At 43.9% G+C, this 230,686-nt stretch carries 238 protein-coding genes, 2 pseudogenes and 1 other annotated feature (2 of these 241 cut by a window edge); of the genes and pseudogenes, 18 read left to right on the forward strand and 222 right to left on the reverse strand.

What is annotated here, in order from left to right; genetic code table 11:
• The 82 genes from yfmH to sucC form a co-directional block, all read right to left on the reverse strand.
• Nucleotides 1-387, reverse strand: partial view of an EF-P 5-aminopentanol modification-associated protein YfmH gene (gene yfmH, locus H0266_RS03930; RefSeq protein ID WP_181471061.1) — the beginning only. It extends 903 nt beyond the left edge of the window; 387 of the gene's 1,290 nt are visible here — the first part of the coding sequence; it begins with the start codon at nucleotides 385-387; its stop codon lies off the left edge, out of view.
• 2 nt (nucleotides 388-389) lie between these two features.
• Nucleotides 390-1,673: an EF-P 5-aminopentanol modification-associated protein YfmF gene (gene yfmF / locus H0266_RS03935; protein ID WP_181471062.1), complete on the reverse strand. Its 1,284-nt coding sequence runs from the start codon at nucleotides 1,671-1,673 to the stop codon at nucleotides 390-392.
• A gap of 130 nt (nucleotides 1,674-1,803) precedes the next feature.
• Complete coding sequence (locus tag H0266_RS03940) at nucleotides 1,804-2,763, reverse strand: ABC transporter permease (protein WP_181471063.1); 960 nt, start codon at nucleotides 2,761-2,763, stop codon at nucleotides 1,804-1,806.
• Entirely contained in the window at nucleotides 2,764-3,795 is a 1,032-nt protein-coding gene (locus tag H0266_RS03945) for an ABC transporter permease (RefSeq protein ID WP_425484285.1), read from the reverse strand.
• 19 nt (nucleotides 3,796-3,814) lie between these two features.
• On the reverse strand, nucleotides 3,815-5,341 hold the full coding sequence (locus tag H0266_RS03950) for an ABC transporter ATP-binding protein (protein WP_181471065.1): 1,527 nt from the start codon (nucleotides 5,339-5,341) through the stop codon (nucleotides 3,815-3,817).
• A 147-nt stretch (nucleotides 5,342-5,488) separates the two neighbouring features.
• Nucleotides 5,489-6,625, reverse strand: a complete 1,137-nt coding sequence (locus H0266_RS03955; protein WP_181471066.1) for a BMP family lipoprotein — start codon at nucleotides 6,623-6,625, stop codon at nucleotides 5,489-5,491.
• Between the two features lie 98 nt (nucleotides 6,626-6,723).
• Complete coding sequence (locus H0266_RS03960; RefSeq protein ID WP_181471067.1) at nucleotides 6,724-7,449, reverse strand: GntR family transcriptional regulator; 726 nt, start codon at nucleotides 7,447-7,449, stop codon at nucleotides 6,724-6,726.
• A gap of 300 nt (nucleotides 7,450-7,749) precedes the next feature.
• Entirely contained in the window at nucleotides 7,750-10,032 is a 2,283-nt protein-coding gene (locus H0266_RS03965) for an FtsK/SpoIIIE family DNA translocase (protein WP_181471068.1), read from the reverse strand.
• Between the two features lie 144 nt (nucleotides 10,033-10,176).
• Nucleotides 10,177-10,380 carry a YlzJ-like family protein gene (locus H0266_RS03970; protein WP_181471069.1) on the reverse strand — a complete coding sequence of 68 codons (204 nt, stop codon included), beginning with the start codon at nucleotides 10,378-10,380 and terminating at the stop codon, nucleotides 10,177-10,179.
• A complete protein-coding gene (locus tag H0266_RS03975) occupies nucleotides 10,377-11,102 on the reverse strand; it encodes a ClpP family protease (protein WP_281374232.1) in 726 nt (241 codons plus the stop codon). Before H0266_RS03975 ends, H0266_RS03970 begins: the two co-directional genes overlap by 4 nt.
• A 422-nt stretch (nucleotides 11,103-11,524) precedes the next feature.
• On the reverse strand, nucleotides 11,525-12,394 hold the full coding sequence (gene dapA / locus H0266_RS03980) for a 4-hydroxy-tetrahydrodipicolinate synthase (protein WP_181471071.1): 870 nt from the start codon (nucleotides 12,392-12,394) through the stop codon (nucleotides 11,525-11,527).
• A complete protein-coding gene (dapG, locus tag H0266_RS03985; protein ID WP_181471072.1) occupies nucleotides 12,391-13,632 on the reverse strand; it encodes an aspartate kinase in 1,242 nt (413 codons plus the stop codon). Before dapG ends, dapA begins: the two co-directional genes overlap by 4 nt.
• Nucleotides 13,633-13,657: 25 nt before the next feature.
• The gene (gene asd / locus H0266_RS03990) at nucleotides 13,658-14,704 is read right to left on the reverse strand and encodes an aspartate-semialdehyde dehydrogenase (protein WP_181471073.1); all 1,047 of its coding nucleotides are present in this window, start codon (nucleotides 14,702-14,704) and stop codon (nucleotides 13,658-13,660) included.
• A 105-nt stretch (nucleotides 14,705-14,809) separates the two neighbouring features.
• A complete protein-coding gene (locus tag H0266_RS03995) occupies nucleotides 14,810-15,406 on the reverse strand; it encodes a dipicolinate synthase subunit B (RefSeq protein ID WP_181471074.1) in 597 nt (198 codons plus the stop codon).
• Nucleotides 15,399-16,298 (reverse strand): dipicolinic acid synthetase subunit A, encoded by a 900-nt coding sequence (gene dpaA, locus H0266_RS04000; RefSeq protein WP_181471075.1) that lies wholly within the window; start codon nucleotides 16,296-16,298, stop codon nucleotides 15,399-15,401. Before dpaA ends, H0266_RS03995 begins: the two co-directional genes overlap by 8 nt.
• A 246-nt stretch (nucleotides 16,299-16,544) precedes the next feature.
• Nucleotides 16,545-16,778, reverse strand: coding sequence for a YlmC/YmxH family sporulation protein (locus H0266_RS04005; protein ID WP_181471076.1), 234 nt, complete (start codon nucleotides 16,776-16,778; stop codon nucleotides 16,545-16,547).
• Nucleotides 16,779-16,794: 16 nt separating this feature from the next.
• Nucleotides 16,795-17,718 carry a polysaccharide deacetylase family protein gene (locus H0266_RS04010; RefSeq protein WP_181471077.1) on the reverse strand — a complete coding sequence of 308 codons (924 nt, stop codon included), beginning with the start codon at nucleotides 17,716-17,718 and terminating at the stop codon, nucleotides 16,795-16,797.
• A 706-nt stretch (nucleotides 17,719-18,424) separates the two neighbouring features.
• The gene (pnp, locus tag H0266_RS04015; RefSeq protein WP_181471078.1) at nucleotides 18,425-20,551 is read right to left on the reverse strand and encodes a polyribonucleotide nucleotidyltransferase; all 2,127 of its coding nucleotides are present in this window, start codon (nucleotides 20,549-20,551) and stop codon (nucleotides 18,425-18,427) included.
• A 331-nt stretch (nucleotides 20,552-20,882) separates the two neighbouring features.
• Nucleotides 20,883-21,152 (reverse strand): 30S ribosomal protein S15, encoded by a 270-nt coding sequence (rpsO, locus tag H0266_RS04020; RefSeq protein ID WP_079529890.1) that lies wholly within the window; start codon nucleotides 21,150-21,152, stop codon nucleotides 20,883-20,885.
• Nucleotides 21,153-21,286: 134 nt separating this feature from the next.
• Complete coding sequence (locus tag H0266_RS04025) at nucleotides 21,287-22,219, reverse strand: bifunctional riboflavin kinase/FAD synthetase (RefSeq protein WP_425484291.1); 933 nt, start codon at nucleotides 22,217-22,219, stop codon at nucleotides 21,287-21,289.
• 28 nt (nucleotides 22,220-22,247) lie between these two features.
• Complete coding sequence (gene truB, locus H0266_RS04030; protein ID WP_181471080.1) at nucleotides 22,248-23,144, reverse strand: tRNA pseudouridine(55) synthase TruB; 897 nt, start codon at nucleotides 23,142-23,144, stop codon at nucleotides 22,248-22,250.
• 67 nt (nucleotides 23,145-23,211) lie between these two features.
• Nucleotides 23,212-23,565 (reverse strand): 30S ribosome-binding factor RbfA, encoded by a 354-nt coding sequence (gene rbfA / locus H0266_RS04035; protein WP_181471081.1) that lies wholly within the window; start codon nucleotides 23,563-23,565, stop codon nucleotides 23,212-23,214.
• Between the two features lie 145 nt (nucleotides 23,566-23,710).
• Nucleotides 23,711-23,989, reverse strand: coding sequence for a DUF503 domain-containing protein (locus H0266_RS04040; RefSeq protein ID WP_181471082.1), 279 nt, complete (start codon nucleotides 23,987-23,989; stop codon nucleotides 23,711-23,713).
• Entirely contained in the window at nucleotides 23,986-26,046 is a 2,061-nt protein-coding gene (infB, locus tag H0266_RS04045; RefSeq protein WP_181471083.1) for a translation initiation factor IF-2, read from the reverse strand. The genes H0266_RS04040 and infB overlap by 4 nt, the downstream gene beginning before the upstream one ends.
• Before the next feature lie 8 nt (nucleotides 26,047-26,054).
• A complete protein-coding gene (locus H0266_RS04050) occupies nucleotides 26,055-26,369 on the reverse strand; it encodes a YlxQ family RNA-binding protein (RefSeq protein WP_181471084.1) in 315 nt (104 codons plus the stop codon).
• Entirely contained in the window at nucleotides 26,369-26,641 is a 273-nt protein-coding gene (rnpM, locus tag H0266_RS04055) for an RNase P modulator RnpM (protein ID WP_181471085.1), read from the reverse strand. Before rnpM ends, H0266_RS04050 begins: the two co-directional genes overlap by 1 nt.
• 28 nt (nucleotides 26,642-26,669) lie before the next feature.
• Nucleotides 26,670-27,761 (reverse strand): transcription termination factor NusA, encoded by a 1,092-nt coding sequence (gene nusA / locus H0266_RS04060; RefSeq protein ID WP_181471086.1) that lies wholly within the window; start codon nucleotides 27,759-27,761, stop codon nucleotides 26,670-26,672.
• Between the two features lie 15 nt (nucleotides 27,762-27,776).
• Nucleotides 27,777-28,250: a ribosome maturation factor RimP gene (gene rimP / locus H0266_RS04065; RefSeq protein ID WP_181471087.1), complete on the reverse strand. Its 474-nt coding sequence runs from the start codon at nucleotides 28,248-28,250 to the stop codon at nucleotides 27,777-27,779.
• A gap of 345 nt (nucleotides 28,251-28,595) precedes the next feature.
• Entirely contained in the window at nucleotides 28,596-32,888 is a 4,293-nt protein-coding gene (locus H0266_RS04070; protein WP_181471088.1) for a PolC-type DNA polymerase III, read from the reverse strand.
• Between the two features lie 95 nt (nucleotides 32,889-32,983).
• Nucleotides 32,984-34,687: a proline--tRNA ligase gene (locus H0266_RS04075; protein ID WP_181471089.1), complete on the reverse strand. Its 1,704-nt coding sequence runs from the start codon at nucleotides 34,685-34,687 to the stop codon at nucleotides 32,984-32,986.
• 278 nt (nucleotides 34,688-34,965) lie between these two features.
• Complete coding sequence (gene rseP / locus H0266_RS04080) at nucleotides 34,966-36,222, reverse strand: RIP metalloprotease RseP (RefSeq protein ID WP_181471090.1); 1,257 nt, start codon at nucleotides 36,220-36,222, stop codon at nucleotides 34,966-34,968.
• 108 nt (nucleotides 36,223-36,330) lie between these two features.
• The gene (dxr, locus tag H0266_RS04085; RefSeq protein WP_181471091.1) at nucleotides 36,331-37,470 is read right to left on the reverse strand and encodes a 1-deoxy-D-xylulose-5-phosphate reductoisomerase; all 1,140 of its coding nucleotides are present in this window, start codon (nucleotides 37,468-37,470) and stop codon (nucleotides 36,331-36,333) included.
• 19 nt (nucleotides 37,471-37,489) lie between these two features.
• Entirely contained in the window at nucleotides 37,490-38,290 is an 801-nt protein-coding gene (locus tag H0266_RS04090) for a phosphatidate cytidylyltransferase (protein WP_181471092.1), read from the reverse strand.
• A 14-nt stretch (nucleotides 38,291-38,304) separates the two neighbouring features.
• Entirely contained in the window at nucleotides 38,305-39,078 is a 774-nt protein-coding gene (gene uppS / locus H0266_RS04095) for an undecaprenyl pyrophosphate synthase (protein ID WP_181471093.1), read from the reverse strand.
• 198 nt (nucleotides 39,079-39,276) lie between these two features.
• Nucleotides 39,277-39,834, reverse strand: a complete 558-nt coding sequence (gene frr, locus H0266_RS04100; protein ID WP_181471094.1) for a ribosome recycling factor — start codon at nucleotides 39,832-39,834, stop codon at nucleotides 39,277-39,279.
• A 2-nt stretch (nucleotides 39,835-39,836) separates the two neighbouring features.
• On the reverse strand, nucleotides 39,837-40,559 hold the full coding sequence (gene pyrH, locus H0266_RS04105; protein ID WP_181471095.1) for a UMP kinase: 723 nt from the start codon (nucleotides 40,557-40,559) through the stop codon (nucleotides 39,837-39,839).
• 107 nt (nucleotides 40,560-40,666) lie between these two features.
• Nucleotides 40,667-41,551 carry a translation elongation factor Ts gene (gene tsf / locus H0266_RS04110; RefSeq protein WP_181471096.1) on the reverse strand — a complete coding sequence of 295 codons (885 nt, stop codon included), beginning with the start codon at nucleotides 41,549-41,551 and terminating at the stop codon, nucleotides 40,667-40,669.
• A gap of 295 nt (nucleotides 41,552-41,846) precedes the next feature.
• Complete coding sequence (rpsB, locus tag H0266_RS04115; RefSeq protein WP_181471097.1) at nucleotides 41,847-42,578, reverse strand: 30S ribosomal protein S2; 732 nt, start codon at nucleotides 42,576-42,578, stop codon at nucleotides 41,847-41,849.
• A gap of 161 nt (nucleotides 42,579-42,739) precedes the next feature.
• Complete coding sequence (locus tag H0266_RS04120; protein WP_181471098.1) at nucleotides 42,740-43,210, reverse strand: DUF6115 domain-containing protein; 471 nt, start codon at nucleotides 43,208-43,210, stop codon at nucleotides 42,740-42,742.
• Nucleotides 43,211-43,216: 6 nt separating this feature from the next.
• Complete coding sequence (locus tag H0266_RS04125; protein WP_181471099.1) at nucleotides 43,217-43,513, reverse strand: hypothetical protein; 297 nt, start codon at nucleotides 43,511-43,513, stop codon at nucleotides 43,217-43,219.
• Between the two features lie 88 nt (nucleotides 43,514-43,601).
• Complete coding sequence (locus H0266_RS04130; protein ID WP_181471100.1) at nucleotides 43,602-44,969, reverse strand: FapA family protein; 1,368 nt, start codon at nucleotides 44,967-44,969, stop codon at nucleotides 43,602-43,604.
• 23 nt (nucleotides 44,970-44,992) lie between these two features.
• Nucleotides 44,993-45,769 (reverse strand): FliA/WhiG family RNA polymerase sigma factor, encoded by a 777-nt coding sequence (locus tag H0266_RS04135; protein WP_181471101.1) that lies wholly within the window; start codon nucleotides 45,767-45,769, stop codon nucleotides 44,993-44,995.
• A gap of 20 nt (nucleotides 45,770-45,789) precedes the next feature.
• Nucleotides 45,790-46,140, reverse strand: coding sequence for a hypothetical protein (locus H0266_RS04140; protein WP_181471102.1), 351 nt, complete (start codon nucleotides 46,138-46,140; stop codon nucleotides 45,790-45,792).
• Nucleotides 46,140-46,637: a chemotaxis protein CheD gene (locus H0266_RS04145; RefSeq protein WP_181471103.1), complete on the reverse strand. Its 498-nt coding sequence runs from the start codon at nucleotides 46,635-46,637 to the stop codon at nucleotides 46,140-46,142. The genes H0266_RS04140 and H0266_RS04145 overlap by 1 nt, the downstream gene beginning before the upstream one ends.
• Nucleotides 46,630-47,265, reverse strand: coding sequence for a chemotaxis protein CheC (locus H0266_RS04150; RefSeq protein ID WP_181471104.1), 636 nt, complete (start codon nucleotides 47,263-47,265; stop codon nucleotides 46,630-46,632). Before H0266_RS04150 ends, H0266_RS04145 begins: the two co-directional genes overlap by 8 nt.
• Nucleotides 47,266-47,270: 5 nt before the next feature.
• Entirely contained in the window at nucleotides 47,271-47,741 is a 471-nt protein-coding gene (locus H0266_RS04155) for a chemotaxis protein CheW (protein WP_181471105.1), read from the reverse strand.
• Nucleotides 47,742-47,836: 95 nt separating this feature from the next.
• Nucleotides 47,837-49,906 (reverse strand): chemotaxis protein CheA, encoded by a 2,070-nt coding sequence (locus H0266_RS04160; protein WP_181471106.1) that lies wholly within the window; start codon nucleotides 49,904-49,906, stop codon nucleotides 47,837-47,839.
• Between the two features lie 17 nt (nucleotides 49,907-49,923).
• Entirely contained in the window at nucleotides 49,924-50,976 is a 1,053-nt protein-coding gene (locus H0266_RS04165; RefSeq protein WP_181471107.1) for a protein-glutamate methylesterase/protein-glutamine glutaminase, read from the reverse strand.
• A gap of 2 nt (nucleotides 50,977-50,978) precedes the next feature.
• Nucleotides 50,979-51,845, reverse strand: coding sequence for a MinD/ParA family protein (locus tag H0266_RS04170; RefSeq protein ID WP_181471108.1), 867 nt, complete (start codon nucleotides 51,843-51,845; stop codon nucleotides 50,979-50,981).
• Complete coding sequence (gene flhF, locus H0266_RS04175; protein WP_181471109.1) at nucleotides 51,842-52,933, reverse strand: flagellar biosynthesis GTPase FlhF; 1,092 nt, start codon at nucleotides 52,931-52,933, stop codon at nucleotides 51,842-51,844. The genes H0266_RS04170 and flhF overlap by 4 nt, the downstream gene beginning before the upstream one ends.
• Nucleotides 52,930-54,963 carry a flagellar biosynthesis protein FlhA gene (gene flhA, locus H0266_RS04180; RefSeq protein ID WP_181471110.1) on the reverse strand — a complete coding sequence of 678 codons (2,034 nt, stop codon included), beginning with the start codon at nucleotides 54,961-54,963 and terminating at the stop codon, nucleotides 52,930-52,932. The genes flhF and flhA overlap by 4 nt, the downstream gene beginning before the upstream one ends.
• Before the next feature lie 18 nt (nucleotides 54,964-54,981).
• The gene (flhB, locus tag H0266_RS04185) at nucleotides 54,982-56,067 is read right to left on the reverse strand and encodes a flagellar biosynthesis protein FlhB (RefSeq protein WP_181471111.1); all 1,086 of its coding nucleotides are present in this window, start codon (nucleotides 56,065-56,067) and stop codon (nucleotides 54,982-54,984) included.
• Nucleotides 56,068-56,071: 4 nt separating this feature from the next.
• A complete protein-coding gene (fliR, locus tag H0266_RS04190) occupies nucleotides 56,072-56,848 on the reverse strand; it encodes a flagellar biosynthetic protein FliR (RefSeq protein WP_181471112.1) in 777 nt (258 codons plus the stop codon).
• Between the two features lie 3 nt (nucleotides 56,849-56,851).
• On the reverse strand, nucleotides 56,852-57,121 hold the full coding sequence (gene fliQ, locus H0266_RS04195) for a flagellar biosynthesis protein FliQ (protein ID WP_181471113.1): 270 nt from the start codon (nucleotides 57,119-57,121) through the stop codon (nucleotides 56,852-56,854).
• Nucleotides 57,122-57,138: 17 nt separating this feature from the next.
• A complete protein-coding gene (fliP, locus tag H0266_RS04200; RefSeq protein WP_181471114.1) occupies nucleotides 57,139-57,804 on the reverse strand; it encodes a flagellar type III secretion system pore protein FliP in 666 nt (221 codons plus the stop codon).
• Entirely contained in the window at nucleotides 57,797-58,450 is a 654-nt protein-coding gene (locus tag H0266_RS04205; protein ID WP_181471115.1) for a flagellar biosynthetic protein FliO, read from the reverse strand. The genes fliP and H0266_RS04205 overlap by 8 nt, the downstream gene beginning before the upstream one ends.
• Nucleotides 58,451-58,462: 12 nt before the next feature.
• Entirely contained in the window at nucleotides 58,463-58,825 is a 363-nt protein-coding gene (locus tag H0266_RS04210; RefSeq protein WP_181471116.1) for a response regulator, read from the reverse strand.
• Between the two features lie 14 nt (nucleotides 58,826-58,839).
• Nucleotides 58,840-60,105 (reverse strand): flagellar motor switch phosphatase FliY, encoded by a 1,266-nt coding sequence (gene fliY / locus H0266_RS04215; protein WP_181471117.1) that lies wholly within the window; start codon nucleotides 60,103-60,105, stop codon nucleotides 58,840-58,842.
• A complete protein-coding gene (gene fliM, locus H0266_RS04220) occupies nucleotides 60,098-61,099 on the reverse strand; it encodes a flagellar motor switch protein FliM (protein ID WP_181471118.1) in 1,002 nt (333 codons plus the stop codon). The genes fliY and fliM overlap by 8 nt, the downstream gene beginning before the upstream one ends.
• A gap of 29 nt (nucleotides 61,100-61,128) precedes the next feature.
• A complete protein-coding gene (gene fliL, locus H0266_RS04225) occupies nucleotides 61,129-61,548 on the reverse strand; it encodes a flagellar basal body-associated protein FliL (protein WP_181471119.1) in 420 nt (139 codons plus the stop codon).
• The gene (locus tag H0266_RS04230) at nucleotides 61,549-61,764 is read right to left on the reverse strand and encodes a flagellar FlbD family protein (RefSeq protein ID WP_181471120.1); all 216 of its coding nucleotides are present in this window, start codon (nucleotides 61,762-61,764) and stop codon (nucleotides 61,549-61,551) included.
• Between the two features lie 45 nt (nucleotides 61,765-61,809).
• Nucleotides 61,810-62,742 (reverse strand): flagellar basal body rod protein FlgG, encoded by a 933-nt coding sequence (flgG, locus tag H0266_RS04235; protein ID WP_181471121.1) that lies wholly within the window; start codon nucleotides 62,740-62,742, stop codon nucleotides 61,810-61,812.
• Nucleotides 62,743-62,825: 83 nt separating this feature from the next.
• Nucleotides 62,826-63,200, reverse strand: coding sequence for a TIGR02530 family flagellar biosynthesis protein (locus tag H0266_RS04240; protein WP_181471122.1), 375 nt, complete (start codon nucleotides 63,198-63,200; stop codon nucleotides 62,826-62,828).
• A complete protein-coding gene (flgD, locus tag H0266_RS04245; RefSeq protein WP_181471123.1) occupies nucleotides 63,193-63,681 on the reverse strand; it encodes a flagellar hook assembly protein FlgD in 489 nt (162 codons plus the stop codon). The genes H0266_RS04240 and flgD overlap by 8 nt, the downstream gene beginning before the upstream one ends.
• A 3-nt stretch (nucleotides 63,682-63,684) precedes the next feature.
• The gene (locus H0266_RS04250; protein WP_181471124.1) at nucleotides 63,685-65,139 is read right to left on the reverse strand and encodes a flagellar hook-length control protein FliK; all 1,455 of its coding nucleotides are present in this window, start codon (nucleotides 65,137-65,139) and stop codon (nucleotides 63,685-63,687) included.
• A 33-nt stretch (nucleotides 65,140-65,172) separates the two neighbouring features.
• Nucleotides 65,173-65,769, reverse strand: coding sequence for a MotE family protein (locus tag H0266_RS04255; protein WP_181471125.1), 597 nt, complete (start codon nucleotides 65,767-65,769; stop codon nucleotides 65,173-65,175).
• 4 nt (nucleotides 65,770-65,773) lie between these two features.
• Nucleotides 65,774-66,223: a flagellar export protein FliJ gene (gene fliJ, locus H0266_RS04260; RefSeq protein WP_181471126.1), complete on the reverse strand. Its 450-nt coding sequence runs from the start codon at nucleotides 66,221-66,223 to the stop codon at nucleotides 65,774-65,776.
• A 13-nt stretch (nucleotides 66,224-66,236) separates the two neighbouring features.
• A complete protein-coding gene (fliI, locus tag H0266_RS04265) occupies nucleotides 66,237-67,544 on the reverse strand; it encodes a flagellar protein export ATPase FliI (RefSeq protein WP_181471127.1) in 1,308 nt (435 codons plus the stop codon).
• A complete protein-coding gene (gene fliH / locus H0266_RS04270) occupies nucleotides 67,537-68,286 on the reverse strand; it encodes a flagellar assembly protein FliH (protein WP_181471128.1) in 750 nt (249 codons plus the stop codon). The genes fliI and fliH overlap by 8 nt, the downstream gene beginning before the upstream one ends.
• The gene (gene fliG, locus H0266_RS04275) at nucleotides 68,279-69,292 is read right to left on the reverse strand and encodes a flagellar motor switch protein FliG (RefSeq protein ID WP_181471129.1); all 1,014 of its coding nucleotides are present in this window, start codon (nucleotides 69,290-69,292) and stop codon (nucleotides 68,279-68,281) included. The genes fliH and fliG overlap by 8 nt, the downstream gene beginning before the upstream one ends.
• 12 nt (nucleotides 69,293-69,304) lie before the next feature.
• Nucleotides 69,305-70,891: a flagellar basal-body MS-ring/collar protein FliF gene (gene fliF, locus H0266_RS04280; RefSeq protein WP_181471130.1), complete on the reverse strand. Its 1,587-nt coding sequence runs from the start codon at nucleotides 70,889-70,891 to the stop codon at nucleotides 69,305-69,307.
• Nucleotides 70,892-70,954: 63 nt separating this feature from the next.
• Nucleotides 70,955-71,227: a flagellar hook-basal body complex protein FliE gene (fliE, locus tag H0266_RS04285; protein ID WP_246363738.1), complete on the reverse strand. Its 273-nt coding sequence runs from the start codon at nucleotides 71,225-71,227 to the stop codon at nucleotides 70,955-70,957.
• Between the two features lie 67 nt (nucleotides 71,228-71,294).
• A complete protein-coding gene (gene flgC, locus H0266_RS04290) occupies nucleotides 71,295-71,750 on the reverse strand; it encodes a flagellar basal body rod protein FlgC (RefSeq protein WP_181471132.1) in 456 nt (151 codons plus the stop codon).
• 3 nt (nucleotides 71,751-71,753) lie between these two features.
• Complete coding sequence (flgB, locus tag H0266_RS04295) at nucleotides 71,754-72,149, reverse strand: flagellar basal body rod protein FlgB (protein WP_181471133.1); 396 nt, start codon at nucleotides 72,147-72,149, stop codon at nucleotides 71,754-71,756.
• A 1,075-nt stretch (nucleotides 72,150-73,224) separates the two neighbouring features.
• Complete coding sequence (gene codY, locus H0266_RS04300; protein ID WP_181471134.1) at nucleotides 73,225-74,004, reverse strand: GTP-sensing pleiotropic transcriptional regulator CodY; 780 nt, start codon at nucleotides 74,002-74,004, stop codon at nucleotides 73,225-73,227.
• Nucleotides 74,005-74,023: 19 nt separating this feature from the next.
• On the reverse strand, nucleotides 74,024-75,421 hold the full coding sequence (gene hslU, locus H0266_RS04305) for an ATP-dependent protease ATPase subunit HslU (protein WP_181471135.1): 1,398 nt from the start codon (nucleotides 75,419-75,421) through the stop codon (nucleotides 74,024-74,026).
• An 11-nt stretch (nucleotides 75,422-75,432) separates the two neighbouring features.
• On the reverse strand, nucleotides 75,433-75,975 hold the full coding sequence (hslV, locus tag H0266_RS04310; RefSeq protein ID WP_181471136.1) for an ATP-dependent protease subunit HslV: 543 nt from the start codon (nucleotides 75,973-75,975) through the stop codon (nucleotides 75,433-75,435).
• A 9-nt stretch (nucleotides 75,976-75,984) separates the two neighbouring features.
• On the reverse strand, nucleotides 75,985-76,875 hold the full coding sequence (xerC, locus tag H0266_RS04315) for a tyrosine recombinase XerC (protein WP_181471723.1): 891 nt from the start codon (nucleotides 76,873-76,875) through the stop codon (nucleotides 75,985-75,987).
• Between the two features lie 321 nt (nucleotides 76,876-77,196).
• Nucleotides 77,197-79,272, reverse strand: coding sequence for a type I DNA topoisomerase (gene topA, locus H0266_RS04320; RefSeq protein ID WP_181471137.1), 2,076 nt, complete (start codon nucleotides 79,270-79,272; stop codon nucleotides 77,197-77,199).
• A gap of 161 nt (nucleotides 79,273-79,433) precedes the next feature.
• On the reverse strand, nucleotides 79,434-80,312 hold the full coding sequence (dprA, locus tag H0266_RS04325; protein WP_181471138.1) for a DNA-processing protein DprA: 879 nt from the start codon (nucleotides 80,310-80,312) through the stop codon (nucleotides 79,434-79,436).
• A gap of 66 nt (nucleotides 80,313-80,378) precedes the next feature.
• Entirely contained in the window at nucleotides 80,379-81,281 is a 903-nt protein-coding gene (sucD, locus tag H0266_RS04330; RefSeq protein WP_181471139.1) for a succinate--CoA ligase subunit alpha, read from the reverse strand.
• A gap of 17 nt (nucleotides 81,282-81,298) precedes the next feature.
• On the reverse strand, nucleotides 81,299-82,459 hold the full coding sequence (gene sucC / locus H0266_RS04335; protein ID WP_181471140.1) for an ADP-forming succinate--CoA ligase subunit beta: 1,161 nt from the start codon (nucleotides 82,457-82,459) through the stop codon (nucleotides 81,299-81,301).
• A gap of 270 nt (nucleotides 82,460-82,729) precedes the next feature.
• Between sucC and H0266_RS04340 the strand changes: the two genes are divergently transcribed.
• Nucleotides 82,730-83,356, forward strand: a complete 627-nt coding sequence (locus H0266_RS04340) for a hypothetical protein (RefSeq protein ID WP_181471141.1) — start codon at nucleotides 82,730-82,732, stop codon at nucleotides 83,354-83,356.
• A 72-nt stretch (nucleotides 83,357-83,428) separates the two neighbouring features.
• Here the strand turns inward: H0266_RS04340 and H0266_RS04345 are convergent, their stop codons facing one another.
• From H0266_RS04345 to smc, 15 genes are all read right to left on the reverse strand, one after another.
• Complete coding sequence (locus tag H0266_RS04345) at nucleotides 83,429-83,701, reverse strand: EscU/YscU/HrcU family type III secretion system export apparatus switch protein (protein WP_181471142.1); 273 nt, start codon at nucleotides 83,699-83,701, stop codon at nucleotides 83,429-83,431.
• Nucleotides 83,698-85,608 (reverse strand): hypothetical protein, encoded by a 1,911-nt coding sequence (locus H0266_RS04350; RefSeq protein ID WP_181471143.1) that lies wholly within the window; start codon nucleotides 85,606-85,608, stop codon nucleotides 83,698-83,700. The genes H0266_RS04345 and H0266_RS04350 overlap by 4 nt, the downstream gene beginning before the upstream one ends.
• Entirely contained in the window at nucleotides 85,605-86,384 is a 780-nt protein-coding gene (locus tag H0266_RS04355) for a ribonuclease HII (RefSeq protein ID WP_181471144.1), read from the reverse strand. The genes H0266_RS04350 and H0266_RS04355 overlap by 4 nt, the downstream gene beginning before the upstream one ends.
• 175 nt (nucleotides 86,385-86,559) lie before the next feature.
• The gene (gene ylqF / locus H0266_RS04360; protein ID WP_181471145.1) at nucleotides 86,560-87,402 is read right to left on the reverse strand and encodes a ribosome biogenesis GTPase YlqF; all 843 of its coding nucleotides are present in this window, start codon (nucleotides 87,400-87,402) and stop codon (nucleotides 86,560-86,562) included.
• A 1-nt stretch (nucleotide 87,403) separates the two neighbouring features.
• Nucleotides 87,404-87,958: a signal peptidase I gene (lepB, locus tag H0266_RS04365; protein ID WP_181471146.1), complete on the reverse strand. Its 555-nt coding sequence runs from the start codon at nucleotides 87,956-87,958 to the stop codon at nucleotides 87,404-87,406.
• Between the two features lie 221 nt (nucleotides 87,959-88,179).
• A complete protein-coding gene (gene rplS, locus H0266_RS04370; RefSeq protein ID WP_181471147.1) occupies nucleotides 88,180-88,524 on the reverse strand; it encodes a 50S ribosomal protein L19 in 345 nt (114 codons plus the stop codon).
• Nucleotides 88,525-88,652: 128 nt separating this feature from the next.
• Nucleotides 88,653-89,384 carry a tRNA (guanosine(37)-N1)-methyltransferase TrmD gene (gene trmD / locus H0266_RS04375; protein WP_181471148.1) on the reverse strand — a complete coding sequence of 244 codons (732 nt, stop codon included), beginning with the start codon at nucleotides 89,382-89,384 and terminating at the stop codon, nucleotides 88,653-88,655.
• On the reverse strand, nucleotides 89,384-89,899 hold the full coding sequence (rimM, locus tag H0266_RS04380) for a ribosome maturation factor RimM (protein WP_181471149.1): 516 nt from the start codon (nucleotides 89,897-89,899) through the stop codon (nucleotides 89,384-89,386). The genes trmD and rimM overlap by 1 nt, the downstream gene beginning before the upstream one ends.
• Before the next feature lie 8 nt (nucleotides 89,900-89,907).
• On the reverse strand, nucleotides 89,908-90,291 hold the full coding sequence (locus tag H0266_RS04385) for a YlqD family protein (protein WP_181471150.1): 384 nt from the start codon (nucleotides 90,289-90,291) through the stop codon (nucleotides 89,908-89,910).
• Nucleotides 90,292-90,358: 67 nt separating this feature from the next.
• Complete coding sequence (locus tag H0266_RS04390; RefSeq protein WP_181471151.1) at nucleotides 90,359-90,586, reverse strand: KH domain-containing protein; 228 nt, start codon at nucleotides 90,584-90,586, stop codon at nucleotides 90,359-90,361.
• Between the two features lie 18 nt (nucleotides 90,587-90,604).
• The gene (rpsP, locus tag H0266_RS04395) at nucleotides 90,605-90,874 is read right to left on the reverse strand and encodes a 30S ribosomal protein S16 (protein WP_181471152.1); all 270 of its coding nucleotides are present in this window, start codon (nucleotides 90,872-90,874) and stop codon (nucleotides 90,605-90,607) included.
• A 95-nt stretch (nucleotides 90,875-90,969) separates the two neighbouring features.
• On the reverse strand, nucleotides 90,970-92,310 hold the full coding sequence (gene ffh, locus H0266_RS04400) for a signal recognition particle protein (RefSeq protein WP_181471153.1): 1,341 nt from the start codon (nucleotides 92,308-92,310) through the stop codon (nucleotides 90,970-90,972).
• Nucleotides 92,311-92,323: 13 nt separating this feature from the next.
• A complete protein-coding gene (locus H0266_RS04405) occupies nucleotides 92,324-92,653 on the reverse strand; it encodes a putative DNA-binding protein (protein ID WP_181471154.1) in 330 nt (109 codons plus the stop codon).
• Nucleotides 92,654-92,727: 74 nt separating this feature from the next.
• Nucleotides 92,728-94,044 carry a signal recognition particle-docking protein FtsY gene (gene ftsY, locus H0266_RS04410; RefSeq protein ID WP_181471155.1) on the reverse strand — a complete coding sequence of 439 codons (1,317 nt, stop codon included), beginning with the start codon at nucleotides 94,042-94,044 and terminating at the stop codon, nucleotides 92,728-92,730.
• Nucleotides 94,045-94,057: 13 nt separating this feature from the next.
• Entirely contained in the window at nucleotides 94,058-97,624 is a 3,567-nt protein-coding gene (gene smc, locus H0266_RS04415) for a chromosome segregation protein SMC (RefSeq protein WP_181471156.1), read from the reverse strand.
• Nucleotides 97,625-97,792: 168 nt separating this feature from the next.
• On the opposite strand from smc, the gene H0266_RS04420 reads away from it, so the two are divergent.
• On the forward strand, nucleotides 97,793-98,017 hold the full coding sequence (locus H0266_RS04420; protein ID WP_181471157.1) for a DUF1128 family protein: 225 nt from the start codon (nucleotides 97,793-97,795) through the stop codon (nucleotides 98,015-98,017).
• Nucleotides 98,018-98,596: 579 nt separating this feature from the next.
• Here H0266_RS04420 and rnc read toward each other — a convergent pair.
• The 10 genes from rnc to sdaAB form a co-directional block, all read right to left on the reverse strand.
• The gene (gene rnc, locus H0266_RS04425; RefSeq protein ID WP_181471158.1) at nucleotides 98,597-99,289 is read right to left on the reverse strand and encodes a ribonuclease III; all 693 of its coding nucleotides are present in this window, start codon (nucleotides 99,287-99,289) and stop codon (nucleotides 98,597-98,599) included.
• An 80-nt stretch (nucleotides 99,290-99,369) separates the two neighbouring features.
• Nucleotides 99,370-99,603: an acyl carrier protein gene (gene acpP / locus H0266_RS04430; protein ID WP_181471159.1), complete on the reverse strand. Its 234-nt coding sequence runs from the start codon at nucleotides 99,601-99,603 to the stop codon at nucleotides 99,370-99,372.
• Between the two features lie 304 nt (nucleotides 99,604-99,907).
• Entirely contained in the window at nucleotides 99,908-100,648 is a 741-nt protein-coding gene (gene fabG, locus H0266_RS04435; protein WP_181471160.1) for a 3-oxoacyl-[acyl-carrier-protein] reductase, read from the reverse strand.
• Complete coding sequence (gene fabD / locus H0266_RS04440; RefSeq protein ID WP_181471161.1) at nucleotides 100,648-101,589, reverse strand: ACP S-malonyltransferase; 942 nt, start codon at nucleotides 101,587-101,589, stop codon at nucleotides 100,648-100,650. The genes fabG and fabD overlap by 1 nt, the downstream gene beginning before the upstream one ends.
• Entirely contained in the window at nucleotides 101,586-102,590 is a 1,005-nt protein-coding gene (plsX, locus tag H0266_RS04445) for a phosphate acyltransferase PlsX (protein ID WP_181471162.1), read from the reverse strand. The genes fabD and plsX overlap by 4 nt, the downstream gene beginning before the upstream one ends.
• A 15-nt stretch (nucleotides 102,591-102,605) precedes the next feature.
• Entirely contained in the window at nucleotides 102,606-103,166 is a 561-nt protein-coding gene (gene fapR, locus H0266_RS04450) for a transcription factor FapR (RefSeq protein ID WP_181471163.1), read from the reverse strand.
• A gap of 99 nt (nucleotides 103,167-103,265) precedes the next feature.
• Nucleotides 103,266-104,174, reverse strand: coding sequence for a S66 peptidase family protein (locus H0266_RS04455; protein ID WP_181471164.1), 909 nt, complete (start codon nucleotides 104,172-104,174; stop codon nucleotides 103,266-103,268).
• A 144-nt stretch (nucleotides 104,175-104,318) separates the two neighbouring features.
• Nucleotides 104,319-106,355 (reverse strand): ATP-dependent DNA helicase RecG, encoded by a 2,037-nt coding sequence (gene recG / locus H0266_RS04460; RefSeq protein WP_181471724.1) that lies wholly within the window; start codon nucleotides 106,353-106,355, stop codon nucleotides 104,319-104,321.
• 5 nt (nucleotides 106,356-106,360) lie between these two features.
• Nucleotides 106,361-107,245: an L-serine ammonia-lyase, iron-sulfur-dependent, subunit alpha gene (gene sdaAA / locus H0266_RS04465; RefSeq protein WP_181471165.1), complete on the reverse strand. Its 885-nt coding sequence runs from the start codon at nucleotides 107,243-107,245 to the stop codon at nucleotides 106,361-106,363.
• A 13-nt stretch (nucleotides 107,246-107,258) separates the two neighbouring features.
• Nucleotides 107,259-107,921, reverse strand: coding sequence for an L-serine ammonia-lyase, iron-sulfur-dependent subunit beta (gene sdaAB / locus H0266_RS04470; protein WP_181471166.1), 663 nt, complete (start codon nucleotides 107,919-107,921; stop codon nucleotides 107,259-107,261).
• A gap of 313 nt (nucleotides 107,922-108,234) precedes the next feature.
• Here sdaAB and H0266_RS04475 point away from each other — a divergent pair, with 313 nt between their 5' ends.
• Nucleotides 108,235-109,503, forward strand: coding sequence for an NCS2 family permease (locus H0266_RS04475; protein WP_181471167.1), 1,269 nt, complete (start codon nucleotides 108,235-108,237; stop codon nucleotides 109,501-109,503).
• A 197-nt stretch (nucleotides 109,504-109,700) separates the two neighbouring features.
• On the opposite strand, the gene H0266_RS04480 is transcribed toward H0266_RS04475, so the two are convergent.
• Nucleotides 109,701-110,012: a YuzC family spore coat inner layer protein gene (locus tag H0266_RS04480; RefSeq protein ID WP_181471168.1), complete on the reverse strand. Its 312-nt coding sequence runs from the start codon at nucleotides 110,010-110,012 to the stop codon at nucleotides 109,701-109,703.
• Nucleotides 110,013-110,061: 49 nt separating this feature from the next.
• Entirely contained in the window at nucleotides 110,062-110,493 is a 432-nt protein-coding gene (locus H0266_RS04485; RefSeq protein WP_181471169.1) for an Hsp20/alpha crystallin family protein, read from the reverse strand.
• Nucleotides 110,494-110,701: 208 nt separating this feature from the next.
• Between H0266_RS04485 and H0266_RS04490 the strand changes: the two genes are divergently transcribed.
• Both H0266_RS04490 and H0266_RS19735 read left to right on the forward strand, forming a co-directional pair.
• Nucleotides 110,702-111,085, forward strand: a complete 384-nt coding sequence (locus tag H0266_RS04490) for an SET domain-containing protein (protein ID WP_181471170.1) — start codon at nucleotides 110,702-110,704, stop codon at nucleotides 111,083-111,085.
• A gap of 567 nt (nucleotides 111,086-111,652) precedes the next feature.
• The gene (locus H0266_RS19735) at nucleotides 111,653-112,165 is read left to right on the forward strand and encodes a methyl-accepting chemotaxis protein (protein WP_425484292.1); all 513 of its coding nucleotides are present in this window, start codon (nucleotides 111,653-111,655) and stop codon (nucleotides 112,163-112,165) included.
• A 72-nt stretch (nucleotides 112,166-112,237) separates the two neighbouring features.
• Here the strand turns inward: H0266_RS19735 and H0266_RS04500 are convergent, their stop codons facing one another.
• The 10 genes from H0266_RS04500 to H0266_RS04545 all read right to left on the reverse strand — a co-directional run bounded on the left by H0266_RS04500 (nucleotide 112,238) and on the right by H0266_RS04545 (nucleotide 121,413).
• Nucleotides 112,238-112,576 (reverse strand): hypothetical protein, encoded by a 339-nt coding sequence (locus H0266_RS04500; RefSeq protein WP_181471172.1) that lies wholly within the window; start codon nucleotides 112,574-112,576, stop codon nucleotides 112,238-112,240.
• Between the two features lie 208 nt (nucleotides 112,577-112,784).
• On the reverse strand, nucleotides 112,785-113,342 hold the full coding sequence (locus H0266_RS04505; RefSeq protein WP_181471173.1) for a histidine phosphatase family protein: 558 nt from the start codon (nucleotides 113,340-113,342) through the stop codon (nucleotides 112,785-112,787).
• Between the two features lie 133 nt (nucleotides 113,343-113,475).
• Nucleotides 113,476-115,170: a methyl-accepting chemotaxis protein gene (locus tag H0266_RS04510; RefSeq protein ID WP_181471174.1), complete on the reverse strand. Its 1,695-nt coding sequence runs from the start codon at nucleotides 115,168-115,170 to the stop codon at nucleotides 113,476-113,478.
• 201 nt (nucleotides 115,171-115,371) lie between these two features.
• Entirely contained in the window at nucleotides 115,372-117,897 is a 2,526-nt protein-coding gene (locus H0266_RS04515) for a heavy metal translocating P-type ATPase (RefSeq protein ID WP_181471175.1), read from the reverse strand.
• Between the two features lie 21 nt (nucleotides 117,898-117,918).
• Entirely contained in the window at nucleotides 117,919-118,293 is a 375-nt protein-coding gene (locus tag H0266_RS04520; RefSeq protein ID WP_181471176.1) for an ArsR/SmtB family transcription factor, read from the reverse strand.
• Nucleotides 118,294-118,599: 306 nt separating this feature from the next.
• Complete coding sequence (locus tag H0266_RS04525; RefSeq protein ID WP_181471177.1) at nucleotides 118,600-119,313, reverse strand: metallophosphoesterase family protein; 714 nt, start codon at nucleotides 119,311-119,313, stop codon at nucleotides 118,600-118,602.
• 41 nt (nucleotides 119,314-119,354) lie between these two features.
• Complete coding sequence (locus H0266_RS04530) at nucleotides 119,355-119,735, reverse strand: hypothetical protein (RefSeq protein ID WP_181471178.1); 381 nt, start codon at nucleotides 119,733-119,735, stop codon at nucleotides 119,355-119,357.
• A complete protein-coding gene (gene fosB / locus H0266_RS04535; RefSeq protein WP_181471179.1) occupies nucleotides 119,732-120,145 on the reverse strand; it encodes a metallothiol transferase FosB in 414 nt (137 codons plus the stop codon). The genes H0266_RS04530 and fosB overlap by 4 nt, the downstream gene beginning before the upstream one ends.
• 49 nt (nucleotides 120,146-120,194) lie before the next feature.
• Nucleotides 120,195-120,425, reverse strand: coding sequence for a hypothetical protein (locus H0266_RS04540; RefSeq protein WP_181471180.1), 231 nt, complete (start codon nucleotides 120,423-120,425; stop codon nucleotides 120,195-120,197).
• A 496-nt stretch (nucleotides 120,426-120,921) separates the two neighbouring features.
• Nucleotides 120,922-121,413, reverse strand: a complete 492-nt coding sequence (locus H0266_RS04545; protein WP_181471181.1) for a hypothetical protein — start codon at nucleotides 121,411-121,413, stop codon at nucleotides 120,922-120,924.
• Between the two features lie 235 nt (nucleotides 121,414-121,648).
• Here H0266_RS04545 and H0266_RS04550 point away from each other — a divergent pair, with 235 nt between their 5' ends.
• Nucleotides 121,649-123,076, forward strand: coding sequence for an aldehyde dehydrogenase family protein (locus H0266_RS04550; RefSeq protein WP_181471182.1), 1,428 nt, complete (start codon nucleotides 121,649-121,651; stop codon nucleotides 123,074-123,076).
• 18 nt (nucleotides 123,077-123,094) lie between these two features.
• On the opposite strand, the pseudogene H0266_RS19415 reads toward H0266_RS04550, so the two are convergent.
• Nucleotides 123,095-124,012: pseudogene (locus tag H0266_RS19415) on the reverse strand (GerAB/ArcD/ProY family transporter).
• A 95-nt stretch (nucleotides 124,013-124,107) separates the two neighbouring features.
• On the opposite strand from H0266_RS19415, the gene H0266_RS04565 reads away from it, so the two are divergent.
• Nucleotides 124,108-124,641, forward strand: a complete 534-nt coding sequence (locus tag H0266_RS04565) for a 2'-5' RNA ligase family protein (protein WP_181471184.1) — start codon at nucleotides 124,108-124,110, stop codon at nucleotides 124,639-124,641.
• 95 nt (nucleotides 124,642-124,736) lie between these two features.
• Here H0266_RS04565 and H0266_RS04570 read toward each other — a convergent pair whose 3' ends face one another.
• The 3 genes from H0266_RS04570 to H0266_RS04580 form a co-directional block, all read right to left on the reverse strand.
• Complete coding sequence (locus tag H0266_RS04570; protein WP_181471185.1) at nucleotides 124,737-125,141, reverse strand: VOC family protein; 405 nt, start codon at nucleotides 125,139-125,141, stop codon at nucleotides 124,737-124,739.
• Between the two features lie 13 nt (nucleotides 125,142-125,154).
• Complete coding sequence (locus H0266_RS04575; protein ID WP_181471186.1) at nucleotides 125,155-125,286, reverse strand: MetS family NSS transporter small subunit; 132 nt, start codon at nucleotides 125,284-125,286, stop codon at nucleotides 125,155-125,157.
• A gap of 146 nt (nucleotides 125,287-125,432) precedes the next feature.
• Entirely contained in the window at nucleotides 125,433-126,248 is an 816-nt protein-coding gene (locus tag H0266_RS04580) for an STAS domain-containing protein (protein ID WP_181471187.1), read from the reverse strand.
• 227 nt (nucleotides 126,249-126,475) lie between these two features.
• Here H0266_RS04580 and H0266_RS04585 point away from each other — a divergent pair, with 227 nt between their 5' ends.
• Nucleotides 126,476-126,655, forward strand: a complete 180-nt coding sequence (locus tag H0266_RS04585) for a hypothetical protein (protein ID WP_181471188.1) — start codon at nucleotides 126,476-126,478, stop codon at nucleotides 126,653-126,655.
• Nucleotides 126,656-126,734: 79 nt separating this feature from the next.
• Here H0266_RS04585 and H0266_RS04590 read toward each other — a convergent pair whose 3' ends face one another.
• From H0266_RS04590 to H0266_RS04610, 5 genes are all read right to left on the reverse strand, one after another.
• Nucleotides 126,735-127,604 (reverse strand): DoxX-like family protein, encoded by an 870-nt coding sequence (locus H0266_RS04590; RefSeq protein WP_181471189.1) that lies wholly within the window; start codon nucleotides 127,602-127,604, stop codon nucleotides 126,735-126,737.
• Nucleotides 127,605-127,656: 52 nt separating this feature from the next.
• On the reverse strand, nucleotides 127,657-127,833 hold the full coding sequence (locus tag H0266_RS04595) for a hypothetical protein (protein ID WP_181471190.1): 177 nt from the start codon (nucleotides 127,831-127,833) through the stop codon (nucleotides 127,657-127,659).
• 187 nt (nucleotides 127,834-128,020) lie between these two features.
• A complete protein-coding gene (locus tag H0266_RS04600; RefSeq protein WP_181471191.1) occupies nucleotides 128,021-128,710 on the reverse strand; it encodes a hypothetical protein in 690 nt (229 codons plus the stop codon).
• Between the two features lie 156 nt (nucleotides 128,711-128,866).
• The gene (locus H0266_RS04605) at nucleotides 128,867-130,534 is read right to left on the reverse strand and encodes a DAK2 domain-containing protein (RefSeq protein WP_181471192.1); all 1,668 of its coding nucleotides are present in this window, start codon (nucleotides 130,532-130,534) and stop codon (nucleotides 128,867-128,869) included.
• Between the two features lie 31 nt (nucleotides 130,535-130,565).
• On the reverse strand, nucleotides 130,566-130,928 hold the full coding sequence (locus tag H0266_RS04610) for an Asp23/Gls24 family envelope stress response protein (RefSeq protein WP_181471193.1): 363 nt from the start codon (nucleotides 130,926-130,928) through the stop codon (nucleotides 130,566-130,568).
• A 272-nt stretch (nucleotides 130,929-131,200) separates the two neighbouring features.
• Here H0266_RS04610 and rpmB point away from each other — a divergent pair, with 272 nt between their 5' ends.
• On the forward strand, nucleotides 131,201-131,386 hold the full coding sequence (rpmB, locus tag H0266_RS04615) for a 50S ribosomal protein L28 (RefSeq protein WP_181471194.1): 186 nt from the start codon (nucleotides 131,201-131,203) through the stop codon (nucleotides 131,384-131,386).
• 203 nt (nucleotides 131,387-131,589) lie between these two features.
• Here rpmB and spoVM read toward each other — a convergent pair whose 3' ends face one another.
• From spoVM to H0266_RS04685, 14 genes are all read right to left on the reverse strand, one after another.
• Nucleotides 131,590-131,670, reverse strand: coding sequence for a stage V sporulation protein SpoVM (spoVM, locus tag H0266_RS04620; RefSeq protein WP_181471726.1), 81 nt, complete (start codon nucleotides 131,668-131,670; stop codon nucleotides 131,590-131,592).
• A gap of 50 nt (nucleotides 131,671-131,720) precedes the next feature.
• Complete coding sequence (locus H0266_RS04625) at nucleotides 131,721-132,383, reverse strand: thiamine diphosphokinase (RefSeq protein ID WP_181471195.1); 663 nt, start codon at nucleotides 132,381-132,383, stop codon at nucleotides 131,721-131,723.
• Nucleotides 132,384-132,484: 101 nt separating this feature from the next.
• Nucleotides 132,485-133,135 carry a ribulose-phosphate 3-epimerase gene (rpe, locus tag H0266_RS04630; protein ID WP_181471196.1) on the reverse strand — a complete coding sequence of 217 codons (651 nt, stop codon included), beginning with the start codon at nucleotides 133,133-133,135 and terminating at the stop codon, nucleotides 132,485-132,487.
• Between the two features lie 2 nt (nucleotides 133,136-133,137).
• The gene (rsgA, locus tag H0266_RS04635; protein WP_181471197.1) at nucleotides 133,138-134,019 is read right to left on the reverse strand and encodes a ribosome small subunit-dependent GTPase A; all 882 of its coding nucleotides are present in this window, start codon (nucleotides 134,017-134,019) and stop codon (nucleotides 133,138-133,140) included.
• Nucleotides 134,016-136,058 carry a Stk1 family PASTA domain-containing Ser/Thr kinase gene (gene pknB / locus H0266_RS04640; RefSeq protein ID WP_181471727.1) on the reverse strand — a complete coding sequence of 681 codons (2,043 nt, stop codon included), beginning with the start codon at nucleotides 136,056-136,058 and terminating at the stop codon, nucleotides 134,016-134,018. The genes rsgA and pknB overlap by 4 nt, the downstream gene beginning before the upstream one ends.
• A complete protein-coding gene (locus H0266_RS04645) occupies nucleotides 136,058-136,819 on the reverse strand; it encodes a Stp1/IreP family PP2C-type Ser/Thr phosphatase (RefSeq protein ID WP_181471198.1) in 762 nt (253 codons plus the stop codon). Before H0266_RS04645 ends, pknB begins: the two co-directional genes overlap by 1 nt.
• 33 nt (nucleotides 136,820-136,852) lie before the next feature.
• Nucleotides 136,853-138,202, reverse strand: coding sequence for a 16S rRNA (cytosine(967)-C(5))-methyltransferase RsmB (gene rsmB, locus H0266_RS04650; protein WP_181471199.1), 1,350 nt, complete (start codon nucleotides 138,200-138,202; stop codon nucleotides 136,853-136,855).
• On the reverse strand, nucleotides 138,195-139,142 hold the full coding sequence (gene fmt / locus H0266_RS04655) for a methionyl-tRNA formyltransferase (protein WP_181471200.1): 948 nt from the start codon (nucleotides 139,140-139,142) through the stop codon (nucleotides 138,195-138,197). The genes rsmB and fmt overlap by 8 nt, the downstream gene beginning before the upstream one ends.
• Before the next feature lie 17 nt (nucleotides 139,143-139,159).
• The gene (gene priA, locus H0266_RS04660; RefSeq protein ID WP_181471201.1) at nucleotides 139,160-141,571 is read right to left on the reverse strand and encodes a primosomal protein N'; all 2,412 of its coding nucleotides are present in this window, start codon (nucleotides 141,569-141,571) and stop codon (nucleotides 139,160-139,162) included.
• Nucleotides 141,568-142,773 (reverse strand): bifunctional phosphopantothenoylcysteine decarboxylase/phosphopantothenate--cysteine ligase CoaBC, encoded by a 1,206-nt coding sequence (gene coaBC / locus H0266_RS04665; protein ID WP_181471202.1) that lies wholly within the window; start codon nucleotides 142,771-142,773, stop codon nucleotides 141,568-141,570. The genes priA and coaBC overlap by 4 nt, the downstream gene beginning before the upstream one ends.
• Before the next feature lie 95 nt (nucleotides 142,774-142,868).
• A complete protein-coding gene (rpoZ, locus tag H0266_RS04670; RefSeq protein WP_181471203.1) occupies nucleotides 142,869-143,096 on the reverse strand; it encodes a DNA-directed RNA polymerase subunit omega in 228 nt (75 codons plus the stop codon).
• Between the two features lie 2 nt (nucleotides 143,097-143,098).
• Nucleotides 143,099-143,713 carry a guanylate kinase gene (gene gmk, locus H0266_RS04675; protein ID WP_181471204.1) on the reverse strand — a complete coding sequence of 205 codons (615 nt, stop codon included), beginning with the start codon at nucleotides 143,711-143,713 and terminating at the stop codon, nucleotides 143,099-143,101.
• Nucleotides 143,714-143,726: 13 nt separating this feature from the next.
• A complete protein-coding gene (remA, locus tag H0266_RS04680) occupies nucleotides 143,727-143,987 on the reverse strand; it encodes an extracellular matrix/biofilm regulator RemA (protein WP_181471205.1) in 261 nt (86 codons plus the stop codon).
• 78 nt (nucleotides 143,988-144,065) lie between these two features.
• A complete protein-coding gene (locus tag H0266_RS04685) occupies nucleotides 144,066-144,947 on the reverse strand; it encodes a YicC/YloC family endoribonuclease (protein WP_181471206.1) in 882 nt (293 codons plus the stop codon).
• A gap of 110 nt (nucleotides 144,948-145,057) precedes the next feature.
• Between H0266_RS04685 and H0266_RS04690 the strand changes: the two genes are divergently transcribed.
• Nucleotides 145,058-145,288 carry a hypothetical protein gene (locus H0266_RS04690; protein ID WP_181471207.1) on the forward strand — a complete coding sequence of 77 codons (231 nt, stop codon included), beginning with the start codon at nucleotides 145,058-145,060 and terminating at the stop codon, nucleotides 145,286-145,288.
• Nucleotides 145,289-145,363: 75 nt separating this feature from the next.
• On the forward strand, nucleotides 145,364-147,076 hold the full coding sequence (locus H0266_RS04695; RefSeq protein ID WP_181471208.1) for an Rqc2 family fibronectin-binding protein: 1,713 nt from the start codon (nucleotides 145,364-145,366) through the stop codon (nucleotides 147,074-147,076).
• Between the two features lie 62 nt (nucleotides 147,077-147,138).
• Here the strand turns inward: H0266_RS04695 and H0266_RS04700 are convergent, their stop codons facing one another.
• From H0266_RS04700 to H0266_RS04790, 19 genes are all read right to left on the reverse strand, one after another.
• The gene (locus H0266_RS04700) at nucleotides 147,139-147,438 is read right to left on the reverse strand and encodes a hypothetical protein (protein WP_181471209.1); all 300 of its coding nucleotides are present in this window, start codon (nucleotides 147,436-147,438) and stop codon (nucleotides 147,139-147,141) included.
• 413 nt (nucleotides 147,439-147,851) lie between these two features.
• The gene (locus H0266_RS04705; protein ID WP_181471210.1) at nucleotides 147,852-148,685 is read right to left on the reverse strand and encodes a hypothetical protein; all 834 of its coding nucleotides are present in this window, start codon (nucleotides 148,683-148,685) and stop codon (nucleotides 147,852-147,854) included.
• Nucleotides 148,686-148,763: 78 nt separating this feature from the next.
• Nucleotides 148,764-148,967 carry a hypothetical protein gene (locus H0266_RS04710; RefSeq protein ID WP_181471211.1) on the reverse strand — a complete coding sequence of 68 codons (204 nt, stop codon included), beginning with the start codon at nucleotides 148,965-148,967 and terminating at the stop codon, nucleotides 148,764-148,766.
• A 673-nt stretch (nucleotides 148,968-149,640) separates the two neighbouring features.
• The gene (locus H0266_RS04715; protein WP_181471212.1) at nucleotides 149,641-150,189 is read right to left on the reverse strand and encodes a GNAT family N-acetyltransferase; all 549 of its coding nucleotides are present in this window, start codon (nucleotides 150,187-150,189) and stop codon (nucleotides 149,641-149,643) included.
• Nucleotides 150,190-150,227: 38 nt separating this feature from the next.
• On the reverse strand, nucleotides 150,228-150,926 hold the full coding sequence (locus H0266_RS04720; protein WP_181471213.1) for a hypothetical protein: 699 nt from the start codon (nucleotides 150,924-150,926) through the stop codon (nucleotides 150,228-150,230).
• 21 nt (nucleotides 150,927-150,947) lie between these two features.
• Nucleotides 150,948-151,679 (reverse strand): class I SAM-dependent methyltransferase, encoded by a 732-nt coding sequence (locus H0266_RS04725; RefSeq protein ID WP_181471214.1) that lies wholly within the window; start codon nucleotides 151,677-151,679, stop codon nucleotides 150,948-150,950.
• A 198-nt stretch (nucleotides 151,680-151,877) separates the two neighbouring features.
• Nucleotides 151,878-152,630 (reverse strand): serine hydrolase, encoded by a 753-nt coding sequence (locus H0266_RS04730; protein WP_181471215.1) that lies wholly within the window; start codon nucleotides 152,628-152,630, stop codon nucleotides 151,878-151,880.
• Nucleotides 152,631-152,954: 324 nt separating this feature from the next.
• Complete coding sequence (locus H0266_RS04735) at nucleotides 152,955-153,395, reverse strand: cell wall hydrolase (protein WP_181471216.1); 441 nt, start codon at nucleotides 153,393-153,395, stop codon at nucleotides 152,955-152,957.
• 116 nt (nucleotides 153,396-153,511) lie between these two features.
• Nucleotides 153,512-154,231: an SIS domain-containing protein gene (locus H0266_RS04740; RefSeq protein WP_181471217.1), complete on the reverse strand. Its 720-nt coding sequence runs from the start codon at nucleotides 154,229-154,231 to the stop codon at nucleotides 153,512-153,514.
• A 10-nt stretch (nucleotides 154,232-154,241) separates the two neighbouring features.
• Complete coding sequence (locus tag H0266_RS04745; RefSeq protein ID WP_181471218.1) at nucleotides 154,242-154,967, reverse strand: GntR family transcriptional regulator; 726 nt, start codon at nucleotides 154,965-154,967, stop codon at nucleotides 154,242-154,244.
• Nucleotides 154,968-154,973: 6 nt separating this feature from the next.
• Nucleotides 154,974-155,711 carry a glucosamine-6-phosphate deaminase gene (gene nagB / locus H0266_RS04750; RefSeq protein WP_181471219.1) on the reverse strand — a complete coding sequence of 246 codons (738 nt, stop codon included), beginning with the start codon at nucleotides 155,709-155,711 and terminating at the stop codon, nucleotides 154,974-154,976.
• The gene (gene nagA, locus H0266_RS04755) at nucleotides 155,708-156,874 is read right to left on the reverse strand and encodes an N-acetylglucosamine-6-phosphate deacetylase (protein WP_181471220.1); all 1,167 of its coding nucleotides are present in this window, start codon (nucleotides 156,872-156,874) and stop codon (nucleotides 155,708-155,710) included. Before nagA ends, nagB begins: the two co-directional genes overlap by 4 nt.
• A 22-nt stretch (nucleotides 156,875-156,896) precedes the next feature.
• Nucleotides 156,897-158,801 (reverse strand): N-acetylglucosamine-specific PTS transporter subunit IIBC, encoded by a 1,905-nt coding sequence (nagE, locus tag H0266_RS04760; protein WP_181471221.1) that lies wholly within the window; start codon nucleotides 158,799-158,801, stop codon nucleotides 156,897-156,899.
• Between the two features lie 223 nt (nucleotides 158,802-159,024).
• The gene (locus tag H0266_RS04765) at nucleotides 159,025-160,227 is read right to left on the reverse strand and encodes an alanyl-tRNA editing protein (protein ID WP_343063208.1); all 1,203 of its coding nucleotides are present in this window, start codon (nucleotides 160,225-160,227) and stop codon (nucleotides 159,025-159,027) included.
• A gap of 342 nt (nucleotides 160,228-160,569) precedes the next feature.
• Complete coding sequence (locus tag H0266_RS04770; RefSeq protein WP_181471222.1) at nucleotides 160,570-161,109, reverse strand: hypothetical protein; 540 nt, start codon at nucleotides 161,107-161,109, stop codon at nucleotides 160,570-160,572.
• Nucleotides 161,110-161,212: 103 nt separating this feature from the next.
• On the reverse strand, nucleotides 161,213-161,479 hold the full coding sequence (locus H0266_RS04775) for a hypothetical protein (RefSeq protein ID WP_181471223.1): 267 nt from the start codon (nucleotides 161,477-161,479) through the stop codon (nucleotides 161,213-161,215).
• 195 nt (nucleotides 161,480-161,674) lie between these two features.
• Nucleotides 161,675-162,874, reverse strand: coding sequence for an MFS transporter (locus H0266_RS04780; protein WP_220127111.1), 1,200 nt, complete (start codon nucleotides 162,872-162,874; stop codon nucleotides 161,675-161,677).
• Nucleotides 162,875-162,951: 77 nt separating this feature from the next.
• Nucleotides 162,952-163,205 (reverse strand) — a binding site (T-box leader).
• 130 nt (nucleotides 163,206-163,335) lie between these two features.
• Entirely contained in the window at nucleotides 163,336-163,704 is a 369-nt protein-coding gene (locus H0266_RS04785; protein WP_181471225.1) for a VOC family protein, read from the reverse strand.
• 62 nt (nucleotides 163,705-163,766) lie between these two features.
• Entirely contained in the window at nucleotides 163,767-164,513 is a 747-nt protein-coding gene (locus tag H0266_RS04790) for an SDR family NAD(P)-dependent oxidoreductase (RefSeq protein WP_181471226.1), read from the reverse strand.
• A gap of 138 nt (nucleotides 164,514-164,651) precedes the next feature.
• On the opposite strand from H0266_RS04790, the gene H0266_RS04795 reads away from it, so the two are divergent.
• Nucleotides 164,652-165,119, forward strand: a complete 468-nt coding sequence (locus H0266_RS04795) for a hypothetical protein (protein WP_181471227.1) — start codon at nucleotides 164,652-164,654, stop codon at nucleotides 165,117-165,119.
• Between the two features lie 44 nt (nucleotides 165,120-165,163).
• Here H0266_RS04795 and H0266_RS04800 read toward each other — a convergent pair whose 3' ends face one another.
• Together H0266_RS04800 and H0266_RS04805 are read right to left on the reverse strand one after the other, a co-directional pair.
• Nucleotides 165,164-165,499, reverse strand: coding sequence for a hypothetical protein (locus tag H0266_RS04800; RefSeq protein ID WP_181471228.1), 336 nt, complete (start codon nucleotides 165,497-165,499; stop codon nucleotides 165,164-165,166).
• A gap of 159 nt (nucleotides 165,500-165,658) precedes the next feature.
• Entirely contained in the window at nucleotides 165,659-166,969 is a 1,311-nt protein-coding gene (locus tag H0266_RS04805; protein ID WP_181471229.1) for a cytochrome P450, read from the reverse strand.
• A 182-nt stretch (nucleotides 166,970-167,151) separates the two neighbouring features.
• Here H0266_RS04805 and H0266_RS04810 point away from each other — a divergent pair, with 182 nt between their 5' ends.
• The 3 genes from H0266_RS04810 to H0266_RS19425 all read left to right on the forward strand — a co-directional run bounded on the left by H0266_RS04810 (nucleotide 167,152) and on the right by H0266_RS19425 (nucleotide 169,141).
• Complete coding sequence (locus H0266_RS04810; RefSeq protein ID WP_181471230.1) at nucleotides 167,152-168,588, forward strand: amidase family protein; 1,437 nt, start codon at nucleotides 167,152-167,154, stop codon at nucleotides 168,586-168,588.
• A gap of 63 nt (nucleotides 168,589-168,651) precedes the next feature.
• Nucleotides 168,652-168,933 carry a DUF421 domain-containing protein gene (locus H0266_RS19420; RefSeq protein ID WP_246363621.1) on the forward strand — a complete coding sequence of 94 codons (282 nt, stop codon included), beginning with the start codon at nucleotides 168,652-168,654 and terminating at the stop codon, nucleotides 168,931-168,933.
• A complete protein-coding gene (locus H0266_RS19425) occupies nucleotides 168,920-169,141 on the forward strand; it encodes a YetF domain-containing protein (RefSeq protein WP_246363624.1) in 222 nt (73 codons plus the stop codon). Before H0266_RS19420 ends, H0266_RS19425 begins: the two co-directional genes overlap by 14 nt.
• Before the next feature lie 66 nt (nucleotides 169,142-169,207).
• Here the strand turns inward: H0266_RS19425 and amyS are convergent, their stop codons facing one another.
• The 10 genes and pseudogenes from amyS to H0266_RS19430 form a co-directional block, all read right to left on the reverse strand.
• Nucleotides 169,208-170,743, reverse strand: coding sequence for an alpha-amylase (amyS, locus tag H0266_RS04820; RefSeq protein ID WP_281374210.1), 1,536 nt, complete (start codon nucleotides 170,741-170,743; stop codon nucleotides 169,208-169,210).
• Between the two features lie 216 nt (nucleotides 170,744-170,959).
• The gene (locus H0266_RS04825; RefSeq protein WP_181471231.1) at nucleotides 170,960-171,781 is read right to left on the reverse strand and encodes a DUF2785 domain-containing protein; all 822 of its coding nucleotides are present in this window, start codon (nucleotides 171,779-171,781) and stop codon (nucleotides 170,960-170,962) included.
• 443 nt (nucleotides 171,782-172,224) lie between these two features.
• Complete coding sequence (locus tag H0266_RS04830; RefSeq protein WP_181471232.1) at nucleotides 172,225-173,328, reverse strand: NADH:flavin oxidoreductase; 1,104 nt, start codon at nucleotides 173,326-173,328, stop codon at nucleotides 172,225-172,227.
• Nucleotides 173,329-173,522: 194 nt separating this feature from the next.
• Nucleotides 173,523-173,714 (reverse strand): hypothetical protein, encoded by a 192-nt coding sequence (locus tag H0266_RS04835; protein ID WP_181471233.1) that lies wholly within the window; start codon nucleotides 173,712-173,714, stop codon nucleotides 173,523-173,525.
• Nucleotides 173,715-173,778: 64 nt separating this feature from the next.
• The gene (locus H0266_RS19575) at nucleotides 173,779-173,904 is read right to left on the reverse strand and encodes a hypothetical protein (protein WP_281374211.1); all 126 of its coding nucleotides are present in this window, start codon (nucleotides 173,902-173,904) and stop codon (nucleotides 173,779-173,781) included.
• Between the two features lie 31 nt (nucleotides 173,905-173,935).
• Nucleotides 173,936-174,970: an NAD-dependent epimerase/dehydratase family protein gene (locus tag H0266_RS04840; protein ID WP_181471234.1), complete on the reverse strand. Its 1,035-nt coding sequence runs from the start codon at nucleotides 174,968-174,970 to the stop codon at nucleotides 173,936-173,938.
• Nucleotides 174,937-175,806, reverse strand: coding sequence for a protein kinase family protein (locus tag H0266_RS04845; RefSeq protein WP_181471235.1), 870 nt, complete (start codon nucleotides 175,804-175,806; stop codon nucleotides 174,937-174,939). Before H0266_RS04845 ends, H0266_RS04840 begins: the two co-directional genes overlap by 34 nt.
• A 267-nt stretch (nucleotides 175,807-176,073) precedes the next feature.
• Nucleotides 176,074-176,232, reverse strand: a complete 159-nt coding sequence (locus tag H0266_RS04850; RefSeq protein WP_181471236.1) for a hypothetical protein — start codon at nucleotides 176,230-176,232, stop codon at nucleotides 176,074-176,076.
• Between the two features lie 99 nt (nucleotides 176,233-176,331).
• Complete coding sequence (locus H0266_RS04855; protein WP_181471237.1) at nucleotides 176,332-176,889, reverse strand: cupin domain-containing protein; 558 nt, start codon at nucleotides 176,887-176,889, stop codon at nucleotides 176,332-176,334.
• Nucleotides 176,890-176,975: 86 nt separating this feature from the next.
• Nucleotides 176,976-177,659: pseudogene (locus H0266_RS19430) on the reverse strand (alpha/beta hydrolase family protein).
• A 388-nt stretch (nucleotides 177,660-178,047) separates the two neighbouring features.
• Between H0266_RS19430 and H0266_RS04870 the strand changes: the two are divergent.
• A complete protein-coding gene (locus H0266_RS04870) occupies nucleotides 178,048-179,832 on the forward strand; it encodes a M3 family oligoendopeptidase (protein ID WP_181471240.1) in 1,785 nt (594 codons plus the stop codon).
• A gap of 69 nt (nucleotides 179,833-179,901) precedes the next feature.
• Here the strand turns inward: H0266_RS04870 and H0266_RS04875 are convergent, their stop codons facing one another.
• From H0266_RS04875 to H0266_RS05090, 44 genes are all read right to left on the reverse strand, one after another.
• The gene (locus H0266_RS04875; RefSeq protein WP_181471241.1) at nucleotides 179,902-180,828 is read right to left on the reverse strand and encodes a DUF4367 domain-containing protein; all 927 of its coding nucleotides are present in this window, start codon (nucleotides 180,826-180,828) and stop codon (nucleotides 179,902-179,904) included.
• A 181-nt stretch (nucleotides 180,829-181,009) separates the two neighbouring features.
• Entirely contained in the window at nucleotides 181,010-181,720 is a 711-nt protein-coding gene (locus H0266_RS04880) for a ZIP family metal transporter (RefSeq protein ID WP_181471730.1), read from the reverse strand.
• Nucleotides 181,721-182,321: 601 nt separating this feature from the next.
• Entirely contained in the window at nucleotides 182,322-182,555 is a 234-nt protein-coding gene (locus tag H0266_RS04885; RefSeq protein ID WP_181471242.1) for a hypothetical protein, read from the reverse strand.
• A gap of 101 nt (nucleotides 182,556-182,656) precedes the next feature.
• A complete protein-coding gene (gene pyrE, locus H0266_RS04890; RefSeq protein ID WP_181471243.1) occupies nucleotides 182,657-183,268 on the reverse strand; it encodes an orotate phosphoribosyltransferase in 612 nt (203 codons plus the stop codon).
• Entirely contained in the window at nucleotides 183,240-183,962 is a 723-nt protein-coding gene (gene pyrF, locus H0266_RS04895) for an orotidine-5'-phosphate decarboxylase (RefSeq protein WP_181471244.1), read from the reverse strand. The genes pyrE and pyrF overlap by 29 nt, the downstream gene beginning before the upstream one ends.
• Entirely contained in the window at nucleotides 183,928-184,854 is a 927-nt protein-coding gene (locus tag H0266_RS04900; protein ID WP_181471245.1) for a dihydroorotate dehydrogenase, read from the reverse strand. The genes pyrF and H0266_RS04900 overlap by 35 nt, the downstream gene beginning before the upstream one ends.
• Nucleotides 184,851-185,612, reverse strand: a complete 762-nt coding sequence (locus H0266_RS04905; protein WP_181471246.1) for a dihydroorotate dehydrogenase electron transfer subunit — start codon at nucleotides 185,610-185,612, stop codon at nucleotides 184,851-184,853. The genes H0266_RS04900 and H0266_RS04905 overlap by 4 nt, the downstream gene beginning before the upstream one ends.
• Nucleotides 185,609-188,809: a carbamoyl-phosphate synthase large subunit gene (gene carB, locus H0266_RS04910; RefSeq protein ID WP_181471247.1), complete on the reverse strand. Its 3,201-nt coding sequence runs from the start codon at nucleotides 188,807-188,809 to the stop codon at nucleotides 185,609-185,611. The genes H0266_RS04905 and carB overlap by 4 nt, the downstream gene beginning before the upstream one ends.
• A complete protein-coding gene (locus H0266_RS04915; protein WP_181471248.1) occupies nucleotides 188,788-189,897 on the reverse strand; it encodes a carbamoyl phosphate synthase small subunit in 1,110 nt (369 codons plus the stop codon). Before H0266_RS04915 ends, carB begins: the two co-directional genes overlap by 22 nt.
• A complete protein-coding gene (locus H0266_RS04920) occupies nucleotides 189,878-191,167 on the reverse strand; it encodes a dihydroorotase (RefSeq protein WP_181471249.1) in 1,290 nt (429 codons plus the stop codon). The genes H0266_RS04915 and H0266_RS04920 overlap by 20 nt, the downstream gene beginning before the upstream one ends.
• 1 nt (nucleotide 191,168) lies before the next feature.
• Nucleotides 191,169-192,065: an aspartate carbamoyltransferase catalytic subunit gene (locus tag H0266_RS04925; RefSeq protein WP_181471250.1), complete on the reverse strand. Its 897-nt coding sequence runs from the start codon at nucleotides 192,063-192,065 to the stop codon at nucleotides 191,169-191,171.
• A gap of 155 nt (nucleotides 192,066-192,220) precedes the next feature.
• Nucleotides 192,221-193,609: a solute carrier family 23 protein gene (locus H0266_RS04930; RefSeq protein WP_181471251.1), complete on the reverse strand. Its 1,389-nt coding sequence runs from the start codon at nucleotides 193,607-193,609 to the stop codon at nucleotides 192,221-192,223.
• Nucleotides 193,610-193,751: 142 nt separating this feature from the next.
• Nucleotides 193,752-194,288, reverse strand: coding sequence for a bifunctional pyr operon transcriptional regulator/uracil phosphoribosyltransferase PyrR (gene pyrR / locus H0266_RS04935; protein WP_181471252.1), 537 nt, complete (start codon nucleotides 194,286-194,288; stop codon nucleotides 193,752-193,754).
• Nucleotides 194,289-194,481: 193 nt separating this feature from the next.
• Nucleotides 194,482-195,393: an RluA family pseudouridine synthase gene (locus H0266_RS04940; RefSeq protein ID WP_181471253.1), complete on the reverse strand. Its 912-nt coding sequence runs from the start codon at nucleotides 195,391-195,393 to the stop codon at nucleotides 194,482-194,484.
• Nucleotides 195,390-195,863 carry a signal peptidase II gene (gene lspA / locus H0266_RS04945; protein ID WP_181471254.1) on the reverse strand — a complete coding sequence of 158 codons (474 nt, stop codon included), beginning with the start codon at nucleotides 195,861-195,863 and terminating at the stop codon, nucleotides 195,390-195,392. Before lspA ends, H0266_RS04940 begins: the two co-directional genes overlap by 4 nt.
• A 352-nt stretch (nucleotides 195,864-196,215) precedes the next feature.
• A complete protein-coding gene (locus H0266_RS04950) occupies nucleotides 196,216-196,731 on the reverse strand; it encodes a DivIVA domain-containing protein (protein ID WP_181471255.1) in 516 nt (171 codons plus the stop codon).
• A gap of 79 nt (nucleotides 196,732-196,810) precedes the next feature.
• Entirely contained in the window at nucleotides 196,811-197,584 is a 774-nt protein-coding gene (locus H0266_RS04955; protein ID WP_181471256.1) for a YlmH family RNA-binding protein, read from the reverse strand.
• A 129-nt stretch (nucleotides 197,585-197,713) separates the two neighbouring features.
• Nucleotides 197,714-197,977 (reverse strand): YggT family protein, encoded by a 264-nt coding sequence (locus H0266_RS04960; RefSeq protein ID WP_181471257.1) that lies wholly within the window; start codon nucleotides 197,975-197,977, stop codon nucleotides 197,714-197,716.
• 3 nt (nucleotides 197,978-197,980) lie between these two features.
• Nucleotides 197,981-198,424 (reverse strand): cell division protein SepF, encoded by a 444-nt coding sequence (locus H0266_RS04965; RefSeq protein WP_181471258.1) that lies wholly within the window; start codon nucleotides 198,422-198,424, stop codon nucleotides 197,981-197,983.
• Between the two features lie 48 nt (nucleotides 198,425-198,472).
• Complete coding sequence (locus tag H0266_RS04970; protein WP_181471259.1) at nucleotides 198,473-199,144, reverse strand: YggS family pyridoxal phosphate-dependent enzyme; 672 nt, start codon at nucleotides 199,142-199,144, stop codon at nucleotides 198,473-198,475.
• Nucleotides 199,145-199,165: 21 nt separating this feature from the next.
• Complete coding sequence (pgeF, locus tag H0266_RS04975; RefSeq protein ID WP_181471260.1) at nucleotides 199,166-199,966, reverse strand: peptidoglycan editing factor PgeF; 801 nt, start codon at nucleotides 199,964-199,966, stop codon at nucleotides 199,166-199,168.
• Nucleotides 199,967-200,020: 54 nt separating this feature from the next.
• A complete protein-coding gene (locus tag H0266_RS04980; RefSeq protein WP_181471261.1) occupies nucleotides 200,021-200,296 on the reverse strand; it encodes a YlmC/YmxH family sporulation protein in 276 nt (91 codons plus the stop codon).
• 174 nt (nucleotides 200,297-200,470) lie between these two features.
• Nucleotides 200,471-201,250: an RNA polymerase sporulation sigma factor SigG gene (sigG, locus tag H0266_RS04985; RefSeq protein WP_181471262.1), complete on the reverse strand. Its 780-nt coding sequence runs from the start codon at nucleotides 201,248-201,250 to the stop codon at nucleotides 200,471-200,473.
• Between the two features lie 257 nt (nucleotides 201,251-201,507).
• On the reverse strand, nucleotides 201,508-202,227 hold the full coding sequence (sigE, locus tag H0266_RS04990) for an RNA polymerase sporulation sigma factor SigE (RefSeq protein WP_181471263.1): 720 nt from the start codon (nucleotides 202,225-202,227) through the stop codon (nucleotides 201,508-201,510).
• 16 nt (nucleotides 202,228-202,243) lie between these two features.
• Nucleotides 202,244-203,170, reverse strand: coding sequence for a sigma-E processing peptidase SpoIIGA (spoIIGA, locus tag H0266_RS04995; RefSeq protein ID WP_281374213.1), 927 nt, complete (start codon nucleotides 203,168-203,170; stop codon nucleotides 202,244-202,246).
• 724 nt (nucleotides 203,171-203,894) lie between these two features.
• Nucleotides 203,895-205,052, reverse strand: coding sequence for a cell division protein FtsZ (ftsZ, locus tag H0266_RS05000; RefSeq protein WP_181471264.1), 1,158 nt, complete (start codon nucleotides 205,050-205,052; stop codon nucleotides 203,895-203,897).
• 75 nt (nucleotides 205,053-205,127) lie between these two features.
• Nucleotides 205,128-206,417, reverse strand: coding sequence for a cell division protein FtsA (gene ftsA / locus H0266_RS05005; protein ID WP_181471265.1), 1,290 nt, complete (start codon nucleotides 206,415-206,417; stop codon nucleotides 205,128-205,130).
• A gap of 287 nt (nucleotides 206,418-206,704) precedes the next feature.
• A complete protein-coding gene (locus tag H0266_RS05010) occupies nucleotides 206,705-207,061 on the reverse strand; it encodes a small basic family protein (RefSeq protein WP_181471266.1) in 357 nt (118 codons plus the stop codon).
• 1 nt (nucleotide 207,062) lies between these two features.
• A complete protein-coding gene (locus tag H0266_RS05015; RefSeq protein ID WP_181471267.1) occupies nucleotides 207,063-207,767 on the reverse strand; it encodes a DUF881 domain-containing protein in 705 nt (234 codons plus the stop codon).
• A gap of 5 nt (nucleotides 207,768-207,772) precedes the next feature.
• Entirely contained in the window at nucleotides 207,773-208,474 is a 702-nt protein-coding gene (locus H0266_RS05020) for a DUF881 domain-containing protein (protein WP_181471268.1), read from the reverse strand.
• Complete coding sequence (locus tag H0266_RS05025; protein WP_181471269.1) at nucleotides 208,458-209,243, reverse strand: cell division protein FtsQ/DivIB; 786 nt, start codon at nucleotides 209,241-209,243, stop codon at nucleotides 208,458-208,460. Before H0266_RS05025 ends, H0266_RS05020 begins: the two co-directional genes overlap by 17 nt.
• Before the next feature lie 378 nt (nucleotides 209,244-209,621).
• Nucleotides 209,622-210,722: a stage V sporulation protein E gene (spoVE, locus tag H0266_RS05030; RefSeq protein WP_181471270.1), complete on the reverse strand. Its 1,101-nt coding sequence runs from the start codon at nucleotides 210,720-210,722 to the stop codon at nucleotides 209,622-209,624.
• A 60-nt stretch (nucleotides 210,723-210,782) separates the two neighbouring features.
• Complete coding sequence (murD, locus tag H0266_RS05035; protein ID WP_181471271.1) at nucleotides 210,783-212,129, reverse strand: UDP-N-acetylmuramoyl-L-alanine--D-glutamate ligase; 1,347 nt, start codon at nucleotides 212,127-212,129, stop codon at nucleotides 210,783-210,785.
• A complete protein-coding gene (mraY, locus tag H0266_RS05040; protein ID WP_181471272.1) occupies nucleotides 212,126-213,112 on the reverse strand; it encodes a phospho-N-acetylmuramoyl-pentapeptide-transferase in 987 nt (328 codons plus the stop codon). The genes murD and mraY overlap by 4 nt, the downstream gene beginning before the upstream one ends.
• 40 nt (nucleotides 213,113-213,152) lie before the next feature.
• Nucleotides 213,153-214,505, reverse strand: coding sequence for a UDP-N-acetylmuramoyl-tripeptide--D-alanyl-D-alanine ligase (locus tag H0266_RS05045; RefSeq protein ID WP_181471273.1), 1,353 nt, complete (start codon nucleotides 214,503-214,505; stop codon nucleotides 213,153-213,155).
• On the reverse strand, nucleotides 214,505-215,977 hold the full coding sequence (locus tag H0266_RS05050) for a UDP-N-acetylmuramoyl-L-alanyl-D-glutamate--2,6-diaminopimelate ligase (protein ID WP_181471274.1): 1,473 nt from the start codon (nucleotides 215,975-215,977) through the stop codon (nucleotides 214,505-214,507). The genes H0266_RS05045 and H0266_RS05050 overlap by 1 nt, the downstream gene beginning before the upstream one ends.
• Before the next feature lie 74 nt (nucleotides 215,978-216,051).
• Nucleotides 216,052-217,974, reverse strand: coding sequence for a stage V sporulation protein D (locus H0266_RS05055; RefSeq protein ID WP_181471275.1), 1,923 nt, complete (start codon nucleotides 217,972-217,974; stop codon nucleotides 216,052-216,054).
• Between the two features lie 83 nt (nucleotides 217,975-218,057).
• Nucleotides 218,058-220,229: a penicillin-binding protein gene (locus tag H0266_RS05060; RefSeq protein ID WP_181471276.1), complete on the reverse strand. Its 2,172-nt coding sequence runs from the start codon at nucleotides 220,227-220,229 to the stop codon at nucleotides 218,058-218,060.
• 21 nt (nucleotides 220,230-220,250) lie between these two features.
• A complete protein-coding gene (gene ftsL, locus H0266_RS05065) occupies nucleotides 220,251-220,622 on the reverse strand; it encodes a cell division protein FtsL (protein ID WP_181471277.1) in 372 nt (123 codons plus the stop codon).
• On the reverse strand, nucleotides 220,619-221,599 hold the full coding sequence (gene rsmH / locus H0266_RS05070) for a 16S rRNA (cytosine(1402)-N(4))-methyltransferase RsmH (RefSeq protein WP_181471278.1): 981 nt from the start codon (nucleotides 221,597-221,599) through the stop codon (nucleotides 220,619-220,621). Before rsmH ends, ftsL begins: the two co-directional genes overlap by 4 nt.
• A gap of 22 nt (nucleotides 221,600-221,621) precedes the next feature.
• Nucleotides 221,622-222,053 carry a division/cell wall cluster transcriptional repressor MraZ gene (gene mraZ, locus H0266_RS05075; RefSeq protein ID WP_181471279.1) on the reverse strand — a complete coding sequence of 144 codons (432 nt, stop codon included), beginning with the start codon at nucleotides 222,051-222,053 and terminating at the stop codon, nucleotides 221,622-221,624.
• A gap of 296 nt (nucleotides 222,054-222,349) precedes the next feature.
• Nucleotides 222,350-223,975 (reverse strand): bacillithiol biosynthesis cysteine-adding enzyme BshC, encoded by a 1,626-nt coding sequence (bshC, locus tag H0266_RS05080; protein ID WP_181471280.1) that lies wholly within the window; start codon nucleotides 223,973-223,975, stop codon nucleotides 222,350-222,352.
• A gap of 131 nt (nucleotides 223,976-224,106) precedes the next feature.
• Entirely contained in the window at nucleotides 224,107-224,487 is a 381-nt protein-coding gene (locus H0266_RS05085; protein WP_181471281.1) for a DUF3397 domain-containing protein, read from the reverse strand.
• Nucleotides 224,487-225,350, reverse strand: coding sequence for a 2-dehydropantoate 2-reductase (locus tag H0266_RS05090; protein WP_181471282.1), 864 nt, complete (start codon nucleotides 225,348-225,350; stop codon nucleotides 224,487-224,489). Before H0266_RS05090 ends, H0266_RS05085 begins: the two co-directional genes overlap by 1 nt.
• 158 nt (nucleotides 225,351-225,508) lie before the next feature.
• On the opposite strand from H0266_RS05090, the gene H0266_RS05095 reads away from it, so the two are divergent.
• Nucleotides 225,509-225,994 (forward strand): N-acetyltransferase, encoded by a 486-nt coding sequence (locus H0266_RS05095; protein ID WP_181471283.1) that lies wholly within the window; start codon nucleotides 225,509-225,511, stop codon nucleotides 225,992-225,994.
• 64 nt (nucleotides 225,995-226,058) lie between these two features.
• Here H0266_RS05095 and H0266_RS05100 read toward each other — a convergent pair whose 3' ends face one another.
• The 4 genes from H0266_RS05100 to H0266_RS05115 all read right to left on the reverse strand — a co-directional run bounded on the left by H0266_RS05100 (nucleotide 226,059) and on the right by H0266_RS05115 (nucleotide 228,282).
• Nucleotides 226,059-226,535 (reverse strand): RsfA family transcriptional regulator, encoded by a 477-nt coding sequence (locus tag H0266_RS05100; protein ID WP_181471284.1) that lies wholly within the window; start codon nucleotides 226,533-226,535, stop codon nucleotides 226,059-226,061.
• A 64-nt stretch (nucleotides 226,536-226,599) separates the two neighbouring features.
• On the reverse strand, nucleotides 226,600-227,364 hold the full coding sequence (locus H0266_RS05105; protein WP_181471285.1) for an enoyl-CoA hydratase/isomerase family protein: 765 nt from the start codon (nucleotides 227,362-227,364) through the stop codon (nucleotides 226,600-226,602).
• A 174-nt stretch (nucleotides 227,365-227,538) separates the two neighbouring features.
• Nucleotides 227,539-227,712 carry a 50S ribosomal protein L32 gene (rpmF, locus tag H0266_RS05110; RefSeq protein WP_181471286.1) on the reverse strand — a complete coding sequence of 58 codons (174 nt, stop codon included), beginning with the start codon at nucleotides 227,710-227,712 and terminating at the stop codon, nucleotides 227,539-227,541.
• A 48-nt stretch (nucleotides 227,713-227,760) separates the two neighbouring features.
• Nucleotides 227,761-228,282 carry a YceD family protein gene (locus H0266_RS05115; RefSeq protein WP_181471287.1) on the reverse strand — a complete coding sequence of 174 codons (522 nt, stop codon included), beginning with the start codon at nucleotides 228,280-228,282 and terminating at the stop codon, nucleotides 227,761-227,763.
• Nucleotides 228,283-228,553: 271 nt separating this feature from the next.
• Here H0266_RS05115 and H0266_RS05120 point away from each other — a divergent pair, with 271 nt between their 5' ends.
• Nucleotides 228,554-229,762, forward strand: coding sequence for a nucleotidyltransferase (locus tag H0266_RS05120; RefSeq protein WP_181471288.1), 1,209 nt, complete (start codon nucleotides 228,554-228,556; stop codon nucleotides 229,760-229,762).
• 51 nt (nucleotides 229,763-229,813) lie between these two features.
• Here H0266_RS05120 and H0266_RS05125 read toward each other — a convergent pair whose 3' ends face one another.
• A protein-coding gene (locus H0266_RS05125) for a SepM family pheromone-processing serine protease (RefSeq protein WP_181471289.1) crosses the window boundary here: on the reverse strand, nucleotides 229,814-230,686 show its 3' portion. 156 nt of this gene lie beyond the right edge of the window; only the last 873 of its 1,029 coding nucleotides appear in the window; its start codon lies beyond the right edge, outside the window — the gene reads right to left on this strand; the stop codon is at nucleotides 229,814-229,816.

The following is a 230,686-nucleotide window of genomic DNA, read 5'->3' on the forward strand; positions in this document are numbered from 1 at the left end:
CTCTGAGAAATAAGGGTCCTGAACAAAATCAAGCAACGTTTGAACGTTTTCATTGATATGGCTCGTAGCAGAAAATAAGTAGGCCGTTTTCGTGAAGGACGTGAACGCATTCGCTGAAGCACCGAGCTTCGTAAAATCTTGGAAAACGTCTCGGTCTTCTTTTTCGAATAGTTTATGTTCTAAGAAGTGGGCAATTCCCTCAGGGACGGTCACTTGTTCATCTTTCCCGATCGGAGTGAACGTTTGGTCGATCGAACCATAATTAGTGGTGAAAATTCCGAACGTCTTCGCCATTTCCGGCTTGGAGAGTAAAAATACTTTCAAACCATTATCCATCGTTTCTTGGTACACCGTTTCATTCATTTGCTGATATACTAATTCTTCCACGATTATTCCCCTCCCTCTTGGCATGTTAAGAAGTAAATCGTATCCAGTTTTACTTTATTCGCCATATTAACAACGTCATCTTTAGTGACATTACGAATTTTATCCATCAATTCATTCGCAGGCATTTCGGCCCCGGAAATCATCTGGTGATACAGCACCTCAATGAGACCGTTCGCATTGTCCATTGTTTCCTGAAGCTGGTTGATGACTTGTTCTTTCGTCTCATTGACTTGTTCTTCTGTAAAGTCCCCATTCTTCATGGCATCCATCTGCTCTAAAATAATTGATTTCGCCTGATCGTAGTCTTTCGGATCCACACCACTGAAAACTAGCAACAGTCCTTTATGACTTTCAAAACGGGAAGCCGCATAGTAGGCAAGACTGTGTTTTTCACGGACATTCATAAACAGCTTTGAACTTGGAAAACCTCCGAATATCCCATTGAATATTTGCAAAGCGTAATAATCGTCATCGCCAAACTTCGTGTAGGTGCGGTAACCGATGTGAAGCTTACCTTGGTTGACTTCTTCACGTTCGACAATCTCTTTCACTTCATCGACCTGTTTCGTTTCAGCTACTTGATCATTATCTTCGTTTGAACTACCTTCCCTTGAGAAATATTGATCCGTCATTTTTTCAATGAACGCTTCATCTAAGTCCCCAATCACGTAAACATCTAATAGGTCATTAGCGATCATGGACTGATAATACGAGTACAACGATTCTGGTGTGATAGAGGATAAGTCATCCTGGTAACCGTGGACGTGTAGCGAATATGGTTCGCCGTCACACATGTGATCCATAAGTCTGACATTTGCATAACTCATCTTGTCATCCTTAATGGATGTGATTCTCTGTTCAAGTGTCTGTTTCTCTCGATTTACAATTGCTGAATCAAGTCCCTCCCCTTCCTTTTTAGGATCGAACAGGACTTCGTGGAACAATTGCATTGCTTCTTCTAAAATAGGCTCTTGATCATTTAAATACGCTTCATTCACAACCTCCATGCGGAAACTGATCACGTGATTCTCACCTTTTTTGGATCCATCACTTGATAAAGCCGTCCCGTATAGGTTTTCAAAAGCTGATTGTAGTGATCGAACATTGGGATGGTTGTTGGTCGCTTTTTGTAAAACGTGAGGCAAAAGCGCCCGCTCGGTGATTCCTTCCCTTTTTAATGGTGCTTTGAACTTGGCAACAATGGAAATAGTTTTGTATTTATTGCTAGGTAGAATATGTAAACGATACCCTTGTTTAGTTAGCAATTTCTCTTCGGTTAATTTCATTGAACACCCTCCTCTACTTCTTTTCTATTATGGACGTTTATCGGATTATTAATCCGTACGTCTTATGCTAAGGTATATGATTCAAAATGTAAAAAATTAAGCCCGGCACAAAAGTACCGGGCAGATCTTATTATCGACTTCCTTTGATGTACGGTTCTCCGAGTGACTTCGGAGCCTCTGCCCGACCGATAAAACCGGCAAGAGCAAGAATCGTCAATACATATGGAGCTATTAATAGGAAGATTTGCGGCACATCTTCAAGTAATGGTAAACCAGAACCGAAGATACTTAAGCTTTGAGCAAACCCGAAGAAGATGGCTGCCCCGAGTGCACCTAGTGGATGCCATTTACCAAAGATAACGGCAGCAAGCGCCATGAACCCCTGTCCAACAATTGTTGAATGAGAGAAGTTCAATGCAACTGTCAATGCATATACAGACCCACCAAGGCCACCTAGTGCACCTGAGAGCATGACAGCAATGTAACGCATACGATACACTTTGATACCATTTGTGTCAGCAGCCATCGGATGTTCCCCTACAGAGCGTAAACGAAGACCGAATGGTGTTTTGAAAATGACAAACCAAACTACAAAAGCCAAGATAATCGCAAGATACGATGTCATATACCAACCTGAGAAGAACCATTCTCCAAGGATCGGAATTTTACTTAATAACGGAATATCTGTTGCATAAAACGGTCTGGCCACCATATCTGTTTGGCCTTTATCATACCACTGCTTCGTCAAGAACAAGCCGATACCGAGCGCCAGGAAGTTAATGGCCACACCACTAACCACCTGATCCGCGCGGAATGTAATCGAGGCCACGGCATGAACTAAAGCGAATAGAGCTGAAACAATCATCGCTACAAAAATGGAAACCCAAGGCGTAGCTGCCCCGAAAGTATCATAAAACGTTAAGTGGAAGACGATTCCCACAAAGGCCCCCATGACCATAAGCCCTTCTAGACCTATATTGATGATTCCAGAACGTTCACTGAAGACGCCACCTAAAGCTGTGAAAATCAGAGGGGCAGCGTACACCATGGCAGCTGGTATGATCGAAGCTATAATATCTATGAACCCCATTTATTTCCCCTCCTTCTTGAAACGTAAGAACGCCCAGCGGATGATGTAACTGGATGCGACAAAGAAAATGATTAAAGCTATGACAATCTCAACCAATTCAGTCGGCACACCCGCTTCTGTAGGCATGTTCAATGCGCCAATTTTTAGAGTACCGAATAAAAAGGCTGCAAGAACAACACCTAAAGCCATATTCGCCCCTAGTAAGGCTACAGCAATACCGTCAAAGCCGATATTGGTGAACCCAGACTTCACGTTCATGTAACCGAACGTTCCAAGGCCTTCCATTGCACCAGCAAGACCAGCAAAAGCGCCTGAAATGACCATAGCCAATACAATGTTTTTCCCTACGCTCATACCCGCATATTTGGATGCATTTTGGTTGAACCCTACAGAGCGAAGCTCGAAACCACGTGTCGTTTTATTCAAAACGAACCACATGACAAGTGCCATGAACAAAGCAACAATTAACCCATAGTGAAGACGTGAGAAGTACGTCATACTCGCTAACCACTCTGACGCAAGTGACGCAGAAGGCGCAATTTCAGCGGTACGATCCTCTCCGTCTGTTAACACATTGCGGACAATATCATTAGAAATATAAAGAGCAATATAGTTCATCATAATGGTGACAATAACTTCGTGTACACCAAGTTTAGCTTTTAAGATACCGGGTATAAAACCCCAGAAAGCCCCTGCTAATGCTGCGGCAAGGATAGCCAAAGGCAAATGAATGATCATAGGTAAATCAAAAGATATACCTACGGCAACGGAGGCAAGCCAACCTACAAATACTTGCCCTTCTACCCCGATATTCAATAGACCGGTTCGCAATGCGAAAGCAACGGCCAGACCAGATAAGATGTATGGAGTGACTTGCCTAAGCGTTTCTCCTAAGAAATAGCTGTCACCGAAGGCACCGTTCCAAAGGGCGGCATACCCTTCTATGGGGTTGTATCCGAAGACAAGCATTATGATGGCTCCAGAAAGTAAGCCTAGAACAACTGAGATAATGGGAATTAATATGTTAATCATACGGTTTGAAAATAACATGTTATTCACCACCCGCCTTTGAAGTGGAGTTTCCTGCCATAAGTAGCCCGAGATCTTGTTCGTTTGTTTCTTCCGGCTTCACTTCAGCGACGATTTGCCCATCAAACATTACGGCGATACGATCACTCAAGTTCATGATTTCCTCTAATTCAAACGATAGCAAAAGTACGGCTCTTCCTTTATCTCGCTCTTCGATGAGCTTCTTATGGATGAATTCAATGGCACCAACGTCTAAACCACGTGTTGGTTGTGCCGCAATGATCAAATCAGGTGAACGATCCACTTCGCGTCCGATGATGGCTTTTTGCTGGTTTCCTCCAGACAAAGCACGTGCTTTTGTGTAAGCATCTGGGGTACGTACGTCATACTCTTCAATGAGCTCATTGGCTTTTTTATAGATGTTTTTGAAGTTCATGACACCGTTTTTAGAAAAAGGTTCATTATAATAACTTTGCAGCACCATATTTTCTCCAACTGGGAAGTCAAGAACGAGACCGAATTTATGACGGTCTTGCGGAATATGAGATATTCCCGACTGCGTTACTTTACGAGGAGTCAAGTTTGTTATCGCTTTCTCGTGAAGTTTAATATCGCCAGATTCTGTTTTTCGAAGGCCTGTAATGGCTTCGATCAGTTCAGATTGACCATTCCCATCCACACCAGCGATCCCAACAATCTCACCTGCGCGGACATTCAGATTCAACCCTTTAACCATTTCCACACCCCGAACATCTTTTACGCGTAGATCTTTGATTGACAAAAATGTCTCTTTCGGATCAGCAGGTGTCTTTTCAGTCGAGAAGCTAACCTCGCGACCGACCATCAAGGAAGCAAGTTCTGTCGGGTTTGTTTCAGAAACTTCAACAGTGCCGATCCCTTGTCCCTTTCGGATGACTGTACAGCGGTCACAGACTTCCATGATTTCTTTCAGTTTATGTGTGATCAGAATAATCGACTTGCCTTCTGAAACGAGGCTCTTCATGATGTCAATTAGTTCTTTGATTTCTTGAGGTGTAAGTACGGCGGTCGGCTCATCTAGGATTAAGATTTCTGCACCACGATACAGCGTTTTCAAAATTTCTACACGTTGCTGCATCCCCACAGAAATATCGCGGATTTTCGCGCGCGGATCAACATTCAAACCGTAGCGTTCTGACAATTCTTGCACTTCTTTTTCCGCCCGCTTCAAGTTGACCTGCCCCATTCGTTTGGGCTCACTACCAAGAACGATGTTTTCCGTAACGGTAAATGTATCCACAAGCATAAAGTGCTGGTGCACCATACCGATACCTAGGTCGTTGGCTATGTTGGGATCTGTGATGTTCGCTTGTTCCCCTCGAACGCGGATTTCGCCTTTTTCCGGCTGATAAAGGCCGAATAACACGTTCATGAGTGTTGACTTCCCTGCCCCGTTCTCACCTAGCAGAGCATGGATTTCGCCTTTTTTCACTTGTAAGTTGATGTTGTCATTTGCCACAATACCCGGAAATTCTTTACGAATATTCAGCATTTCAATTACGTAATCCATTCGCTTCCCCTCACTCTCTATATTTTTCCAAATGAGCTTTCTCTTGAAAAAATCATCAAATGAAGAGGGCCGGAGCCACTTCATTTGATGATTTTCCTTTATGAGTAGAAAAAGGCCGGCTTACACCAGCCTTTTTCTGAAATCAACTTATAGAGAATTCACATAAGTTTCTAGGTCTTCACGTGTGCTTGGTACTTCAACATCACCATTTGTGATTTTTTCTTTCCACTCTTCAATCGCTGTGATGATCTCTTCTGTCATGGCTTCTTCATTTGTACGAGCAATGCTTACACCATCGTCAGATAGACCGTACTCAAGAACTTCTCCACCAGGAAACTCACCGTTCATCGCTTGTGTAGCTACGTCTTGAACAGCAATGTCAACGCGCTTAACCATAGAAGTAAGGGTTACGTTTGTGTCGCCAACTGCTCCTTCTTCGTATTGGTCACGGTCAACACCGATAACCCAAACGTTAGCTTCTGGATCATTGTTTTTAATATCTTTCGCTTGTGCAAATACGCCGTTACCTGTCGCTCCTGAAGCGTGATAAATGACGTCAACGCCTTTGTCGTACATGTTGGAAGCAATTAGTTTACCTTTATCTGCAGCAGCGAAGCTCTCAGCATATTGAACGTCAACTTCGATGTCAGCGTTTACTGATTTCACACCCGCAACAAAACCTGCTTCGAACTTGTTGATTAACGCGCCGTCAACTCCACCAACAAAACCAACCATGTTGGATTCTGTTTTCTTAGCAGCAGCTACCCCGGCAAGGAAAGAACCTTGGTGTTCTTTAAACGTAATACTCGCTATGTTGTCACCTTCAGCTACAGAGTCCACAATACCGAAGTTTGTATCTGGGTATTGAGATGCTACTTCTTCGATAGCCGGTTGTAATAAGTATCCAATTCCGTAAATCAAGTTGTAATCCTGACGTACTAGACGGTTGATGTTCGTTACATAGTCCGCATCACTTTCAGACTGTGCGTAATCGTAACCTTCACCTTTAGACATGCCGTTCTCTTCTCCGAATGCTTGAAGACCTTCCCATGCAGACTGGTTGAATGATTTATCATCTACTCCACCTACGTCTGTAACCATGGCAACAGAGAAGTCTCCGCTAGCGTTCTCCTCAGAGGTTTCTTCTTCGGTATTTTCACTTGAATCTCCGCCTGTACTATCTTCTTCGTTTCCGGCGTCATCATCAGAAGCTCCACAAGCTCCAAGAACTAAACCAATAGACAATAATAGTGCAAACAATACGAACCAACGATTTTTAAACAAAAAAATTACCCCCTAATTTTGTTAAAGTTACACACATTGCTACGACAAGCCATTCTTTCTATACGGCGAAGCCTCACCTCCTCAAAGTTTGTAAGCCCTTACACTCGTTTTCGTAAAACGTGGAAACTGAACTTATCTGCCCTGAAATAGTTAGAAGACAAGAGCATCGGTACATCATCCTCCGAGTAATGCATTTGCTTTAATAGCAAGAGAGCTTGGTCAGGCTCGCAGTTCAGAATCGGTGAAATTCGTTCATGATAACCAATTGGTTCAATATGCGTAACGGCGTATCCAATCCGCTTTCCTGTGTAATCTTCTAATGTAGAAAACAATGAATCCGCTTCTCGGACATGATCGATCGGAATAAGGTGTTCTGGAATCTTGTCTACACAGAAAACAACAGGCTGTTCGTCAGCTGTTCTCACACGCTCCACTTTTGCTATATTATGTAACTCAACGGGAGCGAAGCGTTTCTTGTCCTCTTCTGTTGCTTCAACGAGATCGGCAGATAAATATTGAGACCCTGGTAACATACCGGAATCATTAATCATTCCTGTGACACTATTCAATTCTTCAATTCCTGAAGTGAAGAGCGGTTTAGGGTTCACAAACGTTCCTACCCCGTGCCTCCGAGTCACGACTCCATCTTCTTCTAGAATTCGCAAGGCTTCTCGTAAGGTAGCACGAGAGACTCCGAGCGATTTTGAGAGCTGAAATTCGGATGGTAGTTTTTGCTTCTCTAAATAGATACCGTTTTCAATATCTCGTTTAATTTGCTCTATTACCTGCAAGTACAGGTGTCGTGTATCCTGCCTAATTGACATACCTTTCACTCCAAGTCATAATGGGCTTCCATTCTTAATAGTCTGACATCTGACGTTCGACACATCATATTTCGTGAATAATATAACACTTTTCTACAAATAAATAAATAGAATTAGGACATTTTTATAGATTTCGTTAATAGAGTGTAAATTTGAAAGCGCTTTTTGATCTTAAATATGAGGAAAGACTTATTTTTTTGTTATTTGTTTCTTTTTATGGAAACGACCTTGTTCTCATCTTACACCATTCATGCGACATAAAAAAAGCTATGACTCAATGTAGAGTCATAGCTTACTAGTTTATGAAGATTGTTCTTCTGTTTGAGAAACGAGGACAGTTCTGGGTTTGCTGCCTTCATAAGGTCCCACAACCCCATTGTCTTCCATAGCATCAATAAGACGAGCGGCACGCGTGTATCCTACACGGAACCTGCGCTGTATCATCGAGACGCTTGCACTTTGCATTTCGACAACCATTTGGACCGCATCTGGATACAAATCATCGTCTACTTCTTGCTTCACTTCACTCTCTTCTTCCGGGATCATCTCTTCCTGATATTGAGCACGCTGTTGCTCTACACAGAAGTTCACAACACGTTCCACTTCTTCATCGGATAAAAAGGCCCCTTGCACACGAGTCGGTTTGTTGGATCCAACAGGTGTGAATAGCATATCTCCTCGCCCTAACAACTTTTCTGCTCCTCCTGAATCAAGAATAGTCCGGGAGTCTGTTTGGGAAGACACACTAAAAGCAATCCTTGAAGGAATATTCGCTTTGATTACACCTGTGATGACATCCACAGACGGTCGCTGTGTGGCAATAATCAAGTGAATCCCCGCGGCACGGGCCATCTGAGCGAGTCTTGTAATCGCGTCTTCGACTTCATTTGAAGCAACCATCATCAAATCGGCGAGCTCGTCGACGAGTACGACAATATAAGGAAGCTGCGGTTGCTTTTCTTCATGTTCTGCATTGTACTTTTTAATATACTCATTATAACTCTCTATATTTCTTGTTCCTGTATCTGAAAACAGATCATAGCGTCGTTCCATTTCAGAGACGACCTTCTTCAGTGCTCGTGAGGCTTTTTTCGGGTCGGTGACAACAGGTGCGAGCAAATGAGGAATGCCGTTGTAAACATTGAGCTCTACTTTCTTCGGGTCAATCATCATCATCTTCACCTCATGTGGCTTTGCACGCATTAAGATACTCGTAATGATCCCGTTAATACACACACTCTTTCCGCTACCGGTTGCACCGGCCACAAGTAAGTGGGGCATCTTGTTCAACTCGGACATGACCGCTTCTCCTGAAATGTCGCGTCCAAGAGCAAAGCTTAGCTTCGCCTCTGGTTTTGATTTACCTGTTTCCAATACTTCCCTTAATGAGACCATGGATACTTCCTGGTTCGGTACTTCAATACCGACAGCAGATTTGCCGGGGATTGGTGCCTCTATTCGGATGTCTTTAGCGGCAAGAGCAAGTGCAAGGTCGTCATTCAAGTTGACGATTTTGCTTACTTTCACTCCTACATCAGGGTATACTTCATATTTCGTTACCGCAGGACCCACATGAACTTTGGTCACCTTAGCTTTGACCCCGAAACTCTGGAACGTTTTTTCAAGCTTTCGTACAGTTGCCTGAATGTGGGTACGGCCTTGGCTCTGAGGGCTCGATGTAGGTTCATCCAATAAATCGAAGGTAGGCAGCTGATAATCGAAGTTTTCCAATTCGGCTGTCGGCATAGATTTCTCAATACTGACTTCTCCCTCATCCTCACTTGCTTCAGCATTCGTTGGCTTAGGTTCTTCGTCCACCTCTGCCTGATAGCTTTTGTTATCCGTGAAGTCTTGAATAATTGGTTCTTCAATGGTCTGTTCTTCTTCCTCTGCGCCTTCGTCTTCCATCTCAATCACCGTAGTCGTCTCCTCTTGTTCATCAGGTAACGACTTTTGTTGTTCACGCTTTTCTTTTATGCGCTTCAATTGTTCTTGACCAACCGATTTCATTCTAGCACCAACTTTAGCCAGCACATCTCCGATCGAACGTTCCGTAATGAAAAGGATTCCGATGAGCAATAAGAAAAACGATACAATAGCTGCTCCGACTCCTGAGAATAAATAGTACGTAATGGATAAAAGGATCGCTCCAACAAGACCTCCACCAATACTATAAAAGGAGCCCTCTCCTCTCATCATAATAGTCGTCCGGTCCCATGTCATCGCTATAATCGAACCGCCCTCAGTAGCGAGGTCGTCGCCTAACGTTTCCAAGTGTGTAAATAAGAGAACCGCAGACAGGATAATATATAGACCAATCGTTCGTTTATGTATAAAAGTCGGCCAATTTCTTTTAATCATCAAATAAACTCCGACTACAAGGAAAAAGAGAGATGCAAGAAAATACCACACCCCAAATAGAAACTGCCAAATACGCTCGAGTCCTCCAGGAACAGCCCCATCACTGATAGCGGATGCTCCGCTCCCGAATACTGCAATGAATAAGAATAGCAGTCCAATCAGTTCGAATTTCACCTGTTGTTTTAAGCCTTTACTCTTTTTTGTTTTTCGTTTTTTCGCCATACTCCCACCTCCATGTTTCCTGACTTGATAGCGTCTTTGTTTTGAAATGAAAACAGAAGGATGCCGATTGTCTTCTCTTTTTAATCAAAGAAAACAAGCTCGACATCCTGACATAGTCCTTATTATACCACTAGTGTGGATTTGTTACGAGTCCAACCATTGACCTGGTTGAAGTTCTGGATCCATGTAATGGGAAGGGTCTGTTGAAAGCACTTGTACAATCTGCCTTTTCCCATTTCCATCATCCATACACTTAACAGGACAATTTTTGTGCTTGTGATATACGACATTCGATTCATCTTGCCTTGGAAAAATATCATGTTCACTGAGAGGTGTATAAAGAATCATTGGACCACCTGATTTTCAGGACCCTTATTGTCACCAATCATTTGATTCAACTTCTCCATGGCTTCCTTCACGCCTCCAACTGCATCAATCAGCCCGTGGTCCACCGCTTGCTGCCCTACCACATTTGTACCGATATCGCGGGTCAAATTCCCTTTTGCAAACATCAACTCTTTGAACTTTTCTTCATCAACATCAGAATGGTGTGTCACAAAATTCACGACACGGTCTTGCATTTTGTCCATGTATTCAAATGTTTGGGGCACTCCGATGACAAGACCCGTCATTCGAATTGGATGAATCGTCATCGTTGCCGTTTCAACAATGAAGGAGTAGTCCGCGGACACGGCGATAGGGACCCCAATGGAATGACCACCACCAAGCACAATGGATACCGTCGGTTTGGATAAAGATGCGATCATCTCTGATATAGCCAGTCCTGCTTCCACATCTCCACCGACCGTATTCAATAAAACGACTAGTCCCTCTATTTTAGGGTTTTGTTCGATTGCAATAAGCTGTGGAATGAGGTGTTCATATTTGGTCGTTTTATTTTGGGAAGGTAATTGAACATGCCCCTCCACTTGTCCTATTACGGGTAGTACGTGAATATTCGAATCAGCCGGTTGAGGAACATTGGATTGACCTAGCTGTTGAATCTTATCTACGATGGATGACTTCGATTGATCTTGTTGTTTATCGTTTTCTTGAGGAGAACCTTTCATGTTCATTATTAGACGACCCCTTTCACTCTTTTCTGGTAGTATGGGTTTTCAGATACACTCTCATACAAAGAAATGCGAATGGACCGCACAAGTTTCATTCTGTTATGTTTTATACGGTTTCTGTTCAAGAATCGTGCAGTATTATGGAACACTCAATTTCGAGACTTTTGTAGTGAGTACGGGGAGATGGCGAGACTCCCGCGGGAGAAGGACCAAGGCGAGACCCCACAGGGAGTGTCAACGACCGAGGAGGCTCGACGGTTCCCCCGCGGGAAAGCGAGTCATTTCCCACCACGCCCTTTTCTTACTTCAGTAGAGGATCCAAACACCTCACCTTCAAGGCTTCAATATAGGGGGGATTGTCTTGATTCAACATTAAAGAGAAAAATAAAAAGCCAGCGATGGACCGCTGGCTTTAAACTCTATAAATTCCTCATGAATGACAACACATTCAACTTTTCTTCCGTCGTTAATGGCACAAGAGGAAGTCTCATACCTCCTATATCGATTCCAGCATGAATAAGTGCGGCTTTGACAGGTGCAGGAGATGGTGCAGAGAACATCCCTTGGAAAACAGGTAGTAAAGTGCGGTGGATTTTTGAAGCTTCTTTCTGTTTTCCAACGTCAAATAGATTGAGCATTTCTTTCATCTGTTTCCCTGCGACATGAGCAGATACAGAAATGATTCCATTTGCTCCAATAGCATAAGCAGGTAGAGTTAAGTGGTCATCCCCACTATAGACACTAAACTTTTCATTCGTATGTTCAATGATCTGCGCCATTCCGTCTAAGTCACCCGTCGCTTCTTTGACTGAAACGATGTTATCGATTTTTGATAGATCAATGATTGTTTTGGGTTCAATTCGGACGGCGGATCTTCCAGGCACATTGTAAATCATGATCGGGGTGTCGACTGCACCTGCGACGGACTTGTAGTGAGCGTATAACCCTTTTTGATTCGGTTTATTGTAGTAAGGAGCGACAATCATCAGCGCATCGACACCAGTTTGTTCCGCCCGTTTAGAAAGCTCGATTGTCCCTTGCGTACTATTACTTCCAGCACCAGCGATGACCGGTACACGGCCGTTTACCGTTTTGACGACGTGAGACCAAAGCGCTACTTTTTCATCCGCGGTCAAGGTCGGAGATTCACCTGTCGTTCCAGCGACAACCAGACCGTCCGATCCGTTTTCAAGTAAATGTTCAACTAAGACTGTCGCTTTCTCAAAATCGATGCTTTCATTCTGATCAAACGGCGTCACCATCGCCGTTAATATTTTTCCAAAATTCATGTTGGAACTTCCCCTTTCAGTGTTACGAGGTCTAATTGAAAGGTTTTATGCAGGGCATTGACAGCGGAGATCAAGTCTTCTTCTTTGATCAGCACCCAAATGGTTGTGTGTGAATCGGCTGATTGTAAGATCTGTACGCCAACATCTGTCAACGCATGAACGATTTTTGCGGTTACACCAGGTAGACCTGCGATACCCGCTCCGACCGTCGACACTTTCGCACATCCTTGTTTCAATACTGGTTCATAGCCTAATTGCTCTAAGATCGACTTCGCTTGCTCTGCATATCGATGTTCGATGGTGTAAACGACGCCACTTGGAGAAATATTAATGAAGTCGACAGATATTCCGGCAGATGCCATAGATTTGAATACATCGGATTGTAATTTGGAAGGATCTTTTTTGGATTGGACTTTAATTTGGGTCAGACCGAGCATGTGAGCGATCCCAGTGACCGCTCTTTCTGTAAGGTCTTGACCTAGTCGGTCGTCTTTTGTACCGGAAACGAGGGTTCCAGGTAAATCTGAATACGTGGAGCGTACGCGGATGGGCACTTTCGCATACATCGCGATTTCTACAGCTCTCGGATGGATGACTTTAGCTCCCTGATACGCTAAGTTACAAATTTCATTGTAGGTCACCACGTTCAAGGCGCGGGCGTTTTCAACAACTCTTGGATCGGCCGTCATAATACCATCCACATCAGTGAAGATATCGATAAATTCAGCAGATAAAGCAGCACCCAAGGCCGCAGCCGTCGTGTCACTCCCGCCGCGCCCGATCGTGGTTGTTTCGCCCCGCTTTGTTTGACCTTGGAAACCAGCGACTACGACGACATCATTTGTTTGTAATTCCTGAAAAATGCGAGAAGGATTCATGCGGATAATTTTGGCTTTCGTAAACTCTTCATTCGTTAAAAATCCAGCTTGTGCTCCAGAAAGAGAGACAGCTGGGGTACCCGACTTACTTAATTCATGTGCGAATACAATGGAAGAAATAGTTTCTCCACAAGACATAAGGAGGTCGACTTCCCTTAAAGAGGATGTTGTTTCGGGATAGTCGATCAGACTGAGTAACGTGTCGGTTGCATAGGGGCTTCCTTTCCTCCCCATCGCTGAGACCGTTACGACTACTTTATACCCTTCAGTAAGAGCTTTCTTTACATGAGCAATCGCCCGGGACCTACTGTCTTGATCCCGGACGGATGTTCCTCCAAACTTCTGTACAAGTAGCTTCATTTGGCCACCTCAATTTATTTAAGAGTTACAGCCAACCATTCGCCACGACACGTTCAGCGATTTGTACGCTGTTCCAAGCCGCTCCTTTAAGCAGGTTATCCGAGACGACCCATAAATGGAAGCCATGATCATTGTCCAGGTCTTTTCTGACACGCCCGACAAACACATCTCGTTTCTCAGCAGCACTGAGTGGTGTAGGATAGGCTTGTGTCGCAGGGTCATCTTCGAGAACGATTCCAGGCGCATTGGTTAGCAATTGTTTAACATCATCAACCGAAACTCCTGACTTCTCTACCTCAATATACACACTTTCAGCATGAGAAGTGAAAAATGGCAGTCTGACACACGTGGCTGCAACAGCCAATTCAGGACTATGCATGATTTTTCGCGTTTCATTGATCATTTTCATTTCCTCGAACGTATAACCATTTTCTTGGAACAAATCGATTTGCGGCAAAGCATTGAACGCAATCGGATAATGGTTCTGATCTCCTTTGACAGGTAGTAAATTGGCTTCTAGATCTTCCCCATTCAGGAAGGCTTGTGACTGTGAACGAAGTTCTTCTGAAGCCTCATTTCCGGCTCCTGACACCGCTTGATACGTAGATACAATGACTCGATTCAACCCTAAAGAATTTCGGAGAGGTTCAAGTGCTGCGACCATTTGAATGGTGGAACAATTCGGGTTGGCAATAATGCCTTGATGGTGTTCGATATCTGCTTCGTTGACTTCCGGAACAACAAGGGGTACATGCTCAGCCATACGGTAAGCACTTGTGTTGTCGATCACTAAAGCCCCGCGTTTGACTGCTTCTGGCGCAAGCGACTTCGAGACTGATCCGCCTGCTGAAAATAAAGCGATATCCACGTTTTCAAAACTCTCTGGTTTCGCTTCTTCAACAACAAGGGTTTGGCCTTTAAAGACAACCTTCGTCCCCGCTGAACGGCTGGAAGATAAAAGTTTTAATTCGTGTACTGGAAAATTGCGGTCTTCTAAGGTTTCGAGCATCTTTTGCCCGACCGCTCCTGTAGCGCCTACAACGGCAACGGTGTACGTGTGTGACTGACTCATATTGTATACCCCTTTCAAATGTGACGATTGTTAGAATTGTTTGATAGGTCACTATTTTTGTCATTCTATCACATTTATCTGCTCCACTGTTATGAAAAAGTTGAATTAATTCGGATATCTTTCAATAAGAACTGGTTGGCGCTGTTTGCCTTCAAGAGCTGCTTCAATCGTTTCTGGGATTAATGACATATCAGCAACCAAGGAATTAGGCTTATTAAATGGATGATCCTGCCCTAGTGGAACAAAGTAAATATTTTTTGTTGCCATCAATCGCATAATGTTCACTCCGTTCAGACCCAACGCATCATTCGTTGAGACTGCAACAACCACTGGACTTTCATTTCGAAGTGTTGCTTTCGCTGCCATCAGTACCGGCGAGTCCGTCAATGCATTCGCAAATTTGCTCGTTGAATTTCCTGTAAGCGGAGCAATAAGCATACAGTCGAGTGGTCGTTTCGGACCAAGTGGTTCGGCGTCTGGAATCGTCATGATCAATTCCTCACCCGTAATCTTTTTGATTGTTTCAAGATGTTCGGCCGCTTCACCGAATCGTGTATCTGTTTTTTGTACGGTATAAGACAAAACCGGTACAACAGTCGCTCCCATATCCACCAATTGCTGCATAACCGGAAAGACCTCATGATACGTGCAATGGGATCCTGTCAGTCCGAATCCTATCGTTTTTCCTTTTAAGCTACTCATTCGAATTCTCCTTTCTATTCTGCTCTTTCAAAATGCGCAACATCACATCTGCAATGATTCTTCCAGCCGTCTTCGGGGCGACAATCCCTGGAAGACCTGGTGCCAAAATCGCTTTGATCCCTCGTTTATCAGCAAAAGTGAAATCTGTTCCTCCTGGTTTGGAAGCAAGATCTACAATCAGAGCATGGGAAGGTAATTGTTTAATCACTTGCTGATCGACCACAAGATGAGGAACCGTATTGATCAGAATGTCGCATTCCATGTTGGATTCATGTATCTTATTCATATCGATCGGTGTGAGCCCCATTTCGTACACTCGTGCCATTGCTTTCGATGATCTGACACCAACGGATACGTCAGCACCAATATGGTCAAATATACGAGCAAGACTCATACCGACGCGACCGAGGCCTAGAACCATTAACTTTGAACCATGGATTGTAAAATCCGTATGTTGAATAACAAGCATGATCGTTCCTTCCACTGTAGGTATCGAGTTGTAAATCGCTACATCATCTCGATCCATCAGCGGGTGTAAAGAACGATCCACTGTTTTCATTAGATTCGTTAAGAAAGAATTCGTGATTCCTGTGAATATTTGACAATGTTTGGGTGTGCGCTTCAACCACTCTTCAGACAATTGAATGAGTCGATTCGAAAAGATCCCATCGATTTTACCTTCATCATCTGTACCAGGAATGGGTAAAATAATGGCATCCAGTTTCTCTACTTGATCGCTGTCAAAGTCAAGGTCGACGGCTTCTGTGAAACTTTCATTTAATTGGTCAAACCCGGCTAAATAAACCGTAGCATCCCATTCATTCAAACGACGAATGATTTCGATCTGCCGGGCATCGCCCCCTATGATAGCAACGTGGTATCCTGTTAGCATGCCGGATGTCTCCTTTTTTCTATGATCTTATCTCTTTGTATCCTATGCCGTAGCGAAAAGTTAGTGATATTGAAATCAACAAAAGTCGCCCAAGCAACACGAATACGAAGACTGACGGATCTTCAGGACACGAATGGTACGTGTTGTAAAGGATATGGCATTGTTATTAACCTCAGCCTCCTTCTTTTGTTGACCTACCGTTTTTATGCCATGAAAAAAGCACTTCCCTAATGAACGGGAAATGCTTTACTGTTTACCTCGTTTTAATAAAATCGTTTCTTCTCCGATGGTTTCGATTTGGTCCCATGAAATAGAGAACGCTTGTTTCGAAGTTCCCATCATCGACTGATTGATGACGACCAATGAAAGAATCGATCCTGTTTCAGGATCAAAGACCAAATCTGCATTTCCTAAGATACCGAGCTTTTGGCCATTTTCAATATCAATGACTTGTTTTTTCGCAAGAGACTTCAATCGCACAATGTCCGATCCCCCCTTACCTTTCTGGGCTTAGTAATTGCGGAAGAGCACCAATGCGGTACCCTTTTTCCCTAATCTGATCAATAAGAGCTGATAGGCTATTTTCTGTCACTTGCGTCGGATGCATTAAAATGGTGGCCCCGTTGTGAACCTTGTTGGTTACTCGCTCGATAAGTACGTCTTTCGTCGGTTTTTTCCAATCGATCGTGTCTACCGTCCACAGGATTGTCTCCATACCCAATTCATCAGCGGCTTCAACCGTAGCTGAATTGAAGCTTCCTGATGGAGGAGCAAAGTAGCTGATTTTCTGCTTTGTCAATGCGAATAGAAACTCGTTTGCCGTTTCTAAGTTGACTATCGCCTGCTGCTTAGACATTCTTCCCATATCTTTATGTCCAAAACCATGACTTCCGATGGTATGTCCTTCTTCATCGATCATTTGCACAAGATCCGTGAAATCGCGGGCAAAAGCACCATCTATGAAAAAGTTCGCCTTTACATTTTTTTCAGAGAGGGTTTTGATCATACCAGGCAAATAGTCTTCACCCCAAGAAACATTAATAAGAAAGGAGACCATTTCTTTCTCTGGATTTCCACGATAAATCGGGGAAATCGGCAAATCTTCCATCGTTACTTTTGGAGACACCGTTTTGAAAACAAGCCGTTTGGGATCAAACTCTCCATTTTCTTTCATCTTTTCATAAGATGCTTCGACATCTACTTTTCGACCGTTAATGCCAGGTGTCTTTTTCCAAACCGAATCAAGTGTAGCATCTTTGGCTTCCCATTCGTACGTTGGTTTACTTTCTTTAATTTCTTCATACAACTCATCCGCTTTATAAACGGGCATTTCCTCCGCAGAATTCGTATAGAAAGCTAGTCCGATTCCGAGGAAGAAGAAAAACAAAATGATGATAGCAGACGCATGGTATTGTGTCATAGCAAACACCCCTAGATAAAGTGTATGACCAACGATCCTCACCTAGAACAATAACGCTACCATTGTTCAAGACAATCCCCCTTATCTTGAAGAGACCGTTTAGAGATGTTTTGGTGATTTCCGTTACCTCATGAAGTTTTCGAAGGTCCGGGAAATGACTCGCTTTCCGTGGGCATGTGCTGAGCTTCCTCAGGCTTCGCCTTGCGGGATCTCACCGGTCATGTACATCCCACAGGAGTCTCGCCATTTCCCGGACCTTCTTGCTTTTATGAGGGGAACGGAAACATCAGATGAGCTCGTTCACCTCAAAAAAAGCGGCTGTGCGGGTATTTTGCTAGCCAACCACTGTTCATGTAGGAGGTTCGTTCCACTACATTTTGATAGGGGTGGTTTTGAAACAGTGAGACTCCCGCGGGAGAAGGACCTAGGCGAGACCCTACAGGGAGTGCAACGACCGAGGAGGCTTGCCGGTCCCCCCGCAGGAAAGCGAGTTGTTTCAAAACCACCCCCTACTCCTCATAAGGTGACGAACCCAGCAACATCTCGAAATCAAGTGTTCAAGATTACTGCCCGATTGTTGAATATATAGATAGTAAATCAGTTTGAATAGAAAAAAGGACAAAAAAAAAGAACCTGGCTGTCCAGCTTCTTTTCCTCTACAAGGATGTTGTTGAACACATGGAAAGACCATGTGTCCTTATCCTTTTTATTCGTTATTAGCTTCTTCTTCCTGTTTCTTCTTCTCTTCGATTAAGATCGCTTTACGAGAAAGGTTCACACGACCTTGATTATCAATCTCTTTTACTTTGACACGTAAAGTATCACCGATGGAAACGACATCTTCGACTTTACCAATGCGCTCTTCAGCTAGTTCGGATATGTGGACAAGTCCGTCTTTCCCTTTGAATAGCTCTACGAAAGCACCGAATTTCTCGATACGCTTCACTTCACCGTCGTAAATTTCGCCGACTTCGACTTCACGTACAATGTCTTCGATGATTTTTTGTGCCGTAACGTTCATGTCGGCATCCGTCGAAGAAATAAATACCGTTCCGTCTTGTTCAATATCGATTTTCACGCCAGTATCTTCGATAATCTGATTGATCTGTTTTCCGCTTGGTCCAATGACGTCACGAATTTTATCAGGGTTGATCTTCATCGTCATGATTTTAGGAGCATATTTAGATAGCTCTGTACGTGTTTCAGGAATCGTGTCTAGCATATGACCCAGAATTTCCATACGCCCTTTTTTCGCTTGCTCGAGAGCTTCTTCTAAAATTTCACGAGATAGACCATCAATCTTGATATCCATTTGCAGAGCAGTGACACCTTGAGCTGTACCGGCCACTTTGAAGTCCATGTCGCCTAGAGCATCTTCCATGCCTTGAATATCAGTAAGAATGGTGTAGTCATCACCGGATTTCACAAGTCCCATAGCAATACCAGCAACAGGTGCTTTAATCGGTACTCCAGCATCCATCATGGCAAGGGTACTCGCACAAATACTCGCTTGTGAAGTCGAGCCATTGGATTCCAATACTTCCGATACAAGACGAATCGTGTATGGAAAATCGTTTTCTGAAGGAATCACCTGCTCCAATGCACGCTCACCGAGCGCTCCGTGCCCAATTTCACGGCGACCAGGTCCACGAATCGGTCCTGTTTCCCCGACAGAGAATTTAGGGAAATTATAATGGTGCATGAACCGTTTAGATTCTTCAAGGTCCAATCCATCTAAAATCTGCACATCACCTAGTGCACCAAGCGTACACACACTAAGGGCCTGTGTTTGTCCACGAGTGAATAGACCTGAACCGTGAGTACGAGGAAGTAAACCAATACGGGAAGATAATGAGCGGATTTCGTCTACTCCACGCCCATCAGGACGCACTTTATCTTTCGTGATCAGTTTACGGACTTCGGTTTTCACCATGTCCTCAAGAATGTCCCCGACTTTTTTCAACGTTTCTTCATCGGCCTCTTTTTCTTCGTAAGATGCGATGACTTCCTTCTTCGCCTCGTCGATAGCCGCTTCACGGGCTTTCTTCTCTTCTGTTTTGATCGCAGCAACGATGGCGTCTGTCGCTTGTTCTTCAACTTCTGCCTTTAATTCTTGATCGAGATCGAAGAGTTGAACTTCCATCTTCTCACGACCAACAGCTGAGATGATTTCTTCCTGGAATTCGACTAGACGTTGGATTTCTTGATGTCCGAACATGATCGCCTCAAGCATATCCGCTTCTGGAACTTCTTCCGCACCCGCTTCAACCATGTTGACAGCATCTTTCGTGCCGGCAACGGTTAACGTAATATCACTTTTCTCTTGTTGCTGAATCGTTGGGTTAATGACAAATTCGCCATCAACGCGGCCAACATTTACACCAGCAATTGGACCAGCGAACGGGATATTAGAAATACCTAGTGAAATGGATGAGCCGATCATGGCTGCGAATTCAGATGAACAATCTTGATCTACACTCATCACTGAGCTGATGACTTGTACATCGTTACGGAAACCGTCTGGGAACATCGGACGAATAGGACGGTCAATGAGGCGTGAGGCAAGAACCGCTTTATCACTCGGACGGCCTTCACGTTTAATGAACCCTCCAGGAATCTTACCTACAGCGTATAAACGCTCTTCATAGTTCACAGTCAAAGGGAAAAATGGAAGATCTTTCGGTTCCTTTGAACCCGTTGCGGTAGATAAGACAGTTGTATCTCCATAATGGATGAGGGCTGCACCATTGGCCTGTTTGGCTAATTCGCCAACTTCAACAGAAAACGTGCGGCCAGCTACATCAATTGAAAACACTTGTTTTTCTTCTGCCATAAGAACTTACTCCTCTCAAAAATAACTCTATTGATTTTAGAAAAGCGCAGGCGCCTTGTTCACCCTCGACAAGCTTAAGCCAAGGAGTGTAAGGAGGTGGTCTTTCCTCCTGAACTCATTGACTTAAGACCTCGAGAGGGTAGGCGCCGGAGCTAGACACTTTAGAAAAGCACAGGCGTTTTGCTGATCCCAAGCAAATGAATGAGTCAGCAGCAAGTGACGCACAGGCTGATTAATGATAAATCACAAGGAAGGCGTTATCGTCAGTTTACACCCGAATCTATGTAAACATACAGAAAAAGCGGGAAATCTCCCGCTTTTTCTCGATACATTAGCGACGCAAGCCAAGACTCTTGATTAACTCACGGTAACGTGTAATGTCTTTATTACGTAGGTAGTTCAATAGGTTACGACGCTTACCTACCATTTTAAGCAATCCACGACGAGAATGGTGGTCCTGCTTGTGCGTGCGTAGGTGATCGTTCAGGTTCGTAATTTGCTCTGTTAGTACAGCGATTTGTACTTCAGCTGATCCTGTGTCGTTGTCATGAGTTTTGTACTCATTGATTAGTTCTTGTTTACGTTCTTGTGTGATAGCCATTATTAGCTACACCTCCATAAAATATTTTAGAATTCCCGTTCCCCTAGCGGACGTCGGAGTAACGAATCGCCAAGCGAAGGTTCCATACTATAGAGTACATTTTTTGCAGACAAAATGCAAGGGAAACGTTGAATCTATGCGAAAAAATGACGAATTTGTGATTCATCATCAGCCAGTTGATTCTTCAATGCATCTACCCCATCGAAACGCTTCTCCTCACGAACCATTACGTGAAACTCCACTCGCACTTGTTTGCCATAGAGATCCTGATCAAAGTCAAATAGATGTACCTCCAGGTTCGGTTCCCGATCTCCTTCGAATGTTGGTTTGACACCTAGATTGGCCATACCCGGGTAACTGTGACCGTTGACATGAATAATTACAGCATACACACCGATCTTTGGTACATAATAGTCATGCTCCACATCAATATTCGCTGTTGGATAACCGATTGTACGCCCACGTCGTTCTCCATTTACAACAATACCTTGCATGACATATGGACGACCTAACAATTCGATCGCTTCATCTACCTTACCTTGGTCCAAGACTGCCCTTATGCGGGTGGAACTGATTTTGTCTTCCGTTTTTTCCACTTTCGGTATCACCGTTTGAGAGAATCTTCCTTGTGACAATTCCGGCAACTGTTCCATATTTCCCTTCCCTTTGTGACCAAACGTAAAGTCAAATCCGGCCACGACGTGCTGCACGTTCAATCCCACAAAAAAGTCATCGACAAATTGCTGTGGAGATAACTGAGCTAGAGCTTGATCGAACGTGACGACGAATAAATAATCGATTCCCATAGAATCGAGGATCTCTTCTTTTTCGCGAAGGGGTGTAATGTAATGGGCATGGACTTTGCCTTTCTTCAACACGACAGACGGATGCGGGTCGAACGTCATGACCGCGCTCTTCGTATTCATAGATGCAGCCTTTTCTTTTGCTTTTGTAATAACGGCTTGGTGCCCTTGATGGACACCATCAAAAAACCCAACAGCGGCAACACTCGGCTCAATAGTTCGTAATCCGTGTGCTGAAGATTGGGATAAGCGGAACGTTTTCACTCTCATCACCTGCTTCTCATTACTATGGTCAAAATACTCTTACGGGCTTAATTAATCCCGGTTTACTAGGGTGCTGCTGGTAAATCGCTAAAACATCTTCCCCGTGTTTGACATTAAACGTGTCTGCATCAAGGTCATTTGGTTTTTCGAGTACTCGACCATGCTGAATCCATGATACATACTCATCGCTTATATCCCACGAGGGCATATGAGTCAAACCGCGAGCAAGAGGAAGCAGAACAGAGTCACGTTGGTCTTGATCGGCTGCTTCCTGTACTTGCGTGAACGTATAACAGTCAGCTGCCGTTATGTCTGCTGTCTTTGTCCGGACTAAAGAAGCCATATGGGCTGGATAGCCTAAAGCTTTTCCTATATCGACACAAAGCGTTCTGATGTATGTACCTTTTGAGCATACCACACGGATCCCAAAAGACACAGTGTCTCCGTCTATGACTAAGTCCTTGTTTAACAGTGATATTTCTTCAATGGTGACCGTTCTAGTTGGTCGTTCTACTTCGATTCCTTCTCTCGCATATTCATATAGCTTCTTACCATTCACTTTTACTGCTGAATACATGGGTGGCGTTTGAGTAATGTTTCCTTGAAAGGAAAGTAATGCGTTCTCTATCTCTTTTACTGTTAAAGAAGGATCAACAGCTTTTGATTCAATCGTTTCACCAGAAGCATCCTCAGTGTCTGTCGAATACCCGAGCGTCACAGTTCCTTCATACACTTTTTCAGTATCTGTCAAGAAGGGAACGATCTTCGTCGCCTTGCCTACACATAAGGGCAATACCCCTTCAACGTCTGGATCTAACGTCCCCGTATGACCGATTTTTCTTGTCTTCATCATGCCTCGGGCTTTACTTACGCAGTCATGGGAGGTAAAGCCTTTTGGTTTCCATAAAGGAAGAATGCCGTCCATTTCATACACCTCCAGTAAAGTCATCGATATACAGACAAAATCCGTGCTATGATAGCACGGATTCTAGTCATTCATTATCGGTATCATTAAGGTCACGAATAATCGTTTCAATACGATTGCCTCGTTCGATCGCTTCGTCAAACTCGAACATGATCTCAGGAGTTTTACGAAGGCGTATACGCTGACCAATTTCAGAGCGAATGAAGCCTTTCGCTTTCGCTAGACCGACTAGGGTATCATGCCTCTGTTTTTCGTCTCCGAGAACAGAAATGTACACCTTTGCTTGTTGAAGGTCACCCGTTACCTTGACTTCTGTAACGGTGACAAACCCTACACGAGGGTCTTTGATTTTTTTGCTAAGAATGTCACTGAGCTCTTTTTTCATTTGCTCACCGACACGGTTTGCTCTTAAATCGTTCATCTTTGTTCACCTCATTTTGTTAAACCGTGCAAGTATTGATCTACGCTGTAAGTAAATCATAAACTGACTACTTTGCACAAAAGAAAAACCATAAAAGCGTAAGCACCTCGAAAAAAGGTGCTTTACGCAAGTCTTGATCAATATTTTACAACCATTCCAGCAGCGTATCCGCACGCTCCAATTCCGGAAAAGAGTCGATAAACGCGAGGGTTTGCTGAATCGTTTTCTCTGCAATGACTTTATCACTGTTTATGGTAACGAGACCGATGGTGGTCCGCTGCCAGAGATTCTGATGCTCGAGTTCGCTGACTGATACGTTGAATTCGTTTTGAATTCTTGTGATCACCCGTTTTAGTACCGAGCGCTTTTCCTTCAGCGACTGAGAATCATAGATCAAGCATTCCACTTCAGCGCTTAATATCATTTACGCTCGACTTCTTTCATTTCATATGGCTCTATGATGTCACCGATCTTAATGTCGTTGAAGTTCTTAATTGTTATTCCACACTCATATCCTTGAGCAACTTCTTTTGCATCGTCTTTGTAACGTTTCAACGCGTCAATTTCACCTTCGTAAATGACGACACCGTCACGGATGACGCGGACACCTGAGTTTCGCGTCACTTTACCGTCCGTTACATACGACCCAGCAATTGTACCGATTTTGGACACTTTGAAGACTTCACGTACTTCCACTTGTCCAACGATTTGCTCTTCATATACAGGGTCGAGCATCCCTTTCATAGCCGCCTCGATCTCTTCCATCACTTTGTAAATGATGTTGTGTAGGCGGATTTCTACGTTTTCACTTTCGGCTGCTTTTCTAGCATTCCCATCAGGACGCACGTTGAAACCGATGATGATGGCGTTAGAAGCGGAAGCAAGAGTAATGTCTGATTCCGTAATCGCACCGACACCTGTGTGAATGATTTTAACTTTCACACCTTCAACATCGATTTTTTCAAGAGATCCTGTTAGGGCTTCAACCGAACCTTGAACGTCACCTTTGACGATTAAATTGATATCCTTGATATCACCCTGTTTGATTTGCTCAAACAAGTCATCTAGACTAACCCTCGCAGTTGCGCTACGGTTTTCTTCCAGCGCTCTCTGAGCACGAGCTTCTCCGACAGAACGGGCTTTCTTTTCATCTTCAAAAGCAAGGAAGCGATCTCCTGCTTGTGGGACGTTATTCAATCCCGTGATCTCAACTGGAGTAGATGGTGCAGCGACTTTTACGCGACGACCGATATCATTGACCATAGCACGCACACGTCCGTGTGTGTTCCCTACAACAATGGCATCCCCTACGTTCAGTGTTCCATTTTGGACAAGAAGTGTCGCGACAGGTCCGCGCCCTTTATCCAGCTCAGCTTCGATGACTGTACCGTAAGCCATACGGTTAGGGTTGGCTTTCAACTCTTCGACTTCAGATACAAGAACGATCATTTCTAATAGTTCTTCAATACCTTCGCCTTGAACAGCAGACATTTTAACGAAGATCGTTTCACCACCGTATTCTTCCGCGATCAATTCATATTCCATAAGCTCTTGCATGACACGGTCAGGGTTGGCCCCTTCTTTATCCATCTTGTTGACAGCTACGATGATTGGTACACCTGCAGCTTTAGCGTGACTAATCGCTTCTTTCGTCTGTGGCATTACACCATCATCAGCAGCGACTACAAGAATGGCAATATCCGTTACTTGTGCACCACGAGAACGCATGCTTGTGAAAGCGGCGTGACCTGGAGTATCAAGGAATGTGATTTGCTTATCATTCTCTTCAATCTGGTAGGCTCCAATATGCTGCGTGATTCCGCCAGCTTCACCTTCTGTAACCTTAGCATCACGGATGCGGTCTAGAAGTGTTGTTTTACCATGGTCGACGTGACCCATGATCGTTACAACAGCAGGGCGCTCCTGCAAGTCTTCAGGTTCGTCATCAAAGACCATGTTCTCGATGTCTGTATCATCGACAATGACTTCCTCTTCGACTTCTACATCATACTCACCTGCAATCAGCTCGATCGAGTCTGGATCAAGGTCCTGGTTTTTCGTGGCCATCACACCAAGGAACATGAGCTTCTTAATGATTTCAGAAGAATCTTTTCCTAGCTTTTCAGCGAGTTCTCCGACAGTTAATGAACCAGAATACGTAATCTTTTCCGGTGTTGCTGCCTTCTGTTTCTTCTGCTGTGGTTTGCCTTGATTGTTCGGCTTATTGTTATTCGGCTTCTGATTTTTCTTGTTATTCGGCTTTTGATTGTTGTTTTGTTTTGGATTATTCTTCGGCTTTGAGGCAGGCTTCTGGCTCTGTTGTCCTTTACCGAACTCTTTATCCAATTTGCTAGCTACGTCATCTTCTAAAGTTGACATATGGTTTGTCACTTCTACGTTCATCTTCTGTAGTTTATCGATGACTTGTTTACTTGATAATTCGTTTTTCTTGGCATATTCATATACGCGCATTTTACTCATATCAATCTTCACCCCCGAATAGATTCATCGAGCAGCGATTGCAACTTTTTCGCAAAGCCTTGGTCAAGAACTGCGATCGCAACTCTCCCCGCCTTTCCGATGGATTGTGATAATGTATCCCGATCGTCCACCGTATAGCAAGGTATATTATAAAAGCTACATTTATCTGTTAGCTTCTTTTTCGTTTGTTTTCCCGTATCGTTGGCAATGAGGACGACTTTTGCTTTTTTTCTCTGAATATCTCGGACGATCGCTTCTTCGCCGAGCGTGCATTTGCCTGCTCTAACAGCGAGTCCAAGTAAATTTAAATATCCGCCACTCATCATTTATCTGCCTTTACGATCGTTTTTAACTGTTCATAGATATCTGAATCGACTTTCGCCTTTAAATGACGATTGAGGATCTCTTGTTTCTCTGCACGCTCAATGGCCTCCATGCTCTTAGAAATGTAAGCACCACGACCATTTTTCTTTCCGCTTTCGTCAACAAAGACCTCTCCTTCTTTGTTGCGAACAACGCGGATGAGCTGCTGTTTCGGAATCATCTCTTGTGTAACCACACATTTACGTAAAGGAGCTTTTTTGGAACGGGTCATCGTCTCCCCCTCCTTATTCTTCAGACCATTAGTCTTCAAGGTCTACATCTTCTTCAACGGATGCATCTTCAGAAAGCATCCCTTCTTCCCGGGCTTCACTTTCGCTCTTGATGTCAATCTTCCACCCCGTCAACTTAGCAGCTAGACGTGCATTCTGGCCACGTTTCCCGATAGCAAGGGACAGCTGATAGTCCGGGACGATGACAGTGGTTGCTTTTTCTTCTTCGTCTACGAGGACTTCGACGACTTTTGATGGGCTAAGGGCATTCGATACGTACTCGACAGGATCTTCGGACCACTGCACGATATCGATTTTCTCGCCTTTCAATTCATTGACAATCGCTTGTACACGTTGCCCACGCTGACCAACACAAGAACCAACCGGATCGATTTCTGGGTTATCTGCATACACCGAAATCTTCGAACGATCCCCTGCTTCACGAGCTACCGAAATGACTTCAACTGTACCATCATAAATTTCAGGTACTTCCATTTCGAAAAGACGCTTCAGTAAGCCTGGGTGTGTACGTGACACGTAAATATGAGGACCTTTGTTGCTGTTCTCTACTTTTGTCACGAACACTTTCAAGCGGTTATGAACCTCATACGTTTCGGTCGGCATTTGTTCCCCTTCAGGTAGACGGGCTTCAATCTTCCCAAGGTTTACATAGACAAAACGAGGATCTTTTCGCTGGATGATTCCCGTCATGACATCTTCTTCTCGATCTACGTATTCACCGTAAATGATGCCACGTTCGGCCTCACGTACGCGCTGTGTAACCACCTGTTTTGCAGCTTGAGCCGCAATACGACCGAAGTCCATCGGTGTTACTTCCACTTCAATGACATCCTCTATGTCGTAGTTCGGGTCGATTTCATTTGCATTTTCTAAAGAAATTTCTTGTTGAGGATCCATGACCTCTTCCACAATTTCTTTCCTTGCGAAGACCTTCATCGTGCCTTCTTCTTCATTAATATCTACACGCACATTCGTTGCAGAATTGAAGTTCTTTTTGTATGCGGAAATGAGCGCTGCATCAAGCGCTTCCAACAATAAGTTCTTGTCGATGCCCTTTTCCTTCTCTAAATAATTCATGGCATCAAATAATTCACTACTCAACTGTCTTCCTCCCCTTTAGTTAAAGCTTACCGCTAAATTGGCTTTGGCGATTTTATTAAATGGTACTTCCAGACGCTTTGTCCGTGTCTTAATACGGATTTCGACGACAGCCAGTTCATTTTCGAACGATTGTAAAGTACCTTCGAATTCTTTTTCCCCGTCAATCGGCTCATAAAGCTTCATATACACGTATTCGCCAACATATTTCTCAAAGTCCTTCTCCGTCTTAAGTGGTCTTTCCGCTCCCGGAGAAGCTACCTCTAAGAAATAGGCAATGTCAATCGGATCTTCTTCATCCAATTGTTCACTTAATTTCTCTGATACTTGGCCGCATTCCTCAATATCGACGCCGCCTGGCTTGTCGATAAAAACGCGCAAATACCAATTTGAGCCTTCTTGATCGAATTGAACATCGACCAACTCTAATTGCATTTCATTTAATATCGGTTGAACAAGTCTTTCTGTAACGGATACAACATGATTGCTCATGTGCTTCCCTCCTTTTGAACCCTTAAAAATATGTTGTTAGCTTTAGTATGGCATGTTCTCAATCATTTCATTTTTTCGTGTCAATCTAGAGGGGTTTGAAGAGCCATGAGAAACCGCTATGACAAAGGATCATAGCGGTTCGGGTCACTCAGGCTTCATGCCTTTACAAAATCAAAAGTTCTGCAATAAATATGACGAAAGAGTGGGTTGCCCCACTCTTTCGGTCGTTCATATCGCTCTTAACACCATAAAAAATATACCATACATGCTTAAAATATGCAAATCACCTAAGCATCGAAGGGAAAGGTCTCCCCCTTTAATCATGAGATCCTGAGCGACTCAGTCCTAAAAGAGGGAGAGCTGATTCTCATCGGGCATGCCTTCTAAGCACCCGAAATTATCCAAGTATTCAAGCACTGTTTTTGAAATCTTACTACGCTCTCTCAAGTCTTGTTTGGATAAGAACTCTCCGTCTTCGCGAGCATTGACGATGTTGATCGCGGCGTTCGTTCCCAGTCCGTCAACCGCATTGAATGGCGGAATTAATTGATTATCTTCCACTAGAAACTCTGTTGCACTTGAGCGATATAAATCGACATTCTTGAAACCATATCCACGTTCGCACATCTCAAGGGATAACTCAAGGACCGTTACGAGGTTCTTCTCTTTCGGTGTCGCGTCAAATCCTTTTTGTTGGATTTCTTTTATTCTAGCTCGGATGGCTTCAGATCCCTTCACCATCGTTTCTAACTCAAAGTCTCCGGCGCGAACCGTAAAGTAAGCAGCATAGAAAAAAATAGGATAGTGAACTTTGAAATACGCAATCCGAACAGCCATTAATACATAGGCCGCTGCGTGAGCTTTCGGGAACATATATTTGATCTTTTTACAGGAGTCAATGTACCAATCCGGTACACCATGTTTCTTCATTTCTTCAATCCATTCGTCCTGTAGGCCACGACCTTTACGCACAAATTCCATGATTTTAAAGGCAAGCGATGGTTCTAGTCCTTTGTGCATCAAGTAGACCATAATGTCGTCACGACAACCGATTACTTCCGGCAACGTACAGATGCCATCTTGAATTAGTTGTTCAGCGTTGCCTAACCATACATCGGTTCCGTGCGATAACCCGGAGATGATGACAAGTTCGGCGAACGTACTCGGTTTTGTATCCTCGAGCATTTGACGGACGAACCGTGTTCCGAATTCCGGAACACCTAAAGTCCCGGTTTTACACATGATTTGTTCAGAGGTAACGCCAAGGGCTTCCGGTCCACTGAAAATCTTCATCACTTCAGCGTCATCAACAGGGATTTCCTTTTGGTCGATCCCACTTAGATCTTGGAGCATACGTATGACGGTAGGGTCATCGTGCCCGAGAATATCAAGCTTTAATAAGTTATCGTGAATGGAGTGGAAGTCGAAATGCGTTGTACGCCACTCAGATTTTGTATCATCCGCCGGGAACTGAATAGGTGAAAAGTCGAAGATGTCCATATCGTCTGGCACGACGATAATTCCACCAGGGTGCTGTCCTGTCGTACGCTTCACACCCTGACAACCACTAACTAGTCGATCGATCTCTGCGTTTTTCAACTGTAGTTGATTGTCTCCGGCATACCCTTTCACATACCCATAAGCGGTCTTCTCTGCGATTGTACCGATCGTTCCAGCACGGTACACATTTTCCTCACCAAAGAGAACTTTTGTGTAGTTATGGGCTTGTGGCTGGTATTCACCTGAGAAGTTCAAGTCGATATCCGGTACTTTATCACCTTTGAAACCAAGGAACGTTTCGAACGGAATATCCTGTCCGTCCTTTTTGAAAGCTGTTCCGCACTTGGGGCAATCTCGTTCTTTCAAGTCAAAGCCACTACCGACAGAACCATCCGTGAAGAACTCATGGTACTGGCACTCCGGACAAACGTAATGAGGAGGCAGTGGATTGACCTCGGTAATGTCGGTCATCGTCGCGACAAAGGAAGAACCGACAGACCCACGAGATCCTACTAGATATCCATCATCAAGTGATTTCGTTACAAGTTTCTGTGAAATCAAGTAAATAACCGCGAATCCATTATCGATAATACTTTTCAACTCTTTTTCCAAGCGCTTCTCGACGATTTCCGGAATAGGCTTGCCGTAAATGCTTTCAGCTTTGTTGTAAGACATCTCACGAATTTCCTGGTCTGCACCTTCGATGTTCGGCGTGTACAAGTCCTCTTTGACCGGTGTGACCTCCCCGATCTGCCCGGCAATGGTATGGGTGTTCGTCACTACAACTTCCTTCGCCTTATCTTTGCCGAGAAAGCTTAACTCCTCAATCATTTCATTCGTCGTCTTGAAATGCACCTCAGGAAGCGTCTGTCGATTCAGGGGATTTCCGTTTTGAGACTTAATCAAGATTTGACGGTATTGGCTTTCATGCGGCTCTACATAATGCGTGTTCCCCGTTGCGACAACCGTCTTTCCTAACCTTTCTGCCATGGCGACGATTCTTTTTAGAATGTCATAGATCTGCGATTCGTTTTGAACGAGGTCACGTTCCATGAGGTGGTAATAGTTACCAGGTGGTTGAATTTCGATATAATCATAAAATTCAGCGACCTTCTCCGCTTCTTCTTCTGACTTCTGCATCATCGTTTCAAATACTTCGCCCTTGTCACAACCAGAGCCAATTAAAATTCCCTCACGAAGTTTCGATAACCGTGATCTAGGAATTCGTGGCACACGATAAAAATAATTGATGTGTGATTCAGATACCAATTGATACATGTTCTTAAGCCCCGTGCTATTGGTAGCGAGCAAGATGCAGTGTGATGGACGAGATCGCTGATAAGCTTTCCCTTCTCCCATATAGTCATTTAAATTTTTGTGGTTTGTAATCTCTCGTTCCATCGCTTTTTTCAATAACTTCCAAAGCAAGTAGCCTGTTGCTTCTGCGTCGTAAATGGCTCGGTGGTGCTGTGTAAGCTCGATATCGAACTTTTTACAGAGTGTATTCAAACGATGATTTTTCAACTCTGGAACAAGTAGACGTGCCAGTTCTAAAGTATCGATTACAGGGTTTTTCGCTTTCCCCATATCGATTCTTTGGAACCCGGCGTTCAAGAAGCCCATATCGAAACTGGCGTTATGAGCAACTAATATATCATCCTCCATCCATTCATGGAAATCACGAAGGACATCTTCAATTTCAGGAGCGTCCTTTACCATATCATCGGTAATACCTGTTAAATCAATGGTCGTTTGAGATAACGGTTGATGGGGGTTCGCAAAGCGCTCGAAACGATCTATGATTTCACCGTTTTTCACTTTAACAGCGGCAAGTTCAATGATCTTATCATATACAGCAGATAAACCTGTGGTCTCTACGTCAAACACGACATACGTATCTGTTTCGAGATCGCGATCTTGCTCTTCATACGCGATCGGCACCCCGTCATCGACTAAATTCGCTTCCATGCCGTAAATAATCTTGATGCCATTCTTTTCACCGGCGGAATGAGCATCTGGATAAGCTTGGACAACAGCGTGGTCGGTAACAGCGATGGCCTCGTGGCCCCACTCTGCCGCTTTTCCGATTAATCTGGAAGGAGATACGGGAGCATCCATCATACTCATCGTCGTATGAGCATGCAGTTCAATACGCTTTTCCCCTTCAGGAGCTTCATCCATGCGTACTTTGGGCTTCACTTCATTTATATCATTCGCCATCATCGTTAGTTCATTGGTGAAGTTGTCTGTTTGGATTCCTCCACGAGCCTTGATCCACATCCCTTTTTGAATGTGTTTGAAAAGATCCGCGTGATCGTCGCCGCGAGAGAACATCTTGATAGAAAAGGAATCCGTATAGTCTGTTACCTTTAATAATAGAAGGTGACGGCCCGAGCGGAGTTCTTTCACTTCCGTATCGAAAATGTACCCTTGAACCGTCATGCGACGCTCTTCTTCTTCAATCGTTTCCATCGGTACGGGATCTTCTTGGATTTTGTATCCGATCTCAACGGGACCTTTTGGTTTCGAGTCGTCACGATCCTTCGCTCTCTCTTCTTGCTCTTTGACCGCTTGTTGAACAAGAATTCTATCTTCCTTTTGACGCTCCTCTTGGAACTTCTTAATTTCTTCCTGTTCCTCTTGCACACGGGTTGAAAATAGAAGAGCGGGTAATCCAGAGCGCGCGCAATAGGCTTGGAAGGGGGATTCGATTCGCTTCTTAACCGCATGACTTTCTGCTAAATTCCTACAGGTTAACATAACCTTGTTCCCGTTAACTTCAGGGAGTTGTTCCATTAAGAGATCCTTATAGCCTGGAGATAGGTCCGTCATGGTTTTAATAAAGCTTTGCCAATATTCAACCACTTGGTCTGATGTTAATTCTTTATTTGTTGTCTCAATGGTCCAGTCGACATCGGCAATCGGCTTGAATGTGGCTAGCAATTTGCCAGTGAATAAGTCATAGACCGATGGTGGCAATGGGCGCTGGAATTGAAAATAGAAATGCCATTGTTTCTTTTCTTGGATGACAACTAGTTTTTTTAATGAGCTATCTTTAAAATGAGGTTCGATCAAGTCATGTGGGAACTGGATTTGTTCCAATAAATAATGCATTTTTTCTTGACCATTTACGCTCATAGGGACTCACCCTCTCTTCGGTGTTCTATTCGAAAATCGATGCTAAACAGAAGGAAACGCCCGGAAGACACCGACGTGTCTGGGCGTTTTCCATTCTAGGCATTGTACCATTGTTTGACGTAACTTACGATCTCATCACGTTGCAATTCTGACTGCTCACCAGTCGCTCGTTCCTTCACTTCGACTATGCCTTCTCCTGCGCGTTTTCCGACGGTAATGCGAACCGGAATTCCGAATAAATCACTATCGGCAAACTTGACGCCGGCGCGTTCTTTCCGATCATCATACAAGACGTCGATGCCTGATTCGAGAAGTGTATCATACAATTGATCCGCCAACTCTTTTTGTTCTTCTTTTTTTGGATTCAATGATAAAAGGTGAACCTGATACGGCGCAATGTTCGCAGGCCACGTAATGCCTCGATCATCGTGGTACTGTTCCACAATGGCAGCAAGAGTACGAGAGACGCCGATGCCGTATGATCCCATGATCATCGTTTTCGCTTTCCCTTGATCATTCAAGAACGTCGCGTTCATTCGCTCCGAGTAAAATTCGCCTAGCTTAAAGACGTGACCGACTTCGATTCCTCGGGCAAACTTGATGATTCCTTCGCCGTCTGGAGATGGATCTCCTTCTTCGATAAAGCGAAGATCTGCATACTCATGTACCTCAAAATCTCTTCCTGGAGTCACATTCGTAAAGTGAAAGCCTTCTTCATTGGCACCACAAGATACGTTGACCATCGCTTCGACAGCAAGATCTGCAACGACTTTGACGTCTTCACTCACCCCGACTGGTCCGATCGAACCGAAACCTGTTCCCATCACTTTCTTCGTATCTTCTTCTGAAGCTAGTTCCACGATGTCCGCATCGAATAGATTTTTCAGTTTCACATCATTCACTTCATGGTCCCCGCGAGTCGACACCAACACAAATTCTTCATCCACTTGGAAGAGAATCGATTTTAATCCTTGTTCAAGGTCATGACCTAAGAACTCCGCGACATCCTTCATCGTCTTCTGGTCAGGTGTAGCCACTTTCTCGATTTCTCTTGGTGCTTCCGTCGACTTTTCATAAGTTGTGACGACAGGTGCCATTTCAATATTAGCAGCATAGCGAGATGTATCTGAATAAGCGATGACATCTTCTCCGACTTCTGATAACACCATGAATTCGTGTGTGTCTTTTCCGCCCATAGCGCCAGAGTCTGCGATAACCGCACGGAAATTCAAGCCTAAGCGGCGAAACACATTTGAGTAAGCATCAAACATCTTTTGATACGTTTCATCTAAGCTCTCGTAGGATTCGTTGAAAGAATAAGCATCTTTCATTAAAAATTCACGACCACGCAAGAGTCCGAAGCGGGGACGTGCTTCATCACGGAATTTGTTTTGAATTTGGAATACCGTCAAAGGAAGCTGTTTGTAACTTTTCACTTCATGACGTACAAGGCTCGTAATGACTTCTTCATGTGTTGCACCTAGAGCGAACTCACGGTTATGTCGATCATGAAGTCGCATTAATTCAGAGCCGAACGTGTTCCAACGTCCCGTTTCCTTCCAAAGTTCGGACGGTTCAAGGGCCGGCATCATCATTTCATGAGCTCCGATTTTCTCCATTTCTTCCCGAACGACGTTTTCCACCTTATTTAAAACTCGGCGGCCAATCGGAAGGAAACTGTAAATCCCTGAAGCAATCTGACGTATGTAACCAGCCCGTACAAGCAACTGATGGCTTTGTATCTCAGCATCGGTTGGATTCTCTTTTAAAGTTGGAATAAGCATTTGACTTTGTTTCATCTCTTGCACCTCACTCTTTCTCTATTATTCAATCCATATCATTGGTAAGAAATATTCTTCTATCATTGTATCTAAAAATGCTTGATTTGGAAACGTCGACTTCCGCTCAGACCATCCTCTTTCTTTATTTCTACTTCTAGGAAAGTCCAGCTCTTACGTTTCAGCTTATCGATGGACTCCTATCGCATTATAGAGATGTGTTTTCAGAAAAGTAGAAATAAAAATAGCTGGAAGCCTTTGGTGAGCTGTTGTCTCACGAGGGCTTCCAGCTCATTCTTTTATAGAAACAGTCGTTGAATATCATTCCACGTTACGACAAGCATTAGCAACATAAGTAACGCAAAGCCGATAAAGTGAACGATTCCTTCTTTTTGCGGATCGATTGGCTTACCACGTATTCCCTCTAACCCAACGAAGATCAATCGACCTCCATCTAAAGCTGGTAATGGTAATAAGTTAACGATACCCAAGTTGATACTCAAAATAGACATCCACATCACGAAATTCGTGAGCCCTGTTTGAACCACCTGGTCCGTCGCATCATAGATGCCGACTGGTCCAGATAACATATCTAGTGAAAACTGACCTGTCACAAGTTTACCTAGATTCGTCAAGATCAGTGTTGTCCACTCATACGTCTGCGTGAAGCCAAACGTCAATTTTTTAGTAATCGAATCCTCAAAAGCTCTTGTAACACCGACTTGCCCAATCGTTTGGTCACGGTTTGTAACCGATGCCGGAGTCACTTCTATTTGTTCAGTACTTCCATTACGCTCCACGGTCAGCAGGATGCTTTCTTCTGGATGCTCTTGAACGATCATCGTAAATTCTTCCCATGTACTGACCGACTCACCATCTATCGAAACCACTTCATCCCCCACCATGAGTCCTGACTCATCGGCAGGTGAGTTTTCTTGAATTTCGCCTAGTTTCGCTTGATCAGATGGTACGCCTTGAACAAAGCCAAGAATCATAAATAAGATAATCGCTAGGACAAAGTTCATCATTGGCCCGGCAAATAATTGCATGGCACGTTGTGGAACAGACTTTGAAGCGAATTGACGATCATACGGGGCAATCTGTGTTTCTTTTTCGTCCATCACGAACATCGCTTTAGGATCGACTTCAAAGAACAACTTCTCTTCTTCATCTACTTCATAACCTTCGATGACGAGACGATGATCCAGGTCCGCACGCTCGACTTCAATGACGCGTGCATAGGGATGTTTAGATTTGTTATTCACAATGATCTTATTAACTTTGCCATCGTCATTGAACTCAAGACCAATGTGATGCCCAGCTTTCAATTCGATGATTTCAGGATCTTCCCCGGCCACTCTTACATATCCACCAATAGGCAATAGACGAATGGTGTATAGCGTTTCATTTCGCGTAAAAGCGAAGATTTTCGGTCCGAATCCGATCGCGAATTCTCTTGCGAGCATGCCCGCACGTTTGGCAAAAATGAGATGCCCCCACTCATGTACAAACACTAATAAACCGAACATGAGTATAAATGCAATCACAGTAGTCAAATGAAGCACCTTCCTTTTATTGAACTCTGTTTATTTTGTTCTCTTGTACGTTTGAACAGAAAAGAGATCTTCCTGTACATTCACAAAGCTGCATAACAAAGTTACGTATTAAGAATGGAAACGAACTCGTTCTCGTGTTTCCTTATCAATAGAAAGTATGGTTGACAAGTCCGGGTTATGAATCCTTTGGTGCTGTTCTAATGCTCGTTCGATCTTACTTTCGATTTCCAAGAACGAGATTTTACCCTCTAAGAACAGTTGAACAGCCTCTTCGTTCGCGGCATTGAGCACCGTTGTCATAGAACCACCCGCTCGACCAGCTTCATAAGCCATCCGAAGGCAAGGGAAGCGGACAGTATCCATCTTATCAAAATGCAATGTCGCAATTTCTTCTAATTCAAGCTGTTTTGTCATCGGCAAATCCAAGCGATTCGGGTACGTCAGCGCATATTGAATCGGAACTTTCATATCGGGTGTCCCTAGTTGGGCCATGACACTTCTATCCACGAATTCCACCATCGAGTGGATGACACTTTCTTTATGAAGAATAACATGAATTTGATCATAGGGTACATCAAAAAGCCAATGCGCCTCAATCACTTCTAACCCTTTATTCATCATAGAGGCCGAATCAATCGTGATCTTTGCGCCCATACTCCAGTTCGGGTGATTGAGCGCATCTTCTACAGTTACTCCAACCAGTTCTTCCCTGGACTTGTCTCTGAAGCTTCCGCCTGAAGCCGTAATGATCAGCTTATGAATATCCTGCTTACTTTCCCCATTTAACGATTGATAGATCGCTGAATGTTCACTGTCTACAGGCAAAAGATCGACACCGTATTTCTTCGCTTCTGACATGACTAGATGACCAGCTGTCACGAGTGTTTCTTTATTTGCAATCGCGATAACCTTCCTAGCTTGGATCGCTTTTAACGTAGCTGGAAGTCCGATACTTCCCATTACGGCATTGACGACCACATCTACATCATCGACAACACTGACTTCAATTAAACCATCCGCCCCAATAAGAATCGGTTGATCAATATGTTTAGCTAATTGATCTTTCGTTTCTTCATCTTGGACGACGACAAGACGCGGTTGAAATTCTCGAATGAGAGGCAAAGCTTTATCAACGTTTCTTCCAAAAGCCATCGCGTACAAGTTGAACTCTTCCGGGTGTAAACGAATGACATCCAGAGTCTGGATGCCAATCGACCCCGTCGCTCCTAGCAAGGCAATCTGCTTCATAATTGTCGAACTCCTTCCCCTACGGTGTAATAAAGTTAATCAAGTGGAGAATCGGCAGGATGAAAATCAAGCTGTCAAATCGATCAAGAACCCCACCGTGTCCAGGAAGTATTTTACCTGAGTCCTTTACAGCGTAATGACGCTTGAATGCCGATTCGACCAAGTCTCCGATTTGTCCCGCGATTGAAATCAGAATCGTCACAAGTAAAACGATCAGCATCGAATGGTCAAGAGGAGCTGTCAATTGAAATACGACGGCGACGATACAGGCGAGAATAATACCACCGACGGACCCTTCAATCGTTTTCTTAGGACTGATTTGCGGCCAAAGTTTATGCTTACCGAAAGCTCGTCCAAATACGTAAGCGCCTGTGTCTGTTGCCCAAACGACAAACAGAGCAAAGAACAAATACTCAAGACCTCCACTGCGTGTTTCGATTAAATAATTGAACCCCATACCGATATAAATGACAGATATCAATAAGAAGCCGGCATCGTCAAACGTGAATCGATTTTTTACAAGTACGGTGTAGCTCAATAAAATGAGGACCGCTAATAATGTGATCTCTGATTTAGTGATGAACTCTGTAAGATCTACATAGCCCTCCAAATCACTATACGGGAACATGAGCGCCCACATGAGAAGCAACCCGAGTCCTGAGGCAACGGAATACCTTGAAATTTTCTTCATTCTCACGAGCTCCAGGAGAGCAATACTTGCAATAACATATACAAATAATTTAAAGACCGTGCCTCCTAAGAAGACAATCGGTATAAAAATCAAAGCCGCTACAACGGCTGTAATAGTCCTTTGTTTCATTATACGTTCACACCTTATACTCCGCCATAACGACGTTTGCGATTTTGATAATCATAGAGAGCTTTCTCGAAATGGTTCTCCGTGAAATCTGGCCAGTACACTTCGGTGAACCAGAATTCTGCATAAGCAAGCTGCCATAGAAGGAAATTGCTTAAGCGCTGTTCCCCACTGGTCCGAATCAACAGATCCGGATCCATTAAATCGGACGTGTACAGCTCTGATGAGAATACATCTTCATCGATATCTGCATACGCAATTTCTCCACTCTCTACTTTGGATACAATTTGCTTGACTGCATTGACCATTTCAAATCGGCTTCCGTAATTCAGCGCGAAGTTTAAGATAAGCCCATCGTTATTTTTTGTACGCTCGATGGCTTCCTCTACAGCTTTCTTTGTATGAGGTGGCAGTACATCAAAGTCTCCAATGGTTTGAACCCGTACATTACGCTCAATGAGTTCAGGCAAATATGTATTTAAAAAGTCGACTGGTAGTTTCATTAAGAATTCGACTTCATTCTTAGGGCGCTTCCAGTTTTCTGTTGAGAATGCATACAACGTTAATACTTCAATGCCGATATCAGAAGCAAAACGGACAATCTTCTTAACGACACCCATTCCCTCTTTATGTCCAGCGATTCGGGGCATTCCTCTATTTTTTGCCCATCGTCCGTTTCCATCCATGATGATTGCCACATGTTTAGGAATTTGAGTTTGGTCAAGCCCTACTGGCTGGACGAAAGAATCTTTATTTTTAAGTTTTCTTGCAAATGGAAACTTGATTGGCATCTTTAATCCTCCAGTCCGTTTGTTCCATTCATTATATACTATTATCCTACACCATGCCGAAACGATTGAAAAGCGCAGGCACTATCATGACAAAGGTTACTGAACCGAAATCCTTATGCTTACGCACAAAAGAAAAGCCACGCTGCCAAACATCAACAGCGCGGCTTTATACACCTTATGGCATACAGAATGGAATCTTTACACTTCCATGATTTCTTGTTCTTTTGTTTTAGCAAGTTCATCGATTTTGTTTACGTTCTGATCGGTTACTTTTTGAACATCATCTTGGAAAGCACGAAGATCATCTTCAGTCATTTCGCCATCTTTTTCAAGCTTTTTCAGACGATCATTGGACTCGCGACGAATGTTACGAACTTGTACTTTCGCTTCTTCAGAATACTTCCCAACGACTTTAGCAAGGTCCTTACGACGTTCTTCTGTCAGTGCAGGAATATTGATGCGAACAATATTACCGTCACTAGATGGGGATAAGCCCAAATCCGCCTTTTGAATCGCTTTTTCTACTTCTGCAATAGCACTCTTGTCATATGGAGTAATGACAAGCAAGCGTGGTTCTGGTGCCGATACTTGTGCAAGCTGGTTTAAAGGTGTAGCAGCACCATAATAGTCGACATATACATTATCAAGAATCGATGGGTTCGCACGACCTGCTCTCACAGTCGCAAGTTGACGGGAGTAAGCTTGTACCGCTTGCTCCATTTGTTGTTTTGTCTCATTAATCACGGCTTCTGACATGATTATTTCCCCCTAACAATGGTTCCGATATTTTCGCCCATAACGGCTTTTTTAATATTACCTTCTTCTGTAATAGAGAATACCAGTAAATCGATGTCATTGTCCATACATAAAGACGATGCCGTTGAATCCATAACGCCTAAACCTTCGTTCAGCACGTCCATGTAAGAAAGTTCATCATATTTCTTGGCATCTTCATTTAATTTTGGATCATCGGTATATACGCCATCGACGTTGTTTTTAGCCATTAGAATAACATCCGCTTCGATTTCGGCTGCTCTTAAAGCAGCGGTTGTATCAGTAGAGAAATACGGGTTACCCGTTCCGGCGGCGAAGATTACCACGCGTTTCTTCTCCAGATGACGGATGGCTTTTCTACGTATATATGGCTCAGCGACTTGTCTCATTTCAATGGATGTTTGAACACGGGTTGGAATCCCCTGGTTCTCTAAACTATCTTGAAGTGCCAACGAGTTCATGACCGTTGCGAGCATGCCCATGTAATCAGCATTCGCTCGATCCATCCCCATTTCACTTCCAACTTTCCCGCGCCAGATGTTTCCACCACCGACAACAACGGCGATTTCTACACCGAGTTCAGCGACTTCTTTCACCTGACGAGAAACGGATTGAATAATGCTTGGTTCTAAACCGAAACCAGCCTGACCGCTAAGGGCCTCTCCGCTCAGTTTCAATACAATACGACGATAGCGAGCAGTAGTCATAGTTACCTCCCGTGTGGTTGCTATAGTTCTCTTATGGTGCTACCTCAAAGATATGTAGCAGTTTTGAAAAATAGGGAACACGACTGTGTCCCCTATGTGGTCCATTATTACTTTTTAACTTGGCTCATTACTTCGTCAGCAAAGTTTTCTTCGCGTTTTTCCATACCTTCGCCTACTTCAAAGCGATCGAATGAATTGATTTGTCCACCTTTAGCGGAAACAAATTGCTTCACTTTTTGGTCTGGGTCTTTAACGAAGTCTTGTTCAAGCAGGCAGATTTCTGCAAAGAACTTGTTCAGACGGCCTTCAACCATTTTTTCTACAATGTTTTCAGGCTTGCCTTCGTTCAACGCTTGTGTTTTAAGCATGTCGCGCTCTGCATTTGCTTCTTCTTCAGGGATCTGATCTTGAGATACATAACGAGGGTTAACCGCTGCAACGTGCATCGCTACGTCTTTAGCTGCTTGCTCATCAGTAGAACCTTCAAGAACAGTCAGCACTCCAATGTTACCACCCATGTGAAGGTAAGCACCGAATGCATCGTTATCTGTTTTCTCTTTAATAGAGAAACGACGTAGAGAGATTTTCTCTCCGATTTTAGCAATAACATCTGTGATGTAATCGCCAAGCTTCTGACCTTCACCATGAAGCGGCTGCTCTAGCGCCTCTTCAACGTCAGCTGGTTTTTGAGAAACAAGGTGAGTACCTAATTCTTTTAGTAGAGATTTGAAAGAATCGTTCTTTGTAACGAAGTCTGTTTCACAGTTCACTTCGAAAAGAACAGCTGTGTTGCCATCGATTTCGATTGCAGCAGCACCTTCAGCAGCGATACGATCTGCTTTCTTCTGAGCTTTAGAGATTCCTTTTTCGCGAAGCCATTCCATCGCTTTTTCCATATCTCCATCTGTTTCAGTTAGTGCTTTCTTACAATCCATCATACCAGCACCTGTTTTTTCACGAAGTTCTTTTACCATCTTAGCGTTTACAGCCATTTTGAAAGCCTCCTTAAGTAAATGAGCATATATTGAAGCTCGGAGGTCCGAGCTTGTCTTACAATTGAAGAACTGTTTACGCAGTCACTTCCGTTTTTCATTGTTTAACTTCAGCTCCTAGCGACTAGTGAAACTTCCTTCGCTTCTGTACGATAAGTCAACATCTGATTGCTACGCTCTCAGTGTTTCCTTTATCTCCTACAGCTTAGTCCAGTCCAAACGCCGCTAAACAGTCGCTTCTGTTTTTCTTTAAAAAAGGTGATAAAAGGTATACCCCCTTATCACCTTTGAATCCTTACTCAGCAGCTGTTTCTGCTTCAGCTTCTTCAGTTGTTTCTGTTTCTTCCCCTTGCTTCGCTTCAAGAACAGCGTCTGCCATTTTAGAAGTAAGCAATTTAACGGCACGGATGGCGTCGTCGTTTGCAGGGATTACATAGTCAATTTCGTCAGGATCGCAGTTTGTGTCCACGATTCCAACGACTGGAATGTTTAATTTGTGAGCTTCAGCAATCGCAATACGCTCTTTACGAGGGTCGATTACGAACATTGCAGATGGAAGGCTCTTCATTTCTTTAATTCCGCCTAGGAATTTAACAAGACGATCTTTTTCTTTCATCATATCAACGACTTCTTTTTTCGGAAGTACGTCAGTTGTACCGTCTTCTTCCATGCGCTCAATGTCTTTAAGACGGTTGATACGCTTACGGATTGTTTCGAAGTTTGTTAGTGTTCCACCCAACCAACGTTGGTTGATGTAGTACATGCCACAACGAGTTGCTTCGTCGCGCACTGTATCTTGAGCTTGTTTTTTCGTACCTACGAATAGGATGTTTCCACCGTCAGCTGCTACGTCTTTAACGTAGTTGAAAGCTTCGTCCACTTTCTTCACTGTTTTTTGTAGGTCGATGATGTAGATTCCGTTACGCTCTGTGAAGATGTATTTCTTCATCTTCGGGTTCCAGCGACGGGTTTGGTGTCCGAAATGAACACCAGCTTCTAATAGCTGTTTCATAGAAATTACAGACATGTTTTGTTCCTCCTGAATGGTTTTTTTTAGTATCCTCCGTCTTGATCATCTTTCTTTACCAACTCTCTTAAAGAGAGCAACCGACAAAGAAATCCAAAGACGTGTGTATTGACACCGAAAGTAAATATACCATAAGCACCATGTTCTATCAAGTTTATTTGCTAATTTTTTTGATGAAACTTTAGAAGAAGCTCGATTTCTGTCTTACCTCGATCTAAACGTTTAGCGATTTCATCTAAAGAATAGCCATTCTTTCTTAATTCTAGAATTTGCGACTGGACGGAGGGTTGATACGTTGTAGCCTTCTCCTCAGGCAAAGGTGGCTGGTAGACTTCCCTATTTTGCGGTTCTGACTGTTTAGCGACTGGTGGCTTATCTTGTTCAACCTTTGTTTCAGCTTTCCGATGAGGCTCCATTTGGTGATTGTCCCCTCTCACCCATTCACCCATTCGGTTGTTCTCTTCTTTAATTTCCATTAGATATGACGAGAACATGCCCTCGATTTCACTGGCAATCTCTTTCTGACGCAGTTCCAGTTCTTCGGTTTTTTTGATTCTAGTGCTCAGGATGAACAAACCGATAAGTAAAATGCCATCAAGGATAAAGCTTATGATTAATAAAAAAATCGTCATTCATTGTCACCCACTGTAATCGACCCGCTTTCCTAAAAAAGGATGGTCGATTGTTTCTTCTTTTACGTTCGCCCCCTTCTCACTTAGTGAAGGCGTTTGTGAAGGGCCCTCATCATTCACAAGAGCATCTTCCACGTTTTCTGAATTCATGACGGATACCCGCTTCTTCCTGTCTAACTGTTCCTGCTTCTGACTGACAAAATGTTGCAAGGTAGGATTGCGTTGTGCGATCTGCTCTTGAAGTTTACCTGCATCCTGAACTCTGGGAAGGGCGACTTGCATCTCTACAGATTTCCAACTCATCCATACACTTCCTTTACAGTTATTGTATGTCGTCTTGTATTGGTATCAAACAGCGATGGAGGCAGGCTCAGGCTCAGATCCTCTGCCGTTATGACTCAATGGACCGCAAGAGGATCTCACCTTGAGAAAGAAACGCATAGATTTGTCTATATTCACTACGAACCTGGTGTTGATATTTTCCAAACCCTAAATGAACCTGACCGTATAACTTTCCATTCACTTGAACCCTTGCTTCAGTCAAGTTACCGATCGTTACATTCATATTTTCCAAGGTTTCTTTCAGCTCATCTGTTTCTTTTTCGACAGCAGCTAGAGAATTGCGTTGCCGCAACTTAGTAATCCGTTCTTTGGCTGATAGTTCACCACTCGTACGCTCTTTTTCTTCTAACTTTTGACCAATCAACTCTAACTTCGTTTGATCCTCTTGCTTCGCTTTTAACAAGAGATTATATTTAGAACGTTTCTCTTCTACTTTCTTATTCACACCCAAATAAAGTCCTGTAGGGGTGTTCATCCTATTGCCGATGTCTTTCGCTTCGATGTGTACCCCAGCAGATATCGTACCACCAATAATATGTCCACGTTGGCAATACACGCTTCGATGAGCTACACAATCACTGTGTAAAATGGAGTACTCGACAAATAAATCTTGTCCTGCTTCTACGGTAGCCTGATTAATATAGCCGACACGGATATCTTGCCCGGCCTCGATCACTGCTTTTCCAAGTCCTGCAATTCCTTCTGAAATATGAACGGATCCTCCGGCTGTAATTGTAGCACCCTCTACCATCCCATAAATGGTGACATCACCTTGGGCAAAGACACGAAAGCCGGTTGGGACATTCCCATTGATCATAATCGAACCAACGAAATCAAGGTTGCCAGTTCGTAAATCAAGGTCCCCGTTCACTTCAAATAAGGGTTGGACTTGTAACGAACGTTCATCTGAGCTTAACTGACCATCGATACTGGAATAAAAGGCATCATCTGATCGCTTAAAGGTCGTATTTTTCCCTGCCCTTAATTGAGCTGGTTTCCCTGGTTTAGGAGCGATTTCCTCTCCATACACATTTGTCCCAGGTTTGCCGTTTGTAGGGGGTTCGATCGCCGCTATCCGTTCACCTTCTTGAACAGAGGGTATCGCAATGATGTCTCTGAAACTCGCTTTTTCATGCTCATCAATTTCAAAGTTCACTTCTTTATCAAAAATGACTTTTCCGTCCTTGCCATGAACGGGCTGCTTTCCAACCGCAATGAGTAATGGGTATTCGACTGATCCATCGTCACTTGCGATGCGGCCGATCTCTTCATGAAGAACACCGAATGTCACTTTTCTCTCTTCCAAAAAAGAAAGAAGGTCTGCCTCAGTCGATTCTTCAATCGGGTCCAGGAGATCAACATAAGCTTCCAATCCATCACCGGAGACGGACACTTTCAATTTGTTTTGAAGTTCCATGTTCCTGTCTCCTCCTTGGAATACTAGGACTCAATGATGTCTTTTAACGCATGTTTCAGTTTAAAAATGGCTTTGGCATGGATTTGTGAAATTCTGGATGTCGTTAATTCCATAATCTGACCAATTTCAGTCAACGTCAGCTCTTCGTGATAGAATAAGCTGATCACCATTTGTTCTTTATCATTCAGTCCTTGTATTTGTTGGGATAGTTCTTCATAGTTTTCTGTTTGTATAATGGATTCTGATGGTGTAATCGTCTGATGGTCAGGAATCGAGTAGCCGATGCCTTCTTTATGGTCATCTTTACCATCTTTCGGTTTCTCTTCCATGGATAATACATTTGCAAATAAGGAATCTTTGATTGTTTCCTCTACATCACTTGCCTGCAAACCGAGGTCATTTGCGATTTCTTCAGAAGTTGCTGGACGCTGCAGCTTTTGCTCTAAGCGCTCGGCTGCTTGTTCGATTTTCTTCGTTTTATCTCGAACCGACCTGGGAAGCCAATCCTCTTTCCGCAGACCGTCCATGATCGATCCGCGTATACGAAATGATGCATACGTGTCGAATTTCAGATCTCTTTGACGATCGAACTTCTTAAGTGCATCATACAGTCCGAACATCCCCAAGCTTCTGACATCGTCTTTGCTTACGCTTTTCGGTAAATGGGCTGAGATTCTCTGGACATGATAGCTTACGAGATAGTCATACTTTTGAACGAGCTGGTTCGCAGCGTCATCATCTTGATGGGTTGTCCATAAATCCCATAATTGTTGTTCCTGAGGAGACAAACAGCTTGCCATCGTAATCCCCCTCGCTCTTTCTAGTCATTAGTAGTAGTCTTAGCCTCTTCTTCACTTAATAGAGATCGAATCATTTCGGACGTTTGTTTCGCCGTTGCTTCTGGCAATTCCCCTGACCCTTTTACCTCACCCGATTCGCTCGTTTGTCTTTCATGTTCGTTCCCATCCATGTCCACAGCTTCTTTCTCTTTATCCTCACTGATGAGTTCCCATAGCAAGCGGAACACAAAAGCAACGATGAAAAATAGAAAGAAGCCGATTGTTCCACGAATGATCGACGTTTGCCAGACATTCGCCGTCAAAGAAAATAGAAACATGAACAAAAACCCGAAAACTGCGAACAAAAGATTAAATAGGACGCTTCCAGCCATTAAATCGTCACCTCTCCATGATTCACTTTCCGTATGTGAAGGCGCGAGGTTTCAGGGTCGAATACAATGGTTCGCCCACTTTTCCCTCCAACATCTTCGGATATAATCGGGATACGGTAGTGTAGCAACTTCTTTTTCACCGCTTCTACATTGCGAGGTCCTATGCGCATCAAATCACTCTCTGACTTAAAATGAAACATCTGTGCACCTCCGGCGAGTTTTGACTTGAGCCGGAACTTAGAAGCCCCCGCTTCGATCAACATCCCGAGCAAATCATCCATCGCTGTGTCAGCATATTTGAATCGATTAATTCTCCCTTGTTTCGCCATCGTTGAATCTGGAAGCATCACATGAGCCATTCCGGCAACCCGTTTCACTTCATCATAAAGGATCACCCCGACGCAAGAACCTAAGCCAGACGTACGGATTTTATCAGGAGCAGATCCGATTTTGACATCGGCTATCCCTACTTTAATCAACCGGAGCACCTCACTCATAGCTCGATACTCCTAAGGACTTGAATAAAGGTAAGTACGACTGCGGGTCTGGGAATAAGAAGAAGTGCCCTTCAATCGGAGCGGACTTGTCATCACTGCAGTCTGTAAGTGATGTTTCAATGACGATGGCTTGATCGCTCACTTGTGAAAGTTCAATTAAACCGAAACTCAAAATTGCTCCTACCATGTCAAGCGACAATGAAGGGACAGATGGATAGATATCCAAATTGGTGAAATCAGATAAAGCAGTCAAATAGGAACCAGATAGAATATTGCCGAGCTCCTGCAATGCTGAAATAGCAAGCTCGTCGGATCCATCGTAGATTGACGAGGGAATACCTGTCATTTGGCTAATAAATAGCTCAGCTTGTTCTGGAGAAAGGATGAAGAATATGCTTCCGGGCGCCTCTCCTTCAATACGAAGAAAAACACTGACAACCTCATTTTCTGCTCCACCGGCAAGTTCCATGACTTCATCAAACTCGACAAGACGGACTGCAGGCACATGCATATCCACTTTTCGATCCAATAATTTAGATAGAGAAGTGGCAGCATGGGCTGCTCCGATGTTTCCGATCTCTTTCAATACATCTAGATGAATTGCTGTCAGGCGTTCTTCAAAGCTCATCCGATTTACACATCAATTTCTTGGAGTTGTTTGATATCGTCACTCGACAGCACTTTAGACATGTTCAGAAGGATGAATAATCGATGGTCCATCCTCACAACCCCTTGAATGTACTCTGCTTCGAGCGTTCCTACGACTTCTGGTGGTGGTTCAATTTGATCCTCATAAATATCAAGTACATCATTTGCGGCATCGACAATCAATCCGACTGCCATACCATCGATTGTTACGGTAATGATACGCGTCTGTTCCGTCTCTTCCATATGCTCAAGCCCAAAGCGCTCTCTAAGATCGATGATCGGTGTTACGACCCCTCTTAGATTGATGACACCTTTCACGAAGGCCGCTGTTCGAGGGACTCGAGTAATCGGCATCATACGCTCAATCGAACCTACAGCATCGACTGGAATTGTGTACTCTTCATCTTGCAATTGAAAAACAATCACTTTGACTAAGGTTTTGCTATCTTGCGTCATCTGAACCACTCCTTTTTATTTGCTTGTATGGTAGTCACCTTCTATTCTGATCCCCATCAAAATAACAAGATGGCCTCCTCACTCCGCATGTTGCACTATTTAATCAGGGCATTGCTATCAAGAATTAAAGCTACTTGTCCATCACCTAGAATCGTAGCCCCCGAAATGGCAAACACACCTGATAAATAGTCCCCTAAAGATTTCAATACAACTTCTTGTTGACCTATGAAGGAATCAACGACTAGTCCAGCCATCTTATCTCCTTTTCGAACGATGACAAGAGAGTAATACTCATCTCCTTCGATCGTCTCTGGAACTTCAAAGATATCTTTTAGGAACACAAGCGGAACCACTTTTCCTCTGAAATCAATCACTTTTTTATTGTGCGCGTGCATGATGTCCTCTTTCTTCACAATCGCCGTTTCAATGATCGACGAGAGAGGAACAGCGTATTTCTCTTCTTGAACTTCAACTAACATGACGGAAATAATCGACAACGTCAGAGGTAGTTGAATGGAAAAGACGCTTCCTTGGTCAAGGGCTGAATCAATGGTGATGTTACCGCCTAAAGATTCAATAGTATTTTTCACTACATCCAGCCCGACCCCACGACCAGATACGTCTGAAATCGTATCGGCGGTCGAGAATCCACTCGCCATGATCAATTCGAATACTTGTTTATCATTCATGTTCATGGCTTGTTCTTCCGTCACGACGCCATTTCCTACAGCTTTTTGAATCACTTTATCACGGTTGATGCCACCGCCATCGTCACTTATTTCAATAAACACGTGGTTCCCACTGTGGTAGGCTTTCAGCTCTAATTTTCCAGTCTCCGGTTTCCCTTTAGCTACGCGGTCTTCTGGACTCTCCACGCCGTGGTCAAGCGCGTTGCGAATAAGGTGGACAAGAGGGTCACCGATTTCATCAATGACTGTTCGATCTAGCTCTGTTTCGGCACCTACAATTTGAAGGTCGATCTTCTTATTTAAATCCCTCGACAGTTGACGAACCATACGTGGGAATCGATTGAACACTTGTTCGATCGGGACCATACGCATGTTTAGGATAATGCTTTGCAAGTCACCTGAAATACGACTCATCCGCTCTACAGTTTCTTGAAGTTCATTATGATTCAAATCGTTCGAGATCTGCTCCAAGCGCCCACGATCAATGACAAGCTCCTCGAACAAGTTCATCAATACATCCAAGCGGTCGATATTGATTCGAATCGTTTTATTTCCCACTTGCTTCGTTTGAGCTTCCTCTTGCTTTTGAGACTCCTCTTTTTTCGGTTCAGCTTTTGTTGCAACAGCCGATGGAGATTCTTGAGTTTGCTCTGGCGTGGATTCTGGAACTTCAGAATGCTGCGTTACCGTTTCTTTCTGAGTTTCTGTATAAAGGGAAATAGAGAACGGTTTGGCGGTTACACTTTCGATTTCTGACACTTTATTGATTTTCGCTTCAATTTCTTCTTTGTCTGCCTGAGTGATATACAGAACCGTGAAGCTTGTCTCGAACTCTTCGTTTTCTAATTGTTCGACCGTAGGTTCAGACTTCACCACTTCTCCTAATTGTTCAAGCACTTCAAACACCATATACACGCGTGCCGCTTTCAACATGCAGTCATCTCGCAAGGACACAACAACCTCGAAATTGTTTAATTGCTGATCAGCCGATTGTTCTAAAACCGTTAAGGTAAACTCATCTACTTCCATCGTAGACTTCTCACTATGTATCTCTTTTTCCGGTACCTGCTCTACGCTCGATTCCGGTTTTATCGGTTCACCGGTTTCAATGGAGTGGAGTTTGGCTACGACCTTTTCCACATTCCTTTCACCTGAACCCCCCTCAGCAATATCGACAACCATGGCTTCAAGGTCATCGACCGAGTCAAAAACGACGTCTAGCATATTTCCATCTACGAGAATCTTTTCATTTCGTACACCATCTAGAACATTCTCCATCTGGTGCGTCAAACTCGCTAAGTCTTGATAGCCCATCGTTGCAGCCATACCTTTCAGCGTATGGGCAGAGCGGAAGATCTCGTTGACAATGGCTAAGTCTCGAGGGTTTTGTTCCAGCTTCAATAAATGGTCGTTTATGGCTTGTAAATGCTCTTTACTTTCATCAATAAAGACTTCTAAATAAGGATTGGTTTCCATGTTTATTTGTTCCCCCTCTAATTTCCAAGTACTTGGACAAGGCGTTGACTAATTTCAGACACTGGTGTAATTTCATCGGCGAGTCCGGATTTGATAACGGCTTTGGGCATTCCAAACACAACACATGATTCCTCTGCTTCCGCAATCGTGTATGTATGGGGCTTTTTCTCTTTCAACGTGACAAGACCTTCCGTCCCATCCGCCCCCATTCCGGTCATCACAACGGACAAAACACTAATATCGTCTACGTGTGCGAGTGAAGAAAACAAGCGGTTCACGGATGGACGGTGCCCGAAAATGGGCTCTGTTTCGTCCAGCTGAATGAAAAGTTCACCTTCTCGCCTCACGACCGTCATATGCTCTCCACCCGGGGCGATGTACACGCAACCATTTTGCAATAATTCCCCATGTACGGCTTCTTTAACAAGAACGGCTGCTTGTTTATTCAAGCGCTCAGCTAACGACCGGGTAAAGCCCTTCGGCATATGTTGAACAATGACAACAGGTGCACGGAGCGTCTTTGGAAGGTTTGTGACCACACGGTCCAATGCCCGCGGCCCGCCAGTCGATGTCCCGATTGCAACGACAGGCGTTTGGGTCAAAGACGCTTTCCGCTTTGCTAATTTTATGACAGGAGGATCATTTGCTATTTCTTTGCTTTTTGAAATCCGCGCTCGACTGGCAACCAGTACCTTTTTTACCACCTGATCTTCAACCTTCTCCATATCTAATGATATCGGCCCAGATGGCTTCTGTATGAAGTCGACAGCTCCAAGTGTCATGGCTCTGATTGTACTTTCGGCTCCTTGTTTGGTCAGGCTGGAAACCATGACGACTGGAACTGGGGTTTGATTCATGATCATTTGCAACGCCTCAAGCCCGTCCATTTGTGGCATTTCGACATCCATCGTGACGACATCTGGTTTCCATTCCTTCACTCGCTTTAGAGCATCTTGACCATTTCTTGCGGTTCCAATGACCTCTATCCGGTGGTCTCTTGTTAAAATATCTGTTAAGATTTTGCGCATAAATGCTGAATCATCAACGATTAATACCTTAATTTTTTCCATGGTCATGACCTCTCAAATACGAATCGTTTCAATTTTGATAGAAAGGATGAGTCTTCAACTAATCCTTCTATCCCTTCTTGCTGAGATAAATAATCTCTTACGACGATCTCCATCGATTTACTCGCCTTACTTGTCGGATGTGCCAATACAAAGGGTTCTTGACGGTTGACCGATTTCAAAACGGCACGATCATCTGGAATTACCCCTAATGGAGTGACTTGTTTATCTAAAAAACGCTCGACAACCATATGTAAACGCGTGAACGATGAATCTCTTTGTTCCTTTAGAGAACGATTGACGAGCACAGAAATAGGTAGGGTATTCTCTCTTCTGACAAGGTGTTTAATCATCGCATAAGCATCGGTAATGGATGTAGGTTCTGGAGTGGTAACGACAATGGCTTCATCCGCAGCCGTTATAAAATGAAGACTATCATTCGTCGCTCCTGCCCCCATATCGAACAAAATGAAATCATAAGATGCGATTAGGCTGTCAAATTGAGATTGAAAGTATTTAAACTTCTCTTCATCCAACTGAAAAATGTTAGTTAGACCAGATCCCCCTGCAATATAAGACAGGTTCTTTGGTCCTGATTCAATAATATCATGGATAGTTCGGCCATGGTTGAAAAGGTCGACAAAAGAATAGGTTGGAGAAACACCTAATAGAATATCAATATTCCCCATTCCTATGTCCATATCGATAATTAGGACGCGCTTCTGCTTTTCTATTAACTTCAATGCAAAATTGATGGTGAAATTCGACTTCCCGACTCCCCCTTTGCCACTGGCAATCGCGATCGTCCTCGCCCTTGTCTGTGAGTGCGTTTGTTTCAGACGATTACGCAAGCGTTCGGCTTGATCACTCATAAACGAATCCCCCCCACAACTTGGCGGGACAATCGCATAGGTGTCGCTTCGATAATATCATCCGGGACATCTTGACCATTTGTTAAATAGGCAATGCCGACCTCATGATGAATCACCATATTCAGAGCGCTACCAAAGCTTGATGTTTCGTCCATTTTCGTGAAGATGAGTTGTTGGATCGGAAGATGTTGAAATTGTTCATAAATATCATTCATATCTTTGTACTTACTTGTAAGAGATAGAACAAGGTACGTGTCGGTGTCTTGACTGAAGTCGATCAATTCATCCAACTCTTCTACATAAGACGGATCTCTGAAGTTACGGCCAGCTGTATCCACAAGCACGAGATCGTAGTCTTTAAACTTTTCACGAGCTGCGGCGTAATCTTCCATGTTGTAGGCAACTTCAAGTGGAAGGTCCAGAATACCGGCGTATGTTTTTAATTGGTCGATCGCAGCAATTCGGTACGTGTCGGTTGTAATAAGAGCGACATTCCATTGCTTATTCAGTGTCGCATCAGCTGCCAATTTTGCCACTGTCGTTGTTTTCCCTACGCCGGTCGGGCCTACAAGGTGCACAAAACGTTTTTGTGACTCCTTCTTACCAAAAGGAAGATGTTTCAGTTGCTCATAAACATGGCGAACGAGGAGGTCCCCTGAAGGGTGGGGATCACCTTCTGCTGCAGCTATAGTGTTTAACCACTGCTTCGCTAGCTCTTCATCTACTTCCTGGTCCAATAGTTGTTCAAATAGATCTCCGTAACCTTCTGGTATACGGTCTTCCTCATGTTTCCGGACCATAGCTTTCAGTGACTGTAATTCTTTCATGATTTCAGAGTTTGCTTGATCATGAACTTTCGGTAGGACCGTCTCTTGACTTTTAGGCTTCGTGTTTTTCTTCACTTGCGGTTGACTTTGAACCGGTTCAACTGCAGCAATCACTTCCGTTTGAGTCTTCTTGAACATGCCCATAAAACCGCCGACTTTAACGACTTTGGAATTCAAAATCACGGCATTCGGACCTAATTCTTTTTTTACTTTTTTCATCACTTCAGGCATAGAGGCTGCCTGGAACTTCTTTACCTTCATGCAACATTCACCACCCCTACACTTTGGACTTCTGCAGTTGGCTCAAGTTCATTGTAGGACAGAACCACGACTTGAGGTAAGAATCGATCTAACAATTGTTTCATGTACATACGGACGGCTGGAGAACAAAGTAAAATCGCAGTTTCTTCTTGTAACGACATTTGTTCTACTTGTTCAGCTACCGCACTAATGATTGTCTGTTGTGCTTCTGGATCTAGCGCGAGGTAACTACCATGTTCGGTTTGCTGGATATGCTCAGCAATAAGTTTTTCAACTTTCCCTGCAACAGTAATCACTTTCACGCTTTGATCTTCCTTCATATATTGATTCGTAATTTGTGCGGCAAGCGATTGTCTTGCGTATTCAGCTAGTAATTCTGTATCATTGGTCATCTTCCCGAAGTCAGCGAGTGTTTCAAAAATAACCGGCATGTTTTTGACCGATACATTCTCTCGTAATAATTTCGCAAGAACCTTCTGTACGTCTCCGATTGAAAGTGGGTCCGGCGTTACTTCATCAACTAAGATCGGGTACGATTCTTTCAAATGGTCGATCAATTGCTGGGTTTCCTGTCGACCGAGCAACGCATGTGCATGTTGCTTGATGACTTCGGTTATATGCGTCGATACAACAGAAGGTGGATCCACAACGGTATAACCGGACAGTTCAGCTTCATCCTTCTGATCTTCAGCAATCCATTTCGCTGGTAATCCGAATGCCGGTTCTTTCGTTTCGATGCCATCAATAATGTCGTCATCATCACCTGGACTCATCGCCAAGTAATGATCGAGGAGCAATTCACCCCGTGCGACTTGATTGCCTTTCACCTTCAACCTGTATTCATTTGGGCTGAGCTGGATATTGTCTCGAATCCGGACGACCGGAATGACGATACCAAGTTCGATGGCAAGCTGCCGTCTAATCATGACGATACGGTCGAGCAAGTCGCCCCCCTGGTTCGTATCGGCTATTGGAATCAATGCATACCCAAACTCAAATTCAATTGGATCCATCGAAATGAGATTGACCACATTTTCTGGTGATTTCATTTGGTCACCCTCTGCTTCATCAAGCTCTTCCGGCTCCTCTTCGACTTCTTCCTCACTTTGTCTTGTAAGCCAGTAGCCACCAAACACAAGAACTGCTGCAATCAGTGTCGTCAGGAAAAATGGTATCGGCGTTAACCCAAGCAAGAAAATCGTTGCACCAGCAATGTATAAAAGTTTAGGATAACGAAGCAATTGCGCCGTTACATCCGTACCTAAATTACCTTCTGAAGCGACTCGAGTAACCACAATCCCTGTAGCGGTCGAGATCAAGAGCGCTGGAATTTGACTGACCAGTCCGTCTCCGACGGTTAAACGCATATAGGTATCAATCGCCTCCCCAAAGGACATCTCCATTTGGACCATCCCGATAATCAGTCCGAAGATGATGTTGATCAGAACAATGATGATTCCTGCGATGGCGTCTCCTTTAACGAATTTACTCGCACCATCCATCGCCCCGTAGAAATCGGCCTCGTTCTCAATCTTCTTTCTACGATCTTTAGCTTGTTGTTCATTGATCATGCCGGCGTTCAAGTCTGCATCGATACTCATTTGCTTACCTGGCATGGCGTCCAAGGTGAAACGCGCAGCAACCTCTGATACCCGCTCGGCACCTTTTGTAATAACAAGAAACTGTATGATCACTAAAATAATGAAGACGACGAAACCGACGAGGGGGTTTCCTCCGATAACAAAGGTACCGAACGTCGCGATCACGCCACCTGCTTCCGCCTCTGATAGAATCGACCGAGTCGTCGAAACGTTCAGACCCAAGCGGAATAATGTGAGTAGAAGCAAGAGTGTCGGAAATACGGCGAATTTGAGCGCCTCATCCATATTCATCGATACTAAAATGACAATAAGAGCTAACGTAATGTTAATGAGGATAAAAAAACTAAGGAGCCACCCAGGTAATGGGATGACGAGCATGACAATTATTAAAATAACGCCGATAATTACGGATAAATCTCTTGCTGACATAGGGGTCACTCCTTTTTGTTACATTTTTTTCTCTAAGCGGTACACGTAAGCTAGAATTTCTGCAACCGCCTTATAAAACTCCTCATTGATTGGTTGGTCTAATTCACTGTCGCTATAAAGCGCACGTGCAAGAGGACGATTTTCGACCTGCATCACATCGTTTGCTTTCGCGATTTCCTTGATTTTCTGAGCGACAAAATCGACACCTTTTGCAACGACAATTGGTGCGTCTGAACGATCTTCGTCGTATTTAACAGCAATCGCATAGTGCGTTGGGTTCGTGATGACGACATCCGCTTCCGGTACCTCACTCATCATTCGTGCTGATGACATTTGCCGCTGCTTTTCTTTGATTTTTGCTTTGATTTGAGGGTCACCCTCGATATTCTTATGTTCATCTTTAATGTCCTTTTTCGACATCCGTATGTTTTTCTCATGATCATAGCGTTGATATGTATAGTCGAGCACAGATAAAACCAAGAGTGCAAGTGCTGATGCAAGCCCCATGATAATCGTCGTATTGCCAAAAAACGCTAAGGCTGCCTCGACCGACTTCTGGGATGCATTCATCATATGGTCTTTATTCCACCAAATAATAGAGAACGTGATGACACCGACCATGGAGATCTTTAATAACGATTTGACTAGTTCGACGAGGGCCCTTGCCGAGAAGATTTTCTTAGCCCCTTGAATAGGATCTAACTTCTTCAAATCCATTTTTAAAGGCTCACCAGTAAACATGATCCCCACTTGTAGCAGGTTCGATGCTACACCAGCGACAATGGCAATACCGAAGATCGGCGCAATCACTTTGCTGATTTCCCACGTCATTTCAACAAACACCATGTGGACTTGATTTTCGGTTAAATCCCAAAGCATGTATTCCTGAAACGCGTGTTCATACATCCCTGTCATGGTTGACTTCATGGAAGGTCCAAGCAAAAACAGGGCTCCGAAAACTAATATGAGAAGGAAGCCAGTATTGACATCCTGACTTTTCGGAACTTGTCCTTTTTTTCTCGTATCTTCCCTTTTCTTAGGTGTCGCTTCTTCTGTTTTTTCATCTGCAGCAAAATACTGGAGATCTAATTTTAGAAACTCCATAGCATCAGCCTCCAAGGATCTGCATGAACCCACGCATCGTTGTCAGCATGGTTTCGAATAAATTTCTGATCAACATGACATAAAAGACCATCGCAATCACTAAAACGGACAAACCGACGAAGATCTTCAGTGGTAGACCAACAACAAAAACATTCAGTTGCGGTACCGTTCGGGCAATGATTCCAAGGGCAATATCGACCAAGAACAAGCATCCGACAATCGGAATCGCCATCAAAAAAGCGATGATAAACATCTGGTTGAAGGAATCAATGATAAAGTAAATCCATCCTTCATCCTGTAGAGGAAGGAAATGATCAATCGGAATAAGTTCATAACTATAAAACACACCGTCAATCATTAAATGATGACCATTTACCGCCAAAATAAATAGTAGCGTAATCATGTACAAATACTGTCCAATCAACGGACTTTGTGCACCCGTTTGAGGGTCGATGACGTTCGCAATGGCGAAACCCATCTGGAAATCAATAAATCCACCAGCAATCTGAATCGCCCCGAGAATGATATAAGCGAGCAATCCAACCGCAATCCCCACCGCCGCTTCTTTAAATAAAAGCATCAGATAGTTCGAGTCGACCGAAATTTCCGGCATAGGAATCGTAAAATACATAATTAGTGCCAAAAAAAAGCTGAAACCGACTTTATGTTTCGTCGGAACATTCCGATATGAAAACACAGGGAGTGTTACAAAAAATGACGTAACCCTTATAAACACAAGTAAAAATCCTGGTAACTGGTTGAAGTTAATCGACTCAAGCATCGATTATCCTACCAGGACGTTTAAGTTATTAAAGACATTGGCCGCAAACTGGACCATATTTGATAACATCCATGGACCAAAAAAGACCATTCCGATCATAACGGCTACAATCTTCGGAATGAACGCTAACGTCTGTTCCTGTATCTGAGTTGTGGCTTGAAAGATACTGACAAGCAACCCAACAGCCAAAGCCAAAATCAACAATGGGCCTGAAACCATCAGTACAGTATAAATACCTTCTTTGGCAAACTCGATGACCATTTGACTATTCACTACGGTGACCTCCTACACTAAAACCCTTCTAATAAAGATTTAGAGATTAAATACCATCCATCAACAAGGACGAATAACAAAATCTTAAACGGCAATGAAATCATGACAGGTGGTAACATCATCATTCCCATGGACATTAAGACACTCGCGACAGCCATATCAATGACGAGGAACGGAACGAAAATCATGAAACCCATCTGAAACGCCGTCTTTAATTCACTGATAGCAAAGGCTGGGACGAGCGTGGTCAAAGGGACATCCTGAATCGTTTCCGGACGTTCCATCTCCGTATAGCTCATGAATAACTCCAAATCTTTTTGCCGCGTATGTTTTCCCATAAAGTCTTTCATCGGAATACTCGCTTCTTCATAGGCTTCGTCTAAGGTAATTTCCTCATTAAATAAGGGCGTCAAAGCTTGCTCATTGACTTCTTGAAACGTTGGTGCCATCACAAAGAACGTGAGGAACAACGCAATACCGATCAGCACTTGGTTTGGGGGCATCGACTGTGTCGCGAGTGACGTTCTCACGAATGACAAGACAATGATGATGCGTGCAAAACTCGTCATTAAGATCAAAATCCCTGGGGCAATCGACAAGACGGTTAATAATAGAAGCAAGCGGACAGAAGTGGAGACACTTTCAGGATCAGAATTAGAAAATATGTCAATAAACTCATTCATGATGACGATCCTCCTGCTTCTTCCTTGCTTCCTTAGATTTCTCTCTCATGTCGTTAAGCTGATTTTCAAACAGTTGCTGAAATTGAATGGTCGATGACTGTGATGTGTCTGCTTTTGTTCGCTTCAACTTACTCATCCAATCCGGGGTCATCGATGGTTTCTGCTGGTTATCCTCTCGATTGACGAGAGACGTCTTCGTCTTTTCATCCGTGACTTCCGTAACCATCTGCACGGTGTCGCCTACCCCTAAGATAAACACTTGTTCACCGACTCGTACCGCTTGAATGGATTTGTTTGGTGCCAAGTTCATGCCACCTAGGTTTTCCATCGTCCGGTTTCGACTGAACAGCTTGTTTTTTTGGTTAAAGAATTTCAATAAACCATAAATCATACCCAGCACAAGCAGTAACACTAAGATTAGTTTCACTATCGTCCCTGCTATTGATGGCTCAGAATCTGAAGCATCCGTTGTTCCCTCCCCAGCAGGAGACTCCGACTCTGTCGAATCACCTGCTGGGTTGTCTGTACACCCTTCCATTGACGGATTCTCTGTGCATTCGAACACCGTCGGAGAAGCATGGGTGACAAAAGGGAATAAAGAAAACATAATCATGAATACTAGGATCATTCTCGTTGTGTGAATCATAGGAAAACCTCTTTAACTTAATGCTTTTTGAATAGCCTCGATAACACGGTCTGCCTGGAATGGCTTCACAATAAAGTCTTTTGCTCCAGCCTGGATTGCATCTACGACCATCGCTTGCTGCCCCATAGCGGAACACATAATGACTTTTGCATTTGGGTTCTCTGACTTGATTTCCTTCAATGCTGCGATCCCGTCCATCTCAGGCATCGTAATGTCCATCGTGACAAGATCGGGTTGTTGCTCTTTATACAGTTCCACCGCTTTCTTACCGTCTTCTGCTTCCCCTGCAATCTCATACCCGTTCTTCGTCAAAATATCTTTTACCATCATTCTCATAAATGCCGCGTCGTCTACAATTAAAATACGTTCTGCCATTTGTGTTGCCTCCCCTATCGTAATTTACTCAATCGGTCCTTAGGACTTAAGATATCTGTTACTCGTACACCGAAGTTCTCATCAATGACGACAACTTCTCCTTTAGCCATCAATTTCTCATTCACATGAATGTCAACCGGTTCTCCTGCCAGCTTGTCTAGCTCAATGACAGAGCCAGCGGAAAGTTCTAGGATTTCTTTGATTGTACGCTTTGTACGTCCAAGTTCTACTGTCACTTTTAATGGAATATCCATGAGCATATCTAAATTCCTGTGCTCATTGTTGCTCAGTTGTACTTGCTCGAAGTTCTGAAACTGAGCAGATTGAATATCCGCATCGTTCACCCCTCTACCTTGAGGCCCGCCTACAAATTGTGGGGCTTGGGGCTGTGGTGGTTGTTCGTACATTGGTGCTGCCTGCTGTTGATTCGGATATGGTGTGTGTTGCTGTGGCACTTGTTGCTGTTGAGTCTCAGTCTGAGCAGGTGCCTGCTGCTGTTGTTGTGGCGCCGCTGGCTGTGCGGTTGTTTGCTGCTGCCCTGCAGGGTTTGATTGTTCTGTCGCTTGAGACTGACTTGTTGTTTCCTCTGCCTGATCGGGATTCAATAATTGATCGACTAGGTCCTTAGCAAAACCAACTGGAATCAATTGCATAATGTTGGAATCAATCAACTCGCCCACGCGCAACTGGAAGGACACCTTCACTAGGATCTCATCATCTGGAATTTGTTCCGTCCCTTGGTCTTCTTCTAAATTTAAAACATCAATAGTAGGTGGAGAAATATCTACTTTTTTATTAAAGATAGTAGACATGCTTGTGGCCGCAGACCCCATCATTTGATTCATCGCCTCTTGAACAGCGCTAAGTGCGATTTCATTCAAATGCTCATCTGGCGAAGTCCCATCACCACCAAGCATAAGATCAGCGATAATCGCCGCATCGGTCGAACCAATCACAAGCACATTCTCGCCGGAAAAGCCGTCGGTATAGGTAACCCCAATCGCTACATGAGGCTTCGGGAATTCGTTCGGTAACTTTTGACGCTGAACGACAGATATTTGCGGTGTTGTGATATCCACCTTTTGGTTAAGTAAAGATGAAAGCGCCGTTGCCGAGCTTCCGAAAGAAATATTCCCGATCTCTCCCAGCGCATCTTCTTCTAAGTTCGATAGCTGGTCATCAAGGTTCGCAGTTGGTTGTTCTTCGTGTGTTTCCTCTTCTTCATCACTACCATTCAGTAGCGCATCAATCTCGTCCTGAGATAACATATCATCATTCATCTTGTTCGGCCTCCCCTCTTAGCTCCTCGATAATTTGAACAGCGAGATGATTTTTCATCTTCCCTGGTTGAATGTAGAACTTCTCTTCATCGTCTACTTTCATTCGCATCGGCTGGTCGATTGGCTGATCGAGACGAATCACGTCTTCCTTTTTCAAGCCTAAGAATTGCTCAATCGACATGTCTGATTCACCTAATAAGGCACGGACATCCACCTCTGCACCACGTATCGTTTTGGCGAGGGCATTCACTTCTTCTGTGTTTCGTTCCTTCGGTTGTTGTTTCTGCATCCAGTAGTGGACGGATAATTTCGGAATAATCGGCTCAAGGACTACATGCGGGATACAAATATTGATCATTCCACTCGTTTCCCCAATTGTCGTATTCAAAGATACGACGACTACCGTTTCGTTCGGTGACACCATTTGCAAAAACTGCGGGTTTACCTCGAACTCTTCTAGCATTGGATCGATATCGACAATCGACCCCCACGCCTCTTGATAATTCTCTAAAGAGCGTTCAAATAGATGAGACATGATCGTCGTCTCGATCTCCGTCAAGTTGTCCACTTTATTGACGCTGCTCCCTCTACCTCCAAGCACCCTGTCCAACATCGCATAAGCAATATTCGGATTAGACTCCATTAAGATCCGCCCCTCTAAAGGAGGAACACTGAAGATGTTCAAGATGGTCATCGTTGGAATGGAACGAATGAACTCTTCGTAAGGAAGCTGGTCGACAGACGCAACTTCGATATTGACATACGTCCGTAGTTGAGCAGAAAAATACGTGGTCAATAATCGGGAGAAGTTTTCATGTATTCTCGATAAACTACGAATCTGATCTTTTGAGAACCGTAAGGCACGTTTGAAATCGTATACTCGTACCTTTTTCTCTTTTTCTTCGTTCTTTAACTCCTCAGCGTTCATTTCTCCTGTTGATAAGGCGGATAAGAGGGAGTCTATCTCATTTTGCGAGAGAACTTCATCTGCCAAAACCTCACCCCCTTCGTTTACTCATCTAGCTATTGAAGCACTTTATTCACCGTGTAAACGTCTGTCACTTTCCCCTCTTCCATGAGCTGGTTCAGTTTCAGCTTGACGGTTTCTTCTAAGTTGGATAATCCAGATTTAAAAGCTTCTTCATCCATCACAGCAAGCTCCTTAATTAGGACGTTCTGCATTTGAAAGTCTCTTTTCTGCAGTTCTTCTAACGCATCTTTGCTATCTGTCACAATGCGGAACTTGATTCGGATGAAGTTGCCATCTTCTAAATCCGTCGTGATCTCCTCAGTGAGAAGAGATGATTCGCGGATTTCATCAATCGACCTTTCTCCACTCGCTTCATTCGGGTCACCATTTAAATTGAATACTAGAATCAATGCGACTACGCCAATGACGGTGAGGGTACTCAAAATAATGATCATCGTTTTAAACATATTCATCTAACCATCCTCTTCTACTCGATCAACGATTCTGAACAGTCCAATTTCCTTATAAAACTTCTTGATACGTCGAATCACCAGTTCTTCCGGTTCTTTGACGACGAATTTCCTTCCCTGGGTCGTCGTAATCGTCGTATCCGGGTTGGATTGAAGCTGCTCTATGTAAATAGCATTAAACGTGAACGTATCTCCATTCAATCTTGTTAATGAGATCATAATGATAGGGAAGGCTCATAATAGAGCCCCCCCTGCCCCCTTTATTTATCGTTTCAAGTTGACGAGCTCTTGAAGAATTTCATCTGACGTTGTGATGATTCTTGTGTTCGCTTGGAACCCACGCTGAGCGGTGATCATTTCGGTGAATGACTCCGCCAAGTCGACGTTCGACATTTCAAGAGCGCCTGATACCATTTGACCGGTCCCGTCTTGACCCGCTACCAATAAGTCATCAATCGTATTAAAACCGTCCCCGTCATTAAAAATGCCGGCATTATTCGTATTTTGGAACTCATTTGATCCCAACTTTTGAAGACCACTGCTGTTGGAGAATTGGGCCAAGCGAATTTGTCCAGCAACCTTGGAATTCCCCGCATTGTCGATATAGTTTACCGTGCCATCTGTTTGAATACTGAAACTCTGAGCATCTGTCGGGACGGTGATGATTCCAGCTTCTAGAGGTGTGTTCGGTCCTTCTTCTTCAATTTGGTATGACTGGCCAACTAAATACTGTCCATTGTTATTGACGATGGCCCCGTCGTTATCCAAATAAAAGTTTCCGGCTCTTGAAAAACTCAAGTTGGCGGTCTCAAGGTCCACTTCTTTTCCGACCGTGTCAATCGGCTCCTCGCCGGATTCCGCCATGACGAACATGCCGTCCCCTTCCAGTGCTAGATCTAACGGACGATTGGTCGTCTGTCTGTTTCCTTGAGTATGGATCGTATCAATCGATCCGATTTGAGAGCCCAGACCGACTTGAGATGGGTTTAACCCACCACGAACATTCAAACCATCGCCATCTTGTGTTGCGGTTGGGCCTTGTGCACCTGACATCGTTTGACTCATCATATCCTGAAACGTCACTCGTCCCTTTTTGTAGCCATATGTGTTAACGTTTGCGATGTTGTTACCAATCGTATCTAATTTAGTCTGAAAACCTTTCATTCCGGAGATTCCTGAGTACATTGAGCGTAGCATTTAACCATCCCTTTCATGTGAATGAAAATCAGCCGCTTCTGTCAGTCCGCGTGCTGTGCAGGCTTCCCATTTTGGGTCCAGCCCTATGAATCCATAAGAATCGTGCCATTAATGTTCGTAAATACCTTCGATGATGCTTCATCTTTTGCCAGTGCCGTTACAACCGTATGGTTCTTCGTACTGACGACGAGAGCAGCCTGATCTGTAATGACCAAAGAGTCTGTGACGCCTTTACGTTTCGCTTCGGTCATTTTAGCCGAAATGTCGCTCCATTGTTTATCATCAATAGAGATATTACGTTCTTTTAAACGCTCGCTAGCATGTTTGCTTACCTTCAGTTGTGTTGCTTCTTGTAACGCATCACGAAACGATATGTCGTTCGTCTTTGTATGCTTTGTCGGTGATTTCGTTGGTAACGGTTGGTGCAGTTGATGAACGTGCGGATTGACCTTAGCCATTTGTTTCTACGTCGTTCTCCGCATCTTCTATGGACTGGTCGGTTTCACTGACTTTGGTGATTTCTCCCACGCCAACAAGTCCTCCGTTACCTAATTCAAGGTGCGTCTGTCCATCTTTTTGGTTCACCGACTGAACCATGCCTGTTTCGATACGATCAACAAAACCCGTTTCTTGGTCATAGACCGGATAACTGACTTCCTTTCCGATCAAGTGACTATACTGAATAACCGGAGGTAGACTTTGAGATTCGGTAAATGCCTGAAAGGATTGGGACATATTCGTCATTTGCTCCAAGCTTGAGAACTGTGTCATCTGTGATATGAACTCTTTATCCTTCATCGGGTCTAAAGGGTTCTGGTTCTTAATTTGAGCCATTAAAATTTTTAAGAAATCATCTTTTCCAAGTGAATTACTTCCCGTCCCCCGTGTTTGCTGATTCTGCAAATAGAGAGAAGGATCAATACGATTAACCACTCTCATCACCTACACTTTCTCATTCATTAATACGTCGTGGAACGAAAGCTCTTCTTCCTCATTTGAATCATCTTGTGTGTCGTGATCATCCGTTGGCTTGTGCCCTCGTTCTCCCTGCTCCTCTTCACCAAACTCAGTATCCTGGAAGAAGGCTTGTTGAGATTGCAATTGCTCCTGTTTCTCTACGATGACCTGTTGAGGTGAGAACATATGGCGAAGCTGACTCATGTTGCCATCCAGCATCTCTTTGGCCGCTTGTGAGCTTACGAGAATCTTCACCGCCATTTCTCCATTCATTTGCACCATACGAACCATCATGTCGCCCATGTTCGCAGGACGTAGCTTCAACTGCATTTCCATGCCACCTGCTCGGTTTGAGAAGAGCCGGCTCGATTGAAGTACACGCTCGAATTCTTGAATAAATTGCTGTTGTTTACCTTGCGATGACTGGTTTTGGTTGAGGTGAACGACGTATTGTTCCACTTTTGTCATTGGAATGGTCGCTTGTGCCTGGCCGTTCATTCCATTCATTTTCGGCTGTGTAGATTCAGTTTGTTGCTTTTCTGCAAATTGCGCCACCCACTTCGAGATGTCTTTTCCTTTAACTGGCGTTTGTTGATGATAAGAAGCTGGCACGTTCTGTCTATTCTGAAAAGATTGGAACAACTCTTTAAAGAGCTGCTGGCTTTCCCCGCCCTGCTTCAACGTTTGGCCCAACATTTCCTTAGCTTGCTGTGGATTTGCTTTTATCAGCTTCGACATTTCCTGAAGAACCTGTTTGATGGCTACGGCTGTTTTAGGATCTATGTTTTGGGCTTGTTCAATCGTGGTACTAGTAGTTGTAACAGACTTTGTTAATTGCTGAAACTTCTGCCATAAAGTATGTAGTTGTTTTTCAAGTTGTTGGACATTAGCCTCTGCGTTTTTTGTTGCACTTGTAGTTGACTGCATGACATCTACAGATATACCCTCTATTGGCTTTATAGGTGTACGCTCTACTTCAGCAGGAAAGACCACCGATTTAAGCTCGGTTAGCACTTGCTCCATCGACTCGATCAGAGCTGTTTTTTGTTCTGGATCCTGTTCTGAACCCTGTGAAAACTCTACTTTATCAAGGTTCTGAATCATTTTTTGGATATCTTCCAGTCCTTCTCGTTTATGGTGCGGTTGGTCACTTATAAGTTTCATCTCTATATCACTGAAAAAGTTTTCAAGAGACATCCCTTCCTCGAGCTTTGAGAATAAGTCCTTCAGCTCAATGCCCATTTCTTTCAACATCGACTCCATCTTCTTCAACAGTTGGTTGACTTTTTCTGGTGACATCTTCGGCTCGCCTTCACTTTGTTCAACACCCATTTGCAATGTAGATAGAAGCTGTTGAAAGCCGCCTTCCACTTTTTTATCCGCCGTTATAAGCGTTTTTGCTTGTGTGGGATTTGCCATTAAAGCCATTACACCATTCATTAATTTCACCCCCTTTCAAGGAATGCTTTGAATTTATTGAGGAGCACCTAAAAACGAACTTGCGAGATTCGCTGCAGTCTCAGGCTCCATTTGACCGAGAATGTCTCCTCTTTCCTGACTAGCGATTTGTTCAAGCACTTCAACCGCTAACCCCTCGGTCATATTTTCAATTATTGGAGCTGCTTGTTCAGGGTCCATTTCTTGAAATGAAGAAGCCAAGTCTGTAACCGTATCGCTGGTTTCAGCTGCTTGCTCCTCATCTTCTACTTCAGATGATGCAGCGAGCTCCGCTTCTAAATTTTCAATTTGAAGTTGCAAGTCATCAATCGTTGTTTGCTTACTTTTTACTTGCTCTTCTAATTGCTCGATTTCAGCATTGTTATTCGCGATCGTTGCTTCAAGCTGTCCTGTCTCTTCTTGCTGCGCTTCTTCCTCTTCGGTTGAGACAAGTTGCGATAGCCCTGGCACTTGATTTGCGTACTTTTCTGCTTGCTGAAAAACGTTAATGCCGAGCAGAGTGGTGATGATCAACGCTAACGTGATGGCAAATACTATGGGAATGACAACTACAAAGAAGAACCATTGAAGCTTTTTTCCACCCTCTCGTTTTGCCTGTTCGCTTTTTGCCATATAATCACCTATTCTGGAAATTTAAATATTGCTGCATGGACAACTCATCCATGAACTTCATCTCTTCTTCTTTCAACCATTTCTCTCGCTTTTCTACTTTCCGTTCGATGATCTTCTCAAATTTCTTCACTTCTACGTGAGCATTTGTTAAATGAGCCTGCTTATGATTCATTTGTGAGCGTGCCTGATTCACTTCTGGTTGCAAAGCTTTGACACGCTGGTCCAAGCGTTCTAAATATTGCTGGTGCTGAATGAATGACACTGCCTGAACGGTTTGTTTAGCTAATTGATCCTCAAAAGCACGTTCAGCAACTTCCTTTTCTTTTAACGTGTCATACAACATGGTCGCTTTCTCTTCAAACGTGGCTACGGCACGTTGATAACTTTTCAGGTGTTCCTGTTTCTCTCGATTACGTAAGTCTTTCATTTTGTGAAACGTTTCGATATTCGACACCTATGCTCCACTCCTAACCAAACAATTCGTTCAATAGTTCCGAAGACTGTTCAAAACTGGACGGCTCATGAATGCCTTGTTTCAAATATTGAATAATGGAAGGGTGATACTTGATCGCTTCATCAATTTCTTTGCTGCTTCCTTTTTTGTAAGCTCCTATTTGAATCAATTCGCTATTCTCTTCATAGGTTGCCAAATGTTTGCGGAGCTTTTCAGCAGCTGCTTTATGTTCCTCTGATACGATTTGCTTCATCACTCGACTTATTGATTTCAATGTATTGATTGCCGGAAACTGTCCTTGTTCAGCAAGGCGTCTATCTAAGACGAAGTGCCCATCCAAGATTCCTCTTACGGTATCGGACACCGGCTCATTCATGTCATCTCCATCCACAAGCACGGTGTAAAATGCGGTGATGGTCCCTTTACTGCTCGTTCCTGTTCGCTCAAGCAGCTTCGGTAACAAAGCAAAAACGGAAGGCGTGTACCCTTTCGTTGTCGGTGGTTCACCCGTTGCAAGCCCAATCTCACGTTGAGCCATTGCAAATCGAGTGACAGAATCCATCAATAAATTGACATTGTAACCTAGGTCGCGAAAGAACTCTGCTACGGCTGTCGCCGTGTAGGCACCTTTCACACGCATTAAAGCTGGTTGATCAGATGTCGCGACGATGACAATCGAACGTTTCAAACCATCTTCACCGAGATCGTTTTCAATGAACTCCCTTACTTCACGACCACGTTCCCCGATTAGAGCAATGACATTGATGTCTGCGGAACTATTTCGTGAAATCATCCCCATCAACGTACTCTTTCCAACGCCACTCCCAGCAAAAATGCCGACTCTCTGTCCTTTTCCGACAGTAAGCAGAGAATCAACCGCCCGAACACCGACTTGAATGGGTTCTTTTATCGTAGGTCTCGATAAAGGGTTAGGTGGATCTTGTTCAGTCGGATACATTTTCAAACCTTTAGGGAGCGAGTTGCCATCAAGTGGATGCCCTGTCGCGTCTAAGACTTGTCCGACCAAACCGACACCGACTTTTACTTTCATCGGTTGACCGGTCGCTTCAACAAGGCTGCCTGGACCAATATCCCGCATTTCTTTATAAGGCATGAGCAAAATGTTTTCACTATGAAATCCAACGACTTCAGCAGCTATCGGCTCATCACGCTCGGCAGGGGGGTGAATATAACATAAATCTCCGATCGAAGCGTCAGGCCCTTTGGATTCAACCATAAGCCCGACTACACGGTGGATTCGGCCATACCGTTTAAATGTGTTGGTGCGCTCAATCGCTTGTAAATAGGCGGCTTTATTCATGCGTAGCCTCCTCATTGACGACTTCAAATAACCGTTGCCTCAATTCATTCAACTGCTGGTCAACACCTGCATTGATAAGCCCAAAGGGAGATTCGATCAGACATCCATTCGCATCTACATCGTCACGCACGTAAATAGATAAATCCGCTTTAGAATGTGTGATTCGATGAAGCTCTTCTCGTTGAGCTGAAACTAATTCATAATGATCAGGATGCACCGTCACTGTAATTTCAGGCTGGTCATGGACTTCTTTAATGGCTCGTTTCACAACTTCGACGAACGCCCCTTCTCTTTGGTCCAGTTCATAATTCAATATTCGCTCGGCGCTACGGACAGCAAGCTCGATGATGGTTTCCTCACTGGATTCAACAGTACGGTGATAAGATTGATTCGCTTCATCGATGATGGCATTGGCTTGATTCAATTTTGCTTCAAACTGTTGTTTGGACTCTTTCAACCCTTGGTCGAACCCAGCTTGATACCCTTCCGTTTTGGCTTCTTCTACGAGCTTTACTCGCTCTTCTGCCCAACGTGTTTTCGCCTCTTCAATATCTTTTTCAGCCTGTTGCTTCAGTCGCGTCACTTCTTCATTTACTTGCACCCGATGTTGTTCCGCTTCTTTCAATTTCTTATCCATTTGTTGTTGCTTTTCCTGTAGCTTGGCTTCTTCAGGAATTTCTTGATGAGCTAGTTTTTCATTCTGCAAAGCAATCGGTTTGATTTCAATGACACGGTTAGACAATGATGTCATCTCCTCCACCACGGGCTACCACAATTTCTCCAACATCTTCTAAGCGACGAATCGTCGATACGACACGTGTTTGAGCTTCTTCCACGTCACGCAAACGTACAGGCCCCATGAATTCCATCTCTTCTTTAAATGTATCGGCCATACGATTCGACATGTTGCTGAAGACGAGCTCCTTCACTTCATCACTTGAAATCTTAAGCGACAAGCGCAAATCTTCGTTTTCTACCTCGCGGATCACTCGCTGGATTGCACGGTTATCCAGTGTCACAATATCCTCAAAGACGAACATGCGCTTTTTAATTTCTTCTGCAAGTTCCGGATCCTGGATTTCCAATGAATCCAGGATCGTGCGTTCCGTACTTCGATCGACGCCGTTTAACACTTCAACCACAGCTTGGATACCACCTGTTTCTGTGTAATCCTGCGTTACGGTTGTCGATAATTTCTTCTCCAATATCTGCTCCACCTGACTGATGACTTCAGGTGATGTTGAATCCATCGTGGCAATCCTTCGAGCTACATCTGCCTGCAATTCTTGAGGTAACTCAGAGAGGATTTGACCAGACTGGGCAGCATCTAGATAAGAGAGCACAAGCGCAATCGTTTGTGGGTGTTCATTTTGAATGAAATTCAATATTTGGTTAGGGTCTGCCTTCCTTGCAAAATCAAATGGGCGAACTTGCAAAGATGAAGTCAGTCTACCAATGATATTAGATGCTTCATCGTCCCCGAGCGCCTTCTCTAAAATTGTCTTCGCGTAACCAATACCGCCTTGAGAAATATAATCCTGCGCTAAAGCAATTTGATGAAACTGTTCTAAAATTTCCTCTTTCTCTTTTGCTTTCACTTTTTGGACCGAAGAAATTTCCAATGTCAATTGTTCAATTTCCTCTTCATTCAAATGTTTATAAACTTGAGCTGCCACATCAGGCCCAAGAGAGATTAGCAGGACAGCTGCTTTTTGCCTTCCCGATAACTCTGATTTCTTTAAGGCCATACAGGGACCCCCTTAATCTTCCGCAATCCATGATCGCAATAGTTTTGCAAATTCTTCAGGCTTGTCTTGAGCCATTTTCTCTAATTGTTTTCTTCGCTGTGTCGACTCATCGACTTTCTCCTCTATCTCAGGAACTTCTTGTGTTACTCGTTCAAATACTTCTTCGTATTCTTCTTCCTCTTCATTGTTCCTTCTACGTACCAACATCCATATTAGTACGGCGATAATCGCGGCTAGGACGGCACCGACCGCATAACCCCAAATTGGAATACTGAAACCAGGCTCCGGAGGATCGACTTGTCCATTGAATTCCTGGAAGACGATGGACACTTTTTCTTGTGGATCCACTTCTCCGTAACTCCCGTTGATCGATGTCGTGATCATCGAGTTTAAAATCGATTCCACTCCGTCTTCCACAGTTTGTTGTTCACCGGCCGTCAGCGTGATGACTTCACCCGTCTCGTCCGTTCTCGTATTATCGATGGCGACTTGAATCCCTAAATCCCTTACTTTGTAAGGGGCTTCTTCTATATTTCTTCTGATCCGATTAAACTCATTATTGATTGTTTCCCTGGTCATCTCGTAATCCCCAGCGCCTGTCACGCCAGCAGGATAGTTTGGAATATCCTCTTCACCTGCACCAGGTATCCCACCTTCCGGGAACCCGCCTTCATACGTTTCTTCTATTCGCTCGACACTGACCGGTAGCCCTTCCATTGTCTCTGGGTTAACAGGCTCAACTAATTCTTCTATACGGTTTTCTTTTGTAAAATCGACATCAGCCGTTACAGTCGCAATCACTTTTTGCTGACCAATCATCTGACCTAACATCCGCTGTACGCGTTGCTTAATATCCCGTTCAATATCTTGCTTCACTTGTTGCTGATATGTATAAAGGTCTTCATTACCAGAAAGATTTGAATTTTCTGTGTCATAATACTGAAAGTTTTGGTCCATGATGACGATATTATCTTTAGAAAGATTTGGTACAGATTTCGATGCCAGATTGTACAAAGCCTCGACTTGATTGTTTTCTAACTGATAACCGGGCTGCACACCTAACACGATCGAGGCGGATGCTGGTTGTTGACTTTCTGGATCCAAGAAAATTTGTTCCTCGGGTAGATTAATCATCACCTGTGCATCTTGTATGCCTGTAATCCCCATCATCAAGCTGGCAAGCTCACTTTGCATGGCATCCAGCTTGATCATTCCAAATTCATTATCTGTCATACCCCAAGAAGTATTGGCACTGAAAAAGCTATAGTCGATTGAACCGCTGTTAGGTAATCCAGCAGCTGCTAAATCGACAAGTAAAGGTTCTGCTTGAGGCTCAGGAACTAATATTGTTGTTCCTCCTTGCCCTAATTCATAAGAGACGCCGCGAGTGTCCAGTTCAGCTTTGATTTGACCGATTTCCTGTAATGTCAAATCGTTGTAAAGTGGCACCATTTTGGTATTGGAAGCAAAGATACTGGCGATCACCAGCACGAGTATGACCGCAATAGCAGTTCCTGCCATCAACCCTTTTTGCATCTTGCTCCGGTTCTTCCAGAACGACGTCAAACGTTCTTGATACAATGATATTTTTTCTTTCATAATTGCCCCCAAAAAAAGCACGACTTAAGAGAATAATATAATAGCAATAGGTATGGGTGGTTATTACACTTGCATGCGCATAATTTCTTTATAAGCTTCTACCACTTTATTTTGCATTTGAACGGTAGTCTGCATTGTAATGCTAGCTTTTTGCGCCGTAATCATCACATTATGTAGGTCATCTACTTCCCCACGAGCTAGCGCCTTAGTCATTTCATTCGATTCGACTTGTGACTTGTTCACACTGTCGATTGCATTTTTCAATTGATTGGCAAAGGTAGCATGTGCTTCACCGGGGGTAACCGATGGCTTAGCCGGAGATGTGTTCGTATCCATAGAAACCGCTTGTTGTGCGAACGGATTAGTAATCGTTGACATCATTGATCTCTCCTTACTTTCTGGCTTATCTTCCGATTTCCAATGCCTTCATCAACATGCTCTTTGTAGCATTCAATGAGGTAACATTGGCTTCATAAGAACGCGTTGCGCTCATCATATCAACCGTTTCTTGTAAAGGGTCGACATTCGGCATTTGGACATATCCATCCGCATTGGCATCTGGATGATTTGGGTTGAATACTTGCTTGAAAGGTTCATCGTCGTCAACGATTTGCGTGACCTTCACACCCTGACCTGGTTGGCTGGATTGATTAGATGCCATTTGTAAGAAGGATCGGAAGTCTTGATCTTTTGCTTGAAAAGAAACCATCTTCCGCTGGTAGGGTACCCATTCTCCGGCCTCGTTGACCGTTGCACGCGTCGAGTTCGCATTGGCGATGTTCGAAGACGCAACGTCCATCCGCAATCGTTGAGCCGTTAATGCACTTGCGCTCGTGTTCATGGAATGAAAAATAGTCACGAATTAATTCCCTCCTCTTAGCACTCTCTCAAGCCCTTGGAATTTACTGCTGATCCTGCTTGTAAGGGCTTGGTATTGAATTTGATTCTGGGCTAGCTCGTTCATCTCTTTGTCTATGTCTACATTGTTGCCGTTGTGATTATATGTACTATTCTGAACCGTTATCGTTTGAAAAGAGGATGTTCCTGTTCTGGATTGAAAATCAATATGTCGTGTATTCGTCCGTTTGGTAGGAATTGACGACATTTCAGCACTTAACATATCTTTGAAAACGACATCTTTCGCTTTGTACCCCGGCGTATCGACATTTGCGATATTATTCGAAATGGCCCTGTTTTTAGCTGTTGAATAATTCATTGAATTCTCCAACGATTGAATCGTTGATCCAAAGAGATTCATGTTCCCCACCTCAATTCGACATTTTTCCAATACTACAAGTAACATTGTAAGAAAATTTGTATACTCATGTCTACGAAATATCCTGAATTTTTACGATAGTGTTACAAACAGTACGAATGGATTAGGGATTTCGTCTTTATTAATTGACTTTTGTTTACATTTGTCGCACTTTCGTATATATTGTCTATTATTACATAATTTTCTGAAAGAGAATAGTCTTATTCGATTGAATGATTCCTTTAGACCACCCACCCTTTCCAAAATAACAGTCCTCCTGATATTAGAAATGTGCACTAGTCTCTCCTCCTCCTCTCAAATCTTGCAATTGAGAGAATATTTAAGATAAAAAAACTTTCGGTCCTTCAGAACGGCTCAAATAACTTATGTAAACAAAAAGCTCAAAGACAGTAAGTCTTTGAGCTTTTTCAATGTGCCTGCGAAAGCTACTTTCGGTTCTTCCGAGTTGAGAATAAACCGGTTGCGTGGAAACGACTCCCTTCCCGCAGGAGGCGGCGAGCTTCTCAGGCCGCTTCTTAGACCTGTGGGATCTCACTTAAGCCTCAGGATCCTGCAGCAGTGTCGCCGTTTCCACGCCACCTCACAATAACGAGGCTGAACTTCTAGGGACGCTACTACAATGAGGAGCTTTACGGACGACAGCACCATGTTTGGCGAGGTTCTGTTCCCACTATTTGTAGCACAGTGGGAGTGAAAACGGGGAGACTCCGACCTTTCCTTAAATGTAAACGCGCCTTGCTCGGCGGTGTACGGACTCGACTGAGCTGGCAGAGATAAAGGAAACACGAAGAGTGTAGCGATTCGATGTTGACTTATCGTACAGAAGTGAAGGAAGTCTCACTAGCGCTAGGCGTTGGAACTGGATATAACGGGAAAAGAAACTAGACAATACCCCGCAGCGAACGAAGCGCAAGGAGGCTTGGCGTTCCCCCGTGGAAAGCGAGTCGTTTTCCATTTCACGGTATTTTAAAATAATCACAAAGAACCTATGCACAGACTTCTTCAACAGCCTGAAAAAAGCTCAAAGACATAAAGTCTTTGAGCTTTTTATTTTCTATTAATTTGTGCGTAGTTTTTGAAGCTCCAATAAGAAGTTGTTGTTCAACACTTTAATATACGTCCCTTTCATTCCTAGAGAGCGGGATTCTATGACTCCGGCACTTTCTAGCTTACGAAGAGCGTTCACGATAACAGAACGTGTTATGCCTACGCGATCCGCGATTTTACTCGCGACAAGTAGTCCTTCGTTGCCATCCAATTCTTCAAAGATGTGTTCAATAGCTTCCAGTTCACTATAAGAAAGAGAGCTGATGGCCATTTGAACGACCGCTTTGCTACGCGCTTCTTGTTCGATTTCTTCTGTTTTCTCATGGAGGATTTCCATTCCTACTACTGTCGCTCCATACTCAGCGAGCAGTAAGTCGTCATCTTGGAAGCTTCCGTCCAGGCGACTCAGAATCAATGTACCTAAACGCTGCCCTCCACCGATAATAGGAACAATAGTCGTTAATCCATTTTCGAAAAGCTCACGGTTTTCAACAGGGAAAGCTGTGTACGCACTGTCAATATCGATATCAGGCGTGGTTTCTTGAATGTTGAACAAGTTCTGCGTGTATTCTTGAGGGAACTGACGCTCAGATAGCATCGCTTTCATACGCTCGTTCTCAATCTCTTGTCGAATTGCAAATCCTAGTAACTTACCTCGACGACTCAAAATAAACGTGTTAGCTCCGATAGCATCTCGTAGGGTCGCGGACATATCATTGAAGTCCACCGACTTTCCTGTTGTTTTTTGCAGCATCGCATTGATGTTTCTTGCGCGGTCTAGTAATTTCATGTGTGTTTCCTCCTCGTAGTTATAAAATGAATCGACTTAAATCTTTGTTCTTCACAATAGAAGATAGTTTGCTGTCTACATACTGTGGTGTAATTTCGATTGTTTCCATCATGACGTCAGGTGCTTCAAAGGATAGATCCTCAAGCAACTTCTCTAAAATCGTGTGCAAACGTCTTGCTCCGATGTTATCGGTCTCTTGGTTCACTTCATGAGCGATTTCTGCCAGTCTAGTAATAGCATCGTCAGAAAATTCAACCTTTATACCTTCAACTTCAAGAAGTGCTTTATATTGTTTTAATAACGCGTTGGATGGCTCAATCAGAATGCTTCTGAAATCCTCAACCGTTAATTTATTCAACTCAACACGAATCGGGAAACGTCCTTGTAGTTCAGGAATCAAATCAGAAGGCTTCGCCATATGGAAGGCACCAGCGGCGACGAAAAGGATATGATCCGTTGAGACAGGTCCGTATTTCGTCACGACCGTCGAACCTTCAACGATTGGTAAGATATCTCGCTGTACACCTTCACGAGAGACATTTCCTTGCTGTTCACCTTTCGCTGCCACTTTATCAATCTCGTCGATGAAAATCATACCCGACTGTTCTACCTTCTCTACCGCTTCCTGACCGACTTCATCCATGTCAACAAGCTTCCCGGCTTCTTCCTGAGTCAGTACTTTTCTCGCTTCTGACACGGGTAATCTTCTCTTTTTCTTGTTCTTCGGCATGAATTGACTGAAGGCATCCTGCATATTCATTCCCATTTGTTCCATACCTGATCCTTGAAGCATATCAAACATGGAGGATTGAGATTCTTCCACCTCAACCGTCACGATACGGTCTTCTAGTTCACCAAGATCGAGCTGATGACGAATCCGACTCCGCTTTGTTTCAAGCTCACTTTCCTCTTGTTCTTGACTGGGTTCTGCCTCTTGTTGATTGGCTTGATTAAAGAACATTTCCAACGGGTTTTTGAAATTGTTCGTCTGCTTCTTCTTCGATGGAACTAGTAATTTCACTAACCGTTTGTTCGCTTGCTCTTCGGCTCGATCCTTTACCGCTTCCATCTTCTCATCTTTCACCATTCGCACTGACATCTCTACTAAGTCTCGAACCATCGATTCTACATCCCGACCGACGTAACCGACTTCTGTAAACTTTGTCGCTTCTACTTTCACAAAAGGAGCGCCGACAAGCTTCGCTAACCTGCGGGCGATTTCCGTTTTACCGACACCTGTTGGTCCCATCATCAGGATGTTTTTCGGCACGATTTCATCCCTGATGTCATCCTGGAGTTGCATGCGTCGATATCGATTTCGCAGTGCAATAGCCACAGATTTCTTGGCGCTATTCTGGCCGATAATATATTGATCAAGCTTTTCAACAATTTGTTTAGGGGTTAAATTCAGTGACATGTTCCGCCTCCTTAATCGAGTACCTCAAGAATGATTTGGTCATTCGTAAACACGCAGATCTCTCCGGCAATCTCAAGCGCTGCCTTGGCTATTTCGTCGGCTTCCTTTTCAGGGGAATACCGCTTCAATGCACGCCCTGCACTGAGGGCAAAGTTGCCACCTGAACCGATGGCTAAAATACCATCGTCCGGTTCTATTACTTCCCCAGTACCGGAAACGAGAAACATTTGCTCTTTATCCATCACGATCAACATTGCTTCCAATTTGCGTAAAACACGGTCACTACGCCATTCTTTGGCGAGTTCTACAGAAGCGCGTGCTAAGTTTCCATCATAGGCTTCAAGCTTTCCTTCAAACTTTTCGAACAGCGTGAAAGCATCGGCTACAGATCCAGCAAATCCAGCTAAGACTTGATCGTTGAATAATCGCCTAACTTTTCTCGCCTTATGCTTCATAACCACCTGATTACCCAGCGTAACTTGACCGTCCCCACTCATCGCACTTCTTCCTTTGTGTTGAACGGCGAAAATCGTTGTTGCATGAAATTGTTCCATCGTTTCACCTCATTTATTAGCTCTTGGATGGCTGTTCATATAAACATTTCGCAGCCGATCTTTTGTTACGTGTGTATAAATCTGAGTAGATGCCAGCTGATCGTGACCAAGCAACTCCTGAACCGAACGGAGGTCCGCTCCAGCATCCAATAAATGCGTCGCAAAAGAGTGGCGTAATTTATGCGGCTTTATGTTCACGGTCAGTGCCGTCTTCTCTACCATTTTATTTAGAATTAATCGGATCCCTCTAGCCGTAAGCGGACCACCTTTGGCGTTTAGAAAGATCGAAGACACTCGAGATGAGCTTTTCCTCTCTAAATGCTGCCTTCCCTCTTCCATATAGCGGATGAGGGCTTGCCTTGCAAAATCACCAAATGGAACATAACGCTCTTTATTTCCTTTTCCGTGAACAAGCAACGTTGATAAAGAGAAATCGATGTCGGATACTTCAATATTTGTGCATTCACTCACACGTATTCCCGTACCATATAGCAGTTCGATGATCGCCTGGTTTCTCTGACCCAAAGGATCACTCAAATCACTGACCGTAAATAGTTCCCTCAATTCTTCTTCATAGAAAAACTCCGGAATAGGATGATCGGCTTTTGGTAAGGAAACAAACGTAAATGGATTATGACCCACTATGTCCTCTCGCTCTAGAAAACGATAATAGCTTCGCAAACTGGATACTTTCCTCGATACCGACCGCCTTGACAGCTGACGCTCATGCAACTGAGCAAGAAAGATTCGAATATCCGAATATTCACAGCTTTGAATGGTAATTTGTTGAGCACACAGAAAATCCTGAAACTCATCAATATCCGTCGTGTAATGTATCACTGTCAACGATGAAGCGTTCTTCTCAATTTGTAAATATTCTATAAACGAAGACTTGTGCATCAGACGCTCACCTATCCCCTCATAAAGGCGTTTAAATTTTATCACATTTCTGACTAGTATAACAATCACTTTAATAAAAATGTAACAAAATTCTGAATTGTTTCCAAGCATTATCTATTTTCTATTCCATATTACGCTGATGTCATAAGTTGTCGAACTATGTAGACTAACAAAGCGTAATTATAGCGGTCCACTTAGCGCGTGTCAATTATTAAAGTAAATAAAGACCACACATACCCCTATTCTTAATCAAAATGTAAAAAACCATAAAAAAAGAGTCTACAACTATTAGGGTAGTCATAGACTCATCGATTTATAACACTAGGCCTGTGCTTCTTCCTTATAATCACAGTTTGTACACGTAATCTGTGTACCCTTCTTCTGCTTTTTCTCAACAAGCATGGATTCACATTTCGGACAAGGACGGCTGATCGGCTTATCCCAAGAAATGAAGTCACAGTCAGGGTAACGTTCACAACCATAAAATTTTCGGTTTTTCTTGCTCTTTCTTTCGACGACTTCTCCTTCTTCACATTTTGGACAAGTGACATCGATTTTTTTCAAGATTGGTTTGGTGTTGCGGCAATCTGGAAAGTTGCTGCAAGCAAGGAATTTGCCGTAGCGCCCCATCTTATACACCATTTCGTGCCCACATTTCTCACAATCTATGCCCGCAGGCTCATCTTTAATTTCGATTTCTTCCATTTCCTTCTCAGCCTTTGTCAAGCGTGGTTCGAAATCTTTGTAGAATTCACCGATGATGGATGCCCAATTCTGCTCGCCTTCCTCGATCGAGTCTAAGTCATCTTCCATGCCTTTTGTGAAATCGACATCGATGATCTCCGGGAAGTACTCCTTCAGTTGATCTAAAACGATTTCACCGAGTTCCGTTGGTACGAAGCGTTTGTTATCCAAGGCCACATACCCACGCCGCTGAATAGTATCAAGTGTTGGTGCATAGGTGGAAGGGCGGCCGATGCCAAGCTCTTCCAACGTCTTCACCAGACGTGCTTCGGTGTACCTCGGAGGCGGCTGGGTGAAGTGTTGGTTCGGTTTGATTTCTTCCGCTTTTACTGTCATGCCTTCTTCCATATGAGGCAACAGCTTATCTTTCTCTTTCTTATTATCATCATTACCTTCTACATATACCTTCATGAAGCCTTTAAACTTTACTTCTGAGCCCGTAGCTCGGAACTCGACGCCTTCATTTAACATATGAACGGTCATCGTATCGAGAACAGCTGGAGCCATCTGACTTGCAATGAAACGGTCCCATACGAGTTTGTAGAGCCTGTATTGATCTCTGGATAGTACGCTCTTCATCGCTTTCGGGTCACGGTCAGCACCTGTCGGCCGAATCGCTTCGTGAGCATCTTGTGCTCCTTCTTGTTTCTTTGTAGCTTTTCCTTTGCCTAAGAATTCTTTTCCATAGTTATTCTCGACATACTGTTTCGCATCCTCTTTGGCGGAATTGGATAGACGAGTGGAGTCCGTACGCATGTACGTGATTAAACCTGTTGTCCCCTGTTTTCCTCCTAAATCGATTCCTTCATACAACTGCTGGGCGATCATCATCGTTTTCTTCGCCCGGAAGTTAAGCTTTCTTGCTGCTTCCTGTTGAAGAGATGAAGTGGTAAAGGGCATCGATGGGTTTCTCCTACGCTCTCGTTTGTTCACTTTTTCAATCGAGAATTCTTCGCCTTTCATACGTTGTTGGATCTCTTTGACATCATCTTCGGTTTTTAACTCTTTCTTTTTACCATCGATTCCGTAAAAGGCTCCTTCAAACGTCTCTTTATCTTTTAAGAAGTCACCTTCAATTGTCCAATACTCTTCAGGCGTAAAGCTTTTAATCTCATTTTCACGATCGACAATGATTTTGACTGCAACGGACTGAACCCGTCCCGCACTAAGACCCTTTTTCACTTTCTTCCATAGTATAGGGCTGATGTTGTACCCGACAAGACGATCCAGGATACGGCGCGCTTGCTGGGCATCAACTAGATTCGAATTGATGGTACGGGGTTGTTTAAATGAGTCCTTGATTGCTTCTTTTGTAATTTCGTTGAATACCACTCGGCATTCGGACTTGTCATCTATATCTAAACTATGCGCCAAGTGCCATGCAATCGCCTCTCCTTCACGATCGGGGTCGGCTGCGAGATAGACTTTCTTTGCTTTCTTAGCAGCGGTTTTCAATTCTTTTAAAACCGGGCCTTTGCCTCGGATGGTTATATACTTTGGTTCAAATTCATTTTCAACGTCGACGCCCATCTGACTCTTTGGTAAATCACGGACGTGTCCGAGTGAGGCTTTCACTTTGTATTTTTTTCCTAGGTATCGTTCAATCGTTTTTGCTTTCGCAGGTGATTCAACGATTACAAGATAATCTGCCATATTGGTTCCTCCCATAGAGGTGTTTTCGTTTCTCTATTTAATCCATAAAGTAAATCTTCCCTATTATTAAATACAATGAAACCGTTTGTCAAACATCCGTGGTTGACTTTTTTGGAAGTCTAGGTCGTTTTGAGCCTATATTAAAGCCGTTTTCACAACTTTTATTCAAATTTTTCTGACCACTCGATAAGTAGGTCGCGAGCGTTATGAACAAGCTTGGCCCCGTCATTGATCATTTGGTGGCACCCCTCACTTGTTGGGCTTCCTGGACGTCCCGGCATTGCAAAGACTTCTCTCCCCTGCTCAAGTGCCTGATCTACTGTTATAAGCGATCCGCTCCTGAGACGTGCTTCTACTACGAAGGTTGACCAAGTAAGTCCCGATATAAGACGATTCCTCTCAGGAAAGTGATATTTCTGTGGCGATCGATCTGGTGGGTATTCGCTCATTACCAGCTGTTCGCTTGCTAAACGGTGGTACAATGAGATGTCATTACGTGGATATATATGATGAAAACCTGAGCCTAAGATCGCTATCGTTTTCCCGCCGTTTTTGATGGACAAATGATGGGCATACTGATCGATCCCCTTGGCCATACCACTAACCAGTACAAAACCTTGATCAATAATAGGTAAGAGAATCTCTTTCATAGCTGAATAGGCGTCACGAGAAGGGGTTCTTGTCCCGATGACACTAAGTCCTTTTGGGGCATGGATAAGAGAAGGGTCTCCCATTAAATAAAGGACTAAAGGCGGGTCTGGAATCGTTTTAAAAAGAGGAGGATAACTTTGGTCGAACCACGTGATAATGGCATACTCTTTTAAAAAATGGTCGACTTTCTTCATTATATTAGGGTCGTGAATGTGGTTGTAGATGATGGTGGCTCTTTTGAGCGAAATGTTCAAGGAAGATGAAAGATCCTTTGGGGATTGGTTAAAAGCTTGTTTAAGACCAGGGTCTGATCGCAGCCAGCGTTTGAGTAGGGGGCGGGTTACATGCGGGGAATGGTGTAAGCGGATAAGACGTTCTTTGATATTCATAGACATCCTCTTCTCATAGACGGAAAACCGTGTCTAAAGGACACGGTTTTCCATTTGTTATGATTATTAATGTGTTTTGCACTTCTCAAACAAGTTTGCTTCTTTTAGTACATTGATCAATGTCTCACCCATGACAGAAGGTGTTTCTGCAACTTCAATACCGCACTCGTTCATGACACGGATTTTCTCGTCTGCCGTACCTTTACCACCAGAAATGATGGCACCAGCATGGCCCATACGTTTTCCAGGAGGTGCCGTACGTCCACCAATGAAGCCGACAACAGGTTTATTCATGTTCGCTTTCACCCATTCAGCTGCTTCTTCCTCTGCTGTACCGCCGATTTCACCGATCATGATCACAGCTTCTGTATCATCATCTTCGTTGAACGCTTTTAGGACGTCGATGAAATCTGTACCATTGACAGGGTCTCCACCGATGCCGACAGCTGTCGACTGTCCTACACCCGCTTCAGATAGCTGGTGAACCGCTTCGTACGTAAGAGTACCAGAACGTGAAACAACTCCAACATGGCCTTTTTTATGGATATAACCAGGCATGATACCGATTTTACACTCGTCGGGCGTGATGACTCCAGGACAGTTCGGTCCGACAAGACGTGTCTTCTTGCCTTGCATATAACGTTTCACTTTCGTCATATCAAGAACAGGAATGTGTTCAGTAATGCAGATGGCGAGATCCATGTCCGCATCTGTCGCTTCCATGATGGCATCTGCTGCGAATGGTGCTGGAACGTAGATGACAGAAGCGTTCGCTCCAGTCGCTTCCACCGCTTCAGAAACCGTGTTGAATACAGGAATCCCCTCGACTTCCGTTCCACCTTTACCAGGCGTTACACCACCGACGATCTGTGTACCGTATTCAACCATTTGTTTCGTATGGAAAAGGGCTGTAGAGCCAGTAATTCCTTGAACAATGACTTTTGTATCTTTATTAATATATACACTCATCTGATTTCCCGCCTTTCTTACTTCACTAATTCAACGATTTTTTGTGCACCTTCTGCCATGGAGTCTGCAGAAGTGATATTCAAACCGGATTCTTTCAAAATTTTCTTCCCTGCATCAACATTCGTACCTTCTAAGCGCACAACAAGAGGAAGTGTTAAACCGATTTGTTGTGTCGCTTCAACAACACCTTCTGCAATCACATCACACTTCATGATTCCACCGAAAATGTTAACGAAAATGCCTTTAACATTGTCATCAGAAAGAATGATTTTGAAGGCTTCGGTTACTTTTTCAGCTGTTGCACCGCCACCAACGTCAAGGAAGTTGGCTGGGTCACCACTATAGTGTTTGATTGTATCCATTGTTGCCATCGCAAGACCGGCACCGTTGACCATACAACCGATATTTCCATCTAACGCAATGTAGCTTAAATCATACTTAGACGCTTCCACTTCTTTAGGGTCTTCTTCATCGAAGTCACGAAGGTCAGCCACGTCTTTTTGACGGAACAAGGCGTTATCATCAAAATTCAGTTTTGAATCTAGCGCCAATACATCCCCGTCACCGGTAGTAACGAGTGGATTGATTTCTGCAATAGAGCAATCCTTTTTCACAAAAACGTCGTAAAGTCCAAGCATAAACTTGACGGCTTTACCTACGGATTCTTTTGGAATATTAATATTAAATGCCAAACGACGCGCTTGGAACGGTGTAAGACCCGTCACAGGATCGATGACTTCTTTAAAGATTTTTTCCGGTGTCGCTTCGGCTACTTCTTCAATCTCTGTACCGCCTTCTTCTGAAGCCATCATCGTCACACGGCTCGTTGCACGGTCCAATACAAGTCCTACGTAATATTCCCTCTTGATATCGCAACCCTCTTCAATGAGTAAGCGCTTTACTTCTTTACCTTCAGGACCAGTCTGATGGGTTACAAGTGTCTTACCTAGTATCTCATCAGCGTATGTACGCACTTCGTCAAGATTTTTTGCAATTTTAACTCCACCGGCTTTCCCACGTCCGCCTGCATGGATCTGTGCTTTGACGACTGTTACGTCGCTACCTAATTTCTTCGCTGCTTCAACAGCTTCATCTACGGTATACGCGACATATCCTGTTGGAACAGATACGCCAAAATCACGCATGATTTGTTTTCCTTGATACTCGTGAATGTTCATGTTTCATCCTCCCATCAAATTTCACTGCATTCCTATTGTATAAAAAAACGCTACCAATTGTCCACAGAAAGCTAGATTTCTGTCGAAGAATTCAGACAAGTTTACCAGTCTATTATTATGTAAACTTAATAGATTATTGATACATACCATATCACATGGTACTATTTTCACATGAATCTCCATATGAAACATGACGGTTCCGCGAACCCTCCATCTTATCAAATTATGGATTTGGTGAACGAGGCCTTCGATATGGTTGGGAGGTGCAAAATGTTATTCATTCAAAGAGTACTCTTTGTGATCGTGCTGATCACTATAGCTTTTCTTCCCTATCTTGTTATACATAAGGGGGAAAATTACCCTTTTGGCTATGATTATGAGCATACAGGAGAAGTTTTAGAAATCTACGATCTCGACCGATTCGGGAATGTCAAACACACCTATTTCATTGAGGGTGCCATTCCATTACAACTATCCCAAAATCAGACTTATGATTTGGATGTCGCTGTACTCATTGATGAATCACGGGGGTTCCTTGAAGTGCCAGTCAGACAATACATCCTTTATCTAAAAGACTGGTATAAAGATATCTCGTTCAGAATTGGTTTTGTGCTCATAGCCCTCATTCTCGTTTTTTATCCTAAGAAATCTTTGAATCAGCTTTTATATTTATCGAACAATCTGAAGAAAGAACTAAAGCAAGATTTCCCTGAATATTATGAGGACAGGATTAAAAATGGCTTTAAAACGCGTCATGCCATTCATTTAGTCTTAGCAACTTTCATCATAGTGTATGCAGAATGGAATCAGTATCCGGGAGATTTAGTAGAAGAAATCAGTCATTATGTGGAAAATTCGGATGAAGTACATCAAGAAAAAACCAGTGACCCTCTCTAGGTTACTGGTTTCAACAGCGAGTGATTGGATTGCTCTCTTTAAATTTACATACAACAAAACCGACCAAAATATTTATCTTTTCTTGAACTGCTGATCAGATTTGTAAATAAACGCAAATACTTCGGCTACTACATGATAGAGCTCCTCCGGTATTTGCTCATTGATATTTAGTTCAGATAGCAGTTCGACCAATGAAGCATCCTGTTGAACAGGCACATCATGATCATTTGCTTTTTCCAATATATTGTCAGCAATAAAGCCTTTCCCTTTCGCGACGACCTTTGGTGCTGCCGCCTGTTCGGATTGATAGCTTAATGCAACCGCTTCTCTACGCTTTTCATTCATATTCGAATGTCCACCCCTTCATCTCCGCTACTCATATCTGGCGTTTGTATGGCGTTTGCTTGCTTCTCAATAGGCTTTACGTGCAAAGTCGATAATTGATAGCCTACCTGTTTAAGTCCTTCCACTAGAGAGGGTTTGAATTCTTCGACAACGTCCTCGACCTCATGATGATTGTAAACCGTCACGCCGACACGTCGGTTGACAATATTCAAGTCAACTACCGTATCCTCGAAATGTTCAAGCGATAAGAAAAACACGACGTGGCAGAAATCCGGGTCGATTTCCCCGTCTTTTGTCTTTCGCCCTTCCATATTCATCTGGATATCGCCTGTAGCACCAACCATATCTCCTGGAAATTGCATAGCCATTTGAATGGTTTGGTTCGTTTCCTGATGAGCAGACACTTGAATACCATTGATTAACGAAACCATTTGCCTCGCCGTTTCTGGGCGGATTGCCGTTTGAGGGTCTTGCATGCTTTGTAATAACGACGACTTTAAACTCGGCTCTTTCGTCATCCCTTCCTCACTCATCACCGCACGCTTGAGCATGGATTCGTCTTGAACCCCTGATAAATCGAGCATAGCTTTCAATTTGATCAAGATGGAATCTTTTACTGAAGGTGAAAAATCTGACGCGAGACGACTGACCCACTCGGTTAGCGACGCTTTTTGGTTGTGCGTGAGTTGACTGGACTGGATTTGTTGTAAAGATCCTGCCACTTCTCTCATGGCTGGTGTCGCGACAGGTGTCTTTTGCTCCATTTGTTGTGAAAGTTGTCTCATTACTTGTTCCATAACAGGGCGCACAGACTCGGATAGCATAGGAAGCAACTTTTGAAACGTCTGTCTTTGTTGCAATGCCTGATGATCGGCTGCCCATTTCTGAATACTTGATTCCGTTAGCTTAGGGGCCGATTGAGCGGTACTAGCCGAATCAACCAATCTCGTCAACTGCGATGTCCACCTAGCTAAGGACTGTTGTTCACTTTTCGGCATCGGCAACTGCTGATCGAACAATCTTTTCATCCCTTGGGCTATATGATCGATGGATGCTGGAAGTGGGGGAGGCGTCTGGCGGGCATGACTCAAAAGTTGTTGAGTCTGTTGCAGGGAGGGCATCTGTGTCCCTGTTTTTGTTCCCGCCCATTGATTCCATGTTTGTTGAAAACGACTGAACGAAGCATCGTCATTGATTAACCCCGCTTTTTGAAACAACTGAAAAGATGTAGGGTTGTTGGTCACGACTTCCCCTACCACTTTCATCATGGACGACTGCGTTGTGCTGACCGTAGGAGGCGCGCCTTTTAAATGTGAAATAAGGTTCGCTACTTTTTGGTCATTCATCGTTTGTGGGCTCTGTACAGGTTGAAGCTGCTTAAGTAGCTGGGTCACCTCAGTGGTTTGTTTGGTTGCAATCGCCTGAAACACAGAAGGCTTCATGGGGTACTGCTTTTGCATCATCTGCATCAACACATCTTTTGCCACGTTTTTCTGACCAGACTGTTGTAATATGGATAAAGCCTGTTTTAAGTCAGCGGTTTGAAAAGGCGTTTCTGTCTTCAGTAATGAGTTCAAAAAATCCACATTCAGCTTCGTCGCCTTCATTCCAAGTCCTTGGAGCAATTGGTTCACATCCAAACGCTGCGCCGTCCCTTTTTGTTGCGAAATGACTTTCAACTGCATCATTCCATCATGAGATGAGGTCACTTGAAAAACGTAAGATTTCCCCTTCGTCAGGGATGTTTCAAGCTGGGCTTGGACCTGTTGCTTCCCGACTTGAACGACAGCACGGTTTCCAGGAATCAACTCGACAACTTTACCTGTCATCACTTGTCCAACTTTTGGTGCAGCACTTGCCTGTTGTGTATTCTGCAATTTTCCTAGACTTGAAATCGATGGATTCACCTATCTCCACTCCTTACCGTCGCTTCTCTTACCGGTGCAAAACTATGACGATGATATGGGGAAGGGCCATGTGCCATGAGTGCATCGATATGATCGCTTGTCCCGTAGCCCTGATTAGAGGCAAACTGATACATGGGATAGCTTTTATGCAGCTCAGCCATATAATGATCCCTCGTGACTTTGGCGATGACACTCGCAGCCGCAATCGATACACTTCTTTGGTCCCCTTTGACGAGGCTCACCTCGGATTCGACTTCTTCGAGTTCCATCGCATCAATCAGCAAATGATCAGGATATCGCTTCAGACCTTCTACTGCTCGCATCATCGCAAGCTTCGTAGCCTGATAGATATTCATCCGGTCGATCTCTTCATTGCTGACGATTCCTACACCCCAGTCGGTCTCTTCTTTTATGATCTTATAAAACGATTCTCTCTTTGTTAACGATAACTTCTTCGAATCATTGAGACCTTCTAGATAGAAGTCATCAGGCAATATGACAGCACCTGCTACAACAGGACCAGCAAGTGGCCCTCTCCCCGCTTCATCAATTCCCGCAATGGCCGTCTTACCATTTCGTTTTGCTTTATATTCAAACCCTTTCATCGTTTCAAACTGTGCTTTTAATTCCGCTCTCTTTTGTCGTTTCGTCTCATATTGAGCGACAATTCTCTGGACGCCTTTTCTAGAATCCTGCTTAAAAGATTCCATTTCTTCTATTGAGAATTGACCTGCTTCTAGCTTTTTCTTAATTTCTTTAATCGTCATCGTAGTCATCATGTCTTACTCCTTCATTTCTATTCATATCGGCATTTCCTATTCAACTATGTAGTCTGGATGAATAGATCAACTCAAGCCTAGGCCGTTTTAACCATGAGTCCTCGCCCTGATTATCATCATAAAAAAAGAAAAAACGCAAAGTGATTGGACTCACCATGCGCTTCGTTTCTTTTTATGATGGACGCTCAAAACTGACTAGCCCGACCTTGCCGCCGCGAAGGTCATGTAAAATGATATCGGACACTTTGTCAAAGTTGACCTGTCCACCGCTCTCCAGACAGCCACGCTTGCGACCGATCATTTCAAACGCATCCATAATGTCTTCATAACTTTCAAAGCCGAAGCGACTTTCTAAGAACTTCGGGTAGTTGGCTTGCAGATAATCGAGTACGTATGCCGCGACATCCTCCTTCGGTAAGATCTGATCTTTGATAGTACCGATGGATGCCAAACGATATCCGACTTCTTCGTCTTCAAATTTCGGCCATAGAATACCTGGTGTATCGAGCAATTCAAATTCTTTTTTGACTTTGATCCACTGTTGCTTTTTCGTTACCCCTGGCTTGTCACCTGTTTCTGCAATTTTTCTATTTGCGAGACGGTTGATCAACGTGGATTTTCCTACGTTTGGAATACCTAAAATCATAGCGCGAGAGGCTCGTGGGCGAACACCTTTGGCTTTAAGCTTATCTTGCTTCGCCTGTCCAAGTTCTTTCGCCAGCTGAATGACTTTTTGCACGTCCTGTTTTTTATTAGCTTCAATCGCAATAGCGACCATACCTCGTTCTTCGTAATAGTTAACCCACTCGTTTGTAACATTCGGGTCAGCTAAATCTTTCTTCATGAGCACGACCATCTTCGTCTTTTCTTGCAAAATATCATGAAGCATCGGGTTTTGTGATGATTCCGGCGCCCGTGCATCCACTAGTTCTATGACAAAATCAACAAGTTTTAGTTTTTCAGTCACTTCTCTTCTTGCTTTTGCCATGTGTCCTGGAAACCATTGTATCGTCATATTAGCCCTCCTCGCTTATCCATTCAATCCGATTGAGCGGCCAGTACGAGACAATCGCCTCCCCTACCAACTGATCATCACTAATGACACCTAACATCCGGCTATCTGTAGAGTTACGTCGATTGTCACCAAGAACGAGCACAGAGCCTTCTGGTACTTCTTCGTAACCACCAGGCAGTTGCTCGATTGAAAAGTCGTTCGTTAAGGTCTCATTCGGATATTGTTGTTTCTGTTCTGTCAAATATGGTTCTTCTATAGCTTCCCCATTAATATATAGTTGATCATTTTCATAAGACACGTGATCGCCGGGAACGCCGATGACGCGCTTTATGTAATCCTTTCTTTCGGTCGCGTGGAACACGACAACGTCAAAACGGTCAGGAGAGCCTAGTGTGTAATTAATTTTGCTGACAATCAAATGCTGGCCGCTATGTAAGCTTGTCAGCATTGATGGGCCTTCAACGACGACCGGCGCAAACAAGAACACCCGCACGACGACGGCTAAGACAGCCGCAATGATGAAAGCCTTAATCCAATCCAACCACTGTTGTTTCATAAAAAAGCGCTCCTCTTCCCTTTTCAATTTCTTATATGCATGGTCTTTGCCAGTAGATAGATATCAGGCGACCATATAGTAGACAAGGACATTGTAAACGACCTTCTTATGTATCCAGTACAGGTATGTCACTTACTCACGCATGCATTCATTCTACCATATCAGAAGTTATGTAGAGTAGAAAAAAGGAGCTTGACAGATGCAAGCTCCTTTCAACAGAATTATCTAAGTTCTTTAATACGAGCTGCTTTACCGCGTAGGTTACGCAAGTAGTATAGCTTCGCACGACGAACGCGACCACGACGAGTACGCTCAATCTTAGCAATACGTGGAGAGTGAACAGGGAATGTACGCTCAACACCTGTGCCGTAGCTGATTTTACGTACAGTGAATGTTTCACTGATTCCACCGTTTTGGCGCTTGATTACAACACCTTCGAATACCTGAATACGCTCACGGTTACCTTCGACAACCTTCACGTGTACCTGAACCGTGTCACCTGGACGGAAGTCAGGAAGATCAGTACGAAGCTGTTCTTTTGTAATGTCATGAATTAACTGTTGCATTGACTTTCACTCCTTTTTAACTAATGCTCATGGCTTCTATGAGGCAGCGGAACATCGTTTTCCACTTAAACCGTACGTTTAAGCACAAATTATAATATATCACAGAAAGGTATAAACATCAACCTGTTTTAGCGACTTTTCCATTGGTCGATCCAAGATTTCTCTTGCTTTGAAAGCTCTCTTTCCTCTAGCAGATCAGGGCGTCGTTCATAGGTGCGTTTTAAGGATTGGTAATGTCTCCATTCGTCAATTTTGGCATGATTACCTGATAATAATACTTCCGGAACTTCATGTCCACGGAAATCGGCTGGACGTGTATAATGTGGGTGTTCTAGAAGACCATTTGAGAACGAATCTTCCGGCGCAGATTGTTCATTGCCAAGTACACCCGGAATCAAACGGACGACTGAATCGATGACGACCATCGAACCTAGCTCACCACCGGTCAATACATAATCACCGAGCGAAATCTCATCTGTTACTAGTTCTTCACGTATCCGCTCATCATACCCTTCATAGTGGCCACAGATGAATACAAGATGCTCTTCTTCAGCAAGTTCTTCTGCTTTTGCCTGAGTGTAGGGCTCACCTTGCGGACACATTAAAACCACACGCGGCTGTTTGTCGGCTTTTTTTTCAATGTCTTGTACAGCATCGAAAATCGGTTGCGGGGTCAGGACTAGACCCGCGCCTCCTCCATAAGGGTAGTCGTCTACTTTGTTATGTTTATTGGTCGTGTAATCCCGGAAGTTCACATATTGATAGGAAAAAGCTTCTCGATCTTGAGCACGCTTTAAAATCGAGTGATTCAACACACCATCAAACATTTCAGGAAACAACGTTAAAATGTCAATATGCATCAGTCTAGCAGCCCCTCTATTGGATCAATGATAATGGTTTTCTCCTCAATGTTCACTTCTTTTACGACCGGCTCGATATAAGGAATTAACGCATCTTGCTTTCCTTTACGTTTCACAACCCACACATCATTGGCGCCAGGGGTAAGAATTTCTTTCACTTCCCCAAGTTCTTCACCGGATTGCACGAATACAGTGCAGCCGATGACTTCATGAAAGTAGAATTCGTGCTCATCAAGTTCTTCCTGGTGTTCTTCTGAAACCATCAATTGGCCATTTTTATACATTTCAACATCGTTAATGGAAGGATGGTCCTCGAAACTGACAAGATCGAAACCTTTATGCATCCTGTGTGAGCGGACCACTAACGGTCTCGTCTCCTGTTTATCATTCACCCAATACAATAGCTGACCTGGTTCAAAGCGTTCTTCAAAGTCCGTGATGCGTTGAATTTTCACTTCACCTTTAATACCATGCGTGTTAATCACTTTTCCTACGTTAAATAAATCTTTTTCCATCAATTGCATTACCTCGCTCGTATCACTTTTCCGTCTTGGATGACGATTTCTTTATTTTGAATCTCACTCCATGAGTCGCCTTCTTCTATATGAACCAACGCCTCAACCTCATCCGTCTCAAGCTCGCTCCCATCTGAGAGGATATTGAGTTGTTCAAGTTGATGCTCCATCCAACGGATTCGATCCTTACGTTTACTGATTTCCTTTGAGAAACGGCGACTGACTTCCTGTCTGGATAACTCCGGTTTCCGTTCAAGCTTTTTTTGTTCAAATTCAAGCTGACGACATTCTTGGTTCAGCTGCTTAGCTCGTTCATCAAATCGATCTCGAAGTTGTTTACGACTAGAAGCTGTCAGGATATGTTTGACCGTAACTTTTTGTATGATTTGCATTCTAAGCGTTCGACCTCTTCTCTCTAAATTTAGAAAAAAAGGGAAAGGTTAGCCCTCTCCCTTTTTCCTACATAATATCAAGATAGATTCGTTTTTCAGAATCAGAGCCTGCCGCATAGACGACAGTTCGAATCGCTTTCGCAATCCGCCCATTCTTTCCAATCACCTTGCCGACATCGTCTGGATGAACAGAAAGGTGATAGACGATTTTTTCGTCCTCTTCTTTCACATCAATCTCGATGTCGGAAGGGTGATCGACAAGCGGCGTAACGATCGTTTCGATTAAGGCTTGCATGATATCACCACTACCTCATTATTTGTTTTTAGATTCGTGGAATTGCTTCATGATGCCTTCGTTAGAGAATAGGTTACGAACTGTGTCGCTTGGCTTAGCGCCGTTTGACATCCAGTCGATTGCTTTCTCAGCGTCAAGCTTAACCTCTACAGGGTTAACAACTGGGTTATATGTTCCGATCTGCTCGATGATACGTCCATCACGAGGAGAACGAGAATCTGCTACTACTACACGGTAAAATGGGTTACGTTTTGACCCCATACGTTTAAGGCGAATTTTTACTGCCATAATTGAATACCTCCATAAATTTCATTAAAGAATTATTTGTTTCACACAAATTTAGATTTTAGCAGAACTTCATTTGTGTGTAAAGGGTTTTTCCATTACATGAACGGAAAATTCATGCCTTTGCCTTTTTTTCCCTTCGTATTGCTCATTTGTTTCATCATTTTTTTCATTTCCTCGAACTGTTTCAACAGTCGGTTGACCTCAGAAACGTTCGTTCCGGAGCCCCTGGCAATCCGCTTTTTACGGCTGGCATTCATAAGGGAAGGGTCCTGACGTTCATGCTTGGTCATCGATTGAATGATCGCTTCAACGTGTACGATTTGTTTATCGTCGAAGGAAACGTTCTTCAACCCTTTCATTTTGTTGGCACCCGGAATCATATTCAATATCTCATCCAGAGGTCCCATATTCTTCACTTGCTCCATTTGTTCAAGGAAATCCTCGAACGTGAATGAAGCGTTACGCATTTTCGATTCAAGCTCTTTCGCCTGTTTTTCATCTACGTTCGTTTGAGCTTTCTCGATTAAGGTCAATACATCTCCCATACCGAGAATCCTTGAAGCCATTCGCTCAGGGTGGAAAGCTTCTAGTTGATCGAGCTTCTCTCCCATACCAGCGAATTTGATTGGTTTTCCAGTCACGGCACGGATGGACAATGCAGCACCACCACGGGTGTCACCATCAAGCTTCGTTAGTAAAACACCCGTTACATCAAGCTGTTCGTCAAAGCTCTCGGCTACATTGACTGCGTCTTGACCGGTCATCGCATCGACCGTCAAGAAAATCTCATCAGGCTGAACAGCTTCCTTGATTCTTTGCAGTTCATCCATTAAATCGCCATCAACGTGTAAACGACCAGCGGTATCGATGATCACATAGTCATTGTGTTCTTCTTTCGCCTTCTGTACAGCGTTTTTCGCGATGTCTACTGGATCTACTTCCGTCCCTTCTGCGTGAACAGGCATCCCCAGTTGCTTTCCGAGTGTTTCAAGCTGTTGAATTGCTGCTGGACGATAAACGTCTGCTGCCGCAAGAAGCGGGCTGCGGTTGTAACTTTTGCGTAAAAGGTTGGCAAGCTTCCCTGTAGTGGTCGTCTTACCGGCACCTTGTAAACCAACCATCATGATGACAGTCGGTGGACGCTTTGCTACGGCGATTTTACTTTCGTCGCCACCCATCAAATCCGTCAACTCTTCTTGGACAACCTTGATGACTTGCTGCCCAGGGGTCAGGCTCTCCATGACCTCCTGACCGATCGCGCGCTCTTTAATACGCTTGACGAAGTCTTTCACGACTTTAAAGTTAACATCGGCCTCAAGGAGGGCAAGACGGACTTCACGCGTCATTTCTTTTACGTCTTGTTCGGTTACCTTCCCTTTGCCTTTGATTTTCTTAATCGTTTCTTGCAAACGGTCGGATAAACCTTCAAATGCCATCGAAGGAACCCTCCTATTCTAATTCTTGTAGTTGATCGAGCCATTCCTTAAAAGGAGATTCGAGTTGTCGTTTCTCGACTTCGGTCTCCATTTCTTTTATCACCTGTTGGCGTTTTTGGAATTTCTCATATAAGTTCAGCTTGTTTTCATATTCTTCAAGCATCGTCTCTGTTCGGCGAATGTTATCATAAACAGCTTGACGCGAGACATCAAACGTCTCCGATATTTCACCTAAAGAGTAATCTTCTAAATAATACAACTCCATATAGTTCCGTTGTTTCGGAGTCAGCAATGATTGATAGAAGTCAAACAAGTAATTGACTCGTGTCGTTTTTTCAAGCACGTAGGAACAACTCCTTGTTAAGTGAAATACCTTTACATGAAAATACTAACGGAGACGAGGCTTCTCTGTCAAGTCTAGCTTTCAATTTCTTCTTCATCTTCATACTCATCAATCATGTCGGCGAACAGTCCATAGACAAACGCATGAGCATCGAAGTTCTCTAAGTCTGTCACTTTCTCTCCGAGTCCGACGAGTTTCACCGGAATATCCAACTCTTTTCGAATCGCAAGGACGATACCACCTTTTGCTGTACCATCAAGTTTTGATAACACGATACCTGAAACATCTGTCGCTTCTGAGAAAGTCTTCGCCTGGCTCATTGCATTCTGTCCTGTCGTGGCATCTAGGACGAGAAGCACTTCATGAGGAGCCCCCGGTACTTCACGTTCGATGACACGTTTAACTTTGGACAGTTCATTCATCAAATTCACTTTATTTTGTAAGCGCCCTGCTGTATCGCAAATCAACACATCAGCATTGCGGGACTTTGCGGACTGAATGCCATCATAGATAACAGCTGCCGGATCGCTTCCTTCACTGTGTTTGACAGTATTGACACCTACTCGACGTCCCCATTCCTCTAGCTGGTCAATGGCACCTGCACGGAATGTATCCCCAGCAGCCAGCGTCACGTTCTTCCCTTCTGCCTTGAGGGTGTGGGCGAGCTTACCGATTGTTGTCGTTTTACCGACGCCGTTGACACCGACGAACAGGTAAATCGTCAGACCATCAGGGTTCTCATTCAACCCTTCGATTTCTCCTGCATCGTCATCACCATAATAGATCTCTACAAGTTTTTCTGAAATAACTTCTCGCACTTCTTTTGTGTCTTTAATATTACGTCGTTTCACTTCGAGCTGGAGCTCATCTATCATTTCCATAACCGTATTCACACCGACATCAGCCGAGATTAACACTTCCTCGAGTTCTTCGAAGAAATCTTCATCGACTGTACGATAGCGCGCGACAAGGTCATTGATTTTGCTAGAGAATGAATTGCGTGTTTTCGCTAAACCCTTTTTAAACTTAGATGCGATTGATTCCTCTTGATCCTCGACCGGAGATTGGTCAACCTCTGGTTCTAACTCCGCTTCTGAGTCTTTAAGCTCTGAGTCAGATACAGGGTCCTCGAGGTCTTCATCTTCTTCAGTTTCTCCCTCTAGTTCTTCCTCTGTCTCGTCATGAAGGTCTTCTTCTGTATCGTCCTCTGGTTGCTCATCAAATGACTCTATTTCGTCACCAGAGTCTTGTACTACTTCTGTCTCTCCTTCTAGAGAATCATCCGATTCCTCCATTTCCTGCATTTCTTTGAGCTCTTCTTCAGTTGGAGGCTCAAATTGAGGCTGTAGATCCTTTGTGAATTTATCTTTCAGTTTCTTGAAAAAGCTCATCAACTCATCCTTTCTAGACTTCTAATAATTCAGGAGTTTCTTCTAGTCTGACTGACACAAGCCTAGACACGCCGGACTCCTGCATCGTTACACCGTATAAGACATCCGATTGCTCCATCGTCCCTTTACGGTGAGTAATGACGATAAATTGTGTTTGTTCACTGAATTCTTTTAAGAACTTAGCAAAACGATCGACGTTCGCTTCATCGAGTGCGGCTTCCACTTCATCAAGCACACAGAATGGAACGGGTCGTACGCGTAAAATGGAGAACAAGAGCGCAATAGCTGTGAGAGCGCGTTCTCCACCAGACATCAAGCTTAAGTTCTGCAACTTCTTGCCTGGTGGTTGAGCAACAATCTCGACTCCAGATTCAAGTAAGTCATCAGGATCAGTAAGCTTCAGATCAGCGCTACCTCCGCCAAACAATTCACGGAACACGCCACCAAATTCATCCCTGATACTAGTAAAGGTTTCTTCAAAACGACGCTGCATTTCCCCATCCATCTCACTGATGACATGATGAAGTGTCCCTTTCGCTTCTAATAAGTCGTCTTGTTGACCTTTCAGGAATTCGTAACGCTCCTGAATCCGTTCATACTCATCGATCGAACCGAGGTTCACCGTCCCTAGTTCCTCAATCGCCCGTTTGATGAGTTTTACTTCACGAGCGGAAGCTTGAACATCCTCAACTGACGGATATTCACGCTTCGCTTTTTCGAACGTCATGACATACTCTTCCTGTAAATAGTTCAGCATATTCTCAAGCTCCACATCTAAGCGGTTTGCTTTCACTTCTTTCGCTTGAATGTCCTGAACAAAATTTTGGACGAGGCGTTTTTGTTCTTTCAACTGTTGTTCGATTTGGTGTATTTGCTCCGCATACGTCGCTCTTGTCTGTTTTCGCTCTTGAATCAATTGAGACGTACGCTCTTTACGCTCTTTCATCTCTTCGATTTCTTGAACCATTTCTTCTTCGGTCAAGTTCGAATCTACGACCTCCATCAGCTGCTCGAAAGCTTCTTTGCTCTCTTTCAACTGCTGTTGATTCATCTCTAATTCTTCTTTGTATCGATCCGCTTTTTCTTGTTGGTTGGCAACAGCCGAATCTTGTTCAGCTAATAGAATGTGAAGCTCTTGCTTTCGCTCTCGTAATTTCGCTTCATCCTGCTGCTGTTGTTGTTTCGTATCAGACAGCTGATCGATTTTTTGTTGAACCTTAGAAAGTTGTTCTTCTAATTTGTTCAAATCTTTATCAAGCTGCTTCAATTGTTCATGAGCTTGTGTACGATCATGGTCGTACTGAGCCTGGTCTTGATCGAACAGTTGAAGTTGATCATTCAAGTGTCTAGAGCGCATCGTCAACTCTCGATACTCGGACTGCTTTTCGTACTCATCTGTTTTCAACTGGGCGACTTCTTCTTCGAGCGTGGTTACTTGCTCCTGCTCATTTGCAATGGTCGCTTTCAACTGTTGGACCCTTTCTTCAACATCACTTGTTTTAGCTGAAAAATCCTCGATTTTCATCGTTAATTCTTGCAACTCTTTTTCCCGGGTGAAAAGCGATTGATTCGACTTCTTCTGTGCTCCACCTGACATTGAGCCGCCCGGGTTCACTACATCACCATCTAATGTGACGATTCGGTATTTACGGTTCAGGAACTTGGCAATGGCATTGGCGTTCTCTAACTTATCCGCAATTACGATGTGTCCGAGCAAATGCGAAATCGCCTTGTGATAATCTGGATTGAACTTGACGAGATCGACAGCTACGCCTACAAAGCCTTTTTGGTTGGATAGCTGACTCTGCGCTTGTCCGTATATAGACCTTGGCTGGATGGCCGTTAACGGTAAAAACGTAGCTCGACCTTTATTGTTTTGCTTCAACCAATGAATCGACGCCCGACCTGTACGTTCGTCTCGGACAACGATGTGCTGTGCCTGAGCACCGAGTGCTGTTTCAATAGCGGTCATCATGTCGTTCGGAATATCAATCAACTCAAGGACCGCACCATCGACCCCCTCAAGCTTCCCGCTTTCGCGAGCTTTCAATACTTCACGCACGCCTTGGAAATACCCAGAGAAATCTTCTTTCATATCTTCAAGCATTTCTTTCTTCGAGCGCAACTTCTCCAAGTATTGATACCCTTTATACAGCTTTTCCTGCCATTCTTCATAGGACTGCTTATTAGACTGAAGCGTCTCATTCAGCTCTTTGTATTTTCCTTCTTTCGCTTCGCGTCTAGCCTTTACATCCTGCAACTCCTCCGAAAGAGAGGTGAGTTTCGTTTCAAGCAATTCACGTTCTTCACGCAAGTCTTTGAACTTGTCTTGCTGTCCATCTTTTTTATAGCTGATTTGAGACAGCTGCTTATCGATGATTTGCTTCTCATTGCGTTTCGCAGCCTGCTCATTCAGTAAATCAATATAGTCACTCTTCAAATCTTCTATTTGGTCTTCGATCTTTTGAATATCCTGACTAAGGGCATCATCGGTTTGTTGCAACGCTTTCTTGGTTTCTGTACGTTGTTGTTTCGTTTGAGAAAGCTTTGCTGCTTCTTCTTTCGCAACCTTCTTCAATTGCTCCACTTTCTCGCTTAGCTCAAACTGTTCTTGCTCGCTTTTTTCTTTATTCTCTTCGAAGTGCTTATGACGCTCTTTCATCAACTCTTTCTTGCCTTCAAGACCTTCTAGTTCCTTTGTCAGCACAAGAAGTGTCTCTTGCAAGGACTCGATCGACTCATCGAGGTCTTGCATATCCTTTCGCTGCTTCTCGACGGAGGCTTCCTCTGTTTCCACTTGTTCAGAGAGAGCGGCTTCTTTTTTCTTTACACTCTCTAACTGTTGAAGCAAATGCTGCCATTCTTCGTGCAATTGTTCTATCTGCGTAATTAATAGGGAGATCTCAATTTGTTTGAGCTCGTCTTTTTTCTGCAAATAGTCTTGTGCAATCGCCGCTTGTTCTTTCAAGGGTTCAAGCTGATCATCGATTTCATGAATGATGTCTTCGACGCGGTTCAAGTTTTCTTGAGTTTCCGCTAACTTATACTCCGCTTTCTTCTTACGCTGTTTGTATTTAAGTACACCTGCGGCCTCTTCAAAAATCGAACGTCGCTCTTCCGCTTTTGAACTGAGGATCTCCTCTACTTTCCCCTGACTTATGATCGAAAAAGCTTCGCGACCGAGACCAGAGTCCATGAATAGATCGACGATATCCTTCAGTCTGCAGGTCTGGTTATTCATATAAAATTCACTTTCGCCAGAACGATACACGCGCCGCGTTACACTGACTTCTTCATAATCAAGCGGTAACGTCTGATCTTGGTTATCGAGCGTGAGTGTAACTTCCGCCATATTGAGCGGTTTTCTGGAGTCACTTCCAGCGAAAATAATGTCTTCCATCTTCGTTCCACGCAAGGATTTAGCTGATTGCTCACCTAAAACCCAGCGTATGGCATCGGTAATATTGCTTTTCCCACTGCCATTCGGGCCGACAACGGACGTGACTCCTTCAACGAAATCAACGGTTACCCGTTCGGCAAATGATTTAAATCCTACGGTGTCTAATTGCTTGAGGAACATACCTATCCTCCTGTTATATTCACATCTAACTTTCTTTTAACCTATTTATTTTATCATAAAGTGACGCGCAGTTCAGTGACTTTTTCAGAAATGCGGACTTTCAAAAAACGTCAAAGTATCCTATCATATGTAATAGTTGCTACCAGATGACCTGAAGGAGGATATAACGTGAGTTTAGAGACAGCAAGTCAAGAGAATTTAGAATACATCATCAATGACATGGCCGAGCGTTTGCAAGTCGTCAATCGCTCCATCATGGATGCAGAGGATTACGACCTTGAAAGCTACGATGAGATCAAGTCGCTTTATGATATCGTGCAAATGAAAGGGCAATTGAGCGTATCTGAAATTCAAGCTTTTGTACAAGAGTTAGGACAGTATCGCAAAGGATAAAATGGAACATAAAAGGCTCCAGGACACTAGTTGTCTTGGAGCCTTTTAATATTTTTAAGACCCACCTTATCTTGAATACTCAAAATGGAGACTTAGGGTCCTCCTCGAAATAAAGTGTAGGGTATGGTCGAGCAGGGGTGTCCTGAAAAAAGGGGGGCTGTACCGATTTGTCCGGATAAGCTGAGTAAATGTCCGATAAAGTCTATCTCTTGTCCGAATTAGAAGGAAATGTCCGATATTGAAGATCACTTGTCTGAATTGAACATGTGAATGTCTGATATCGTGAATCAGTTGTCCGAATCGTTTAGTTAAATATCTGAATTGAGGCTCGTTCATCGCATCAAAAGCCATATATGTGTTGATTTTGCAGGCAATAGTATCGTTTGATAAGTCAGAAGCACATAACACATTGTAGATTCGTTCCTGCCCCCTCCCAACCTAAGGTAACGAACCCGCAACATCTCGAAATCAAGTCTTTCACAATACTTTCTCTACTTTCGAAAAAAACCAGTAGAAGAGCATAAACGCCAAACAAGCCAATAAAAAAAGACCGCACCCGATGTCAGGACGGTCTTTCTGTTACGATAATGCGCCATGGTTTTCGAGCGCTTGCTGAGCTGCTTTTTGTTCGGCCTCTTTCTTCGTTCGGCCCACACCAATGCCGCCAGTGTCTCCTTGAATACGAACGTGGGCAATGAACTCCCGGCTGTGCGCCGGTCCTCTTTCCTCAACGATTTCGTACTCGATTCTGCTGTTTTTGTCTCGTTGTATAAATTCTTGGAGTTGGCTTTTAAAATCCATCGCATGAGAAAAAGCACCTTTTTTCACTTTCGGATAGACGTACGTTTTCAGAAAGTCTACCACGACATCAAAGCCTTGATCCAAGTAAAGGGCGCCGATAAAAGCTTCGAACACGTCCGCCAATAAAGCAGGACGGTTCCGTCCACCTGTTAACTCTTCGCCTTTTCCTAATAGGATCAAGTCTTGAAAATTCAGTTCATTTGCAAATTGGACCAGAGAAATCTCACAGACTATAGAGGCTCGGAATTTCGTTAATTCGCCTTCCGCCATATCTGGAAACTCACGATATAAATATTGGGATACGCCTAGTTCAAGGACAGCATCACCAAGGAATTCCAATCGCTCGTTATCTTCACGGTCCGTTTTACGATGCTCATTCACATAAGATGAATGTGTGAAAGCTTGTTCCAGTAACGCTACATTATCGAAATGAATATTTACTTTATCTTGGAAACTGGAAAAATCACCCATAAATCACCTTATCCTTTACAAATAATTTCACAAGTAAATACAGGAAAGGCTGCCTGCAATAAATGCAGACAGCTTGTCCATTACGACTGGCTGCTTATGTAATTCACAGCGTCGCCTACTGTATTGATGTTTTCAGCTTCTTCATCAGAAATTTCCATATCAAACTCGTCTTCAAGCTCCATTACAAGCTCTACTACATCAAGAGAGTCTGCTTCTAGATCTTCTTTGAAGGAAGCTTCCATAGTTACTTTAGATTCTTCAACGTCAAGTCGATCAACGATGATCTTTTTTACACGATCAAATGTTTCTGCCATTGGAACTTCACCTCCCTTCAATAATTATAGTAGTTTTGAACACTAAAGCGCAAGCGCACTTTTTGACGTATTTTTTCGAAGCTTGGGAATTATTCCAAAACCCCGGATAAGTCCAGTCCGTACGCCTCTGAACAGTCGCTTCCTCACTTAACGCTATCCGGATCCAGCTCCTAGAGGCTAGCGTGACTTCCCTCGTCTCTGTACGATAAGTCAACATCGATTCACTACGTTCATCGTGTTTCCTTTATCTCCTCCGACTCAGTCCAGTCCGTACGCCTCTGAACAGTCGCTTCCTCACTTAACGCTACATTACCATGCCGCCGTCTACATGTAGCGTTTGGCCGGTCATGTAGGCGGAGTCTTTGGAGGCAAGGAAGCGGACAACGCGTGCAACGTCTTCGCCTTCACCAAGGCGGCTTAGCGGAATCATGGCAAGCATCTGCTCACGTTGTTCATCCGTAAGTGCATCCGTCATATCTGTTGCGATGTAGCCGGGTGCTACTGCGTTTACCTGAATGTTTCGGGAAGCAAGTTCTTTGGCATTTGATTTTGTGAGACCAATGACACCCGCTTTAGCAGCTACATAGTTTGCTTGTCCAGGGTTCCCTGACACACCGACAATAGAGGCTACATTGATGATGCGCCCGTATTTCTGTTTCATCATTTGGCGGGTTACCCCTTTTGTACAGAAGAAGACACCTTTTAAATTCGTGTCGATAACGGAGTCGAATTCTTCTTCCTTCATGCGCATGAGCAGATTGTCTTTCGTAATTCCGGCATTGTTCACCAATATATCCAAACGTCCGAACTCGTCCACGACAGTTTTCACCATACGTTTAACATCGTCTTCTGAAGAGACGTTTGCTTGAATCTTGATGGCGACACCGCCTTGTTCCTTAATCTCTTGAACGACAGCTTCTGCTTTATCTTCACTTCCGGCATAGTTGACCGCTACTTTTGCCCCTTGGCGAGCAAGCTCTAGAGCAATTGAACGACCAATCCCTCGAGAAGCTCCCGTTACGAGTGCGACTTGATCTTGCAACATCAAGATTCCTCCTTTGTCCATTGAATAAATGATTCGAGTGATTCAGGATCAGATACGTTCACCGTTTTCATACGTCGTTTGACTTTTCGAACAAGACCACTCAATACTTTCCCGTGCCCGATCTCTACAATAGCATCGACCTCTTCTTCTACAAAAGCTTCAAGAATCTGTTGGAATCGTACGGGCGAATACAACTGTTCAACAAGAAGCTTTTCAATGTCATCCGCTTCTTGTACAGGGGAAGCTGTTACATTAGCATAGACAGGCACATCTGCCTTTTCCACTACTACACCTGACAAGTGGTTAGCAAAATCTTCGCTCGCCGGTTTCATTAAACGGGAGTGGAAAGGACCACTGACGTTTAACGGCAACACGCGTTTGGCTCCTGCCTCGGAAAGCTTTTCAGACGCTTGTTCTACGCCTGCTTTTGTACCAGAAATGACGATCTGACCTGGACAATTGATATTCGCTAAATCCACGGCCAATTCACCATCAAAGCCTTCAAGCTCGGAAGCAATTTCTTCTTGTGATAAGCCGAGTACAGCGGCCATCGTCCCTTTTCCAGTCGGGTAAGCTTCTTCCATCAACTTGCCACGTGTGTGGACAAGCTTGACGGCTTCAATCGGCTCTAGAGCACCGCTAGCCACAAGCGCGCTATACTCTCCCAAGCTATGTCCTGCTGTCATGGACGGCCTTACACCGTGTTCTTTTAACACTTCATTCATGGCGACACTGTTCAGTAAAAGCGCTGGCTGTGCGTTTTCTGTTTTTGTTAATTCTTCGGAAGGTCCTTCAAACATCAATGTTGTTAAGGAATAACCAAGCGCTTCATCTGCTTGATCAAATAGCTGTTTTACCGAAGGGTATGCATCATACATCGCTTTCCCCATGCCTACTTCTTGGGACCCTTGACCCGGGAATACAAAGGCGAGTTTTCTCATTCCTCTTCCTCCTTTGATTGCATTTCTTTCAATGTTTGAGCGATGGTCGACGTGACGTTCAGCTCAACCATCTCGCAAGCTTGTTTAATCGCATTCAAAACAGCACGCTCATTCGATGACCCGTGTGCTTTAATCACTGGAGCAGATAAACCAAAGAGACCTGCCCCACCATATTCGGAGTAATCAAGCTGACTGCGCAGCCCTCTCAAGTCATTCTTCACAAGTCCTGCTGCGAGCTTCGTCTTCATGTTCGACATGAACGTTTTCTTGATCATAGAGAACATCGTCATAGCCGTTCCCTCTATGGTTTTCAATGCGACATTTCCCGTAAAGCCGTCTGTAACCACGACGTCAGCAACTCCATCAAGCAAGTCACGCGCTTCCACGTTTCCGACAAAATGAATGGGAGCGTCCTTCATCAATTGGAATGCTTTTTTCGTCAAATCACTGCCCTTACCGTCCTCTGTGCCAACGTTCAATAAACCGACTCGCGGACGATCGATTTTCCGAACGTGTTCTGCATAAATCGAACCAATTACAGCGTATTGCAATAGGTGGTCAGGTTTTGCGTCAACGTTAGCACCGACGTCTAACATAAGGAAGCCTTTGCCGTCCTGTGTAGGGAGCGTTGGGCTTAACGCCGGACGTTCGACACCGTCCATTCGACCGACGACGAACAACCCGGCACTCATTAATGCACCCGTATTCCCCGCAGAGATACAGCCGTCTGCGCGTCCTTCTTTCACTTCTTTCGCCATCAAAACCATCGAAGCATTTTTCTTCCTGCGAACAGCTCTTACAGGCTCGTCCTCTCCGGTAATAGCCTCTGTCGTATGTATAACCTCAATATTGGATTGACTCTTCAGATGAGGCTTGATTTGTTCTTCATCACCAATCAACGTCAATTCGAGACCGTCGATGGAATCTGCTGCGAGTACAGCACCTTTCACAATCGCCTCAGGGGCGTTGTCCCCGCCCATGGCATCTATCGCCAACTTCATGTCATCCAACTCCTTTTATAAATTCGAACGATACATCTCAAACGTACCAGCAAATACTTCTTCTGTGCCGACAAAGCTTTGCACGCGCACAATGGTTCGGCCCTTATCATCCACACCATCTACATTCGCTTTGGCAACAACGCGCTCTCCTAGCTTAACTTGCCTAGTGAAATCGATAGTAGACCTTGCTGTAAGCGCCAATTCATCATTGATAACGGCGACGGCAAGTGAATTAGCCTGAGCGAATAGGTGGTGACCTCTTGCAATGTGGTTTCTAGAAAACACATGCTCAGGCTTCACGTCTAATATTGATATGGCTCGTTCGTCGAGTTCTAAGTCAACGACTTCACCAATCACTTCTTCAATCGGTAATGCTTTGACCGTTTCATTCCATTCTTGCGTCGCTACCGACTTGATCCGTTCACGCAATTCAGGAATTGAGAGTTCCATACGATCGAGACGGATTGTCTGAATACTTACGCCGAATTGCTTCGCTAAGTCTTCATCGGTTGTAAAGGGGGATGTTTCGATTGTATGCTTTAATTCCTCTTGCCTTTGCTTTTTCGACTTTTTCATTCGTAACCCACCGTCCGTTTAAGCCACGTAGCTGATGCCTTTATGACTAGGTACTAATAGTAATATATAATACCTGAGACATTTACGCAAGGGTTAGACTTACAAGACTCCAGATTCAATTCTCAAACGTGGTGGGGATGTCGTAAGTGTCGCTTGAGTCCCGAGAGGTATGCCGTAATTAGGTTGACAGTGACCGATTTGATAGCCTGAAACCACAGGGAAAGAACAATGAGAGAAAAAATCAGCCAGCACTTTATCTATGAGTACCCGCTCCTTGTAATCGGCCTGAAAATCCCCAAGCACGACACCTTGCACACATTCAAACATCCCGCCTTGTTTCAGATGATGGAGCATGGCATCAATTCGGTAAGCTTTCTCAGATACATCTTCTAGTAATAAAATGGATCCATTCGTGTCTATTTGGAAAGGGGTCCCGACACCGTCTGACAATAAAGTGAGATTTCCCCCAACGAGTCTTCCCTTCCCTGTTCCAGGCCGTAAAGCTTTCAACGGAGAATGGCGGGCATCATAGATGATCGGCTCTCTTGTAAACAACGGAGTAAGGGATTGTATCGTCTCTTTTCGTCTCTTTCCTATGTTGAAATCAGACGCTATCATCGGTCCATGAAACGTTACAAGGCTGCTGAACATTTGAAAGGCATTGAGGAGATAAGTGATGTCGCTATATCCCCAGAAGACTTTGGGATTTTGATGAATCATATGGTAATCAATGAACGGTGCGATCCTCGCTGTCCCATACCCTCCTCGGGCACAGAAGACACCTTGAACCAACGGATCACAAAAAGCATTGTGCAAATCAGCCAACCGTTTTTCATCTGAAGCAGCTAAAAACCCTTCCGCATCAAATACATAGCGTCCAAGTCGAACATCCAGCCCCACATTCTCTAACACTTCTATCCCTTCCATTAACTGATTACGATCCGGTGGTCCGGCCGGTGCTATAATAACGACTTGATCGCCTTGACGCAACGCGTTCGGTTTTATCATGAGCGCACTCCCTCACTTTTAAACTATGACCATTTCATAGAAAAATCGCGGATGTGATAACCTATGATACTAGAGCATTTCATGCAAAAAGGGGCGCATTCTGTTAAAGATTAGCGCCCCCCTTCTATTTTATTCGATTTCCATTTAATCCAGAACATTCCCCGTCAAAGATTGATCCGCGTAAACCGCTTCTTTCAAAGCTCTATAACGCTCGTCAGATTCAAGCAAGTCGTCCATGATCATTTCCGCCGCATCTTTTCGCGCCGTTTCCAGTGCTCGGTAGTCATGCACCATGTCACCGACTTTGAATTCAGGCATGCCGCTCTGCTTCCTACCAAAAAAGTCACCTGGACCACGAAGTTTCAAGTCCTGCTCGGAAAGCTCAAAGCCATCGGTGGTCTCCGTCATGATACGCATCCGTTCTTTACCGACATCCCCCTTAGGGTCCGCCAACAGAATGCAGTACGCTTGGTCATCTCCACGACCGACCCTGCCGCGTAGCTGGTGAAGCTGTGAAAGACCAAAGCGCTCCGCATCATAGATGACCATAACCGTAGCATTCGGCACGTTCACCCCAACCTCTACGACGGTAGTAGAAACGAGAACTTTGGTTTCGTTACGGGCGAATTGTTGCATCACTTCTTCCTTTTCATCATTATGCAAGCGACCATGCATCAACCCCACCGGTACGTCTGGTTCAAACACCGAAGCAAGCTGGTGATAGAGGTCGACAGCGTTTTGAATGTCGAGCTTATCGGACTCTTCAATCAATGGGCAGATCACGTACGCCTGATGCCCGGCATCAACTTCTTTTTGAATGAAAGAAAGCACCCGGTTTGTCATCTCACCTTTCACCCAATAGGTTTCGACTGGCTTCCTTCCCGCAGGCATTTCATCGATGACCGAGACATCCATGTCTCCGAAAGCCGTAATGGCGAGAGTTCTTGGAATCGGGGTCGCTGTCATGAATAACACGTCAGGGTGAAGTCCTTTATCTCGTAATGTCCGACGTTGCTTGACACCAAATCGGTGCTGCTCATCGACGATGACAAAACCTAGGTCGTTGAATAGTACTTCATCTTGAATGAGAGCATGGGTACCAATCAAAATATCAACCTCGTCTTGTGCCACCGCATCTAGTATCTCTTTACGACGCTTTCCTTTGATGGATCCTGTAAGTAAAGCGACATTCGCTCGGCCCTCGAACATTTTGTAGAGAGATTGGTAGTGTTGTTCTGCCAAGATTTCGGTCGGAACCATCAATGCGCCCTGTTTTCCAGCTGTAATCGATGCATACAAGGCAATGGCTGCAACAGCTGTTTTCCCTGAACCTACGTCTCCTTGCAGTAGACGATTCATTCGGTGAGGCTGCTTCATGTCTTTCAATATTTCTGCAAGAGACCTTTTTTGTGCGCCTGTCAATTCAAATGGCAGCGTTTGAACGAATTTCGTGAGACGGTTATTATCATATGATTGAGCATTTCCGCTTGTCGATTCACGATGATGTTTACGTAAAAGCTGCATTTTTAATTGAAACAGTAGAAATTCTTCATAAATAAAACGACGCTTCGCATGCTTCAACAAAACTCTGCTTTCAGGGTAATGCATTTGCTTCAAAGCTTTTGGACGTTCTGGAAGCTTATACGTACGCTGCACGTCTTCGGGCAGGAGTTCTGTGATCTCTTCTCCGTATTCATCAATGGCTGACTTAATGATTTTTCGCAGCCGCTGCAAGGTCACTCCTTCTTTTAAGGTGTACACAGGTTGAATCGGCTCCTGGCTTTTCGCTTCGCCTTTTTTGAACTGGCTGACTGTGATTTGCAACCTGCGCTGATCCCACTTTCCCGTAACCGTAACAGTATCACCTGGATTCAGTTGTTTCTTGGCGAAAGCCCTATTGAACATAACCGCTTTGACAGCGAATTGTTCTACTTGCAACGTAAAGGTCAACCGAGATTTTTTCTTCCCAAAAAAGCTAAGGACAGGCTCTGACACAACCTGTCCTTCCATCGTTGCTTTTTCATCCTGAGCCAACTCGGTTAACGGCTTGGTTTCATAGGAGTCGTAACGAAAAGGAAAATAGAATAACAAGTCCTCAATCGTATAAAGACCTAGGTCTTGCAGCTGCTCTTGGAACTTCTCGCCGACGCCTTTGATTTCACTAATCGGTTGACGTAACACATCATTCACTCTTTCTCTAAAGAAATTCCGTACACTTTCGCTTCTAACTCTCTACCGGTTGGTGTAGCCGCTAAACCACCCTGAGCCGTTTCACGGAACGCAGATGGCATGCGCTGGCCCACCTTGTACATCGCGTCGATGACTTCATCGCAAGGAATACGACTCGTCACGCCTGCAAGAGCCATATCCGCTGCTGTGATCGCATTCGATGCCCCCATAGCATTCCGTTTTACACACGGCACTTCCACGAGACCAGCCACCGGATCGCAAATCAACCCGAGCATATTCTTCAATGTGATCGCCATCGCCTGAGCAGACTGGGAAGGTGTTCCACCAGCCATTTCTACAATAGCGGCTGACGCCATTCCGGCCGCTGAACCGACCTCTGCCTGACATCCGCCAGCTGCACCAGAAATCGACGCGTTGTTCGCTACTACAAAACCAAACGCCCCGGAGGTGAATAAATAGTTGACCATTTGCTCACGCGTCGGGTTAAGCTGATTCTTGACAGCAAATAGTGTTCCTGGCACACAACCCGCACTCCCAGCTGTTGGTGTGGCGCAGATCGTCCCCATTGCCGCGTTCACTTCATTTGTTGCTACGGCTTTGCTGACCGCATCCATCAATAGATGGCCGGAAAGAGGCGTATGGTTTTTCATATAATTTTGGATGAGGACGGCGTCTCCACCAGTTAATCCACTATGGGATTGTACGCCTTTCAAACCATCTTCAATCGCTTTCTCCATGACGTCTAAGTTCTTCTCCATTTGGCCGACGACTTGTTCACGTGTCAGCTGTTTGACTTCCATCTCTTGGCGTATCATCACTTCAGAGATTTGGATATTTTCACTTTCTGCTAGTTCTACGAGTTCTGCTACATTTCGAAACATCCGTAGTCCTCCTTTAATCCGATATTTTGGCTACCTGGATAATATGATCAGCTCGTTCCAATTCGTTCAACACCGAATCCTCTATGTTCTGATCGACTTCGATCACCATCAATGCCTGCTCGCCTTGCGCTTTACGTGAAACTTCCATACGACCAATATTGATTTCATGCTTGGCTAAAATCGTTGTAGATGACGCAATGGCTCCGAAACGATCATTATGGATCAATAGAATGGCTGGATGCTCTCCAGACAAGTTCAACTCAAACCCGTTCAATTCCGTAATCTCAGCTTTACCGCCACCGATCGAGATGCCTACAAGCTCAAGCTCTCCATCGTCATCACCAATTTTGAGGCGTGCCGTATTCGGGTGATCCGTTACGGCATCTTCCTCATGGAAACGCACCTTCATTCCGTTAGCACGTGCCGTTTTCAAGGCTCCGCTGATTCTCGTATCATCTGTTTCGTAATCGAGTAATCCACCAATGATCGCAACATCAGTGCCGTGACCTTTGTATGTTTTCGCGAAAGATCCATATAAATGGACATGCGCATATTTTGGTTCTCTTCCAAATAAGTGTCTTGCCGCTCGCCCAATGCGAGCCGCTCCAGCTGTATGTGAACTTGATGGTCCGATCATGACTGGACCGATAATATCAAAAACTGAACGATATTTCATTTCCTTCACCATCCCTATAATCTCTTTATATCTATGAAGAAAGCGTTTTCTAACCTTTGAGATTCCTGCTCCATTTTAACATAAAGCGTTTAAGTTTGTATGGTTTTTCTGTAAAGCATTGGCCCCTATATGAAATCGAGTGGTAAAGGAACGAGAGATGACATCCAGCTCTTACCCATAGGTAAACTGAATAGAAAGTAACCGTGGAATCTATTCACACTCTTGCTATCGGTCTAGCAAAATTGTACAATTGTAACTTGTGGGTTACTCGGTAACCGGGTGGGAGAGGGATAATTTCATAGAGGAGATTACAATGCTCAATCAGCATAACAACAACGTGAGCTGGAAAAAGGAATTCATGGCTGGCTTGATCGGTTATTTTACGACGGTTTATATCGTCGCCGTGAACAGTCAGATCCTTGAAAGTGCCGGCCTGCCGCTTGAGAGCGGAATGGTCGCAACGATCCTTGCCAGCGCTGTGGGCTGTTTGATCATGGCCATGTACGCAAACGCGCCGATGGTTCTCATTCCTGGAATGGGTGTGAATGCTCTGTTTGCCTATTCGATTGTCGAAGGGTCCGGTTTCAGTTTCCAAGAAGGCTTAGCCGTCGTATTCGTAGCGGGTCTACTATTCTTAGTGACGGCGTTTACGAAGCTCGGTGACTGGCTGAAAGTTGCGATTCCTGATTCTTTAAAGCATGCAATCACCGTAGGACTTGGATTGTTTCTAACCTTGATCGGGTTAGAGAAAGGAGGACTCGTCGTACGCGGCGAATACTCCTTGATCACGCTCGGCAATCCTTCCTCAGCGATTGTGATCACAAGTCTACTGACGCTGTTCGTCGGGATTTTCTTGTTTACAAGAAACGTCCCGGGAAACTTCCTTGTCACGATGGTGGCAGGTACGATCATCGCTTCTTTTACAGGAGTGTTAAGCGAACGCGGCAGCATGATTTCGCTTGAAGAACAATCGTGGGTACTTATGCCAGACTTCAGCAGTATCGGAAGCTTCGGTTTCTGGATGGCGGTGTTTCCGCTAGCGATCGTCTTGATTTTTGAAAATATGGGACTGATTCACGGTCAGCTGAACATGCTGAACCAAGAAAGTAAGTTCAAACGTTCTTATCAAGCGACGGCATTCTCATCCTTGATGAGCGGATTCTTCGGTACATCACCGACCGTTTCATCAGCTGAAAGTGCCGCTGTCATCGCTTCCGGAGGAAAAACCGGCCGTGCTGCCTTAACGATGGGTGTCCTATTTATTGGAACACTCCTATTCATCCCTTGGATTTCCTTGGTACCTTCTACCGCCATTGCGCCGATTTTAATTATTGTCGGAGCCTTGATGGTCCAGAACATTAAGGAAATACCACTTGATGATTTATCAGAAGCGATGCCTGCTTTTCTGATTATCGTGATGATTCCATTCACATATTCAATCGCGGATGGAATGGCATTCGGGTTCATTGCCTACCCGATAGTGAAGTTTGCTATAGGGAAACAGCGCGAACTATCAACGCCTGTCGTACTAATCGCCATGGTCTTTCTCGTTGAATTTATCATGCGATCCCTCGGTCATTAATATGAAAAAACCCCGCCTTACAGGTTTATTTGAATGGCGGGGTTTTTTCGGTTTCTACTATACTTACTAGACGACGAAACAACACCTTAAGTTTACTTATGTACCTTCCCCCTTCCCACTATCAACCGTAAACTTTGTCCAAATATCCCTCTATCCCTAAATGACTCTATCCTTTTAAATAGGAAAAAATAGTGAATCTACCACTTATACACTAATTTCGCTTTACAGTCATCACGTTTCAGCCGAATGGATAACGAATCTGGCGTGAAAGAAACCTCCATTTCTGAATGAATGTCGACCGTTCTCAATAACTGTTCTACCTCATCCTTCTTTGATTGCTGCGCTGCACTCATCAATGATGTTGCGAAAGATTGTGAGTTCTTCACTTTACTGGAGATTTGTTCTCCCTCTTTCAACAACTCTTCCATATGATTGGCAGCGGAAGTGAATTGCTCTGGATCCACTGGAGGATAAGGCCGGTAATAGGGATACCTCGGATGATAATACAAATCGACCACCTCTTTCAGATAAATAATGAGGGAGGGTCATCCCCACCCTCTACTCGATGTCCAGAAAACGACTCTCTTTCTTCATACGCGGTGTAATGATTTTCAATGTGTCCCCTTCGAAGGATGCTTTCGTATGAGGTTCTGAAATGGTGAACGGCAAACTGACATACCTTTCCAATTTACGCACGGACTGCTCATGACCGAAAGAGCCACGAACATCATGACGATATTGCTCTGAAGCAGACTTCTCAGCAACAATCCTGAGTTGATTCCCCAGCACTTCAATTTGTACCTGATTACGGTCATAACCCGGTAAATAGGCCTCTACAACAAATTCACTATCATTCTCATACATATGCAGATCAATCCCAGAAATAAAGTCACGGATTTTTCCGATTGATTGATCCATATACGAATCCATTGCTCTCACCACTTCATAAAAAGCATCATCAAACAGCTGGAGATCCTTTTTTGAGTTCATCCTCTCCACCCCTATTTCTAGACTTTTTACTACTATATGTAAATAACTGAAATTCGTTAGTAAAGAAAATCATGCGAACGGACCTTTCAACGATCGAAAAGTTGTACATCCGTTTCCGGAATCAGATTATTTGAAAAGTTGCTTTCGCCAGAGGTTCCTGTCAGACTGTAACAGGACGAACTATAGAAAGAAAGCGAAGGTGAGGAACATGATCGAACTACGATCTTCATCCTTAGAAAACGACGACTTAGCACGTGGTGTTTTTGCCACACGCGATATAAAGAAAGACGAGCTGATTCACGAAGCACCAGTGATTCCTTATCCGAATGAAGAGCACGAACATATCGAGAAAACGATGATCGCCGATTATGCCTTCGAGTATGGAGAAAATCACAGCGCCTTCGTCTTAGGCTATGGAATGATGTTCAACCACTCTTTCAAACCGAACGCTTATTATGAAATCAGCTTCGAAAAGCATACGTTTGATTTCTACGCATATCGTGACATTAAAAAAGATGAACAGATCTTTATCAACTATAATGGTGAGGTCGACATCGATGATCCGATGTGGTTCGACCATGAAGAAGAATGATTCAGAAGTCTCTACACCTTCAAGGGTTAGAGGCTTCTTTTTATTTTGAGAAGTTTTTCAGGCAGCATATGTTATATACTTCTGGAGATAAGCCCTTGTGCTAAACTCGATCTGAATTAAATGCAAAGAAGCCGCTAACTCCCTAGGGCTTTATCCATTGAAATTTTCGTCAATTTCCGATAAAGATGGTACTATTGAAGGACTACATAGAAAAAGGAGTTTCTATACATGACTATCTCTACCCTACATACTGTAGATGAACAAAAAGCTGCCCAGACTCTAGAATCGTACAAACAGATCATTCCGGTTTTTCAATCGATGCTCACCGATGTAGCTATCGGTCTGACAAACACCACGGAATGGCTTTATTATAGTCCAAGTTCAAAAATTGATCTTAACGTAAAGCCAGGTGCCAAAATCAATCCAGATGAACCGTTAGCTGACTGCATCGCGAACCGAAAAGTTATTCGTACAGAAGTGGACCCTGAATTCTTCGGGTTCTCCTTCACCGGTCTTGCAGCCCCGATCGTCATCGATCAACAAGTGATCGGAGCAATCGCGATTCAAATGCAAGAACAAAACGAGAAGAAACTCCTCGAGATTTCTGACCAAATTGTCAGTTCTCTTACACAAGCGAACACGGGTGTTACGAGTATCGCCTCAAGCGCGGAAGATTTATCTGAAACAAGCAACACACTGCTACAGCAGAGCGAGCAAGCCACGAAAGAAGTCGATCAAACGGATGAGGTCCTCACCTTCATCAAACGGATTGCCGACCAAACCAATTTGTTAGGGCTGAACGCGTCGATTGAAGCAGCAAGAGCAGGCGAATTCGGCAAAGGCTTTGGCGTAGTAGCGGATGAGATTCGTAAACTATCACATGAGACCGTAGAATCGACTGAAAAGATCCGTACGACCTTGACGAATATCCACCAATCCATGAATGAAATCAACGCATCAATCGAGAAGGTCGTGTCCGTCGGTAAAGATCAAGTCGAGGCGACAGAAGAAATTTCTCAATTCATTGATGAGATCGAGAAGAAGAGTAAGGAATTGAACAAATACGCGAATGAACTATAATGACGTAAAAAAGCCCAGAGTTCATCACTCTGAGCTTTTTTTAATAGGCCTCTTCCATAACAAAAGGCCTCCTTAGTAATGTCGAAGAAGTTCGTTGATTTCTTGCTCGTTGTCTTCCTTGAATTCTTCCACCCATTGATCTACGTCAGCATCCCATTGATCAACTTTTCCTGATTCGATATATTGATTGAACAATTTCTTGCTCAACAGAGAGTATCGATAATTCTCATATGCGTAGTCCCAGAAATACTCTTCCATAGAGAGGTCTAAAGCATCCAGTACCCTCTGAATTTCCTCTGACTCATTCTCCTCTGACGTCTTGATTATATCTTCAATGACTAACATCCACTTCTTGATCGGAAACGGACAGGCCCCGACTTTGGGATTCTTTATAGATCGCTTCTTTTTCAATCAGCGATGATATAACAGACTCTTTTGCACCGGCCGGTTTCCTGAAGTTATAGTTCCGTCCAAAAGCCACACCGTTTTCAATATTCTCTGAAGTTTAATACTTGAACGATCCCTCTCCATTCGAAAACGAACAAGCCATTAACAGGATTGGTACTAAAACGATCAGTGCATAAATGATCCGCTTCATATCATCCCTCCTTACCTGTCACTAGAGTTCCCACTCAAAACCAGTCGCTTCTTCAGGCAAGTCCTTGCGCTTCAATGACTTACCCGTTAAATGCTGCTTGTATGCCGTGATGGTTCCATCGTGAGTGACGATGAATATGCGTTTTACCCCTTGTAACTCGCACCAATGTAAAAACTCATTCGCTATGCTCGTAAACGAATGATCTTTCATTTGATTAATCTCGCGCCCCCATGTTTCGACTTTCACTTCTGGAAACTGCGACAGAATCTCTTCAGGCTCTAACCGACGGTCACAAGGTAACGTTGTCCATTCCGGTTTAACCGGAAACATTCGGGGGCCCACTCGCGAGTCAACTACTTTCGTGCAATCAACACCCTCACTCCATATAAGAGCTGTTTCAATGGTTCGAATGGTTGGACTCATGACGAGGAGATCACCTTGATTCAACTTCCATTCTCTATTCAAATACTCGGCTTGTTCTCGACCTCTAGAAGTTAGGTTGGGACGTGGGATATGTAAACTTTCTGGTGTGCTTCGAGTATGCTCTCCTTCTCCATGTCTTATAAAAACAAGATTCATCTTTGAACACCTCTTCCTCCTACTGATTTTGTCAAATTCATTATGATTCCTTCCCATATTAAAGGAAAGGTTGTTCATAACTTCTATTACAAAAATAAGAAAGAAGCCTGCAAGATGGCTTCTTTTCTTTGTATTACTTAATTTTGAAGTGATGTGTACTACTTTCGAGACTTGCTGACGTCTCTTTTAATCCACCAATAGCTGAACGCAACTGATTCGAATAAGCCACTTGACTATGCACGTGTTCGTTGACTAGTTCTACTTCTTCATTCAATGATGAAGAGGAATCATTGACTTTAGAAACCGAATCTACAATCTCGTTTATCCCTTCCGTAATTTCTGTGATCGACATTGTCATATCAGAAATTTGATTCACAAGGGAAGAACTAGAAATACCAATATCCTTAAAGATAGTATGGGCTTGTCCTGATTGTTTGTCTGTTTTCTGTAGCATTGAATCAAAAGACTGTACGCCGTCCAATACATCGTTAGTCGAGTGTTGCACACGTTCCATCAACGCTACGATTTGATTGGAGAACCCTTCGGTTTGAGAGGACAGTTTACGAATTTCGTCGGCGACGACAGCAAACCCTTTGCCCGCTTCTCCGGCTCTTGCCGCCTCAATCGAAGCATTCAAGGATAGAAGATTGGTATTGGCCGTGATGTCATTAATTTGATTCAAAAAGCTCTTGGCTTCATCGATGGTCACGGCAATTTGCTCAACTTTCTCTTTCAGCCCCGTCATCTCATGTACCGTCGAAGAAGAAGAGTCTTTTAAGTCGGTGATGATCGCCGCTCCATCGGATGCTTGATTATCAACTGAAGTGGCATTGACTCGGATCTGTTCGATATTCGCTTTGATCTCTTGAAAACTCGCAGAAGACTCTTCTGTCACAGCTGAAATAGATGCCACATGATCATGTTGCCTGGCAATATTATCTTTGATTTTTTCCGTTTGACCTTGGATATTTTTCGACAGCTCTAAGTTTTGATCGGAATCACCAATCACGTCTGCTGATACAGCGGCAACGAGTCGACTTGCGTCATTACTTGAATGTAATAATGCCGTTAACTGATTGCTCATCTCCTTCAGCGATTCATCGATGGTACCAAATTCATCTTTCCGTTGTTTAGCATTCGATTCATAAGTGAAGTCACCTTCTGAGTACGCTTTAATTCGACGATAAACCATGCCTACACCTTTGTTTAAATGACGACCAAAGAACACAACCACACCGATCGAACTAACCACCAATCCGGCTATGCTCAGTAAAAGAACAGTCGTCGTTTGTTTCGTAATTGTGTCTACTTTAAGATTCTGAGATTCAACCAAGTTGTTCATATAGGGGGTTACTTGCGCCTCGATGGTATCTAAGTATTCTTTCGACTTCGTTAGATTCGTGTTCGTTTTAATCAAAATAACATCTCTGTTTGACTCTGCTGTCATAGGAACGATGTGGTTTTGATACGATTCGTTAAGTAAGTTATGTACTTCCGTGAAATAATTGATGTATTTGGTAAGCTCTGCATCTTTTTCAAACTTAGGCACGACAATCTCTAACTGTTGTTTCGTCTCCGTAAATTTCTCTCCTAAACGTGTGGATTTATCTTCATCATATCCAGTAGTGACAAGGTCGAACATAGAAATCTCAATATCATACAATTTTTCTTTCAAGGCATCATAATCTTCCTTCATCTCATTGAGTTGACGCATTTCTTCAATCGTTGAACGTACGTTTTGGTTCGCTTGAATAATGAACAGTCCAGCACTTACAATGAACAGTGTCAAAACCATTAAAACGAGCATTAACTTATGTATGATCCTCATTTCCCCATCCCCCGTCGCATTTATCCTTATGCACATAAGCGTTTATACCTAAATGAAATCGTTTGCACAAATTGTTATTGAGTCTATTTAACCAGATTGTCGAAGAAGTGTCAATTGAATTTTTAATCACCATGTTACGTCTAAAACGATGTTTAAAAAAAAGAGAGCCCCCAAAGTAGGTCTGCTCTCCTCTCGCTCAATTTATGATTTTATTCTCAACAGTCTCATACTATTCAAAATGACGATGAGTGCTGCCCCTGTATCCGCTAGTACAGCCATCCAAAGGGTCAGAAGCCCTGGGAAAATAAGCAATAAGGCGGCTACTTTTGTAATTAATGAAAACCACACATTCTGCTTGATAATGGTCAAGGCTTTACGGCTCAAACGAATCGTATGAGGAAGCTTCTCTAGATTATCCGCCATCAGCACGATATCTGCTGTTTCCATTGCCGTGTCTGTTCCCGCCCCGCCCATCGCAACACCTAAGTCAGCTGTTGCAAGAGCTGGTGCATCATTGATCCCATCGCCAATCATGGCTACAGGCTTTCCTTCCTTTTGAAGTTTCTGAACGGCCTGCACTTTATCTTCAGGTAATAGCTCGGCAAAGTACCGATCGACTCCTGTCTCATCAGCGATTTTCTTCGCTGTCCCGTTGTTATCACCTGTCAGCATGACGATTTCTTTCATTCCTACTTGTTTGAGCTTTTGAATGGATTGAACCGTGATATCGCGAATCGTATCCGCCACAGCGATCAGTCCTAAAACTTCATGACGTGTACCTACAAGGACGATTGTACTTCCTTTTTCTTGCAAGGTGTTGATTTGTTTCTCCATTTCGTCCAGTGAAACGTTCATATCTTTAAACAGCTTCGGGTTTCCTACAAAATATTCCGTACCATCAATGGTAGCTTGAGCCCCTTTACCGGCGACCGATTGAAATGCCGTTCCTTGAAAAGGTGCAAGAGAACGTTCCTTTGCATAGCTGATTATCGATTCAGCAATCGGATGTGTCGAATGCTCCTCAATGGTTCTTGCGATGCGAAGCACTTCTTTTCGCTCGCTTCCAAAGCTGACTACTTCGGCAACTTTAGGTTTTCCTTCTGTCAGGGTCCCCGTTTTGTCGAAGGTCATCGCTTGAATGACACCAGCTTTCTCTAAGAACGTACCACCCTTTATCAGGACACCATTCTTGGCTGCATTTCCTATGGCGGAAACAATGGCGACTGGTGTAGAAATAACTAGAGCACAAGGACAGGCCACTACTAGTAAAGCAAGCCCTTTATAAAGCCATTCTCCCCATGACCCAAATCCTGCAAGAGGCGGAACAATCATCACAAGAAGCGCTAATGTAAAGACGATCGGTGTGTACACACTAGCGAATCGATCCACGAAGGCTTGTGTCGGTGCTTTCTTTTCTTGCGCCTCTTCAACTAGATGAATGATTTTTGCGATTGTCGTATCATCCACTAATTTTGTAACTTTCACTTCAAGAGCTCCATTTTCATTCACAGTTCCAGCATAAACCTTGTCACCTGGCTGTTTATCTACCGGCATGGACTCCCCTGTGATCGGAGCTTGATTAACGCTTGATGTACCTGAGAGAATCTCCCCATCCAAAGGCAATTTCTCACCAGGCTTGATCAGCATGACATCATTGACTTTGACGTCTTCTACTGGTTTTTGAACCCACTTATCATCTGATTTCACATTCGCTTGAGATGGAGTTAAGTTAATCAAACTTCTGATCGAATTCCTCGTCCGTTCAATAGAACGATTTTGAAGCGTATTTCCTAACGCAAACAAGAAAACAACCATTGCACCCTCGAACCATTCACCAATCAGCGCAGCCCCGATGGCGGCTGAAGCCATCAGAACATTCATATCTAAAGATCCGCTTTTTATAGCAAAAAAAGCACTTCTGGCTGGTTTGAATCCCCCGGTCACAATCGCTGATGCATAAAGAGCAGAAATCATTTCCTCTGGTAGTGGTGTGAACGAACCGAAAAACCCAAGGATTAGAAAAATACCAGCTATCGATGTTGTAGTGAACCACTTTTTCTTAGTATCTTTTGATTGGTCCTCTTGCACGGAAGAACTCAATGCAGCATCAAACCCGATTTTCTGCACTTCTTTAATGATGTCATTCGTCTTCATGGAGTGATCAACTTCCATATTACCCGTTGAGAAGTTGACGCGTATCGTGTTGACATTCGGGTGGCTGCCTAGGTGTTTTTCAATGGTCTGTGCACAAGACCCACAGTCCATACCGTCTACTTTATATGTCTGGCTATTTTTAGCAGAATCGATGGACTCGGCTTCAAAACCGAGCTTCCGAACTTGCCCAGGGACCGAATCATACAAAGATGCATCTTCCATTCCCACAACCATTTTCCCTGTACCATAATGGACTTGTACGGATTGAACACCCTTATGTTTCTGCAAACTTTTCTCAATGGTGGCTGCACACGAAGGACAATCCATCCCCTTTACCGTAAACGTTGCTTGTATGTTTGATGGGTTTTTACCTATGCCTTCTCCACTCTTCTGCTCTGAAGAACAACACGTATTTTCTGTTTTTTCAGGGATGCAACAATCGTCTTCCTGGCCCTTTGATTGTTGCTTTTTTTCTGTAGCACAACAGGCTTCTGTTTCTTGGCTACCGTCTTCGGTTTGAGGTATAGAACTGGAGCAGCAGCCTGGTTTCTCTTCTTTCTCTGCAGATTTCATCGAGTATTCCCCACTTTTCATCTATGATTTAGCTCCGAAGTGAATCATTGCAAGCGATACAAGCTGATGGATATGTTCGTTCGCTAACGAATAAAAAACAAGCTTTCCTTCTTTTCTATACGTTGCCAGGCCCTGCTTCCTAAGAAGACGCAAATGATGGGAAGCGGTCGCTGTCGTCGCTTGAATAATATTGGCTACATCGCACACGCACAATTCTTTTTCCAAGGTCAACGCGTACGCTACCTTCAATCGAGTTGAGTCCGACAATGCCTTAAAAATCTGTTCGACACCTAAAACATCCTCCATTCGCGGCTGGACTCTTAGTACAAGTTCTTCATCGTAACAAAAAATGTCACACGTATCTTGAGGAGCTGGCTTCACTACTTTTTGGCTCATTTATGTCCACCTCATTCAAATAGTCATTTGATTATATACTATTAGTGTATGAAGGACCGTAATATAAGTCAATAAAATTATTCAAATGGGCATTAGAATGACACTCTCCCGTCAACTTACAGATAGATGGTAGCCTATTCAGGACATTTAACCGATCAAACCGTTCGAGTAATGTGTGATTTCAGACATCTACTCAGCCTACAGAGACAAGAGAAGTATTTTGGTGGACATCTGCTCAATCTATTCAGCCAAAAGATCAACCACCCCATATAAAAACCACGATTCCTAGAGGAATCGTGGCCGCGATCATCCGTTACGATATTTAGCATACAGAATCTCATTATAATATTTATTAAAGTCAGGGAGCCCCATCCCTTTTGCGATATGCAGCTCCTTTTCACGATCGTAATCGACACGGATGAACTGAATAGCATTCGTACCATGTTCAGCGTCGAGCACAGCATAAGAAGCCGATGTTAAATCAAGAGAATTTCCGACGCTACCTACATTGCAAAGAATACCTTGATTGTATGTTTGCAAAAAAGTCGTATGTATATCTCCGTACACGACCATGTCCGGCGTACGTTCTCCGCTATTAGTATGGTGACTGTTCTCAAACATGGAGAGCCGGCGGTCGATGTCGTGCCAAGGAAGAATTCGTTCAAATTCGCTTCTAGGTGAGGCGTGGAAGAGGCGAATCAATTGTCCATTTAACTCAAGATCAATATGGAAATCCAACGACTGTAAGTAAGCAAAGTCTTGTGCACTTAATCTTTCTTGAAACCACTGCAAAAATTCGCTGTCCGTCGAATCATTGATGAATACGTCCCAGTTTCCTCGTATCACTTTTTCACAGTGCTCTTGGACGAGCTTAATGCAAGCAGATCCTTGTGGCCCTTTGCCAATTAAATCTCCTAAGCAAAATATCCTTTCGATCCCACGATGCTTAATATCAGCTATTACCGCTTCCAGTGCCGTTTTATTACCATGAATATCCGACATTAACGCAATCTTCGTCATCGCATACCCTCCTCTATCCTTTCATTTTAATATTTATCTTATTATAAAGGTATGACCTTTGCTTTACACGTCTTTTCATAAAATTCGATAGGCTCTCCTAGTAAGGCACTGATGACATGCCCTTCTTGTACCTGCAGTTGTCCATATCGTTGCATGTGACTCCGCGCTTCTTCAAAGATCGCGAGTGTAGGAGAATCGATAAGTACCCCTTCAACACGCCAGACTTCTCTTTCATTGTCGATTAGATGTTTGGACCAGTCGGTGTTCACGTGACCATCTATAAGCCATTTAACCTCGGCACAGATACCTGTTCCTTCTTGATAGATCTCATGGAATAAAAACATTGGCGTAACGACTTCCGTTCTTCTATGTAGCCGCTCCATCACAACCTTCATTCGATCGGTCAGAACAAACTCATTCATTGATAGAATTCCATATTTGTCTTCTCTTCTTTATAATAATCGATCCGGTCTTGAAAACTACCGGTATGAAATTCAAAGGTATGTCCATCTGGGTCAAGAAAATAAATCGATCGTTTATCTTTACTGTGTCGTTTTCTTCCTTTTAAAATCGTCACACCATTCTCGACCAGTTTGTTAAAAGCGCGAGTGATATCCTTCTCATCAATAGAAAAAGCTGTATGTGTGTATGAGTCGAAATCACGCCCAGCATCCTTCTCTTCATTCAAGGCAATCCATAGTCCATTCAAATCAAAATACGCCGTCGTGTTCCCTTTCACTAACAGGTTGCCCTCTAGAATTTCTTCATAAAACCAAATGGACCTTTTCAAATCTTTTACAGAGAAACATAAGTGGTTAATTCCCTTAATCATCTTCCTCCTCCTTATGATGAAAACCTACTCCTATTTCTTTGAACAAACTCTACTTCTTTCTTGTATGGACCCTCTGGGACAAGACATAAGCAAGACTGGCTACGATGATGATCTCAAGCAAATCCCATGAACCACCCCAGTAGCTCCTTGATGATTCAGAGTAGGTGTCTGCACTTGAGAAGTCTGCAGTATGGGTCAAGGTCAACCATAAACCTGTGCCAAGTTGATACACGAAGTATAGTAGAATAAGGCTTATGACAAATGTAAGATACTTTTTCATACGTTCCCCTCCCTTTCTACCTAATTCTACGATTCAGTCGGTCATTCGTTTCAAAAAGAATAGAAAGTGAGACATATGAGGTCGCTCTTGCTTTATGGGCTAGCTAACAAAAACCTTCTATGTACATACGCGGTTATTATGCTAGCTAGAGCACCACATATGATCGGTATCACGGATCCTCCTGTTTGGTATCCAGTTGAAGTTATTTCAAGGAACGTCAGCATAAACAATCTGATTTCATAGGCATAACCAATGATGAAAAGTAAACCGCTTATCAATATAAAAGTCAGTAAACTAAGGAACGCCGTCTTCATTGTCAGCCTCCTTTACTAGATAATCGCCACTTCCACCTTTTGCTTCTTTAATGACATGTTCATTCTATATTAGCCCAAGTCCTTAAAGATGACAAAAGAAACCAGTATAGACCCAGGGGCAAATACGACTAGATGTAACAGGAAAATTTTTATCCACTTCATCACCTTGTTGGATTAATGATTTATTCAACAGCTGTATAATGATTGGCAATTTCAATGAGCTGTTCTTTTGAAACAGAGGATTCTTCATGTGCAAATAATTTATAATGCACCCCCTTTGATTCCCACATCAGCATTTTCATCTTCCCGTTCGTACCATACATTGCTGACTCAGTTTCTTCAAGTTGGACTGATTGATCGGCATAGTCATGCTCGCCCTCATTATTTGTGACCCTATAGGTGATAGATGGAGTCGTGAGATCATTCATATTTTGGTGAAATTGAAGCTCAAGAAAATTGTTGTTCGTGACTTTTAATTTTTCATCCTCGTCATGAACTTCTTCTGCAGCAACCGTTATCTTCTCAGGTTCGAACGGGAGTTTGCTCGGAATTTCGACGTTGAAATTCACGTAGTCCGTATACTCTAGAACTTGATCTTTGTCATAGGACACGAATTCATTATCAGAACTACACGCGGTTAATAAACAAAGCAGAACAAGTAGATACCATTTCATGACGGACCCTCCAGGTATTTTTTTACATTAAAAATCACAATAACCTATTTGGTTTCGTATGAAACTCCCGTAAGATGAAGCCGCACACTTTCATCCGACATAAAATTGAATTATTTAACACATTTCATCTCTAAAACAGGTTACTCAAATCCCTACGATGTTTCGAAACCCAGAAGTTTGGCTATATTCCTCTGTAGGTCAATATATAATTCCACACACAAAGGAGACGTTTCTAATGCGTAATTATTTAAAGCATTATATAAATGGAGAATGGGTAGAATCGACAGGAAATGAAACAGAAGATGTCTTCAATCCAGCAACGGAAGAAGTCATCGGAACCATCAGCATGGGGACTAAAGAAGATCTTGACCGTGCCGTACAAGCAGCACGCGATGCATTCCCGACTTTTTCGCAAACGACGAAAGAAGAACGCATCGAGCTATTAGAGAACATTGCGGCTGAATATGAAGCTAGAAAAGAAGAAATCATCGAAACCATCACAGATGAGCTAGGATCTCCGTTATCCATATCAGAAAGCGTCCATTACATGATGGGATACAACCACTTCTCTCAAGCAGCGGAATCATTGAAAGATATCTCGTTCATGGAAGACCGTGGTGGCCATACCGTCATGAAAGAATCGATTGGAGTAAGCGGACTGATTACGCCTTGGAACTTCCCAACGAACCAAATCTCTACTAAGATTGCGAGCGCGTTCGCTGCAGGTAGTCCAGTCGTGGCAAAACCAGCTGAATTGACACCCTTCGCAGCAATCATCCTAACAGAGATTTTTGATAAGGTCGGCGTACCAAAAGGGGCTTTTAATCTAGTGAATGGTTCAGGTGCTGTCATCGGTGATGGCATCAGTTCCCACCCGGATATCGATTTCGTGTCCTTCACAGGATCTGGAGCGGTTGGATCAAAAATCATGAAAAACGCATCAGAAAATATTAAGAACGTGGCTCTAGAATTGGGCGGAAAATCTCCACTCGTTGTATTGGAAGATGCGGATCCTGAGAAGGCGGCCCGAGCAGCGATCACCCACATTGCAACAAACACCGGTCAAGTCTGCTCAGCAGCGACACGCGTTCTTGTTCCGTCCTCTATGAAAGAATCGTTCGAGGAAGCCGTCAAAAACGTCTTACCAGAATTCCCGGTCGGTGATCCTCACGACCAAAACAATCACATCGGACCACTGATTTCTAAAAAGCAATGGGATACCGTTCAATCCTATATTGAAAAAGGAACGGAAGAAGGTGCGACTATCCTTGTCGGCGGTACAGGCAAACCAGACGGCTTAGAAACAGGTTACTATGCGAAGCCTACCGTGTTCACAGATGTTAAAAATGACATGGTCATTGCTCAGGAAGAAATCTTCGGCCCTGTCACGACAATCATCACCTATGACTCCATTGATGAAGCGATCGAAATCGCGAATGAAACCATTTATGGACTTGCCGGATATGTTGTCGGTAACGATCCAGAAACACTGAAGAAAGTATCCACAGGTATCCGCGCTGGTCGTATCAAAATCAATGATGCCGAAGCAGACTTTGCCGCTCCGTTCGGTGGCTTTAAACAGTCAGGAATCGGACGTGAATGGGGTGACTACGGAATTGAAGAGTATTTAGAAGAAAAAACGATTTTAGGGTTTCCATCCTAATCATGAAGATGACAGGGGCTAACTAGCTCCTGTCTTTTTCTTTGTTCCTTTACTCCTCTCCCTTCTGTTTTTTATGATCAAACCTATCCAAAGAATCAAAGGTAGAATCAGTCCATTGGTAAGAGCATACGAAAGCCACGTGTCACCTACAAAGGTTTCGAAATAGGCTACATCTGGATAGGCTATGATAGATAAGACGACCATTCCCATACCCAGCGGCAACAATAACGGTCTATGATCATTTATTTTCAAAAATTGAGCAATCCCTACACTGGAGGCATAGTACAGTACGACAAGTTTAAAGAAAATGGTGATCATCCATATGATCGCAATGAATATCTCTAACCCTTCCAAAAATCCGGCTATATTGATTTTTTCTCCAACTTTATAGGTCGGATAGGCACTCAGTCCTGTCAGGTCACTGCCCAGAACTAATAGACACAACATTGTGATCAGTAATAAAACACCACCTCCGATTAGACCCCCGATCACCCATCCATGTGCCGTCTTCTTACTTTCTTTTACGTATGGAAAAATCATCAATTATGTAACCATCTTATGGAAGGGAGTTCCAATAACGACTTTAGAAGCACTTATTACAGGTAGCACACCGTTACCGAAATACGGTTTCAGATTATCCAAACTTATTTGTGGACTGATGGAGATCGTTAAGAAAAGTAGCAGTAATACAAGCCAAGGCATAAAGGTTTCGGCTGAGCGTCCCATCACTTCGATACCTAAATATGCTCCTGCAATGACGACAAGTAAAAATAGAATATGGGTGAACTGCAAAGGGGTTTCGGAAATGATTTGAGTCGTCATGAAATCCCCGATGCTCCTCAGGACAAGCGCAGCCAAAATATAAATGAACGCTAAGTAGAAAAAACTGATAAAACGACCAATCCATAATGAGAAACTTGAACAAACTTCCGGTATTTTATGTAGATGTACTGGGAGGAATTAAGATTCTCCTCACCCCAAATTTGTGATAAACTCACAACATACTTACATAGAAAAGAGGATCATCCACAATGACCACGCATTATTTCATCGGCATTGTTCCCCCTGAGGAAGTGTTTGAGAAGATTGAGGAATTTCGACTGGGCTGGCTGATGGATATGAGCTCGGAGTCACACATCACATTGAAAGCGCAACCCGGATTAACGTCTGATGAGAGATGGATCGACCACGTGAGAGACTTGTGCGGAACCATTCGGCCTTTTTCCGTCACATTAGGATCACCCGCCTATTTTAATGAGGACATCTTGTATTTAACCGTACAATCAGAACCCCTCATTTCCTTGCACAGGCAGTTGGTTCACCTCCTGACACCGTCTCAAAATGAAATCGAGCAGTATTTCGAACTTGACGGTTTCGTTCCTCATCTGACATTGGTCAAACAACAGTATGGCTTGTCGAAACTAGAGCTATCAGGGATGGAAGAAGCTGCAGAAAATACGCTCGCACCTTACCCAACTTTTGAAGCGACGTTTATTCGAATTTACCGACTTACAACGGGGCAAAATCGATACGAAAGACTTTTAGACATTCCTTTACGTGCTTAGATATAGTGCAGGCGGTCAAGCACGCTATACGCACAAAAAGGTTGGATGATCTCTATTAGATCATCCAACCTTTCGTTAAAGATATGAATAGTTCATCAAGATTGAGTAGGAGCTACAAACTCCACTTTAATTCTATCTGGATCTTCGAAATAAACGGCATAATAATTTTCCCCACCGGCAAAAGGATGCTGGTCCTCATATAAGATAGGGATGCCCTTCTCTTGTAGCCTCTGCGTCATTTCATCTACTCTTTCGCGTGAATGCGCATGAAAAGCTAGGTGGTTCAGTCCTGTTCGGCGTCGGTGGTAAGAAACATCTAAAAATTGTTCTTCCGTTTGAACAAAGACCAAGTACGTCTCCCCTAACTTCCAGCTCTGTCCCCCTTCCCACTCTTGAAATAAATGATATCCTAACTCCTGTAAGAACCAACTCCAAAATGAAACGGACTCTTCTAAATTAGACACATAAATCTCTACATGATGAAGCATACCTTCAGACATTCTTATTCCTCCACTATTCATAGTTCTGATTGAATGACCGTTTAACCTTCTTGAACAACACAACTACAGAAATGATGACTCCAACCGGTAATCCCCACACAATTAACCATCCTAACACCATCATTGTAATGGCCGAACCGTCCACGCTTTAACCTCCTCATAAGACGTTGCTCACTTTCCTCATTAAAAAACGACAATCCTTCGCCTGTATAGTGGAGAAGAATTGTCGTTGGTGTGTAATCTTTACGGAAATGATAATCGTTTAACAGATATTACGAATCGGAAACGGTTTTAATTAATCGATTCAATCGCACGATGCAAGCTGCTGAATGTATCTAAATCTTTCATGTTTATCCCTAAGCTCACCATCGTTTGTACGATGTCCGGACGAATACCGCTCAAGATGCCGTGTACGCCGATCAATTCCAATGAGTGGATGACCTTAAACAATTGATGCGCCACCATCGTATCGATCATGCTGACTCCGGAAAGATCTAATATGATCGTATCCAAGTCATACTCTTCCCCTTGTTTCAAGGCGTTTTCCATCAATAGTTGTGCCCTGTGTGTGTCGATTTCGCCTACAATCGGAATAACACCGATTGTCTCTGTAATCCGAACCATTGGAACAGACAGTTCATTGACCGCATAATAGGCTTTCGCTATGGTGTCCTTGAAGTCATCCATGTAAGATTGACTTACTATCTGACTTGCATGATCGACCGTGTCATTGAATTTTGTAAGGATATCATAAAACTCATCCAAAGATAGATTCTGAGCTTTTGCTTCATCCTTGATGATATCACCTATGACACCACGGTAATCACTAATTTCTGCTAGAGCTAAGTTTAATGGTAACATGAGCTCGACTAGTTTCCCTGAAACAATATCACTCCATTTTTCCAAGTCCTGCGTAACCTCATCTGGTTCTTCACTAATGGATTCGGCGTAGGCTTCTACCAATCGAATCCTCCAAATGACCAGGTCCTCAGAGACCTCCCCTTTACCAATTTCACTAGGGATCGCTACATCTCGAGCTAGTTTTTCTTTACGTTCAAGTATCGTTGTTGTAATAGGTCTCAATTTATCTGGATTTGCTGTTGGCACCGAATATCCTCCTCTATTATTCGTTCATTGTTTATTTGCTTTCGAAGTTCACTGCTTTTATACAAAAAAGTATGTACCATAACTATACTACTATAACACAACACGAATATCGACGGTTTATTGGAAGAAACAGCATCTTGTTCTGGATTTTTCGAATATGAAACTTTTGGAGAGTAGAAATCGTATCAATGCTAACGTTTAACTTTTCAATTTAAGGAGGAAGACGTATGACTCGTACTAACAGACGTCCAATGAATGATGTAATGGATCACATGAAAAAGGTTGAAGGGGTGCAGATGGGAAGAGGCGGTAAGCTACCGAAACCGATTAAGTGGATCGGATACATTTTATTCGGTAGCTTTTTCTTAGTCATGCTATTGGGATTGTTGATTAGTTATATAAACTAATCAATCTCATATAATAACAATATTTCCTTGTGGTTGATCTGATTTCTGGATCGCGCCTCCGTTTATTCATACCACAACATTAAGGTGATCGCTTACACGACCTAGCTGAGGGTATGTCTCCACTCACCATGAGCCCGATCACAGATAACATCAACAATGAAGCATTATAAGTTATCGGGCTGAATGGATGCACGAGCACCTGAAGATCTGCGCTTACGGCTGCTAATGTTAAAAATGGAAAAGCAACCATTTGCAATAAAAACAGAACCTTTTTTTGTTTGAGTATCAACCAGATAAGCCCAAAACCAATCTCCACTATTCCTGCGATCAAAACGACAGACTCCGCTGGGATCAGTGGATTTGTAGCTAGAGAAACTTCTCTCGGATGCATAGCCAACAACTTAGGTACAAAGCCGTGATACATCCAAATGAAGGCAAAGAAGAACGTCAGGAGCCAATATGTTAGAAAGCGCATGTACTGACTTCTAGGTGCCTCCTTTTTTTCGAGCCAGCGCTTAAAGACGTCAAAACTTAGCGCAGTTCCCCAACCTATTAACGGACGAAACCACCTGTCTCCCCACCTTGCATCAAAGTCGTATTGTGTGATGAATGTCGTGCCATGATCGGTGGGGATGTATTTCCAGTACCCTCTTCCCTCCTTGATCGGAGAAATTTTCTGAGTTGTACCGAAATGAAGGGATGACGTACGCGATCCGTCTTCACCTTTATAGTTGCCGACGCTTCTGCCCCATCCCGATACCGTTATTCCCGGTATGACTGTTGTTTCATATGTAAATAGTTGTGGATCGTTTTCTCGTTCTTTTGGCCGATAGGTGATCGAGGAGAAGCGCACATCCCATTGCTCGTGCAGATGCGGTTGCTGTGAAGCTTCCCACAACTCCTCCACTGTTCCATTAACGGTCGTTTCTACATAAATGGGGGCACTCATGTCCATTCACACTCTCTATTTTTAATATTCTATACTTAAGGGGAGTTTGTTTTCATTCACGATTTGCCTTTTTCACAAGCTGATATTTCAAACCATAATATGTGGTCCAGAATAACACAAGGACGACAAAAGCAGAATTCCGGTAGTCAAATGGGAGAAAGAAATAAGCGATAAGAGCCATAATTAAAAAAGGCGGCATCATCAACCAATACAGCTTTTCATGACTCAAAAAAATTCCTCCTTCATTCATTTATCTTATATCTTGCTTCGACATTTGAGCCTAAAAGTCCTGCTTTTATCAATTCTGATAGAATCGTACGAACGTTACATACTCGTACCTGTGTAGTAATCAACAAAAGTTAAAAGATGATCGATGTTGAACTTGTCACTCAATCAATGAAAGATAGCTAAAAACGTTATTCATATAAAGTAAACCATTCACCTACACTATCTGGTAATAGAACCGTGTCCCAAGGATGCCAATACCAGACATTTGAATTCTCATAGACACGATATTGACGGGCGACTCCTTCATTCGTATGGAAAACCATAGTGTAGACCTTTCGTTCATGGCTCGGCGTATAGCCAGGAGCTTCATCGCCTTGGTTGATGAGCTCTATAAAATCCCTTATATCGCGACCTCCTTCTATTTCCCTGATCAACTGTTGATCATGGTAAAGCCCTATCTTTTCTACGGATGTCGGATCGAGATCTTTAAAATGCCAACTTTTGCTTGAAGAATCGTAGATCTTAAAGCCGTTTATTTCTTCCTTACTCTCAACTGCAAGCATCTTCGGCTGACCTTTGATCCTGTAAAGTTTTGTGTCCTTATCCAGGTATGTCGCATCGCCACTTACCATTTGATAAGAGGGATTCGTCACGTTTTTGTCAACGTTAAACTCAACTTCTCCGACGACTCCCCCCACCATATCAGGATCATCGACAACCAGTTTATAAGCAGATTCATAACTAAGACCATTGAACTTCACCAAATCGATCCAGTCAATGATGCTAACTTTTCCTTCTGTCCCATACCTCTCAGGATCTTCCTCTGAAGTACCTTGGCATCCCGCAATAAAGACCAGTAACAGAATTAAACGCCACACGCTATCACTCCTTACGACGATTCATGCTGACCCCGTTATCCTATGTATAAATGACACTTCACTGAATCATTTTCTGTTCGATCTCCTTTTTTGCAAACATTATTTTCAAGTCTTCAAAATAAAAAAGCACAGCCAGAAACAGCTGTGCCTTTCACCTTATTCTACAGAGAAAATGTAGGAATAGATCGGTTGTCCACCTTGGTGAACTTCTACTTCTAAATCTTCATACGTTTCCTCAATATATTCCTCTAAATCACTGACCTCTTTGTCATCGACATCTTCCCCGACGATGATGGTGATGATTTCATCTTCATCCTCGTCGATCAACTGATTTAATAGTGTCTTCGCTGCGGTCAATTGATCTTTGTCGGTTGCTGAAATCTTGCCGTCAGCAATACCCATGTAATGTCCTTTTTCAATTGTCATACCCTCGATTTGAGTATCTCTGACCGCATACGTAATCTGACCGGTCTTCACTTCTGACATCAGACTCGTCATTTCTTCCGTATTGGACGCAAGGTCTGCTTCTGGATTGAAGCCTAAGAGAGCGCTCATGCCTTGTGGAATCGTCTTCGTCTTGATGACGGACACTTCTTCTTCAGCTATTTCTGCTGCCTGATCGGCTGCCATAATGATATTCTTGTTGTTCGGCAAGATCAGCACTTTCTTCGCATGGGCTTCTTTTATCGCTTCTGATAAATCCTGTGTGCTCGGGTTCATCGTCTGTCCACCCTGGATGACGACTGTCGCGCCGAGACTTTCGAATAACTTCTTGATTCCGTCACCCATAGCAACAGTGACAATGCCGTATTCTGCTTTTGCTTCTGGCTTTTTCTTCACGTCTTTCTTCTCACCGACGATGGATGTGTGCTGCTCGCGCATATTCTCAATCTTCATGTTGATCAGGCTACCGAACTGCTGTCCGAGTGTCAAAGCTTCACCAGGATGTTCTGCGTGTACATGTACTTTGACCAGTTCATCATCAGAAACAACCAACAAGGAATCGCCGTAATTGCTCAATTGTTGGCGGAATGACTCATCATCATAAGGGTTTTCTTTTAATTTATCGTCCTCAAATTTGACCATGAATTCTGTGCAGTAACCGAACTCAATGTCTTCGGTTTTCATGAAGTCCTGTGCTAATTTATGGTGTTCGGCATTGACCATATCATCCATTGATACCGTCTCTTCGATGTCAGGAAGCGCTTCCCCTTTTAAATTCGCAAGGAACCCTTCATATATCGTAAGTAGTCCTTGTCCACCACTATCGACGACACCGACTTCCTTCAAAACGGGAAGCAATTCTGGTGTACGCTTCAATGACTCTTTAGCCGCTGCAACAACGCCCTCCATGAATGGAATGATCTCGGAGTTTTGCTCTGCTAATTCAACAGAAGCTTCAGCCGAATCCTTCGCTACAGTCAGAATCGTACCTTCAACAGGTTTCATGACCGCTTTGTAGGCTGTCGTTACGCCACCCTGAAGCGCACCTGCTAGATCCTGTGTGGTGAGCGTTTCTTTCTCTTCCACTGCTTTTGAGAAACCACGGAAAATTTGGGATAAGATGACGCCTGAGTTCCCACGAGCCCCCATTAACAAACCTTTAGCTAAGGCTTGAGAAACAACGCCTGCATGGTTCTCACCCACCGTTTTCACTTCTTCCGCACCTGAAGTCATGGATAGATTCATGTTTGTTCCTGTATCCCCATCAGGAACAGGGAATACGTTCAAGGCGTCAATCATCTGAGAATTTTTAGTAAGATGATGAGCTCCTTGTAAGATCATTTCGGCTAACTTTTGGCCGTCTATATTTTGTAACGTCACGCTTACTTCCTCCTTTGACTACAACAAAGACCTATTCGCTTGTCACGCGAACTCCCTGAATGAATATATTCACGGAATCAACAGACAAACCAACTGTTTTATTCAATGTGTATTTCACTTGTGATTGTACGTTATGCGCTACTTCAGAGATTTTTGTTCCATAGCTGACGATAATAAACATATCAATATGCAGGTGGTCTTCTTCTTGTCTGACGACTACACCTTTTGAGAAATTCTCTTTTCGCAGCATTTCAGATAATCCATCTTTAATTTGATTTTTAGATGCCATCCCCACAATGCCGTAACATTCTACTGCGGCACCGCCGGCAACTGTAGAAATCACTTCATTTGTGATTGTGATATGACCATTTTTGTTGTGCAAGTCTACGGACATGTAAATCCTCCTTTAATCTCCTCAACTTCTTGCCATTATTATAACACAATTTCATTATTCTGAGCACGAAGGCTTATGAGAGGATCATTTAAATCGGATGAACAATTCATGCTCCATATATCCGTCTAATTCCCCTTTTATACTTTGTAACAATTCGTGTTATCTGTCAAGAGAAAATTCTTGATATAAATGTCGAACGCTTATTGCAAGGGATACTTCGATATGATATAGTTACTTAGTATCTGAAGATATGTAACAGGAGGGATTTTCATATGGCACGTAGTGTAATTTCGGGAAAAGGTACCCGTTCAGGTAACCACCGTTCACACGCAATGAATGCTAATAAACGTCAATTCAAAGCGAACCTACAAAAAGTACGCATCCTAGTAGATGGCAAGCCACAAAAAGCTTGGGTTACTGCTCGCGAATTGAAGTCTGGTAAAGTAACACGCGTATAATCAAATAAGCGTCAAAAAAAGCACCCGTGATCGGGTGCTTTTTTTGTTGTCTAGAGAGCTTAAAATGCTTCCCCAGAACCTTTGTTGTTTGTCAGAACCCTATGCGTAGCGGGGAGACCAAGCGAATCAAGCCTTCGCTTGTCTAACCGTTTCTAGACAAGACACCCAGCTTGCGCCTGCCTAAGCATAGAGGTTCCCCTGCCCTACTCTTTTTTAAAAGTACTTATAACTGCGCGCACTATACCCCCGACGAACCGTGGGAGTTTGATCGTATAAAACTTCAAAGAGCCCCCTCCTCCTATATAAAGCTAATGCGAAATCCCATGTTCACCCTCTACTGATTCAAATCCTTGCTCCTTATTACTAAGAGTATGCCTGAATGAAACGAAAAAGTACCCTCATCTTCAATCAATTGGTTAGAGATGCATAAGGTCGATCCATAAGGAACGTCGGCCTCATCAAGAGGATAATAGAAACCTTTCAAGGTAATTCCTGACACTTCTAACGTAACAGGTAAAAAGGAAACATAAGGATAGGCCTCATTTAGTTTCAGTGTATGCTCTCCTGCAAAAACTAATTCCACCTGATTTTGTTGATCGATGATGGTTCCTTTGATTCCTTGTTGCATAAGAGGATAAAGCAGTTGGATATTCGCAAGGGAATGATCAATCCGGCCACCTGTCACCCCGAATAGTACAATATGCGAAGGGTTCTGTTTTAGTGCTTCGTTAATCGCAAGCTCTAGGTCCGTCTCATCTTTTTCATCTGGATACTCGACAAAGGATTGTGACGTCTGTTTAATTCTTTCCTTCGACACTTTGCTGACTGAATCGAAGTCGCCAATTGCGATATCTGGTACTATGTCATTCTCTATCAGTACTTCAGCCCCTTGATCAGCACCTATCCACACCATATCCTCTTGATCAAAGGCTTTTAAATCAGGGATATAGGCTTTGGGACTTCCGCCTACAACGGCGATCTTTTTGGATTTCGTCATACTCTTTCCCCCTAATGGTCCGATTATCAATCCTTCACAGAAGCTGCCCCATCCGAAAAGAGCCCAAAGGTGAAGGTCACCTTTGGGCTCTAAAGCTCACGTCAAACGGCGTTACGAATGGCTTCTATCGCTTCTCTCCTGTCTTCTTTTTTGAAAACAGCACTCCCAGCGACGAGCACATCAGCACCAGCATCTGTACATAGTTTTGCCGTTTCTGTGTTCACGCCACCATCAATTTCAATTTCGAAATCAAGGCCCATGTCTCTACGCCAGTCCGCAATCTGGCGAACCTTTGGCAAGACCGAAGAAATGAACGATTGACCACCGAATCCCGGGTTGACTGTCATCAACAACACGAGGTCGACTTCTTCTAAAATCGGTTTAATCATCTCAGCTGGTGTTCCAGGATTAATGACCACACCTGCTTTTAGGCCGTGGCTTTTTATTAATTGGATGGTTCGGTGTAAATGCGTACATGCTTCTTGATGAACGGTAATGATATCACTGCCCGCTTTTGCAAATTCCTCGATATAATGATCCGGGTTTTCGATCATAAGGTGGACATCGAGCGGCAACGACGTCACCGGGCGAATGGCTTCAACAATCATAGGTCCAATCGAAATGTTCGGTACATAGTGGCCGTCCATCACATCGACGTGGATGTAATCCGCTCCGCCTTTCTCAACATCTATAATTTCCTCTCCAAGTTTTGCGAAATTTGACGCTAGAATGGAAGGTGCAATTTTTGTCATTTTTAGTACCTCGGCTTTCTATTCTGTATTTCCTCTAAAAAGTGTAGGTAGTGGTCGTAGCGTTGTTGACTGATACTTCCTTCTTCAACACCCGCTTTCACCGCGCACTTCGGCTCTTTGTTGTGCAAACATCCTCTGAATTTACAACCATCCTGTACCGCAACGAACTCCGGAAAACATTCTGGGAGCTGATCGACTTCCAAGTCACCGAATTCAAGCGAGCTGAATCCAGGCGTATCGGCTACAAGCCCTCCTGATATTTCATAAAGTTCAACGTGTCTGGTCGTATGCTTTCCCCTTCCTAAACTTTCCGAGATCTCATCCGTATCAATCGATAATCTCGGGTCAATGGAGTTCAACAAGGAAGACTTACCGACGCCGGATTGACCGGCAATCACCGTCGTCCGGTCCGCTAAATGCGATTGAACCAGGTCCATCGAGGCCGAATCGCTCACAGCAGATAAAATGACCGCATATCCGATGGACTGATACATATCGCGATAGGCTTCCATCTCTGCTTTTTCATCTTCACTCAACTGGTCCATTTTTGAAATGACTATAAATGGTTCAATTCGCTTCGCTTCTACCAAGACGAGAAACCGATCCAGCAATAGCGCGTTAAAGTCCGGGCGAATCGCTGAAGTCACAATGAGCGCCTGATCAACGTTCGCAATCGGAGGTCGTACAAACTCATTTTTCCTTTCTTCAATAGACAGGATGTACCCTTCATCTTTATGTTCTGCTTTAAATTCTACGATGTCCCCGACGAGCGGGCTCACTTTTTTCTTGCGAAAGTTGCCACGACCTCGGCATTGATAAACTTCTCCGTCATGGATTACATAATAGAAACCACTCAGCGCCTTGATGATCTTACCTGTTGTCATGGATTGTTCTCACCTGCTTCTTCATATGTCAGTGTACTTTCTTCCACAACTTCTTCACCGCGTTGGACTCTATAAGACGCCTCTTCGCCAGGTGTGATGGTCAGTGGAATTTCAAACGTTGTTGTTTCAGTAATCGTTTCTTCTCGGAATACTTCCTCAATGGTATTCTCAGCGTCTCCCACATAAATGAGCACTTGTTGCTCAGCTACACCCGCTTCTTCATCGAACGGGACTTGTATTTGAACCGTCTCTGTGCGAGGCTGTGGATCGGGTTCAGGTTCAGGCTCCGGTTCTGGCTCAGGAGCAGGTTCCGCTCCTAAAGATATTCTCAGAGTTACAGTCGATCCTTCTTCAACCTCTTCTCCTCGGTCAATGGATTGTGAGGCAACCTGACTGACCGGCCATCGTTCAGAATACGTTTCTTCTATATCGACCTGTAATCCCAATTCTTCAAGTTCCGCAACGGCATCTTGGCGTGTCATACCAATAACGCGAGGCATTTGGACCATAGGAGGACCGCTACTCACAATGAAATAAACAGTATTGTCTTCGGGAACGACTTGCTCACCGACACGCGGGCTGTCGTGTTCTAGAATTTCCCCTATAGGTCGATCGCTTTCTTCATAAAATGGCCTTACATTGACAAAGCCCTGGTCGAGAAGCTCCGTTTTGACTTGATCAAACATTCGACCAGTATAATCACCGAATTCTACGGTTTCTCTTCCACGACTATAAAAGATGGTTACAGACGAACCCTCTTTCACCATCGTACCAGCAGGGGGATCCGTCCGGATTACGTCACCCGCCTCGATTTCTTCGGAGAACGTCTCTTCCTGGTTCACGTCTAGTCCTAATTCTAATAACTGACTATACGCTTCTTCATATTCCATGCCTGACACATCCGCTATCTCGACGTCATCTGGCTGTATGATTCCTGGAATCGTAAACAAAGCAGCAAGCCCCGCAATGAACAATAGAGCTAAAACTGAAACGACCCATGGCCATTTCTTTTTCTTCTTTTTTGGTTCTTTATAAGATGCTTCCGCTACCGGTTCAGACTTTCGGTCCTGAATTGGTGTCATTGGTTTTGTCTGATTATGAATGATCGTCTGATCCCCTGTGTGATCATTATAAGAATCATTTGGAATAACAGGGATCGCTTTTGTCTTCTCCTCATCATTTTCTTCAGGAATTTCAAAAGCCACTTCATTCATACGATCGACATGTAAACACGTTTCCAAATCCTCTTCCATATCAATGACAGAATCGTAACGATGGAACGGATCTTTTGCCGTTGCCTGGAGGACGATATTCTCGACGCTTTGAGGTAAGTCCGTGATCCACCTACGTAAAGATGGTGTATCATGCTGCAAATGTTTTAAAGCAATCGAAACTGGAGATTCCCCTGAGAACGGAAGCCTCCCAGTTAACAATTCGAAAAAAACGATACCTAATGAATACACATCGGATTTTCTTGTTGCGGTTCCCCCTCGAGCTTGTTCGGGAGATAAATAATGGACCGAGCCGAGCACAGAATTAGTCTGTGTCAATGCCGTAGCACTTAAAGCCATGGCAATCCCAAAGTCGGTTACTTTCACGTGACCGTAATGATCGATCAATATATTCTGCGGTTTTATGTCCCTGTGAACGATTCCGTTCTCGTGCGCGTGATTGATCGCGGATGTTATTTGTCTCATAATGTCCACAGCTTCAGAAATATCGATGGGACTATGGTGCTGAATATATTGCTTTAACGTCATGCCATCGACAAATTCCATGACCATATAATAAATGTCCTCTTCTTCCCCGACATCGAAAATATTCACAATATTCGGGTGGGATAGACTTGTCGCTGACTGGGCTTCTCTATGAAAGCGAGCGATGAACTCTTCATCGTTTCCATGCTCCAGACGCAGCACCTTTATCGCCACATCGCGCTCTAAAATAATATCGTGACCCAGATACACGTTAGCCATTCCACCGCCACCGATCATCTCCTTGATTCGATAACGGTCGTTAAGCAAACGGTTATGCATCATCACTCCGCACCCTCTTTCTGAACGGTATCGTGACTATGATGCACAACAGCTAAGGTAATATTGTCTTCTCCTCCACGGGCATTAGCTTTTTCAACCATACGCTGACAAAAATCGGCCCAATCCCCTTCAAAGGTAGACAATTCTTGTAGTTCTTCATCGCCTACTTTGTTTGTCAGTCCATCTGAACACAGTAACAATCGATTTCCTTCTTCAAACGTCAGAGTCTGAATATCCGCTTGAACGTCCTGCTCTGTCCCAAGCGCCTTCAATAAGACATTCTTCCTTGGATGCTGCTCCGCTTCCTCTGAGCTGATCTGACCTGTGCGAACGAGTTCGTTGACGAGTGAATGATCTTCAGTCAACTGTTTAAATCCGAATTCATTCGCGAAATAACAGCGACTATCACCAATATGTCCGATTGTTACAAAAGCTTCTGTACAAACTGCCGCAACAACCGTCGTTCCCATTCCATAGTACTCTTCCCGCTCACCCGCATAGCTCTTAATTTCATGATTAACAGATTGAATGGCTCGTTCAAGCCATTCTTCAGATTGTTCTGGTGATTGTAATGGCTCTTGGGACTGCCACTCTTTATGTAAGTGAGATGTAGCCATCTGACTGGCAACATCTCCCGCTCGGTGTCCACCCATTCCATCTGCAACGACAGCAAGAATTTGGCCGGCGTCATTTTTGAATACGCCACCCGCATCTTCATTATGGTTTCTCACTTGTCCTTGGTCGGTAAGAAAATATCCATTCATGGACTCACCTCGTTTCCTGTATTCAAGTATTCTTTAGCCTTTTCGTATCAAGCGGACGAGGAAAAACCCGTCCGTATCCCATTCTTGAGGGAATATTTGCAGTCCGTACGCACTCTCACCAATCGATCCTTTCAGTGTTTCAGGCAATTCATCAAAGAATGAAGGATCCACTTCATAATCTGGATGCGAAGCAAGGAAATGCTTAACCGCTTCTTCATTCTCATGTCGATCGACTGTACACGTGCTGTAGATCAGCTTTCCACCTTTTTTCAATAATGGTGCAACGTGGGCCAGCAAATCATCTTGAATTTCTCTAAGGGAGAATATGTCTTCTTCTTTCTTATGGTACTTGATGTCCGGTTTTCCACGAAGCACACCTAAGCCTGAACACGGAGCATCCATCAACAAACGATCGAATGTTTCCTCTTCATGCAGATCTTGCAGTTTTCTCGAATCGGCTTGTGCGGCCGTAATTGATGTCAACTGGAGCTCTTCCGCTTTCTTACTGACTAGTTTCGCCTTCTTGGCATGCAAATCATAAGCGGTTACGGTTCCAACGTCCTCGATTTTTTCTGCTATGTGTGTCGTCTTGCCACCAGGTGCGCTGCATGCATCCAATACATGCATGCCTCGCTCTAAATCCATCATTTCAGCGACGAGCATCGAACTCTGGTCTTGAACGGTCACTTTTCCATCCATGAACAAGGAATGCTTAAGAATATGCCCCTTTGTAACGATAATACCTTGATTAGAGAAAGGACTCTCCTCTACGGCAAATCCATCTTCAAGAAGCTGATTCATCGCTTCTTGACGCGATATTCTTAACCGTTGAACACGTACACTCATCGGTAAATGGTGGTTGTTAGCTTCACACATCTCCTTTGTAACATCCATGCCGTATTGGTCGACCCACCTTGAAACCAGCCACATGGGATGACTCGTCTCGATTGCAAGGCGTTCAACAGGATTTTCAATGGCCTCTGTGGATTGCAACCCTTTTCGTTGAACGTTCCGAAGAACACCATTGACCAAAGAGGAAATCCCTTTATGTCCTTGTTTTTTTGAAATTTCTACAGCTTCGTGGATGATGGCATGATCCGGTACTCGCTCTAAATACGTCATTTGATAGATCGACATATACAATAACCAGCGTACCCAAGGTTTGATTTTCTTTTGCTTGGCGATGAACGGTTGAATCTGATAATCGATCAAGTCGCGACGTTGCAAGGTACCATAGACAATCTCCGTGAGCAACCCTCCATCTTGACGCGACAATTGTTGCTTATTGATTTCTCTGTCCAGCAGCACGTGACTGAAGCCTCCCTGCTCCCCAATTCGAGTCAGAAGGCTAAGTGCTGTTTCTCTTAACACATATTTAGTCATGCTGTTCCCCCAGACGATCACCTACAGAAAGCGATTGTCCTGAGCCATTTACAAACGCCTGTCCATCCATCCGCTTTTTACCTGATGGCTGTAATTCCGTGACTTTCACGGCTTTGCCGTCCCCTGTTTGTACGAGGAAGCCATCTTCTTGAATGTCGACGACCGCACCTGGTTCCCGGTTAAACGTACCATTTACTTTCTCCACCCACCATAACTTCATCGGTTTGTCATTCCAATACGTGAACGCAACCGGCCACGGACGTAAACCACGCACATGGTTGTACACCGTCTGTTGATCGTTACTCCAATCAATCAGCTCTTGATCTCTTTTAATGTTAGGGGCGAAAGTAGCCGCTTCGTGGTTTTGTTCTTCAGCCGTCAATTCTCCTGACAATAGCTCAGGAACCGTTTGAGCTAAAAGATCAGCTCCCGCCACAGAGAGTTTGTCATGAAGCGTGCCGACGTGATCTTCATCCGTAATCGGAACGACCACTTTTGATAACATGGCTCCCGCATCAAGCTGTTTGACCATATACATGATCGTAACGCCTGTTTCCGCTTTCCCTTGTAGAATCGCGTAATGAATCGGCGCGCCTCCGCGAAGCTCAGGTAAAAGCGAAGCGTGTACGTTGATACAGCCATATTTCGGGGCTTCAAGTAAAGGTTCGGGAAGAATTTGACCGAACGCAGCCGTCACAATCAAGTCAGGCTCATACTTCAATACTTCCTCGTATTCGTCTTTGATTTTTTCAGGTTGAAAGACCGGGATGCCATGTTTATCTGCCGCGACTTTCACAGGTGGTGGCGTCATCACCTTTTTCCTTCCTTTCGGGCGATCGGGCTGTGTGATGACGAGTACGACCTCATATGAATCTTCGATCAGTCGATCTAGAACGGGGACCGCAAAATCCGGCGTTCCCATAAAGGCTATTCGTGTCATGAGCAGATGCTCCTTTCCTACATTAACTGGTATGGTTGAAAATCTACGATGATTTGTAATCCGTTTTCTTGTTTCATTTCGTCTTCGTAATAGTGTAAAATGCGTTCCACTAATTTCCGCTGCTCTGGTTCCTTCTTGTATTTTATCATGCATTGATAGCGATATCTATTATTGATCCTCGTAAGCGCAGAAGGCGTCGGACCGAGCACATGCGACTGATCCGAAAGCTTCTGACGCATGAACTGGACGATTTTCTGCGTGACTTCCTGAACCTTAAGTTGATTCGGGTGAGACACCGTAATCAACGTCAAAAAGTAATAGGGTGGATAGTTGAAGGCTTTTCTCAGTTTCATTTCTTCATTGAAGAACTGTTCAAAATCATATTGGCTCGCAAGGTCGACACTATAGTGTTCGGGGGTGTAGGTTTGAACGACGACTTCTCCCGGCTTTTCGTGTCGTCCTGCCCGTCCACTCACTTGGGTCAAAAGCTGGAAGGTTTTCTCGGATGCCCGGAAATCAGGCAGATTCAGTAGAGAGTCAGCCGCTAGGACACCAACGAGTGTGACGTTTCCGAAATCCAACCCCTTCGCAATCATTTGGGTTCCGAGCAAGATGTCCGCTTTTTTATCCCCGAATTGCTGAAGCAGCCGTTCATGTGAACCTTTTCTTCTTGTTGTATCCACATCCATCCGGATGACGGTCGCTTCAGGGATGAGTTGCTCGAGCGCCTCCTCTACTTTCTGCGTTCCGGTACCAAAATAGCGGATGGTCTTGCTTTCACACTCCGGACATTCCGTCGGCATCGGCTCTTCATGAGAGCAGTAGTGACATTTCAAACGATTTTGCCTTTTATGAAAGGTAAGCGCAATGTCACAGTGCGGACACTCTTGAACGTGTCCACAGTCCCGGCACATGACAAACGTCGAGTACCCACGACGATTTAAGAAAAGCACCACTTGTTCCCCTTTCGAAAGACGATCGTCAATCTTCTCCTTTAACATTCGCGAGAACATCGTGCGGTTGCCTTCGTGCAACTCTTCACGCATGTCGATGATATCCACATCCGGCATAGTCGCCTCATTCATCCGTTTGGAGAGCGTCAGCAGCTGGTAATTACCCTTCACAGCCCGAGCATAGGTTTCAAGAGCAGGCGTTGCACTTCCAAGAACGACAGGACAGCGATGGCCTTTTGCCCGTTCTATCGCCACATCTCGTGCGTGATACCTTGTCCGATCTTCTTGTTTGTAGCTCGTTTCATGTTCCTCATCAATGATGATTAACCCGATATTGGAAAACGGAGCGAAAATCGCCGAACGAGCCCCAACGACGACCTGGACTTCTTTTCGTTGAATCTTGCGCCACTCATCATACTTCTCCCCAGCGGATAAAGCACTGTGCAGAACTGCGACTTTTGAACCGAATCGGCCTTTGAACCGTTCCACCATTTGCGGCGTAAGGGCAATCTCGGGAACGAGCATGATCGCCTCTTTCCCTTCATCGATCACTCGTTGAATCGATTGTAGATAAACTTCTGTCTTCCCACTCCCCGTTACACCGTGAAGTAAGAATACGTCGTGCTGTTTATGATCGATCGTCTGTAAAATAGGCTGAATCGCAGTTGATTGCTCTTCCGTTAACGTAAACGGAGTTGTGCGCTCGAATTCTCGGTCTTGGTAGGGATCCCGAAAGACTTCTTGATCAAATTCTTTCAGCACACCTTCTTGAACCAAAGGCTTGAGCGATGCCGAAGTCGTAGATAATAATTCGAGAAGCTGTTTTTTCGGAATCGGCGCTCTATTGAAGACAAAATACTCTACAATCGCTCGCTGTTTCTTCGCCTGTTTGGATACATCGACTAAGAACTCTTCCATTTCCATTTCATCCAATATCGGTTCGACCATTCGCGTCGTTTTCTTTGTTTCTCTGCTCTTCACTTCATAATGGACATCAACGACACCTTCGTTGATATGGTTTCTTAATGTATGGTAGCTGACTCCAGAAGCTTCGAATTCTTCATAATCCATGACGGCGCGGCCGTCAAAAACAGGATCCAAATCTGAATCGAGAGGGTCTTCGGTCAATTTCCATAACTCTTTTCGGTACTTCGCTTTCATCACTTGAGGCAACATCACCTGCAAGCAAGAAATATAATAACTCAAGGTCTGTCGTGACAGCCACTTCCCTAACTGAAGCAACTCTTCAGTCAAAGCAGGGGTTACATCCAGGACGTCTACAATGTTTTTAACTTTTGAAAACTCGCTGGTCTCAGACAAAGTTACGACATAACCCATGATTTTTCTTGGTCCAAACGGGATGATGACGCGCACCCCAGGTTGGACGATACCCTGGAACTTTTCGGGGATTTTATAATCAAAGGGACGGTTCGTGTTTTGAGAAGGGACATCTACGATGACATTAGCAAATGTCACGCCCATCCACCTGACATTTCTTTAGCGGCTGCTTCCAGAACTTTTGATGCCAACTCGTCCTTCGTCATAAGTGGATACGTTTCTTCCGTTCCTTTTTTCGTGAAAAATAAGGAGGCGTTCGTATCATGTCCAAACCCTGCCCCTTCATCTGAAACATTGTTCACCACGATGGCATCCAAATTTTTCTTCTTCATTTTCTCACGACCGTATTTTTCTATCTCCTGTGTTTCGGCGGCAAAACCGATTAAGTATTGATGCTCTTTCGTTTCCCCAAGCTCTTTCAGGATATCTTTCGTCCGTTCCATCTCCACGACATAGTCGCCCTCTCTCTTCTTCATCTTCTGTTCATAGGTCACTGCCGGGCGATAATCTGCTACGGCAGCGGATTTAATGACGAGGTCCTGATGCGGATAATGCTGCATAACCTGTTGGTACATCTCATCTGCCGTCGTGACGTCAACACGATGGACCCCGGATGGTGTATCCAATTGAACAGGGCCAGACACAAGCGTCACGTCAGCACCGAGTTCTGCCGCCTGTCGTGCTAATGCAAAGCCCATTTTACCTGTGGAAGGATTCGTGAAATAACGGACCGGATCAATTTGTTCACGTGTAGGGCCAGCGGTGACCAGTACTTTTTTTCCTTTTAGCAGCTGTTTTTTCTTCATTTGGTCCTCTAGTACTTGAACGATTGTAAGCGGTTCTTCCAGTCGTCCTTTGCCGACATAACCACACGCCAAATACCCTTCCCCAGGTTCTATAAAGCGAAAACCCCAGGCATCGAGTTGTTTCATATTCTTCATGACCGCTGGATGACTGTACATGTGGACATTCATAGCTGGTGCCAGATAGACAGGTGCTTCGGTTGCCAAAAGTGTCGTAGACAGCATGTCATCTGCAAGGCCATTCGCCAATTTCCCGATCAGATTAGCGGTCGCAGGTGCCAACAGAAATAAATCCGCCCAATCAGCCACATCGATATGTTGGATCCCGGAAGCATCCTGCTCATCAAACGTGTCTGTGTAGACAGGTTGACGCGAAAGCGCTTGGAAGGTCGTCGGCGCAATAAAGTTTTGGGCACCCGGCGTCATAATGACTTTGACCTCTGCTCCCTTTTGTACGAGTTTACTCGTAAGAGCGGCTGCCTTATATGCAGCAATGCCACCAGAAACGCCTAGTACGATTTTTTTGCCTGTTAACATCTATGATTCCCCCTCGCATTCGTTCAAGAAAAATAAATAGCGAAAAAAGCCGCGCTGTTACATAGTTGTAAGCGCGGCTTTTTTGATGCAATTCATTAGGTTGTTTCCGTACGGGATTGAATTTCGTCGGATTCGATGAAATTCAGTTTTCCGTCACGAATTTCTTCTAGCGCCACGCCTACTTGTTGGTGGGACGTCGGCTTATCTACCATCGGTGCAGCCCCTTGCTTCAATTCACGAGCTCGGCGAGCAGAGAGCGTCACTAATGTGTATTTCGACTTGATTTGCTTTTGCAATGAGTCAATGGACGGTTCTAGCATCATAATTATTTCTCCTCCAATGCTTTTTTAAATTGATGGGCGACGCGTTCACGCTTGCAGTGTTCGCTTGATACGATCGATTGCACTTTCGTTACCGCGTTTTCGATTTCGTCATTCACGACGACGTAATCATACGCATCCATCATTTCTATCTCTTCTTTGGCAGCGTGCAGGCGATTTTTCACCTTGTCTTCGGTTTCAGTTCCACGGCTGACGATACGGTCTTTCAACTCTTCCAAGGACGGAGGAATCAAGAAAATGAATACGCCTTGCGGGAAGTTTTCACGAACCTTCAAGGCTCCTTGGACTTCGATTTCTAAAAAGACATCTTTTCCTTGCTCTAGCGTTTCCTCGACATATTGCCTAGGTGTACCGTAGTAATTACCTACATATTCGGCATGCTCAATCAATTGTCCTTCGCCAATCAATCGCTCGAAATCGTCGCGCGATTTAAAGAAATAATCGACGCCATCGACTTCTCCCTCGCGAGGGGCTCGGGTCGTCATCGATATGGAGTAGCGTAAATCAGTTGATTGCTCGAATAACGATTTACGTACCGTTCCCTTTCCGACCCCGGAAGGTCCAGAAAGAATAAATAATATCCCCTTCTCATCTATCACAGCTAAAGTCCTCCTAGCTCTCTTCAATCTCGTCGTGACTCAACACACGTTGACCGACCGTCTCAGGTTGTACCGCAGATAAGACGACATGGTCACTATCCGTGATGATGACCGCACGTGTTCGGCGCCCATATGTAGCATCTACTAATTTATTATTGTCACGGGCGACGGTAATAATACGTTTAATGGGAGCGGATTCTGGTGACACGATCGAAATGATGCGATTCGCTGATACCACATTACCAAATCCGATGTTGATTAACCGCAAACTCAAAGCAGACTCCTCCTTCTAATAGCCAAACCTCTAGTCTCTACTTCTATTATATGAAAAAACAAGACAAAATCTCAATTGTTATTCGACATTTTGTACTTGTTCTTTCATTTTTTCAATTTCACTCTTTAATGAAACGACCCACTGTGTCACTTCGGCATCGTTTGATTTCGAACCGATTGTGTTCACTTCACGGTGCATTTCCTGAACGATGAAATCGAGTCTGCGTCCAATGGCTTCCTGTTCGCTTAGCGTCACACGAAACTGACTTAGATGCGACTGCAACCTTGTCAGCTCTTCTGTTACGTCACCTTTTTCAGCAAGCAGACCGACTTCCTGCAACACACGGGATTGATCTGGGTCGAGCGCTTCTTGTGTATATTCTTCGATGCGTTCACGTATTTTATTGCGATGTTCATCCACGATGACCGGACGCTTCTCCTCCAGTTGAAGAAGGATTTCATCCATTCGGACCATCCGTTTCTGAAAATCCTCAACTAAACGCGCACCTTCTTGTTCACGCATGACAAGGAGCCGTTCGAGCGATTGTTCTACCGCTTCGATTAAAGCCTGTTGGAGTTCATCGGTATGTTCTTCCACTTCTTGTATTGTAAAAATATCGTCTAACTTAGAAACCATATCAATTGATACGTCTCCAGTCAACTGATAACGGTCCTTAATATCCGTGAATTTAGCCATGTATTGATCCAATAATGCCCAGTCCACATCGACTTTTCTTTCAAATAATCCCTTTCCCTCTAGGGTGACAAAAAGATCGACACGGCCACGCGCGAGTTTGTCCTGCACTTTGCGCTTCAATCTTTCTTCCATAAATAAGAGGTTGCGAGGCATTTTAGGCGAAATATCAAGAAAACGATGATTCACAGATCGAACTTCTACATGAATGTGTGAATCATCGACCGTTATACTCTCTTTCCCGTACCCAGTCATACTTCTTACCATCAAGATCACTTCCAATCTATTTCTATTATAGCAAGTGGGACGCAATTTCTCACACGCCTAGCATCGGTTGAGTGACCTTTTTTTATAAGAATCAAAGCAGTTTGGTACAAATGAAACGCGTGAAAATGCTGAGATCAGAGGAATCAACACCGTTTCGTTCAGAAATCTTTGATAAAACTGTAGTGATTGCAATGATGACAAAGGTTATCGAACCTATTGACTGTTTAAACCGTCGTGAGAAGTCTCTTTCCGGCAGTAAAATGATGGAATCGTTTCAAAACCTCAGAGACAGCAGCCTTTCACAATGCCTGTCCAAGTGGATGACCCGTATTTTACATTAGAAAGCACCACAGCTTCTTTCATTTATCGTTTGATTCAAAATCATGCTATAATTCTCTTTTAGAGAGGTGAGTACGATGTCATTTGATGGAATAGTCACACGGGCGATCACTCATGAGTTAAATGAGACGATCCAGTCCGGACGCATTATGAAAATTTACCAACCAACAGAAACGGAGCTCGTCTTCACCGTAAGATCTAAGCGTCAGAAATACACGCTTTTGCTGTCTGCGCACCCGAGCTACGCCCGTTTCCATTTAACAGAAGATTCCTACCATAACCCGAAGGAGCCTCCGATGTTATGTATGTTACTACGTAAGCATTTAATCGGAGGATTTCTTGAAAGCATTGAACAAGTAAGCATGGAGCGAATTGTGAAGTTCCATGTACGGACTCGAAACGAAGTGGGAGATGAAACGCTGAAGACGTTGATCATCGAGGTGATGGGAAAACACTCCAACATTCTTCTCGTTGACGAAGAACAAGGTCATATGTTGGATAGCATCAAGCATTTGCCCCCGTCTCAAAACCGTCACCGTACAATCATGCCAGGTCAGCCCTATAAGCTTCCACCGGAACAAGGCAAGATCAATCCTGTGGACTTGGAGCCTGAGGATTTCATTAAGAAACTGGACTTCAATTCAGGAAAAATGGATAAGCAGATCCTGAACATTGTCATGGGCTTTTCTCCTATGATGACAAAAGAAATTGCCCACCAGGCAGGGCTCGGTGGACCGAACGCTTATAAGGAAGCGTACCGCGCTGTTCGTAAGCGTATTTTGAACCATGAGTATGAACCTCAAGTCCACCGCGCCGACCGGGAACAGTTTTACGTCCTCCCGTTACATGCTTTTTCTGAACAAACCGAGACATTCGACACGGTAAGCGGGATGCTTGATGATTACTATTCTGGAAAGGCCGAACGCGACCGCGTTAAACAGCAAGCTGGTGATCTGTTCCGTTTCTTGAAGAACGAACGCGATAAAAACGTACGTAAAATCAAGAAGCATGAGCAGACGTTGAAGAAGTCGGAGTCTGCAGAAGAGTACCAGAAACTCGGTGAATTGCTGACGGCTCACATGCATTTAGTCAAGACGGGCGACGAGAACGTGACGGTCGTCGATTATTACGATCCTGATCAATCGGAACTCACCATCGAACTGAATCCGAATAAATCACCAAGTGAGAACGCGCAAAGTTACTTCCAGACCTATCAGAAGCTGAAAAAATCAAAGCAAGTCGTGACAACGGAAATAGCGAAAGCCGAAGATGAAATTCAATACTTCGAACGCCTGATTCAACAAGTGGAATCGGCACGTGAAGAAGATATTGAAGAAATCCGCGAAGAGCTGCGCGAAGAAGGTTACCTGAAGAAGAAAGCCCCCTCAAAAGGGAAAAAGAAAAATAAACCGTCCAAACCCTCACCAGAGAGCTTTGAATCTAGTGATGGGACGCTCATCTATGTGGGACGGAACAATAAGCAAAATGAGTACTTGACGAACCGCATGGCAAGTAAATCAGATGTATGGCTTCACGCTAAAGACATCCCTGGCTCCCACGTTGTCATCAAAGAAGAGAATCCGACAGAGGATACGCTTTTTGAAGCGGCACAACTGGCAGCAAACTTCAGCAAATCAAGCCGTTCATCGACGGTACCGGTCGATTACACGCAAATCAGACACGTTAAAAAACCGTCTGGCGCGAAACCCGGCTATGTGATTTATGATCACCAACAAACGTTATTTGTAACACCCGATCATTCTTTCGTTAAGAAATTGAAGAAACAATGACGAATAGACCGCCCCTTCCTTTGTAGGTGGCGGTCTTTCTTTATAGATGGTGATGGAATGGTTTACTTATGATTAATGACTTCTTCATCTGTGATCACACCTTCTTCATCCGACCAAATCCTGTATAAGGACCCTGTCCCTTTTCTAACTTCTAACACATATTCCATCCCCGATTCGCCCCAACCGCCTAATGTATTCACTTGTTCAACCGACGTTATAGATGGATGGCGCTCTAGCACGTTATTCTTGACCGCTTGCAACTGAAGTCTGACGAAAATAAAGACGCTACCAACTATGATGACAGCAATCAGCACACTAATGATCAGACCTCTCAATAGAAATCGTTTGGTCAATGGATTCATTCAAATAACCTCCATACATAGAGTTTCTATGTATGATGGTACACGATAGTACTCAACCAGTCTATGGTCTCAAATTAATTAAAGTTAGAAAACGACTTTTCCTACTACAAGCATGCCGATTGCCAAGAACGGAACGCAGCCCATAGAAGAACATTCCGAACATCCATTCAGAACTTCCTTTTGTGTCAAAGGTTCTTTATTCTCTCCATCTTGTGAAATGTTTATCACTCCTGTAAATGTTATAGATGATTCATTTGGATAAAAGCTGTTTACATAAGAAAAAGGATCAAAGAGTATTCCAAAAAAATGTTGTGAAAATAAATGGAATATGAAGCCCATCGCAGCCTCACATTTGTTCCCCCTCAACCAGATTAATGGATATGAACCTTCTTCAGAAGTTAGGGCAAGGACGATCAATTAGAAATATGACGTTCCACAGCCATCGGTTTTACCAGGATGCCATAACGCTCGTAACCCCGTTCATTCAACATCTCTCTGGCTACGGATTTGACTTTTTTACGAACATCTTGGTAATAGGATGCTGGACCGACGACTTGAATAATGATTTGTTCTTCCTCTTTGGTGAGACCGACCTTGATCTGAGGATATCCTTGTTGTGACAGTCTCTCATAAATCACCTCATGAACGGGCGGAGACGCTTCAACACGCTCTTCAGTAAAAGGCTTTTGAATCACGTACGACCCTATAGCGAGAAATAGCAAAAGCGCAACCACAGCGCTACCATACTTTAATGCTTTCTTTTTACTCTTCATCTTGGCTAACTGCTTCTCCACATTCACCTTGACCATTTGCCGCGTCTCTTCATCACATAGATTCAACAGGGAGTTAGTGAATTCTTCCTTCCAATGTACATCCTCTACTGTTTTATTCACCACGTGCACTGGAAGGTTCATAACCTCCCCCACTTGTTCCTGCTCAAGTTGGTGAACATAGGTAAGAGCGAGAATCAAACGCGTATATTCGTCCATTTGTAAAAAGGCATGAAGGCGTTCATCTTCTGTTGAAAACGCGCCTTCATCACCTGACTCAAGTATGGTGAACGATAATGTACTTTTATAGACAGATAACCCTTTTAACGTTTTTCCCGACTGAGCAAATTGATGAAGTACACGTTCCGTTACACGTGTAGCAACCTCGTAGTTCTTTACTTTTGTAAAAGCTAAAACAAAGATTTCGTTAAAATTGTTGTAAAATCCATCAAAATGGTGGTTATGTCGAGTTGCCATCTATTCGACCTCCTTCTCTACCACAGTTCCCTGGTTTTCATAGAATAAGCGAGGAAATCGGTCAAATCCAATGGCAAACTATAACCAGTTGTGGCAATTCGCACATTGCTGTTCACGCTGTTGCCTTTTCATTTTTTGACCGCAAACATGACACTCAATTACATCAGAAGCTTCGATAAAGACACGATCTCTTCGTAAAAACACGTCCCTAAACCCTTCCATATTTCGAACCACTATAAAAATCCCGATAGCTGCTATCAGAATGGTGATAAGCATCGCCATGTAAACACCTCCACCTCACTTACGTTCATCCACGGTTAAAGTTTCAATTTTATTCCATATATTGAAATTTCATTTATTACTTTTGGTCGCCCTCTACATACTTGATCATCTGATAGACTCCGGCCCCAGCTTGAAAGCATGCCGATCCAATAATTCCGGTTATATAAATCATTATGTACTTTATTTCTACCCTCAATGACAATACGATCAACCTTTAAAGCCATTTCATTTGTGCTTACCCTCTTCTCTTTCAACCGAATACCGTTAAACTCCTTTAAAAGTTCTAGAGTATCCCCGCCAGCATTCGAACTCAACTGACTTGCCTTCACTTCGTCTGCTTGTCTCTAATAAAATACCAAGGAAGCGAAAGATTCTGAGGGAGGATTGACTGATGAGAATAGATATAAATCAGGTTGTTTCATTTTTGCAACTTCGAGGATGGAATCCCCGTACCTTTGCAAGTCTTCGTACAATCCAACCAATTGATCCAGCTGCTGTTCTGTTACGGATTGATTTTCGGGGAGGTCGTTTATGTTTGCTCAATTTCTAAGGCCACTTGTGTGAAACGATAAAAGTCATGAGATAGATTGTGCGATATATGCTGTTCATATGTACGATTTTCTGTATTTTGATAGATTCCCGTCATTTTTCTTTCTATTAAGCTACTATGTCATTAATGTTGCTTTTGATACTCTCCTTCCAAAACCCCCATCAAAATCGAGTCATGATAGTCCCCATCATAAAACAATGCATCACGCACAATGCCCTCCTGCTTGAACCCGAGTTTTTGATAGGAACGAATTGCACGCTCGTTAAAGTCAAAGACATCAAGACCGATCCGATGCAAGTTTTGGATCTGGAAACCGAAGTCAATCATAAGCGACATCGCTTCTGTGCCAAATCCTTCTCCCAAGTAGTTTTCATCGAAAATGGAAATGCGGACAACAGCACTTCGGTTTTGCTGATCGATCTCAAGCATAGCAATATCTCCAATGACCTGATCGTTGTCCTGTGTTGCAATCACTAAATCAATTCGACTGGAATCAGATTGTGTAGATTCAAACCATTTCTGTACACCTTGTCGATTGAACACGGCTTGTGTTCCGGTTAACCGCCTTCCGTTTTGATCCCACAAGGCATGATGGTAAAAGTGATCTAGATCTCTTTCTTCAATGGGCCTTAAGTATAGTCTATTAGATTGCAAGAATTTAATGGGGTTCATCAATTCGTCTCCTTATTATTGTGAAATTCATAATGCGATTACCTATGATCATCTTCCCTAAGTGTTTCTAAAAATGCTTTCAGACTCTTTAGCTCATACGAGTGGTGAACGATACCTTCATCATTCAAAACAATATAAGTAGGCCCCTCATCACGAATATTTAAAAATTCTCCCTTCTTATCGGGTCCGTTTGGAGATGAGGAGGATACACTCACCTCTGTCATGTTGGTTCCTTCAATGAAACTTGAATAACTGCTCATATTTCCAGCACTGTCCTTTACTGCGTTGTAAACATAAAGGTGATATTCACCTTCATCCGCAGTCATTGGCCCAATTACTTCTTCCTTCTTATAAGGGATAACCGTTACCTTTTCAGCCACATACGTAGCAACTTCACTGGTCTGGTCAATAAACGCCTGCGCAGTTACTAGTTCTTCCTCGTAATCACCTTCGACAACAACCTGTAGTTTTTGTCCATTTGTTAGATCATTAAAGGCAGAAGCTTCGCCTTTTATGGCGGTTTCATCGTTGACTTCAATTCGAATCGCTTCAATTACTTTCTCACCATCTTCATAGTCATTCGTCTCTTGTTCTTTTTCCGTAAGTGTCGTACCGATTTCCAGGATAAACGTTCGCTCATCCTCTTTCACAAAGTAAGCTTTCCCATCAACTGTCGACGTTTGGTTGATACATCCAGAAAGAACGACAAGTAGAATTCCGAGCATCAGTCGCTTCATAAAAAAATCCTTTCTCATTTTTTATCCATCTGATGAAACGTGCTCTCTCATTGAACTAGCTTTGATGATCAAAAAATGAGGATTCGTCATCAAATAGCGATAGCCCTTTTCGTGAGCCTTCTTCATTTCTTCTTTGGGCTTCGGTTCGATCAAAGAGTCCATTCGAAACACTTTTGTCGTCTCATTGACAATATCCTGCATCGGCCTTCTATAAAAGCTTACATCAATTGTGATATTTGGCTTTTCCCACGTATCTGTCAAAAGAGAAGCCTCAAAATAATTCTCTGCGTTCATACGTGTAAAATCCATAAAGGGATGATGAACGGAGAACACCAGCGTACCTCCTTGGCGAAGAACACGGTTAAACTCCTGAAACGTTCGCCCCCAATTCTTGAGATAATGAAGCGTAAGCGAACTAACGATACAGTCGAAACTGTTATCTTCAAAAGGCAAAGGTTCCTGAAGATCATGAGTAAGAAAAGTGGCTTGATCGCCCAGGCTTTCCTTTGCAAAAGCAATCATTTCAGGACTCACATCAACTCCTGTCACTTCAGCCCCTCGGTTCAACAATTGCTCTGTGTACCACCCGGCAGAACACCCTGCATCCAAGACCTTTATTCCAACCATACTTTCAGGAAGGACCTCCATCATCGCTGGTCGTTCGTATAATGAGTTGAACGGACTGGCTTGATTGATATCGTGCTTATATGTAAGAGCGAGTTCGTTAAACGTTTGTTTTGTAGACCGTTTCATTTCATATCCTCCACCCAATTGTTATGAATCACTTTCTTATCATGGCTAGCTTGTTTGTCAGCCGTTACCACTATATAGTATCACACTGAATGGAGTTGAAGCTTTAGAAGGATACTTCTCCTATCTCTCTCAAAGAAAATACAAAACCGTATGATTCTTAAACATGAATCATACGGTTTTGTACAGTTAAAAGGAATTCTACTGTTGCCATTTATATAATCGTTTAATCGTTTCTAGTACTTTTTCATCGACGCGTTTATTCTTCATGCGATCTGGAGCATTCGTAACGGCAATAACATACAAATAGGGATGTTTACGGAAATCACCAAGCAACCCTAAGTCGATGATTGCCGTTTCTAGCCCTCCTGTCATATGGTTCAAATGATAAGAAGGAATCGTTTCGATAAAGTCTTGTTGACGGACGAGTCCGTTAATGACAGGTAAAAATAAATCAGGCTCCTCTTGGTACCCTACAAATAATGAATGCAATAAGCGGAACAAGTCCTTAACACTTCCTTTATTGTCAGGATTCCGTGGATCTTCTGTTATGGATATGTCAGGAAAATCAGCCTGCACTCTTTGATTTACAGAAACCCAGCCACCAATGAACTCGACAACAGCCTCAGCTACGACCGAATCATGACTCGCAATCATCACTTCCACAGCATCACGTAATGCAAGCGATTTGCGACCTTGTAGGTGCGGATATAACTCCTCACTATCTTCAAGAGGATTAAAGGAAATTTTGTTCACTTGATCATTCCAAGAGATATCCTTAGACTCCACAGATTTGGCTATGACATAACCTACGGCCAGTTTTGCTGTCGATGCTAGTGGGACTATTGTATCTTCACTAAGAGACGCGACGACCTCTTGTTCTTTTAACGAATAGACGATCGCTGCGGGATCACCATGTTCAATCTCAAGAAGTTTTCCTAAAACTTTACTCATTTATGATTCCTCCTGTTTACCATTTTTTCTTATTATATAGCAGACATTGGATATGCAAAAAGAAAAGGATTTGTTCAAACAAAAGCCAAATCTTAATGGCCGTTACTAAACAAGCATAGTCATAAAGGATATGTAAAACTCGGAATAGCCCCCAAAAGCATCGATAGGTTGAAGCAAACCATTCCAAAAGCAGTGAACATTACCCTCTAATATCACAGGTAATTTCAGGATATCACAAGCAAGCCGATCTTCGAAAATGAATACAGATCACGACATAACAAAGAGCCAGTCATTCCCACTGGCTCAGCTACTTTATATATCAACTTACCATCGATACACGCTTGCGCATGTTCCAGCTTCTGGTTCGTAATAACAGTGGTTTTTGTATTGTCCCGTAAACGGCTGGCCGTACCAGGTTGAAGGACAAGGTGCATAAGGATTGAAATACCAAAGAGCGTACTTAGCAGGATGATTTCTCCAGTATTTTAAATTCTTTTCTGCTAATCTTTTCTCTGCTTCCCTTGCTCTTCGGTAAAAGAGATTCCCTTTTTGCACAGCTTCGAATGAATAGTTGCCACCTTGAATTTGAAAAATGACTTCTGGAATCGTTCTTAAATCTCTAAAGTCGGAGCACTCTGCATTCGCCCGGTTCACAATCACATTTCCCACATACAACATCCCTTGTTTCCCTTCACCTTCGGCTTCCGCCCTCATCATTCTCGCCATCAGGTCAACGTCTGAACTCTTATATTTTACTCTTGGCATTTTTTCACCCCAAAAATAGTGTATGAGAAAGAAACACTTTGATGTCACTTTTCGTTCTCTTCGCTTAGACTTCTCGCATTTTTCTCAATAAAAAACCGCATCTGACATGCGGATTCTTAAAACGATATTCTTTTATAAGCCGCCGCCATCTTCGCGTTGTGCTCATCTGATCCATCTACATTGCCACTTTTGAAAATAGGAACTTCACATCCAGACTGGTGTAACTGCTTGATCGTCCTTGAGAATAGGTCCTGCAACAAGGCAGAGCCTAGAACAGTAGACATTGGAGAGAATGCTTGTTCGAGTCCTTCTAGCCGAAGGGTTGCATCTCCGACAGGAATAGGCAAGTCTAGTACATAATCTGTGACCTCCTCCAGCCGTTTGCCACTCGGATGCCTCGATGTTTGAGTATGAGCGTAATCGAGTGACGTAACACCTATGACGTCCGCACCTTTTTGCAAACAATAGAGGGCGGCATCAATGGGAGCTGGGTTTCGTCCAGAGATTGAAATGACAATCACGACATCCCCCTCTCGAATGTCTTCTTTCATTAGATAACTCTCTACAAATCCAGCCTTTCGCTCAAACGCACTAGAACATTGTCCGCCCTGGTGCAACATCAAAGGTTCGATGAGGATGGGCCTTACCGGAACAAGCCCACCTGCCCGGTAATAGGCATCTTGGGCAAGTAAGCTCGAATGACCGCAGCCGAACAAATGAATGATGCCTCCGCTTCCTAAACGATCAGCGATGAGTTGACTGAGGACGTTCAACCGTTCCTGTTCCTTTTCTTCCATTTCTTGCATCTTCTTTCTGACTTCATTTAAGTAACTCATATGTCCACCTCTATGACCGATAGATATCGCTGATGAACTTGTACCGATCAGCGCGATATGCCGATTTTACGACTTCAAACGGTGTCCCATCATTTAGCACACTATGACGCTCGATGTGCAAAACCGCTGATTGTGAAGCTACTTGCAAAAGCTCAGCCTGATCTGCGTCAGCGATGGTAGCTTCAATCATTTGTGTAGCCTTTTCGATTTTTAGTTCCAACTCTGCCTCCACGAAATGATAAAGCGATCCTTGCACCGTTTGTTCCGTCAATGTGGGAAGCAGATTCACAGGAACGAAGGTTGTTTCGATGGCCATCGGTACTTGATCAGCAAACCTGATCCGCTGCACCCGGTACACCTTTTCTTCGTCGTTTAAGTCGAGTTTCCTAGAAATTTCAGGTGGCGCTACGATGGTTTCGAATCCAAGCAGCCGGCTACTTGCTTTCATGCCACGCTGCTTCATATCCTCCGTGAAACTCGTCATGCCTTGCAGAGGCTGTTCAATCTTTTTCTCTGCGACAAAGGTACCTTTCCCTTTCTCACGATAGAGAAATCCATCATTCACCATATTCGACATCGCTTGCCTTACAGTCATCCTGCTTACATCATAATGCAAGGAGAGCTCTCGTTCTGATGGGATCATATCACCCGAGGCAAATTCCCCTCTATCCATACGTTGTTTCAGGTCCTCTTCAATTTGATAGTACATCGGCATGGGTGATTGTTTATTAACCAACATCCCTCACCCCTTCGTTTCGATTTGTTTATAAGCTTCTCTGTCGACAATCAAGGTCACATCGTCATGATGATTTAAGGCAGAAGCCGGGAACTCTTCATTAACGTCTCCACTAAGTAGGCGTTCAATGGCTGCCGCTTTCCGCTCGCCCGAAGCCAGAAGGACGATTTTCTTACTTTTTAAAATCGATCGGATTCCCATGGTAATCGCATAATTCGGGACTTTTTCAATTGATGAGAAAAAGCGAGCATTGGCTTCTCTTGTTGATGAGGCAAGTTCGACGATGTGTGTTTCACTTGAAAAAGAGCTTCCTGGCTCATTAAACCCGATATGACCGTTTTCACCTATCCCTAACAATTGTAAGTCAGGCGGCCCCATATTCTCAATGATTTGTTCATAGCGCACACACTCATTCTCCAAGTGGTTCGCTTTTCCATCGGGAATGTACGTGTTCGCTTGATCGATATTGACGTATTTGAAAAGGTGGTCTTGCATAAATACGCGATAACTTTGGGGGTGATCAGGTCCAAGGCCGGCATACTCATCTAAATTCAGTGTTCGTACCTTTTGGAAATCAACGCGTCCTTGTTCATATTCATTGATTAATTCTTTATAAGTGCCAAGGGGCGTGCTTCCTGTCGCTAACCCAAGAACAGAGGTTGGGTTCGACTGAATGTGTCTGGAAATAATGGAACACGCTCTTTCACTCAACTGCTCATAATTGTCAACCACCAAGACATTCATGATTCTCCTCCTCTTCCATCATAAGCGATCTCTCCACGACATAAGGTCAAAACGATCCGTCCTTCCTCGTTCATCAAAACGAGATCGGCATCTTTTCCTTCCGATATGCTTCCTTTACGATCATACACCCCGATCTGTTTCGCAGGGTTGGCGGAAGACATCAGAGCGATTTCAGACATTGAGGCGAGCGACTTCATCTTTCTCACTGCTTCATCAAGTGTTAATATGCTGCCCGCCAGCGTATGATCGATCAGTCTTGCTTCGCCATCTTTCACTACAACATCTTGACCTCCAAGGTCATATGTTCCTTCAGGTAAACATTTCGCTCTCATCGCGTCAGTAACGAGAATCGCTCGTTCCGGCCCTACATTTTGGAAAGCCAGCCGTACCGCTTCAGAGTGGCTATGGATATGATCGACAATCATTTCCACCATCAACTGTGGATTCATGAATGCAGCCCCTACAACCCCAGGCTCGCGATGATGGATTCCACTCATCTGGTTGTAGAGGTGTGTCACATGACGTGCACCATGTTCTACTGCTTCATTCGCCTGTTCAAACGTGGCATTTGTATGACCGATTGAACAAACCACTCCGCTTTCACTTATTTGAGAAATAAAAAGTATACCACCCTCTACTTCCGGCGCCATCGTTACGAGTCGTATGCAGTTATGACTCTCTTTTTGCCAATGTTGAAATTGTTCGACAGAAGGCTTCATGATATGGCCAGGATGTTGAGCCCCTGCTTTCTCAGGTGAGATGAACGGACCTTCCAAATGAATACCGATCACTTCTGCTTTTCCACTTGGGTTCACGATGTATTCTCCTACATTCTTGACGGCAAGGGAGATGTTTTCAAGCGACTGCGTCATCGTTGTTGCAAGAAAGCTTGTGGTTCCTTCCTCCGGTAGTTTGTCCGCTATTCCTTTTATAGCTTCCTGTGTGGCATCCATCACATCATGACCGTTTGCACCGTGAATATGAACATCGATGAAACCTGGGAGAAGAGTCATCCCCTCCCCGTCGATTACGGGACCTTCTTCCACCCAACTCCCTTTGATAACCTTCTCAATCACTCCGTTCTTAATGACTACGGTTCCGTTCGAAATCGTTTCTGATTCGGCTATGATGGTTATATTCGTGACTATCCATGAATTTTGCAATTGCGTTTCCTCCTTTCTTCCATCATTTAATCGTTATGACTCCTGTCTCTCCCTGTTGGAATGTACCTTCCTTCTCTAATTGGACTTCCTCTGCATCAATGTTTGTGAAGATGATCGGAGTCACTACAGATGGGGCATGCTTCATGACATAAGATAGGTCAACTTTGAGAATCGGCATACCTTGATGAACGGTTTGTCCATCTTTCACTAATGTTTCAAACCCTTCTCCTTTAAGCTGAACGGTATCAAGACCTACATGAATTAATATTTCAAGTCCGTTTTCCATCTCGATTCCAATCGCATGTTTCGTAGGAAAGACATTCACAATCTTGCCCTCCACCGGGGAGTGGAATGTCCCTTCTTCTGGATCAATCGCAAAACCTGGCCCCATCATGCCTTCTGCAAACACTTGATCCGTCACGTCAGATAACGGCATAACTCGTCCTCTTACTGGAAGAATGAATTCATCAGCTGTCATGGAGCGTGTAGCTGTTTTTGTATTCTCTTTGATAGGCTCATCTTGTTCTGGAGCACTCATGTCTCCTTGATCAATCCGCTTCTTCATCGCCTCTGCTACGAATTCAACAGACGTTCCGACAATGACTTGAAGGTTATTTTTGCCCATTTTCATAACGCCTCTCGCTCCGTTACGCTTCAGTGCAGCTTCATCGATTTGATCACGGTCGTTCATTTGTAAGCGAAGGCGAGTCGTACAATAATCCAATGTATCGATATTCTCAGGTCCACCTAAGGCCTTCACATACCGATAGGCTTTTGCATCATAATCGCCAGAAGTCGTTGAGGAACTTTCTTCTCCCATGACTTCTTCATCTTCTCTACCAGGAGTTTTCAAATCGAGTTTCACAATTAAGAAATAGAATACGACAAAATAGATGGCTCCCATCACTAAACCGATGACAATCAACATAAGCGGATTTTGTGCAATGTTGTAGTTAAGTAAGAAATCAATCAATCCAGCTGAAAATCCAAAACCGTGTTTAATATCGAACATGAACGCAACGATCATGGAGACGCCCGTCAATAATGCGTGCACGCCGTATAGGAGTGGTGATAAGAACATGAACGAAAACTCAATTGGTTCGGTAACACCTGTAATAAAAGATGTCAGCGCAATACTTAAGAACATACCGCCTACCGCTTTTTTCCGTTCTTTCTTCGCTGCTGCATACATTGCTAAACAAGCTCCAGGTAGACCGAACATCATAATCGGGAAGAAGCCTGCCAAGAAATAACCGGCAGCTGGGTCCCCGTTTAAGAAACGGTTGATTTCCCCGCGAACGACTTCTCCAGAAGCCGTCGTAAATGTACCAAAGTCAAACCAGATTAACGTATTCATGACATGGTGCAACCCTACAGGAATCAATAAGCGATTCAACACGCCATAAACACCGACGCCGAGTTCACCAGCATTTAAGATCCATTCCGCCGTCGCATTCAGGACGTATTGCGGATAAACCCATAAGTATCCAAATATAAAAGCGAGTCCGACCATCGTCGCTGAGGTAATAATCGGAACGAACCGTTTACCTCCGAAAAAGGATAAAAACTCTGGAAACTTCACATCATGGTACCGATTGTAAAGCATCCCTGCGACCACACCAGCAATCACACCGGCGAAGACGCCCATGTTAATATCCTCGTTTATGGCTTTAATCCCTTCGTCTAACACTAAAAATCCGATTGCTCCAGCTAAAGCCGCAGCTCCACTCCCATCCTTTGCAAATCCCATAGCGATCCCGATGGCAAAGATTAAGGCTAGATTCCCTAATATTCCATTTCCTGCCGCTGTCATAAAAGGAATATTCAACATATCTTCCATCCCTAATCGGACCAATAAAGCCGCAGCAGGTAAGGTCGCAATCGGAAACATCAATGATTTTCCTATCCGTTGTAAAAAGTTAAGCATAGCATAAAGCCTCCTCATTTCATTTATTGTAATCGTTTTCTGAAGTTATCTTAGCATCAATACATATAGTTGTCTATACCAGTACTTTAAATTTTTTTTCACGCAGAAAAGACCTCAATGCAGCGTGTAACATCAGGTCTTCTTCTGCTATGCTCGATTATTTATTCTCGACTTTATATTAATTGTCTTGATTATCTAAACGACAGCCAAAATCTTCTTTCAATCATTTTGTCAAAGACTGATCTTGAATAGCTTCCTTCACTCGCATAGAAAATGCCTCACCATCGATCAAGTTCTTCCCACCACCTTGCACAAAATCAGGTTTCCCCCCGCCCTTACCTTCAATAAGTGGCATCACGGATTTGGCAATAGCGTTCATGTTAAGGTCCAACTTTTTTCCTCGGGCAAGCACGAATTGAAGCTGGTCTTCTTGTTCACTGATCAACACCACACTTGCATGAGGGGCCTCTTCGACCACGGCTTTTCCTAACGATTGGAGCGCTTTAATGGAGCGACCTTTGAAAACTCGTTGAATCATCTTTTCTGCTTTTGATTGTTCAACCAGTTCACGCGCCTCATACTGAAGTAACTGCTCTTTTAGCTCAGCCATTTTTTTATCCTTTTCTTTACTAGCTCTGATGAGTTGATTCACTTCCTCAACTAGCTCCTCTTCAGGACGAGAGACGAGTTGCTTCAATCCCGTTAAGACACGATGACTACGATCGAATCTTGATAAAACTCGGTCACCAGCAAGGAATTCCAAACGTACTTGTTTCTTGCTTTTCGTCCACCCTAAGAATTTCACAGCAACGACTTCTCCTGTTGTACGTGGGTGCGTGCCGCCGCATCCGTTATAATCAATGTCTGGAATGATGACGAGGCGAACATCTCCCTCTACACTGAGCGGTTTTCGGAGAGGATAATGGTTCGCTTCTGAGACTGACATCCATTTTGTTTCAATAGGATGATTCAAACGAATCTCCTCATTCACTCTCTTCTCCACTTCTTTCAATAGTTCACCAGATAACTCTGTGGTATCCAGGTCGATCGTACTCGTCTCGTTGCCTAAATGAAAACTCGTCGTCGGAATTCCGTATGTGTCATGGAAAATAGCTGAGATCATGTGCTGGGCACTATGTTGTTGCATGTGATCGAATCGTACACCCCAATCGATGCTCCCATGTACTTCTGATGCTACAAGCGGGGAGGTGACATAATGACGCAGTTCACCATTCACCTCTTCCACATCTGTCACTTCACTACCGTTCAATCGACCCGTATCGTGAGGCTGTCCGCCGCCTGTCGGGTAAAAGGCCGTTTCCTCCAATACGACATAATGACGTCCTCTATCATCTTGCCCTTGTGTAACCATCGATGTCTCAAATTCATTGATATAAGGATCCTCATAAAATAACTTCCTCGTCACGATTTGTTCCTCCTATGTATGTGCTACTGATATCTTATCATTTTTCTAAAAGATGTTGCCCTACTATTCATGAGACTATCCGTTACGAATCCATTCTAATTCCACCATGGTTCACTCAATAGCCATGAACCGTAATAGGATGAGTGGTGGTGCTATCTTTTCCTATGAGAAAATCTCATCCATATCCAATAAAAACCGAAGACCGTAAATAGAATGACCACTAAGAAGTAAAGTCCAGATTCCCTCAAGTTCGTATTGTTCAATAATAATAAAACAACGAGCAAAACAAGAGCAATATTCCGAACCACTCTTTCCCTCACCTTTACCGGAACCTCTCTCCACTTACTCATCATCCACCTGTCTCCAATCGAGGTCTTGGTTATTAGCTAAAGCTTGGATGGTTTCAAGGTGATCTGTATCTGAAAGAATAGGGTATAGTGACACGTGATCCTCACCTATACTGACATATTGTCTTTCTATAGAGGTAAATCCCTCTTTAACGCGATCCTCAACTACAAATGTCAACGAGAAACGATTGATTCTATGTTCAGCACCAACTACTCTTTTATATGTTACATCCGATAAATCCTCCACGATCCGCTCAATCGTTCCTGGATTATCGATCGTCACTTCTCTTTCTAATCCGTCTACATCCGCCTGTACGTCATGCACCCCAATCGTCACCCGCTCAATTTCATTCTCCTCTAGATAGAGCTGTGAATAACTGTTTGAAAAGGTCGTGCTTCTGCTTTGATCAAACATCCAATAAGCACTGCATGAAACAAATACAAGAATCAAGACTATGGGGAACATTCTTTTTATAAACATTCTTAGTAACAGTGTTAATAGCAATAACACAAAGATGACGATCCAAATGACCACATTCTCACACTCCTTCACCATTTGTTTTCGTTAGAAATGAAAACCTTTTATTTTTAGGTAAGACAAAAGGGCTGAATCAGTTAAGTTCAGCCCCTGGATTGTTTTAACCTTTATTTTCTTCAACGGGATCATCGAATAAATCTGTGAATTTCGCCACGTTCTCGTAACTGAACTCGAACGCCATCCTCACTTCACCAAAGCCGGGTTGGAAAAAGTACCCCTGCACTTCGTAACTGCTTGGATTTTCTCTTACTTTCGTCAGGTGGAAATAGCGCTGGATGTATTGAGCCATCTCTTCTAGTTTTTTGTTCCGAACCTTGATCCATTGTTCTTTAAGCTCATCTGTCGGAAAGTCTGATTCTTTTAACATATCCTCACTCCTCTACGGAAATAGAAAACTCTGAATCTTCTATACAACCTATACTATAAGAGCTTTCATACATTTTCAACTTATTCTAAATCCTTTCTCATCCATCCCATACTAAGCTTGAAATGAATTCCCTCCTGTTTCGTTACTTATATATAGTCATACCCCTATTCAACTTATGACTAAACAGTGGGGATTTCAGGCAAGCTCTTGGTGTTGAAGGGAATCGCTGATCGTATCGATCTTTTTCGATAGTCGATATAGCCCCAAGGATAGAATGAGCATGGTTATCACACCTACTAAAACGGCGGCACGGATAGAACCAAACTGAGCAATCAAGCCGAGACCAATCACAGAACCAATGACAAAAAAGGATTCCAACCAGTCATAGACACTCCCAACTCGTCCCATAATGTCAGTTGGAATATAGTGTTGATAGAAGGTGAAGAATCCTGTGTTGGCAAAAGCCAAGGAAAAAGAGAGCAGGAAAACGCCGACCGCACCTGAAATGAAGCCACTAGAAGAGGCATAAATTAAGTATCCTATGGATAAGAACAGAGACCCGAAACCTATAAGACCCCGTATGGTGAGAGCACGATTGATCCACGTCTGTATAAGAGCTCCTAACATAATGCCACCTCCTGCAATGCTCACGAGAAATCCATACTCGGTGTTCGTCAAACCTAACATTTCTTTCGAAAAAGCCGCTTCTAAAGAATCTACAGCAGCTGTCAACACAATCAATAAACTGAAAAGGCTATAAAGGACCATGGTTAGAATATGCTTTCGACTAAATTGGCTTACAACTTGCCAATCACCTCTGATTTCTTCAATCGAAAACCCGCCCCACTTTTCTTCCGGATTCGACACTTTTGGTAGAAGCATCGTAAGAAATGCTGATAAAAGGAACGTGAACCCATTTGTGTAAATGGCGATCCATGGTGAACCGATCCAGAAAAGGACACCGGCTATTCCAGGGCCGATCAAAAAACCTCCAGAATCAACGAGGCTTCTTAGTGCATTGAACCGGATCCGCCCCTCTTCAGGAAAGATTTTGGTCATATACACCATTGACGTTGGCTTGAACACGGCACTTGCCATGTTCACAAACAAGACCAGGCTATACATGAGAATCAAGGACGATGAGACAAATGGTAAAATGATGATAAGTGCTCCGCGGAAGAGATCAAGCATCATTAGCAATTGCCTTTGGTTCAGACGATCAATCAAACTACCAGACCACAAATTCGTCAGAAGCGCTGCCAGCGGTTTTAAAATATATAGAACAGCTACAGCAAACGGTGACCCTGTCATATCAAGCACGATTAAGTTAAGGGAAATCAAATAAATCCAATCCCCGATGTTCGATAGCCCTAAATTAAATAACAGTAATTTCAACGCACACACCCCTTTTTCAGACGTTTATAAAACTCTCTAAAAATACAAAAAAGGACCTCACCCCCAAGACGTTAAGTCTTGAGGACGAGATCCTTTCGCGGTGCCACCCCAGTTTGTTCATATGTCGCCATACCAACCTTGTCAGGTACGCCAAATCCACTTTGGTTATACCCTAGCTCAATAACGGGAGCTCCCGTCGCACCATCCCTCGGTCAAGTTCCTGTGCGCCGCTCAGAGGCTTGGTTCAGTAAGGACATCTTTGCTCTTTTTCAGCGTTCAGAGCTCTCTGTGAAGGATGTGACTCACCTACTCTTCTCGTCCATGCGTTTCAATATTGTCTTTATTATCCATAAAATGGGCAGGTCTGTAAATGTTTTTTTAAAAATTACGGTGATATTTCCAATCACAGAACCCTATATGAATAGTTAAGAAACTCTTTTACTATCTAAAACAAACCCTCGTCACTGCCACTCCAACATTTCCATCCGATTTCCAAACGGGTCATACACGTAAATACGGTTTGCCCCCGGTAAGTTATCGTCTTCAATAAACGCATATTCTTTATCTCTCAAATGACCTTTCAGTGCCTCTAAATCTTTAATTCTAAAAGCCGGATGCGCTTTCTTCGCAGGAGTGAATGGTTCTTCGATTCCGATATGGATTTGATAATGTCCGAACCTGAACCAGACGCCACCACGTTTCCTCAGTAGTGCGGGTTTTTCGATTTCTTCTAACCCTAGAACACCTGTAAAAAAGGCTCTCGCTTCCTCTTCAGATCCTTTCGGTGCAGCTAGCTGAATGTGATCAATGGCTTCAAATTGATACGTCATTCTTATCCCTCTTCTCTTAATTTTTTATGTTCACTAAACAAAATATTTTAAAGAACACACGCTTACACTCCAAACGTATTTCCGCCGTTCACCTGAATATTCTGCCCTGTAATAAAGCCCGCTTCATCACGACATAAAAAAGCAACCTGTGCTGCGATATCTTCTGGTTTACCAAGACGATTCAGTGGCACTCCGCTTATGTAACCTTGTGCACTTTCCTCTGTCACTTCACCGTGCCTCTCAACGGGGATGAATCCAGGATGTACGGTGTTGACCGTGATTCCAAAACCGCCGAGCTCGGTGGCCCAAGAACGTGTCATGCCTATCACGGCGGATTTTGCTGTTACGTAATTCGAAAACTCTGCATTTCCTATTTCGACGACTTCACTTCCAATCGTGATAATGCGCCCCCATTGATTATGCTTCATTTTCTCCATGACGGTTTTCGTCAACAAAAGAGGCGCTTTGACTGTAAAGTGAAGCTGATCGAGATAGTCCTGCCACGTCACTTCCTTTAAAGACAATTCTGGTTGGGGACCTGAGGCGTTATTAATGATGATGTCTACTGACTGTTCGAAATAACCCTCTGTTTCCGCAACCAACTTCCGAACCCCTTCTTCATCCGTTACGCTCGCCTGAATCGCCACGGCCTCTCCTCCACCCGCTACAATCTCGCGTACAATCTCCTCTGCTTGCTGCCGGCTGGAATGATAATTGACGACGACTTTCACGCCATCTTTTGCAAGGCGGATTGCAATCGCCTTGCCCAATCCTCTAGAACTACCTGTAACAATCGCTACTCTTGTCATCTTCCCACGTCCTTTCTATTCTCGATTGTTTAGAACTCTGTTCATAATTGTCTACATCCAGAATAAACGATTGTGGAAAAAAAATGAAACGTTCCCCTCCTCCTAAACGTCTATATTTACTAAGGGAGGGAAGGATGATTGCTGAAAAGAATAACACCACTTTTATTTTTGGGTTTCTTACTGATTGGATGTAGCGGTAATTCACAGGCGACAGATACATATGTATTACAAAACAACGAATTGAACACACTGCTCGAATCACTCGAGTACACACCTAAGACACCTTCTGAATTTCCCTTTAAACTTGAGTCCGTTGATTCTGATATTGACCCATTTAATGGACAATTGAATATCCATATTCGTAATGAGGATCACGGAGTCATTGATGTATTCATCGTAGAGGGACCTGTCGAATACAAAGGTGAGAAGATGGGAACGACCGAGACGACAAATGGAAAAGAGATTGATTATGTAACGCGAGAGTCTGAACAAAAGGCACGTTGGCAAGAGAAAGGGATTCACTACCAGATTTCCTCCCTGTCTTTTGAAGGCCAGAGACCCTTAACAGATAAGGAGTTTTTCTCGATAATCGATCACTTTGAATAAAATAGAACCCAAGATCCTACAGGTGCAGGATCTTGGGTTCTACTTCAAATAACATGTCCCTCTTTTACGAAAATACCGAAATCCAAATGACCTAAAGAAAGTTTATCCAGATGCCACCACCATTGCTCGATCGGAATCTCATTCTTATCTGATAAGCTAAAGTCATACACCCCTTCGATTTTGTCAACAATTGTTTGAGCGTTTTCTGCAAGATATAAGTCGATGGAAGCAAGCGTAATCGCCTCATCAAACGTTAGCTCCTGTTGAATGTCGAAGATTTCCGTGCGCTCTTGTAACAACTGCAACTGCTCGAATGAATTCGCTCCTTGGTTCATTAATTTATCGCCGTATTTCTCAAGCGTTTCTTTATGAACACTCATCTGGATCCCCCTCGCGACTAGCTTTCTTATTCTTGATTATAACTTCCACCTCAGAGGTTTTCCTTTTTCAATCGGCTTCCGCTGAGAATTGTATTTTTTCATGCATTTATTAAAGGGGGCTGGATCATAACGTACCTTTGAGCCCGGCATAATAATGCGCTATGATTTTCGAACGACCTTCAAACGCAGACTATCCATCATGCGTAGCGTAATCAATGGATTTGGGATAATCTCTTTTTTGTCGATGACGCTGAAACGATAACGTTGTATGACACTTGCTAAAATAAGCATAGCCTCAAGCATCGCAAAGTGTTGGCCTATGCAAACACGATTACCACCTCCGAATGGAAAGTAGAATTCCTGTTTAAACAAATCACCTTCAAAGCGTTCTGGTTGAAAGGCATTCGGTGATTCCACAAAATCAGGATGACGGTGCATGACATAAGGGCTAATCATAACCGTATCCCCTGGTTTCAAGTATTGATCACCAATTGACACATGATCAACTGCTCGTCTTCCAAATAACCAAACGGGAGGATACAATCTCATACTTTCCTGCAACACCCTCTTTGTAAAAGGTAACTGATGAACATCTTCATATGTCAACATACGACTATCATAAACCTTACATATTTCTGCTTCCACTTTTTCATAAATATCGGGATGTCGAGTAAGCAGGTGCAGCGTCCATGCTAATGCCGTCGCTGTTGTTTCATGCCCTGCTAAAAGGATTGTCATGACTTCATCCTTCAATTGCTCTCTACTCATTTTTTCGTCCTTTTCATTCACTGCTTGCATGAGTACACCTAGGAGATCTTCACGCTTTTCCTCTTCTATCTCTCTTCCTTTTATAATCTCTAAGACCACATCATTTAAATCGTTTACCGATTGCTGAAAAACCAAGTTTTCTTTTGTACGCCATGATCCTGGCGTTTTGATTATGGAGCGAATGCGCTTTGTTGCAATTGCCATCACTTTTTCTAATGAATCTCCCACCCTCTTCTGACCATCTTTCACATCCATTGAAAACATTGTATTTGTAATCATAACGAGCGCCAATTCCATCATGTCCTCAGACACATTTCGAACGCCTTCATCCTCCCACTTTTTCAAGTATTGAAGAATCCCCTCAGACATTTGTTGACTGTACTCTTTAATGTGACGAGGTGTGAAAGAGGGCTGAATGATGTTACGTTGCTTATGGTGAAGATCGTCCTCACTAAGCAATAATCCACTTCCCAACAAGGGCTCCAGCTCTTGAAAAGGTTTGGATTTATGGAAGTGTGTCGATTTTGTAATGAGTACCTCTTTGGTCAAATCAGGGTGTAATAATAGGAAAATCCGCTTTCGACCTAACCTAAATTGAACGATTGACTCATTGTAGTCCGTGAGTGATTGTAGAAAAGCAAGAGGATCACCTCGAAATACAGATAGATGACCGATTGGGGAACGACTTCTTAAGCGATACATAACCGAACTCACTCCTTTACTTTCTAAACAAAATATTAGAGCATTCTCGCATTTATTCATAAAAGTAACGGATACAATTCGTTTCACTCAATCGCGTATATTTCATAGATTCAATATCCTGACTGAATCATTCAATCCTGATATACTAAACCTATAGACTGGAAAAACTAGGAGGACTGAACATGGAGAACTGGTTTCATAATTTCACTTCTATGCAAACCGCTTTGACAAATGGCAAAACGACATCGAAGAAGTTGGCGATGGAATACTTGAATCGAATAGCGAATTATGATCAGAAAGGACCGAACATCAATGCTGTCATGGAGATCAACCCTGATGCTCTACATATCGCGGAAGCCTTAGATAATGAGAGGAAGCAGAAGGGTTCCCGCGGACCTATGCACGGTATTCCGGTCATAGTCAAAGATAATATCGACACGGGGGATAAGATGCATACAACCGCAGGGTCTGTTGCATTGAAGGATCATTATGCAAAAGAAGATGCCTTCGTTGTTAAGCAGTTGCGAAAAGCAGGAGCTGTCATTATAGGCAAAGCAAACTTGACTGAGTGGGCGAATTTCATGACGGAAGGAATGACGAATGGATACAGTTCTCATGGAGGACAAGTGCTCAACCCTTATGGTCCTGGTACATTTGACGTCGGAGGATCAAGTTCAGGATCGGCTGCAGCCGTTGCTTCTCTATTCGCTGCAGGAGCCGTTGGTACGGAAACGAATGGCTCCATTCTAAGCCCAGCCAGCCGTAATTCCGTTGTAGGATTGAAGCCGACAGTTGGATTAATCAGCAGAAGCGGAATTATTCCGATTTCCCATAGTCAAGATACAGCAGGACCCATCACCCGCACTGTATATGACGCTGCTCTCTTATTAGAAGCACTTGTAGGCGTAGATCCAAAAGATTCCGCTACAGAAACAAGTCCTCTACATTTTGCCAACACCTACTTATCATCCTTAAATACGTATGCGCTTCAAGGTTCACGTATAGGAGTAGAACGAGCGTTCATCAATGATTTGAGCGAAGAAGAAAAAGCTGTTTTCGATCATGCGCTTGATGACTTAAAGGAACAAGGGGCAGAGATTGTAGAGATCACTCTTCCTAACCGCGAGCGCGAATCGAGTGTCATGTTCCATGAATTCAAAAATGGCTTGAACGCCTACTTATCTAGGTGTGAGCCTCATCTGCCCGTCCATTCATTAAAGGAATTGATCAACTATAATTGGAGCCATAAGGAGATCGCTTTGAAGTATGACCAAACACTTCTTCTCCAGTCAGAAGAAACGAGTGGAGACTTGACCGATTCGACTTATCTGCTCGACCGTTTGGAAGATATACGAACGGCTCAAACGGAAGGAATAGATAGCTTGATGAAAGAACACCAATTGGATGCACTAGTGTCTCCGAACGAACTCGGATCAAACCTGCCCGCTATCGCTGGATATCCTTCGATTACAGTGCCTGCTGGATATACTGAAACGAATCGACAGCCTGTAGGCTTGACCTTAACAAGCAGCGCTTTCCAAGAAGCCAAATTACTTTCACTCGCCTACCATTACGAACAAACTCGTTCTGTAGAACACCACATTCCATATTTCGAATAAGCAGAAAGCCAGCCCGAATAGAGGCTGGCTTTTATCATTTCTGCGTTCTTAGTCCTTTTACTTATGACCAGATTAATGGGGAGAAAAGAAATCAGCCATGTAACGTTTTTCAATTTTGCTTCAGCGATTGCCATCGGATCGATTACAGGTACCGTTGTTCTTACACCAACGCTTAACCTGGGTATAGGCCTCTATACTCTGGCAGGTTGGTCAGCTCTCACCATCTTAATAGGTGTAATCGATAGCAAATCCAAAACAGCTCGTAACCTACTTGAAGGCCAACCAGTCATTGTGATCAAACAAGTCGAAATCATGGAAGAAGCGATGCGTCATGTTCGTACCTGAAACAGTGTATCAAAATACTATCCCGACAGAAGTGATCTCAGATGGAAGGGTAAATAAAGCGAATTTAAATGATCTGAATTTGACGATGGACTGGCTTCGACAACAACTCAAACAAGCAAGTGTTACCTCAATTTCGGATATCTTCTACACTGAAGTCGGAAAAGATGGCTCACTCTATATCGATGATCAACAAGATTTTGTACATTAAACAAAAAGAGCCTGCCATTTTTGTGCCAGGCTCTCTTACCATTGAATTATGTTCATACCAAACGACCTACTGTTGGGTGTATATCGAAACAGAGCCACCGTTCACGTAGAAATTTCCCCAACCATCTTGGTTGATGACAATCTCGTCAGCGCGGTTTCCAGTTGAGTCGATCCACGTTTCGCCGGCATTCCTTTTTCCAACATACATCCACTTATTCCCCCCAGGACCATCTGTGATGAGTGTAGCCAAACCAGAATCCCTATGGCTAGTATCCCCTTCACGTGTCCATCCAATTATATCCCAATGATCAATATAATCGTGTTGTGGACCATAGGCATCATTTTTCCTTGCCTTCAGTATGGGATCCAACTTATTTTGCAAGGCCGGGATTTCATAGGATGTATCTCCACTAGTTCCATAATAATCCCCGTAAAAGAGAGCAGGATAACCTTCTGAACGCGTCAATGTGAAGGCATAAGCCATGGGTTTGAACCATGGTTGAACCGTCGATTCTAAAGCCTGACCAGGCTGAGAATCGTGATTTTCAACAATTGTCACAGCTTTGGTCGGCTGGCTTTTAACAAGTGTGCCGTCAAGTAAGTTTCTCATATCATAATTTCCTCCACTGTTAGAAGCCTGTTGGAAATTATAATGGAGCGGCACATCAAATGCAGAGTGAGTTCCTCCTGTTTTCGTAAGGTAGTTTTCAATCGCGCCTAAATCATTTTGCCAATACTCAGCTACCGTAAACATTTCTTTTCCTGTATCATTCCGAACTGACGTTACCCAGTCTTCTAAATAGGAATGTTTAATGTGTTTAACAGCATCTAAACGAAAACCGTCTAAATTCAGCTCATTCGCATACCAGGTTCCCCATTCCTTCATTTCGTTCTGTACCTCAGGGTGATCGAAGTCAACATCAGCATACATTAAGTAATCATAATTTCCATACTCACTTGCAACTTCCCAGTCCCAAGCTTTACCTATCCCTCTAAACTTATAAATATTACTCTCCTGACTAGACTCATCCCAATCAGTCCCATCGAAGTGGTACCATTCCCAGTCGAAACTCGAGTATTGATTACTTCTTCCCGGAAAATTAAACCCCGTCCAAGCCTCTATCTGATATTCACCTGATGTTTCATAGTTTCGATTATTACGGTCAACTTGAACAGCTGTTACAGCTTGTGTATAGTCCGCACCACCTTTGTGATTCATGACCACATCACCATAAACCTGTATTCCATTTTGATGAAGGCTACTGATTGCATTTTGCAATTCTTGTTTCGTACCATATTTCGTTCGCGTCGTTCCTTTTTGATCAAATTCACCCAGATCATACAAATCATAAGCACCATACCCAACATCGTTTTGCTGAGTACCCTTAAAGGCTGGCGGAATCCAGACGGCTGAAATTCCGATATCATTCAAATGCGGTGCATCGTTATTCAGTCGGTCCCAATGTTTTCCGTCATTCGGCAAATACCATTCAAAATACTGCATCAACGTGCCATTAGTATTCGCATAAGCTTGAATAGGTGTAAACGGTAAAAGGAACATGAGTAACGTTACGACTAGTAAAATCCTTTTTCTCCAATTCAAATCAAGAATCCCCCTTTTATGAAAGCGTTTGCATTGCTTTCACTACTACCTTAACACACCTTAGAGGCTGATTTATCTATCCTGTCCAAAATAATTAGATAGGTCTATGGGAACGATTTCAAGTTATAAATCAATAAAATAATTTATGCCTTTATAGGTTAATAGAACTAAATATTATACATAAAAAAGAAAATTTACCTGCGCTTATCCTTATCCCTATCCCTCATCTGTATTAAAAAATACAGGATTATATAATGTTTCAAGGTAAAGAATATCAAGGTCTTTAATAGATAAGCCTTCCCCTAGTAATCTGAGGCAAACGCACCGCACAAAATGTTTCCGATTGATTTGTTTATGCATCACCTTCTCTACTTCGACCTCTTTCAACCAAGATGTCAGAGTAGAAAGCGAAATTTTTTTAGATGTAACCATGGAAGTGGTGGCTGTCGCCAAACGCTCATCCTCATCCGCATCGTACACTTTTGATGCATGATTCAATAAATGAAGAATCGCCTGCCATAATTCCTGGCAGCAATCATGCGTGGCATAACGATGGACGACACACTCAACGATCGCATCAGCTACATGCGCAGGGGCATGCGCCCATCCTTTGTTCTTGACGAAACCTCTGTCATCTCTCTCCAATTGACAATAATCGATGAGGGATTCCAGCATAACTTGAAAATCTCTCTCATTCAGAAAATGATCCTGGTGGTCTCTATGTATCAGTAAGGTTATCAGCAAGGAAGTGAACGAACGACGGAAAACACTATCTGTCCCTTCCTCTCCTATTTTGAAAAACAATTGCTGATCAGAAAGAGCGTCCAACCAAAGGATTCGTAGTTCTTCATGCGACAACTGTTTCTGATGAATCAACAGTTCAATCAACGCCCCATATCCTAGCTCATCTCGAAGTTCCGCATCTGTAGAACCCAAGATGTTCACCACACCCCTAACTGTTTTGAAAGGATCCTCAGGTTTAGTGTCATCTTTCACAATAGATCGCAACATTCGCTTATAGTTTGATTTTGTCTCCATAGCTTTCCTCCTTGAATTTTCTATTCACCTAGTTATCTGTTAAAATTTTCTAGACACACATTCATTATTCTATCACGGAGGTTTTCCTATGTCCTCTACCACCCAACTGCAAGCCTATCAACCAATAAACAGCTGCCGTCATTTGTTAAGCATACCGCCCCGGCATTGACCGTAGTCATTTTAGGGGTAAACAAAATGAATGATAAGGCGATTCAATTATACAAGACATCGGGATTTTTCGACCATCACGAGGAATACGTCTGCTCGAAAGGTCCACAACACACCCTCCACCTTCCTTTGTAAAATCAGAGTATTAAGGATTACTTCATTGTTCTGTGAGAAAACGCAATTTCAGTGACTCTTTCTTTACTAAATGAGTCTTGCCTGTAGTAGATATTCAAACAGAAGAAAAGGCGAAACCTACAAGGTTCCGCCCTTCCGAATCAATAAAGTTTGCTCAATGCTGCCTTATCAAATGGTAATAAATCATTCTCTTGTCCTTCTTCCACTTTCCTAACCCATTCAGGATCCTGTAACAACGACCTGCCGACCGCAATTAGATCAAACTCCCCTTGATCGAGTCGCTCGATTAAGCCATCCAAGCTCGTGGCTTCTGTTGACGAAAAGCTTGTGAATTCGCCATTTAGCCCGACCGATCCAACCGAAATCACTGGTTTACCAGTCAATTTCTTCGTCCAACCTGCTAAATTTAAATCAGCCCCCTCAAATTCAGCCTCCCAGAAACGACGCGTTGAACAATGGAAAATATCCACGCCTGCCTTTACCAGCGGTTTCAAGAAGCGTTCAAGTTCATCAGGTGTTGTAGCAAGTTTCGCCTGAAAGTCGTTCATTTTCCATTGGGAAAAACGGAAAATGATTGGAAAGTCCGGACCAACTTCACGGCGGCACGCTTCTACGATTTCTACAGCAAATTGCGTGCGTCCAACTACATCACCACCGTAGCGATCCGTTCGCTTATTCGTTTGCTCCCAGAAAAACTGGTCGATCAAATACCCATGTGCTCCGTGAATTTCTATCGCATCAAAACCTAGACGTTTCGCATCAGCCGCAGCCTGTGCATACGCTTGAACCAGCTCCTCGATTTCTTTTTCAGTCAGAGGTTCATTGACCTGCTCTCCATCAAGACTCAATCCTGAAGGACCGACTGGATGCGCGTCTTCATTCGGCATATCACCTTTCTTACGAGTCATACCAACATGCCAAAGTTGCGGTGCAATCTTTCCACCTGCTTCATGTACTTCGTTTACGACATCCGCCCAGCCTTTCAGCGGTTCTTCTCCGTGAAAGAGTGGAATACTAGCTCCCGAAACAGAGGCAGGATGGTTGATGCCTGTTCCTTCTGTCACAATCAATCCGACACCGTTTTCCGCACGACGACGGTAATAAGCAGCCACATCTTCACCCGGTACGTTATCTGGTGAAAAACCTCGTGTCATAGGGGCCATCACCGTACGGTTAGGTAGATTTAATTTTTCACTTTCAAAATCTCGAAATAATGGTTCTGTCGATTTATTGGTTTGAGTCATCGTCAGCCTCCTCTTTCTTTGGTACTCTCTTATTGTTACAAATCTTAAAACTCTTTAAAAGCAATCTGATTAACGAATAGGTTCTGCAATGCTTCAAGGACACCAAAAAAGCCCAGGCTACTCATACACCTGAGCTTTCCATAAATTTTCTAACTTTAAGTTGAATATTACATTCTATATCTCTATTCTGCTTATTAGTTGTTTACCCTCTTATTTCTCACCACTCCAAAGCTTGCAAGCGCAATAAAGAACAATGTGAGCACGGTAAACGTAACCCCTGCCTCTGTATTTCCATTCGAATAGTTATTGAAAGCATATACGCCCATCGTAATAGCACTGATTGTTACGGCTAACAAGATTAGAGATTGTATCTTAGTTTTGTTCATCTTGTCTCCTCCTTCCATAGTCCGAGTCCAGCTTTTAAAGTGGGCTTGTACACAAAAACACTCCTCAATAACGCCGGGACTCGTCATGCTTATCTGTCAGTTTATCCTCTTGCTTAGAAGGAGGTAAGAATAAAGGCAAGGAAAATACACCGATTGTAATAAGTACACCTAAGAGAATGACAGCGATCATCATAGATACCCTCCCTACCCCTTACTGCTATTTACATATTTAAGACCCTTTCCAGAAGCTTACGTTCTTTTTCAGAGTCCAATCCTGCTTGTCTTTCTGAAGATTCACGGGTTTGGTCCCACGTATACGTATCACGGATCGTTTCTTCAATCGGTCGATAGTGAAGCCCTTGTTTAAAGGCTTCCGTTGAGTCGATCCCGAATCCCCGCTCCTTTGGAATCCATAAAGGCATCTCAATCCACGGCTTGACATTCTCTTCTAAAAATTCGTTTGAAGCCCAAACGAAGGAGACGTTTGAATCAAACGCCGTACGACAAGTCTCAAGAAAGCTCTCCATCGTCAACCTTCTACCGGGGCCGGCCGCATTAAAGGTGCCAACCGTTCTTTCCTCGGCTAGCGAGATGGTCCAGTTCGCTAAATCCCTGACATCAATGACTTGAACGGTTTTGTTACGATAGCCGGGAGCTAACACGTCCCCTCCCCTCGCTATCCTTGACGGCCAATAAGTGAATCTGTCCGTCGGGTCATGAGGTCCAACGATTAAGCCGGGGCGAATGATCGTGTTGCAATCTTTCATCCACTCTAAGACTGACTGTTCACTATGGTACTTCAAGTGACCATAATAGCCTGGAATACGCCCCGTTGCTCCTGCGGTCACGTCCTTGATTTCTTCCTGTGTAAGTTTCAATGTCTCGGCCTCTTCTGTTAATCCCTCTTCTTCAAGAAGATCTTTGTAAACAGAAGCACTGGAAATGAAAATGTAGTGTTCAACTTTTTCAGCCAATACCGAAAGACCCTTTTCCATCCTTCGGGGTGTAAAACCACACGTGTCGATGACTACATCCCAATGTCTGCTTTTCAGCTGAGCCAGGTCCTCGTCCTTTTCTCTATCCCCACGGATCGCCTCCACACCATCATGAAGCTCAGGGTTTGTTTTTCCACGATTAAACAGTGTGAGTTCATGACCTTTCGCTAGAGCTGCTTCCACAATGTACCTACCTAAAAATTGAGTACCTCCTATAACGAGAACCTTCATGAAATCCTCTCCCTCTTTACTTGATTCCATATATCTTGAAATTCTCGTAAACTATCAAATCTACTCCACCGCTCTTCGCTGACCGCCTTAGATACGACTTGGAATAAACGTTCCCCTGCATCCCAACGGTCAAAAGAACGGTCCGTCTCCCCTCCGAAAATGGAAAACGCGATGGCTCCTAACGTGTACACATTAGACCTCGTGTCGATGACAGCACCTTTTTGATATTCTTCTGGTGCCTTCGATCTTCTCGAACCCCAAAAATCTCCCGTTTTATTGATCACTGGTGATTTGGTATAAAAATCGATATCACAAATCTTCATGGTATTCGTATCGAAATCATAGAGTAGACTTCCATCATAGAAATCTACGGCCACATATCCTTTGGATTCGACATACACGTGAAAAGATAAAATCTCATCAAAAGCTTTGATCCTATCTTCTATAGGAAGCTGTTTGAATTTATAATATGGTGAATCTGGATGGTTGTATTTCGCCGGTGGTGGATAAGACCAATGAGAGTGCAGACACTCCCCATTGAACCAATCAAATATAGCCACATGCCCCTCACTGGTCGAAAAGTCATCATGAAATGATATGAGGTGTTCGTGAGGAAGATCTTTATAAACCGGGATTGCTTGCTTTAATCGCTCAACAGCATCGGCAGGATCACCTTTATAATCCACCGGTTTAGCCCCTGCATATTTCACGAACTGCTTATTTCCATCTTTTTGGACACCAAAACAAAGATTTCCTGAGTCTTGCTCATCAAAAACCTCAAAGACCGTGCCGAGCGATGATAACCATGAGAAATCATGTGGTTCCTGAAGATTAAATGTGACGTGATCAATCGTGACTGTTTTCAAATGTTGTTCCCCTTTCAGTTATCGGGGATCCTCCGTCGTCTCTGGGCCGTTAAACGGCTCTCCCCTTTTGTTGTTCAGCCCTTTGTAATCTTGAATATGTATGCATCATACAACGCCTCCTTCTGATTTATACTGTATATTTTATCCTTTTTCACTCCATAAACCAAACGATAACCCAGCGTTCAGAATTTTGCTTGGATTTAAGAATTTATTATACAAAAAAGAAGCGCAAGGTCTACCTCTACGCTTCTCTTTAGTTTATGACCTCTACCTATTCTTACTTTGTTGAAGAAGTTTAGATCCTCCCGTTCGCTCCCACTTTTCAACCGTCTCATAAGCTTTTTCAGGAGAGTAGCCTTTCCCGACAAGCACACCCATCAGGATGAATTCTTGAAGAATGTGTAGCGCGTTAACTCCTCTTTTCACATCCTCCAAACCTTCCTTCACCAAAAATTCCGTATGTTGGACCCATTCGTCAGGGGTTTTACCAGATTTTACAGGCTTCTCATTGCCATGGTCATGGCTTTACTCAGCAGCAATAGCATCCGCCTTCGTCTTATGAACCGTTCCAAAAGGATGATTCGGCGGAGCATAAATCGAGTAAAACTTAAGCGGAACATTTCCAGTATTCGTTAAATTGTGCCATGTTCCTGCAGGGATAAAGACTGCGTAATCATCAGAGGCGTTCTGTTGGAAAGTAACTTGATCTTTCTCTGGCCCCATTTGAACGATGCCTTCTCCTTGCTCGATTCGCAAAAATTGATCGACGTCCGGGTGCATTTCAAGTCCAATATCATCTCCAACATCAATGCTCATCAAAGTGAGTTGTAAGTGTTCACCAGTCCAAACAGCCGTTCGAAATGTATCATTTTGGAGTGTAGCCTGATTAATATCTGTTACAAACGGCCTCCCTCCAAAATCGCTCGACATATTTTGGTCATTACGATAGGGATGGTAAAAAGGAGGATGATTATAATATACCGGCATCTGATTCGGCGTACCGCCATAAGCTGGATAACTTCTATAATGATTTATGGGTACATTGGGAATATAGGGGTATGAAGAATACGGATAATTGTACATGCTCTCAATCCTTTCCTATAGTCATAGACCTATCCTATGCAAACCTTGAAAGAATGTACGTGAATCCTAGCCGCTAACCATTTCACTCAATGTGTTTGGAACCATTCATGAATCTCCCCAGTGTAAGCATCAAAATGCCCTTTCAAACCGTGCTCTCCACCTTCATATTCCACATACTTGACCTCTTGGTCCAAAGCCTTCAGTTTCTTAGCGAGTTCTCTAGAATAATCAACGGACACACGCCAGTCTTGATCACCGTGCAAAAGTAATAAAGGGACGTCGAGTTTTTCAGGCTAATAGGTAGCTGAACGATCTTCGTACGCTTGTTCTTCACTAGGTGGACCAACTAGCTCATTCAACATCTTTTTCATACCTTGTTCGCGCTCTTCATAAGTAGCAAAAAGGTCACTAGATCCATTTATAGAAGCAGCTGCCTGGACATCGATCCCCTCTTTCATTGCGAGGTAAGTCATCATCCCGCCTCGTGATTGACCGAGAAGAAACGCACGGTCCGTGTTGATTCCATCGAGTTCTTTTGCCACTTGAGTAAGGTTCATCACATCTTGAATATCTGCTCCACCATATTCTTCTTTCCCTTCTCCACCGTCCACTCCTCGGTATTGTGTCGTTAAGACTACGTAGCCTTTATTCGCCCAGAAGGATAAATATGTGGACAAAAATTCTTCCGTCATCATTCCGTAGTCCTGGTTTCCACCTCTCGCATAAATCAGCAGTGGAAAATCCTCATTCCTATCCTTCGGCTTCACCATGTACCCGGTCACCTTTAACCCGTCACTTCGATAGCGTAGTTTATGTAATTCCGTCGTCTTAGAATACTTGCTTTCAGGTAGCTCGAATTCATCCTGATCTAGAATGAATGGTTCTGTTGCTTCTGAACGACATGCAGCTAAGAAAATAAATAATTCTAGAAAAACAATGTATTTCCTCAAAAAAAGCCCCCTCCATAATTTGTTCGGTAGAGGTTGGAGAAAGGTTTCAGAATGTTTGTTTTATATTTCCATTAGAGAATCGATTGAAAGACTTTGAGACAAATACGTACAAGGTTCTAATCACAACTAGAATAATAGGAATATTTTCATTTCTCCTATACAATGAAAATAGGAAATAATATCCTTAATGGATTCAGGAGGTAATGAAATGGAAACTGATTTGAAAAAGCAATGGGATTTGGATGCCATCTATGAAGGTGGCAAACAATCCGAGCAACTAAACCATCATATCTCAAGAGTTAACAATCGAACTGAGGTCTTGAGCAATCACATAAAGGACCTTTCTTCGATGACGAGCATGTTCGATATAATCGATGATGTACAGCAGGTTTTGGAAGAAGCCTTTCATATAGATGAGTTTTGTATCTGCCTGGCATCCGAAGATACCTCAGATCAAGAAGCTGCTAAATTGATGGATCAAAGCAACCAACTGAAAATGAAAGTGGATACGTTAAGAAACGAACTTGAACAAGTATTCAAGAGCTTAAACGAATTAGAGTGGAATGAACTATTGAACAAGGAAGAATCAGTTGCCATTCATCCTTACCTACATAAACAAAAACAACAGAAAGATCATCAGTTGTCACCCCAAGTAGAAGAGGCGATCAACCAGCTTTCTTTGAACGGATTTATAGGTTGGGAAAACCACTTTGAACAATTATTTAGTCAATTGCGTGTACCCGTTAGCATTGACGGAGAAGTGAAGCAGCTTACCTTCAACGAAGCGATGATCCGTGCGATGCTGAACCCTGATCGTGATGTTCGAAAAGAAACAGCCGATGCTACGCAAGAAGTCTGCAAACAGAACAAGGATACGTTCGCATCTATCTTGAATCACTTCGCAGGGTACCGACTCTCCATCTACCAGTTACGCGAATTGTCCGACATGCAGGGTGAACTCTATGAAAAAAATAAAATCTCCAAAAAAGCCCTTACGAGTATGATGGCAGCCATTGAGAAGAATCAAACTAAAGTCCAAGCCTTTCTGAAGCGGAAAGCACAGCTGATGGGCCTATCGAAGTTGAGCTATTTCGACAACCACACGTCTGTCTTCTCCTCAAAGTCTTCTTTGTCTTATGAAGAAGCAGCAACGATCATCAAACAACAATTTCACTCCTTCAGTGATTCGATGGGACGAATCGCGGACCAGGCATTTGACCAACACTGGATTGATGCCGAACCTAGGAAAAACAAAGCATTCGGAGCTTTCTGCGCCTCGATGCCTCTGAATAATGAGAGTCGAATCCTGCTTACGTTTGAGGAGAAGTACCATGATGTCATAACCATTGCTCATGAACTTGGTCATGCTTATCATAATTCTATACTGCAAAAACAACCCGCTTTTGCACAGGAGACAGGTACAGGACTCGCCGAAACGGCCTCTACCTTCGCGGAAAATCTCGTCTTGGACTCAGCTAAGAATCAAGCCGGAACAGAAGAGGATGAACTCTCTTTATTAGAGATGCAAATCAACAGTGGGATCAAATATATAACGATGATTCCTAGCAAATTCGATTTCGAGAAGAAATTTTATGAGCGAAGAATGAAGGAGAAACTCACCGGGGACGAACTCGCTCATTTAATGGAAGAAACGGAAAAGAAGTGGTCACAAGATTCATTTGCAGAGTACGACGCTTATAGCTGGATGACAATTCCTCATTTTTACGACACAGAGAACGCTTTTTATAACATTCCATACACCATCGGCTACTTATTCAGTAACGGCATTTATGCCCTTTCTCTCACAAAGGGCAGCGAATTCGGTCAGAACTACGATGAACTGCTCAAACATTCAGGCTCTTTATCCATGGAGGAACTTGGCAAGAAATACCTTGATCAAGATTTAACTTCAGAAGCTTTCTGGAATCAATCGATGCAACCATTGATGACCGCTATCGATGAATTTCTCCAAAAAACAGAATCAATGGTATAAATTCAATAAAGCTCAAGACCATTATGGTCTTGAGCTTTATCATTGGAAAAAGTGGGAGTGCTTTAAACCTTACTCAAAAGACTCGGCAATTGTTGTGAGGTCTTCTTTTGATAAGTCCTCTACATTGCCTTTCAACTCATACGTAATCGATCCGTCTGTCCAGATCAATCGCTGTGTCTCACCTTCAACCCCAGCGTATTGACCCGTAAGATCTCCCATTAAAACCTCTTCCGTCTCAACGTCATCATAGGAAATGTCGCCATCCTTAACGGTCATCAACTTCATTGTTTCCTCTGTCTCTGCATGGAAAATAAAATTCAATACGGTGTCCTTTTGCTTCATCGCGCCTGGTTGTATTTCTACACCATTGACTTCAAATGGCATAATCGTCGGATACTTAGGCTGAAAGGCTTCATCTCCGGTCCGGCTCACTAACCTAGAGCGGTCATATTCAAATAGCCCTTCTTCTATTTCGACTGCTGTATCGAAGGAATTCAACAATGACTCAATTTCAATATAGTGTATTCGAGTGATGTTCCCCTCTTCGTTGGTGTTCACTCTCCCACTAACACCCGCTGTTTCTCCATTACTTACATCAATTTGACTCTCAAAATCATAAGCCGTTTCCGTGTCCTCACTCTGCTCAACACTCATAGTACTTATTTCCATTTTCACATCATTACCGTATGCTTTCTGGTGAAAGCTGTTAAGCAAGTTGGTATTGATAGCCGCCTCCATATAGTCTTCGGTGAAATAGGGTTCGAATTTTTCAGTGTAGTAGTTCGAAATGGCTTCGTAATTGTCTTCTTCATGATACTGTGTCAATTCTTCATCAGGTCCCGAGAACATTTGCTCGAGTACCATTGTGACATCCTGTTTGACCGTGTTTTCATCTGTCGTATTCTCTTCTGTCGTTTGATCACCAGAAGACTGGTTCGATGCGCAGCCGACCGTTACAAGAAACGCAAGCACTATAAATAGAATTTTTTTGAACATATAGAAAACCTCCAATATCTCTTCTCTACTTACGTGTACGATTACCCCCTGCTTTCAGTTTCAAAAAATGGAAATCAATTAGAAAACCATTCACAAACTCCCCTTCAAACAAAGGAGAGTGAAAACCCAACGTTTTCATGAGATTGTAAAAGCGGAACAATTATACTCTTTCTCCTCTTTGTTATCTGAACATCTCTACAACCGCAATCATGCTTAATAATCCTATGAGGAAAGCGAAAGTAGCGGATCGTTCATATCCATGGCCATGCGTTTCTGGAATCAATTCTTTATAAACAATGAACAACATCGCTCCTCCAGCAAACGCCAATCCATAAGGGACAAGAAAAAGCGCAACTCCCACTATGTGATACCCTATAAAACTAGCCACGACCTCTATCATTCCTGTAATTGTAGCAATGAGTATGGCGACGCCTTTCCTTACACCCTGATGGAATAAGAACAAAGCGACCAAGAATCCCTCCGGTGCATTTTGAAGTCCAATAGATAACGCAACGACAAGCCCTAAGCTATCATCTCCGCTCCCGAAACTCGCTCCCACCGACAAGCCCTCAGGTATATTGTGAATCGTCATTGCTGACACCATCATCAGCGATTCATGAGGAACAAGAACCTTGCCGGAATCGTGTTTTAAATCAACATGGGGAAGGACCTTTTCGATGATATTCAATAAGAGTGCACCCGCCAATACACCGCAACATAAAACCCAAAGATTCGTAAGTTTCAGTGAGGCGGGGATCAAGCCATATGTAGAAGCAGCCACCATGATTCCAGCCGTGTAAGCTAGTAACACATCCATTTGTCTGTGTGAGATTTGTCTTATGAAAAGGATCGGTAACGCCCCAGCACCTGTTGCCAACGCACACAGCCACATACCCCAAACATCCAATAGCAACACTCCTTGAACGCTTCTTTCTCTACTTTATGTACTTGTCCCTCTTTTAGAATGTTCCGAACACCCTATTTTTCCATACAAAAAACCACGACCTAGTGTCGTGGTCTTCACAGAGTGCCCGCGATAGCTACTGTCGGTTCTACCAAGTTGAGAAGGAGCCGGTGGCGTGGAAACGACTCCCTTTCCGCAGGAGGCGGTGAGCTTCCTCAATCGCTTCGCGCTCTGCGGGATCTCACCCAAGCCTCAGGATCCTGCAGGAGTGTCGCCGTTTCCTTGCCACCTCACTACAGGAAGGATGAACCTCTAGAGATTCAACCACAATTTGGAGCTCTACCGATGACAGCACCATGCTGCTTGGTAGGTTCTGTTCCCACTATTTGTAGCATAGTGGGATGGAAAACGAGGAGACTCCCGCGGGAGAAGGACCTAGGCGAGACCCCACAGAGAGTGTCAACGAACGAGGAGGCTTGCCGGCTCCCCCGCAGGAAAGCGAGTCGTTTTCCATCCCACGGTATTCTTATATGATCTAACAGAACCTTCTTCAACAGCCTGAAAAAACCACGACTTAGTGTCGTGGTTTTCAGCTTAAGAAATAAGCAAAGATGGCAATCGATGCGAGGTAGGAAAAAATCGCTTGTGCCCAGTAACGATTTCGCTCGTTTTTCAGCATATAGATATTCCAAACAATGAACAGGGTGATCGATCCCGCCAAGCTAAGAAGCGGTTCCCACGACCACATCGATTCCATAAAGGCGAACGCAACCCATGAATATAAATAAATAAAACAAGTTAAAAGGCCGAGAGATGCGTTCATCAGTATGAAAAAGGAATGTTTTTTTGACTTCACAGTTATCACCCTTAGGTCCTATTGCTTCTATCGTACAAGTAAGGGCTTTAAATAGCAAATGTTCAAGGTTATGTTGTAAAGACAAATGGATTTTCACGCCACTCGGTCATTCGAATCCGCTCTTCCTCTGTCATTTTATTTTCATCGACCAGTTGTTCAACTAGTTCGTCGTAGCTTGCAAGAGAGCGATACGCAAACCCTTTCTCCTGAAAAGCATCGGCTGCCCACTCCAAACCGTATGTAAAGATGGAGAGAACCTCTACCACTTCCACACCCGCGTCTTGCAGCGCCTCAGCAGCTTGGATCGAAGATTTCCCTGTAGAGATCAAATCTTCGATCACCACCGCACGCTGCCCTTCTTTGATGACACCTTCAATTTGATTTCCTTTTCCGTGCTTTTTAGCTGATCCGCGTACATACACCATCGGAAGTTCCATCTGTTCTGCAACCCATGCAGCGTGGGGAATTCCCGCTGTCGCACACCCAGCAATAAGGTCGATTGATGGATCGATGCTATTAACAAAAGCATCTGCAATCTTCCTGCGAATAGCAGGATAAGACATGGTCAACCGGTTATCACAGTAAATCGGAGAACGTACCCCTGAGGTCCATGTAAATAAATCCTCCGTTTCGATTTTGACCGCTTCGATGTTAATTAAATCCTTTATGATCGATTTCATGAGTGAAAGCCTCCTTGATTTGATGGTATGTCACATGCGGGTCATCTGCTTCACGAATCGCCCGTCCAACCACAATGGAATCGCTGCCTCGTTCTCTGGCAACGTCAGGTGAAGCGATACGTTTTTGGTCATGGATGTCACCACTTCCAAGACGAATGCCTGGTGTCAACGCAAGCATTGCCGTGTTTTTAACGAGTTCCGCTTCATGAACGGAACAAACAACCCCGTCGACTCCACTGTTCTTCGCTAGATTTGTATAATGACGGACGACTTTAGGAATAGAGTTATCAAGCAACATTTCACGTTCAACCATCTCCTGATCAGTCGATGTCAACATCGTGACCGCAAGCAAGATCGGCCTCTCATTTGTAGCCCCTTCTTCTACACCCTGCACCGCTGCCCTCATCATAGCCGCTCCACCTTGAGCATGTACATTCACGACATCTACGTCTAAAGATGCTAGATTCCTCATCGCTCGCCCTACTGTTGCTGGGATGTCATGCAATTTCAAATCCAAAAAAATTGGATGGCCTCTCTCTTTCAAACGTTGGATCATAGGGGGCCCTTCCTTATAAAAGAGCTCCATCCCCACTTTCACAGGAATGGCATCCAATCGGTTTACTTGTAAAAAATCGATTGCCTCATTTCCTGTCGGGAAATCAAGGGCGAAGTAGACCGGCTGTAACTGTTTCATGATGAGCCCCTCCAATTACTTCGGTTATCGTTGAAAAACCGTACCGTTCTAGAGTATGAGGCAGTTGGTCGATGATTTCCTTGCAAATCAACGGGTTCTTAAAATTCGCACTTCCAATTGCCACCGCACTGGCTCCAGCAAGCATAAACTCGATGACATCATCAGCCGTTTCTACGCCTCCCATTCCTATGATCGGAATATTGACAGCTGTGTACACCTGGTGAATCATGCGTATGGCCACCGGCTTGATCGCTGCTCCTGATAAACCGCCAATTTGGTTGGCGATGATCGGTTTTCTTGTTTGTAGATTGATGCGCATCCCCGTCAGCGTGTTGATCATCGACAAGCCACTGGCTCCTGCCCCTTCGACCGCTTTCGCAATCGCTACGATATCCGTCACATTTGGGGAAAGCTTCACATATACAGGAACCGCGCTCGCTTCAACGACTTGTCTCGTCACTCGCGCGGCTAATTCGGGGTCCGTGCCGAACTGGACGCCGCCTTCTTTTACATTCGGGCACGAGATGTTCAACTCCAAGGCATGCACGTGCCGAGAGATTTTAATTGCCACTTTCACATATTCTTCAATCGTGCTTCCCGCCACATTGGCAATTATGGGGATATCTTTCGTTTGCAAAAAAGGAATCTCCCGCTCGATGATGTTATCAACACCAGGGTTCTGCAGACCGATTGCATTCAACATGCCACTTGATGCTTCTGCTACACGCGGGGTACCATTTCCGAAGCGTTGTTCCTGTGTCGCTGCTTTCATTATAACCGCTCCTAATTCAGAAAGGTCGTAAAACTGGGCGAATTCTTTCCCGAACCCAAAGCATCCAGACGCTGGCATTATAGGATTTTTCAAATCTAATCCTGGTAAAGTCACCTTCATGTCAGCATCACCTCACTAGCCTCAAACACAGGACCGTCACAGCATATTCGGCGGTATCCTTTCTCATCATGAGCAGGGACGACACAAGCGAAACAAGCCCCTATTCCGCAGCCCATCCGTTCTTCCATTGAAATGTAGCCGGGGATATGGGACAAATGTTCCGATACGGCTTTTAACATCACCGTCGGACCACACGTGAAATACGTATCAAACGGTTCATCGATCTCAAAGAAAAGGTCTGTGACAAGTCCATGGTGCCCCGTGCTACCATCATTCGTGGTCACGTGCACGTTTCCTAGCTCTTTGAATTCTTCTATCAAAAACACATCGGCTTTTGACTGAAATCCTAGAATACTCGTCACTTTCACTCCTCTGTCGCGAAGGCGCTTTGCAAGATAGTGTAACGGGGGCACTCCGATTCCTCCTCCGACAAGCAAGGCATGCTTCGTGCCGACCGACTCTACCGGAAACCCTTGCCCGCCAGGCCCCAGCACATCAATCTTTTCACCTACAGCCTTCCTTGTTAAAGCATCCGTCCCTTGCCCCATGACTTTATACAACAACGTCATGGTTCTCTCTTCAGGGTTGATGTCAGAAATTGAGACAGGACGCCGTAAATAGTAGTCCTGACTCACTTGAACATGCACAAATTGACCTGGATCCGTGACGTCTGACACGATGTCTCCTTGTAAAACAAGCCGGTACGTGTCTCGGGCGATTTCTTTATGATCGACAATCTTCATCCACTCACGCTTCATGCCATCACTCCCTCAGCCGGTGTAATCGAGCGTGCGGTGAAGGACATGGCATTGATCACATCCACAATCGAACGCGCCGTGTCTAAACTCGTCAAGCAGGCAATGCCATGCTCGACCGCTTCTCTCCGGATGCGGAATCCGTCGGATCGAGCGCGCATACCGCTATTCAGTGTATTGACGACGACTTGCACATCCCCGTTTTGGATCAAATCGATCACGTCCCGTTGATTCGAACCGACTTTTCCGACGGCTTCAACGGGTATTGATGCTTCCTCTATCACTTGAGCGGTTCCTTCAGTTGCGAATAATTGAAAACCAAGTTCATAAAAAGTTTCAGCGATCTCGAGCATCTCCGTTTTATCTTTATCCGATACCGTAAGTAGAACGGATCCTTGCGTCGGAATCTTCAACCCTGCAGACGTCATGCCTTTGTATAGCGCCTTCTCAAGCGTCTGATCATATCCGATAACCTCACCAGTCGATTTCATTTCTGGCCCGAGCGTTGTATCAACACTACGAAGTTTCTCAAAAGAGAAGACAGGAACTTTCACATAAACGCCATCCGGTTTCTTGGCGGTACCTGAGCTGTACCCATAGTCTGACAACTTGTTCCCGAGGATTACATTCGTTGCCAGTCGCGCCATTTGAACACCCGTAATTTTGCTTAAGAAAGGAACCGTCCGGCTTGCACGCGGATTCACTTCCAGAACATAAGCCGTTCCTTGGTGGACAACGAATTGGATGTTGATCAACCCCTTCATATTCAATTCGCGGGCGATCTTCGTTGTTGCATCGATACACTGTTGTTCTAGTGCCGCAGATAGTCGTTGAGTCGGATACACCGCCATCGAATCCCCTGAGTGAACACCTGCTCGTTCGATGTGCTCCATAATACCAGGAATGAATACTTCTTGCCCGTCGGATATGGCATCGACTTCGATTTCCATCCCTGTCATGTACTTGTCAATCAAGATCGGATGACCATTGTAGACAGCGACGTTATTTTCTAAATAGGTTTCCAGTTCTTCTTCAGAGTAGACGATCGCCATCGCTCGGCCACCAAGCACATAAGAAGGACGCACAACCACCGGATAACCAATCTTACTCGCAGCTGCAAAAGCTTCTCCCTCACTAAGCACACTCTCCCCGCCTGGTTTGGCAATATCGAGCTTGTTCAACAATTGTTCAAACAAGTCCCGATCCTCCGTTTCGTTAATGGCTTCCATCGTCGTACCGAGAATCCGCACGCCATGACGGCTTAATCCATCCACCAAGTTGATCGCCGTCTGGCCACCAAACTGGACGATGACTCCTTCCGGTTGCTCCAAGTCGATGACATTCATGACGTCTTCCAACGTGAGAGGTTCAAAATACAATTTGTCTGAGACGCTGAAATCTGTCGATACCGTCTCCGGGTTATTGTTCATAATGATCGCTTCGTATCCCATTTCTTTCAAGGCAAGCACCGAGTGGACCGTCGCATAATCAAACTCGACTCCCTGACCGATACGGATTGGTCCGGATCCGATAACGAGCACTTTCTTGTTTGCAGAAGCAACAGACTCATTTTCGTCTTCGTAACTGCTGTAAAAGTAGGGTGTCTCAGAAGCGAATTCTCCTGCACACGTGTCGACCATTTTATAGACTGGACGAATGTCATAGTCTCGACGAAATTCGATGATATCATCGAGCGTACGATTCGAAAGCCTTCCCACTTGTTGGTCGGAGAAACCGAGTTGCTTCACTTTTTTCAAAAGCGTTGCCGATAAGCCTTCTGTTGCGATACGTTGTTCCAAATCGATGATTCTCTTCAATTTGTACAAGAAAAAGAAGTCAATGCCAGTGATCTCGTGGAGATCTTCTAGCGAGTACTGTCGTCTAAGTGCTTCAGCTAATACGAAGATTCGCTCATCATCCGCTTTTTTCAATCGATGCTGTAGCGCGTCCTCATTCAAGTCTAGTGTGGAGGTTAAATATAGCTCTTCTGTTTCCCCTTCAAGTGACCGGACACCTTTTAATAGCGACTCTTCAAACGTGCGGCCAATCGACATGATTTCACCCGTCGCTTTCATTTGTGTGCCAAGCTGCCGATTTCCCTTGGCGAATTTATCGAACGGCCAGCGAGGGATTTTGGTGACGACATAGTCGAGAGCAGGTTCGAAGCATGCGTATGTCGTTCCCGTAATCGGGTTTTGAATCTCATCAAGCGTCATTCCGACTGCAATTTTGGCTGCGAGCTTCGCAATCGGGTAACCCGTCGCCTTGGATGCAAGGGCGGACGAACGACTGACACGCGGGTTGACCTCAATGATGTAATAGTTGAAGCTATGTGGGTCTAAAGCAAGCTGGACGTTACAGCCCCCTTCGATATCAAGCGCTGCGATAATTTCAAGCGAAGCATTCCGGAGCATCTGATACTCACGATCGCTCAATGTCTGCGAAGGAGCGACGACGATGGAATCCCCTGTATGGATACCGACCGGATCGAAATTCTCCATGTTACAGACAACGATCTTGTTATCGCGGCTATCGCGCATCACTTCATATTCGATTTCCTTGAAACCGGCTATATTTTTCTCGATCAAACATTGATTAACGGGGGACATGGAAAGTCCGTTTCGGGCGATTTCCCTTAAGTCTTCCTCCGTATCACACATGCCTCCACCTGCTCCGCCCATCGTGTAGGCTGGTCGGACGATGACAGGGTAGCCAATGCGATCAGCAAACGTCAATGCCTGATCGACCGTTGAGACAATCTCACTTTCCGGCACCGGCTGGCCCATCTCGTGCATAAGAGAACGGAATTTCTCACGATCCTCAGCGCGTTGAATCGCATCAAGAGGTGTACCGAGTAATTCCACGTGATATTGTTCTAGAATACCAGATTCACTCAGCTCCACAGCCAAGTTCAAACCCGTCTGCCCTCCAAGTGTCGGAAGAATGGCATCCGGCGTTTCTTTGCGGATGATTTTTTTCAAGAATTCAAGTGTCAACGGTTCCATGTACACTTCGTCTGCAAAGGTGTGGTCCGTCATGATCGTAGCAGGGTTGGAGTTTGCAAGAATCACCTCATACCCTTCCTCTTTCAAAGACTGACAGGCTTGTGTTCCGGAATAGTCGAATTCTGCTGCCTGACCAATGACGATCGGGCCCGATCCTATCACGAGTATTTTATTTAAATCTGTACGCTTTGGCATGCCGGTTCCTCCTTCGTTATGCTTTGATTCTTCTCTATGCGTTGTAAAAATTCATCAAATAAGTGAGCCGTGTCTTCTGGTCCTGGTGAGCTTTCTGGGTGGTACTGCACCGAAAAGACAGGGAGATCTTCATGCTCTAGACCTTCCACAGAGTCATCATTCAATGACACTTGGGTCTTTTGTAGTTTTGTTCGTTCAAGTGAATGTGGATCGACGGAGTATCCATGGTTTTGTGAAGTAATATACGTGCGCCCTGTGCGCAAATCTTTGACAGGTTGGTTTGCTCCGCGGTGTCCGAATTTCATTTTAGTCGTATTGGCACCTGTTGCTAAAGCGATCAGTTGATGACCAAGGCAAATGCCGAACACCGGCACGGTGCCCATTAGCTGGCGGATCGTTTGAATCGCTTCCGGAACATCTTTCGGGTCTCCAGGGCCGTTTGAAAGCATGATCCCATCTGGACGTAGCCGTTCTATTTCTTCTGCAGACGTATGGTAGGGAACCACGGTAACGTGACAATTACGCTTCGTGAACTCTCGCAAGATGCCATGCTTCATACCGAAATCTATCAATACGATCCGATACCCTCTACCTGGTACAACGTACGGTTTGACCGTTGACACTTGCTTCACCTGATCAGTCGCAAGCGGCGTATCTTCGATGATGCTCAATACTTCGTTTACTGAGCGCTCTGTAGAAGTGATCATCGCTTTCATCGTTCCGTGTTCACGAATGATCTTCGTCAACTTTCGCGTATCAATCCCGCTGATCCCAGGAATCTTTTTCGCCTTTAAAAATGAATCGAGTGTCTCTTCATTCCGGAAGTTGGAAGGGTAATCACAATGCTCTTTGACGATGACACCTAGAATGGCCGGGTTCACCGTTTCAAAGTCATCGCGATTGATCCCATAGTTTCCGATCAGTGGGTATGTGAATGTGACGAGCTGACCGCAGTAGGAAGGGTCTGAAATAACTTCTTGGTACCCTGTCATTCCTGTGTTAAATACAATTTCACCGATGGTTTCCCTCTCGCTTCCGAAACCATCCCCGACAAATACCGTTCCATCCTCAAGTACGAGCTGTTTCATGTTTTGCCTCCTCAAATACAATGTTTCCTTCAACTACTGTCATTACCGGCCAGCCTTTCAGTGCCCATCCGTGAAATGGACTATTCTTTCCCTTTGATACGAGTTGGTGTCTATCGACTTGTTTTTCACTGTCCAGGTCGATGAGCGTCATATCTGCGACGCCCCCTTCCTCTAATATTCCATATGGAAGACCGAACGTCCTAGCCGGCTTTATAGTAAGCCAATCAACCAACTGGGGCATAGTGGCTAGCCCTGTTTGAACGAAGTGCGTATATAATAATGGGAATGCTGTCTCTAATCCTGTTATACCAAACGGTGAATGGATGAAGCCTTGACTCTTCTCTTCTTCTGTATGAGGCGCGTGGTCTGTCGCAATGAAGTCGATGGTGCCGTCATGTAAACCGTTGATCAAGGCATGTTGATCCTCTTTTGATCGGAGCGGTGGGTTCATCTTGAACAGCGCATCGTCTTCTTTGACATCCGTTTCATTCAATAACAAGTGATGCGGTGTCACTTCTGCTGTTACTCGAATGCCTGCCTGCTTCGCATCCCGAATGACCCGTACCGATTCTTTCGTGGATACATGGCATACGTGGTAGTGACAGTCTGCAGCTTCTGCCAGCAAGACATCCCTTGCAATCTGAACAGATTCTGCAATATTCGGGATACCAGGAAGATTCAACCGCTCACTCACTTCCCCTCGGTGGGATACACCTTTATATACAAGTGAATTGTCTTCACAATGGGCAACGACCGCTTTTCCTAGCGCAGCCGCTGTTTGCATCGCTTCAAACATCTTTCCAGCCTCTTGTACGCCAACACCGTCGTCCGTGAACGCGAACGCACCTAATGAGCTCAGCTTTTCCATGTCAACGAGCTCTCTTCCTAGCTGGCGAGTCGTGATCGAAGCATAAGGAAGTACACGAACGCTTGCGTCGGATTTTATTTTTTCAAGAAGAGATTCCAGCGTTTCTTCTGAATCAGGAACAGGCGTCGTATTCGGCATCGCACAAACCGTTGTAAACCCTCCCTTGGCAGCCGCTTTCGTTCCAGAAGCAATTGTTTCCTTCGCCTCTCCGCCTGGTTCTCTCAAGTGAACATGGACATCTACTAGCCCGGGTAATAATAGATGACCGTGTGCATCCATCGTCGTTTCTGCTTCCTCGTCTATCGACTGCGCTATTTTTACTATGGTATCGTCCTGGATGAGAACCTCACACACTGCATATCTACCATCTAGGATTCGTTTGGCATTGATGATTTTCTTCATTTCATATCTCCCCCTTAAGTAAAGTCTGTATAATAGCCATCCGGATGGTCACGCCGTTGGTCATTTGTTTGAAAATCTTTGATTTCGGTGATTCGACCAGCTCTGAATCAATCTCTACTCCTCGGTTTACAGGAGCCGGATGAAGGATGATCGCATGAGGATGCATCCGCCTCTCCCTTTCTTTGGTAAGTCCGTAGTTTTGCAAGTACTTTGAATCAGCCTGTTGCTTTCCGTCGTGTCTTTCGTATTGAATTCTGAGAAGCATCAAAACGTCACAACAATCGACGGCTTCGTCCATCGTTATGTAGTTCGAAGTTAATCGGTCATCTTGCCACTCGGGTTTTGTGACGAATGAAATCTTCGCTCCGAGTTGTTGCAAAGCATGGGCATTGGACCGGGCCACACGGCTATGTTTCAAGTCGCCGGCTATCGCGACATGTAGACCCTCAAACCGATTGAATTGTTCATAGATCGTATATAAATCTAAAAGGGATTGAGTCGGATGCTCCCCACTCCCGTCCCCCGCATTAATGAGGGATAAATTCAGTTGTTGGCACTCGTTCAAAAGTCCAACTTCCGACTGCCTCACAACAGCGAGCTCTACACCAATCGCTTCCAGCGTCTTAAGCGTGTCATATAAACTTTCTCCCTTCGTAACACTTGAATCCCCACCGTCTAAGTTGATCACATCTAAACCGAGCTTCCGTTCAGCGACTTGAAAGCTCGACTTCGTACGAGTGCTAGGTTCCAAGAAAACATTGGCAGCGAAGAAGGGATGCATAGTCGATCGATATTCATTTCGTTTCATTTGATCTGCTATGTCAAATAGGTGAAAGATCTGCTCGTTCGTCAACTGCTTCATCGATAGTAAATGGGGCTTTGATAGAACCTTTGTCATTGTGTCCACTCCTTTTTGTGGTGGTTCGTACTGATAAAAAAAGCACCCCCAGGTGTCTGGGGGTGCTTTTAGCTCGCATGCTAAGCGAGCCAAACCCTTGTACACCTTTTTGAGCCTCTCGGGACTCCCTTTAAAACGTGTGTGAGTGTTGGTTTCTATGCGACGCCATGCTTTTGCTCCTCGCGGGAAGCTTCCTCTTTTGGCGCCTCAAACATATTGGTTTCAGATTCTCCTTTGGCTTGGCCAGGAAGAACAAGGTTTAATAGTATGCCGATGATGGCTGAAAGCGCCATGCCAGCGATTTGAATATTATCCGTTACTTGGATGAATGCTCCACCGACCCCAATGACGAGAATGACGGATGAAATGATCAGGTTCCGTTTCTCTCCGAGATCAATGTTGTTGTCGATCAGCATGCGAAGCCCACTTGATGCGATAATTCCGAATAAGAGAATCGATACACCACCCATGACGGCAGATGGAATGGAACCGATGATGGCTGTGATCATCCCGATAAATCCGAAGACGATTGCGATGACCGCTGCTCCACCGATCACAAAGACGCTGTACACGCGGGTGATCGCCAGCACTCCGATATTTTCACCGTACGTCGTATTCGGTGGTCCTCCAAGGAAGGAGGCAATCACCGTTGCTGCCCCGTCTCCCAGAATCGAGCGATGTAAACCCGGCTTTTCAAGAAAGTTACGTCCGACAACCTTAGAAAGAACCATTTGGTCTCCCGTATGTTCCGTAATCGTGACAAGGGCTAGCGGGACCATCAAGAAGATGATTTCCCAGCTGAACACTTCAAATGGTGAGAAGTCGACGAACGGAATGACGAATTCCGGCATTTGGAAGAGTGCAGCGATGAAGCCACCAAGTGACTCTGCTGATGTGATGGCTGCCCATTCAGCTTGAATTGTACTCGTATCCACTATCCCTTGCGTGAGTGCGAACAAATAGCCTCCCACAATTCCGAATAAAATCGGAACGAGCGAGAAGAAACCGCGGAAGAAGATTGAAGCCACAATCGTAATCGCCAGTGTGACAAGAGCCACGGTAAAGTGCGTTCCGCTATAGGTTTCACTACCCGGGATGTACATAGCCATATCGATCGCTGTGGAGGCAAGCCCAAGACCGATGACGATGATCACCGGACCGACAACGACTGGCGGTAGAATCTTCATCAGCCAGCCGGTTCCGAACATCGAGATCAGTAAAGCGACTAGACCGTAGACGATTCCGATGAAGAAACTCCCGACCATCGCCCCCGCAATGCCGCTCGATTCAGATACGGCGATGATCGGAGCTATGAAAGCAAAGCTTGAACCGAGATAAGCCGGTACCTTTCCTTTTGTAATCAATAAGTAAGCAAGCGTTCCGAACCCGCTTGATACAAGGGCTACGGCTGGTGATAAACCGGTTAAAAATGGTACGAGGATTGTCGCACCGAACATGGCAAATAAGTGTTGTAGGCTGAGTGTCAGCCATTTGTGCATGGCTGGAATTTCATTAACTTCTAGAGCGGCTTTGTGTTGTTTCATGAGTATTCCTCCTCGTCATTTTGCATAAAAAAACCTCTTTACGCTAGAAAGATGCGCAAAGAGGTAGACGTGTATTTCGGCACACGTGTATCCATACGACCTTTCAAGCCTCACGGGACTTCATTTAAAGGTTGTCCATTTATTATTTTTCGTAAATCATCACTTGGTCCGCTTCATCGGTCTCAGCCAATGTGACCGTGATGATTTCATCTTGAGATGTCGGCACGTTTTTCCCGACAAAGTCTGCTCGGATCGGCAATTCGCGATGCCCCCGGTCTACGAGGACGGCAAGCTGGATCTGAGAGGGTCTTCCGTGGTCGATCAGCGCATCCATTGCGGCACGCACCGTTCGTCCTGTATAAAGGACATCATCAACGAGAATGACTTTCTTACCATCAATATCTGCAGTGATGTTCGTTTCTTTGATTTCAGGCTCTGAGTGATCCGTAGTCAAGTCATCCCGGTAGAGTGTGATATCGAGCTCCCCTTCAGGTAACTCAACCCCTTCAATCTCTTGAATCCTTTTTTTCAAGCGTTGTGCAATCGGCACACCCCTCGTTTTCACCCCGACAAGAACGAGGTCCTCGACGCCTTTGTTGCGCTCGATGATTTCGTGTGAGATTCGAGTCAGAGCTCGCCTGATGGCTGCATCATCTAATACGGTCGCTTTGGATTTCATGACTCTTCCCTCCGTTTTTTGTAATCTTCGTCCTTCTAATAAAAAAACCCCTTTTCCGCATAAGGGCAGAAAAGGGGTTTGTGTACACGTCACCTACGTGTAAAACGTCACCTTCTCAGCCTCACGGGACTGTTCTTAAAGGGCTCTATATTCTATACATGAGTATGACAAACCTCACGAAAGATGTCAACGGTTATTTCGAACGTTCCTCCAAATAATCGACCATGTCACGGAACGCAGCAGGAGGTTCCACTTCGAAGGACATCCATTCTCCTGTTTTTGGATGTTCAAACCCGAGCGTTTTCGCGTGCAACGCTTGCCCATCCATTTCTAATGTTTTTCTCGGTCCATATTTCGGGTCGCCTGCAAGAGGATGGTTGATGTAACGCATATGAACGCGGATCTGGTGTGTACGACCCGTTTCAAGCTTACACTCGACGAGAGTGAACTCATCGTAATGCTTGATGACTTGGAAGTGCGTCACAGCATCTCGCCCCCCCTCAACGACCGCCATCCGTTGACGATCTTTAGGATCGCGTCCGATCGGGGCATCGATTGTTCCGTATTCATGAGAAATGATGCCGTGAACAATCGCTTCATATCGACGCTCCACCGTTTTTTGCTGTAACTGCTCGACAAGCGAACGGTGGGCTACATCATTTTTGGCGACCATTAATAGTCCACTTGTGTCTTTGTCGATACGGTGAACGATACCCGGACGTTCTACCCCATTGATGCCAGAAAGGTCGTTACAGTGGTATAACAAGGCATTGACTAGCGTTCCACTTCCATGTCCTGCAGCTGGATGGACGACCATACCTGCAGGCTTGTTGACGACGACAACATCCGAGTCTTCGTACACGATATGAAGATCGATGTTTTCAGCTTTCAATTCCATAGGCTCTGGCTCAGGAATCGCCCATGTAATGACGTCACCTTGTTGCACTTTATAATTGCTCTTGACCGCTTCCCCGTTCACTTGGACATGTTCATCTTTCAGCAAGCCTTGAACTTGTGAACGAGACACATCCTCCATCACATCGGTCAATAATTTATCAATACGTTTGGACTGATCTTGTTCTTCAACTTGATATTGTTCACTCACGCTTCTATACTTCCTTTCTTCTTACGTTCATCGATGAAGGTCGCAATCATCACAAGGGCGACTCCCACGACTAGAGAAGAGTCCGCCACATTGAAAATCGGAAAATCGTACCCGAAAATCAACGTATCTGCAAAATCCACGACTTCCTTTCGAAACACCCGATCGATGAAGTTCCCGATGGCTCCGGCGAGAATTAACGCTAACGCAACGCCTGCCAGACGACTTTCTTTTCCATATTGTTGCATATAATAAATGACAAATCCTATGACGACAACCGTGACAATGTAGAAGAACCACATTTGGCCCTGTAAAATGCCCCAGGCAGCCCCTTGGTTACGGTGAGATGTCCAATAAAGGAAGTTCTCTATAACAGGGATACTCTGTCCTAAGTCCATTCTTGTCACGACGACCCATTTGGTTATTTGATCAATGATGATGATTGCGAGTGCAATCACATAGTACACAAACATACGCCGGCCTCCATGAATCATATTCCTTCGCTATTGTACCATAAATTGCTGCACCATTGCTTTTGTTTATTTTGTGAGGATGTGAATATGGATCCAGACTAAGGGCGCCTATTTCGTACAGAATTCCGAACGAATCGGATGAGAGGTGCATTATTCCGGACAAGGGGCCTTATTTTTCGGACATTCACTCATAATTCGGACATGAATCACACGATATCGGACACCTTCCATCATTTTTCGGACCGGAGACATGCTATTCTGAACAACCACTTTAAGGTTCACAATAAAAAAATACCACCCTCTTATCAGGATGGTATTTGGGCTATCGATCTATGTAGGATCGCGATAGGAATCAAGAATTCTGAGAGCTTAGTTCACGCTCGACCTCAATATCTTCTTCGATTTCTGTATCAAACAAATGATCCCAGTCATCATTCTCAATCATATCGATCTGAGCTTCAACGAGCATCCGAAGTCTGGTCTTGAATACTTTCGCCTGCTTTTTCATGTCTTCTACTTCAATCGCAATGCGGCGTGATTTTTCAAGTGCTTCATTAATGATGCGATCGGCGTTCTTCTCCGCTTCCTTAATGATCAACTTGGACTCTTTATTGGCGTTAGTCTTCACGTCTTCTGCCGTTTCCTGGGCGACTAAAATCGATTTGTTCAATGTGGTTTCAATATTGTTGAAATGACCCAGCCGTTCATTAAGCTGATTGACTTCACGTTCTAGTTCTTTCTTTTGACGAATGACGATTTCGTAGTCTTTGATGACTTGGTCCAGGAAGTTGTTCACCTCGTCCTCATCATATCCCCGAAAGCCTCGTGTGAAATCTTTATTATGAATATCCAATGGTGTTAAAGGCACACCAGCCACCTCCTCATCGTTTATCTTGGCTAATTATCCTTTTCGACAAATCCTTACGAAATCCTTCTTCCACACCAAATTAAATCAACTTGGCTGTGGTGACTCGATATTTCTCTTTTTTCGTTTGGCCCCTTACTTCTTTTAATCGGCTTCTTCCTTTGCCTTTTAAAGAAATCAAATCGCCTTCTTCTAATTGAAAAGCGGCATCATCCACAACGCGATGATTCACTTTTACATGCCCGGCATCGATGTGCATCCCAGCTTTCTTGCGTGACATACCATAAATTTCTTTCGTCAGCACGTCGAGGCGTAACGACGACACTGTATTTTCTTTCGTCTGCCAAGCTTCATTACTCTGAAGCAACTGATCTATCGGTTTATCGACGAATTCAACGTTTGCTTTTTTTACACCTGTCAAATTCATTTTGATAAAATCGCTAATCTCTGCTGCCGCGATGATATGGATTGTTCCATCCTGTACGACCAAATCCCCGAGTTTCTCCCGCTTGATTCCAAGAGACATGAACGCGCCAAGAACATCACGGTGCTCGAGTGTGATGAACTTCTGAGGATAAGAGGCTTCTAATAGAGTCAAACCGAAGTCCCCTTGTTCAATCACTTCATACTCAGGAGCGATAATCGCGCGCTTTCTTTCTGTATCTTCACGACCTCCATCGAATCCGTACACTAGATCAGGATCATTTCCCATTATGGTTTTGACAATAAGCTGTTCACGTGGATTTAGAAAATCACTTACTTTGCGTTGGTATTTCATTTCCACATCGTCTCGCCAAGCGAGTACTTGATCGATGAACGGGCGCTCTTCTTTTCTAAAATGCTGATAAATATCCATCGTTATCCTCTGCTTTCTATTTATACAGTGAAGTGAGTTCACATTGTCATTCTGTTTTTTTACCTTCGCCTTAGTTAGAAAAAAGACAGACGAAAGAGCACTCTGTACTCGTTCACCTGTCCCTTGGTATTACATTAACATATAGTAGAGTTCATATAAGCCCGAAGTAGCGAATCTCAGTACTAAGATCGCGACAATCGGAGAGATGTCGATCATGCCAAGTGGAGGAATGATTTTGCGAAAAGGTTCTAAGAACGGCTCTGCCAATCTTGAAAGTACTTCGCCGAATCTCGATTCTCTTGCTCCTGGGAACCATGACAACAAAATGTATATGATTAAAACCCAGCTATAAATTTGCATTGCCTGAATTAAAACACTAAACAATAAGTCCATTTCTTACCACCTTTTATACGATTCATCTGTTTCCTGTGAAATCATTTCTGAAATCTGCCCAGAAATCTCCACATTATCTGGAGTGCATAAGAATGTCTGCGCTCCTAGTTTTTGAATATCTCCACCTATAGCATAAACCGTTCCGCTCAAAAAATCTACAATCCGCTTCGCTTGATGATGATCGACACGTTGTAAATTGATGACCACGGCCCGACGGTTCACCAGCTGGTCCGCGATGTCCTGAGCTTCATTATAACTGCTCGGTTCGCTCAATACCATCTTGGAAGATGATTTCGCGCTTTTCAAACTAACCACATTGTCTTGTTTTCGGTTGCTTTTTGTTTTCGGTTCTTGCTCTTCTTCCACGTCTTGTTCCACTGCTTCTTCTACGTATTCATATTCATCATCAAGGGTAAAAAACGAACGGAATTTATTCTTCATGCTCATGTTTCCTCACCTCAGGTTATGTTATTGTCGACCACCAAATCATTACGCTTATCCACCAACAAGCTTAGAACCGATTCGAACGTGTGTCGCACCTTCTTCAATAGCTATTGCATAATCATTACTCATACCCATCGAAAGCCACTCACATGGGGCATGAGGTAAATGCTTGTCCCGTATAATATCTCTCAATGCACGCAACTTGCGGAATACACCACGTAGCTGTTCTTCGTTTTCCGTATGCGGAGCCATGGTCATCAATCCGACGATTTTCACATGATCGTAGGTTTTCATTAGATCGACAAACGCTTCCACCTCATCAACTGCCAGTCCATGCTTCGATTCTTCGCCACTTACATTGACTTGAATAAAACAAGAAACCGGATGTTCGGCGCGCTTATTGATTTCTTTAGCTAATGATTTGCGGTCAAGTGAATGAATCATCGAGACTTGATCAATGACGTCTTTCACTTTTCTGGACTGTAACGAACCGATAAAGTGCCAATTGACCTGATCACCAATCGCTTCATATTTCTCCAATAAACCTTCTTTACGGTTTTCACCTAGATTTTCAACGCCGGCCTCGACCGCTTCCTTAGCACGTTCAATGGATACGTACTTCGTCACAGCTATCACAGAAATATCGTCTTTTGTACGACCGCAATTTTGGCATGCCTGTTCGATCGTTTCATTTATTTGAGCTAGGTTTTCCTTTACCGACATCATAGTTCTCCTTCCCGATGTTCAACCCTTCCAACCAATGTAACCAAGCATTCGGCCTGTTTTCCCTTGGTCGCGTCGATGGGAATAAAGCAAACGTTCCTCTTCGTATGTACAATAGCGCGTTGTATGAACGTTCTTCTCTTGAAGGCCTGCTTCGATGGCCAACTGATGATTGAGAGCCTTTAGATCTAATATAAAATGTCCTTCATCAACTGATGTAGACACTTTTTTCTGCAAGTGGGTAGGAATGTTCTCCATCACTCGCTGATCCACTTCATAATGCTTGGCGCTAATACAAGGACCAATCGTCATCTCCATGTTATCAAGTGACGCGCCTTCTTGTACGAGACGATCCGTCATGGCTTTGACCATGCCATGGACAGTTCCTTTCCAGCCAGCATGAGCAATCCCAATCCAACCAGACACTGGGTCGACAAAATACAAGGGCACACAATCGGCATAGAAAGCGGCCAACACGACGTTACGGTTGTTCGTAATTAATCCATCTACGCCAGGTATGGCTGTTTCCAGTTTTCGTGCACCTTTTCCTTTATCACTTTCATCGACGTATTTCACCTCTACACCATGGACTTGTTCGCCCATTACCCAATCATCTAGTGGAATACCGATTTCATCTGCTAAACGATCCCGATTCTGAACGACATCTGACTCCCGGTCATGAACGTGCAGCCCCATGTTGAGAGAATCAAAGGGCTCCGCGCTCACGCCACCATGACGAGTCGTTAAGCCGGCAATCAACTGTGTATAGTTAGAAAAGCACGATAATTGTCTTTTCGTTACGTGTGTGAAGGGTTCTACCATCTTACCACCTCAATTTCCCTCCATTTTAACACATTCTTCATCTTATTTCTTGTGTTATTCGTCTGATTCTGACTTTTGAGGCGCAGATAAGCTGTTGTACCCTGTCTTTTTTACTAAAATAACGTCAGTACCGATGTTGACGATTTGATCCCAAGGAATCATCATCTCTTCTTCTTTTCCGAACAGTCCCATGGCTTTGCCTTTCAAAGTCAATACAAGCCCCTTCATCTTGCCACGCTGTGTATCGATATCGAGGTCACTAATGTATCCGAGACGTTCCCCTGTTTCCATCGCGATTACGTCTTTCATCTGCAGTTCTGAAATCTTCATTCGCCCATCACTCCTTTGTACACTATATGCACGTGTAAGTAGGATTAGTGATAAAAGCGGGGATGACTTCTATTTGATACTTAAACTTTTCCCACTACACACCATCTATTAAACCGTATAAAAACAATCACACTAAAAAAAGCACTTCTGCATAAATCAGAAGTGCACCGAGTATTATTGAAACATTGATGAGTTCATCTCTTTAATCGCAGCCTTCTCTAACCGTGATACTTGCGCTTGTGAAATACCGATCTCTTCTGCGACTTCCATTTGTGTCTTTCCTTGGAAGAAGCGCTTCGTCAGTATCATTTTCTCACGGTCATTTAGTTGCTTCATTCCCTCACGCAAAGAAAGTTCATCGAGCCAAACCGAATCTTTTTCACGATCATCTTTCAACTGATCCACCACAAATATCGGGTCTCCCCCGTCGTTGTAAATGGGCTCGAACAATGAAACGGGATCCTGTATGGCATCCATAGCGAAAACGATGTCTTCATGAGGCACCCCCATTTTATCTGCGATTTCATGAGGCTTCGGATCTTTGTTCGTTTCACTAATTAATTTTTCTCTCATTTGCAAGGCTTTGTAGGCTGTATCCCGCAACGACCTGGACACACGGATCGGGTTATTGTCTCTTAAATATCTACGGATTTCGCCGATGATCATCGGAACCGCGTAAGTAGAAAATTTCACATTGTGGCTTAAATCAAAATTATCAATGGATTTCATCAGTCCAATGCAGCCGACTTGAAATAGATCATCTCCATACTCCCCGCGGTTGTTGAACCTCTGAATGACCGATAAAACTAAGCGGAGGTTTCCATTCACCAATTGCTCTCTTGCTTCGAGTTCTCCACTCTGTAACCGTTCAAACAGGGCCCTCATTTCTTTGTTTTTTAACACAGGAAGCTTCGATGTATCTACGCCGCATATTTCTACTTTATGTCGTGTCAATGTAAGACCCTCCCAGGAAGCTATAATCAGTTCTCAGTATCTCCCTGGTAGGAAATTTTATGCATCAGCCATTTTGAAAAACGGAAACACATAAATATATCAGTATAATTACATTAGGGGGTCAACGACTGTTCCCAACTTATGAAAAAACCACAAGACAAGCTCTCACTTAGATTCTACAAAAAAAGCAGGATGCACTTTTCCTAACAAAAGTGCATCCTGCTTTTACCATCCCGAACCAATCATCCAGTTTAATTTTACACCATCTTATCGAACTCACGCTGTAGCCTGCGGATAATTTTCTTCTCCAGTCTTGAAATATAAGATTGAGAAATCCCCATCATATCGGCAACATCTTTTTGAGTTTTTTCTTTCTTGCCAATCAATCCGAATCGTAACTCCATGATTTGTTTTTCTCGGTCGTTCAACTGTTCGAGCGCCGACATCAATAACTTTTTGTCGATTTTCTTTTCAATGCCTTTTGTAATTAAGTCTTCGTCAGTACCTAATATATCCGAAAGTAAAAGTTCATTTCCATCCCAATCCACATTTAAAGGTTCATCAAACGAAACTTCTGTTTTCAGCTTATTGCTTTTTCTCAAGTGCATCAAAATTTCATTTTCAATGCACCTAGATGCGTAAGTAGCAAGTTTTATCTTTTTCTCAGGGTCGAACGTATTAACAGCTTTGATGAGTCCGATCGTGCCTATACTTATCAAGTCTTCAATGTTCAGACCCGTGTTTTCAAATTTCCTTGCAATATATACAACGAGTCGCAGGTTTCGTTCAATGAGCATTGCTCTCGCCGCTTTATCACCTTTTGGCAGGCGTTCAAGCAGCTCTTTTTCTTCTTCTCTGGAAAGGGGTGGCGGTAAAGCCTCACTCCCCCCTATATAGTAGATCTCATCCTGTTTGATACCAAGACGGATCATCCACTTGTATAACCACAGCCTTATACGAAAATACCACTTCTTCATATATGAATCCCCCTATTTAAGCAGTTCTGCCTTTTACCATTACGTGTGGATGAATAAGCATCTGATAACTCTGGTCATGGGTTAAATCATGGTGTTGGATTCCAAGTAGCGGATGATTCAAAGTCAACGCGCCCTCTGGCGTTTGAATCGTAATGGAATCAACCATCAACGTGACAAGCAGTTGTCCACCATTACCGGCTGCTTGAAACGGTACGAGCCTTACATTCTTTTGTACTTCATCTGGTAAATCATCCATAGATGTTACAACACGATCCATTGTTAAGTATTCCAAAACTTCTTTCTCCAACAGTTGAATAAGTACCTGGTGATCGGCTAGAAATACCATCTTCCGAGTCACGGGGTCGATCAACTGATTGCCACTGTCCACCATACCCTGACAAACGGCCGATTTTCCGCTCCAGTTCACCGTTACTTCATAAATATTGTCTAGCTTCATTTGATGGACTGCAATCTGGTTGAATCGCCACTTTGTAAAAAAATAAGAACAAGGGAAACCAACAAAAACAAATAGCCAGCTGACCGGATCACCATATCCGCCTGAAAACGTAACAACTGTCCCTCCCTCCACTTGAATGTCAGACATTAAGAAGAAATGGACGCCCATCATACTACCGCCGATGGCGAACGTTATAAAATAAAAACTCACCCACTGCATTAGAAAAGAACGAAGGGACACAAAACGAAAGGCTACCCAAACAATAATCAAAGACAATACAATTTTTCCGACACTCGTCGTAAAGAAACTTCCAGGCATTAATATCGTGAGCGGAACCATCGATGATGCGATAAGAGCTGCTAGGATCAGTCGAAGTTTAGATGATTTACCTCTCGTTAAGCCCAACGTTAAATTGAGGATCATCGCATCCATCAAAAAATTGAGTAGCCACACCGCATCAAGGTAGATGTGTACCTCCTCCTTCAACGATCGTTATAGGGAAAATTATAAGCCTGTCCAGCTGAAAAGTCTGTCATAATCTGCATGTCAAAACAGCAAGTTTTGGCAGATTCTGTTGTGTTAAATGTTCAGCTATCCCTATCCTTGCAGACCTAAGATTATCCCCCTTATCTTGAAGAGCCCGTTTAGAGATGTTTTGGTGATTTCCGTTACCTCATGAAGTTTTCGAAGGTCCGGGAAATGACTCGCTTTCCGTGGGCATGTGCTGAGCTTCCTCAGGCTTCGCCTTGCGGGATCTCACCGGTCATGTACATCCCACAGGAGTCTCGCCATTTCCCGGACCTTCTTGCTTTTATGAGGGGAACGGAAACATCAGATGAGCTGGTTCACCTCAAAAAAAGGGGCTGTGCGGGTATTTTGCTAGCCAACGCACTGTTCATGTAGGAGGTTCGTTCCACTACATTTTGATAGGGGTGGTTTGGAAACAGCGAGACTCCCGCGGGAGAAGGACCTAGGCGAGACCCCACAGGGAGTGCAACGACCGAGGAGGCTTGCCGGTTCCCCCGCAGGAAAGCGAGTTCTTTCAAAGCCACCCCCCTACTCCTCATAAGGTGACGAACCCAGCAACATCTCGAAATCAAGTGTTCAAGATTACTGCCCGATTATTGAATAACCACCTTAGGGTAGATAAAGGGTAAGAAACGCAAAAAACCCGCTATGCCTCGGGGGGCATAACGGGTTTTTCATATTTTTATCGACGACGATTTCTATTTCGCAAGAATGTCGGGATGTCTAGCGTATCTTCCTCTTGATTTGAGGACTTTTGTTGTGGTTGTGGCGTTTCACGACGTGGTTGTTCTTCACGTGTCGTGCGCTCTACCGTCGTTGACTTCGGCTGGTGTTGCTGTGGTTGCTGAGCTTGAGGACGCTTTTTCTGTTGTCCTTGAGCAATCTGCGCTTCATCAAAACCAGTAGCAATAACCGTTACAACAATTTCGTCTTTCAAGTTTTCATTAATGACGGAACCAAAGATAACGTTAACTTCCTGGTCCGCTGCGGAAGTTACGATATCAGCTGCTTCTTGAACCTCATAAAGACTCAAGTTCGCGCCACCACTAATATTCATTAGCACCCCGTGAGCACCATCGATAGACGTTTCGAGCAATGGTGATGAAATAGCCTTTTTAGCCGCTTCAGCAGCACGACTTTCACCAGTTGCAATACCGATTCCCATCAGAGCTGAACCTTTATCGACCATGATCGTCTTCACATCGGCGAAGTCGACATTGATGAGACCAGGTACGGCAATTAAATCAGAGATACCTTGTACACCTTGACGCAAGACGTTATCCGCTTCACGGAATGCTTCTAACATTGGTGTATTCTTATCAACGATTTCTAATAAACGATCGTTTGGAATCACGATTAGCGTATCAACTGCGCCTTTAAGACTTTCCGTACCGCCTGTTGCTTGTGTGGAACGTTTACGACCTTCGAATGTGAACGGACGCGTAACTACACCAACAGTCAGTGCTCCCAGCTCTTTTGCTACTTGAGCAATAACCGGTGCGGCACCTGTACCTGTACCTCCACCCATTCCAGCTGTAACGAAAACCATGTCTGCGCCTTGAAGCGCTTCTTCTAACTGTTCCTTACTTTCTTCAGCCGCTTTGCGACCCACTTCTGGGTTCGCTCCAGCGCCTAGCCCGCGTGTTAATTTACCACCGATCTGCATTTTCACTTCTGCTTTAGACAAGTTCAATGCCTGAGCGTCTGTATTCACAGCGATGAATTCTACACCTTGAACACCATGTTCAATCATTCGGTTGACGGCGTTGCTTCCGCCTCCGCCGACACCAATTACTTTTATCGTTGCCAATTGGTCCATACTAGTATCAAAATCTAACATCATCCGTTCCTCCTAATACACGAGATTACAAGATTTATGGGTGTGTCCGTCCTCCGACTGACTCCATGCTTGTTCTTAATCAAAGAAATATTTCAACAGATTGGAAAACCCGCCTTCTTTTTTCTCTTTCTTTTCAGTGTTTTCTTCTTTTGGTTGTTTGACCACTCGTTTTTGTTTTTTCACTTGTGGTTTTTCGATTTCTCCAGAAACGGCAGGAAAGATCTCTTTTCCTTGTATTTTCGCATTACGATAGGCGAATTGCAAGATACCGACCCCACTTGTAAATTGTGGCTCTCTTACCCCGATATAATCTGGAATCGCAAGTCTTACATTTGAATGAAAGACATCTTGTGCGAGCTCAAGTACGCCTGGCATATTCATAGTGCCACCAGTTAGAACGAATCCGCCCGGTAATTCACGAACTCCCATACGCTGAATTTCTTGAGCAGCGAAAACGAGAATTTCTTCTAGTCTAGCTTCAATCATATCAGAGATTTGCAATTGATTGAATGCTTGTTCGCGATTACTTCCAATTATCGTCACAGAAAATGTTTCATCTTCGTTCGCATCATCGAAAAATCCATGACCATGATCCATTTTCACCTGCTCGGCTTCTTCGGTGGACGTACGCATGCCGATTGATAAGTCTTTCGTAATATTGTCTCCGCCAAACGGAATCAAACTTGTCCCTTTGAGATGTCCTTCTTCAAAAACAGAAATTGTAGTGGAGCCACCACCAATATCGACTAAGGCCACCCCAAGGTTCTTTTCGTCTTCAGAAAGCGAAACAGTACCTGAAGCGAGAGGTTGCAAGCAAACATCCAACACTTCAAGACCTGCGCGTTCTACACATTTCAAGGTATTATGTAACACTGTCTTCGCGCAGGTAATAATCATGCCTTCCATTTCTAAGCGGACACCAATCATACCCCTAGGGTCCGTGATTTCGTCCTGTCCATCAACAATGAACTGTCGAGGAATAACATCAATAATCTCTCTTTCAGGTGGAATGGATACAACTTGAGCCGCGTCAATAACGCGTGTAATATCCTCGTTCCCAATTTCCCTACTTTCACTGGAAACAGCGACAACGCCGTGGCACGGTTGCAATTGAATATGATTGCCGTTGACTCCGACGACCACGCGATCAATTTTCATATCAACCATTCTCTCCGCCTGTTCAACAGCCGTCTTAATAGATTGAACGGTTTGATCGATGTCAACGATTGCACCTTTTTTCATTCCTTTGGACTTCGCGGACCCAACACCGATGATATTGAGCGAGTCATTCATAATCTCCCCAATAATCACTTTGATTCGGCTCGTCCCTATATCTAAACTCACTAAGATTTCATTTTGGTTCACCAGTGACGCACCTCCTGTAACAAGCCATGTTAGTTATATCGTTCCTGCATGTGTCATAAAACGGGTCGGCTGGAAAATTTCACAAACCGTTATCCGTTCTCAAACACCGCGCACGCTATACATAATAAAGATATATAGTAGTACAAAGCATATCGAATTCACAAAGAAAAGACAATCGTTGTCATCTATTCGTAAATGAATTGATATATTCAACCTTGAAAATCGTCTTAAAATTCCATTTATTAAATGTTTTCCACAAGGAAACGTGAATATCCTCTATATTGTAGCTATTTTTTTCGGAATTTCGTTAGTAATTTTTGGTCAATTACTTGGTGGCGGATAATTGCTAAATTTTGGAACAGACGTACTCCGAAAGCAAACACGGCAGCTAAGTATAAATCCACACCTAATTGTACTCCTAAAAAAGCAAGGAAAGCTGCCAAAGATACGTTGAAAAAGAAACCTGTCATAAAGACCGTTTCATTGAAAGTCCGCTCAAGCTGAGCTCGAATGCCGCCAAGTAATGTATCAAATGCTGCGAGCACAGCAATGGAAAGGTAATCCGAGTAGGCTTCAGGAACTCTTATATCCGTCAGCAACCCTAAAGATAAACCAATCAGTAAAAACAATATTGGTAACCACATATCATTCACCAGTTTCTTCTAGTATTTCAAGATGTAGGGGAGCGTCATATTTAGGCAAGGTCATGGTTTCACTTGTTTCGACTTCCATATCCAAATTCTCGATACTGAGCATGTCACGAGACTGACTGGCCTCCATATAATCCTTCAACTTCTGTGGTTGGTCGGTCAACACTTGTATAGTCAACGGTAATGACGGAAGTGGTCGATTGTTTACATAGGTCATGCCATTCACATCGCGTACGGGAGACAAATTCGTCAAACGCTCGTTTGCAATCGCTATATCTTCGGCACCGTAAGTATTCAATTCATTGATCAATCGACTCAACATTTGAGGTGTGAGTGATGGATAAAGCTGTTCAGACGAGAAACCTTCTTGGAAAATGGGGCTGATGTTCAACACGACCCCTTTACCCTTAGCTTCAGTCAGTCCTACCCGAGATTCCAATAGATCGATGGATTCCTTCAATGTTGCCAATTGTTCTTGTGAGGATTGAGCCTCATAATCTTCAAGCGTTTTATCTGCTGCCCTTATTTTTTCAAGTAGCTCTCTCTGATTTTTTTGTTCATCTTGTAGCGCTTCCCTTACTTCCCATTCATCTCTCGTATCCCTTACTTCCGGTTGGGTCGTCGTTTGAAACTGGATGGCGACCATAAAACCGATGAATAGACAAATGACCGATACCATCCACTTTGAATTTTTCTTCATGTTGTTCACCCTTCAGCGGATAGCCTTGCTCTCATATTCACTTCATCCTTCTTTGATAGTTCAACTTCTACATTCTCAGAAGTCAGCCGGTCCACAACGCCCATCGTTAAATCCAGACTGGAATAAAGGACCTCTTCATCTCCAATCGCTGTAATGACGAATGGTGCAGGATGTTGAATCCCATCCACTGTAATAACGGGACCTGTACAAGCAATATAACTATCACTAAAATACCTCTGTCCATTTATGGCAATTGCCTTAGCACCAGCGCTTAATAATTCATTAATGACCATATGAATATGGCTCTCATGAACAATGTATTGGTTCACTTGTTCCTGATTTGGAATATACTCTGAATCACTGAGCACCACCTCCACACCAGGTCCTTTTACATTTAATTCTCCAGCGAATTTCTGTAGCTTATTCTTACGTGATACTAAGTCTGCAACAACTTCTTCACTGTTTGCCAAGTTGTTCTCATACATTTGAATCGACATGCGTTTTTCTTTCAATTCTTCGCGCAAGCTCTTGTTTCTCTCTTCCATATCCAAGAGTTGTTTTTGGTAAAAGTACTCCTTTTCCCATCTTGAATCTGTCAGGTGCACCATTTCTGGTCCGTTTTCTGTTTGTTGATAACTAAAAGCGATCAGAAAACCGGAAATAAGCAGCACAAGAGAAAGTAGAAGCGGTTTACCCTTGGACTTCATCAGAATTCTCCTCTTCTACTTCAGGCTCTTTGAACTCTTCGAAATAAGCACCGACGTCAATATGGATGATCCCCTCAGCACCTGGTTCCAATTGTGAAACGATGGATGGATAGGCAGGCATTTTATTGGAGAAATTCCGGATTGACGCCTGAACTTGATATCCATCATTCATATACAATTGAATTTGATAAGGGTTCCCTTCCTCCGGCATCCAGTGGACTTCCGATATCAAGCTGGACACGCTGTCGGGAAGCTGCTTTAATTCTTTAGACATTTCTTTTAAGTACGTAGCTTTTGTGAATCCTACTAGTATAGGAGCATCACCAGCAGGAAGTGAGGAAGTGGCATCAAGCTGTGTTCCGTCTTCTAAGATGGGTCTGAACTGACCATTTTCCATAACATACCCGATTCGCTCAGCTTCGTTTACTTGGATCTTCACTGTGCTTGGGAATTGACGAGACACCTTTGCAGAGGAAATCTCTGTATGAGCAACCACTTGATCTTTAATCTCGGATGGATTGACCTGCCAATAATTCGAATCCGTTGTGACGCCACTTAACTCCTGGATTTCTGTTGCACTTACATGTTGGTCTCCACTTATGACGATATGACGCACATGACTTAAAGAAGACTGTAAATAAATGACGGTTCCAATCAGCAGGAACAAAATCGTCAAATAGAAAATCAAACGGCGGTTTGCTTTTTTTCTTCTCGATTGTTTTAGTTTCGGTATTCTCTCTTCTATGGAAACGACTTTTCTCTCTTCCATAATAGGCATTTCTCCTTAGTCATTGACACATTAGACGTGATACAATTCTTCAGCAGTCGCGTTTTTCTATCGAAGATCTGTTAAGATGTCAAAGTACTACCATTATATCACAAATAAGGACCTTATTATTGAGAGAGTTTGACTAGTTTTACAAGAAATTTCTCTGTTTTTCTTCCATTCTTGACGTTATGAGTGGCAAAATCATATGTACTTATTCACAAGAGGTACATACCCTGACAGACCGTATCTTAAACTGAAGTTGAAATAAAAATAAAGTCATATCAATGAATGTAACAAAACCAACTCTATTATTAACCATTTACAACCAAAAAATAGCCCAGAGTCATAGACTCTGAACTATTCTATGTTGCATTTTTTCTACCGACTCGAGAACCGGCTTACACTAAGCAACAACCCAAGCGAAGCCAGCGTCAATGTTAATGAAGACCCACCGTAACTGACGAGTGGCAATGTAATGCCCGTAACAGGGATGAGCCCTGTCACAACACTGACATTGATCATCACCTGAATTGAAATCATCCCTACGATCCCTAGTGCAAGTAATGAACCGAACAAATCCGGAGCATACAAACTTGTCCGAATCCCCCTCCATAAGAGAATGAAAAATAAGCCAAGGAGAAGTAATCCTCCCAAAAACCCTAATTCCTCAGCAAGCACGGCAAAAATGAAATCGGTCTGAGGTTCTGGTAAATAGAAAAATTTCTGCATACTATTCCCAAGACCGAGTCCAAGCAATCCACCAGGTCCAATGGCATACAAGGATTGAATGATTTGAAAACCACTACCTAGCGGATCTTCCCAGGGATGCAGGAAGGCTGTGATTCGTTTGATGCGATACGGAGCAGAGGCGATCAACGCGACCATGCCCGCCATTCCTACAGCTGCAATCCACATAAAATGACTGATACGCGCCCCTGCCGTAAACATCATCACAAGGCACGTCCCAACCATCACGACACCCGTCCCTAAGTCTGGTTGAAGCATGATCAACGCAAACGGGAAGAGTATGAGAGCAAGCCCCGGAAGGAATCCTTCTTGGAACGAGTTCATCTTTTTCTGACGCATGGACAAAAACCGTGCCAGAAACAAAATCAGCCCGAGTTTCATGAATTCGGAAGGCTGAATGCTGAACATTCCAATTCCGATCCAACTCCTTGCTCCTCCGCGCACCATACCGACTCCAGGGATGAGCACAGCAGCTAAACAGACGAGGCAGATGATCATAATGACCTTAGCATGTCCATGCCATACATAATACGGAATGCGTGATAGCATAAACATCGCAACCAAGCCAATAGAAGCAAAAAGCAGTTGCCGCTTCGCAAAGTAGAAAGGGTCATCAAATTTGTATTCTGACCAGATGCTCGAAGAACTGTACACCATGATCATCCCAATTGTCAGAATTCCAAGTATCGATACAGTCAACCATAAGTCCGGCTTTTTCAGCTTTTCTTCCATAAAAAAGCCCTACCTCCCATCTCAATGGAAACCAGGGCGTTAAGCTTGTCGCATAAGCCCTTACTTCAGCTTATGCACAGCTTCTGTAAACATGTTGCCTCTTTCTTCAAACGTACGATATTGGTCCCAACTCGCACATGCAGGTGATAATAAAATGACGTCTTCAGTGGTAGATAAATCATAAGCTGCATCAACAGCTTCTTGCATTGTTTCTACCTTCACGATGGATGTAATACCAGCTTCTTCAGCTGTGGTTGCCAGCTTATCTGCCGTTTCTCCGAACAGAACCATGCCTTTGACGCCACTTAAATACTCTTTCAAACCATCAAAGTCATTGCCGCGATCAAGACCACCCGCGAGCAGAATAACCGGTTTCTCAAAAGAACGTAAGGCATAGGACGTTGCCAAAATATTCGTCGCTTTTGAATCATTATAAAACCGTCGACCATTTGTTTCCGTCACAAACTCTAATCGATGCTGTACACCTGTAAATGTCGTTAATACGTGTTCAATCGCTTTGTTGGAAACACCAACTTGTTTAACAGCTGCTACAGCGGCCAGGATGTTTTGTAAATTTTGTGGCCCCACTAGAACAATATCTTCCCTTTTCATAATCGCTTCGTCCTGAAAGTAGATCGACTGTTCATCGGCCCAAGCGCCGCTACCTTGATGTTCCAATGAAAAAGCAATGCGCCTAGCCTTAGCAGACTGTACGTAGCTCATGACTCGCTCATCATCAGCATTGTACACAAGCGCATCCTCTTCTGTTTGATTCGCAATCAATTTCGCTTTCGCATCATGGTAGTTTTTTAACGTATGGTGATAGTCAAGGTGCGCCTCATATAGATTGAGCCAAACGGCTACATCAGGACGAAACGCTTCGGTCCCTAGCAGCTGAAAGGATGATAGTTCTACAACCATCGTTTCCTCAAGCGAAGTGTAACGGGCCACTTCACATGATACCTTTCCGATATTTCCTGCGACAGATACTGGCTTTTGATCAGCTTGGATCATATCATAAATCAGCGTCGTCGTTGTTGTTTTACCGTTTGATCCTGTCACGCCGATCAGTGGACCCTCATGGAGATAGCTCGCCAGTTCCACTTCTGTAACAACGGGAATTCCACGGTCTACCGCTTCATCAACTAGTCGGTTTTCATAAGGGATGCCCGGATTCTTCACCATCAGATCGATACCGTCAAGCGCAGTTAGTGGGTGTCCTCCCAGAATGACCTCTGCTCCCTTGCTTTTCAACCCAACTACCGATTCACTTGTCTCTTCCGCTTTAAAATCATTGACACGCACCTTCACGTCACTATCGATCAGCAAGTGAGCCGCTGCGGTCCCACTCTTCGCAAGACCGAGGACGAGAACATGTTCGTATGGAAAGTTCGATAACGTCTTCATCCAAACATCACCTCAATATATACACCAATCGTTGCAAATACAAGTCCGACTGCCCAGAACGTCGTCACGACCCGCCATTCTGACCAACCCTTCAGCTCGTAGTGGTGGTGAAGTGGACTCATACGGAACACTCGTTTTCCTGTCGTTTTGAAAGAAATGACCTGAATAATGACCGAAAGGGTCTCTAGTACAAAGACACCACCGATAATGACAAGCAGCAATTCCATTTTCATTAGAATAGCGATGATTGCGATTGCTCCACCTAGTGCGAGTGAGCCTGTATCCCCCATAAATACTTTCGCAGGATGGGCGTTAAATACAAGAAACCCTAGTAACGCTCCAACGATGGCCAAAGCAAAAATCGTGACTTCGACATTAGGGTCGACGGTCCAGGCTAGAATCCCGAACGCCCCAAAAGCGACGGCTGCTGTACCAGCGAGCAAACCATCCAATCCATCCGTTAAATTCACAGCATTGGATCCTCCAACGAGCATGAATAAAATGAGTAACCCATAGGCCCAACCAAGTTCTAGTTCAAATCCGGTTCCTGGAACACCGATTGTCGTCGGAAATCCATTCTGTCTCAAGATGAAATAAACGACAACCGCTATGACGATTTGACCGAGCATTTTTTGTTTTGAGGTCAAGCCTAAGTTCCGCTTCTGCGCTACTTTAATATAATCATCTAAAAACCCGAGAAGCCCATATCCAATGAGTACAAACAATACGAGAAATAATTGGATGGTAGGGGTGCCTGGTTGGAACCAAAAGGATGCGATCAATGTTGTCACAATGACCGAGACAATGATCATGACGCCTCCCATTGTAGGGGTTCCTGATTTCTTCTTATGCGATTCTGGTCCTTCATCTCGAATAGCCTGCCCGAACTTCAACCTCCGTAAATATGGAATGATGATCGGCGATATCACGACTGTGAGAGCGAATGATAATGCCATTGTAATTAGTACTATGTAGTCGTTCATAAGTAGTTCCTCCTTTTATCTCATCGTCATCGCCTATTAATCAGTTGACAAGTTCATCCAGCAGTTCTTCTAACTTCATTCCTCTAGAGGCTTTAATTAACACAACTGTCTCTTCCGTCAAAATTGATTGAATCTGATGACTTAACGATTCCTTTTCTGTAAAGTGCTTCGTTTCAATACCTAACGCTTTCGCTTTGACAGCATCACTGATGGCTCTTGAATGCTCGCCTATTGTATAGATTACATCGATGTCTTCATTGATCGCTTCTGCTACACTTGCATGCAACTGCTCCGAATGCTCTCCGAGCTCAAACATATCCCCTAATACTAACACCTTTTTAGACTTAGATGTCAAATGACGGATAATTTCAATAACGGCCTTCATGGAGGTTGGAGAAGCGTTGTAGGCATCGTTAATAATGAGAGCCCCTTCCTTCCCGGTATGCTTTTCAAAACGCATACCAGAAACCTCAATCTCCAAGAACCCTTGTTGAATTTGTTCTTTAGTAAGTCCTAGCTTCTGTGCAAGCGCAATAACATAAGAAGCGTTTTTCACATTGTGACGACCAGCCATCGGCAGCTTATACAATTCGCCGTTTACTTTGAATACCGTTTCTTCATCGGTCAACTGTTGAACGACGGCTACATAGGCACACGATTCACCAAAGCCGCACGAAATAGAATATTCTTTTTCTTTAGCTTTTTGGAGCAATGGTTCATCTCCGTCGATGATACAAGAACCATCAAGCCCTTCGGTGATTTCTAGCTTAGCCGCCGCAATGGCCTCACGGGAACCTAGGTTCTCAATGTGAGATTCACCTATATTCGTAATGATGGCATAACCCGGCTCAGCTAAACGCGATAAGACAGAAATCTCCCCAGCATGATCCATCCCCATCTCTAATACGAGGGCCTCCGTCTTCGTATCCATAGATAGTACGGTAAGGGGAAGACCGATATGGTTATTGAAGTTCCCTTGTGTCTTGTGAGTCCTGTACTTCTTATTCAAGACGGCTGCTACCATATCTTTCGTGGTCGTCTTTCCGTTTGAGCCGGTCACACCGACGACAATCGGATTTATTTTACGTAGATAAAAGTGGGCGAGATCTTGGAGAGCCTTCGTCGTATCTTCGACGAAAAAAACTGGGAAATCAGTTGGCACGAGACTAGGCAATTCTTTGTCTTTCTGCCATAAAGCAGCCGTTGCCCCTTGTCTAATCGCCTCTCCAATAAACGCATGCGCATCAAAGGATTGCCCGATAATCGGAATAAATAAACTCTGCTTCGCTTTTTTGCGTGTATCCGTCATAATCGACCGCAGCGTGATTTTGTCCTCAGCCGCTCCTTTATAATTTGGAAAAATAGTCGTAAGCTCAAAAACGTCTAACTTCATTATGAATTCTCCTTAACACTCTTTAATATCTCTCTCGCTACTTCACGATCATCGAAATGCGTACGCACTCCATTGATTTCTTGATAGGTCTCATGCCCTTTGCCAGCAATCAATACCATATCCCCTTTTTCCGCTTCCATAATCGCATGCTTAATGGCCTTCTTTCGGTCAGGTATCCACTCATACCCTGCTTCTATATGAGCCGACATATCAAGAAAAATCTGTTCAGGATCTTCCGTTCGTGGGTTATCCATCGTAAATATGATATGGTCCGCCCACTGCATCGCAACATCTGCCATCATCGGCCGTTTCTTTCTGTCTCGATCGCCTCCACAACCGAAAACGACGCGAACCTTACCCTGACAAAACTGCTTGATTGTCTTCAATACATTCTTAAGAGAGTCCGGCGTGTGAGCGTAGTCCACTACAACGCCGAAGTCCTGCCCCTGTTTTACGGGCTCAAACCGCCCACGGACCCCACTCGTCTGCTCAAAGCAATCCCGTATTATAGATAGAGGGATGTCGTACAGCACCGCGACACTAGCAGCTGCCAGCATGTTATAAATGCTGAATCGTCCCATTAAGGGACTATGTACCTCTATCTTTCCTACGGGGGTTTCGAGCTGAAACGAAGTTCCCGTTTCTAGGCAAATGATTTGATGGGCCATAACATCCGCCTGTTGTTCGATACCGTACGTCAATAACGTTTGCGATGTTGATTGAATCAACTTCTTTGAATAAGGACAATCTCGATTGACCACTGCATATTTGCTCCGCTCTCTATTATACCCATTGCCTAATTGTGAGAACAATAGTGATTTCGCTCGAAAATAATCGTCGAAATTGTCATGATAATCTAAATGGTCGCGCGTTAGGTTTGTAAACACCGCTACATCGAAATCACAGCCATAAACACGCCCTTGATCCAAAGCGTGCGAAGATACTTCCATGATCGCTGTATCTACTTGTTTCCCTATCATTTGCGAAAAATAACCTTGAAGATGTAACGCGTCAGGAGTCGTATGTCGAATCGGTATCGTTTCGTCTGCGATTTTCACTTGAATGGTTCCGATGATACCTGTTTTACTCTTGTTAAGTCGAAACAATTCATCTACTAAATAGGAAACAGAAGTCTTGCCGTTTGTACCTGTGATGCCAATCAGCTGTAATTTATTTGTCGGAAAACGATAAAAGGCTGAGGCAATCATTGCCAAAGCCCTTGACGTATCGTTCACCAAAATTACAGGAACTTTCGTTTGGATCATCTCTTCTGCAACGATTGCGACTGCGCCTCTAGCTACCGCCTGGGACGCGAATCGATGACCATCCGCTTTGATTCCTCTGATGCATATAAAAAGGTCGCCTGGAGAGGTCACCCTCGAGTCCATTGAAATCCCCTCGACCTTTAACGAACGAATCGATGAAGTCGTGCGATAAAACCGGATATGTTCAAGTAACGCTTCTATATTCATAAACGTTCACCCTTCTCACATACAGACTTATTATAGCAAAGGATGAAAGGCTCTGTATGCATGAATATTTATTTTTATTCTCCTAAATACACACGTACGGTGGATCCTGTCGGTACTTTCACTCCAGCTTCAGGAGCTTGTGTGACGACCTTATCCCCCTCTCCGGAAACTTCGACCTCTAGAGGAGAGAGCATTTGTTCTAGTTCTTTCTTCTCCATTCCGGTTACGTTCGGCACCTCAACAAGCGGCTCATCCGGCCAAGCGTACTCTTTTTCAAGCGCATCTTCTCTTGGCTCGACGCCTAAAACTCTCAAACTATCTTCCATAATATTACCGACAATCGGAGCAGCCACGACACCACCGAACTGGACGGTATTCTTAGGGTTGTCGATTGCTAAGTAGACGACTAGTTCAGGGTCATCAGCTGGGGCGAAACCGATAAAGGATACAACATGGTTATTCTCCATATATCGTCCATCAGGTCCGACCTTCTGCGCTGTACCCGTTTTCCCACCAACACGATAACCCTCTACATATGCGCCTCGCCCGGTACCTTTCGCAACAACGCTTTCTAGTGCATTCCTTATCTTAGCTGACGTTTCTTCAGAGATGACCTGTTCTTTGACTTGCGGTTCGTTTTCTTTTATCACTTCACCCGTTCGGGGATCAAGCCACGCTTCTTGAATATAAGGTTCATAGTAATATCCTCCATTCACCGCAGCTGCCACAGCCATGACTTGTTGGATCGGCGTAACGGACACACCTTGTCCAAAGGCCGTCGTCGCTTGTTCTACCGGACCGACGTTTTCAGGTTTAAAGAGAATGCCTCGGCCTTCTCCTTGAAGATCGATTCCCGTTTTCTGTCCAAAGCCAAAGCGCTTGATGTATTCGAACAACTTATCTGTTCCCAAACGCTGTCCAAGTGTAACGAACCCAGGGTTACAAGAGTTTTGTACGACTTCTAAGAACGTCTGGTCTCCATGGCCGCCTCGCTTCCAACAGTGTAGCGTTGAGCCGTCAACTTTAATGGCACCTGAATCATGGAAATGTTCTTCTTCTAGGTCGACTAAATCCTCTTCGAGTGCTGCGGCAAGGGTAATGATTTTAAAGGTAGACCCTGGCTCGTACGTACTCCAAACAGGTAGATTGCGGTTATACACTTTCGCATCGACTTCTTGATAGTTCGCCGGATCAAAATTCGGACGAGATGCCATCGCGACAACTTTTCCAGTATCAGGGTCCACCGCCAGCGCCACCGCCCCGTCAGGATTGTATTTCGCTTCCGCGATATCAAGTTCTCGTTCGATGATCGACTGAACTTGGTAATCGACCGTAAGCTTCAAGTCTTTTCCGTCCACTGGAGGTTCGTAAACGTCCGCAATGTCCGGCATTCGTTTTCCTTTGGCATCTGAGAAGAAAGATAGCGCTCCTTTCTCTCCTTTCAACTCTTCATCATAAAAGGCTTCAAGACCGAGTAAACCTTGGTTATCGATGCCACTGAAACCAAGCACGTGAGATAAAAAAGATCCGTGGGGATAATAACGCTTCGAATCTTCTGCAATATAAACCCCAGGCATCGCTAACGACTGGATCGCTTCAGCCTGAGCTTCTGTTATTTTGCGGCCCTCTGGGTTGATCTTTTCAATCGACGTCACCTTGGTCACATGCTGGTACGCCTTTTCCACCGACATGTTTAAAATTTTCGCTAACTGTTGAGCCGTCGCTTCAGGTTCTTTTACTTGGCGAGGAACAACCATAACCGTTGGGGCTGACTGGTTCCCGACGAGTACTTCTCCGTTTGTATCAAGAATCTTTCCGCGTTCAGGTTCAAAGGTGATGTCGCGACTCCAAGATTCTTCTGCTTTCTCAATTAAGAAATCACTTAAAACAAACTGTACATACCCTAACCTCCCGGCAATGATCAAGAATATAATCATTCCCACTAAAAAAACAGTGACTAATCGTTTCTTCACAATTACCTGTGATACTCGTCTCATCCTCATAACTCCTTTAAAAAGTCGATAGAGTCAGCTTGTATCACTATATGCAATCGAGAAACGATTAGAACACTGCTTCGATGTTACTCTGAGGCGGGCGGAGATAGCTCCACCACTAAATAGCCTTCTTCTTTAATAGGTGATCCTGGACTGATGCTTTGCTTGTTGACAAATCCATTACCCATGGCTTCGATTTGCAAATTGAAATGCTCCACTAAACGATGTACATCCCGAAGTGAATAACCAGTCAAATCAGGCATGGTTGGCTGATCTGTCACAATCATGATTTTTTGGTTTCCAAGAACTTCAGATTTTGCTGCTGGTAGTGTTGCCACCACTTCATTACCCGTCCCAATCACTTCCACATTCTCAAACGTTTCACTCAGCCTCGTCTTCGCTTGATCTACAGACCTATTCGTGACGTCTGGAAGCGAATATTGTGAAACATTCTGACCCGTGTCTTTATCAGGTTGGATGTCTAAGTAATGCAAGCTGTTCTCCATGACGGTTCTCACGATATAAGAGACAGGCTCTGACCCGAGTTCGGTAGGTTCTAACTCTGGTTGTTTCACAGCTACATAGAGTAATAGTTCCGGGTCTTCAGCAGGGGCCATACCCATGAAGGAGAAGACATAGTTTTCTCGACCGTTCATGTAACCTCCATTTTCACTAGGGATCTGAGCGGTACCCGTTTTACCTGCAAGCGAAAAGTCCTGGAGTTTAAACGATTGTCCAGTCCCATTTTCTGACGTGACGACCGTCCCCATCAGCTCACGGACTTTCTCAGCAGTAGAAGACGAAATGGGTTCGCCGATCACTTCTGGTTCACTTTCTTTCAGCACTTCTCCAGAATCACTAGAAGTGATTTTAGACAACATATACGGCTTCATCATTTTTCCATCATTCGCAACGGCTGTAGCCGCTGTCATCAGCTGAATCGGCGTGAAAATCGATCCTTGCCCGAAGCCAGTCGTAATGTACTCGATCGGCCTGTTGTACACTAAACGACTGTCTAGTTCTCCTGGCAAATCGATACCGGACTTTTGATCCAAATGGAATTTCGTCAAATATTCTTTGAATTTTGTCGGACCGATAACTTCATACACAAGCTTTGAAGCAGCGACGTTCGATGATCGTTGAAATCCTTCATTATAGGTAATCATGTCCCAACCTTCGCCGTTGTTGTGGTCACCAATCACTTTGGAATTCTCCGTAACACGATAGGTACCCGATTTGTAAAGGTCTGTACCTTGGTAGACACCTTCTTCAATAGCTGCTGCCCATGTAAAAATTTTCATCGGGGACCCGACCTCAAACGGATAAGAAATGATGTCGTTGTACCAGTTCTCGACATCTCCAATCGCATTCGGATTGTAGCTTGGCCGGTTACTCATAGCCAGGACTTCACCTGTATCAGGGTCCATAACCGCTGCCATGATTTTTTCCGGGCTATACTGATCGTCCACTTGGCTCATGGCGTCCTCTAGGAACGTCTGTATCTTCTGATCCAGGGTCAAGTGCACATCTTCGCCGTTATCAGGATCAGTCATGACTTCATTCGGGTCCAATAGTTTCGTCCCATACTTATCCCGTTCATAAGTGATTCGGCCTTTCTCTTCCTTAAGATACTCTTCCATTTGCTTCTCAATCCCGGTCACACCTTGAATGTTGCCCTCTTTGCTCCTGGCAAAACCGATCACATGAGAAGCGAACATGCCATTAGGATAATACCGTTTTGACTCTTCAATGAACTGGATACCCGGAAGCTCAAGCTCATTGATTTCATCGACCTTTGATTGAGAGATGTTTTTACCTGACGCACCGAATTCCACTTGGAAACGATTGTTGTCAGGGTCTTCATCTTTGTGCGTGGCTAACCCGTCCTTGATCGTCTCAGCAATAACACTTGCCTCCATATCTAACAAAGGAGCCAACGTGGACGCGGTTTCTTCTGGTTCCGTCACATGTCTAGGCTCCTCCGGGTTGGCTGTGTACTCAGGATCAACGATGGCATACATCCGATATGTGGGGCGATCATAAGCAAGGACCATCCCATTCTTGTCATAAATCTTACCTCTTGTGGCGTCGATTTCATAGGAGCTGGTCCGGATATCTTCCGCCCACTCATTCAGGTCGACCCCTTCGACTTCTGCCGTCGTTTCTATGTAGAGGAAACGTCCGGCCACGACCAGAAACATGATGGCAAACAATAACATCAGTAAGGCTGCACCACGATGTGTATTGACACTTTTCATATCTGCATCACCGACTCACAATTAATTTCCGACCGTACCGGCTTGTTTTACTTGAGCATTCTGGATATTGAGCCCGTTCTGTTTCGCTATTTGTAGGATACGATCCGGATTACTCAATTCCTTCACTTGATAGGCCAAGTTTTCGTTGACAGACTCTTGCTTAGAAATGTCTTGTTCGAGGCTTCGAATATCGCGATTCAAGGTGTCTGTTGAAGATGAAAACTGGACAAAAAATAGAGAAGCTGCTAGTACAGCGGTCGTACCAACGGTGTATAGAAACTTCTCTCCCGTACTGATCCACTGCTTCTTTTTATGGACTTTTACCTTTACCTGCTTCTGCCTTTTCGGCTGATGGAGAGGTTGTTGTTCCCTTCTCGCATGTTCCACACTCATGTTTGCTTCCACCCTTCTTCAAATTGAAAATCGTCATTCCAAGGTTTTATTTTCTCTACAACTCTCAATTTCGCCGAACGTGAACGGCGGTTTTCTTCTAATTCAAAATCCTCGGCTACAATAGGTTTTCGTGTAACCAATTTAAAAGGTGGCTGTTTCTCTTCCGGAATCATCGGAATATTTTTAGGAAGTGGCGGATTAGAACTCCATTTCTTAAAGGCTTGCTTACACAAACGATCCTCTAACGAATGGAAAGTAATGACCGCAATCCTCCCTTCGACGGAAACGACTCTGGCAGCTTGGTGCAAACTATCCTGAAAAGCACCCAATTCATCATTGACCGCAATCCGAATCGCCTGGAAAATACGTTTCGCTGGATGTCCGCCTTTCCTTCTAGCGGGGGCTGGAATTCCCTCTTTTATCAAATCGACAAGCTCCCCAGTCGTTTCAATTGGCTTTTCCTGACGAGCCGCTTCAATCTTTCTGGCAATCTGCTTCGAGAACTTCTCCTCACCATACTTGAAAAATGCTCTTACCAACTGCTCATAGGACCACTCATTGACCACTTCTTTGGCACTCAATTCTTGGTCTTGATTCATACGCATGTCAAGTGGTGCATCTTGATGATAGCTGAACCCTCGTTCTTCAACATCCAATTGAGGACTTGAAACGCCGAGGTCATACACGATCCCATCAATGTGATCGACACCCAACTCTTCTAATTTCTCTTCCAACTGGCGGAAATTCGCACGAACAAACGTAATCCGATCTGCATAAGGCTTCAACCGTTCTTTGGCTGCTTCCAAAGCGATTTCATCTTGGTCAAATGCGTACAAGTGCCCCTCTTTATCTAATTGCTGGGCAATAACTTCCGAATGGCCACCTCCACCGAGTGTGCAATCCACGTATACCCCCGTTGGCATAATATGTAATTGCTCGATGGTTTCTTCTTTCAATACACTGTAATGTTCAAACATAATCTCACTCGTTTCTAATCAATCAAATATCAAAATCTAACATATTTTCTGCAATCTCTGAGAAGGACTCTTCAGACGCCTCAAAGTAGCTTTCCCACTGATCATGACTCCAAAACTCAATACGGTTGGAAACACCAATGACGACACATTCTTTTTCAAGCGTAGCGTAAGACCTTAGTGGTGGTGGGATATTGATTCTTCCTTGCTTGTCCAACTCGCACTCTACAGCACCCGAAAAGAAAAACCGAGTGAATGCGCGAGCATCTTTCTTTGTCAAGGGGAGTTTCTTCAGCTTTTCTTCAAGTAGCTTCCACTCGTTCATAGGGTAAGCAAATAAACACTGATCTAAACCTCTTGTGAGCACGAAACTGTCACCGAGGTCTTGACGGAACTTCGAGGGTACAATGATGCGCCCTTTTGTATCAATGTTATGTTGAAATTCACCCATGAACATAGAGTTCCCCCACCTTCTACATCCACCTTACCACATCCCCCCACTTTTCTCCACTTACTTTTAGTTAATTCTTTGTACAATCATAAATTCCTGCCAGAAAAATCAGAATATTACGTTTCATGTCTATTCGTTTTTGTTCTACAAACCGAGCGCTGATGGTGTCTCAATTCTACACGCGGTTGTCTGAATTATTGGTTCATGTGCCCGATTTTTAATCCTTGTTGTCCGAATCCACCTCAACACGATGGAAAGCAAAAAAAGAACTCCCCTATTAAGGGAAGTTCCTAAGTTAAGTCTTACATATAGACCATATAGTGCGGGCGATCAAATGATAACATGTGGTCGTTGATCCGCTCGAATAAATCCGGACCATAATGATTCACCCAAGGAATCAGATTCCAAACACGCTCCTGTAATCCCCCATTGGGATGGAGAAGCCATTGAAGTTCATCAAATTGATCGATCTCCTGCTGGAATTTTTGTTCTAAGGATTGTTGGAACCTCTTTTCCAAGTAATCGATATGCTGCTTGATATAAGCGAAGTTTTTTTCAGCGACAGACTCTAAATCCGGTCCCAAGTCAGCGGCTTTTTCTCTCAATGGCTTATGAATCCTATCCATTTCCTCTTTCACTTGTTCACTCAGCCGGTCAATCGGAGGGGTGGATTGAGAGGCGATCCAGTTCATTTTCTCTTCTGACACGCCGTGCTCGACGGCATGTTTTCCCTCGATGTTGAACCGCTCCAACGTTTGGTTTGATTTTCTGTCGAGTAACGTGAAAGATAAACGCGCAATGACAGGAGGCATTTGGAGGCCCAGGGCTTGGAATCCTGGTTTCAGTGCTGACCAGTAATTGATTTCCCCAGGTCCCCCGATAAACGCTAGAACAGGGAATAAACACTCTTGCATAAGGGGTCTTGTGACAACATTGTTGCTCAAACATCGAGGATGATGTTCAGCTGCATGCAACAATTCTTGTTCAGAGACAAACACCTCATTGTTTTTACCTTTGAAGCGCCCCTCCTCGTCACGCATGAGCAGCACCCTGTCCCCTTCATGATGGTAAAACAAATGAGCGTCCTCTAATTCACTGTCGAGTAACGTTTCATACCCTGCTTGTTTATTCTTTTGCAAGGAAGCGTAGACGCCTTGGGCAATCTGCTCATTGTGCTTAATCATAGACGTGAAGTATGAGCTCTCAAGCTTCCTTAATTCAGGACTATGAGCATCCACGATGAGCAAACCGGATTGCGGCAGTAACCAGTACATGAGACGCGCAAAGAAATCACTATAGCTTACAGATTTCTCAAGCTCGACCAAGCACTGTTTATATAAATCACTCGTAAATTCAGTTTCGTCAACAGCAGAGAACACCTTTTTCATCCACTCTTCGGCTTGGTGCTGGTCGATTTCCAATTCTGAAACAGACACTTTCGATTCCGGACGTTGATTGATGCTTAGCTTCTTCATACGATTCGATTCCTTCATGAATACATGATTGATTTCATCGAAGTCATGATCTTCACCAGCGATCCAGAAGACAGGAATGACAGGTGTGCCTAATTCTTTTTCTTGCTTCTTGGCTAGTTGCAAGACGGAAATGGCTTTATGGACCGTATAGAGGGGACCTCCCAGTAATCCAGCTTGTTGTCCGGCAATTACAACTGTACTCTTCTGATCTCGAAGCTTCTCAATATTTTCAAATGTGGATGACGGCGCATCCCAATTCGTATTCATTTCAGTGAGGACATCAGCCAATGCCTCGCGTTGATACGTTTGATTTTGCAAATAAGTCAGACGCTCGTGATAGATGCCCTCCTCATGAGGATTATATTCAAATTGCTCAGCGACACGTTCGAACGCCTGCTGATAATCACTGAAAAAACGTTGTTTTGGCTCGATATGAATAGATTCCATACGCATGAATGAACTTCTCCTTTGTAGGGGTCATGATTTCTATATAAGTCGCTCACAGCTATACTTGAGCTATCCTCACTTATGTACCCTCTTGTATTGTACAAAAAAGAGGCAGGGAGTTCATCTAATCTGTTTTGTCAGGCTACAATTCGAGCAATGAGACCATACAAAGCAAGGCTTATGTATAAAAATGTAAACAGGATAAAACTGACACGCCAAAACCCTTTGAACGCCCGCCTCAATTGAAGCTCATCATGTAATTTATATTGCATAACCATCGACAGTCCTAAAAGAATCAGTAAACTGATTACAATGTAAGAAAGAAAACTTCGGTTGAACAACACAAGTAAGAGAACATGAACAGACAGAATGAACACAGGTGCAGAAAAGTTCGCAGTTTGATGGACAGCTTTTCGTTTGTAGCGATTCCACTTTCTTGAGAACAGATAAAAAATGATCAAGAATGGAATCGGCATCGTCAATATCGCAGCTAAGGGGAATATGATCCAGTCGCCCATTACGCTCCTCCCCTTTCCTCTAGCGCGTGAATGGCATCGAGGACAAACTGATGATAAGGGACATCCGCAGAGCTCTTGTTCACGATGTAACCGCAAATCGCATCAATTTCCGTTTCACGCCCTGCTTTGACATCTTTTAACATAGACGACTCGTTATCCTTCGTGTTCTTCGCTACACTTTGCACCCTATTCCATTCGTCTTGATAAGACATATCCAGTACTCTGCACGCTTCCTCACATAACGTAGAGGCTAGTTTGTTGATATATGTATTTTGTACGATTTCTCCGTTTTTCACACCAAAAAGGGCCGTCAACGGATTGATGACGGTGTTTACAAGTAATTTCCCTGTCATCATAGATTCATAGTCCTCACGATAGATGAACGGGAAGTCCTCTGAATGCAAAGAAGCCGCCATGTGATGGCCATTGTCCTCTGACCGAAAACAAGCCAGTTGTATATTACCTTGACCTAAATGTTCTATGGAAGAATCGCTTCTTTTCAAAGCACCATGCTCGACCACGCCAAGCCAACACTCGTGTGATTCCGGAAGTTGCTCGAGGTGACCCATCCCATTTTGTAAAAACAGTAAAGGGGTCTCAGGCGGAAAATCCGCGTGTAAAAGGCTAGACACTTGGTGTTGTTTTACTGCAATGATCAATACATCATGCTCTTCCAATCCCTCGCTGGTCAACCTTGTATCTACTGCAGTAGGGTGCGGAAGGGTTGAGCAATGGATACCTTCTTTATCAATCTCCTGCTTCTGTTTTTCTCTTCTCACATACAAGTTCACAACATGATTCCTACCTAAATAGGCAGCGGTCAATAACCCGATCGAACCGCCACCGATGATTCCAATATTCATACAACCCCTCATTTCGTACAACGGCTTTTTTCCTATTGTAGCAAAATCCCCTGTTAAATGGCAGTCCAATTCGCTTGTTCCATGAATTGTTCATTTCATTCTGAAAATTTTTATATTATAATGAATGAAGATACAGATATTAGAAAGGGGAATCTTTCATGATGACAAAAACAAAAGTACAGCCTCTATTAGTCAATTATAAAACCCTTGAAGAATTTAAACGTTTCAAAGAATATGGAAACCAAGAACTTGCCATGTTGGAAGACTTGGAAAGCAATATTGTAGAAAACGATAGCGAATCGCCTTTTTTCGGGGTGTATTATGGAAGCGCTTTAGTAGCCCGTATGAGCTTATATCGCGTGAAGGCTAAATACGATAACTACTTCACACCTGCTCAAGACTACTTGGAGTTATGGAAGTTAGAAGTATTACCTGATTACCGCGGACAAGGTTACGGGAAGGCGCTCGTCGACTTCGCGAAAAGCTATGAATTACCAATCAAAACGAACCCACGAATCAAATCCCACGATTTTTGGGCAAAGATGGGCTTCCAAAAAGCAAATTACGATGTTGAGCGTGACTTAGGTGAGAACCCATTGATCTGGATGCCAACAGGCGTTGAGGAAAGAGATGTCAGTCATTGATCATGAACCGCAAACAAAGGCCCCTACACGTCATGTAGCGGCCTTTTTTTATTGCGTATCCACTTCAACTAAGGCTCTTCTGCCTCTCTTTTACCCAATGCACAAGCCGATCCATTTCTGTCCAGGCCGCTTCCATTTCCTTTAATTGATTTCTCAGTTCACGATTATCCTCGTTCAGCTTTTTTAATTGATATTCAAGCTTCTGTCTACCTTGATCTTCATATTGTTTCACTTTCATCTCTTTAAGTAATGAAATGGCGGCGTCAAGTGACATCGGGGGGTCTTCTGGGGTCGCTGTCGTAGCAAAGAAAGTTCGCTTTTGTTTACGATTTTGTTTCGCTTCCTGAATCTCCTCCTGATATTGTTTCCTTACCGTCGCATTCCATCTGAATCCGCACGCCGCCGGTGTCCGCTTCAACTGATTGGCGACTTCCTGGAAGGCCTCAAGCTGTGTCTTCCCTTCTTTAATATAGGAAATGACCGTTGTAGCCAAGAGAAGGTCTTCTTCATCCTTCCAGGCATCTTGTCTAGGGGCATCCATACCATCCCTCCTCTATCGTTTGCTTATAGTTATGCAATGAGAAGGGTTGATAGAATCGTATTCCTTAGTTTTTTCTCGAAGACATGAACTTTTGCACCGCTAGCTTATGCTCTTCGGATTCCCAAAGCACAGCACATTCTTTAACTTCCTCATCCATCCGGTCACTCAGCCCTTTAATAGATAAAGAAGACAAGTACTGACTCTTGAATTGGCGCATTTGCGTCTCTGTCTTATTTAGGAAAGATTCAATGAATCGACCGGATTGCAATTGTTCAAGTGTTCCCATTTTATGTAACCATCCGATCCGGAGAGTCTCGGCTGCCTCATACATCTCTGCATCCATTAACCAATGAGCTGCCTGAGCGGCTGCGATTCGTTCATATAAAAGCACACCTCCACCCCAGCCAGGCCTTATTCCTAAATCGCCTTGAACAAAGCCGAAAGAAGCATCAGAAACACCATATCTAAAGTCACAAGCTGTTGCGATTTCACATCCGCCCCCGCGTGCTTGCCCATTTAATAGAGCGATCGTCGGCACAGGCAACGTTGCAATCTTATATAACACTTCTTTCATTGGAACAAGTAACTCATACGCTTCCCTCGCTGCCATTTCTCCGTGGAAATCCTTCAAATCTCCACCTGCACAAAAAGCTCGGTCACCAGCCCCTGTGATCAAGACTAGCTTTAATGTTTCTAGAGTCCTTACCGATTCAAGCACTTCACGAAGCTCTTGTACCATCTGTTTATTAATGGCATTCATTTTTTCAGGTCGATTCAAAGTGATTGTTGCGCACCCTTCCTCACTGATATCTAGTAACACGTAACCCATAATTCCCCACCTCCTTTATCATCATACCAAAAAAAGCTGGATTGTTCTCTATATGATGACTATTGTTCCGGAGCGATTGATCATTGTGCCAGAACGCCAAGACATTGTTCCCTAGTCCAAAATCACACAAAAAAAGAACCTGATGCATTAGCATCAGGCTCCTAAACATGGGTTCTACTGCTCAACCACTTGTTTTCCGTTATATTGTCCACAAGATTTGCAAACATGGTGTGGTTTTGAGTACTCACCACAGTTATCACATTTTACCATTCCTGGTACGTGAAGTTTCTTGTGAGTACGACGTTGGTTTTTCACCTTTTTAGATGTTTTACGCTTTGGTACTGCCATGTTGTACACCTCCTTTAAGTCTAGTTAGAAAACCGAAACGGCTCTCTCTTATTCGTTTTCTTCTTCATTTAATAATGATTGCAGTTTAGCCATTCGAGGATCCACTTTCTTTTCCTCTGGTTCCTCAGTAACAACCTGCCAGCCCTTCCCTTCATGGGGAGCTGATTCATGAGCCTCACTATCTTCAGAAAAAACACGAGTTGGAATCTCCAATTGTACATTTTCCTTGATATAAGGTGTTAAGTCAAGCACTTCTCCGTGTACAGGGTGAACTTCCGAGTCATCTTCCTCTGTATGATAAGGAGACAGGTTAAATACCTCGACCGCGTCAATATGAAACGGGTATGTCACGTCTACTAACGTTCTGGCACAAGGTAATACCATTTCACCTTCTATAGAAAAAGTTACGGTAATATCGTTTCCTCGTGTGGTCGCTTGACCTTCGACATGAACAGGTGCAATCCTGCGAATGTCATTGTTCAGTGTTTCTAATTCGCGAATATCTACATCATCTTCAAAAACAAGTGGCTCATCGCCTGCTTGCTTAAGTTTTTGTAGAGGAAATTTCATAGTTCTCACCTCATGGCAACAAGAGTTATTGTAAAAGGATTTCACTCATTTGTCAATATATTTTCTTTACACCCTAAAAAGAAATAGGGAAATGACAGAATCAACATTTACTACTTTGCCTATTGACTCTAGTAAGCTCATCCTTTTTAAATTCTATACCTTATAAACAGGACTATTTTTAAAATAACACAAAAGCTCAGCTTGATGCGAACTTTTATCCTAAACATGATAAAATAATGGAAATGACGATTTTCTTACAAGGAGGAAAAACATGCGTGCATGTGGTGTAATTGTTGAATATAACCCCTTCCATAATGGCCATTTGTATCACTTGGAACAATCGAAACAAGAAGCAGACGCCGAATGCATGATCGCAATCATGAGTGGACAGTTTTTGCAACGCGGTGAGCCAGCAATAATCGATAAGTGGCATCGCACAGAAGCCGCACTAAAAAAAGGCGTGGACCTTGTCCTTGAGCTTCCATACATTTATGCGGTCGAGCATAGTGACCACTTCAGTAAGGGCGCAGTAAGGACATTATCGGAAATGGGCGTAAAATCATTATGCTTCGGTAGTGAACACGGAGAAATTCATGCTTTTGAAAAGGCTTATTGCCACTTAAAACAACACCAAGCTACTTATGACTTAGCCGTGAGAACACACTTAAATGAGGGATATGCCTATCCTGAGGCTTCCCGTAAGGCCTATGAAGAAATCAACCTTCCTAGTGACAGCATCGACTTGACTCAACCGAACAATATTTTGGGCTACAGCTACGTGAAAGAAGTGTTGACTTATGATCCAAACATGACTCCCTTAACCATTAAACGGACGGCCAACAACTATCACGACGAGACGATTTTAGGTCATATCGCCAGTGCTACGAGTATTCGTAAACAGATGAAACAATACGGACTTTCTCAGCCGGCAAGAGAAGCCCTTCCTGACTCAACCGTCGAACAGCTTTTGTCGTACCAAAGAAAGAATGACGATTGGCATGACTGGGAGCATTATTTCCACTTGCTGCATTATAAGATCCTCACGATGAGTTGTGATGAACTGCGCTCCATTCACGGGGTGGATGAAGGCTTGGAGCACCGTTTAAAACGGACCATCAAGCAAGCTACTTCTTTTGAATCGTTCATGAACGCGCTGAAAACAAAGCGCTATACGTGGACTCGTCTGCAACGAACGTTGGTACATATCCTAATCGGCACCAAAAAATCGTTGGCGCAGCAGTTACTACACGATGAGCGTCCCCCCTATGCAAGAGTACTCGGGATGACGGATACAGGACGTCAGTATCTAAAAGAACAGAAAAAAAAGATGAACATTCCTTTGATCACTCAGCCACAGCAACTGGATCACCCTATGCTTGAACTTGAAGAGAGGGCTTCTGTCAGCTATTACAGTATATTGAAAGCAGAAAAGAGAGTAGCGTGCTTGAAGCGAGAATACGGTGCCCCTGTAATGCACTGAAAAATAACATAAAAAAGCGTCTAGAATTTCACCTAGACGCTTTTCCATGTTTTAGCTATTCCTCGGTTCCATCTCTTGTAAATAATCGAGAGCCTCTTGGAACGTATCGACAGGAACAACTTGCATGTCCGTTCCGATATCTTCTGCGGTTCGTTTCGCTACTTCATAATTGGACCCTTCTATTCCCTCTTCATTCGGTGCAAAGAACACATCGACCCCGTCCTCTGAAGCGGCGACTACTTTCTTATCAATGCCACCGATTCGACCGACTTGGCCTTCGTAATTAATTTCGCCAGTCCCTGCAATTTGATAGCCTCTAGTAATATCATTTTCGGTTAGCTGATCGTATATTTCCAGTGAGAACATCAGCCCCGCACTTGGTCCACCGATTTCTCCACTTTTCACTTTCACCTCAGGGTCTACCTTCACGGTTCGGTCCGTGACAAGCGAAATCCCGACTCCGACTTTGTCTGGGTTATCAGGGAATGGAGCAAGCGAGATATCCCGTTTAATCGTTTCGTCACCTCTTTCGATCGTCAATGTGACCGACTCTCCCTCTTCCATATCACTGACATAATCGATGAGATCGCTCGATTCTTGAACATCTTGTCCATCGACTTGTGTGATTTCGTCACCTGATTGAAGCTCTTCTTCCGCAGGCATTCCTTCTAACACATTGACGACGAATACCCCCTCATAATTGATGGTGATATCTTTATCAGCGGCTTCATAAGCGACCACCTTTGCAGCCTCTTGAGAAGATTCCATCATTTGCAGCTGAGCATGGTAATAGTCTTCCTCTGATACACCTTCTGGTCTGATTTGGTCAATCGGATATATTTGGTGGTAGGGTCTTAAACTGGCTAGTAGCCATTGGACAGGTGTAGCTTGCCCTCCCCTTACTGTTACGAGGTGCATATCCCC

Origin of the sequence: Halobacillus locisalis (assembly GCF_013694105.1) — a bacterium.
In the GTDB taxonomy this organism is placed as follows: domain Bacteria; phylum Bacillota; class Bacilli; order Bacillales; family Halobacillaceae; genus Halobacillus; species Halobacillus locisalis.

Excerpts from the sequence above, each read along its gene's own strand:
- yfmF (WP_181471062.1), bottom strand. The coding sequence starts at position 1,673 with ATGAAATTAACCGAAGAGAAATTGCTAACTAAACAAGGGTATCGTTTA.
- H0266_RS03940 (WP_181471063.1), bottom strand. The coding sequence starts at position 2,763 with ATGGGGTTCATAGATATTATAGCTTCGATCATACCAGCTGCCATGGTG.
- H0266_RS03945 (WP_425484285.1), bottom strand. The coding sequence starts at position 3,795 with ATGATTAACATATTAATTCCCATTATCTCAGTTGTTCTAGGCTTACTT.
- H0266_RS03950 (WP_181471065.1), bottom strand. The coding sequence starts at position 5,341 with ATGGATTACGTAATTGAAATGCTGAATATTCGTAAAGAATTTCCGGGT.
- H0266_RS03960 (WP_181471067.1), bottom strand. The coding sequence starts at position 7,449 with ATGTCAATTAGGCAGGATACACGACACCTGTACTTGCAGGTAATAGAG.
- H0266_RS03965 (WP_181471068.1), bottom strand. The coding sequence starts at position 10,032 with ATGGCGAAAAAACGAAAAACAAAAAAGAGTAAAGGCTTAAAACAACAG.
- H0266_RS03970 (WP_181471069.1), bottom strand. The coding sequence starts at position 10,380 with ATGATTCTTTATACACCTCTCAGTGAACATGATATTTTTCCAAGGCAA.
- H0266_RS03975 (WP_281374232.1), bottom strand. The coding sequence starts at position 11,102 with ATGAAAGGTTCTCCTCAAGAAAACGATAAACAACAAGATCAATCGAAG.
- dapA (WP_181471071.1), bottom strand. The coding sequence starts at position 12,394 with ATGAATTTTGGAAAAATATTAACGGCGATGGTGACGCCGTTTGATCAG.
- dapG (WP_181471072.1), bottom strand. The coding sequence starts at position 13,632 with ATGAAGCTACTTGTACAGAAGTTTGGAGGAACATCCGTCCGGGATCAA.
- asd (WP_181471073.1), bottom strand. The coding sequence starts at position 14,704 with ATGAGTCAGTCACACACGTACACCGTTGCCGTTGTAGGCGCTACAGGA.
- H0266_RS03995 (WP_181471074.1), bottom strand. The coding sequence starts at position 15,406 with ATGAGTAGCTTAAAAGGAAAAACGATAGGATTCGGACTGACAGGATCC.
- dpaA (WP_181471075.1), bottom strand. The coding sequence starts at position 16,298 with ATGCTAACAGGATACCACGTTGCTATCATAGGGGGCGATGCCCGGCAG.
- H0266_RS04010 (WP_181471077.1), bottom strand. The coding sequence starts at position 17,718 with ATGACACAATACCATGCGTCTGCTATCATCATTTTGTTTTTCTTCTTC.
- pnp (WP_181471078.1), bottom strand. The coding sequence starts at position 20,551 with ATGGCAGAAGAAAAACAAGTGTTTTCAATTGATGTAGCTGGCCGCACG.
- rpsO (WP_079529890.1), bottom strand. The coding sequence starts at position 21,152 with ATGGCTATCACACAAGAACGTAAACAAGAACTAATCAATGAGTACAAA.
- truB (WP_181471080.1), bottom strand. The coding sequence starts at position 23,144 with ATGGACGGCATTCTTCCTTTATGGAAACCAAAAGGCTTTACCTCCCAT.
- rbfA (WP_181471081.1), bottom strand. The coding sequence starts at position 23,565 with ATGAACGATTTAAGAGCAAACCGTGTCGGTGAGCAAATGAAAAAAGAG.
- H0266_RS04040 (WP_181471082.1), bottom strand. The coding sequence starts at position 23,989 with ATGATATTAAGCGCTGAAGTGGAATGCTTGATCTATGATTCTCAGTCG.
- infB (WP_181471083.1), bottom strand. The coding sequence starts at position 26,046 with ATGAGTAAAATGCGCGTATATGAATATGCCAAGAAAAACGAATTATCA.
- H0266_RS04050 (WP_181471084.1), bottom strand. The coding sequence starts at position 26,369 with ATGAGTGGCGGATATTTAAATTTACTTGGACTCGCTGTTAGAGCAGGC.
- rnpM (WP_181471085.1), bottom strand. The coding sequence starts at position 26,641 with ATGACCCGTTCCAAAAAAGCTCCTTTACGTAAATGTGTGGTTACACAA.
- rimP (WP_181471087.1), bottom strand. The coding sequence starts at position 28,250 with ATGAGCAATCATGTTGTATCCGTTACAGAAAGACTTGTTCAACCGATA.
- H0266_RS04070 (WP_181471088.1), bottom strand. The coding sequence starts at position 32,888 with ATGAGCGTAAATGGTCAAGAAAAAATGCATTATTTATTGGAACAAATC.
- H0266_RS04075 (WP_181471089.1), bottom strand. The coding sequence starts at position 34,687 with ATGAAACAAAGTCAAATGCTTATTCCAACTTTAAAAGAGAATCCAACC.
- dxr (WP_181471091.1), bottom strand. The coding sequence starts at position 37,470 with ATGAAGCAGATTGCCTTGCTAGGAGCGACGGGGTCGATTGGCATCCAG.
- H0266_RS04090 (WP_181471092.1), bottom strand. The coding sequence starts at position 38,290 with ATGAAACAAAGGACTATTACAGCCGTTGTAGCGGCTTTGATTTTTATA.
- uppS (WP_181471093.1), bottom strand. The coding sequence starts at position 39,078 with ATGCCAATCAAGTTTCCATTTGCAAGAAAACTTAAAAATAAAGATTCT.
- frr (WP_181471094.1), bottom strand. The coding sequence starts at position 39,834 with ATGTCAGAAGCCGTGATTAATGAGACAAAACAACAAATGGAGCAAGCG.
- pyrH (WP_181471095.1), bottom strand. The coding sequence starts at position 40,559 with ATGACTACTGCTCGCTATCGTCGTATTGTATTGAAACTGAGCGGAGAG.
- tsf (WP_181471096.1), bottom strand. The coding sequence starts at position 41,551 with ATGGCTGTAAACGCTAAGATGGTAAAAGAACTTCGTGAAAAAACAGGT.
- rpsB (WP_181471097.1), bottom strand. The coding sequence starts at position 42,578 with ATGTCTGTAATTTCTATGAAACAGCTATTAGAAGCTGGTGTTCATTTC.
- H0266_RS04120 (WP_181471098.1), bottom strand. The coding sequence starts at position 43,210 with ATGACGATTTTTTTATTAATCATAAGCTTTATCCTTGATGGCATTTTA.
- H0266_RS04125 (WP_181471099.1), bottom strand. The coding sequence starts at position 43,513 with ATGAGTTGGAAATCTGTAGAGATGCAAGTCGCCCTTCCCAGAGTTCAG.
- H0266_RS04130 (WP_181471100.1), bottom strand. The coding sequence starts at position 44,969 with ATGGAACTTCAAAACAAATTGAAAGTGTCCGTCTCCGGTGATGGATTG.
- H0266_RS04135 (WP_181471101.1), bottom strand. The coding sequence starts at position 45,769 with ATGGCAAGCTGTTTGTCTCCTCAGGAACAACAATTATGGGATTTATGG.
- H0266_RS04140 (WP_181471102.1), bottom strand. The coding sequence starts at position 46,140 with ATGGCTGGAAGCGTCCTATTTAATCTTTTGTTCGCAGTTTTCGGGTTT.
- H0266_RS04145 (WP_181471103.1), bottom strand. The coding sequence starts at position 46,637 with ATGAGTGAGGTGCTCCGGTTGATTAAAGTAGGGATAGCCGATGTCAAA.
- H0266_RS04150 (WP_181471104.1), bottom strand. The coding sequence starts at position 47,265 with ATGAGCTTTGAAGAACGCCTGACAGCAATTCATCTAGATGTATTGAAA.
- H0266_RS04155 (WP_181471105.1), bottom strand. The coding sequence starts at position 47,741 with ATGACGCAAGATAGCAAAACCTTAGTCAAAGTGATTGTTTTTCAATTG.
- H0266_RS04160 (WP_181471106.1), bottom strand. The coding sequence starts at position 49,906 with ATGGAAACCAATCCTTATTTAGAAGTCTTTATTGATGAAAGTAAAGAG.
- H0266_RS04165 (WP_181471107.1), bottom strand. The coding sequence starts at position 50,976 with ATGGAAAAAATTAAGGTATTAATCGTTGATGATTCAGCATTTATGCGC.
- H0266_RS04170 (WP_181471108.1), bottom strand. The coding sequence starts at position 51,845 with ATGAGTGATCAAGCCGAACGCTTGCGTAATCGTCTGAAACAAACGCAC.
- flhF (WP_181471109.1), bottom strand. The coding sequence starts at position 52,933 with ATGAAGGTAAAGAAGTTCCAGGCAGCCTCTATGCCTGAAGTGATGAAA.
- flhA (WP_181471110.1), bottom strand. The coding sequence starts at position 54,963 with ATGTCAGCAAGAGATTTATCCGTAATTATCGGCGTTATTTTAATAATT.
- flhB (WP_181471111.1), bottom strand. The coding sequence starts at position 56,067 with ATGGAGTTTCTAAAATTAGATCTCCAGTATTTTGCTGCAGATGAAAAA.
- fliR (WP_181471112.1), bottom strand. The coding sequence starts at position 56,848 with ATGCTTGAGTCGATTAACTTCAACCAGTTACCAGGATTTTTACTTGTG.
- fliP (WP_181471114.1), bottom strand. The coding sequence starts at position 57,804 with ATGAATGAGTTTATTGACATATTTTCTAATTCTGATCCTGAAAGTGTC.
- H0266_RS04205 (WP_181471115.1), bottom strand. The coding sequence starts at position 58,450 with ATGATTCACACAACGAGAATGATCCTAGTATTCATGATTATGTTTTCT.
- H0266_RS04210 (WP_181471116.1), bottom strand. The coding sequence starts at position 58,825 with ATGGCAGAACGTATTTTAATTGTAGACGACGCGGCATTTATGAGAATG.
- fliY (WP_181471117.1), bottom strand. The coding sequence starts at position 60,105 with ATGAATGATGATATGTTATCTCAGGACGAGATTGATGCGCTACTGAAT.
- fliL (WP_181471119.1), bottom strand. The coding sequence starts at position 61,548 with ATGAATATGTTTAAAACGATGATCATTATTTTGAGTACCCTCACCGTC.
- H0266_RS04230 (WP_181471120.1), bottom strand. The coding sequence starts at position 61,764 with ATGATCTCATTAACAAGATTGAATGGAGATACGTTCACGTTTAATGCT.
- flgG (WP_181471121.1), bottom strand. The coding sequence starts at position 62,742 with ATGCTACGCTCAATGTACTCAGGAATCTCCGGAATGAAAGGTTTTCAG.
- H0266_RS04240 (WP_181471122.1), bottom strand. The coding sequence starts at position 63,200 with ATGGCTAAGGTCAATCCGCACGTTCATCAACTGCACCAACCGTTACCA.
- flgD (WP_181471123.1), bottom strand. The coding sequence starts at position 63,681 with ATGAGAGTGGTTAATCGTATTGATCCTTCTCTCTATTTGCAGAATCAG.
- H0266_RS04250 (WP_181471124.1), bottom strand. The coding sequence starts at position 65,139 with ATGAATGGTGTAATGGCTTTAATGGCAAATCCCACACAAGCAAAAACG.
- H0266_RS04255 (WP_181471125.1), bottom strand. The coding sequence starts at position 65,769 with ATGGCAAAAAGCGAACAGGCAAAACGAGAGGGTGGAAAAAAGCTTCAA.
- fliI (WP_181471127.1), bottom strand. The coding sequence starts at position 67,544 with ATGAATAAAGCCGCCTATTTACAAGCGATTGAGCGCACCAACACATTT.
- fliG (WP_181471129.1), bottom strand. The coding sequence starts at position 69,292 with ATGGCCTTAAAGAAATCAGAGTTATCGGGAAGGCAAAAAGCAGCTGTC.
- fliF (WP_181471130.1), bottom strand. The coding sequence starts at position 70,891 with ATGAAAGAAAAAATATCATTGTATCAAGAACGTTTGACGTCGTTCTGG.
- fliE (WP_246363738.1), bottom strand. The coding sequence starts at position 71,227 with ATGGATACGAACACATCTCCGGCTAAGCCATCGGTTACCCCCGGTGAA.
- flgB (WP_181471133.1), bottom strand. The coding sequence starts at position 72,149 with ATGAATCTCTTTGGATCAACGATTCAATCGTTGGAGAATTCAATGAAT.
- codY (WP_181471134.1), bottom strand. The coding sequence starts at position 74,004 with ATGAAATTACTAGACCGCGCAAGAAACATCAATGCGATGCTGCAAAAA.
- hslU (WP_181471135.1), bottom strand. The coding sequence starts at position 75,421 with ATGTCACTGAATTTAACCCCTAAACAAATTGTTGAAAAGCTTGATCAA.
- hslV (WP_181471136.1), bottom strand. The coding sequence starts at position 75,975 with ATGGAACAATTTCATGCAACAACGATTTTCGCCGTTCAACACAAAGGA.
- xerC (WP_181471723.1), bottom strand. The coding sequence starts at position 76,875 with ATGCACAAGTCTTCGTTTATAGAATATTTACAAATTGAGAAGAACGCT.
- topA (WP_181471137.1), bottom strand. The coding sequence starts at position 79,272 with ATGGCAGATTATCTTGTAATCGTTGAATCACCTGCGAAAGCAAAAACG.
- dprA (WP_181471138.1), bottom strand. The coding sequence starts at position 80,312 with ATGAATATCAAAGAACGTCTTATCCGCTTACACCATTCCCCGCATGTA.
- sucD (WP_181471139.1), bottom strand. The coding sequence starts at position 81,281 with ATGAGTGTATATATTAATAAAGATACAAAAGTCATTGTTCAAGGAATT.
- sucC (WP_181471140.1), bottom strand. The coding sequence starts at position 82,459 with ATGAACATTCACGAGTATCAAGGAAAACAAATCATGCGTGATTTTGGC.
- H0266_RS04340 (WP_181471141.1), top strand. The coding sequence starts at position 82,730 with ATGTTATTCATTCAAAGAGTACTCTTTGTGATCGTGCTGATCACTATA.
- H0266_RS04345 (WP_181471142.1), bottom strand. The coding sequence starts at position 83,701 with ATGAATGAAAAGCGTAGAGAAGCGGTTGCATTAAGCTATCAATCCGAA.
- H0266_RS04355 (WP_181471144.1), bottom strand. The coding sequence starts at position 86,384 with ATGACTACGATGACGATTAAAGAAATTAAGAAAAAGCTAGAAGCAGGT.
- ylqF (WP_181471145.1), bottom strand. The coding sequence starts at position 87,402 with ATGACGATACAATGGTTTCCAGGACACATGGCAAAAGCAAGAAGAGAA.
- lepB (WP_181471146.1), bottom strand. The coding sequence starts at position 87,958 with ATGAAACAACAGTGGTTGGATTGGATTAAGGCTTTCATCATTGCGGCT.
- rplS (WP_181471147.1), bottom strand. The coding sequence starts at position 88,524 with ATGCAACAGTTAATTCATGACATTACAAAAGAACAGCTTCGTACTGAT.
- trmD (WP_181471148.1), bottom strand. The coding sequence starts at position 89,384 with ATGCATATTGACATTTTAACGTTGTTTCCTGAAATGTTTGATGGTGTG.
- rimM (WP_181471149.1), bottom strand. The coding sequence starts at position 89,899 with ATGGAAAAAGATTTATTTAACGTAGGAAAAGTGATTAACACGCATGGT.
- H0266_RS04385 (WP_181471150.1), bottom strand. The coding sequence starts at position 90,291 with ATGCAAATCATACAAAAAGTTACGGTCAAACATATCCTGACAGCTTCT.
- H0266_RS04390 (WP_181471151.1), bottom strand. The coding sequence starts at position 90,586 with ATGCAAGCCTTAATCGAAACGATCGTTACGCCGCTTGTCGATCACCCT.
- rpsP (WP_181471152.1), bottom strand. The coding sequence starts at position 90,874 with ATGGCAGTAAAAATTCGCCTTAAACGTATGGGGTCAAAACGTAACCCA.
- ffh (WP_181471153.1), bottom strand. The coding sequence starts at position 92,310 with ATGGCATTTGAAGGTTTATCCGACCGTTTGCAAGAAACGATTAAGAAA.
- ftsY (WP_181471155.1), bottom strand. The coding sequence starts at position 94,044 with ATGAGCTTTTTCAAGAAACTGAAAGATAAATTCACAAAGGATCTACAG.
- smc (WP_181471156.1), bottom strand. The coding sequence starts at position 97,624 with ATGTTCCTCAAGCAATTAGACACCGTAGGATTTAAATCATTTGCCGAA.
- rnc (WP_181471158.1), bottom strand. The coding sequence starts at position 99,289 with ATGGGTGATTTTTCCAGTTTCCAAGATAAAGTAAATATTCATTTCGAT.
- acpP (WP_181471159.1), bottom strand. The coding sequence starts at position 99,603 with ATGGCAGAAACATTTGATCGTGTAAAAAAGATCATCGTTGATCGACTT.
- fabG (WP_181471160.1), bottom strand. The coding sequence starts at position 100,648 with ATGTTGCAAGATCAAGTCGCACTCGTAACGGGAGCTTCTCGAGGGATT.
- fabD (WP_181471161.1), bottom strand. The coding sequence starts at position 101,589 with ATGAGAAAACTCGCCTTTGTATTCCCGGGTCAAGGGTCCCAAGAAGTA.
- plsX (WP_181471162.1), bottom strand. The coding sequence starts at position 102,590 with ATGAAGTTGGCGATAGATGCCATGGGCGGGGACAACGCCCCTGAGGCG.
- fapR (WP_181471163.1), bottom strand. The coding sequence starts at position 103,166 with ATGAAAAAGTCGAAAAAGCAAAGGCAAGAGGAATTAAAGCATACAATC.
- H0266_RS04455 (WP_181471164.1), bottom strand. The coding sequence starts at position 104,174 with ATGATAAAACCGAACGCGTTGCGTCAAGGCGATCAAGTCGTTATTATA.
- sdaAA (WP_181471165.1), bottom strand. The coding sequence starts at position 107,245 with ATGTTTCGAAATGTAGCAGAACTCGTAGAACTAGCAGAAAGTGAAAAT.
- sdaAB (WP_181471166.1), bottom strand. The coding sequence starts at position 107,921 with ATGAAATATCGTTCAGTTTTTGATATTATCGGTCCAGTCATGATCGGA.
- H0266_RS04475 (WP_181471167.1), top strand. The coding sequence starts at position 108,235 with ATGCTCAATCAGCATAACAACAACGTGAGCTGGAAAAAGGAATTCATG.
- H0266_RS04485 (WP_181471169.1), bottom strand. The coding sequence starts at position 110,493 with ATGAACTCAAAAAAGGATCTCCAGCTGTTTGATGATGCTTTTTATGAA.
- H0266_RS04490 (WP_181471170.1), top strand. The coding sequence starts at position 110,702 with ATGATCGAACTACGATCTTCATCCTTAGAAAACGACGACTTAGCACGT.
- H0266_RS19735 (WP_425484292.1), top strand. The coding sequence starts at position 111,653 with ATGCAAGAACAAAACGAGAAGAAACTCCTCGAGATTTCTGACCAAATT.
- H0266_RS04505 (WP_181471173.1), bottom strand. The coding sequence starts at position 113,342 with ATGAATCTTGTTTTTATAAGACATGGAGAAGGAGAGCATACTCGAAGC.
- H0266_RS04510 (WP_181471174.1), bottom strand. The coding sequence starts at position 115,170 with ATGAGGATCATACATAAGTTAATGCTCGTTTTAATGGTTTTGACACTG.
- H0266_RS04515 (WP_181471175.1), bottom strand. The coding sequence starts at position 117,897 with ATGAAATCTGCAGAGAAAGAAGAGAAACCAGGCTGCTGCTCCAGTTCT.
- H0266_RS04520 (WP_181471176.1), bottom strand. The coding sequence starts at position 118,293 with ATGAGCCAAAAAGTAGTGAAGCCAGCTCCTCAAGATACGTGTGACATT.
- H0266_RS04525 (WP_181471177.1), bottom strand. The coding sequence starts at position 119,313 with ATGACGAAGATTGCGTTAATGTCGGATATTCATGGTAATAAAACGGCA.
- H0266_RS04530 (WP_181471178.1), bottom strand. The coding sequence starts at position 119,735 with ATGAATGAGTTTGTTCTGACCGATCGAATGAAGGTTGTGATGGAGCGG.
- fosB (WP_181471179.1), bottom strand. The coding sequence starts at position 120,145 with ATGATTAAGGGAATTAACCACTTATGTTTCTCTGTAAAAGATTTGAAA.
- H0266_RS04540 (WP_181471180.1), bottom strand. The coding sequence starts at position 120,425 with ATGAAAAAGTATCTTACATTTGTCATAAGCCTTATTCTACTATACTTC.
- H0266_RS04545 (WP_181471181.1), bottom strand. The coding sequence starts at position 121,413 with ATGAAATGGTATCTACTTGTTCTGCTTTGTTTATTAACCGCGTGTAGT.
- H0266_RS04550 (WP_181471182.1), top strand. The coding sequence starts at position 121,649 with ATGCGTAATTATTTAAAGCATTATATAAATGGAGAATGGGTAGAATCG.
- H0266_RS04565 (WP_181471184.1), top strand. The coding sequence starts at position 124,108 with ATGACCACGCATTATTTCATCGGCATTGTTCCCCCTGAGGAAGTGTTT.
- H0266_RS04570 (WP_181471185.1), bottom strand. The coding sequence starts at position 125,141 with ATGTCTGAAGGTATGCTTCATCATGTAGAGATTTATGTGTCTAATTTA.
- H0266_RS04585 (WP_181471188.1), top strand. The coding sequence starts at position 126,476 with ATGACTCGTACTAACAGACGTCCAATGAATGATGTAATGGATCACATG.
- H0266_RS04590 (WP_181471189.1), bottom strand. The coding sequence starts at position 127,604 with ATGAGTGCCCCCATTTATGTAGAAACGACCGTTAATGGAACAGTGGAG.
- H0266_RS04610 (WP_181471193.1), bottom strand. The coding sequence starts at position 130,928 with ATGTCCGTAGACTTGCACAACAAAAATGGTCATATCACAATCACAAAT.
- rpmB (WP_181471194.1), top strand. The coding sequence starts at position 131,201 with ATGGCACGTAGTGTAATTTCGGGAAAAGGTACCCGTTCAGGTAACCAC.
- H0266_RS04625 (WP_181471195.1), bottom strand. The coding sequence starts at position 132,383 with ATGACGAAATCCAAAAAGATCGCCGTTGTAGGCGGAAGTCCCAAAGCC.
- rpe (WP_181471196.1), bottom strand. The coding sequence starts at position 133,135 with ATGACAAAAATTGCACCTTCCATTCTAGCGTCAAATTTCGCAAAACTT.
- rsgA (WP_181471197.1), bottom strand. The coding sequence starts at position 134,019 with ATGACAACAGGTAAGATCATCAAGGCGCTGAGTGGTTTCTATTATGTA.
- pknB (WP_181471727.1), bottom strand. The coding sequence starts at position 136,058 with ATGATGCATAACCGTTTGCTTAACGACCGTTATCGAATCAAGGAGATG.
- H0266_RS04645 (WP_181471198.1), bottom strand. The coding sequence starts at position 136,819 with ATGAATGGATATTTTCTTACCGACCAAGGACAAGTGAGAAACCATAAT.
- rsmB (WP_181471199.1), bottom strand. The coding sequence starts at position 138,202 with ATGACTAAATATGTGTTAAGAGAAACAGCACTTAGCCTTCTGACTCGA.
- fmt (WP_181471200.1), bottom strand. The coding sequence starts at position 139,142 with ATGACACGAATAGCCTTTATGGGAACGCCGGATTTTGCGGTCCCCGTT.
- coaBC (WP_181471202.1), bottom strand. The coding sequence starts at position 142,773 with ATGTTAACAGGCAAAAAAATCGTACTAGGCGTTTCTGGTGGCATTGCT.
- rpoZ (WP_181471203.1), bottom strand. The coding sequence starts at position 143,096 with ATGATGCTAGAACCGTCCATTGACTCATTGCAAAAGCAAATCAAGTCG.
- H0266_RS04685 (WP_181471206.1), bottom strand. The coding sequence starts at position 144,947 with ATGGTAAGAAGTATGACTGGGTACGGGAAAGAGAGTATAACGGTCGAT.
- H0266_RS04690 (WP_181471207.1), top strand. The coding sequence starts at position 145,058 with ATGAAACGCGTGAAAATGCTGAGATCAGAGGAATCAACACCGTTTCGT.
- H0266_RS04695 (WP_181471208.1), top strand. The coding sequence starts at position 145,364 with ATGTCATTTGATGGAATAGTCACACGGGCGATCACTCATGAGTTAAAT.
- H0266_RS04700 (WP_181471209.1), bottom strand. The coding sequence starts at position 147,438 with ATGAATCCATTGACCAAACGATTTCTATTGAGAGGTCTGATCATTAGT.
- H0266_RS04705 (WP_181471210.1), bottom strand. The coding sequence starts at position 148,685 with ATGGCAACTCGACATAACCACCATTTTGATGGATTTTACAACAATTTT.
- H0266_RS04710 (WP_181471211.1), bottom strand. The coding sequence starts at position 148,967 with ATGGCGATGCTTATCACCATTCTGATAGCAGCTATCGGGATTTTTATA.
- H0266_RS04715 (WP_181471212.1), bottom strand. The coding sequence starts at position 150,189 with ATGAACCCCATTAAATTCTTGCAATCTAATAGACTATACTTAAGGCCC.
- H0266_RS04720 (WP_181471213.1), bottom strand. The coding sequence starts at position 150,926 with ATGAAGCGACTGATGCTCGGAATTCTACTTGTCGTTCTTTCTGGATGT.
- H0266_RS04725 (WP_181471214.1), bottom strand. The coding sequence starts at position 151,679 with ATGAAACGGTCTACAAAACAAACGTTTAACGAACTCGCTCTTACATAT.
- H0266_RS04730 (WP_181471215.1), bottom strand. The coding sequence starts at position 152,630 with ATGAGTAAAGTTTTAGGAAAACTTCTTGAGATTGAACATGGTGATCCC.
- H0266_RS04735 (WP_181471216.1), bottom strand. The coding sequence starts at position 153,395 with ATGCCAAGAGTAAAATATAAGAGTTCAGACGTTGACCTGATGGCGAGA.
- H0266_RS04740 (WP_181471217.1), bottom strand. The coding sequence starts at position 154,231 with ATGAGTTACTTAAATGAAGTCAGAAAGAAGATGCAAGAAATGGAAGAA.
- nagB (WP_181471219.1), bottom strand. The coding sequence starts at position 155,711 with ATGAATGTCTTGGTGGTTGACAATTATGAGCAGTTGAGTGAAAGAGCG.
- nagE (WP_181471221.1), bottom strand. The coding sequence starts at position 158,801 with ATGCTTAACTTTTTACAACGGATAGGAAAATCATTGATGTTTCCGATT.
- H0266_RS04775 (WP_181471223.1), bottom strand. The coding sequence starts at position 161,479 with ATGTTAAAAGAATCAGACTTTCCGACAGATGAGCTTAAAGAACAATGG.
- H0266_RS04785 (WP_181471225.1), bottom strand. The coding sequence starts at position 163,704 with ATGACGTATCAATTTGAAGCCATTGATCACATTCAGCTAGCTGCACCG.
- H0266_RS04790 (WP_181471226.1), bottom strand. The coding sequence starts at position 164,513 with ATGACAAGAGTAGCGATTGTTACAGGTAGTTCTAGAGGATTGGGCAAG.
- H0266_RS04800 (WP_181471228.1), bottom strand. The coding sequence starts at position 165,499 with ATGAGTGTTCATAAAGAAACGCTTGAGAAATACGGCGATAAATTAATG.
- H0266_RS04805 (WP_181471229.1), bottom strand. The coding sequence starts at position 166,969 with ATGTATCGCTTAAGAAGTCGTTCCCCAATCGGTCATCTATCTGTATTT.
- H0266_RS04810 (WP_181471230.1), top strand. The coding sequence starts at position 167,152 with ATGGAGAACTGGTTTCATAATTTCACTTCTATGCAAACCGCTTTGACA.
- H0266_RS19420 (WP_246363621.1), top strand. The coding sequence starts at position 168,652 with ATGACCAGATTAATGGGGAGAAAAGAAATCAGCCATGTAACGTTTTTC.
- H0266_RS19425 (WP_246363624.1), top strand. The coding sequence starts at position 168,920 with ATGTTCGTACCTGAAACAGTGTATCAAAATACTATCCCGACAGAAGTG.
- H0266_RS04825 (WP_181471231.1), bottom strand. The coding sequence starts at position 171,781 with ATGGAGACAAAATCAAACTATAAGCGAATGTTGCGATCTATTGTGAAA.
- H0266_RS04830 (WP_181471232.1), bottom strand. The coding sequence starts at position 173,328 with ATGACTCAAACCAATAAATCGACAGAACCATTATTTCGAGATTTTGAA.
- H0266_RS04835 (WP_181471233.1), bottom strand. The coding sequence starts at position 173,714 with ATGAACAAAACTAAGATACAATCTCTAATCTTGTTAGCCGTAACAATC.
- H0266_RS19575 (WP_281374211.1), bottom strand. The coding sequence starts at position 173,904 with ATGATCGCTGTCATTCTCTTAGGTGTACTTATTACAATCGGTGTATTT.
- H0266_RS04840 (WP_181471234.1), bottom strand. The coding sequence starts at position 174,970 with ATGGAATCAAGTAAAGAGGGAGAGGATTTCATGAAGGTTCTCGTTATA.
- H0266_RS04855 (WP_181471237.1), bottom strand. The coding sequence starts at position 176,889 with ATGTACAATTATCCGTATTCTTCATACCCCTATATTCCCAATGTACCC.
- H0266_RS04870 (WP_181471240.1), top strand. The coding sequence starts at position 178,048 with ATGGAAACTGATTTGAAAAAGCAATGGGATTTGGATGCCATCTATGAA.
- H0266_RS04875 (WP_181471241.1), bottom strand. The coding sequence starts at position 180,828 with ATGTTCAAAAAAATTCTATTTATAGTGCTTGCGTTTCTTGTAACGGTC.
- H0266_RS04880 (WP_181471730.1), bottom strand. The coding sequence starts at position 181,720 with ATGTGGCTGTGTGCGTTGGCAACAGGTGCTGGGGCGTTACCGATCCTT.
- H0266_RS04885 (WP_181471242.1), bottom strand. The coding sequence starts at position 182,555 with ATGAACGCATCTCTCGGCCTTTTAACTTGTTTTATTTATTTATATTCA.
- pyrE (WP_181471243.1), bottom strand. The coding sequence starts at position 183,268 with ATGAAATCGATCATAAAGGATTTAATTAACATCGAAGCGGTCAAAATC.
- pyrF (WP_181471244.1), bottom strand. The coding sequence starts at position 183,962 with ATGAAACAGTTACAGCCGGTCTACTTCGCCCTTGATTTCCCGACAGGA.
- H0266_RS04900 (WP_181471245.1), bottom strand. The coding sequence starts at position 184,854 with ATGAAGGTGACTTTACCAGGATTAGATTTGAAAAATCCTATAATGCCA.
- H0266_RS04905 (WP_181471246.1), bottom strand. The coding sequence starts at position 185,612 with ATGAAGCGTGAGTGGATGAAGATTGTCGATCATAAAGAAATCGCCCGA.
- carB (WP_181471247.1), bottom strand. The coding sequence starts at position 188,809 with ATGCCAAAGCGTACAGATTTAAATAAAATACTCGTGATAGGATCGGGC.
- H0266_RS04915 (WP_181471248.1), bottom strand. The coding sequence starts at position 189,897 with ATGAAACAGCTCGTACTTGAGGATGGAACGGTATTTGTCGGGGATGGT.
- H0266_RS04920 (WP_181471249.1), bottom strand. The coding sequence starts at position 191,167 with ATGAAGAAAATCATCAATGCCAAACGAATCCTAGATGGTAGATATGCA.
- H0266_RS04925 (WP_181471250.1), bottom strand. The coding sequence starts at position 192,065 with ATGACAAAGGTTCTATCAAAGCCCCATTTACTATCGATGAAGCAGTTG.
- H0266_RS04930 (WP_181471251.1), bottom strand. The coding sequence starts at position 193,609 with ATGAAACAACACAAAGCCGCTCTAGAAGTTAATGAAATTCCAGCCATG.
- pyrR (WP_181471252.1), bottom strand. The coding sequence starts at position 194,288 with ATGAAATCCAAAGCGACCGTATTAGATGATGCAGCCATCAGGCGAGCT.
- lspA (WP_181471254.1), bottom strand. The coding sequence starts at position 195,863 with ATGTTTGTGTACTATGTGATTGCACTCGCAATCATCATCATTGATCAA.
- H0266_RS04955 (WP_181471256.1), bottom strand. The coding sequence starts at position 197,584 with ATGGATATTTATCAGCATTTTAGAAAAGAAGAGCGCCCGTTCATCGAT.
- H0266_RS04960 (WP_181471257.1), bottom strand. The coding sequence starts at position 197,977 with ATGGACTTATTGTTTAGTGTTTTAATTCAGGCAATGCAAATTTATAGC.
- H0266_RS04965 (WP_181471258.1), bottom strand. The coding sequence starts at position 198,424 with ATGAGCATGAAGAATAAATTCCGTTCGTTTTTTACCCTTGATGATGAA.
- H0266_RS04970 (WP_181471259.1), bottom strand. The coding sequence starts at position 199,144 with ATGTCGGTAAAGGAAAACCTAGCTCAAATAAATGAAACGATCGAACAG.
- pgeF (WP_181471260.1), bottom strand. The coding sequence starts at position 199,966 with ATGGTAGAACCCTTCACACACGTAACGAAAAGACAATTATCGTGCTTT.
- H0266_RS04980 (WP_181471261.1), bottom strand. The coding sequence starts at position 200,296 with ATGAAGATTTCAGAACTGCAGATGAAAGACGTAATCGCGATGGAAACA.
- sigE (WP_181471263.1), bottom strand. The coding sequence starts at position 202,227 with ATGAAGAAGTGGTATTTTCGTATAAGGCTGTGGTTATACAAGTGGATG.
- ftsZ (WP_181471264.1), bottom strand. The coding sequence starts at position 205,052 with ATGTTAGATTTTGATACTAGTATGGACCAATTGGCAACGATAAAAGTA.
- H0266_RS05010 (WP_181471266.1), bottom strand. The coding sequence starts at position 207,061 with ATGTGGTTACCAATATTGTTTTTACTGATTGGTTTATCTTTAGGGTTG.
- H0266_RS05015 (WP_181471267.1), bottom strand. The coding sequence starts at position 207,767 with ATGAAGAAAAATTCAAAGTGGATGGTATCGGTCATTTGTCTATTCATC.
- H0266_RS05020 (WP_181471268.1), bottom strand. The coding sequence starts at position 208,474 with ATGAAGTCCAAGGGTAAACCGCTTCTACTTTCTCTTGTGCTGCTTATT.
- H0266_RS05025 (WP_181471269.1), bottom strand. The coding sequence starts at position 209,243 with ATGGAAGAGAGAAAAGTCGTTTCCATAGAAGAGAGAATACCGAAACTA.
- spoVE (WP_181471270.1), bottom strand. The coding sequence starts at position 210,722 with ATGGAAGAAAAGCTGAAAAAGCCGGACTTATGGTTGACTGTATCGATA.
- murD (WP_181471271.1), bottom strand. The coding sequence starts at position 212,129 with ATGAAGACGTTATCGAACTTTCCATACGAACATGTTCTCGTCCTCGGT.
- mraY (WP_181471272.1), bottom strand. The coding sequence starts at position 213,112 with ATGAACGACTACATAGTACTAATTACAATGGCATTATCATTCGCTCTC.
- H0266_RS05045 (WP_181471273.1), bottom strand. The coding sequence starts at position 214,505 with ATGAAGTTAGACGTTTTTGAGCTTACGACTATTTTTCCAAATTATAAA.
- H0266_RS05050 (WP_181471274.1), bottom strand. The coding sequence starts at position 215,977 with ATGAATATAGAAGCGTTACTTGAACATATCCGGTTTTATCGCACGACT.
- H0266_RS05055 (WP_181471275.1), bottom strand. The coding sequence starts at position 217,974 with ATGAGACGAGTATCACAGGTAATTGTGAAGAAACGATTAGTCACTGTT.
- H0266_RS05060 (WP_181471276.1), bottom strand. The coding sequence starts at position 220,229 with ATGAAAAGTGTCAATACACATCGTGGTGCAGCCTTACTGATGTTATTG.
- ftsL (WP_181471277.1), bottom strand. The coding sequence starts at position 220,622 with ATGAGTGTGGAACATGCGAGAAGGGAACAACAACCTCTCCATCAGCCG.
- rsmH (WP_181471278.1), bottom strand. The coding sequence starts at position 221,599 with ATGTTTGAACATTACAGTGTATTGAAAGAAGAAACCATCGAGCAATTA.
- mraZ (WP_181471279.1), bottom strand. The coding sequence starts at position 222,053 with ATGTTCATGGGTGAATTTCAACATAACATTGATACAAAAGGGCGCATC.
- bshC (WP_181471280.1), bottom strand. The coding sequence starts at position 223,975 with ATGCGTATGGAATCTATTCATATCGAGCCAAAACAACGTTTTTTCAGT.
- H0266_RS05085 (WP_181471281.1), bottom strand. The coding sequence starts at position 224,487 with ATGGGCGACTGGATCATATTCCCCTTAGCTGCGATATTGACGATGCCG.
- H0266_RS05090 (WP_181471282.1), bottom strand. The coding sequence starts at position 225,350 with ATGAATATTGGAATCATCGGTGGCGGTTCGATCGGGTTATTGACCGCT.
- H0266_RS05095 (WP_181471283.1), top strand. The coding sequence starts at position 225,509 with ATGATGACAAAAACAAAAGTACAGCCTCTATTAGTCAATTATAAAACC.
- H0266_RS05100 (WP_181471284.1), bottom strand. The coding sequence starts at position 226,535 with ATGGATGCCCCTAGACAAGATGCCTGGAAGGATGAAGAAGACCTTCTC.
- H0266_RS05105 (WP_181471285.1), bottom strand. The coding sequence starts at position 227,364 with ATGGGTTACGTGTTACTAGATATCAGTGAGGAAGGGTGCGCAACAATC.
- rpmF (WP_181471286.1), bottom strand. The coding sequence starts at position 227,712 with ATGGCAGTACCAAAGCGTAAAACATCTAAAAAGGTGAAAAACCAACGT.
- H0266_RS05115 (WP_181471287.1), bottom strand. The coding sequence starts at position 228,282 with ATGAAATTTCCTCTACAAAAACTTAAGCAAGCAGGCGATGAGCCACTT.
- H0266_RS05120 (WP_181471288.1), top strand. The coding sequence starts at position 228,554 with ATGCGTGCATGTGGTGTAATTGTTGAATATAACCCCTTCCATAATGGC.